Annotated in this window: 202 protein-coding genes, 2 tRNA genes, 2 rRNA genes and 1 pseudogene (2 of these 207 running past the window's edge); 98 read left to right on the top strand and 109 right to left on the bottom strand. The window is 39.7% G+C overall.

From position 1 onward, the window contains the following. Positions 1-1079 carry the 5' portion of a hypothetical protein gene (locus tag IEE83_RS29800; RefSeq protein ID WP_194124370.1) on the bottom strand. 496 nt of this gene lie to the left of the window's left edge, so only the first 1079 of its 1575 coding nucleotides appear in the window; the start codon lies at positions 1077-1079; its stop codon lies off the left edge, out of view. Positions 1080-1219: 140 nt separating this feature from the next. Between IEE83_RS29800 and IEE83_RS29795 the strand changes: the two genes are divergently transcribed. From IEE83_RS29795 to IEE83_RS29785, 3 genes are all read left to right on the top strand, one after another. After that, positions 1220-1453, top strand: coding sequence for a hypothetical protein (locus tag IEE83_RS29795; RefSeq protein ID WP_194124369.1), 234 nt, complete (start codon positions 1220-1222; stop codon positions 1451-1453). 24 nt (positions 1454-1477) lie between these two features. Beyond that, complete coding sequence (locus tag IEE83_RS29790; RefSeq protein WP_194124368.1) at positions 1478-2971, top strand: DUF4153 domain-containing protein; 1494 nt, start codon at positions 1478-1480, stop codon at positions 2969-2971. A 78-nt stretch (positions 2972-3049) separates the two neighbouring features. Continuing rightward, positions 3050-4060 (top strand): polysaccharide deacetylase family protein, encoded by a 1011-nt coding sequence (locus IEE83_RS29785; protein ID WP_194124367.1) that lies wholly within the window; start codon positions 3050-3052, stop codon positions 4058-4060. Between the two features lie 78 nt (positions 4061-4138). On the opposite strand, the gene IEE83_RS29780 is transcribed toward IEE83_RS29785, so the two are convergent. Both IEE83_RS29780 and lpdA read right to left on the bottom strand, forming a co-directional pair. Beyond that, a complete protein-coding gene (locus IEE83_RS29780; protein ID WP_228102129.1) occupies positions 4139-4741 on the bottom strand; it encodes a hypothetical protein in 603 nt (200 codons plus the stop codon). 147 nt (positions 4742-4888) lie between these two features. Further along, on the bottom strand, positions 4889-6286 hold the full coding sequence (gene lpdA / locus IEE83_RS29775) for a dihydrolipoyl dehydrogenase (protein WP_194124366.1): 1398 nt from the start codon (positions 6284-6286) through the stop codon (positions 4889-4891). A gap of 216 nt (positions 6287-6502) precedes the next feature. Here lpdA and prfB point away from each other — a divergent pair. From prfB to IEE83_RS29745, 6 genes are all read left to right on the top strand, one after another. Next, a protein-coding gene (prfB, locus tag IEE83_RS29770) for a peptide chain release factor 2 (RefSeq protein ID WP_143072111.1) occupies positions 6503-7577 on the top strand; the annotation gives its coding sequence in 2 pieces (ribosomal slippage) (positions 6503-6562 and positions 6564-7577; 1074 coding nt in all). An 83-nt stretch (positions 7578-7660) separates the two neighbouring features. Further along, complete coding sequence (locus tag IEE83_RS29765; RefSeq protein WP_194124365.1) at positions 7661-7852, top strand: hypothetical protein; 192 nt, start codon at positions 7661-7663, stop codon at positions 7850-7852. Next, a complete protein-coding gene (locus tag IEE83_RS29760) occupies positions 7845-8108 on the top strand; it encodes a type II toxin-antitoxin system RelE family toxin (protein WP_194124364.1) in 264 nt (87 codons plus the stop codon). Before IEE83_RS29765 ends, IEE83_RS29760 begins: the two co-directional genes overlap by 8 nt. Beyond that, the gene (locus IEE83_RS29755; protein ID WP_194124363.1) at positions 8101-8904 is read left to right on the top strand and encodes an alpha/beta fold hydrolase; all 804 of its coding nucleotides are present in this window, start codon (positions 8101-8103) and stop codon (positions 8902-8904) included. The genes IEE83_RS29760 and IEE83_RS29755 overlap by 8 nt, the downstream gene beginning before the upstream one ends. 818 nt (positions 8905-9722) lie before the next feature. Next, complete coding sequence (locus IEE83_RS29750) at positions 9723-12851, top strand: SusC/RagA family TonB-linked outer membrane protein (protein WP_194124362.1); 3129 nt, start codon at positions 9723-9725, stop codon at positions 12849-12851. 19 nt (positions 12852-12870) lie between these two features. Further along, entirely contained in the window at positions 12871-14448 is a 1578-nt protein-coding gene (locus tag IEE83_RS29745) for a SusD/RagB family nutrient-binding outer membrane lipoprotein (protein ID WP_194124361.1), read from the top strand. 131 nt (positions 14449-14579) lie between these two features. On the opposite strand, the gene IEE83_RS29740 is transcribed toward IEE83_RS29745, so the two are convergent. After that, positions 14580-14933 (bottom strand): hypothetical protein, encoded by a 354-nt coding sequence (locus IEE83_RS29740; protein WP_194124360.1) that lies wholly within the window; start codon positions 14931-14933, stop codon positions 14580-14582. 207 nt (positions 14934-15140) lie between these two features. Here IEE83_RS29740 and IEE83_RS29735 point away from each other — a divergent pair, with 207 nt between their 5' ends. Both IEE83_RS29735 and IEE83_RS29730 read left to right on the top strand, forming a co-directional pair. Beyond that, on the top strand, positions 15141-16454 hold the full coding sequence (locus tag IEE83_RS29735; protein WP_194124359.1) for an MFS transporter: 1314 nt from the start codon (positions 15141-15143) through the stop codon (positions 16452-16454). A gap of 116 nt (positions 16455-16570) precedes the next feature. Next, positions 16571-17005, top strand: a complete 435-nt coding sequence (locus IEE83_RS29730) for a DoxX family protein (protein WP_194124358.1) — start codon at positions 16571-16573, stop codon at positions 17003-17005. A 125-nt stretch (positions 17006-17130) separates the two neighbouring features. Here the strand turns inward: IEE83_RS29730 and IEE83_RS29725 are convergent, their stop codons facing one another. The 9 genes from IEE83_RS29725 to IEE83_RS29685 form a co-directional block, all read right to left on the bottom strand. After that, positions 17131-18027: an AraC family transcriptional regulator gene (locus tag IEE83_RS29725; RefSeq protein ID WP_194124357.1), complete on the bottom strand. Its 897-nt coding sequence runs from the start codon at positions 18025-18027 to the stop codon at positions 17131-17133. A gap of 188 nt (positions 18028-18215) precedes the next feature. After that, positions 18216-19904, bottom strand: a complete 1689-nt coding sequence (locus IEE83_RS29720; protein WP_194124356.1) for a SusD/RagB family nutrient-binding outer membrane lipoprotein — start codon at positions 19902-19904, stop codon at positions 18216-18218. A gap of 13 nt (positions 19905-19917) precedes the next feature. After that, positions 19918-23556: a SusC/RagA family TonB-linked outer membrane protein gene (locus IEE83_RS29715; protein WP_194124355.1), complete on the bottom strand. Its 3639-nt coding sequence runs from the start codon at positions 23554-23556 to the stop codon at positions 19918-19920. Between the two features lie 189 nt (positions 23557-23745). After that, positions 23746-24834 carry a FecR family protein gene (locus IEE83_RS29710; RefSeq protein ID WP_194124354.1) on the bottom strand — a complete coding sequence of 363 codons (1089 nt, stop codon included), beginning with the start codon at positions 24832-24834 and terminating at the stop codon, positions 23746-23748. A 134-nt stretch (positions 24835-24968) separates the two neighbouring features. Continuing rightward, on the bottom strand, positions 24969-25538 hold the full coding sequence (locus tag IEE83_RS29705) for an RNA polymerase sigma factor (protein WP_228102128.1): 570 nt from the start codon (positions 25536-25538) through the stop codon (positions 24969-24971). A 154-nt stretch (positions 25539-25692) separates the two neighbouring features. Continuing rightward, positions 25693-26232 (bottom strand): RNA polymerase sigma factor, encoded by a 540-nt coding sequence (locus IEE83_RS29700; RefSeq protein ID WP_194124352.1) that lies wholly within the window; start codon positions 26230-26232, stop codon positions 25693-25695. A 26-nt stretch (positions 26233-26258) separates the two neighbouring features. Continuing rightward, entirely contained in the window at positions 26259-27221 is a 963-nt protein-coding gene (locus tag IEE83_RS29695) for a dihydrodipicolinate synthase family protein (protein ID WP_194124351.1), read from the bottom strand. Between the two features lie 103 nt (positions 27222-27324). Then, positions 27325-28917 (bottom strand): sodium:solute symporter family protein, encoded by a 1593-nt coding sequence (locus tag IEE83_RS29690; RefSeq protein ID WP_194124350.1) that lies wholly within the window; start codon positions 28915-28917, stop codon positions 27325-27327. Positions 28918-29051: 134 nt separating this feature from the next. Then, complete coding sequence (locus tag IEE83_RS29685) at positions 29052-29729, bottom strand: VTT domain-containing protein (RefSeq protein WP_194124349.1); 678 nt, start codon at positions 29727-29729, stop codon at positions 29052-29054. Positions 29730-29854: 125 nt separating this feature from the next. Here IEE83_RS29685 and IEE83_RS29680 point away from each other — a divergent pair, with 125 nt between their 5' ends. Beyond that, positions 29855-31000 carry a cystathionine gamma-synthase gene (locus tag IEE83_RS29680; protein WP_310588637.1) on the top strand — a complete coding sequence of 382 codons (1146 nt, stop codon included), beginning with the start codon at positions 29855-29857 and terminating at the stop codon, positions 30998-31000. A gap of 82 nt (positions 31001-31082) precedes the next feature. Beyond that, a complete protein-coding gene (locus IEE83_RS29675) occupies positions 31083-31454 on the top strand; it encodes a DUF3127 domain-containing protein (protein WP_194124347.1) in 372 nt (123 codons plus the stop codon). Positions 31455-31590: 136 nt separating this feature from the next. On the opposite strand, the gene IEE83_RS29670 is transcribed toward IEE83_RS29675, so the two are convergent. Further along, a complete protein-coding gene (locus IEE83_RS29670; RefSeq protein WP_194124346.1) occupies positions 31591-32232 on the bottom strand; it encodes an AlbA family DNA-binding domain-containing protein in 642 nt (213 codons plus the stop codon). A 424-nt stretch (positions 32233-32656) separates the two neighbouring features. Here IEE83_RS29670 and IEE83_RS29665 point away from each other — a divergent pair, with 424 nt between their 5' ends. Further along, positions 32657-34036, top strand: a complete 1380-nt coding sequence (locus IEE83_RS29665) for a hypothetical protein (protein WP_194124345.1) — start codon at positions 32657-32659, stop codon at positions 34034-34036. A 39-nt stretch (positions 34037-34075) separates the two neighbouring features. On the opposite strand, the gene IEE83_RS29660 is transcribed toward IEE83_RS29665, so the two are convergent. Then, positions 34076-34297, bottom strand: coding sequence for a DUF2795 domain-containing protein (locus tag IEE83_RS29660; protein ID WP_013927448.1), 222 nt, complete (start codon positions 34295-34297; stop codon positions 34076-34078). Positions 34298-34613: 316 nt separating this feature from the next. On the opposite strand from IEE83_RS29660, the gene IEE83_RS29655 reads away from it, so the two are divergent. The 3 genes from IEE83_RS29655 to IEE83_RS29645 all read left to right on the top strand — a co-directional run bounded on the left by IEE83_RS29655 (position 34614) and on the right by IEE83_RS29645 (position 36606). Continuing rightward, positions 34614-35348, top strand: a complete 735-nt coding sequence (locus IEE83_RS29655) for a copper homeostasis protein CutC (RefSeq protein ID WP_194124344.1) — start codon at positions 34614-34616, stop codon at positions 35346-35348. Between the two features lie 16 nt (positions 35349-35364). Then, entirely contained in the window at positions 35365-35907 is a 543-nt protein-coding gene (locus IEE83_RS29650) for a hypothetical protein (RefSeq protein ID WP_194124343.1), read from the top strand. A 78-nt stretch (positions 35908-35985) separates the two neighbouring features. After that, positions 35986-36606, top strand: a complete 621-nt coding sequence (locus IEE83_RS29645) for an OmpH/Skp family outer membrane protein (protein ID WP_194124342.1) — start codon at positions 35986-35988, stop codon at positions 36604-36606. 334 nt (positions 36607-36940) lie between these two features. On the opposite strand, the gene IEE83_RS29640 is transcribed toward IEE83_RS29645, so the two are convergent. The 3 genes from IEE83_RS29640 to IEE83_RS29630 form a co-directional block, all read right to left on the bottom strand. Continuing rightward, positions 36941-37693 (bottom strand): succinate dehydrogenase/fumarate reductase iron-sulfur subunit, encoded by a 753-nt coding sequence (locus tag IEE83_RS29640; RefSeq protein ID WP_228102184.1) that lies wholly within the window; start codon positions 37691-37693, stop codon positions 36941-36943. 120 nt (positions 37694-37813) lie between these two features. After that, complete coding sequence (locus tag IEE83_RS29635) at positions 37814-39802, bottom strand: fumarate reductase/succinate dehydrogenase flavoprotein subunit (protein ID WP_194124340.1); 1989 nt, start codon at positions 39800-39802, stop codon at positions 37814-37816. A gap of 112 nt (positions 39803-39914) precedes the next feature. Beyond that, complete coding sequence (locus tag IEE83_RS29630) at positions 39915-40586, bottom strand: succinate dehydrogenase cytochrome b subunit (protein ID WP_194124339.1); 672 nt, start codon at positions 40584-40586, stop codon at positions 39915-39917. 335 nt (positions 40587-40921) lie between these two features. Here IEE83_RS29630 and IEE83_RS29625 point away from each other — a divergent pair, with 335 nt between their 5' ends. The 5 genes from IEE83_RS29625 (at position 40922) to IEE83_RS29605 (ending at position 47501) form a co-directional block, all read left to right on the top strand. Then, a complete protein-coding gene (locus tag IEE83_RS29625) occupies positions 40922-43813 on the top strand; it encodes a T9SS type B sorting domain-containing protein (RefSeq protein WP_194124338.1) in 2892 nt (963 codons plus the stop codon). Positions 43814-43949: 136 nt separating this feature from the next. Further along, entirely contained in the window at positions 43950-44828 is an 879-nt protein-coding gene (fabD, locus tag IEE83_RS29620; protein ID WP_194124337.1) for an ACP S-malonyltransferase, read from the top strand. Between the two features lie 68 nt (positions 44829-44896). Further along, a tRNA-Gln gene (locus IEE83_RS29615) sits at positions 44897-44967 on the top strand. 248 nt (positions 44968-45215) lie between these two features. Further along, positions 45216-45821, top strand: a complete 606-nt coding sequence (locus IEE83_RS29610; protein WP_194124336.1) for a TetR/AcrR family transcriptional regulator — start codon at positions 45216-45218, stop codon at positions 45819-45821. Between the two features lie 162 nt (positions 45822-45983). Next, entirely contained in the window at positions 45984-47501 is a 1518-nt protein-coding gene (locus IEE83_RS29605) for an oligosaccharide flippase family protein (protein WP_194124335.1), read from the top strand. A gap of 4 nt (positions 47502-47505) precedes the next feature. Here the strand turns inward: IEE83_RS29605 and IEE83_RS29600 are convergent, their stop codons facing one another. After that, the gene (locus tag IEE83_RS29600; protein ID WP_194124334.1) at positions 47506-48264 is read right to left on the bottom strand and encodes an ABC transporter ATP-binding protein; all 759 of its coding nucleotides are present in this window, start codon (positions 48262-48264) and stop codon (positions 47506-47508) included. A gap of 63 nt (positions 48265-48327) precedes the next feature. Further along, entirely contained in the window at positions 48328-49056 is a 729-nt protein-coding gene (locus tag IEE83_RS29595) for an MlaE family ABC transporter permease (RefSeq protein WP_194124853.1), read from the bottom strand. A 62-nt stretch (positions 49057-49118) separates the two neighbouring features. Between IEE83_RS29595 and IEE83_RS29590 the strand changes: the two genes are divergently transcribed. Continuing rightward, positions 49119-49829 (top strand): SDR family oxidoreductase, encoded by a 711-nt coding sequence (locus IEE83_RS29590; protein ID WP_194124333.1) that lies wholly within the window; start codon positions 49119-49121, stop codon positions 49827-49829. Positions 49830-49902: 73 nt separating this feature from the next. Continuing rightward, the gene (locus IEE83_RS29585; protein WP_194124332.1) at positions 49903-50811 is read left to right on the top strand and encodes an ROK family protein; all 909 of its coding nucleotides are present in this window, start codon (positions 49903-49905) and stop codon (positions 50809-50811) included. Between the two features lie 85 nt (positions 50812-50896). Here IEE83_RS29585 and murB read toward each other — a convergent pair whose 3' ends face one another. After that, the gene (gene murB, locus IEE83_RS29580; protein WP_194124331.1) at positions 50897-51907 is read right to left on the bottom strand and encodes a UDP-N-acetylmuramate dehydrogenase; all 1011 of its coding nucleotides are present in this window, start codon (positions 51905-51907) and stop codon (positions 50897-50899) included. 122 nt (positions 51908-52029) lie between these two features. Between murB and IEE83_RS29575 the strand changes: the two genes are divergently transcribed. Together IEE83_RS29575 and gmd are read left to right on the top strand one after the other, a co-directional pair. Beyond that, the gene (locus IEE83_RS29575) at positions 52030-52584 is read left to right on the top strand and encodes an SPOR domain-containing protein (RefSeq protein WP_194124330.1); all 555 of its coding nucleotides are present in this window, start codon (positions 52030-52032) and stop codon (positions 52582-52584) included. Between the two features lie 61 nt (positions 52585-52645). Then, entirely contained in the window at positions 52646-53758 is a 1113-nt protein-coding gene (gene gmd / locus IEE83_RS29570; protein ID WP_194124329.1) for a GDP-mannose 4,6-dehydratase, read from the top strand. Positions 53759-54305: 547 nt separating this feature from the next. On the opposite strand, the gene IEE83_RS29565 is transcribed toward gmd, so the two are convergent. The 3 genes from IEE83_RS29565 to IEE83_RS29555 all read right to left on the bottom strand — a co-directional run bounded on the left by IEE83_RS29565 (position 54306) and on the right by IEE83_RS29555 (position 58516). Continuing rightward, positions 54306-54737 (bottom strand): thioredoxin family protein, encoded by a 432-nt coding sequence (locus IEE83_RS29565; protein ID WP_228102126.1) that lies wholly within the window; start codon positions 54735-54737, stop codon positions 54306-54308. A 255-nt stretch (positions 54738-54992) separates the two neighbouring features. Further along, on the bottom strand, positions 54993-56963 hold the full coding sequence (locus tag IEE83_RS29560; RefSeq protein WP_194124327.1) for an SdrD B-like domain-containing protein: 1971 nt from the start codon (positions 56961-56963) through the stop codon (positions 54993-54995). A gap of 170 nt (positions 56964-57133) precedes the next feature. Further along, on the bottom strand, positions 57134-58516 hold the full coding sequence (locus IEE83_RS29555; RefSeq protein ID WP_228102125.1) for a proprotein convertase P-domain-containing protein: 1383 nt from the start codon (positions 58514-58516) through the stop codon (positions 57134-57136). 418 nt (positions 58517-58934) lie between these two features. Here IEE83_RS29555 and yihA point away from each other — a divergent pair, with 418 nt between their 5' ends. The 5 genes from yihA to IEE83_RS29530 all read left to right on the top strand — a co-directional run bounded on the left by yihA (position 58935) and on the right by IEE83_RS29530 (position 63190). Then, complete coding sequence (gene yihA / locus IEE83_RS29550; protein ID WP_194124326.1) at positions 58935-59549, top strand: ribosome biogenesis GTP-binding protein YihA/YsxC; 615 nt, start codon at positions 58935-58937, stop codon at positions 59547-59549. 181 nt (positions 59550-59730) lie between these two features. Next, positions 59731-60225 (top strand): DUF5606 family protein, encoded by a 495-nt coding sequence (locus IEE83_RS29545; protein WP_194124325.1) that lies wholly within the window; start codon positions 59731-59733, stop codon positions 60223-60225. Between the two features lie 85 nt (positions 60226-60310). Then, positions 60311-60970: a deoxyribose-phosphate aldolase gene (deoC, locus tag IEE83_RS29540; RefSeq protein WP_194124324.1), complete on the top strand. Its 660-nt coding sequence runs from the start codon at positions 60311-60313 to the stop codon at positions 60968-60970. Next, positions 60967-62115, top strand: coding sequence for a glycosyltransferase (locus tag IEE83_RS29535; protein WP_194124323.1), 1149 nt, complete (start codon positions 60967-60969; stop codon positions 62113-62115). Before deoC ends, IEE83_RS29535 begins: the two co-directional genes overlap by 4 nt. 124 nt (positions 62116-62239) lie before the next feature. Continuing rightward, the gene (locus IEE83_RS29530; RefSeq protein ID WP_194124322.1) at positions 62240-63190 is read left to right on the top strand and encodes a 3-oxoacyl-ACP synthase III family protein; all 951 of its coding nucleotides are present in this window, start codon (positions 62240-62242) and stop codon (positions 63188-63190) included. Positions 63191-63365: 175 nt separating this feature from the next. Here the strand turns inward: IEE83_RS29530 and IEE83_RS29525 are convergent, their stop codons facing one another. Beyond that, a complete protein-coding gene (locus IEE83_RS29525; RefSeq protein ID WP_194124321.1) occupies positions 63366-65360 on the bottom strand; it encodes a M1 family metallopeptidase in 1995 nt (664 codons plus the stop codon). A gap of 136 nt (positions 65361-65496) precedes the next feature. Here IEE83_RS29525 and meaB point away from each other — a divergent pair, with 136 nt between their 5' ends. Further along, positions 65497-66492, top strand: coding sequence for a methylmalonyl Co-A mutase-associated GTPase MeaB (meaB, locus tag IEE83_RS29520; protein WP_194124320.1), 996 nt, complete (start codon positions 65497-65499; stop codon positions 66490-66492). 136 nt (positions 66493-66628) lie between these two features. Continuing rightward, complete coding sequence (locus IEE83_RS29515; RefSeq protein ID WP_194124319.1) at positions 66629-67111, top strand: lipocalin family protein; 483 nt, start codon at positions 66629-66631, stop codon at positions 67109-67111. Positions 67112-67187: 76 nt separating this feature from the next. On the opposite strand, the gene nhaA is transcribed toward IEE83_RS29515, so the two are convergent. Both nhaA and IEE83_RS29505 read right to left on the bottom strand, forming a co-directional pair. After that, positions 67188-68360: a Na+/H+ antiporter NhaA gene (gene nhaA / locus IEE83_RS29510; protein WP_194124318.1), complete on the bottom strand. Its 1173-nt coding sequence runs from the start codon at positions 68358-68360 to the stop codon at positions 67188-67190. A gap of 39 nt (positions 68361-68399) precedes the next feature. Continuing rightward, the gene (locus IEE83_RS29505; RefSeq protein WP_194124317.1) at positions 68400-68831 is read right to left on the bottom strand and encodes a YybH family protein; all 432 of its coding nucleotides are present in this window, start codon (positions 68829-68831) and stop codon (positions 68400-68402) included. Positions 68832-69073: 242 nt separating this feature from the next. Between IEE83_RS29505 and IEE83_RS33490 the strand changes: the two genes are divergently transcribed. Both IEE83_RS33490 and IEE83_RS29495 read left to right on the top strand, forming a co-directional pair. Continuing rightward, the gene (locus IEE83_RS33490) at positions 69074-69949 is read left to right on the top strand and encodes a diacylglycerol/lipid kinase family protein (protein ID WP_194124316.1); all 876 of its coding nucleotides are present in this window, start codon (positions 69074-69076) and stop codon (positions 69947-69949) included. Between the two features lie 34 nt (positions 69950-69983). Further along, on the top strand, positions 69984-70319 hold the full coding sequence (locus IEE83_RS29495; protein WP_194124315.1) for a translation initiation factor: 336 nt from the start codon (positions 69984-69986) through the stop codon (positions 70317-70319). A gap of 189 nt (positions 70320-70508) precedes the next feature. Here IEE83_RS29495 and IEE83_RS29490 read toward each other — a convergent pair whose 3' ends face one another. Beyond that, positions 70509-70958, bottom strand: a complete 450-nt coding sequence (locus IEE83_RS29490) for a DUF8785 domain-containing protein (RefSeq protein WP_228102124.1) — start codon at positions 70956-70958, stop codon at positions 70509-70511. Between the two features lie 75 nt (positions 70959-71033). Next, positions 71034-72275 carry an ABC transporter permease gene (locus tag IEE83_RS29485; protein WP_194124314.1) on the bottom strand — a complete coding sequence of 414 codons (1242 nt, stop codon included), beginning with the start codon at positions 72273-72275 and terminating at the stop codon, positions 71034-71036. A 234-nt stretch (positions 72276-72509) separates the two neighbouring features. On the opposite strand from IEE83_RS29485, the gene ggt reads away from it, so the two are divergent. Beyond that, positions 72510-74276: a gamma-glutamyltransferase gene (gene ggt, locus IEE83_RS29480; protein ID WP_194124313.1), complete on the top strand. Its 1767-nt coding sequence runs from the start codon at positions 72510-72512 to the stop codon at positions 74274-74276. A gap of 13 nt (positions 74277-74289) precedes the next feature. Here ggt and IEE83_RS29475 read toward each other — a convergent pair whose 3' ends face one another. Together IEE83_RS29475 and IEE83_RS29470 are read right to left on the bottom strand one after the other, a co-directional pair. After that, a complete protein-coding gene (locus IEE83_RS29475) occupies positions 74290-74793 on the bottom strand; it encodes a cupin domain-containing protein (RefSeq protein ID WP_194124312.1) in 504 nt (167 codons plus the stop codon). An 11-nt stretch (positions 74794-74804) separates the two neighbouring features. Further along, positions 74805-75590 carry a DeoR/GlpR family DNA-binding transcription regulator gene (locus IEE83_RS29470; protein WP_194124311.1) on the bottom strand — a complete coding sequence of 262 codons (786 nt, stop codon included), beginning with the start codon at positions 75588-75590 and terminating at the stop codon, positions 74805-74807. Between the two features lie 58 nt (positions 75591-75648). Between IEE83_RS29470 and nudK the strand changes: the two genes are divergently transcribed. Beyond that, positions 75649-76230 carry a GDP-mannose pyrophosphatase NudK gene (nudK, locus tag IEE83_RS29465; RefSeq protein WP_194124310.1) on the top strand — a complete coding sequence of 194 codons (582 nt, stop codon included), beginning with the start codon at positions 75649-75651 and terminating at the stop codon, positions 76228-76230. A gap of 39 nt (positions 76231-76269) precedes the next feature. On the opposite strand, the gene IEE83_RS29460 is transcribed toward nudK, so the two are convergent. The 6 genes from IEE83_RS29460 to rpsU form a co-directional block, all read right to left on the bottom strand. After that, positions 76270-76605: a YtxH domain-containing protein gene (locus IEE83_RS29460; RefSeq protein WP_194124309.1), complete on the bottom strand. Its 336-nt coding sequence runs from the start codon at positions 76603-76605 to the stop codon at positions 76270-76272. Between the two features lie 78 nt (positions 76606-76683). Further along, positions 76684-77412, bottom strand: a complete 729-nt coding sequence (locus tag IEE83_RS29455) for an SIMPL domain-containing protein (RefSeq protein ID WP_194124308.1) — start codon at positions 77410-77412, stop codon at positions 76684-76686. Between the two features lie 160 nt (positions 77413-77572). Continuing rightward, positions 77573-78007, bottom strand: a complete 435-nt coding sequence (locus tag IEE83_RS29450; protein ID WP_194124307.1) for a MarR family winged helix-turn-helix transcriptional regulator — start codon at positions 78005-78007, stop codon at positions 77573-77575. 292 nt (positions 78008-78299) lie between these two features. Then, positions 78300-80885 (bottom strand): phosphoenolpyruvate carboxylase, encoded by a 2586-nt coding sequence (locus tag IEE83_RS29445; RefSeq protein WP_194124306.1) that lies wholly within the window; start codon positions 80883-80885, stop codon positions 78300-78302. Between the two features lie 66 nt (positions 80886-80951). Continuing rightward, positions 80952-81824, bottom strand: coding sequence for a tyrosine-type recombinase/integrase (locus IEE83_RS29440; RefSeq protein ID WP_194124305.1), 873 nt, complete (start codon positions 81822-81824; stop codon positions 80952-80954). Between the two features lie 115 nt (positions 81825-81939). After that, a complete protein-coding gene (rpsU, locus tag IEE83_RS29435; RefSeq protein WP_090336895.1) occupies positions 81940-82134 on the bottom strand; it encodes a 30S ribosomal protein S21 in 195 nt (64 codons plus the stop codon). A 157-nt stretch (positions 82135-82291) separates the two neighbouring features. Between rpsU and IEE83_RS29430 the strand changes: the two genes are divergently transcribed. The 3 genes from IEE83_RS29430 (at position 82292) to IEE83_RS29420 (ending at position 86694) form a co-directional block, all read left to right on the top strand. After that, entirely contained in the window at positions 82292-83227 is a 936-nt protein-coding gene (locus tag IEE83_RS29430) for a Ppx/GppA phosphatase family protein (RefSeq protein ID WP_194124304.1), read from the top strand. A gap of 141 nt (positions 83228-83368) precedes the next feature. Continuing rightward, on the top strand, positions 83369-85939 hold the full coding sequence (locus tag IEE83_RS29425) for a zinc-dependent metalloprotease (protein WP_194124303.1): 2571 nt from the start codon (positions 83369-83371) through the stop codon (positions 85937-85939). A gap of 83 nt (positions 85940-86022) precedes the next feature. Then, entirely contained in the window at positions 86023-86694 is a 672-nt protein-coding gene (locus tag IEE83_RS29420) for a peptidoglycan DD-metalloendopeptidase family protein (protein ID WP_194124302.1), read from the top strand. A gap of 90 nt (positions 86695-86784) precedes the next feature. On the opposite strand, the gene IEE83_RS29415 is transcribed toward IEE83_RS29420, so the two are convergent. The 4 genes from IEE83_RS29415 to IEE83_RS29400 form a co-directional block, all read right to left on the bottom strand. Further along, complete coding sequence (locus tag IEE83_RS29415; protein WP_194124301.1) at positions 86785-88020, bottom strand: MFS transporter; 1236 nt, start codon at positions 88018-88020, stop codon at positions 86785-86787. A 24-nt stretch (positions 88021-88044) separates the two neighbouring features. Next, on the bottom strand, positions 88045-88716 hold the full coding sequence (locus IEE83_RS29410; RefSeq protein WP_228102123.1) for a FadR/GntR family transcriptional regulator: 672 nt from the start codon (positions 88714-88716) through the stop codon (positions 88045-88047). A gap of 111 nt (positions 88717-88827) precedes the next feature. After that, positions 88828-89580, bottom strand: coding sequence for an SDR family NAD(P)-dependent oxidoreductase (locus IEE83_RS29405; protein WP_194124300.1), 753 nt, complete (start codon positions 89578-89580; stop codon positions 88828-88830). A gap of 51 nt (positions 89581-89631) precedes the next feature. After that, on the bottom strand, positions 89632-91335 hold the full coding sequence (locus IEE83_RS29400) for a S41 family peptidase (protein WP_194124299.1): 1704 nt from the start codon (positions 91333-91335) through the stop codon (positions 89632-89634). A 296-nt stretch (positions 91336-91631) separates the two neighbouring features. On the opposite strand from IEE83_RS29400, the gene IEE83_RS29395 reads away from it, so the two are divergent. Next, entirely contained in the window at positions 91632-92252 is a 621-nt protein-coding gene (locus tag IEE83_RS29395) for a hypothetical protein (protein ID WP_194124298.1), read from the top strand. Between the two features lie 6 nt (positions 92253-92258). Here the strand turns inward: IEE83_RS29395 and IEE83_RS29390 are convergent, their stop codons facing one another. Continuing rightward, positions 92259-94208: an acetoacetate--CoA ligase gene (locus IEE83_RS29390; RefSeq protein WP_194124297.1), complete on the bottom strand. Its 1950-nt coding sequence runs from the start codon at positions 94206-94208 to the stop codon at positions 92259-92261. A gap of 373 nt (positions 94209-94581) precedes the next feature. On the opposite strand from IEE83_RS29390, the gene IEE83_RS29385 reads away from it, so the two are divergent. Continuing rightward, positions 94582-96528 carry a pseudouridine synthase gene (locus IEE83_RS29385; protein WP_194124296.1) on the top strand — a complete coding sequence of 649 codons (1947 nt, stop codon included), beginning with the start codon at positions 94582-94584 and terminating at the stop codon, positions 96526-96528. Between the two features lie 132 nt (positions 96529-96660). Here the strand turns inward: IEE83_RS29385 and IEE83_RS29380 are convergent, their stop codons facing one another. After that, positions 96661-98196: a Do family serine endopeptidase gene (locus IEE83_RS29380; RefSeq protein WP_194124850.1), complete on the bottom strand. Its 1536-nt coding sequence runs from the start codon at positions 98194-98196 to the stop codon at positions 96661-96663. A 204-nt stretch (positions 98197-98400) separates the two neighbouring features. After that, positions 98401-98832 (bottom strand): Hsp20/alpha crystallin family protein, encoded by a 432-nt coding sequence (locus tag IEE83_RS29375; RefSeq protein WP_194124295.1) that lies wholly within the window; start codon positions 98830-98832, stop codon positions 98401-98403. 546 nt (positions 98833-99378) lie between these two features. On the opposite strand from IEE83_RS29375, the gene IEE83_RS29370 reads away from it, so the two are divergent. After that, positions 99379-99549: a hypothetical protein gene (locus IEE83_RS29370; protein WP_194124294.1), complete on the top strand. Its 171-nt coding sequence runs from the start codon at positions 99379-99381 to the stop codon at positions 99547-99549. Between the two features lie 48 nt (positions 99550-99597). On the opposite strand, the gene rnc is transcribed toward IEE83_RS29370, so the two are convergent. From rnc to IEE83_RS29355, 3 genes are read right to left on the bottom strand one after another with little or no spacing between them, the layout of a single operon-like run. Then, a complete protein-coding gene (gene rnc, locus IEE83_RS29365) occupies positions 99598-100344 on the bottom strand; it encodes a ribonuclease III (RefSeq protein ID WP_090337817.1) in 747 nt (248 codons plus the stop codon). Between the two features lie 14 nt (positions 100345-100358). Beyond that, positions 100359-101612 (bottom strand): beta-ketoacyl-ACP synthase II, encoded by a 1254-nt coding sequence (gene fabF, locus IEE83_RS29360; protein WP_194124293.1) that lies wholly within the window; start codon positions 101610-101612, stop codon positions 100359-100361. Between the two features lie 44 nt (positions 101613-101656). Further along, positions 101657-101893, bottom strand: coding sequence for an acyl carrier protein (locus tag IEE83_RS29355; RefSeq protein ID WP_015813362.1), 237 nt, complete (start codon positions 101891-101893; stop codon positions 101657-101659). A gap of 229 nt (positions 101894-102122) precedes the next feature. On the opposite strand from IEE83_RS29355, the gene kdsA reads away from it, so the two are divergent. The 4 genes from kdsA to IEE83_RS29335 all read left to right on the top strand — a co-directional run bounded on the left by kdsA (position 102123) and on the right by IEE83_RS29335 (position 104801). Then, entirely contained in the window at positions 102123-102935 is an 813-nt protein-coding gene (kdsA, locus tag IEE83_RS29350) for a 3-deoxy-8-phosphooctulonate synthase (RefSeq protein ID WP_194124291.1), read from the top strand. A gap of 62 nt (positions 102936-102997) precedes the next feature. Beyond that, complete coding sequence (locus IEE83_RS29345) at positions 102998-103711, top strand: phosphatase PAP2 family protein (protein ID WP_228102122.1); 714 nt, start codon at positions 102998-103000, stop codon at positions 103709-103711. A gap of 83 nt (positions 103712-103794) precedes the next feature. Continuing rightward, positions 103795-104259 (top strand): GyrI-like domain-containing protein, encoded by a 465-nt coding sequence (locus IEE83_RS29340; protein ID WP_194124290.1) that lies wholly within the window; start codon positions 103795-103797, stop codon positions 104257-104259. Positions 104260-104264: 5 nt separating this feature from the next. Then, complete coding sequence (locus tag IEE83_RS29335) at positions 104265-104801, top strand: DNA-3-methyladenine glycosylase I (protein ID WP_194124289.1); 537 nt, start codon at positions 104265-104267, stop codon at positions 104799-104801. Between the two features lie 134 nt (positions 104802-104935). On the opposite strand, the gene IEE83_RS29330 is transcribed toward IEE83_RS29335, so the two are convergent. From IEE83_RS29330 to IEE83_RS29305, 6 genes are all read right to left on the bottom strand, one after another. Beyond that, the gene (locus IEE83_RS29330) at positions 104936-105244 is read right to left on the bottom strand and encodes a hypothetical protein (protein WP_194124288.1); all 309 of its coding nucleotides are present in this window, start codon (positions 105242-105244) and stop codon (positions 104936-104938) included. Between the two features lie 6 nt (positions 105245-105250). Next, positions 105251-105844, bottom strand: coding sequence for a Panacea domain-containing protein (locus IEE83_RS29325; protein WP_194124287.1), 594 nt, complete (start codon positions 105842-105844; stop codon positions 105251-105253). Between the two features lie 81 nt (positions 105845-105925). After that, entirely contained in the window at positions 105926-108079 is a 2154-nt protein-coding gene (gene recQ / locus IEE83_RS29320) for a DNA helicase RecQ (RefSeq protein WP_194124286.1), read from the bottom strand. A 115-nt stretch (positions 108080-108194) separates the two neighbouring features. Next, complete coding sequence (locus IEE83_RS29315; RefSeq protein WP_194124285.1) at positions 108195-110327, bottom strand: ComEA family DNA-binding protein; 2133 nt, start codon at positions 110325-110327, stop codon at positions 108195-108197. Positions 110328-110351: 24 nt separating this feature from the next. Then, complete coding sequence (gene nadC / locus IEE83_RS29310) at positions 110352-111215, bottom strand: carboxylating nicotinate-nucleotide diphosphorylase (protein WP_194124284.1); 864 nt, start codon at positions 111213-111215, stop codon at positions 110352-110354. Between the two features lie 125 nt (positions 111216-111340). Next, on the bottom strand, positions 111341-113116 hold the full coding sequence (locus IEE83_RS29305; protein WP_194124283.1) for a hypothetical protein: 1776 nt from the start codon (positions 113114-113116) through the stop codon (positions 111341-111343). Positions 113117-113240: 124 nt separating this feature from the next. On the opposite strand from IEE83_RS29305, the gene upp reads away from it, so the two are divergent. Then, a complete protein-coding gene (upp, locus tag IEE83_RS29300; RefSeq protein WP_194124282.1) occupies positions 113241-113882 on the top strand; it encodes a uracil phosphoribosyltransferase in 642 nt (213 codons plus the stop codon). A gap of 71 nt (positions 113883-113953) precedes the next feature. Here upp and IEE83_RS29295 read toward each other — a convergent pair whose 3' ends face one another. Then, positions 113954-116977: a TonB-dependent receptor domain-containing protein gene (locus IEE83_RS29295; protein WP_194124281.1), complete on the bottom strand. Its 3024-nt coding sequence runs from the start codon at positions 116975-116977 to the stop codon at positions 113954-113956. 281 nt (positions 116978-117258) lie between these two features. Here IEE83_RS29295 and IEE83_RS29290 point away from each other — a divergent pair, with 281 nt between their 5' ends. Further along, positions 117259-118326: a mannose-1-phosphate guanylyltransferase gene (locus IEE83_RS29290; protein WP_194124280.1), complete on the top strand. Its 1068-nt coding sequence runs from the start codon at positions 117259-117261 to the stop codon at positions 118324-118326. A gap of 136 nt (positions 118327-118462) precedes the next feature. Here IEE83_RS29290 and IEE83_RS33080 read toward each other — a convergent pair. Beyond that, positions 118463-118632 (bottom strand): annotated as a pseudogene (locus IEE83_RS33080) (DNA replication/repair protein RecF); the annotation flags it as partial. Positions 118633-118810: 178 nt separating this feature from the next. After that, a complete protein-coding gene (gene recF, locus IEE83_RS29285; RefSeq protein ID WP_194124279.1) occupies positions 118811-119896 on the bottom strand; it encodes a DNA replication/repair protein RecF in 1086 nt (361 codons plus the stop codon). A 129-nt stretch (positions 119897-120025) separates the two neighbouring features. Between recF and pdhA the strand changes: the two genes are divergently transcribed. Next, positions 120026-121054, top strand: coding sequence for a pyruvate dehydrogenase (acetyl-transferring) E1 component subunit alpha (gene pdhA, locus IEE83_RS29280; RefSeq protein WP_194124278.1), 1029 nt, complete (start codon positions 120026-120028; stop codon positions 121052-121054). Between the two features lie 138 nt (positions 121055-121192). Beyond that, positions 121193-122056, top strand: a complete 864-nt coding sequence (gene tatC, locus IEE83_RS29275; protein WP_194124277.1) for a twin-arginine translocase subunit TatC — start codon at positions 121193-121195, stop codon at positions 122054-122056. Positions 122057-122088: 32 nt separating this feature from the next. Here the strand turns inward: tatC and IEE83_RS29270 are convergent, their stop codons facing one another. The 5 genes from IEE83_RS29270 to IEE83_RS29250 all read right to left on the bottom strand — a co-directional run bounded on the left by IEE83_RS29270 (position 122089) and on the right by IEE83_RS29250 (position 126749). Continuing rightward, positions 122089-123192, bottom strand: a complete 1104-nt coding sequence (locus tag IEE83_RS29270) for an aminotransferase class I/II-fold pyridoxal phosphate-dependent enzyme (RefSeq protein WP_194124276.1) — start codon at positions 123190-123192, stop codon at positions 122089-122091. Continuing rightward, positions 123189-124199 carry a dipeptide epimerase gene (locus tag IEE83_RS29265; RefSeq protein WP_194124275.1) on the bottom strand — a complete coding sequence of 337 codons (1011 nt, stop codon included), beginning with the start codon at positions 124197-124199 and terminating at the stop codon, positions 123189-123191. Before IEE83_RS29265 ends, IEE83_RS29270 begins: the two co-directional genes overlap by 4 nt. 35 nt (positions 124200-124234) lie before the next feature. Then, entirely contained in the window at positions 124235-125110 is an 876-nt protein-coding gene (locus IEE83_RS29260; RefSeq protein ID WP_194124274.1) for an NAD kinase, read from the bottom strand. A 79-nt stretch (positions 125111-125189) separates the two neighbouring features. Beyond that, entirely contained in the window at positions 125190-125861 is a 672-nt protein-coding gene (locus tag IEE83_RS29255; protein ID WP_194124273.1) for a CBS domain-containing protein, read from the bottom strand. Positions 125862-125975: 114 nt separating this feature from the next. Continuing rightward, entirely contained in the window at positions 125976-126749 is a 774-nt protein-coding gene (locus tag IEE83_RS29250) for an alpha/beta fold hydrolase (protein WP_194124272.1), read from the bottom strand. A gap of 464 nt (positions 126750-127213) precedes the next feature. Between IEE83_RS29250 and IEE83_RS29245 the strand changes: the two genes are divergently transcribed. Next, positions 127214-127999 (top strand): L-fucose dehydrogenase, encoded by a 786-nt coding sequence (locus tag IEE83_RS29245; protein WP_194124271.1) that lies wholly within the window; start codon positions 127214-127216, stop codon positions 127997-127999. 30 nt (positions 128000-128029) lie between these two features. Further along, positions 128030-128926, top strand: a complete 897-nt coding sequence (locus IEE83_RS29240) for an alpha/beta hydrolase (protein WP_194124270.1) — start codon at positions 128030-128032, stop codon at positions 128924-128926. On the opposite strand, the gene IEE83_RS29235 is transcribed toward IEE83_RS29240, so the two are convergent. From IEE83_RS29235 to glpK, 7 genes are all read right to left on the bottom strand, one after another. Beyond that, positions 128916-130127 (bottom strand): polysaccharide biosynthesis protein, encoded by a 1212-nt coding sequence (locus IEE83_RS29235; protein ID WP_194124269.1) that lies wholly within the window; start codon positions 130125-130127, stop codon positions 128916-128918. The genes IEE83_RS29240 and IEE83_RS29235 overlap by 11 nt on opposite strands. 151 nt (positions 130128-130278) lie before the next feature. Then, positions 130279-131676, bottom strand: coding sequence for an NADH-quinone oxidoreductase subunit N (locus IEE83_RS29230; protein ID WP_194124268.1), 1398 nt, complete (start codon positions 131674-131676; stop codon positions 130279-130281). Between the two features lie 90 nt (positions 131677-131766). After that, on the bottom strand, positions 131767-133215 hold the full coding sequence (locus IEE83_RS29225; protein WP_194124267.1) for a complex I subunit 4 family protein: 1449 nt from the start codon (positions 133213-133215) through the stop codon (positions 131767-131769). Positions 133216-133287: 72 nt separating this feature from the next. Beyond that, positions 133288-135204 carry an NADH-quinone oxidoreductase subunit L gene (nuoL, locus tag IEE83_RS29220; protein WP_194124266.1) on the bottom strand — a complete coding sequence of 639 codons (1917 nt, stop codon included), beginning with the start codon at positions 135202-135204 and terminating at the stop codon, positions 133288-133290. A gap of 31 nt (positions 135205-135235) precedes the next feature. After that, a complete protein-coding gene (nuoK, locus tag IEE83_RS29215) occupies positions 135236-135574 on the bottom strand; it encodes an NADH-quinone oxidoreductase subunit NuoK (RefSeq protein ID WP_137338024.1) in 339 nt (112 codons plus the stop codon). Between the two features lie 156 nt (positions 135575-135730). Beyond that, a complete protein-coding gene (locus IEE83_RS29210; RefSeq protein WP_194124265.1) occupies positions 135731-136540 on the bottom strand; it encodes a 3'-5' exonuclease in 810 nt (269 codons plus the stop codon). A gap of 117 nt (positions 136541-136657) precedes the next feature. Further along, positions 136658-138157: a glycerol kinase GlpK gene (gene glpK, locus IEE83_RS29205; protein ID WP_194124264.1), complete on the bottom strand. Its 1500-nt coding sequence runs from the start codon at positions 138155-138157 to the stop codon at positions 136658-136660. 511 nt (positions 138158-138668) lie between these two features. On the opposite strand from glpK, the gene pbpC reads away from it, so the two are divergent. Beyond that, positions 138669-140936 carry a penicillin-binding protein 1C gene (gene pbpC, locus IEE83_RS29200; RefSeq protein WP_228102121.1) on the top strand — a complete coding sequence of 756 codons (2268 nt, stop codon included), beginning with the start codon at positions 138669-138671 and terminating at the stop codon, positions 140934-140936. Between the two features lie 268 nt (positions 140937-141204). On the opposite strand, the gene IEE83_RS29195 is transcribed toward pbpC, so the two are convergent. From IEE83_RS29195 to IEE83_RS29185, 3 genes are all read right to left on the bottom strand, one after another. Next, complete coding sequence (locus tag IEE83_RS29195; protein WP_310588609.1) at positions 141205-142113, bottom strand: M28 family peptidase; 909 nt, start codon at positions 142111-142113, stop codon at positions 141205-141207. A gap of 118 nt (positions 142114-142231) precedes the next feature. Beyond that, positions 142232-143731 carry a cysteine--tRNA ligase gene (cysS, locus tag IEE83_RS29190; protein WP_194124263.1) on the bottom strand — a complete coding sequence of 500 codons (1500 nt, stop codon included), beginning with the start codon at positions 143729-143731 and terminating at the stop codon, positions 142232-142234. A 67-nt stretch (positions 143732-143798) separates the two neighbouring features. Next, entirely contained in the window at positions 143799-144170 is a 372-nt protein-coding gene (locus IEE83_RS29185; RefSeq protein ID WP_194124262.1) for a DUF5618 family protein, read from the bottom strand. Between the two features lie 217 nt (positions 144171-144387). On the opposite strand from IEE83_RS29185, the gene IEE83_RS29180 reads away from it, so the two are divergent. The 3 genes from IEE83_RS29180 (at position 144388) to IEE83_RS29170 (ending at position 146957) form a co-directional block, all read left to right on the top strand. Next, positions 144388-145305 (top strand): PfkB family carbohydrate kinase, encoded by a 918-nt coding sequence (locus IEE83_RS29180; protein ID WP_194124261.1) that lies wholly within the window; start codon positions 144388-144390, stop codon positions 145303-145305. A 196-nt stretch (positions 145306-145501) separates the two neighbouring features. Continuing rightward, positions 145502-146311 (top strand): glycerophosphodiester phosphodiesterase family protein, encoded by an 810-nt coding sequence (locus IEE83_RS29175; protein ID WP_194124260.1) that lies wholly within the window; start codon positions 145502-145504, stop codon positions 146309-146311. Between the two features lie 262 nt (positions 146312-146573). Then, positions 146574-146957 (top strand): RidA family protein, encoded by a 384-nt coding sequence (locus tag IEE83_RS29170; RefSeq protein ID WP_194124259.1) that lies wholly within the window; start codon positions 146574-146576, stop codon positions 146955-146957. 50 nt (positions 146958-147007) lie between these two features. On the opposite strand, the gene IEE83_RS29165 is transcribed toward IEE83_RS29170, so the two are convergent. The 5 genes from IEE83_RS29165 to IEE83_RS29145 all read right to left on the bottom strand — a co-directional run bounded on the left by IEE83_RS29165 (position 147008) and on the right by IEE83_RS29145 (position 154101). Next, positions 147008-150790 (bottom strand): DEAD/DEAH box helicase, encoded by a 3783-nt coding sequence (locus IEE83_RS29165; RefSeq protein WP_194124258.1) that lies wholly within the window; start codon positions 150788-150790, stop codon positions 147008-147010. Positions 150791-150970: 180 nt separating this feature from the next. Continuing rightward, positions 150971-151411 (bottom strand): NUDIX domain-containing protein, encoded by a 441-nt coding sequence (locus tag IEE83_RS29160; protein WP_194124257.1) that lies wholly within the window; start codon positions 151409-151411, stop codon positions 150971-150973. A 47-nt stretch (positions 151412-151458) separates the two neighbouring features. Next, positions 151459-152043 (bottom strand): D-sedoheptulose 7-phosphate isomerase, encoded by a 585-nt coding sequence (gene lpcA, locus IEE83_RS29155; RefSeq protein ID WP_194124256.1) that lies wholly within the window; start codon positions 152041-152043, stop codon positions 151459-151461. Positions 152044-152136: 93 nt separating this feature from the next. Beyond that, complete coding sequence (gene mnmC2 / locus IEE83_RS29150; protein ID WP_194124255.1) at positions 152137-152793, bottom strand: tRNA (5-methylaminomethyl-2-thiouridine)(34)-methyltransferase MnmC2; 657 nt, start codon at positions 152791-152793, stop codon at positions 152137-152139. A gap of 36 nt (positions 152794-152829) precedes the next feature. Beyond that, positions 152830-154101 carry an aspartyl protease family protein gene (locus tag IEE83_RS29145; protein WP_194124254.1) on the bottom strand — a complete coding sequence of 424 codons (1272 nt, stop codon included), beginning with the start codon at positions 154099-154101 and terminating at the stop codon, positions 152830-152832. A 282-nt stretch (positions 154102-154383) separates the two neighbouring features. Between IEE83_RS29145 and tpiA the strand changes: the two genes are divergently transcribed. Then, positions 154384-155145 carry a triose-phosphate isomerase gene (gene tpiA / locus IEE83_RS29140; RefSeq protein ID WP_194124253.1) on the top strand — a complete coding sequence of 254 codons (762 nt, stop codon included), beginning with the start codon at positions 154384-154386 and terminating at the stop codon, positions 155143-155145. A gap of 62 nt (positions 155146-155207) precedes the next feature. Here the strand turns inward: tpiA and IEE83_RS29135 are convergent, their stop codons facing one another. The 3 genes from IEE83_RS29135 to IEE83_RS29125 form a co-directional block, all read right to left on the bottom strand. Further along, positions 155208-156446 (bottom strand): OmpA family protein, encoded by a 1239-nt coding sequence (locus IEE83_RS29135; RefSeq protein ID WP_194124252.1) that lies wholly within the window; start codon positions 156444-156446, stop codon positions 155208-155210. Positions 156447-156539: 93 nt separating this feature from the next. Next, on the bottom strand, positions 156540-157295 hold the full coding sequence (locus IEE83_RS29130) for a DUF5672 family protein (protein WP_194124251.1): 756 nt from the start codon (positions 157293-157295) through the stop codon (positions 156540-156542). A gap of 15 nt (positions 157296-157310) precedes the next feature. Beyond that, a complete protein-coding gene (locus IEE83_RS29125) occupies positions 157311-158288 on the bottom strand; it encodes a glycosyltransferase family 2 protein (protein ID WP_194124250.1) in 978 nt (325 codons plus the stop codon). A 357-nt stretch (positions 158289-158645) separates the two neighbouring features. On the opposite strand from IEE83_RS29125, the gene IEE83_RS29120 reads away from it, so the two are divergent. From IEE83_RS29120 to IEE83_RS29090, 7 genes are all read left to right on the top strand, one after another. Continuing rightward, complete coding sequence (locus IEE83_RS29120; protein ID WP_194124249.1) at positions 158646-159194, top strand: hypothetical protein; 549 nt, start codon at positions 158646-158648, stop codon at positions 159192-159194. Between the two features lie 77 nt (positions 159195-159271). Next, positions 159272-160066, top strand: coding sequence for a cysteine hydrolase family protein (locus tag IEE83_RS29115; protein WP_194124248.1), 795 nt, complete (start codon positions 159272-159274; stop codon positions 160064-160066). Positions 160067-160075: 9 nt separating this feature from the next. Then, a complete protein-coding gene (locus IEE83_RS29110; protein WP_194124247.1) occupies positions 160076-160732 on the top strand; it encodes a phosphatase PAP2 family protein in 657 nt (218 codons plus the stop codon). Between the two features lie 45 nt (positions 160733-160777). Continuing rightward, on the top strand, positions 160778-162310 hold the full coding sequence (locus IEE83_RS29105; protein ID WP_194124246.1) for an ArnT family glycosyltransferase: 1533 nt from the start codon (positions 160778-160780) through the stop codon (positions 162308-162310). Positions 162311-162479: 169 nt separating this feature from the next. After that, the gene (gene uvrA, locus IEE83_RS29100; RefSeq protein ID WP_194124245.1) at positions 162480-165332 is read left to right on the top strand and encodes an excinuclease ABC subunit UvrA; all 2853 of its coding nucleotides are present in this window, start codon (positions 162480-162482) and stop codon (positions 165330-165332) included. Between the two features lie 100 nt (positions 165333-165432). Further along, positions 165433-165717 carry an MbcA/ParS/Xre antitoxin family protein gene (locus tag IEE83_RS29095; RefSeq protein WP_194124244.1) on the top strand — a complete coding sequence of 95 codons (285 nt, stop codon included), beginning with the start codon at positions 165433-165435 and terminating at the stop codon, positions 165715-165717. Between the two features lie 128 nt (positions 165718-165845). Beyond that, the gene (locus tag IEE83_RS29090; RefSeq protein ID WP_194124243.1) at positions 165846-166682 is read left to right on the top strand and encodes a fumarylacetoacetate hydrolase family protein; all 837 of its coding nucleotides are present in this window, start codon (positions 165846-165848) and stop codon (positions 166680-166682) included. Between the two features lie 70 nt (positions 166683-166752). On the opposite strand, the gene IEE83_RS29085 is transcribed toward IEE83_RS29090, so the two are convergent. The 4 genes from IEE83_RS29085 to IEE83_RS29070 form a co-directional block, all read right to left on the bottom strand. Next, positions 166753-167157, bottom strand: a complete 405-nt coding sequence (locus IEE83_RS29085) for a hypothetical protein (RefSeq protein WP_194124242.1) — start codon at positions 167155-167157, stop codon at positions 166753-166755. A 351-nt stretch (positions 167158-167508) separates the two neighbouring features. Further along, complete coding sequence (gene der / locus IEE83_RS29080; protein ID WP_194124241.1) at positions 167509-168819, bottom strand: ribosome biogenesis GTPase Der; 1311 nt, start codon at positions 168817-168819, stop codon at positions 167509-167511. Between the two features lie 114 nt (positions 168820-168933). Beyond that, a complete protein-coding gene (era, locus tag IEE83_RS29075; RefSeq protein WP_194124240.1) occupies positions 168934-169857 on the bottom strand; it encodes a GTPase Era in 924 nt (307 codons plus the stop codon). A 57-nt stretch (positions 169858-169914) separates the two neighbouring features. Next, entirely contained in the window at positions 169915-171795 is a 1881-nt protein-coding gene (locus IEE83_RS29070; RefSeq protein WP_228102120.1) for an LTA synthase family protein, read from the bottom strand. A gap of 189 nt (positions 171796-171984) precedes the next feature. Between IEE83_RS29070 and IEE83_RS29065 the strand changes: the two genes are divergently transcribed. The 4 genes from IEE83_RS29065 to IEE83_RS29050 all read left to right on the top strand — a co-directional run bounded on the left by IEE83_RS29065 (position 171985) and on the right by IEE83_RS29050 (position 175493). Then, positions 171985-172057, top strand: a tRNA-Met gene (locus IEE83_RS29065). A 901-nt stretch (positions 172058-172958) separates the two neighbouring features. Beyond that, positions 172959-173546, top strand: coding sequence for a Crp/Fnr family transcriptional regulator (locus tag IEE83_RS29060; RefSeq protein ID WP_194124238.1), 588 nt, complete (start codon positions 172959-172961; stop codon positions 173544-173546). A 115-nt stretch (positions 173547-173661) separates the two neighbouring features. Beyond that, positions 173662-174492 carry an alpha/beta hydrolase gene (locus IEE83_RS29055; protein ID WP_194124237.1) on the top strand — a complete coding sequence of 277 codons (831 nt, stop codon included), beginning with the start codon at positions 173662-173664 and terminating at the stop codon, positions 174490-174492. 32 nt (positions 174493-174524) lie between these two features. Further along, positions 174525-175493, top strand: a complete 969-nt coding sequence (locus tag IEE83_RS29050) for a zinc-binding alcohol dehydrogenase family protein (RefSeq protein ID WP_194124236.1) — start codon at positions 174525-174527, stop codon at positions 175491-175493. A 46-nt stretch (positions 175494-175539) separates the two neighbouring features. On the opposite strand, the gene IEE83_RS29045 is transcribed toward IEE83_RS29050, so the two are convergent. Both IEE83_RS29045 and IEE83_RS29040 read right to left on the bottom strand, forming a co-directional pair. Continuing rightward, positions 175540-176265, bottom strand: a complete 726-nt coding sequence (locus tag IEE83_RS29045; RefSeq protein ID WP_194124235.1) for a tRNA threonylcarbamoyladenosine dehydratase — start codon at positions 176263-176265, stop codon at positions 175540-175542. Then, positions 176265-176909, bottom strand: coding sequence for a TatD family hydrolase (locus IEE83_RS29040; protein ID WP_194124234.1), 645 nt, complete (start codon positions 176907-176909; stop codon positions 176265-176267). The genes IEE83_RS29045 and IEE83_RS29040 overlap by 1 nt, the downstream gene beginning before the upstream one ends. A 197-nt stretch (positions 176910-177106) precedes the next feature. On the opposite strand from IEE83_RS29040, the gene rpmH reads away from it, so the two are divergent. From rpmH to IEE83_RS29015, 5 genes are all read left to right on the top strand, one after another. Beyond that, complete coding sequence (rpmH, locus tag IEE83_RS29035; RefSeq protein ID WP_090336744.1) at positions 177107-177265, top strand: 50S ribosomal protein L34; 159 nt, start codon at positions 177107-177109, stop codon at positions 177263-177265. 128 nt (positions 177266-177393) lie between these two features. Next, positions 177394-177804 (top strand): ribonuclease P protein component, encoded by a 411-nt coding sequence (locus IEE83_RS29030; protein ID WP_194124233.1) that lies wholly within the window; start codon positions 177394-177396, stop codon positions 177802-177804. Between the two features lie 13 nt (positions 177805-177817). Continuing rightward, positions 177818-179476 (top strand): S41 family peptidase, encoded by a 1659-nt coding sequence (locus tag IEE83_RS29025; RefSeq protein ID WP_194124232.1) that lies wholly within the window; start codon positions 177818-177820, stop codon positions 179474-179476. Positions 179477-179583: 107 nt separating this feature from the next. Beyond that, the gene (gene tsaB / locus IEE83_RS29020) at positions 179584-180279 is read left to right on the top strand and encodes a tRNA (adenosine(37)-N6)-threonylcarbamoyltransferase complex dimerization subunit type 1 TsaB (protein WP_194124231.1); all 696 of its coding nucleotides are present in this window, start codon (positions 179584-179586) and stop codon (positions 180277-180279) included. Between the two features lie 78 nt (positions 180280-180357). After that, on the top strand, positions 180358-180873 hold the full coding sequence (locus tag IEE83_RS29015) for a DUF2480 family protein (RefSeq protein WP_194124230.1): 516 nt from the start codon (positions 180358-180360) through the stop codon (positions 180871-180873). Here the strand turns inward: IEE83_RS29015 and rnhB are convergent. The 4 genes from rnhB to IEE83_RS28995 all read right to left on the bottom strand — a co-directional run bounded on the left by rnhB (position 180870) and on the right by IEE83_RS28995 (position 184407). After that, positions 180870-181499 carry a ribonuclease HII gene (gene rnhB / locus IEE83_RS29010; RefSeq protein WP_194124229.1) on the bottom strand — a complete coding sequence of 210 codons (630 nt, stop codon included), beginning with the start codon at positions 181497-181499 and terminating at the stop codon, positions 180870-180872. The genes IEE83_RS29015 and rnhB overlap by 4 nt on opposite strands. Further along, complete coding sequence (locus IEE83_RS29005; protein ID WP_194124228.1) at positions 181499-182521, bottom strand: vWA domain-containing protein; 1023 nt, start codon at positions 182519-182521, stop codon at positions 181499-181501. The genes rnhB and IEE83_RS29005 overlap by 1 nt, the downstream gene beginning before the upstream one ends. Before the next feature lie 2 nt (positions 182522-182523). Beyond that, complete coding sequence (locus tag IEE83_RS29000) at positions 182524-183378, bottom strand: hypothetical protein (protein ID WP_228102119.1); 855 nt, start codon at positions 183376-183378, stop codon at positions 182524-182526. A gap of 138 nt (positions 183379-183516) precedes the next feature. Beyond that, a complete protein-coding gene (locus IEE83_RS28995; RefSeq protein ID WP_194124226.1) occupies positions 183517-184407 on the bottom strand; it encodes a DUF58 domain-containing protein in 891 nt (296 codons plus the stop codon). 69 nt (positions 184408-184476) lie between these two features. Between IEE83_RS28995 and IEE83_RS28990 the strand changes: the two genes are divergently transcribed. Both IEE83_RS28990 and IEE83_RS28985 read left to right on the top strand, forming a co-directional pair. Continuing rightward, positions 184477-184851, top strand: a complete 375-nt coding sequence (locus IEE83_RS28990; RefSeq protein ID WP_194124225.1) for a DUF4296 domain-containing protein — start codon at positions 184477-184479, stop codon at positions 184849-184851. Positions 184852-184882: 31 nt separating this feature from the next. Continuing rightward, on the top strand, positions 184883-185635 hold the full coding sequence (locus IEE83_RS28985; RefSeq protein WP_194124224.1) for a polyprenol monophosphomannose synthase: 753 nt from the start codon (positions 184883-184885) through the stop codon (positions 185633-185635). Here the strand turns inward: IEE83_RS28985 and IEE83_RS28980 are convergent. Then, positions 185613-186806: a M20 metallopeptidase family protein gene (locus IEE83_RS28980; RefSeq protein WP_194124223.1), complete on the bottom strand. Its 1194-nt coding sequence runs from the start codon at positions 186804-186806 to the stop codon at positions 185613-185615. The two genes, IEE83_RS28985 and IEE83_RS28980, sit on opposite strands and share 23 nt — an antisense overlap. Positions 186807-187036: 230 nt before the next feature. On the opposite strand from IEE83_RS28980, the gene IEE83_RS28975 reads away from it, so the two are divergent. The 6 genes from IEE83_RS28975 (at position 187037) to IEE83_RS28950 (ending at position 192646) form a co-directional block, all read left to right on the top strand. Further along, a complete protein-coding gene (locus IEE83_RS28975) occupies positions 187037-187918 on the top strand; it encodes a class I SAM-dependent methyltransferase (RefSeq protein WP_194124222.1) in 882 nt (293 codons plus the stop codon). A gap of 82 nt (positions 187919-188000) precedes the next feature. Continuing rightward, a complete protein-coding gene (locus tag IEE83_RS28970; protein WP_194124221.1) occupies positions 188001-188936 on the top strand; it encodes a glycoside hydrolase family protein in 936 nt (311 codons plus the stop codon). 188 nt (positions 188937-189124) lie between these two features. Continuing rightward, on the top strand, positions 189125-189943 hold the full coding sequence (locus IEE83_RS28965) for a phytanoyl-CoA dioxygenase family protein (protein ID WP_194124220.1): 819 nt from the start codon (positions 189125-189127) through the stop codon (positions 189941-189943). 71 nt (positions 189944-190014) lie between these two features. After that, positions 190015-190989: a glycosyltransferase family 2 protein gene (locus tag IEE83_RS28960; RefSeq protein ID WP_194124219.1), complete on the top strand. Its 975-nt coding sequence runs from the start codon at positions 190015-190017 to the stop codon at positions 190987-190989. A 20-nt stretch (positions 190990-191009) separates the two neighbouring features. After that, entirely contained in the window at positions 191010-191843 is an 834-nt protein-coding gene (locus IEE83_RS28955) for a glycosyltransferase family 2 protein (RefSeq protein WP_228102118.1), read from the top strand. A gap of 38 nt (positions 191844-191881) precedes the next feature. Continuing rightward, complete coding sequence (locus IEE83_RS28950) at positions 191882-192646, top strand: glycosyltransferase family 2 protein (protein ID WP_194124218.1); 765 nt, start codon at positions 191882-191884, stop codon at positions 192644-192646. Between the two features lie 48 nt (positions 192647-192694). On the opposite strand, the gene IEE83_RS28945 is transcribed toward IEE83_RS28950, so the two are convergent. Genes IEE83_RS28945 through IEE83_RS28935 form a run of 3 tightly spaced genes read right to left on the bottom strand, consistent with a single transcriptional unit; the run spans position 192695 to position 195830 of the window. Continuing rightward, positions 192695-193129, bottom strand: a complete 435-nt coding sequence (locus IEE83_RS28945) for a hypothetical protein (protein ID WP_228102117.1) — start codon at positions 193127-193129, stop codon at positions 192695-192697. Positions 193130-193144: 15 nt separating this feature from the next. Further along, positions 193145-194308: a 1-deoxy-D-xylulose-5-phosphate reductoisomerase gene (locus tag IEE83_RS28940; protein WP_194124216.1), complete on the bottom strand. Its 1164-nt coding sequence runs from the start codon at positions 194306-194308 to the stop codon at positions 193145-193147. A gap of 19 nt (positions 194309-194327) precedes the next feature. Next, a complete protein-coding gene (locus tag IEE83_RS28935; RefSeq protein ID WP_194124215.1) occupies positions 194328-195830 on the bottom strand; it encodes a GH3 auxin-responsive promoter family protein in 1503 nt (500 codons plus the stop codon). A gap of 176 nt (positions 195831-196006) precedes the next feature. Here IEE83_RS28935 and IEE83_RS28930 point away from each other — a divergent pair, with 176 nt between their 5' ends. From IEE83_RS28930 to nadD, 7 genes are all read left to right on the top strand, one after another. Next, entirely contained in the window at positions 196007-197032 is a 1026-nt protein-coding gene (locus IEE83_RS28930; RefSeq protein WP_137337963.1) for a rod shape-determining protein, read from the top strand. Between the two features lie 67 nt (positions 197033-197099). Continuing rightward, entirely contained in the window at positions 197100-197939 is an 840-nt protein-coding gene (gene mreC / locus IEE83_RS28925; RefSeq protein ID WP_194124214.1) for a rod shape-determining protein MreC, read from the top strand. Further along, on the top strand, positions 197936-198439 hold the full coding sequence (locus tag IEE83_RS28920) for a hypothetical protein (RefSeq protein ID WP_194124213.1): 504 nt from the start codon (positions 197936-197938) through the stop codon (positions 198437-198439). The genes mreC and IEE83_RS28920 overlap by 4 nt, the downstream gene beginning before the upstream one ends. Before the next feature lie 229 nt (positions 198440-198668). After that, positions 198669-199268: a sigma-70 family RNA polymerase sigma factor gene (locus tag IEE83_RS28915; RefSeq protein WP_137337960.1), complete on the top strand. Its 600-nt coding sequence runs from the start codon at positions 198669-198671 to the stop codon at positions 199266-199268. Positions 199269-199356: 88 nt separating this feature from the next. Further along, positions 199357-199647: a phosphohydrolase gene (locus IEE83_RS28910; RefSeq protein ID WP_194124212.1), complete on the top strand. Its 291-nt coding sequence runs from the start codon at positions 199357-199359 to the stop codon at positions 199645-199647. A 10-nt stretch (positions 199648-199657) separates the two neighbouring features. Next, a complete protein-coding gene (gene gmk, locus IEE83_RS28905) occupies positions 199658-200227 on the top strand; it encodes a guanylate kinase (RefSeq protein ID WP_194124211.1) in 570 nt (189 codons plus the stop codon). A gap of 110 nt (positions 200228-200337) precedes the next feature. Beyond that, positions 200338-200910, top strand: a complete 573-nt coding sequence (gene nadD, locus IEE83_RS28900) for a nicotinate (nicotinamide) nucleotide adenylyltransferase (protein ID WP_194124210.1) — start codon at positions 200338-200340, stop codon at positions 200908-200910. 4 nt (positions 200911-200914) lie between these two features. On the opposite strand, the gene IEE83_RS28895 is transcribed toward nadD, so the two are convergent. After that, positions 200915-201307: a hypothetical protein gene (locus IEE83_RS28895; RefSeq protein WP_194124209.1), complete on the bottom strand. Its 393-nt coding sequence runs from the start codon at positions 201305-201307 to the stop codon at positions 200915-200917. Between the two features lie 206 nt (positions 201308-201513). Here IEE83_RS28895 and IEE83_RS28890 point away from each other — a divergent pair, with 206 nt between their 5' ends. Beyond that, positions 201514-201948, top strand: a complete 435-nt coding sequence (locus IEE83_RS28890; protein ID WP_194124208.1) for a nuclear transport factor 2 family protein — start codon at positions 201514-201516, stop codon at positions 201946-201948. A gap of 70 nt (positions 201949-202018) precedes the next feature. Here IEE83_RS28890 and IEE83_RS28885 read toward each other — a convergent pair whose 3' ends face one another. From IEE83_RS28885 to IEE83_RS28875, 3 genes are all read right to left on the bottom strand, one after another. Next, on the bottom strand, positions 202019-202729 hold the full coding sequence (locus IEE83_RS28885; protein WP_194124207.1) for a porin family protein: 711 nt from the start codon (positions 202727-202729) through the stop codon (positions 202019-202021). A gap of 143 nt (positions 202730-202872) precedes the next feature. Continuing rightward, positions 202873-203802: an AraC family transcriptional regulator gene (locus IEE83_RS28880; RefSeq protein ID WP_194124206.1), complete on the bottom strand. Its 930-nt coding sequence runs from the start codon at positions 203800-203802 to the stop codon at positions 202873-202875. A 173-nt stretch (positions 203803-203975) separates the two neighbouring features. Then, entirely contained in the window at positions 203976-205115 is a 1140-nt protein-coding gene (locus IEE83_RS28875; protein ID WP_194124845.1) for an acyl-CoA dehydrogenase, read from the bottom strand. A 224-nt stretch (positions 205116-205339) separates the two neighbouring features. Here IEE83_RS28875 and IEE83_RS28870 point away from each other — a divergent pair, with 224 nt between their 5' ends. From IEE83_RS28870 to IEE83_RS28860, 3 genes are all read left to right on the top strand, one after another. Continuing rightward, the gene (locus IEE83_RS28870; protein ID WP_194124205.1) at positions 205340-206611 is read left to right on the top strand and encodes a hypothetical protein; all 1272 of its coding nucleotides are present in this window, start codon (positions 205340-205342) and stop codon (positions 206609-206611) included. Beyond that, on the top strand, positions 206608-207858 hold the full coding sequence (locus IEE83_RS28865) for a hypothetical protein (protein ID WP_194124204.1): 1251 nt from the start codon (positions 206608-206610) through the stop codon (positions 207856-207858). The genes IEE83_RS28870 and IEE83_RS28865 overlap by 4 nt, the downstream gene beginning before the upstream one ends. A 78-nt stretch (positions 207859-207936) precedes the next feature. Continuing rightward, positions 207937-209283, top strand: a complete 1347-nt coding sequence (locus tag IEE83_RS28860) for a MutS-related protein (protein ID WP_194124203.1) — start codon at positions 207937-207939, stop codon at positions 209281-209283. On the opposite strand, the gene IEE83_RS28855 is transcribed toward IEE83_RS28860, so the two are convergent. The 7 genes from IEE83_RS28855 to glyA all read right to left on the bottom strand — a co-directional run bounded on the left by IEE83_RS28855 (position 209271) and on the right by glyA (position 216036). After that, positions 209271-209927 carry an ATP-binding cassette domain-containing protein gene (locus tag IEE83_RS28855; RefSeq protein WP_194124202.1) on the bottom strand — a complete coding sequence of 219 codons (657 nt, stop codon included), beginning with the start codon at positions 209925-209927 and terminating at the stop codon, positions 209271-209273. The two genes, IEE83_RS28860 and IEE83_RS28855, sit on opposite strands and share 13 nt — an antisense overlap. A gap of 4 nt (positions 209928-209931) precedes the next feature. Continuing rightward, on the bottom strand, positions 209932-210264 hold the full coding sequence (locus tag IEE83_RS28850) for a hypothetical protein (protein ID WP_194124201.1): 333 nt from the start codon (positions 210262-210264) through the stop codon (positions 209932-209934). Between the two features lie 118 nt (positions 210265-210382). Next, complete coding sequence (gene serS / locus IEE83_RS28845; RefSeq protein ID WP_194124200.1) at positions 210383-211675, bottom strand: serine--tRNA ligase; 1293 nt, start codon at positions 211673-211675, stop codon at positions 210383-210385. An 81-nt stretch (positions 211676-211756) separates the two neighbouring features. Further along, positions 211757-213115 (bottom strand): aspartate kinase, encoded by a 1359-nt coding sequence (locus IEE83_RS28840; RefSeq protein ID WP_194124199.1) that lies wholly within the window; start codon positions 213113-213115, stop codon positions 211757-211759. Between the two features lie 53 nt (positions 213116-213168). Then, the gene (gene ribH / locus IEE83_RS28835) at positions 213169-213669 is read right to left on the bottom strand and encodes a 6,7-dimethyl-8-ribityllumazine synthase (protein ID WP_194124198.1); all 501 of its coding nucleotides are present in this window, start codon (positions 213667-213669) and stop codon (positions 213169-213171) included. 103 nt (positions 213670-213772) lie between these two features. After that, the gene (locus tag IEE83_RS28830) at positions 213773-214474 is read right to left on the bottom strand and encodes a tetratricopeptide repeat protein (RefSeq protein WP_194124197.1); all 702 of its coding nucleotides are present in this window, start codon (positions 214472-214474) and stop codon (positions 213773-213775) included. 257 nt (positions 214475-214731) lie between these two features. Continuing rightward, a complete protein-coding gene (gene glyA / locus IEE83_RS28825; RefSeq protein WP_194124196.1) occupies positions 214732-216036 on the bottom strand; it encodes a serine hydroxymethyltransferase in 1305 nt (434 codons plus the stop codon). 379 nt (positions 216037-216415) lie between these two features. Here glyA and nagB point away from each other — a divergent pair, with 379 nt between their 5' ends. After that, the gene (gene nagB / locus IEE83_RS28820; protein ID WP_228102179.1) at positions 216416-218353 is read left to right on the top strand and encodes a glucosamine-6-phosphate deaminase; all 1938 of its coding nucleotides are present in this window, start codon (positions 216416-216418) and stop codon (positions 218351-218353) included. Positions 218354-218503: 150 nt separating this feature from the next. Here the strand turns inward: nagB and IEE83_RS28815 are convergent, their stop codons facing one another. Next, a complete protein-coding gene (locus IEE83_RS28815; protein WP_194124194.1) occupies positions 218504-218668 on the bottom strand; it encodes a hypothetical protein in 165 nt (54 codons plus the stop codon). 246 nt (positions 218669-218914) lie between these two features. Here IEE83_RS28815 and mutL point away from each other — a divergent pair, with 246 nt between their 5' ends. The 4 genes from mutL to dxs all read left to right on the top strand — a co-directional run bounded on the left by mutL (position 218915) and on the right by dxs (position 224602). Beyond that, positions 218915-220804: a DNA mismatch repair endonuclease MutL gene (gene mutL / locus IEE83_RS28810; protein ID WP_194124193.1), complete on the top strand. Its 1890-nt coding sequence runs from the start codon at positions 218915-218917 to the stop codon at positions 220802-220804. 60 nt (positions 220805-220864) lie between these two features. Then, the gene (locus IEE83_RS28805; RefSeq protein ID WP_194124192.1) at positions 220865-221650 is read left to right on the top strand and encodes a rhomboid family intramembrane serine protease; all 786 of its coding nucleotides are present in this window, start codon (positions 220865-220867) and stop codon (positions 221648-221650) included. 9 nt (positions 221651-221659) lie between these two features. Continuing rightward, positions 221660-222577 (top strand): rhomboid family intramembrane serine protease, encoded by a 918-nt coding sequence (locus IEE83_RS28800; protein ID WP_194124191.1) that lies wholly within the window; start codon positions 221660-221662, stop codon positions 222575-222577. A 90-nt stretch (positions 222578-222667) separates the two neighbouring features. After that, positions 222668-224602, top strand: a complete 1935-nt coding sequence (dxs, locus tag IEE83_RS28795) for a 1-deoxy-D-xylulose-5-phosphate synthase (protein WP_194124190.1) — start codon at positions 222668-222670, stop codon at positions 224600-224602. Between the two features lie 171 nt (positions 224603-224773). Here the strand turns inward: dxs and IEE83_RS28790 are convergent, their stop codons facing one another. The 4 genes from IEE83_RS28790 to IEE83_RS28775 form a co-directional block, all read right to left on the bottom strand. Next, positions 224774-225115, bottom strand: a complete 342-nt coding sequence (locus IEE83_RS28790) for a winged helix-turn-helix domain-containing protein (protein WP_194124189.1) — start codon at positions 225113-225115, stop codon at positions 224774-224776. A gap of 155 nt (positions 225116-225270) precedes the next feature. Next, complete coding sequence (locus IEE83_RS28785) at positions 225271-227538, bottom strand: GH92 family glycosyl hydrolase (protein WP_194124188.1); 2268 nt, start codon at positions 227536-227538, stop codon at positions 225271-225273. A gap of 558 nt (positions 227539-228096) precedes the next feature. Next, positions 228097-228208, bottom strand: a 5S ribosomal RNA gene (gene rrf, locus IEE83_RS28780). Between the two features lie 273 nt (positions 228209-228481). Further along, positions 228482-230686 (bottom strand): 23S ribosomal RNA (locus tag IEE83_RS28775); it runs 617 nt beyond the window's last position.

Raw genomic sequence — 230686 nt, 5'->3', positions numbered from 1 at the left:
TTTATGTTGTAAATATTTTTTAACACATGACCTTTCAGTTTTGATTTAACAATTTCATATTCAGATTTGTTAAATTCTTCCAGGTTGGGAAGGTCGGTAAACATATTAATTTCACCCTTATGATTAATCCAGAGTAATGACCGTCGATTTTCATAATTTCCACTTTGTTCCAGCACAAACAAACTATCGCTGATTGGACTAATATTATATTCTGCCCGACTTGTATATGAAGGTTCAGGAGCAAAAACGGATGCGGGGAAAGGTTTATTAATAGTAATCCAACTAAGCTTTTTTCTTAGTGTGAATTCATGCCGAGTGTCGATCTTTTCTATTTTGTCCGGCAGTAAAAAATCTCCGTATTTTTTAAAACTACGATAACAAATCATGTCTTTCGAATAAACCGGACCATTGCCTATGAGTGGATCCATATCCACTTGTGGTGTAATCAGCTTACTTAATGTGCCATCTTTCTGATCAAAATATACGTCCCACCATTTCGTACCAACTTTTACCTGCACAACCTTATAGTCAATACTTTCAATAGTTATGATCCCTGTATAATGTAATTCAGTTGAATCAATTGCCATGAGCCGTAGTAAGGCGACAGGATTATCTTCCAAATTGTAGTCAAAAGAATGCTCTTTATCCAAAGAATTTATTGTTCTTGATGAATCCGCTTTCCCTTTTGCCGAATTAGGACTTATAAATATCCTTGCACTAAGTTTTGCTATAAAATCAACGTAATATAATTTCTTAGTTTCGGCGTACATGTCATCAATATCCTCAAACATTCTTTTTTTGACTTCCACCATTTGAACTTCCATTTCTTTTCTCTGAGAATCGGGCATCGCGATCATCATCGAATCAATTAACTGCAAAAAGGGATCCGGCTGGATAAGGGTAGACGGAGCTTTTCCGGGTTTCTCATATACAACTGATAATTCGTATTGATTTAAAACCTTCCCAGCCGTATGTTTTTTCAAAGCAAGATTAACAACCTCCCTCGCCTTGGATTGCTGTGCTTTTACATAAAATCCGGAAAGCAAAAAAGTTAAAAAACACAGTATATATTTTCTCATGGCTGGTATATAAGATATTTCTTTCATGCAATTATTGTGCGGACAAAATAGTGAAATTGTCTTGAAATTAAGTTACCGTTAGGTTAATAAGAGTTTCAAAAAAAGTTTGTTCATTTACGCCGATCAAATCTCACTTCCTCATGATAAAACTACCTTCCCTGCAATCTCTGACAAATAGCTTTTTATCCACAGTTATCCGCTATAAATGGGTTGTACTTATTGCTGTTGCAAAACTTGTCTCCCTTATTGCTTACACAGAGACTTCCACTGATAATGAACATCTTAGAAATATTCTTATCCGTTTGTCTTATGTATCATTCCTTGCACTACCGCTTGTTCTCAGTATCAAGCTTTTGACAGAAAGGCGGCATTGAAGTCACATAATAAAAACAGGATTATTGATTTTAGGTATCCTGCTGCTAACCGGTTATTATTTTTATATCAGTGAAGATCCAAATCAAAGTGATTACTATCGCTTTCTGCTTTTTCTTGCCTCCCTGCATTTGTTTGTATCATTCGCTCCCTTTTTAGGTTTTGACGAAACAAATGGTTTTTGGCAGTTTAATAAAACACTGTTTCTTCAATTTCTAAATGCCTCGTTGTATTCCATTACTTTATACATCGGACTGCTTATCGCAATTGAAACAGTCAAATTTTTATTTGATGTGAGATTTTTATTTGAAATTGAAGCACATCTTTTTTTTCTGATTTTTATACTTTTTCACACGATTTTCTTTTTAAGTAAAATCCCGGAAAACCTGGAATCTCTTGATGAGCAGAGCGATTATCCTTCCGGTTTAAAGATATTTACGCAGTACGTTCTCTTGCCTCTTGAAGTTGTTTACCTGGCCATTTTATATGCGTACACAGGGAAAATCATTTTTCAATGGCAACTGCCGGAAGGGGGTGTGGCTTATCTGGTTCTGGCGTTTTCCGTAGCCGGAATCTTGGCACTTTTACTTTTATATCCATTGCGGGAAACGCTAAAAGATCGCTGGGTAAGTCTTTTCAGCCGCCGTTTTTATATTGCTATTTTACCACTCATTCTACTTCTTTTCACAGGAATTTTCCGCCGGATAAATGATTATGGCTTAACCGAAAATCGATACCTCGTGGCCGTACTGGCACTTTGGCTAACAGGAATTGCCATTTATTCGCTTTCTGTAAAACGCAATGATATTCGCTGGATTCCGGTCAGCCTTTCGGTTATAAGTTTTTTATTGGCCGTTGGTCCATGGAATATCTTCGCAGTGGCCGAAAAAAGTCAATTGCAGTTGTTTCAAACTATTCTTTCTGATTATAAACTTTTGAACGCGAAGGGCAAAATAGATGGAAATGCGGTTTTGTCAGACAAGGATTATAGCCAACTTGTATCTATTGTTGCTTTTTTCAATTTAAGAGACAGATCTGTGATTGCCCAATATTTTCCGGAATCCGTCCAGAAAATCCGCGAAAGACATTATAACTCAATGGGAGCCTTTATTGAAAAACATGTAGCATCGGCAAAACATCCCGGAGCTAATGCCTATTGGAGTTTTTCTATAAATTCAGAAACTCAAAACAAAGTTGATATTCAGGGATATGACGTTATGATTCCATTTCAAATTGGCGATAACAAAAAAACAACGGGTAAGGGATACGAAGTGACAGGGACGAAGGGTGACAAAAAATTAATACTAAACCATGATAATAAATCTGTTGCTGAGATCGATCTTAAAAATAAAATAAAAGAGCTCAGCAGGTATTATGGGAACGATTCATATCAAATTCCACAGGATTCTTTAATAGTCAAATATGATCATGCTGGCAACCATATCAAAATAGTGATGACTTCATTGTCAGGAAATAGCAGGGATTGCTTTGTGAGTGGTTATTTTCTATTTAAAAAATAGCGGCCCGTTTTGCCTGATAACGAGTATAAATTAAAGCGGATCAATTTTTAAAAAATACAGCCCTAAACAAAACTAACAATGAAATTATTAGAAAAAAGTCTGGTTATATGGCTATATGTCCTATTTCCGGTTTTTGCATATGCCCAAAATCCTGATCAAACTTTCGCTGAAAAACTCGGTTATCCAAAAGGGAAAAAAGTCCTAATCGTACATGTAGATGACGTAGGTATGTCCTATGAATCCAACCAGGGGGCGATTAAAGCAATTACGGAAGGCGTTGCAACTTCATTGAGTGTGATGATGCCTTGCGGATGGGTGCCAGGTTTTGTTCATTATTTGAAAGAAAATCCAAAAACAGATGCCGGTTTGCACTTAACGATGACTTCCGAATGGAAAGATTACCGCTGGGGACCGCTGGCAGGAAAAAACCAGGTAAAAGGAATGGTTGATTCTGAAGGTGCGATGTGGAGAGGCGTTGCCGATGTTGTCAAAAATGCTTCGCCGGATGAAGTTGAAAAGGAAATTCGTGCACAGCTCGACAGGGCCAGAACAATGGGTTTCACGCCTACGCATTTGGATTCGCATATGGGAACGCTTTTCGCAACGTCGGAATTTTTACAACGATATTTGAAAGTTGGTATGGAAGAAAAAATCCCGGTCATGTTTCCTGGCGGACATAATACTGTTGTACAGACTCAGGAGAAAATGGTTGCCCAACAGCTGGCTATGACGCAAATGGTTGGAAAACAACTTTGGGATGCCGGTTTACCTGTTTTGGATGATTTGGAAAATTCAAGTTATGGATGGAAAGGTCCTGAATCAGGTGATAAATCTGAGAAAGCGCTTCAAAAGTATAAAACGGAAAAATACATTGCAGCAATAAAAAACATCAAACCGGGACTTACCATGGTGATTATGCACTGCACAATTCACTCTGAAATATTTCCAAAAATTTCAGATTCTTTCCCAACCCGTGAAGGAGATTTTCTGGCTATGATAGATCCTGAATTGAGAAAATATATTGAAAAGGAAGGAATTATCTTGACAACATGGCGCGAAGCAATGGAGCGTCGTCAAAAAGTGAAGTAGATTAATTATGGGCATGTCAGATCAATTCAGATTTGGCATGCTGTAATTTGACTTAGTCATCAAAATCAAACTTAATTTTTACAATTGCTGCTCTTCCCAAATACGCTGCAATTCTTCAATATCAGCCAAATATTTACGTCGTCCTGTTGCCTCTTTTTCTATTATCAAATCCCTAAGCTGGATGACAGGAAATGGAATTCCATCAAGATCGGCTTGCAAAGCACGTTCATAACAAGCATCAAAATCAGCTTCCAAAAATGCTTTTAGTGAATGACCAAGATCCAATTCAAAGCCTGACATTCCAAAACGTACAGAAGTGTAGCCAAAAATAAGCGGCATGTTTAGAAGTAAATTGCTTCCAACAACGTCATTTTCAGATAAGGCTTTGATAAGTGCTTTTGTGTTTTCAAGATCATTTTTTACCCAAAGATTTAAATTTGAAACTGTTGTTATGTATCCATGAACTGCAACAGCAACATTTCCAACCAAAAGATATTTGACGCTAAAATCATCCAGGCTTTTAAATAAATTTTTGAAGTCGTCAATATTTATGTAAAAGCAAAATATCTTTTTATTTAGTGGATTTGAAGAATATAACTTCCCCGCCAAATGATTAAGGTTGGATAGCTTTTTTATATTTTCTGAATATAGAGATTCGGGTTTAATAATAGGAATACTCATGATTTCAACATTGATAGTGTGGATATACAGTCTTTCCAATATTTAAAAAATGGAAATTAGTTAAAAAAAAAACCCCGGCAGACCAAAATCCACCAGGGTTTATTATTTTATCTGCCGAAAGCTGATAGCTGACGACCGAAAGCCTTATTACAAATCGATTGCCTCACCGTAAGCCGCCTCAGTTGCTCCTTTCAAAGCCTCAGACATGGTTGGGTGCGGGTGAATTGAACGCATGATTTCGTGTGCAGTAGTTTCCAATTTACGAGCCACTACAACCTCAGCGATCATTTCAGTAACGTTTGTACCAATCATGTGTGCTCCTAGGAACTCACCATATTTGGCATCAAAAATTACTTTTACGAAACCATCCGTTGCGCCGGCAGCCGTAGCTTTACCAGATGCTTTGAATGGGAATTTACCAACTTTGATATCGTAACCTGCTTCTTTCGCTTTTTTCTCAGTGAAACCAACAGAAGCAATTTCAGGCTGGCAATACGTACAGCCAGGAATGTTTCCATAATCCAAAGCTTCTGTTTTGTGACCTGCAATTTTCTCTGCGCAAATGATACCTTCCGCAGTAGCAACGTGTGCCAAAGCAGGGCCAGGCGTACAGTCACCAATCGCGTAAAAACCTGGAACGTTGGTTTCGTACCACTCGTTAACAGAAATTTTGCCTTTATCCGTTTTGATACCAGCTTCTTCCAAACCGATATTTTCGATATTCGAAACGATACCAGCTGCTGAAAGAACTACATCAACTTCAAAAGATTTTTCTCCATCCGGAGTTTTAACAGTCACTTTGCAACCGTTTCCGCTTGTATCAACTTTCTCAACAGAAGAGTTTACATAAGTATCAACACCAAGTTTTTTGTATTGTTTAGCGATTTCTTTCGAAATATCTTCATCCTCAACAGGAACAAGATTTGGAAGGAATTCAACAACAGTAACTTTTGTACCCATTGTTGCATACACGTACGCAAACTCCATTCCGATCGCTCCAGAACCTACTACCAAAAGACTTTTTGGCTGTGTTTCAAGGCTCATTGCTTTACGGTATTCAATTACTTTCGTACCGTCGATTTTAATATTTGGTAATTCGCGGGCGCGGGCACCTGTTGCAATCACAACACCTTTACCAGCAGTATAATCAGTTTTCTTTCCGTCCTTATCAGTAACTTCAACTGTTTTTACACCTTTCACTTTACCCGTTCCCATGATGACGTCGATTTTATTCTTCTTCATCAGGAAAGCAACTCCTTTGCTCATGCTGTCTGCAACACCGCGGCTACGTTTGATAACGCCTCCGAAATCAGCAGACGATTCTCCTACGTTAATTCCGTAGTCTTTCGCATGTTTGATGTATTCAAATACCTGCGCACTTTTAAGAAGGGCTTTGGTTGGAATACAGCCCCAGTTAAGGCAAATTCCACCTAAAAGTTCTTTTTCTACAATTGCTACTTTCAATCCTAATTGTGAAGCACGAATAGCTGCCGGATATCCGCCAGGACCGCTACCAACGACAATTACGTCATACGTTTGAGCCATTTTCTAGTATTTTTATTTGAAAGAAATGGGTTGACAAAAATTTCATGCAAAGGTACGACGATTTGCCGGAAACACTACATGTAAACCGACAGGTATTTATGTGAAACTGACACTAATCCCGAATTGTTATACCTTTGCATATATGGTAACAATATTCCAGAACAATTGGAGCCAAAAAACTTAATAAATTTTCCAACTATAAATTCAAAAAATTCAATGACACTTGATCAATTGAAAGACTTGAAGGCCCGTGTAGAGGCTTTGGGGAGGTATCTTTGACTACGCTAACCGTAAAAAACAGCTAGACGACCTTGAACAACAAACTTCCCAACCGGAATTCTGGGGCGACTCGGAACGGGCTGAGAAAACAATGAAGGAAATTCGCGGACTTAAATTCTGGACAACAGGATTTGAAGAACTTTCGAGATTACGCGACGACCTGGATACAATCTGGGAATTTTATGAAGCAAGCGAAGCTACCGAGGAAGAGGTAGACGAAGAAGGCAAAAAGCTGGAAGCGAAACTTGACGAAATTGAATTCCGTAAAATGATGGGCGAAGAAGGCGACGAACTTCCGGCCGTTATTGAAATTAACTCTGGTGCCGGTGGTACCGAGTCACAGGATTGGGCCTCGATGCTCATGCGGATGTACATCATGTGGGCAGAGAAAAATGGCTACAAAGTACGTGAAGTAGATTTGCAGGATGGCGATGTTGCTGGTATTAAATCAGTTACGTTGGAAATTTCCGGCGAATATGCTTATGGAAATTTGAAGTCGGAAAACGGCGTTCATCGCCTGGTCCGGATTTCTCCTTTTGATTCCAATGCCCGCCGCCATACCTCATTTACTTCGGTTTATGTGTATCCATTGGCGGATGATAATATTGAAATTGACGTCAACCTGGCGGATATTACCTGGGACACGTATCGTTCCGGTGGTGCTGGTGGACAAAATGTGAACAAGGTTGAAACCGCGGTGCGTCTGCATCACAAACCTTCGGGAATTATTATCGCTTGTCAGCAGGAACGTTCTCAGCTGATGAACAAAGAAGTTGCGATTCGTTTATTAAAATCGCGTCTTTATCAGATCGAGCTTGAAAAACGTAATGCAGCTCGCGCCGAAGTGGAAGCTTCCAAACGTAAAATCGAATGGGGCTCTCAAATCCGCAGTTATGTTTTGGATGACCGCCGCGTGAAAGATCACCGCACGGATCACCAGACTTCTAATACGGATGCGGTTTTGAATGGTGAGATTAATGATTTCATTAAAGCTTATTTAATGGAATATTAAGAAATATCGAGTTTTAGAAAACCTCCGAACGTTATTCATTAGTGGATTTGTTCAGAGGTTTTTTTATATTTATAAAAAAAACTATGACAGGTATTCGATATATAACCAATGAAAAAGGTCAGAAGACCGATCTTATTATTTCCTTGGAAGAGCACGGACAGATTGTAGAAGACATATTGGACGCCATTCTTGTAGAAGAAAGAAAAACGGAAGACTCTATGCCTTTTGATAAATTTGTTGAGGAATTAACGGCGGAGGGAAAATTCGATGCCTAAAACTTATGAAGTAATTATTACTAGTTCCGCTCAAAAGGAAATCCGCAAGCTTCAAAAAATAGAAGTGCAACGAATCATCCCTGTAATCCAATTATTGTCTAACGATCCACGTCCGTCAGGTTGTAAAAAGTTAACTTCAACCCAAAATATATATGGAATTAGAATTGGGAATTTCCGTGTTTTGTATTCAATCGACGACGTTATCAGGATTGTAGAAGTTTCCGGTGTCCGGCATCGAAGAGACGCTTATGAGTGAAATTAAAATTCTTCATTATCATAAACTCGGTCGCGGCCCAAAAATCCTTCTCGCCTTCCACGGCATTGGCCAAACCGGCTTAACATGTTTCAAATCCTTTTCAGAACTTTTAGGAGATCACTATACGATCTATGCTTTCGACCTATTTTTCCATGGACAAAGCAAAGGGATTTATGGAAATGATGCTTTTTCAGAACAGGATATCGTCACCAAAATATTATGGAAAAAATTGATTTCTGATTTTTTGGAAGAAAATCAAATTAATCGTTTTGATATTGCAGCATTCAGTATGGGTGGAAGATTTGCGCTGGCAACAATGGAATCGTTTTCAACAAAGATTGATAATGCATTTTTAATCGCCCCGGACGGAGTTTCAGAACATTTACTGTATACCCTGGCCTCGCGCTTCTGGCCAACCAGAAAACTCTTTCATTGGGTACTCAAACATCCCGATACATTAATAAAATCAGCCAACATTTTCGAAAAACTCGGACTTATCCACAAAAGTCTGATTCGTTTTACACAATTTATGCTCTCCGATCCCAAACGGCAGGAAACAATTTATCGCTCCTGGCTCGCTTTTCGAATGCTGAAATTTGATATTTCAGTAGTTTATAAAAAACTTGTAGCGACTAGGGTCTATTTGTTTATTGGCAAGCATGATAAGCTGTTGAAGGCAAAAGATGTGGAGAAATTATCTGAGTTTCTTCCTGATAACCAATATTTTTTGCTCGCTGCTGGACATGGAAATCTGGTTGAGAAAGCTGCGGTTAAGATTCAGGAATTAATGGATTAAATTCAATCTATTTTTCAATAATTTTCTTTCAATGGAACATTTTTATACAAATTGTATAAAAAATTTAATATCTGCCGCGCATCTATGGAGATTATTTCCTGATCCGTTGTGATCCAGGTGCCTTCAAATTTACTCAGCTGTCAATACAAATAACCCGATTGAATAAACAGTAATATGCAAATCAGAGATATTTTAAGATTCATCTTGACTTATAAATTAAAAAACAATTAAAATTTGATATAAAGTTAAATTACACATCACTAAATTATTGTTTTTAATATTATTAATCCATCCATAATTGATTCAGATGAATGCACAAATATTTCATTTTCCTGATCTTTCAAAATATATGAAATTTCCTATAATTTAGAAAAGCATTCCACTCCTTAGGCGTATACCACAGCACGGTTACCTCACATTATCTGTATTTTTCAAATATTAAAAGAGTTACTTGCTCAAATTACCACTTAAAAGGTTAAAAGATCTGCCAATAAGTTAAATCTATAAGAATCGGCCAAATCTTGCTCAATAGGACATTATCAACTAAAAACAGTACATAATATTGACAGTAATTGTTATTTATTTTTAATAACTGCTTAGAACATTAAAAAAAATAAAAATTAATATATTGCTCGACACAAAATTTACCAATCAAAATATTACATTTGTCAAAAAATACAGAATTACATATGGTATAACCTTTACATCCCCACTAACAAAAGGAGCCCATCTTCATGAGCTCCGTTACTTCCATCATCCAACTGGATGAATGGAACCTCTATGCTTAAAAATTACCTAACTTTTAACAATCAAACATTATGAAAAGAAAGCAGGAAGTTAAATGTCCGCTGTGGATGAAACTTACTTTTTATCAGATTGTCGTTTTTTCCGCCTCCATTGGCGGATCTTTTGCGGCACCTGTCAAATCGGGTGGCGTTTTGAATTTTACGAATACCTCACGTGTCAATGTGAGAGCTGTTACTGGTACAGTAAAAGATAATAAAGGTGAGGCCTTACCAGGGTCTACGGTAGTAATTAAAGGAAGTGAGAAAGGTACAATTACGGATGCAGATGGTAAGTTTTCAATTGATATTCCAAATGATCAAGTCATTTTAATAGTTTCCTCGATCGGCTTTACAAGTAAAGAAATAGCAGTTGGGTCGCAAAGTGTATTAGATGTAGTTTTGGAAACATCTGCTGCTGTACTTGAAGAAGTAGTGGTAACTGCTCTTGGTATTAAAAGAGATAAAAAGGCACTTACTTACGCAGCGCAGCAAATTGGCGGGCAAGAACTTAGAGTAGCTGCCAACAATAACTTTGTAGATGCCTTAAACGGTAAAGCCGCAGGTATTGATATCAAAGTAAGTAGCTCTGGACCAGGTGGTTCTACAAGAGCCGTACTTAGAGGAAATAAATCGCTGCAAGGCTCTAGTGAAGCACTTTATGTAATCGATGGTATTCCTATGGTTAATAACAAAGGTGGGCAGCCTGGATCTTATGGTGGAAATGATGGTGGCGACGGTCTTTCCGCGATTAACCCTAATGATATTGAAAGTATCAGTGTGTTGAGAGGAGCCAACGCTGCAATTCTTTATGGTAGCCAGGGAGCCAACGGGGTAATTTTGATTACAACCAAAAAAGGGAAAGAAGGTAAAGTATCCGTGGATTTCAATTCAAGTGCGGTTTTTGATCAGGTATCTGGTCTTCCTAAATTCCAATACCGTTATGGTAGCGTAGGTGGTGATTACAGCTGGACGCCTACGGGAACTGCGGTTGTAAAATCAGATAATTATCAGAAAGATTATATCAAAGATTTCTTCCGGATCGGATCAACCCTTACGAACTCGGTAGCGGTAACCAGTGGAAATGCGAAGTCAAATGTTTACTTCTCTTACGCAAATATTTCTGCGAGCGGTATCATGCCGACAAATACCTACCGGAAGAATAACTTTTCGTTCAGACAAAGCACAAAACTGCTGAAAGACAAAATGACGCTAAGCTCTGGTATCATACTTTCCAATGAAGTAACGAAGAACCGTCCTGGTGCTGGGTATTACAATAACCCATTGACAGGTTTGTATTTATTTGCAAGAGATCGCGATTTCAATAACTATAAAGAGAATTACGCAGTTTTCGACCCAACCAGAAACATGGATAAAATGAACTGGTATTCGACGGAAGAAAAACAAAACAATCCGTACTGGGAACTTAACAAAGACCCTAAATTGCAGACTTCCAAACGAATTATTGCAAATGCGAAACTATCTTATGAGATCACACATGATCTTAAATTTGAAATAAGAGGTAACATTGACTATAATAATGTTTTGAGTGACAAACGTTATGCAGCGGCAGGTAATTCTGTAAGTGTGAGCCCGAACGGTTCATGGGATTATGCAAAATACAACGATCAATCGATATATACGGATGGTATTCTTTCCTATAATAAGACATTTGGTGATTTTAGTTTAAACGCGTTGGCTGGTCTTAGCTACCAGAAAAACAAATATTACGACGGAATCACTGTTGCCAACGGTACAGTATCATTGCAATATCCTAACGTATTTACATTTGCTAATATTCCTTACAATGTATCGTTCAATAACGATTCACGTTATAGCAATACAATTAAACAAGGTGCATTTGGAAACGTATCGCTTGGATTTAAAGAATTCCTTTTTCTTGATATAGCTGCAAGAAATGACTGGGCTTCTACTTTGGCTCTTACTGGTAATCAATCTTATTTGTACCCTTCTTTTGGTGGATCGGCGATTTTCAGCCAGATGTTTACGTTGCCTGAAGTTATTTCCTTCCTGAAAGCAAGAGCTTCGTTCACGCATACTGCAAATGAAGTACCATACAATGTTGTAAATCCGTACAACAGCATTGGTGGAGCAGGTGGTCCGTCAGGTATTGGTGGTATCAACAGAAATACACAGGTGCCATTTACAAATTTGAAGCCTGAAAAAATCGTAGCCAACGAATATGGTATTGAAGCTAAGTTTTTCAAAAATCGGGTTGGACTTGACTTTACTTTATACAATGGTACAAGTACTAATCAGTTTCTTTCACTGGATGCACCTTCGGGATCAGGATATACTACTTATTATGTTAATGCAGGAAAGATTACAAACCACGGATTTGAGACAACCCTTACAGTAGAGCCAATCCGTGCAGAACGTTTCAGCTGGACTTCTACAATCAATGCTTCTCAGAACAAAAACAAGATCGTTGAGTTGATCGCAAGTAATCCTACTTATCAGGTAGGTGGTGATGACGAAGGTTTTGCATCTATTATCAAGGCCGGGGGTTCATTCAACGATGTTTACATCTACAAATTTGCCAGAAATGACGCCGGTCAAATTATTTTGGATGCAAATGGTGTACCAACCAAAGCAGCGCTTCAGACAAAAGTTGGTAACGTTAACCCAAAACTTCTTATGGGATGGAACAACAGCTTGAGATATCGTAATTTCTTTGCCAACATATTGGTTAACGGTAAATTTGGTGGTGTTGCATTCTCGAAAACAGAAGCCTTCCTGGATTCTTATGGTGTAAGTGAAAGAAGTGCAGAAGCAAGAGATGCAGGAACCGTTGCAATTAACGCTGTTAAACCTGAGGGAACGGCTGTTACATCAATTGACCCATACACTTATTACTCTGCAATCGGTGACAGAAATAAGATCATGGAGCCATATATTTTTAAAAGAACCAACGTTAGATTAGGACAGTTTGTTTTCGGTTATAACTTTAAAACAAAGAGCTCTAATCCTGTTTTCAGAGATGCTTCTATATCCATCGTAGGCAGAAACTTATTCTTCTTCTACAAAAAAGCACCTTTCGATCCGGAACAAGCTATGAGTACAAACAACTCTTTGCAGTCTACTGACGTGTTTGGTTTACCGTCTACAAGATCTTATGGTGTTAACCTGAAGTTTACATTCTAAAAGCTTTAAAATTCTTAACATGAAACGAATATATATTGCACTTATATGCTTGGTCGCGCTTGCCGCATGTACTGATAATTTTGTAGAGACAAACGAGAATCCAAATCAGATTTCGGATGAAACGCTTAAACAGGATTTTAACCTTGTAGGCTCCCCTTTTTCAAACTTGATCTTCAACCTGAATGGTCACCAGATTGAAGAAGATCTTTGCTCTGACAACTGGATGGGATTCATGGGAACTCCAACCGATTTCGTAGGTAATGTTAACAATACAACTTATTACATTCGCTGGAACACATATTGGGATCGTATTTACGGTAGCATTATGTCACCTTCCAAGCAGGTAATACAGCTTGCAGCAGACAATAATCTGCCTTTGTTTGCAACCTGGGCTAAGTTGATCCGTGTTTTTGGCATGTCAAAACTGACAGGAGTTCATGGTCCGGTTATTTATTCTCAGTATGGCTCTACTGCTAATTCAGTTGGATATGACAAAGAATCTGATCTGTATGCACTTTTCTTTAAACAGCTGGATTCAATCCAAACAGATTTAAACGCAAACAAGGATTATACCGGGTTTAAGAAATTTGACCCTACACTTTACGCCGGCAGCATTCCTCAATGGCAAAAAGTAGTTAATTCTCTGCGCCTGAGATTGGCAGTTCGTCTTTCAAAAGTAGATCCGGCCACTGCTAAAACACAAGGAGAAAAAGCTTTGGCCGATCCTGCCGGTTTGATCACTGCCAATTCGGACAACTTTGTAAACTCATTGAACGGAAACAAAATACCAGTAGCGCAGATCTCTTATGAGTGGGACGATACACGTATGGGTGCTGTAATGGAATCGTTTATGGTGGGATTGAAAGATGGCAGAATTTCTAAATATTTTGCTCCTGTTGCGGACGCATCCTTGTATACTGATCACCCTGCATATCCATACAAAGGTATTCGCAACGGTGCTTACATTAAAGCAAAAGCTGATCACGTACCTTTTTCGAAAGTAAGCGAAGACTTTCAAACTGTTCAAACCAGAAGAGATTTCACTGCTGCGGAAGTGGCTTTCCTTAAAGCTGAAGCCGCACTTAGAGGCTGGGCGGGTGCAGGAGATGCTAAAACCAATTATGAAACAGGTATCAAGTTGTCATTTGCTGACTGGGGTGCAGGAGGTGTAGATGCATATATTGCTGACGCCACAAGCAAGCCGATCAATTACATCGATCCGGTTGACGCACGTAATAGCTTTACTGCTTCTTCAACCATTACAGTAGCATGGAATGAAGCAGATTCAAAAGAGTTAAAACTTGAAAAAATCATTACTCAGAAATACCTTAATACCTTCACAAATACACAGGAGGCATGGGTAGATTTCAGACGCACTGGATATCCAAAAATTCCTAGTGTTGCTAAAAATGACAGCAATGCTGACTGGGGTGTAATTCCATCCGGTCAATGGATCAAAAGAATGCCTTTCGTAAATGCTGAAAGAACAGGAAACACTGCTGCTGTTACAGCTGCAGTAGCCAAAATGGGTACAGGAGCAAAGGATGATATCGCAACACGTTTATGGTGGGATACAGGCACAGCCAGCAACTTTTAATATCTCAAAGAACAGATTATAAAAGAAACGGGATGGCAGTTAGCCATCCCGTTTCTTTTTGCGTTAACCCCGATTTGCAATCGGGGTTGCCCGGTCCCGCGTTTGTAACGCGAGAAAACAAATCCCAAAAATCACAAATATTTAACCCCCTTCATCGAAGCAACACCTCTCCGATAAGAATAAAATTTAAGCTTCGTTCGTCCCGAAGAAGTTATAATAATCGCATCCGCACCACATTCGCAAGCTTTATTTTTGGCATTTTCAATAGCCGCTTCGGCTGTTCTTTTATTCCAGATTGAATTCCCTGTCTTACTATCAATTGCGCAAACCACTTGAAATTCTTGTTTCACATCATTCTCATTAGAGAAAACATCCAAATTGCAGTTTCTTGATTTAGGCAAATTGGCGGCTACTTTCTCAACTTTAACCGAAGCACAGGACGATAGAACTAAGACCAATAAAACCAGTTTGATAAAATTTTTCATTGAGGGTGTTTTAGATTATTGTTGATAAATACTTTCGTGAAGAAGTTTTGTATTAAATTCTACTTCTGCTTTAAAAGGTATGAAATTTTTGTCAGTCAGACATGTATTTTGTGTAATAGTAACAATTTGAATATGAGTGCTTAACCTATCCATAAAATCTCCTATCTTTAAAGAACTCCATTTTTTCCAGAAAAATCCTTAACGTTAATGACCGAAACAAATACTTACGGTACTATTCCGCATAAAGATGATACGAGCTGGCGGTTAAAGGCCATCATGGGCGGTTCAATAGGTAATCTGGTTGAGTGGTATGACTGGTATGCTTATTCGGCCTTCTCGCTCTATTTTGCCGGAACATTTTTTCCTGGCTCCAACCCTACCGTTCAGCTGATCAATACCGCCGGAATTTTTGCCGTTGGATTTTTGATGCGGCCAATCGGCGGATATCTTTTTGGAAAACTGGCCGATACGAAAGGCCGGAAAAAAGCCATGACATTATCGGTTTTGCTCATGTCTTTCGGCTCTTTATTAATTGCATTTTTGCCTGGTTACGGAACAATCGGAATCGCTGCACCCATTTTGCTTTTAATTGCAAGATTATTGCAAGGACTAAGTGTAGGCGGGGAATATGGCACTTCTGCTACTTATCTAAGTGAAGTAGCGACGAAGGAAAGACGGGGATTTTATTCCAGTTTTCAATATGTTACCTTAATCGGCGGACAATTAATTGCACTTGGTTTACAACTTATCCTGCAACGCATATTTTTGACCGAACAGCAAATGCATGAATGGGGATGGCGGATTCCATTTGTCATCGGTGCCATACTTTCATCAATCGCGCTTTATCTGCGGAGCAACTTGCATGAAACCGAAGCTTTCAGAAATAAAAGCACTTCTCCCGCAACAAAAGAAGGCTCAATGAAAGAGCTTTTAAAACATCCAAAAGCACTTTCTGTTGTGGTAGGATTAACGCTGGGCGGAACATTGGCCTTTTATACTTACACCACGTATATGCAGAAATTCCTCGTAAATACGGTTGGATTAACAAAAGGCCAGTCAACCACTTTAACCTTTTGCTCTCTTTTAATTTTTGCATTGCTACAACCCGTTTTTGGTGCTTTAAGTGATAAAGTCGGAAGAAGACCGCTATTGATCGGATTTGGAATTTTAGGAACATTATGCACCGTTCCTTTGCTAACTACTTTGAGTCATACCACAACCCAATGGGGCGCGTTTGGTTTATTGATGGCCGCGTTAATTATTGTCAGCGGTTATACTTCCATTAATGCAGTAGTAAAAGCAGAATTATTTCCGGTAGAAGTTCGTGCGCTTGGTGTTGGATTACCTTATTCCTTAACCGTTGCCATTTTTGGCGGAACGGCTGAATATCTGGCATTATGGTTCAAAAATGCTGGGCACGAAAATTATTATTACTGGTATGTTACGGTTTGTATTCTGATTTCCCTGACCGTTTATATCACCATGAAGGATACCAAACATACATCGCTCATTGAACATTAACGAGAGTAGGTTCATCCTGCATCAAACTGTACTTTTCAAATTAAAAAGATAATTTATCTATTGACATCCTGTTTGCAATTTTATAACTTTCTGAAAATCAAAACATTCTGACAGTTATGGAAACAATAAACCGGATTGAACGCTGGGGTGATTCACATCACCCGGTTTGGATGGATGTAATTCGAATTGGACTGGGCGTACTTTTGTTTGTAAAAGGTATCAGTTTTATCAGCGATACCGCCCGGCTCTCGCACCTGATCAGTAATATGGATTTTCATTTGTATTCTGTGATGGCAGTTCACTATGTAGCGTTTGCGCACATTTTCGGAGGATTTTTGATAGCACTTGGATGCCTTACAAGAACGGCTTCTATCTTTCAAATTCCGATTTTAATTGCAGCTGTATTCATGGTAAACCTCAGAACTGGCTTTTCCTATTTCAATTCCGAATTATGGCTGTCGGTGATCACACTCATTCTGGTTATCACTTTTACAATAATAGGATCCGGAAAATTCTCGATGGACGAATGGATGAAGAATCATGATCGTTAATAACTTCGGTGGTCGGCTACCGGCAGTCAGACTGGTGTTATAAAAAATATTTTAGCTTAAAAACAGCATAAGAAAAACAGTTAGTAACTTCTGTCTTTCTTATGCTGTTTTCTTTTTATCAAAGTCTATTTCAAACTTTCCGCAACTTTTCCAATTTCCTTTTTACCCTTAAACAAATACTTCTTTTTGTATTCCAAAGGTGTCATATCTGTCACATTTTTGAAATGCCGGTAGAAATTTGAAATGTTGTTAAATCCGCATTCAAAACAGATTACCTCAATGGTTTGCCTGTCCTCAATTAAAAAACGGCATGCGTGACTGATACGGATCTCGACAAGAAAATCATTATATGTTTTCTTGGTCATCAATTTAAAATATCGACAAAAAGAAGTCACACCCAGATTTGCAATCGCAGCCACTTCCTGCAAGGTTATCGGATTTTTATAGTTTGATAAAGTATAGGCATATACCTTATTCAATCGAAGTGTTTCCGAATCATTGGATTTGTAAAAAGCATGAGCGGAAGTGATTGTTTCCGTTTCATTCGTTTCTGCGAGGATTTTTAAAATTGTTAACAAGGCAATCAACCTGTCAAGATTTTGCATTGTTACCGCCGATCGCATCAGCGCAATAACTTCTTCCTTAGCTTTTCCATTAACAACAAGTCCTTTTTTAGCCTTTTCAAAAAGTTTTGGAATCAGATAAGCTTCTGGAAGATTCAATAAATCCGCACCCAAACAATCAGGCAAAAAATGAATAATAATAACCTCAACAGCCGAACTTCCTTCTCCACCTTCAACCCGCCAGGTATGCGGCAAATTTTCTCCCAGAAGAATTAATTCTCCATCCGAAAAATTGCTGATATCATCCCCGATAAAACGGACGCCATGTCCTTTGATGAGATAATGTAATTCCAGTTCAGGATGATAATGCCAGACGGTTCCAAAGCTGGATTCACGTTCATGCCTTATGCTGAACGAGTTCTGGGATTTTATAGGGACCTTATGAAAATGCGGTTTCATGGTATTAAATTGAATCAGGACAATAGCTGCTATGTCCTACTGTTTCTAACCTAATAAGTACCAACCGCATCATTTCTATTCTCTGAAAAACTTAAAAGAAATTTTGGTAATCGGCTATCAGCAGTCGGTTTCAATACAATTTTGAGCATCAAACCAATTGCTGACAGCCGAACGCCGATAGCCAAATATTAATATGGCTTTGACAAACCTTGTATCAGCCAGATTCTTGAATAGTGGTGGTCTTTACTTTGCCCGGAAGGAACGTAATTTGTTGGTACCAGTTTGTCAATCGCCGCTTTATAATTTACCTGATATTTTGGATCGGCATTTGCAACCGGATACATATAACGGATTGGAAGTGCCGGACCGAATTGTGCAACGTCACCGGTTTTCAGGGCAGGAAATCCGGTACGGCGCCAGTCAAACCAGGACTGAACACTAAACCAGGATGATATCCATTTTTGCTCTAAAATCCGCTCCTGTTTATTCGTTGCACCAGAATAAGCAACGGTTGGCTGAGCGTAATAATTATCAAAATTGAAAGTTGTTGAAGTAAATACACCCGCCTTGGTCATAGAAGCCCGAATTGCATTTTTGTAATGCGTTTCAGGATCGCTCACTCCAAAACCACCAAGCAATGCGGCTTCGGACAAAATAAATTCAACTTCATCATAAGTCATCAGATCCATGGTTGCATATGGATCTGTATTTTTCCGGTAGCGGTCATGAATGTAAGAAATGTATGGATTACGTTCGTTGGGATAAGTAGCGGCGTCATTTCCTTTATTGTAAGCAATCGCCGAAGTAATTGACATACCAATAGGAAGACCAACATATAAAGAAGTATCTGCGCTGGCAGCCGTTGAAGGTACATACACAACTGAGTAACTTTCACCAAACTGATTGACAAATGTTTTAGTCGTTGTAGCCGTAACTTTGGAATCCCACTTTCTAACAACCGGTGCAACCCAGCGTTCAAGTCTTGGATCTTTTAGCGAAATCAGTTTATCAACAAACGGTTTTCCCGGTTTTAAAAGATAATTTGGATTTGCTGAGTTTAGTAAGCCTCCCGGATTCGAATTATCTGCCGTTGTTCCCAGAAAACTCATTACTGCATTATCCGTAGTACTGGCAAAAGCTGCGGCACTCGCTTCTGTAAATTCCTTTTGAATATCTACACCAAGGGCGCTCATTTCTGCTTTTTTATCAGCCAGTCGCAAACTGTAACGAAGACGCAGAGAATTGGCAAATTTTTTCCATTTTGCACCGTCGCCTTTATACATAACATCGGAGGTAGCACTGATCGCATCTTTGGCTTCGAGATTACTTAATAAGTCACTTGCCGTTTTCAGGTCCGTCAGTATACCTTTGTAAACATCTGCTTGCGCATCGTATTTAGGAAAATAATCTCCGGAACTTGCCTGCAATGCATCAGAATAAGGAATATCGCCATATAAATCCGCCATTAATCCGAAGACCAGAGATTTCATCGTAAGCGAAATCGCCTGGAAAAAACGATTATTATCACGGACACCATTATCATAAATAATCTTGTTATTCCGTAATACGTCAAACGCAGTAGCACCCGAAACACTCAGCCAACCTTCCTGAACCCAGGCATATTGGTTGATAATTGCTGCGCCTTCGTTAGTTCCGGCCTGCATATACTGCATTGTCGCACCAATCTTGGAGCCGTCTTTTCCCAACGTATAAATAATTTTCCCGGTGTTCGTGAGAACATAGGTCAAAATATAATTTGAGGATACGTTTTCAGCTGCATTTGGGTTTACATTCGTTTCCGTCAGATCCTGACATGAAGTCATGAAAAAACACGCCGTGGCCAAAAGAGTAATATATATCGATTTTATAGCTTTCATTTTGTATTTCAGTTTAAAAATCAACATTCAGTTTAAATCCTAACGAACCGGTGAAAGGCATGATATTGTAATATTCTATACCTTGTGTCCAGCTCCCGGTCGTACTGTTTTGTTGAAAAGCTTTTTCCGGATCAAATCCTTTAATTCCAGCTTTTGTCCACATATATAAGTTATTACCCACAACAGCAATCGAGGCATTCTGTATTTTAAACTTGTTTACAAAAGCTCTTGGCAAACGATAACTGATGGAAACCTCACGAAGTTTTACATAAGTTGCGCTGTACATATTCCGGTTTGGAAACGGACGGTTTGCGTAACGATAAGCGCTGAACGGATCCAGCCATTTACTACCTGCTCCACCCAAATTTTCAGTGTAAACCGTTTCACCAGCTGCATTTTTTGTAGCAAACACACCAGGTTCCAAACTCGCATCCTGAACCCTTACTTTTGATTCTGTACTTCCTTCCGGCCAAGCCATACCGTGATATTCCGCATTTCTTCCCCCTATCCAGTTACCCAGATATTTATCCGGATTAGCTTTAATCTGATCTGACAAACTTTGTGATGCATCATATGGAACTCCCGTCAAAGTTTCCTCTCTCTGGCCATTGTTACCAAGGAACATCATCGTGTTTGAGTAAAAAGATCCTCCCTGGCGCCAGTCGATATTCGCGAATAACGTAAAGTTTTTGTAAGTCACAGTTGGCTGGAAACCCATTAGGAATTTGTTATTAAAATTCCCGATTTTTCTGATTTTAGTTATGTCCGTATTATTCTGATAAAGACCACCAGCTGTTACGATCGGATAATTGTAGTATGGTGAATTCTTATCCTCCACTTTAAGTATTGGCTGCTCATAAATATCACCGATTTGTCCGCCCGTATAAGTCCGGACCATAGCTCCACTGCTTTCATTAGTAGCAAAGTATGTAATTCCGTCAGCCAATTCTCTGATATAAGCCCGGTTTCTGCTCAGCGTAACATTCAAATCAAAAGTCAGATTTTCTGTTTTCACAGGCGTTGTCATAATTCCGATTTCAAATCCTTTGCTTTGAACCAAACCTGCGTTAATCAGCTTGCTTGTTGCCCCGGATTCGTCCGGCACAGAAATTCCCAAAATCTGGTTTTTATTTTTTCTGTCATAATAAGTAGCTTCCAGACCAAGACGATTTTTCAGGAATTTAACATCGAAACCAACTTCCATTGAAGTGGCGATCTCCGGTTTCAGGTTTGCGTTTTTCAATGTTCCTGCCATATACATTCTTTTCGCAGTTCCCCAATCCGCAGCCGTTGCATAAGTCTGGATCAGGTTATAAGGAGCAACGTCATTACCCACTTGCGCATAACCCGCTCTTACTTTTGCGAAGCTCATCCAGCTTGGTAAATTCACCATTTCCGAAATCAGAACACTTAATGATGCGGACGGATAGAAGTATGAATTATTTCCTTTTGGAAGTGTACTCGTCCAGTCATTACGAGCCGTCAGGTCCAGATAAACCATTTCTTTAAACCCTAAGGAAGCAGATCCATAAGCTCCATAAAGCAATTTTTTTGTCAGTCCACTGGAATATGTTACCGTTCCAGGTGCACCATTCGCAATATTGTACAAGCCCGGTACTACCAGAGATCCTGCATTATTCTCCAAAGTACGGCCATATTGTTGAAGACGGTTACCACCGGCCATAGCATTCAGACTCCAGTTGACTCCAATATTTTTCTTGTAAGCAACAATCAGATCAAGGTTGGATTCCTTCGTAAAAGTATTTTTGATATTGTAAGCGCCATTTACATATTCAAAATTGTTGAATGCTTTTTTTGCTTCAAACAATTCATTGTAAGCATCTCTTGCATAACGGGCAGTTACTGAAAATTCCTTACTAAGATTATAATCCAGCTGAATTTTGCTCACCGTTCTGTCACGTTTAAACCCGGTCGGGTTTTCATGGACAAGATAAAAAGGGTTATTTTGCTTGTCTTTGTATTTGCGTTGTGCAATTCCTTCCTGACCTGGCAACCAGTAATCTCTCAGATCATTGATATCCACCTGAGCTCCTGTTTCATAAATACTTCTAACAGGATCATTACGTGAAGCATCAATCAAAGGTCTGTTATCAGAGCCGGATTCGGTGATATTCAGGTTGAAACTTGCCTTTAATTTATCCGTAATATTATAGGCAGTATTAAGCGCGACAGTCAGGCGTGAAAGATTCATTGTTGGAATAATTCCTTTGTTGGTCATATTCCCAAGCGACAATCTGAAATTACCTTTATCATAATTCCCGTTGACCGAAATGTTATTGGTATTGGTAACACCTGTTTGGAAAAAATCTTTAAAACGGTCAGGATGTGAAATCAAAGGTGTTTTTACACCCTTTGTATTCCATTGTGCCCAAAGTTCACCTTTATCCAAAGCGGCACCCCAGCTTTCATTTTCCTGTTCTTCCAAAACATGCGCACCTGTTTTTCCGGAACCGAATTTATTTTGAACATGGATATATTGAAGTGGAATATCAAAAGTTACAGCCGTATTCAGCGATACACCAATTCCCTTTTTACCCGCCGCGCCGGATTTCGTAGTAATCAAAACCACACCATTTCCTGCTCTTGATCCGTACAGTGCAGCCGCGCTTGCTCCTTTCAGAATAGAAACATTGGCAATATCATTCGGGTTGATATCCGAAATCGCGTTTCCCATATCCGCGCCGCCAAATCCATTTCCCAATTTATTTGCAACCGGCACACCGTCAATTACAAAAAGCGGCTGATTATCTCCATTCAGCGAACTAGCTCCACGGATAATCATACTCACAGACGATCCTACTCCACCGCCCATTTGTGAAATCTGAACGCCGGCAACTTTTCCCGCCATTGCATTCAACACGTTATTCTGAGGCGTTTGTGTTAAAGCCGTTCCTTCTATATTTCCTACGGAATATCCGAGAGAACGTTTTTCTCTTTTGATACCCAAGGCTGTTACAACGGCTTCCTTCAAAGTTTCAACACTTTCGACCAGTGAAATATCAATAACACTTTGTTTCAAAACCGGAACTTCCTGCGGATTAAACCCGATGTAAGAAAAAATCAGAACGGGATTATCACCAGTAACATCAATGGAATAAGCTCCCGAAACATCCGTTGTAGTTCCTACTTGCGAACCTTTCAAAAGAACATTCACACCAGGCATAGCCGTACCATCTTTGGCAGAAATTACTTTTCCGCTAATCTTCAACACGGATTTCTGTGCATCAGTATTTGCCAAAAACTGAGTTTCCGTCAGATTTGAAGAAAGTGGAATCGGAGCAAGAACGATCTGTTTTCCAATAATCCTGTATTTTATTTTCAAAGGAATTAACAGGTTGTCCAGCACATCGGCCAAACGTTCATTGTTTATTTCCAGAGAATATTTCTTAGTGCCGGAAACCAGTTTGGGACGATAAGTGAATTTAACATCTGCCTGTTTTTCCAGACTGTTTAAAATCCCGATCACATTTTGGTTTTCAACTTTTAAGCTAACTTTCCGGTTAAGCAGATCCTGGGAATCTGTTGTACCGGCAAACGAAACACTGGCAAAAATCACAACAGCGCAGGCCTGAACAAGCGCAATTCGCGTGAGGTGATATAAGATTTTGGGAAAACGTAGATCTTTTTTCATTAGCTTCGATTTGTTCCTGATTTGAGAAAAGCAATAGCAATCCTTTCATCCACTTTGGAATGGACGGCGTTTTTAAGAGCGTTAAAGGAATTTATAAGCCCGGCCAACGGAGTGCTGCCAAACTTTTTTAAGTAAAAGATTTATTTATTCATACTTCGCCGGGTTATATGGTTTGTGGGTTAGGATTTCTCAGTTGCATCTTTTGCCATCGATAATTACGTCGGTGCCAACGACCTTATAATTTGCTTCAACAGCTTCACATATGATATCCAGTCGCTCAAACAAGGTTTCACTGCCAAGCGATGTTGTCAGACGGCAGTTTGCAAAAAGCTCCTTGTCAAATACAAGTTTCACCCCGTAAACTCTTTCCAGCGCCTCAAAAATATCCGGCAGCGGCGCATTGGAAAACGACCTTTCCAGCATTTCTTCCTGCGAAACAACAATTTCAGGTTTGTCAATCAACGAGCGGCTTAACGTTTCGTCTTTTCTGGAAAACACCGCTTTCTGGTTTGGAATAAGTATAACTTCCCTTTTTCCCGAATCCGTGTTTCTAAAATCCTGGTTAGCAAAAACAAATACCCGGCCCGTCCTGACTGAAACTGTTACCTCTTTATTTTCTTCAAATGCATTGATACGAAAACTCGTCCCCAAAACTTTTGTAACCAACTCATTGGCATAAACGACAAAGGGTTTGTCTGGATTTTTTGTAACATTAAAGAAAGCGTCTCCCGACAAAAAGACTTTTCTTTCTTTACCATCAAAATTATTTGTGTAGCTCAGCCTGCTATTCTTTTCAAGGGTAACAACACTATTATCGGGCAAAGTCACCTTAATTGGTTCCGCAGAAGTATTGATAATTTCTTTTAAAGAAATGTCTGCATTTTTAACCAACCGGGTATACGTCCGGATACTTTCATTTTCAGGTTGATTATTCCACCACAGTAGCCCTGCAACCATAATAACAGAAGCAGCCGCCACCCATTTAATCCAGTTCAGGTTGAAAACAGCTCTCCTGTTTCCCTGATTATGCGTCATAGCTGCCTCTATATGCTGCCAAATGTCTTCGACGTCTTCCTGATTTACCGGCAATTTTGACGCTTCGGAAAGCTGTATAACGATTTGCCTGGCCTGGTAAATAATTTCCCGGCAAGCAGGATATTTTTTCAAAAATTCATTCCAAAATAAATCTTCGTCAGGATTAGAAAACTTCACCCAGTTGATGAATTTTTCTTCCTTTACAAAATCCTCAACAGAATATCCGGCGAATTTTTTGAACATATCATTTGCTTATCTACCCCCTAAATCGGAAGAATTAAACTTTGTACTCATTTTTTTGAAAAATTTTTACAAAAAAATAAATCAATAAAATAAGTGGATTTCAAGCCCAAAAAGAGAGATGAACTTGACAAGAATTAATACAAAAAAGAAAGAACAAAAGGAAAAGACCAGCCGGCCATCTCGATGGTAATACGCAACTGGCTGATTGCCCTGTGGAGAAGATTCCGGACAGACTGATTATTCATCTGCATCAGATTTTCAATTTCTTCCAGACTGAAATCATCCTGATAACGAAGCTGAATGACTTCCTGCTGTCTTTTTGAAAGCTTTCCAATCGCCTTCCGCAAGCGGCTTGTCTGGTCCGCCAGAGTTTCCTCGACCATAAGTTCGTGCTCAAAAGAGAAGTCTCCAATGATATTTTCCAGGATATTTTCTGCGGTCTGAGGCTGAATATCCTGTCTTTCTATATTCTTTATAATCCGGTTTCGCAGAGAACGGAAAAGATAATATTTTATAGAATCCGTCCCGGAAAGATTTTCCCGATGCAGCCATAAATGAAGAAATAAATCCTGTATACTATCTTTTATTAGCTGACGATTAGACGTAATCCGGTATCCATAGGATAGTAAACCATCAATATGAATATTATAAATTCTGGCAAATGCATCCCGGTTACCTTCTCGGAAGGTATTCCATAAAAGCATATCTGAGCCTGAATTGTTCACACCTTAAAGATAATTATTATAATTAATATTCAAATAACCATATTCAATTAAATTATTTAAATTATGTAACCCGGTGTAAATTAACTGTTATAAACAGGGTTTACCAGCGCTATTGATATTATAAAATTGTTAACTATGAAATTGCCAGGCGGGATTGGCGGCGCAAAATTTCCTTTGCCTTGATTAACTGGTTCTTAACCGTATTGGTGGAGATGTTCATAAAACTTGCTATTTCCTTGTAAGATTTCCCCTCTTCAATATTCAGCTTCAAAATTTGCTTTCTTCTTTCTGAAAGCAATTCAACAGCGCCAAGGAGAAACTTGATTCTGGCCTCTTTATCTTCGCCGTCTTCGTCATGCAAAATTGTCATCCGGTCAACGTATTGCTGGCGCAATTGCTGATCTTTTTCAAATTTTTTGAACTGGTCAAAAATCTGATTCCGTAAACTGACAAACAAATAGGCCTGAAAACTGTGCTCAGGTTTTATTTGTACGCGACGATCCCAGATTTTGGCAAATACATCCTGAGTAACGTTTTCAGCTTCTTCCTCATCTTTGAGTAAGGTAGTACAAAATTTCAGCGCCGGAGAGCGAAAATGCGTGTAGAGCATCGAGAAAGCCGCTTCGTCTCCCTGTGTTACGCGGTAAAGGATTTGTTCATTAGGAAAGTTCATAGGATTTAGGAAGTTTTTGGTCAATATTATTTCACGAGATATTCAGTAAAATTGCTTGTAATGCCCAATTCATTTTGAAGTTTCTCAATTACTACCAGCAATTGATCCATTTCAGTTTTCAGTTCTTCTGTAAGTTCACCAACATCTCTTCTTGTATAAATTGAAATCGGGAACCCGCGTTTTTGCAGACTATATTTGGCAATCGTAGGATATGCAGCATGTACCACGTCCATTGAATCAACAAAAAACTGCTGCACTTTTTTTACATCTTCCTCACGGTCAGCGTTGTTGAAATATTTACAGATCCAAATAATCAATTCAGGATAAATATTTCCCTGGATGCAGGAAAGTCCTGCTGCACCAGCTTTCAAAGATGAGACTGCATTGACCATATAGGCATCATAAAGTCCAAACTGGTATCCTTCGGCAACTTTGATTCGGCGTGCAACTTCTTCGTCATCCAGACAAGTATCTTTATGATAAATAACTCTTCCGGTTTCAACCAATTCTTTGAGTACCGTACTTGGGATCAGTCTTTTATAAGGAACCGGGCATTCGTAAAATCCTAGCGGAATATTATCCGTCAAACTGATGAGTTCTTTGGCGTTTTTCAGGAATATTTCATCGGATTCGTTTTCCTCAGCAATAAGGCTGGAAATAATGATGACCGCTTCCACTCCGGTACTATATATACGTTTTACAAATTCTGCCTGTTCAGCAATTGGTCCGCCAAAAGTTCCTGTGGCCACAACCGGAACTCTTCCCGCAACCTGGTCAACAACGGTTTTTGTAACATCAATCCTTTCCTGTTCACTCAATTCATACATTTCGCTGGAAAGACAGGTTGCAAAAAGTCCGGCAGAACCTGCATTCAGATAAAATTCAGTCAGCGTTTTCAGGCCGTCATAATCAACTGCTCCGGATTCAAGAAACGGAGTTAACATAACAGGAATAAATCCTTGCGGCAAAGATGTAGTTTTTGCGGTCATACCAGTTTTAAAAATCTATAAATGTCAGGGTACTTTACCGGCTCGTTTGCCGGATTGTATTTTGATGTCATGATTTGGTCATGACTTTTGTAAATCGTTTTTATTAAATGCTCGGGTGATCAGCCAGCGCTTCTTTTTCAATTTCTATTGCTTTTCCTTTCAATCTTGTCAAAAGTAATCCTCCAAGAAAAATCGTCAGCGTACCTACTACCATCACCATATTCTGATGCAGCGGGTTTCGTAAATAAGCATATTCGTCCGGTAATTGTTTTGAAAAAGTCATCCAGATAATAACTATAATACCAATCAGCGTAGCCGTAAGCGCTTCGGCATTTTTTGTGTTTCTTGAAATAATTCCCAAAAGAAATAATCCAAGCATACCACCGGCGAAGATTCCGGAAAGCAGCCACCAAACGTCCAGTACACTTTTTACACCAATCATGGCGATTCCGGTAACCATACCAAGAAGACCAAAACCTGTCGTTGCAATGTATAACAACGTCATGGATTGTTTTGAACTCATTTCCGGCTTGATATAACGCTGATAAATATCAACCATAAACACCGTAGCGGAAGCATTCATTCCGGAACTGATCGTACTCATGGCGGCGGACATAATAGCTGCAATAATTAACCCTAAAAGTCCAACCGGTACTTTTGTGACCATAAAATGTGGCATTACTTTATCTCCGATATCAGCGGCACCTAACGTTGAAGCCAGTTTTTGAAGTGCTTCCGGTGTTCCATTTGGTAAACGTTCAACCGCAACCTGCATTTGAACCACATGAAGCAGATCAGGATTACTTTGGTAATAAGCAAACAAACAGGATCCAAGAACGAAAAACATTAGCGAAACCGGGAGATACAAATAAACGCAAAGCCAGATAGAATTCGCTGCCTCTTTAATGGATGTTGTGGTATGATAACGCTGAACATAATTTTGGTCCATGCCAAAATTGTTGAGGTTCATAAAAAACCCGTACAACAAAACAACCCAGAACGATGACTGTGTAAAATCAGGAGCGAAACTTCCCAGACTGAATTTATCGTCTGCTTTTCCAATATCTATAATCCTGGAAATCCCGCCATCCATTCCGGAAATTACCAGATATAGAATGACAAGTGCTCCCACCGTTTTAACAACACCCTGAACAACTTCCGTCCAGATAACGGCTTCCATTCCACCCATAACGGTATAAAGCACAATACAAATCCCAACTACGATCATAATCGTAGACATCGGGTAACCTGTTAATGCCTGAAGACTTAATGCAATTCCGAAAAATATAGAACCCATTCTGGCAAGTTGTGTCAGCAGAAAACAGGCAACGGCATAAGTTCTGGCCCAGGGACCGAAACGTTCTTCCAAATGAGTATACGCTGAAACGGTTCCTGTATTTCTATAAAACGGTATAAAGAATTTCGTAGCAACCCAGGCTGCAAGCGGCATTGACAAACTAAAAACAAAGGAATTCCAGTTGCTGCCAAAGGCTTTGCCTGGAACTCCGAGGAAGGTATTACTACTAAGAAAAGTGGCATAAATGGAAATACCGATGGCCCATCCGGGAATTCTTCCGGAGGCTTTGGTAAATTGATCCGCGGTTGTGTTTTTACGGGAAAAATAAATACCGACAGCCACCATCCCAACCAGATAGCTTATAACGATGATCAGATCTATAACGGGTAAGGATTTCATTCTACTTTATTAAGAAGTATAACTTAATTGCAAATAAACAGGATTACTTTCATGTATTTATGTGGTTTTATATCCTTTTATTATACGATCTTATCATACAAAATAATTTAAAGTAAAAAAGCATGTCAATGCGCTCAGTCCTTCTTATCCTTAAACAGATATCCAATCCCGACCGTTGAAATAATGATCAGTGAAAGCAGCAGAATTTTTGTTCCCAAACCTTCATTTGGATGTTCAAGCAAATAGCGGATTTCCTGCGCTTCCCTTCCGGCCCAAACCGCAAGAACTGTACGAGGAATCATACCCAGCGTACCACCGGCAAGTACCTGAGGTAATTTTGCTCCGACTACGTTGAAAAATAAATTAGTAATGGTAAAAGGCAAAACCGGAGACAGTTTGGCGAAGAAAATCAACCGGAACTGGTTTGCTTTAAATTTCCGGATGAGCGATTCGATTTCCGGGTAAATCTGCACCAGATAAATTCGGATTGATTCAGCATTGAAAAAATCGGCCAGTATATAAAGAAGCGCAATGGCTCCGAGATTTAATAAAAACAAAAACGGAATGGCGTACCATCCTAAAAAATAACCGAAAACCAAGGCAAGAAAAGTTGGCGGCGTGAGTGCAATGGCAGAAGTAAGGGTTAATCCAATCGTAACCAGTATCCAGGTTCCATAAGTCCAGCTTCTTAATAATTCTTCATGAGCCACAGCGGAAGCTGTAAGCAATGATGTGGTAACTAAGGGAACAACAGTGAGTAAAACGCTTACAACGAGAGGTAAAGGAAATTTTTTTACTAATGGATTCGCCAAAAGAAGATATTTTTAGTCAATACAATGATTTCAATTACCAAATTAACCACTTCTTTCTGTAAAAGGTTTTTCCAGAAGGTTATCTTTGGTCTTTTACTTCAAATTCGAGGATTGAAACTAAAAATATTTCTATGAAATTCGCGACCAAAGCTATACACGCAGGTGTTGAACCTGACCCAACGACAGGTGCGATTATGACACCCATTTACCAGACTTCAACCTATGTTCAGGAAAGCCCGGGAAAACATAAAGGTTATGAATATTCGCGTACTCACAATCCAACCCGAACTGCTTTACAAAATGCCTTGGCAGCTCTGGAAAATGGAAAACACGGAATTTGCTACGCCTCTGGTCTCGCAGCTACGGATGCGGTTTTGAAATTATTCCGGCCTGGCGATGAAATTATAGCGACCAATGATATTTACGGCGGCACATACCGGATCATGAAAAAAATTTACGAGCCTTTCGGTTTGATTTTTCATTTTGTTGATATGAGTGATATCAAAGAAATTGAAAAAGTAATTTCTGAAAAAACGAAAATGATCTGGGTGGAAACGCCAACCAATCCTTTATTAAAAATTATTGACATTGAAGCGGTAACCAATGTTTGTAAACAAAAGGGAATTTTAAGCGTCGTGGATAATACTTTTGCTTCTCCTTATTTGCAAAATCCGCTGGATCAGGGAGCTGATATTGTCATGCATTCGGTAACCAAATATCTTGGCGGACATTCGGATACCGTTATGGGTGCGCTTATCGTAAATGATGATGGACTGGCAAAACAACTGGCATTTATCCAGAATGCAAGTGGCGCGGTACCCGGTCCACAGGATTGTTTTCTGGTTTTGCGCGGAATAAAAACTTTACATATCCGGATGCAGCGGCATTGCGAAAATGCAAAAGTAGTTTCACTATGGCTGAAAGATCATCCGAAAGTTGGAAAAGTTTATTATCCCGGACTTCCGTCTCACGAAGGTCATGTTCTGGCTACGCGTCAAATGCGCGGGTATGGTGGAATTGTTTCTTTTGAGTTAAAAGGAGATAACTATAAGGAGGCAGTTCATGTAATGGAAAGTCTGGAAGTATTTTCTCTGGGCGAATCATTAGGTGGCGTCGAATCACTTTGCACGCATCCGGCAAGTATGACGCACGCAAGTATTCCAAAGGAAGAACGGGAAAAAACAGGATTAAAAGACACATTAATCCGCCTCAGTGTGGGGATTGAAGATGTGGAGGATTTAATAGAAGATCTGGCTCAGGCAATTGGTTAAGAATTAAATCTCTTTTGCATTCCAAAACCAAAACCATTACTTTTGATCTCTACATTATAGCAAAACAACAAACAAGTTATTCATGGAATTAACAGGAACTGTCATCGCTTTACTCCCTGAAGTGTCTGGTCAGGGTAAAAATGGAACATGGCGGAAGCAGGAATTTATTCTTGAAATCCCTTCGCAGTATCCAAAAAAAGTATGCATTTCATTGTGGGGTGATAAAATTGATCAGGCTGGCTTACAGGTCAATGACGCTGTAACTGCCTCAATTGATGTTGAAAGCCGCGAATATAATAGTCGCTGGTATACAGAAGTAAAAGCGTGGAAAGTTGACAAAGCCGGTAGTACTGGCGGCGGAGGCGGAGCATCTTTTAGTGGTGGAAACAACAATTCAACTTTGCCTCCGGTAACAACTTTTACAGAAGACGAGTCTGACGATTTGCCTTTCTAAAAATATATGGCGGTCCACCGTCGCGATGAGAGAATTCGTCAATGAGTCAATGGTTATTTCCGTCCTCATTTCTGAGGTTATTGTCATCATTCTTTCAGCGCGTCGGCGGACTGCTTTTTAAAGTTTCTTGGGCTGATCATGCCATCGCAACTGTAAAATGATCAAAAACTTCATGAGGATGCACTTCCAGAACATTGGCAAGAACCAGCATCACCAGGGTATTTGAAGCAATTTTTCTGGGAATCCCGGCCGCCGCTGCAAATAATTCGACCGTTACGGTTTGTTTTTCATCAAGCAGTTTCATCAGCTTTTCTTCCTTATCTCCATACTGAAATCTGACGTCCCTTTTAAACCGTCCGCGCCGCATAATTTCACGCATTTCACGACTCGCCTGGATGGATTTATCAGCGACCCGAACGTATGCTTTTTTTATTCCAGAAGAATCAACAACATAATGTGGTTTGTCAAGACTTCGCGGAATAGTTAAAACGAGAACCTCACGGTCCATGTCGACCGGAATTCTTTCAACGCGATAATCAAGTTTGGGGAAACAATAAGTGTCAATAGCTTTGACGAGGGTGTATTCGTCTTCAAACGAGTCTTTTACTCCTTTGATTGTCCGGTCATCTCCAACGCCGACGAAGAGTTTTCCACCTCCTGAATTAGCGAAGGCAACAAGCTCGCGGACAATTTTTTCCGGGTGATTGGATTTCAGTTTGAATTCCACATGTTCACCCTCACCTCTTCTGACCAACTCTTTAAGCAATCGTAGTTCCATCAATTGGCCTGGATAGATACTTAACTATGAAAACAATCGGGCTTTCCTGTATGTGCTTTTGATAACAACGTTACCAATTTACATTCCTTTCACGATATTAAAAAAATATTATCAATGAATCTTTGCACAATTTATGATCATTCCTATAAGTAGTTGTTTCAAATAAATAATCGTACCATTCGGGTTGACCAAGGATCAAATAAAAGTTCTAATTTGGCATAGAATTTTTTCTGCTACGGAATATTTTATTAAACCTTAGCCCTCAAATATTGTTGGGCCGACTTACATGAAAAACCTGACTATTGTAACGCTGTTGTATATAATTCTTCCCACTTACTTTTTTTTATCTTTTTGGGTTAATACAAATTATTCGATCATATCTCTGATTGCGTTAACACTCGTCCTGTTTCTGTCAATTTATAAAATGAAGAATGATGGGCTGGATAATGCTATACCTCCTTTTTCGTTAAAACCGATTCTGATTTCTTCTCTGCTTATATCATTGGTACTTTCTTACTTCTCAGAATTTGGCGGTTTTAATTATCAAAGCTATGACTACCAGGCGCATAATTTTAAATTTAACTTACTAGCGACACAGCCGCTGCCATTGTATGATGAGAAGCGGGACATATATATGTGTTATTATTTGGGATATTATATTGTCCCTTCTTTGCTTGGTAAAATTACTTCAATCAGTTTTATTAAATTTTTCGCTTTTGTATGGACCTGGTTTGGACTTTTGTTAAGTTTTTCCTGGATTCAGGTTCGGTTCAAGAATTTGAAAAATCGTCAGCGCATATTGATTAGCCTGCTCATTATTTTCGGATCCTATGTGAGCGTACTTTTACCGGCACTAGGAAAATTATTAGCAGGAGCTGTAAACTTTCAAAATAACTCCATCCTTATTAATGGGAAATTTGTACTGAATCAGCTTCCTATTTTTTCAAAAAGTCTTTCAGAAGCTCCGCAACATACTTTACCCGCAATTCTTGGAACTTGTTTTTTCCTGGCAGCTGTCACCAATGTCAAATATTTTTTCCCGTTTGCAGTTTTCATTTTCAGTTCCTTTTTCTGGACACCTTTTACGACGGTCGGTCTTTCGCTTTTTTGTTTGTATTTCTTCATTAAAGGATTCCGGCAAGATAAATTCCGGTTTGTATTTAGCGCAGCCATATTGGGTATTTTGTTGTTGATTGCATTTTATCCGGTGATAGCATTTCTCCTGGGTTCTGACGCGACGTCCATGGAGAGTAATTTATTTATATGGCAAACCGGAAGTTCAGTCTGGCCATTATATTACGCGCTATACCTTTTCGGGTTCTTTGGAATCTGGTTTATTTTTTTCAAAAAGGATCTGCTAAAATTTGATAAGGAACTTTTATTGGTTTCCTTCCTGACTTTTGCACTTTTGGGTTTGGTACAGGTAGGTCATTTCAACGATTTGAACACGCGGGCGTCGATTGCAGCCCAAATTGTGTTGGGGACGAGCATCGCTTACGCATTTATTACGGGATCTCGTGAAAAAGAGAAAAACAGCTGGCTGATCTTAGCCGCATTATTTCTGGCGGTTAACTCTCTTAGTTTTGTAAAATTCTATTATGAGCGATTATTTACGCTTGATATGGGGACAATCAATACCATCGAGCATCCGGCGATTGCTGAATACGGAGACAATTACTACGACTTTTTGGAAAATGGTTATGGCAATGGAAAGGAAGTTGTGCAGCAATATTCGCTGAAAAAAGGAAGCATCTTTGAGAAATATTTATTGAAACGTAATTCTCCGTATACCTCACTTAAATAATACAAAACGAAAAACGGCGCCCGTTGGCGCCGCTCTTACTTAATATTCGTCTTCATTAAAGAAGAAGTCATCTTTGGTCGGATAATCCGGCCAAATTTCCTCAATGCTTTCATAAGGCTGACCATCATCTTCCAGTTCTTGTAGGTTTTCAACTACTTCTAACGGAGCGCCTGTTCTAATTGCGAAGTCAATCAGCTCGTCTTTGGTAGCTGGCCAAGGAGCATCCTCCAGATATGATGCGAGTTCGAGAGTCCAGTACATAATTTTTTCGCCTATTAAATAGTTACTTAATTTTTTCAGGATTGCAAAAGTAAAAAAATTTGCATCTTTTAATAATTTTAAACAAAAAAAATCTAAAATAATTGTTTTTTATTTTTAATATTTTTCGTGATTAAGTTAAAAGATTGAAAATCATAAAATTAGGATGAATTTTAAGTGTACATCGGTCATTTATTTTCTTCCGGATTAATATATCAAATATCATTCCTTAAGACATTCCCCATTTTTCCCATGTAATTCTTTTATCGCACCCAACAGAAATCTTTGTAATTTCCCCAATCATTATATTAAAGTAATTATGACAATTGAAGTTTGCGCATACTCCCTCGAATCCTGCATGAATGCCCAGGTTGGCGGTGCGGGGCGTATTGAGCTGTGCGGAGGACTTGGTGAAGGCGGGACTACGCCAAGCGCCGGTCTTATAGAAATGGTTCGTGAACATATCCAGATCAAAATATTTGTGATGATCCGTCCACGTGGCGGTGATTTTGTTTATGATTTTTTTGAAGAAGAGATCATGAAAAGAGATATTGCTATGGCCAAAAAGCTGGGAGCAGATGGCGTTGTGCTGGGAATTCTTCTTCCCGACGGACAAGTTGACGTAGCACGTACCAAAGCACTCGTTGATTATGCGGCTCCTATGAAAGTAACTTTCCACCGTGCATTTGACCTTACGCCTGATCCAATCAAAGCATTGAAAGCTGTAATCGAAACCGGTGCTGAAAGAATTCTTACTTCAGGTCAAAAACCAAATGCACTGGAAGGTATCAAGGTTTTAGAACAATTAGCAAAAGCAGCCGGAAGCTCAATTGAAATCATGGCTGGCGGCGGTGTAAATCATAATAATGCGGCTGAGCTAAAAGATGCCGGTGTACATTCCCTGCACTTAACTGCCAAATCTTTCCGTCCCGGAAGACAAAAATATTTCCCTGCTGATATTTCAATGGCCGGCGAAAGTCCTGACGAAAGATCAGTTATGTATAGTGATTTAGGATTGGTTGAAGCTATTGTGAGTGCGGTAGCGGATAAATAACTTTTGTATTTAATATGTGAAAAAGATTTTATTCGGGATTTTTCTGCTGTTAGTCGCTTTCTTTCTTGTGGCTCTCTTCATACATAATCTGGAATATTGGAGCTCTGTGAAATGGTGGTCGCTAAATATTACGACCGTTGGTTATTTATTCATTTTTTTTCCTATTCTGAAAAGGAATGAAAATAATAAGATTTTCAAATGCTTGTTTATATCAGGGAAGTGGTACTTTAAAGTAATAGGTGTTTTGACCTTTATATTATCATTAAGTCTGTATAACTTATTTACAGATCAACTTGCCGTTGGCCTGAATGAAAAAATAAAATCCTATTATTTAGAACGCAAAACAATTGAAACAACTGCAACGGTATTAGGCTTGACTAAAATTTCTTTCACCCTAAAAACAACTTTTAATCAGAAGTTTATGGTTATTGAGTATGGAACAGATGAAGGTATTTTACGACAGGGATTAGACCCAAAAAAATACGCAGGCCTTCGGCCCGGACAAAAAATAGACATTTTATATGCTAAGCATCATCCTTCCATTTTTAAACTAAAGTAAAAAATCGCATAATTGTAGGGCTTGAAACACAAATCATTATCTTTGCGGCTCTTTCTAAAAAAACAAAACCTTAAAAACGTGAATAACAATACTTCGTTAATTTGGAACATCGTGCTTAGCATAGCCGTAGCGGTGTTATTTTTCTTACATTTCTCAGGAGGTAAATCTGAATCCGTTGCAGCGGGATCGGATGGTGTAGTAGCAGGTCGTCGTACTGTTTATGTGCAGGTTGATTCTCTTTTGACGAATTACGATTTCTTTAAGGACACTAAGAAAGCGCTTGAAAACAAACATTTCCAATTGGAAAATGAATTGAACACAAAAGGTCGCTCATTGCAGAATGAAATTGCATTTTTTCAGCAAAAAGCACAAACAATGACTCCTGACCAGGCTCGTTCTACGGAAGCTCAGCTTGGTAAAAAACAGCAGGATCTTATCGCTTACCGCGATCAGGCTATGGCTGGACTTCAACAGGAAGAAGCTGGTAAAAATGAAGAGCTTTACAAACAGATCAGAGCTTATATTGAAAAATATAACAAGGATAATAAATACGAATATGTATTAGGTTATTCTTTAGGCGGTGGAATTTTGTTCGCTGACAAATCTCTTGATGTAACGCAGAAAATTATAGAAGGTTTGAACAAGGAATATAAAGGTTCTGACGCTTCAAAAGCTGCTGCTGATTCGACTAAGAAATAATTGATTGATTCATTTGGATTGAAAAAACAGAAAGGCGACTGATACCAAATCAGTCGCCTTTCTGTTTTTAATTGGATAATAAACCGGCCATGCCTACGGCATTTAATATTAGTCCGCCAAATATTAATTTCCCGCGGATTGAAATCCACGGTTATGATATCGATCATGCCGATGGCATTTTTCTGATTTCTGTGGATTGAAATCCACGGCTACAATGTAGGTTTTACCTACAGCAATTGTTAAAACATTTTCTAGCTATGTCCTAACAAAAAGAGGCAGTTTAACTGAATAAACCGCCTCTCAATATATTGAAAATTCTTTCGAATTTGTATTTCTAAACTGCTTTCGAAGAAGATTTTGCTCCGATATATTCACGGTTCATGCGTGCGATATTCTCAAAGCTGATCTCTTTTGGACATTCAGCTGAACAAGCATGAGTGTTGGTACAGTTACCAAAACCTTCTGCATCCATTTGCGCTACCATCTTCTCTGCACGAATACTACGCTCAGCCTGGCCTTGTGGCAATAAAGCAAGCTGAGAAATTTTAGCAGATACGAACAACATCGCAGATGCATTTTTACAAGCTGCTACACAAGCCCCGCAACCAATACAGGCCGCAGCTGCAAATGCATCATCAGCATTTTCTTTTGCGATTGGAAGATTGTTTGCATCCTGTGCATTTCCTGTGTTAACAGACACAAATCCACCAGCTGATATAATACGGTCAAAACCATCACGATCTACAACCAAATCCTTAATCACCGGAAATCCTGCTGCTCTCCATGGCTCCACTGTGATTGTATCACCATCCTGGAAAGAACGCATATGCAACTGACACGTTGTTACGCCTTTCAAAGGTCCGTGTGGACGTCCATTGATAAACATTGAACAAGATCCACAAATACCTTCTCTACAATCGTGGTCAAACGCGACAGGCTCTTTATTTTCTTCAATTAATTGTTCGTTAAGAATATCGAACATTTCAAGGAAGGACATATCTGGAGAAACGCCGTCCAGATTATAGCTTTCAAATCCTCCTTGTGTATCTGTATTGCTTTGTCTCCACACTTTAAGCGTAAGACGCATATTGCCTGCACTCATTTTTCTAAACTGTTAATGATTAACTATTAACGAAATTTATTTTAGTTATAAACTCATAAGAAGCACCGGGTTTAATGCCGATAGCCGAAAGCTGAAAGCCGATAGCTACTTATAACTTCTCTGAGCGATTTTAATGTTATCGTAAACAAGCTCTTCTTTATGAAGCTCCCATTTCTCAGTTCCGATATGCTCCCATGCCGACACAAACATAAAGTTCTCATCATCACGAAGTGCTTCACCTTCTTCTGTCTGGTATTCCTCACGGAAGTGACCGCCACAAGATTCATTACGTGTTAATGCATCAATACACATCAATTCACCTAATTCGATAAAGTCGGCAACACGGTTTGCTTTGTCAAGCTCTGGGTTGAAATCTTTTACAGTACCCATTACTTTAACATCTTTCCAGAATTCTTCACGCAGTGCACGGATTTCCAAAATAGCTTCTTTCAATCCTTTTTCATTACGTGCCATTCCACATTTATCCCACATAATTTTACCCAAACGGCGGTGGAATAATTCAGGAGAAGTTTTTCCCTGAATCGTGATCAGTTTCTGAATTCTGTCATTTACTTCCTTTTCAGTCTGAACGAACGCTTCATGATCGGTAGAAATTTTACCGGTTCTGATTTCACCCGCCAGGTAAGCTCCAACAGTAATTGGAATTACAAAATAACCATCTGCCAAACCTTGCATCAGCGCAGAAGCTCCCAAACGGTTTGCACCGTGATCTGAGAAATTTGCTTCGCCTAATGAATACAATCCCGGAACAGTTGTCATTAAGTTGTAATCAACCCAAAGTCCGCCCATTGTATAGTGAACCGCAGGATAAATACGCATAGGCACTTCATAAGGATCTTCTCCTGTGATCTGCTTATACATATCGAAAAGGTTACCATACTTTTCTTTCACTACCGCCTTACCCCATTCCAGAATCTGGGCTTCTGAGGCATTGGTAATATTATTTTTATTTGCTTCTCCTTGTCCGTAACGGTGGAAAGCTGCTGAGAAATCAAGGAATACTGCCAGCTTGGAAGTACCTACCCCATATCCTGCATCACATCTTTCCTTCGCAGCACGGGAAGCGATATCGCGTGGAACAAGGTTACCAAAAGCCGGGTAACGACGTTCCAGGTAATAATCTCTTTCGTCTTCCGGAATTTCATTTCCGGCACGTGTATCGTTTTGTTTTTTCGGAACCCAGATACGACCATCATTACGAAGTGATTCTGACATCAAAGTCAGTTTCGACTGATGCTCACCGGATACCGGAATACATGTCGGGTGAATTTGCGTAAAACATGGGTTTCCGAAGAATGCACCACGCTTATGCGCTTTCCAGGCAGCCGTAACATTACTACCCATCGCATTTGTTGACAGATAAAATACGTTTCCGTAACCACCTGTACAAAGTAAAACTGCGTGAGCCGAATGTCTTTCCAATTCACCTGTAATCAGGTTTCTTGCAATGATACCACGACACTTTCCGTCGATTTTTACAACATCAAGCATTTCGTGACGGTTGTACATGGTGATTGTTCCCATCCCAACCTGGCGCTGCAAACCTGAATAAGCACCTAATAAAAGCTGCTGACCAGTTTGTCCAGCCGCATAAAATGTACGCTGAACCTGCACCCCACCGAAAGACCGGTTGGAAAGAAGTCCGCCGTACTCACGTGCAAAAGGAACACCTTGTGCAACGCATTGGTCAATAATATTTCCGGAAACTTCCGCCAGACGATGCACATTTGCTTCGCGTGACCGGTAATCTCCTCCTTTAATTGTATCGTAAAAAAGACGATGAACCGAGTCACCATCATTTTGGTAATTTTTAGCAGCATTGATACCACCCTGTGCAGCAATAGAGTGCGCACGACGAGGGGAATCCTGAAAACAAAATGCTTTTACTTTGTATCCCATTTCCGCCAGCGTAGCAGCAGCAGAGGCACCAGCCAAACCGGTTCCTACTACAATTACTTCAATATTACGCTTGTTGGCAGGGTTTACAAGGGGTACTGATGATTTGTATTTTTCCCACTTATCTTCCAGCGAGCCTTGAGGTATTCTGGCATCCAGACGAGATGAAGTTGCCATATATTTTGAAATGTTAATTAACCTGAAAAATTAGATTCAACTATTTAAACAAGAACATTTAACTTTTAAGAGCCAATATCTAAGACCTGATAATGACAGTCAAATGCAGAACTTAATAAACCCATCCAAGATAGATTGAGATTGGCATCAGCGCGAAAATTATCGGGACAACAATCGAAAATGCAACGCCAACCACATGAATCGCACCGTTATATTTCAAATGATAAAGACCCAATGTTTTAAAGGCGCTTTGAAAACCGTGCAATAAATGCCAGGCAAGTGAGAAACAGCCAAGTACATAGATGATCACAACCCAGATGTTCTGGAAAATGTCAAGCATCATCTGATAAAGATTAAGCTCTTCTCCCGTAGCAAATTGATTGGTACGGTTTGGAATCCAGAAATGTGAGGTATGGATCACTAAAAAGATCAGGATCAATGTACCCAGCAAACCCATACTGCGGGAATACCATGTACTGTTGGCACTTGGGTTGGTTACAGCATACTTCACAGGTCTTGCACTCTGGTTAAGTTTTGTCAACCACAGACCATCCGCAATATGAATAAGAAAACCTAGTACCAAACCGATTTCAAGGGTCCGGATTATGGGATTTGTTCCCATGAAATGTCCCCAGTGAGAAAAAGTTTCGCCCCCATCATTGTAAAAAATCATTGCATTGATGGTTGCATGTATTACCAGAAAACTGATCAAAAATAAACCGGTAAGCGACATAATCAGCTTCTTACCGATGGAACTTGTTAACGCTTGTGTAAACCAAGACATAGCAAACACGAATAGTTTTAGTACAAAAAAATAAGGTATATTTAGAACCTTTCAAAGGTATGGCACAAACCTGTGCGACACAATAAAAGAGGATCATTTTTATGAAGCGCTTTACAATTTATAATCATTATTAAGTACCTCTTTGCTCCGTTATTAATCCTGATACTTACATTTTTAAGTCCATTTCAACATTTCGAAAAAAAGATAATCCGTTATGTATCACAATTCCTGTGTTTCGGATACACATTTAATAAGATTTTTCGTTCATCGCATAGCATTATAATTCGTTAAAGATTTATAGCACTTACCTCTATCCTGAAAAAGTTTTAAAACGTATGCGAAATAATTTACGATTTCAGCTTCTGATTCTTTTTATTTCCTGCTTTTTTGTGTCTCAACGGGCACATGCTACCCATGCAAGAGCTGGTGAAATAACCGCCAAAAGAATTGGAAATACTAATACCTATGATGTAACTTTTACGGGATACTTTGATGTAAATACTGGAAAGGATGCAGCGGATTTACAGAACGATGTATCAATGTATTTTTATCCAACCGGAAGCAATGGTCAGGTCGCACCCAGGAAGGTAGACAGGGATAGAGCTTTACTTAGGGATATCGGCAACAATACTACAATTAATGTTTATACAACGCGATACGCCTTCCCATCGACCGGAGACTGGACGATAGCAGTTATGATCGATAATCGAAACAACAGTATTTTAAATCTCAGCCCTGCACCAACAAGCGATCTTAATTTCTTTGTTCATACCAATCTTATTATCAACGCTTTCGTCGGTGCTAATCAAACTCCCATTTTACTCAACGCACCTATTGATCTGGCAGCAGTCGGACAACGGTACATTCACAACCCCGGTGCATTTGACGCAGACGGAGATAGTATTGCTTATCATCTTTACACTCCACAACAAAATGTACGAGGAACAGGTCTTGGTGTTAACCTTGGGTACAAAGATCCGAATCTGGTAACCCCTCCCGGCAGAACAGAAACCGGAGCGAGCCCTGCTACTTTTAGTATGAATGCCTTAACAGGCGACTTAATTTGGGATGCGCCTGTAACAAGAGGATTTTACAATGTAGCATTCGTCGTCGAGGAATGGCGTGACGGTGTGAAAATTGGTGACATTATCAGGGATATGCAGATTATTGTAGTCGATGCCCGGAACGACCGGCCAAAACTCGATTTAATTCCTGATCTGTGCGTCGAGGCAGGAACGCTGGTTAACCAGATCGTAAAAGCGACCGATAAAAACGGGGATAAACTTACGCTCACCAGTACCAGCGGGCTCTACCAGGCCACCGCGCTTGTGTCTCCTGCTTATGCCACTTTCTCAGTCCCCCAGCAAGGTGCACAAGGGACGCTCACAGGACAATTCACCTGGCAGACCGGCTGTAACCAGATCAGGCTTGAACCCTATGAAGTACTTTTCAAAGTTGAGGACGGCCCCGGACCCAATACCCCAAACCCTACCCTGTTCCAGAAACTGGTCGATATCACCACACTGCATATCAAGGTTTACGGGCCGCAGCCACAAAACCTGGCCGCAACCGCTGTCACCGATGCTGCCGGAAAAGCATTCAAGCTGACCTGGGATTCTTACAAATGTCAGGTGCCAGGCGCCAAAATTGTTATTTACAGAAGAGAGGGTTGCCGTGAAATTTCAAAAGATGTATGTTTTACAGGATTGGATGGTTATGGTTATGAGGAAATTGCAAGGGTCAATGCTGATCAGGTTACTTACACCGACAACAATGCAGGTGCAGGTCTGAAATCAGGAATTTCTTACAGTTACCGTATCGTGGTCGTATTCCCAAGACCTGATTCAGACATCACACAGCCAGGTTACTTGATCGGCGGCGGTGAAAGTAAAGCTTCTGAACAGGTTTGTATCGAAGTACCCCTTCTGATGCCGGTTATTACCAATGTCACTGTGGATTCTACAAGCGATACAAGAGGAATTATTACTGTGAAATGGACAAGACCAACTTTACAGGCTGGTGCTTCCATTCCTGCGCAGTACAAACTTTTCCGTGCAACAGGACTTTCAGGTACTGATTTTACAAACATCGCTACCATCAACACAAACCTGGTAGCCGGCGCGCCTGATACCATTTATGTTGATAAAAACCTGAACACGGTTGCCAATGCTTATCGTTATAAACTCGAATATTATTACACTGATGCAGGCAAACTTGTAAAACTGGACGAGACCGATCCGGCCAGCAGTGTCCGTTTATCACAAGGTTCGGCCAATCCGAATGCGATCAGATTGAACTGGACAGCCAATGTCCCATGGAGCAATGATAACCAGACGCACAGGGTGTACCGTGAAGACAAATCCAAACCCGGAACATTCAACAGGATTGCAGATGTCACAGTGACCGGCGCAGCTTCCTATACTTACACTGATGACGGAACAGATAAATATGCACAGGACGGAACAGTCAATGTGACCATTTCAAAAGATGTTGTTTACTGTTATAAAGTAGAAACCGTAGGATCTTACAACAATACCCAGATCAAGGTTGATCCGCTCTACAACTTCTCACAGATAATCTGTGTCTCTGCTTCGGATACCACAAAACCATGTGTGCCGGTGCTGAGTATTGACCAGCTGGATTGTGCCACAATTACACCGGATGAGTTCTGTGACCAGACTTCCTTTACAAACAATCTGTCATGGACATATCCGAACAGTGCAAACTGCGACCAGGCGATAACCGCTTACAGACTTTATTACACAAGGTATGAAGGTGACACGCCAACACTTCTGAAAGAAATCACAGCGCCGGCTGCCACTACTTTTGCACATGAGGGACTGACTTCTTTTGCAGGTTGTTATTACGTGACTGCGGTCAATAAATACGGGACAGAAAGTGCACCGAGCAACACCGTCTGCAAAGACAACTGTCCGATTTTTGCACTGCCGAATGTGATCACGCCAAACGGTGATGGCAAAAATGATCTTTTCACGCCGCTTAAATGTCCAAGTTTTGTTCAGTCACTGGACTTCAAAGTGTTTAACCGCTGGGGTGCCAAAGTGTATGATTCCAAAGATGTGAACATCAACTGGAACGGAAAAAACAACAGTGGAAACGATCTGGCAGCAGGACAGTATTATTATGAAGTGATTGTTAATTTCGAGTCTGTACAGCGTGAAGGAAAACCAGCCACTTTCAAAGGTTGGGTCCAGATTCTTAGATAAAAACAACGCCCACTTTTAAGCTGTTAAAACACAGACTTTTTTTCTTTCAACTTCTAGTACGTTATTTGTAGCCCGGTTAAACTATAACCGGGCTACTGCGTTTTGTTACCATGACCAATTTTTAAATCAACCAATTATGAAAAAAGCCTACATATTTCCGGGACAAGGTTCACAGTTCAAAGGAATGGGTTTAGACTTATATCAAAGCTCTGATTCAGCCAAATCATTTTTTGATCAGGCAAACGATATTCTGGGATTTGACATTACCAAAATTATGTTTGAGGGCACCGACGAGGAGCTTAAACAAACAAATGTTACACAGCCTGCAATTTTCATCCACTCCGTGGTGCTGGCAAAAATCAGTGAAGATTTTACGCCAAACATGGTAGCAGGGCATTCTCTTGGAGAGTTTTCTGCCCTTGTAGCAGCGGGAGCACTTTCTTTCGACGATGGTTTACGATTGGTGGCCAAACGCGCCGATGCCATGCAAAAAGCATGTTTATTGCGCCCGTCAACAATGGCCGCAATTTTAGGACTTGACGATAAAACGATAGAGGAAATTTGTGCAGGAATAACCGACGAAATTGTTGTTCCTGCTAATTATAACTGCCCGGGCCAAGTTGTGATATCAGGAACCATTGAAGGTGTGGAAAAAGCCTGTGAGCTGTTAAAAGCTGCCGGTGCCAAGCGCGCACTTTTACTTCAGGTTGGTGGTGCTTTCCATTCTCCTTTGATGGAGCCGGCACGCGAGGAACTTGCAGCTGCCATTAATGAGGCGCAGTTTCAGTCCCCACTTTGTCCGGTATATCAAAATGTAAATGCAAAACCGGCAACGGAAGTTTCTGTGATCAAAGAAAACCTTATTGCACAACTAACAGCACCCGTAAGATGGACACAATCTGTTGAGCAAATGGTAGCCGACGGAGCTGGATTATTTGTTGAATGCGGTCCTGGAAAAGTGTTACAGGGACTAGTGAAAAAGATATCCAGCGGTGTTGAGTTAAAAAGTATTTGAAAATTTTTTTTCAAAAATACTTGACAACTTAAAATTTCGTATTACTTTTGCACCCACTAACACGGTATTGGCTGATGGTGTAATGGTAACACAGGACATTTTGGTTGTCTCGTTCAAGGTTCGAGTCCTTGTCGGCCAACATTTTTTTAGCAAAGAGCTCATTTTTTAATGAGCTCTTTTTTTGTGTAAATCTTCTCTTCAAAATTGCCTGTAATTGCAAATTCCATCCATTTTTTTTACCAAAATGGGTGATATAAAATCCTATATTTTCCTTTTACTGGATTTTACGAAACAAAAGGGTAAAAAAGGTTACATGCTTTTTACAAAATGATAATTATTTACCGATGAAATGTTACATTTACTATGTATAACCTAAATGCACCGTAAATGAAAATCGACACAAAAATTAAAAAAAGAGACCGGGAACGGACTAAGGGTAAAATCCTTAAGGCCGTAGGTGAGGTCATTGAGCAATTTGGAACTGAAAAAGTTGGGGTAAACCTGATTGCGAGAACAGCCGGAGTTAACAAAGTACTGATTTACAGATACTTTGAAAGCGTAGACGGTTTGATGGAACAATATGTAAAATCCGGAGAATACGTTTCCACCATGGGAGACGATTATATAGATAACATGGGCAACATTCCAGCAGAAGAACGCGGAAAAGCATTGACTAGTTTAATGAATACATTTCTTAGCGATTTGCGCGAACGTAAGGCCACACGAGATCTTTTGAGATGGGAAATCGGAACTGGCAAAACCATGCTGTCAGACGCAAGAAATCAGATTGCCACACGCATTGTTGACAAAATCGGTGACTTGCCAAATTGTAAAGACACCAGTGCTTTGATGGCATTTCTGACAGCCGGCATTTATTACATGACTATTTCAAGCGACTATCGTGAAAAAATAATCGATGTGGATCTGCATTCTGATGAAGGCTGGAATCGAATAACAAATGTTATTGAAAGCATTATTGTGAATGTTGCCTAAACAAATTAATTAGAATGCAGAGTCCTTTTGAATGAAAATTCAGAAGGACTCTTTTTTGTGATCTATGCCAATAAAACGGAACCTCTTCACGTATATTTGTAAGCCGGAGGAAGCCTCAGCCAAAACATGGGCTTTCATCTTCGTTAAAAGGTAATGTAGTATATGAGTGTTCTTAAAAAGCTGGCCGGGGATACGGTCATGTATGGTGTTAGTACAATGTTGGGCCGTATGCTCAATTATTTACTTGTCATGTTGCATACTAAGCTTTTCCTGCCAGAGCAGCTGGCTTCTCAGGTCCAACTTTATACCTATGCCGGGCTCTCACTTGTAGTCTATACTTTTGGTATGGAGAGTGCTTATTTTTGGTTTGCCAGAAAAGAAGGTGACAGACAAAAATATTACAACCTGGTATTAAGTGCCGTTATTCTGGTCAGCGTATTTTTTTCTGGTGGTATTTTTATTTTTGCCGAACAGGTTGCAAGTCTCATTCAGTATCCGGAAGAAGTGACGCTTGTTCGTTGGATGAGCATTATCATGGCAATTGACGGAATTGTTTCCATTCCTTTTGCCAGATTACGATTAGAAAAAAAGGCGAAAAAATTTGTCGTGGCTCGCGTTGCGAATATTCTGATGAACATTGGACTAAACTTCTTTTTTCTGATTATTTGCCGCGACATTTATGATGAGAAGTACCTTAGCCTTTTTAAGCCATTTGTTGATCTTTTTTATAATCCAGCCGTTGCAGCCGGATACATCGTTTTGGCGAATCTAGTTGCCAATCTTATGTATTTCCTTTTTCTATATAAGGAATTCATTGATTTCAAATTCGTGTTCGACAAAACATTGTTTAAACCGATGTGGGTATATGCTTTTCCTCTATTCATCATGAATCTGGCTGGTGTAACAAATTTGCTTTTTGACCGGACTTTTCTTCAATACTTGCTTCCCACAAACTTTTATCCAGGAAGAACAACAAAACAAGCAATCGGAATTTACGGACAATGCTTCAAACTTTCCATCTTCATGAATCTGGCTATTCAGGCATTTAAATATGCGGCCGAGCCTTTTTTCTATTCAAAAGCAGAAGACAAAAATGCACCGGAAGTATTTTCAGAAGTGATGAAATGGTTTATAGTTATTTGTGCAACTATGTGGGTGGGAATCTGCCTTAACCTGCATTTGCTTGCCGAATTATTCCTAAGAAAGAAAATATTTCACGAAGGTCTGGCAGTAGTTCCATGGCTTCTTCTTGGATTCTTATTTTTAGGAATTTACTACAATTTGGCGACTTGGTTCAAGCTTTCGAACAAAACCCAGTTTGGAACATATATCACATTAACGGGTACAAGCATTACAATCCTTCTTAACGTAATATTGGTACCAAAAATCGGCTACCTGGGTTGCGGTTTTGCATTTGCAGCATCCAGCTTGGTGATGACAACACTATGTTATTATTTTGGACAAAAATATTATCCAATTCCTTATCAGCTAATTTCTGCGCTGGGTTATATTTTAGGTGGAGGCGTGTTTATTCTGTTGGATGCTTTTTTTATTCCATCAAATTCTACTGCTGGATTTGCTTATCATATGCTATTCTTTATCCTGTTCTGCATAATTGTGATTTTAGCAGAGCGAAAAGCCCTACCCCAACGTTTTCAAAAAATGCTCAGCTTTAAATAACCGGTCAGCAATTATTTTCTTTTGCCGCGTCACGAAGTAATTTATTGGCGAAAATAAATTCATTCAACTCAGGAACAGTCGTTTTTGTGATATCCGAATTAACACCTTCCCAGAGCTTGTCGCCCTGGTAAAGAAACATCACATTCTGCCCTATTTCCATTACCGAGTTCATATCATGTGTGATGATGACTGTTGTGATTTTGTATTCCTCCGTAATTTCCTTGATAAGTTCATCAATTTTCACCGATGTAAGCGGATCCAGTCCTGAATTGGGTTCATCACAAAAAAGATATTTAGGATTCATCACAATAGCCCGCGCGATTCCTACACGTTTTTTCATCCCGCCACTTATTTCCGATGGCATTCTTTTGCCAGATGTTTCAAGTCCTACACGTTGAAGGCAAAAATCAACCCGTTCCTTTTTTTCAGCAGGAGAAATATCAGTTAACATATCAAGCGGAAAACGCACATTTTGTTCAACAGTTTGTGAATCAAAAAGCGCACCGCCCTGAAACAATACGCCCATTTCTCTGCGTATGGCTTGTTTTGTGTCCTTATCAGAATTGTAAAAATCACGGCCGTTGTAAAGAACATTGCCCTGATCCGGTTTAATCAAACCGATCATACATTTTAGCAATACACTTTTCCCGGTACCGCTTCCACCGATAATAAGATTTATTTCTCCTTCTTTAAAAGTGCTTGATACGCCTTTAAGAACCGCCTTACCGTTAAATGCTTTATTTATATCTTTTATTTCAATCATTTTCCCGGTTGATAATTATCGTTGAGGGTCAACAAAATTCATTTTCTGACCAACTTTGTTCGGTCACAATAATAGCTGAGCTAATAAATAATCTGCTATCAAAACAGAAATACAACTATTCGTAACAGCTTGTGTGCTGGATTTCCCTACTTCCAAAGCACCGCCTGTTGTATAAAATCCTTGATAAGAGGAAATTGTAGCAATTAAAAATCCGAATACAAACGGTTTAACACACATGAAAAACAGATTGTACGGAACAAATGAATCACGAATTCCATATAAATAGTCACGTTCTGTGATAACGCCTGTGAGTGTTCCGGCCAGATATCCACCAAAAATTCCTAAAAATGCGGCCAGAATAACCAGCATCGGGAAAGTGAACATTGCTGCCAGCACCTTTGGTAAAACCAAATAGGAGGAAGAATTAATTCCCATTACTTCAAGCGCATCAATTTGCTCTGTAATACGCATTGTTCCCAGCTCACTTGCAATATTTGATCCAACTTTTCCCGCTAAAACGATGCAGGTAATCGTTGGTGCCAACTCCAGAATCTGCATATCACGTACAATTAGCGCCACTGTTGAAACAGGAATAATCGGACTTACAAGATTATAAGCTGTCTGGATACAGGACACAGCACCAATAAATGTCGAGACGATGGCCACAATAAATATCGAACTTACACCAATCCCCACGCTTTCTTCCATGAAACGCCGCCAATACACGGACATTTTCTCACCTTTGCCAAAGAGTGATCCTAAAAAAATAAAGTATTTTCCGATTACCGACATCATATCTTAATTGTATTCAATATTTTCGGGAAAATTAGACAAAAAAAGAGCCAAATAGAAAAATGAATCCATTAGTAGTAATAACCGGAGGCACAAAAGGTATTGGAAGAGCGTTGATTGAACGGTTTTTGGCTGGAAGTTTTGATGTTATCACCTGCGCACGAAACGAAAACGATCTTTTGTCGCTGAAAAGCGATATGAAAACGCAATTTCCTGATTCAGAAGTTTATTTTCAAAAAGCTGATTTATCACTGCGTTCTGAACTAAACAGTTTTATTGACTTTATCAAAAATAAGGATCGTCCCATAGACGTACTAATCAATAATACCGGCGTATTTATCCCTGGGCAAATTCACAATGAAAGTGAAGGCACACTGGAAAAAACGATGGAAACCAATCTTTACAGTGCCTATCACCTTACGCGCGGAATCGTTGACAAGATGATGGAAGTAAAAAAAGGACATATTTTTACCATATGCTCCACAGCAAGTATTACTGCGTATCCAAACGGAGGTTCTTATTGTATTTCAAAATTTGCTTTGTACGGAATGACAAAAGTATTGCGCGAGGAAATGAAACCGCACGGAATTAAAGTAACTGCGGTGCTTCCGGGTGCAACTTTAACAGATAGCTGGCAAGGAACTGATTTACCAGCAGAAAGATTTATTGATTCCAAAGATGTGGCTGAGACGATCTGGGGCGCATATTTGCTCTCTCCCAGAGCAGTTTTGGAAGAAATTTTGATAAGACCACAGCTCGGAGACCTGGATTGATTAGTAAAGAATAAAGCATTTTTGCTAAATTGCCGCATTTTTAAAATTATTTATAAAACCCTTATTTCATTTCATGGAACAATACCTTGGTATAGACGTGGGCGGTACTAACGTAAAAATGGGGATCGTTGACGCTACAGACGGGAGAATTTCTAATTTTTATAGCCACGATACCGCAAGCTGGCGCAGTTCAGGACATTTTATAGAACGTCTTGGTGACGCAATCGCTTTGCAATTGGTTGAATACCCGGAAGTTAAAAGAGTAGGCATTGGCGTTCCTGGCCTCATCTCACGTGACCGTACCACCTTACTGGAAATTACAGCTATCCCTGAAATTGATGGTATTACCATTGTTCCGGATTTGAAAGCTCGTTTTCCTCAGCATGATTTTTATCTTGAAAATGACGCAAACGCTGCTGCATTAGGTGAATACTATTTTGGTGAAGACAAACTTCCTGAAGATTATATTTTTGTTACACTTGGTACCGGTATTGGCGGAGCTGCTATTATCGATAAGAAGGTCTTTAAAGGCGGCGGTGGAAATGCGATGGAACCCGGGCACGTACCTTCAAAAGACGGAAAAGTACTGGAACGTAACATCGGAAAAAAAGAGCTGCTGGATATGGCACATGCCATGAGGGCAACTTATACAGGAAAAACGCAGTTGCCGGATAATGGTACGATTTCTACAACAGGATTGGTAGCAGCAGCAGCCGCAGGAGACGAACTGGCCAAGCAAATTTTCCAGGAAATGGGTTATTTGTTAGGTGAAGGACTGGTTTCAATGATCCGGATTCTGGATATTACAACAATTCTTATCGGTGGAGGTATTTCTGCTTCATTCGAATATATTTTGCCAGCTATTAACGAACGTTTCAGCTACTGGCTTACTCCTTATTACATGAAAACGATCAGTATTAAAAGAGCTACCCTGGCGAACGACGCCGGATTGTTAGGTGCTGCTTCTTTGTGTTTTGATTGATAAAAATTTGAAATTGATAAAAATAAAACGCGGAAGATGATTGATATTCATTTTCCGCGTTCTTGTTTAAAGCCTATACATCAGTTTATACAAAATTAACTTCCGCACTCAGACTAACGCCAAACTTATCCTGCACCGATTTTTGTATTTTTTCAGATAATGCTTTTATTTCAGCACCGGAACCTCCTCCATAATTTACCAGAACAAGCGCCTGCCTGGCGTGCACACCAATTTCACCTTCACGATAACCTTTCCATCCAGCCTGTTCGATAAGCCAACCCGCCGGTACTTTTATAAAACCAGGCGTTGTGGGATAACCCGGAAGATTTGGGAAATCTGATTTTAACCTGTCAAATTGTGACGTAGAAATTTCCGGATTTTTGAAAAAACTACCCGCATTACCAATTTTCGCCGGATCAGGAAGCTTGCTTTCTCTTATGCGAATCACAGCTTCGCTAATCGCTTTTATTGTAGGGGTTTCAACATTCATCTCTGCCAGCGTTTTCTGAATGTCGCCGTATTCCACATGATAAACCGGTTTTTTATTTAAGCGGAATACTACGCCGGTAATAATCAATTTTCCCTTTAATGCGTGTTTAAAAATACTTTCTCTGTATCCAAAAAGACATTCTTCTTTTGAAAATGTTCTCATTTCAGCCGTCTCAATAGAAATCGCTTCAACGGTTTCGACAACATCTTTTATCTCGACACCATAAGCACCTATATTTTGCATTGGGGCTGCCCCTATCGTTCCGGGGATTAATGACAAATTTTCAACGCCAGCATAATTATGGTCCACGCAGTACATCACAAAGTCATGCCATTTTTCGCCTGCTCCAACATGAAGCCAGACATAATCCTGATCTTCTTTTATCAGCTCTATCCCTTTAATTGCTATTTTTATAACCAGTGCATTGATATTCTGCGTAAATAGAACATTACTTCCGCCGCCTAATATAAATTTGGGAATTTCTTTTAAAGCAGGATTTTTAATAATATCGGTAAGCGCTTCGGTTGACTCCGCTTCTTCAAAAAATTGCGCCCGGGATTCCAGCCCGAAGGTATTAAATTGGCGCAGGGAAACGTTTTCTTGCATGGGTTGAAATGATAATCGTGTAAGCAGGACAAAGTTAGGTATTAGATTCAAAATAGCACAGGATGATGGTTTATCTATCCATTTTTGGTTAAGTTTGTGACCATATTACCAATCATTTCATCATGCTGCTGAAAAAGAAAATAATTTTGCTGGCTATTCCTCTTGCTTTCCTGGCTCTTTCAGGATGCAGCAAGAAAACCACTGCCAACATTTCATCAGCAGATTATCGGGAGGATCTTACGTCGGTAAGGCCGAGGTTTGATTATGTTGAACCGGTAGCCGAGAAAAAAGCAGAATCCAGACCAGCTGACAATGTTTATAAAACAAGCGACAAGCCTCTGTACGTCAACAAAAGACTTCAGACGGTACTGGATACCTTGGCTCAGCAAAATAAAGCCATCAGATATATAAGCGGATACAGAATACAACTTTATGTAGGGAATGTTCGTCAGGAAGCTGATAATGCTAAATCGTATATTTATTCATCTTTTCCTGACTTAAATCCGTACGTATCTTATTCGCAGCCTACATACCGGGTAAAAGCCGGAGATTTTATGTATCGCAGTGATGCAGAACAATATCTTGAACAAATCCGCGGGCAATATTCCTCAGCTGTGATCCTTGCAGACCGCGTTGAAATAAAACGCAGTTTGATGATTCGCCTTCCGTCGGAATAGATTAAATTTTAGAATTCGCTAATAATTTTACCTTTGTATTTTATATACATACTAACTTATAATGAAAAAGGCACTAATTACAGGTATTACAGGTCAGGATGGGGCTTATTTGGCGGAATTGCTTTTGAGCAAAGGCTATGAAGTCCATGGTATCAAACGTCGTAGCTCGCTTTTCAACACACAGCGTATCGACCACATTTATGAAGATCCACATGAAAAAAATGTACGTTTCCACTTACATTATGGAGATCTGAGTGATTCTACAAATATCATCCGCATCATTCAGGAAGTACAGCCTGACGAAATATATAACCTGGGTGCTATGTCTCATGTGCAGGTTAGTTTTGAAGAACCGGAATACACAGCCAATGTAGATGGAATCGGAACGCTTCGGATTCTTGAAGCTGTTCGTTTGTTGGGTTTAACCAAAAAAACAAAAATTTATCAGGCTTCAACTTCCGAACTTTACGGTTTGGTTCAGCAAGTTCCTCAATCGGAAACAACGCCATTTTATCCACGTTCACCGTATGCAGTTGCAAAATTGTATGGTTACTGGATTACAGTAAATTATCGTGAAGCCTACGATATGTTTGCGGTAAATGGTATTCTTTTCAATCATGAATCGCCTTTACGCGGAGAAACTTTTGTAACACGTAAAATCACACGTGCCGTTGCAAGAATTGCTTTGGGCTTGCAGGATAAAGTTTATCTTGGAAATCTGGATGCACAACGTGACTGGGGACATGCAAAAGATTTCGTCGAAGCTATGTGGCTTATTCTTCAGCAGGAAGTTGCAGAAGATTTCGTAATCGCGACCGGAATTACTACGCGTATCCGTGATTTCGTTCGTATGGCATTTGCCGAAGTTGGTGTTGAACTTGAATTTTCAGGCGAGGGCGTTACAGAAATTGCAAAAGTTACTAAATGTAATGATCCTGCATACCAGATTGAAATTGGTAAGGAAGTAGTGGCCATTGATGCCAAATATTTCCGCCCGACAGAAGTTGAATTGCTGATCGGTGATCCAACAAAGTCAATGACAAAATTGGGCTGGAAACCAAAATATGACCTAAAAGCGCTCGTGAACGATATGGTTACAGCCGACGTAGCCTTGTTCAAAAAAGACCAGTTACTTGAAAACAGCGGTCACAGAGTTATGAATTATTACGAATAGAATTTCTAAAAAGTCATTTGTTGTCAGGTTTTGTCATTTATAGTCAGGGGTGGTTTTTGGCTCTTACTAGAATAATGGGACTTGACAATTTTTGTTTTTAAGCGGGTTTTGAAAAAGTCAGGGAGTGGTCATTTGTTGTCAAGGATAGTTCATTTATTGTTTGGGTTTGTGAGCCCTTGAAAAATGATGGGACTTGACAATTTTTGTTTTTAAGCAGGTTTTGAAAAAGTCAGGGAGTGGTTATTTGTTGTCAAGGGTAGTCATTTATTGTTTGGGTTTGTGAGCCCTTGCAAAATGATGGGACTTGACAATTTTTGTTTTAACCAGGATCTGAAAGGTCATTTATTGTCATTTTTAGTCAGGTTTTGTCATTTGTTGTTAGGGATGGTAAGCCGTAATTCGGATCATAAAATCTGGCCATCCTAAACGAAATCAGGTACGGCCAACAATTGACTATACCTGACTACACTTGACAAAAAATGACTTTTCTTAAACAATTTCGATTACTCAAAATCCTTGACTATCCCTGACCACACTTGACAAAAAATTAAATCGCCGGAATTGCCTTCCCAATGCTAACAAGCGTTTCCGGATTTTGGTATCCTATTACTTGTTTTACGATTTTTCCGTCAGAGTCGATAAAGAAAAGTGTTGGGTAACCTTCCAATGGATATTTTTGAGCAAGTTTTGGACCTTCACCGCTTTCCATATCTACTTTCACATTGATAAATTTCTGGTTAAACAAAGCACCAACTTCTGGTTTTGTAAAAACGTTTTTCTGCAATAATTTACAAGGGCCGCACCAGGTTGTATAAGCATCAAGGAAAATTACCTTTTTCTCAGCTTTGGCTCTTTTAAGAATCGCTGCCCAATTTCCTTCTGTAAATTTTATTCCTGCCTCAGGCTTTACTTTCGTTTCTTTTTTTCTGCCGTCAGCTGCTTCTGCTGTTGAAAAAGTCAGTGCAACTATTGCAAGCAAATAAATAATGTGTTTAAACCCTTTCATTGCTTTGGTTATATTATAGTTTGAATAAATACATAACGAAAATACCTAACCGATTTATTTTATAAAACCATTTCCACCGGGATAGGTTCAATATTTAAATTGAAAATATAAACGAACTAACTATTTTTTCCAACAAAAAACAACCCCCGCAGATATACATCTGACGGGGGTGTTTCACTTTGCTGGGTTATTATAACTTCTAATGGCAAGAGAAGTCTCTTCGATTGTTTATTTAGTAATTAAAACCTTATAACTATTTGTTGAACCACCAGTAGTTGTCAGGCTCACTGCATATAATCCTGATGGAAGATTTTTAACATCAATGCCATCAACAGGTGCTTTTGTTGATTGGTAAACTGCTCTTCCGTTTAAATCAAAAAGCTGAATTTTACCAATTTTTGTCCAGTCACTTACTTTAAACTGGATACGATCTGATACCGGATTTGGGTAAATTGTAACCTGGTCTGCGATTTCCAACGTAACACTTTTAATGCTGCTGTAAGCAAATGTTCCATCCTTATCGATCATTTTCAGACGATACAAGTTTTCACCATTAGAAGGGTTTTTATCAGTAAAAGAGTATGTTGTTTTCGTTGCGCTTTCTCCTGCTGCAATTACGTTACCAAGTTTTTGCCAGGTTTTTCCTGTAAGGCTGTTTTCAATATCAAAACTTTCGCTGTTGGTTTCAGCAGAAGTAGCCCATTGCAACTGAACCGTTTGATTTTCTTTATCCGCATTAAAGCTGATCAGGGTAACTGGCAATGGTGTGCTGCCTTCATAAATACCCGCATCAACAGTCAGATTATCACGCTTCACATTTCCAGCCGGATAAGAAGTATCAATTGTTATTTCCCCGCTGTTCCCGTCTGTATCAACATCACTGTCAAGATCCGAAGTGGTGGCATTTTTTAGGGTAAAGAAATATTTTCCACCACTTGGCAGGATAAAAGTTACCTTGTATTTACCGCTTTGAAGATCATCAAACAAATATTTTCCATAGCTATCCGTCACAGCTGTAACTACCTGTGTCCAGCTTCCCGAAACATATTCGTACAACTGTACTTTAACACCCGTTGCAGGAAGTTCACCGTTATTCTGGATTCCATCTTTATTTTTATCGTACCATACGTAATCTCCGATTGAACCAACAACTTCCGCTTTTACGCAAGTTCTTTTTGCAATAGTATAAACCGTAGTTGTGCCGGGGTTGTTATTGGTTTTAGAATCGAAATCGTGACCGGCGGTATTTTCGTCCCAGAAAGTCATGTTTGTACCACTATACCCACCGTCACTTGTAATTTTACTTACGCCATTTGTTACAACAATAGCTCCGCCGTTTCCTGATATTTTCTTGTCAATAGTAAGATTACCGTTATTGATTGTCAATGTTCCGTTGATAAAAGCTGCACCTCGAATATTCACATCACCTGTCACAGTCATACAACCATTGTTTTGAAACTCTTTTCCGGCGCCTTTATCTCCGATGATAAACTGGCAGGCAGAATTACCGAAACTTCCGCATAAAGTATTTATTTCACCTTCATTCAGGATAGCTCCGTGATTGTAAAAATATCTGCTGATATTAATTACACCGGATGCTTCGTTTTTAAAACGTTTTGCATCTGCGTTTTCAACACTGCTAAATTCCATTGAACCAGAGTTTTCAATAACATTGTTAGTTCCAAAAACCGTCAATGTTGGAGCTGTGGCTATTAATTTTGACTTGGCTCCCATATTGTAAAATGAGAATGAGTCTCTGAATTGAATCGTACCCGTATTTGTAAAAGTGGTAGTTCCCTGGTTATTGATCAACAAATTGCTGCCAATTCCACTTGTATTGGTATTAAGAAAACCGCCTTCCTGAACATTGATGTAAGAAGTATTTCCTCCGTTAAAGTTATCACTGCTGTTGTAATTGAAAGTACCGTAAACATTGATACTAACAGAACCGTCGAAATTTGTTCCGTTCGTTTTTGTCCAGCTTGCACCGGTTGCGATACAAATAACATTTCCTGTACCGCTCACATTGATGTTAATGTCTCCGATTGCCGAAGTAATAGCAAGCGTTTTGTTACCATTAAGATTGTAATTGCCACCAGTTACTGCTGTAAAATCGGCAGTGGGACATTGTGCAAAAGACTGATTTGCGAGAAGCAAAATCAGCACTGGCAAAAACCATTGGTAAAATAATTTTTTCATAATAGAGGTAGTTACACTAAGAGCTTAGCTGAGTTAATTAATTTTAAACTGAGTTAAATGAAGTTGAGTCAATATATTCTATCCTCGCTCACCGCTTGGTGAACGCACTGAAATTCAATCCTCTAATTTTTGGTCAGAGGGATTGTACGCTATTAAATTCTGAAAAATGCTTATTCCTGTTTTGAAATCAGGATCGGCATTTTGAAAGTATTGTTTGATTTATTTTTTTCTTTATAAATTCCGGTCGGGTCAACCTCGATTTCTAACATATAACTTCCTGATTTCAAACCTTTTGGAAGCGTAACAAACTGGCCTTCATACATCATGCCATACGTATCATAACCGCCAACGCTGATTCCCTGTTTCAAAGATTTGCAATCGACATAACTGCCTAATCCATAATTCAAGAGGTTTTTATTACCATAAGTTTGTCCGTTCAACACACACAAACTGTCATTATTGTTACAAATTCCGGAATCAAAAAGGCAATAACTTACTTTACTTCCCTTTGAAACCAATTGCCGTTTGACCACTTTTCCGGCCTTGTTTTTAGTCTCTTTTACCACCCTGAATTCTACCCAGTCATCCACGTGGTAATGGTTATGGCCAGGTTTATCATCATAATAATTGGTGCCTGCAATACGATCTGATGACGTCAGCTTATTGCCATTTTTCTTATAAATCCGTTGGTTAATCTGCTGACGCGGATGCGTTTTATCTTTACAGATTACGGTCGAATCCTTTACTTCTTGTGTGTCGCAGTACCATTTATTATTACCAAAAGCTTCCATCGGCCCGTCGCCAATATTGGCAATAGAAGCTGCCAGCCGTAATTGTCCCGGATAATATGGATCATTCCAGGGATATTCTTTAACCTGATCAGTAGTAAGCCTTTGCAGGATTACCAAATCCGGAAGCAGCTCACAATCAGACGTTCCATCAGCACATTTACAAGCCGTTCCGTCTTCCATCGAACAAGGACTAACATCCGAATCAGGAGTTGGATTTTTATCGAAATCCAACGTCAGGAAATTAATTGTTCCTCTTTCACCTGATCTTAAATCCTGAACCATCAAATACCAGGTACCATTTGGATTTTGCCCGTTGTTCAGAAAACTTAATCTCCCGTCCGGAATATATTCTCCTGTAAATGGCGCACTTGCCTGATGTACATAACCCGAAAAGCCATTCGACCGAAAACAGGTATTTGTATAATTGCTTCCAAAATCCTTCCCATTTCTGTTTGTAAGCCATATACTGGTACCATCAGGACTTAACAATTCTATTTTTAAATCAGAAACGCGGGGATGAACAATGGTAAAGCAGATTTTAGAAATCCCAAAATCTGGGCCGGTTTTAGTGTCCAAACCCGAAACCTTTATAGGAAACGAATCTATTTTAAATACTCCTTTAAAATCATAAATGGTTCCTCCTCCTGCGTAAAAACTTTGTGCTTTGGCACTTGTAATCATAACTGAAAACAGTATGACCAGGCTAAATTTTGCCAGAAAATTTTCAAACCGGGACGCTTCCCGCAGGATAAACTCATTCATTATTCAAATTCTTGTACTGTGACTTTGCAGATTAAACCAGTGAAAATTACGCCAATCTAAGTTTTTCTACAAGTCTGCGGGTCTACGAATTAATTTTATAATTAGGAGGGTTATACAAAACTGACAGAGGATTTCTGGTATGCAAAAGTAAAAGCATTAATTATCAATACTTTAAGAAGAAATTGGAAAGTTACACGTATTTTTTTAATCGGTTTGTAGAATTATATGTAGATGAATTCGTACGTAGTTCGATTGACTTTTCGAACTACTGGGCATATACGTATGCAAATGTTTTTGAACAAAACCATTTTGTGAAGAATTTTTATGTAGCAGTAATTAAAATTGGGATCGCTTTTATACTGAAATTTAATGCTAAAAAGAAAACCAGTACCTTTGTATCCAAATTAAAACTACCACCATGAAAATTCAAGAAGCAAAATACCTTATGAGCAATTCTGATTATGAGAAATGCCCTAAGCCTGATTTGCCGGAATACGCGTTCATTGGTCGGTCAAATGTAGGAAAATCTTCATTGATTAATATGCTTACCGGCAAAAAGGCTCTGGCAAAAACGTCACAGCAGCCGGGGAAGACGCAATTGATCAATCATTATTTCATAAATGAAAAGTGGTACCTCGTTGATTTACCGGGATATGGCTATGCGAAGGTTAGCAAAACAGAACGTGAAAAATGGGAAAAAATGATCGGTGATTATTTACATAACCGCCCCAATCTGGTTTGTACTTTCGTTTTGATCGATATTCGCCATGAGGCGCTTGCAGTTGATCTTGAATTTATGGAAGAACTTGGCCAGGGAGGAATTCCTTTTCATATCATTTTTACCAAGGCCGATAAACTCAAACCATTCCAGCAATCAGAACAGGTAAGAAAATATAAAGAAAAACTTGCGGAAATCTGGGAAGAAATTCCGCCTATGTTTGTGACATCTGCCGAAAAAGGTGAAGGTCGGGACGGTGTTCTGGACACAATAGAATCTTATAATCAAACGTTTGAAAAACCGAGTGGTGAATAAGGCTTGCTTACCGACCAATCTTTCCGTTATTTTGCGGAAATTTTAATTTTGTCATATTCGTTAAGCGGAAGATACCTGCTTTAATTTCTGATCTTGGTAATTTAGCATTTATCAATTTCATTAAACAAATATGGCAACCATTGTCTAAAAATAAAGAGACCACTAATAGCATAAACTAAGGATGAGCGAGAAAGTAGAATCAACAGGAATGGAGTTGTTGAAAGAGATAGCTAATGTTTCAGGAAAAGGCGGATTGTTCCGTATTTTGAAACCAAGCCGCGCAGGTGTTATTGTAGAAAGCCTGGATGAAAAACACGAAAAATCACTAATTGGGCCAACTGCACGTGTTTCTGTTTTGAAAGACGTTTCTATTTTTACCGAAGGTGAACAAGAATCAGTTCCTTTGGCTGACGTATTTCTTAAAATCAGAGAAGTACATGGCGAGGAAATCACTTTACAGGTTAAGAGCGCATCAGACAAAGATCTTATTGAATTTTTAAATGAAATTCTTCCTGATTTCGACCGTTCAAGAGTTTATGTTTCTGATATTAAAAAGGTAATTGCCTGGTATAATTTGTTGTCGAAATATATCCCTGAGCTTTTTGTAGCCAGTGCAGAAGAAACTTCGGAAGTTGAAGCGGAAAATGCGGTAGAGACTCCGAAAACTGAAATATAAAAACATTACTGTATAAGAATAAGCAAAGCCCCGTCGTCCAGACGGGGTTTTTGCATTATCTTCTTTACAAGAATTCCTCCTGTTCATGACAAATATTTCCCAATACATCGACCACACACTCCTTTCCCCTACCGCCAGCGAAACGGATATCCGGAAAATTTGTGAGGAAGCCTGGATTCATCAGTTCAAGGCCGTTTGTGTTGCGCCAACTTATGTTGCGTACACCAAGGAAATGTTTGAGTTTTGTCCGATCAGAATAGAAATTGTTTCGGTTATTGGCTTCCCTTTGGGTTATTCAACGACTGATACAAAAATTGCAGAAGCAAAAAACGCACTTCGTGACGGCGCTACGGAACTGGATGTTGTGATGAATATTGCGCAATTTAAATCCATGGCCTATTTGAGTGTTCGGGAAGAATTGAAGCAATTGTCAGATCTGGCTCACGAAAACAATGCACTTTTAAAGATAATTATTGAAACAGCATATCTGGATTCTTTTGATTTGTATACTGCTTGCGAAATTTGTGCCGAAGCAAAAGTCGATTTTGTGAAAACATCAACCGGATTTGCACCTGCCGGTGCCGATCTGGAAACAGTTAAAAAGATGCGATCGATACTTCCGGCTGAAATAAAAATAAAAGCTTCCGGAGGAATTAAAACTTATGAACAGGCTGTAGCATTTATTGAAGCAGGGGCAGACAGAATTGGAACATCATCGGGAGTATTGATGATGACAGAGAAATGAAACCACGCGTTTTGCTTCTGAGTACCGTGCATCCGCCAGCTGATCCGCGTATTATGTACAAGATCGCGCCATCGCTTGCACAGGATTATGAAGTGATTTGCGTTTTGCCAAATCTGGTTAACAGTTCGGGCAAAAATGACTTTGAAACAATTAGATTGCCGTTTTACCAAAGTTTATTACTCAGGATTTTACTTTGTCATCCGGTTTTACTTTGGAAATGTTTGCGTTTTCGTCCGGCAATTGTGCATATCTTTGTACCAGAATTGATTCCTGTCGCGTTTTTATTTCAATGGCTGGGAGCGAAAGTTATCTATGAAGTACAGGAAAATCTTTATAAAAAATTTTCGATCAAGCGTTTCAACAAAGCAGTTTTTTATCAACAGCTTTTTAAATTTTTTGATCACGCGGCCAGAAAAAATTTTAATTGCCTTTTCACAGAACACGCTTATCTGAATGAATATAAAAATTTGCCTCTCACCTCCGCAGTCGTTCATAACTATGTTTCATTGCCATTCATTGACCGCTATTATGGAAAACATGAAAGGCTGATTAAGCAGCCGCCGGTATTTTTTTACTGCGGAGTTATTTCAATGGAACGTTCCTTTGATGTGCTTGTAGCAGCATTGATTAAATTAAAATCCGGATATCCTGAATTTCAAATGCATCTGTTCGGGAAGTTGCAGTTTGATATGACTGATGCAGAAAAATTGACGGACTTTGATAAAATCCGGGCGAATATTGTTTTTCACGGTTATACAGATTTGAAAGATGCTTTGCCATATGCCGAAGGAGCAACGGCAGGAATGGCCTTATTGAAACCTGTCGCTGATTATCCGGATTCATACACAACCAAAATATTTGAATACATGGCTATGCAGTTACCCGTAATTACTTCCGACTTTCCATTGTACCGGGACGTTGTAGAGAATTCGGGATGTGGTTTTTGTATTTCGCCATATGATTCCGATTTGCTGGCAAAGAAATTGGAGTGGCTTATTGAGAATCCTGAAAAAGCAAAAGTTATGGGTCAAAAGGGTAGAAATTCCACAGAAACTCATTACAGTTGGGCAAATGAGGAAGAAATTTTGCTCGATTTTTACAGAAAAATATTGAAACCTAAAAAATCTGAATTTTTAACAACTTAAATTATTTGTATAATTTTATAAACTTATTATTGAATTGTTCAAATATTTAGTACTATGCTTTCTACGAAATATTTAACTTTCGGAATTAAACAGAATAGTAGATTGCGAAGTCAACTTCTCAACCATGTATATTAATACACTCAGTCATTATCTACCAAGTGAAGTAATTGGTAATGAATATTTTACAAAACTTAACAACCTTTCCAGCGAATGGATTGTAGAACGCACCGGAATTTACGAGCGTCGCAAAGCCGGAGAAGGTGAGAATACTGCAACCATGGCAATTGAAGCCGTAAATTTATTATTGGCGGGTGATAAAGTTCCATACAGCAAAAATGAAATTGATTTGATCGTAGGCGGAACCTACACGCCTTATGATACGATTGTAACGGTTGCCCATGCGGTTCAGCATCATCTTGCTTTGCCAGATATTCCTGTGGTTACGATTTCTTCCGCATGTTCTTCTTTGCTGAACGCGATTGAAATTGTTGAAGGATATTTTGCCATGGGAAAAGCTTCAAAAGCTTTGGTGATCGTTTCTGATCACAACACGGCTTATTACAATGAAAGCGATACTGTTTCCGGCCATTTGTGGGGCGATGGCGCTTCTGCCATATTGATTTCGAAAGAAAGACAATCGGAATCGGATATGTTTATCAAAAAACTGATCACCGGAGGAGCGGCAACAAGTGGAAAAGCAATTGAAGCCGTAGTACTTCGTCCAAATGACCGCGGTGTTGTTATGCCATTCGGACGTGACGTTTTCCAGAATGCCTGTATTTATATGCCAAAGGTTAGTCAGCAGGTTTTGCAGGCTTGCGGTTTGACAATCAACGATCTTGATTATCTGATCCCTCATCAGGCAAATCACAGGATCAGTCTTAATGTGATCAATACATTAGGAATTCCTGCTGAAAAGCTGATTTCAAATATTCAATACCTGGGAAATACAGGTTGCGCAGGTTGCGCCATCGCACTTTCTGAAAACAGGGAGAAATTCAAAAAAGGAGAAAATATCGTTATCACTGTTTTTGGCGGTGGCTATTCTTATGGCGCTATGTTGATAACAATCTGATTACAAAGTGCTGTCGGCTGTCAGCTTTCGGCTTTCAGATTGACGTGATAAATTAAACTTTGGACATTTTCTGAGTTCAAAATGTCGGTAAAAATGTAATGTAAATTAAATAAAAATGCCTCACAGAAATTAATTTCTGTGAGGCATTTTTATTGTTAATGACTGATCTCCAAAATTAATTTGCTTCCGTTGGAGCAAACTTAACCGGTTTCCAGATATTATTTTGAGGATTGATATCCGGAAGTTGTCTGTCCGGATCAATTGTCACCGATTTAATTGGCTGTTGTGTATCTACACGGAAAGTCCATTTTCCACCGCGCTGCCATACTTCTATTGGCAATTCAACTCTTGTCTTTTTACCGCTTATTTCTTCAACATCAACTTTTGCAGGCATTGCCATTTGGTCAAGATTTTCAATCGTGATCACAGACCCTTTCTGAGGATTTTGCTCAACGTATGAAACATCTCTTACAGCCTGATCAAGTTTATAATTTTCAAAAAACCATCCTTTCCAGAACCAGCCCAAATCTTCTCCTGCTCCGTCTTCCATCGTACGGAAGAAGTCATAAGGTGTCGGATGTTTGAAAGCCCAGCGTTTTACATATAAATGAAAAGCATAGTCGAAGCGGTCTTTTCCAAGAATTTGCTCACGTAACATTTTCAAACCTAAACCTGGCTTGTAATATGCTTCCCAACCCAGATTTGCAGGCTGAACTACATCAGGAATAGTCATGATCGGATCTGCATTATCGCGGAACATAACAGGCGCCAGACGATGCATGTCTCCCATCTGGTTATCCTTGTATTCTCCATTATTAAAATTATCACCGGAAAGGAAATTGATAAAAGTATTAAATCCTTCATCCATCCAGGCATATTTACGCTCGTTGCTTCCAACAATCATCGGGAACCAGTTGTGACCGAATTCGTGATCCGTTACGCCCCATAAATCATCTTTACGGCTTTTGCTGCTGCAAAAAACAATTCCCGGATATTCCATTCCACCTACCAGCCCGGCTACGTTCGTTGCAACCGGATAAGTAAACTCGTGAATATAGTTTGAATAAAATTCGATACATCCTTTCACATATTCCGTAGCACGTCCCCAGCCTTCCAGTCCGCCATCCTCAGCAGGATAAACCGACTGTGCAAGAGATGTTTTTCCATTTGGCAAATTCATACGTGCAGCATCCCAAACAAATGCTTTTGAAGTAGCCCAGGCCACATCACGTGCATTTGTGCAATGGAATTTCCATGTCAAAGTACCAGATTGTTTTGGACGAGAAGATGGATTTGTAACTTCCTCAGCGGTACGGATCATCACCGTCTGATCACTTTTCGCTGCATCAGCCAAGCGTTTTCTTTGTTGAGCAGTCAAAACTTCTGCCGGATTTACCAATTCTCCCGAACCTACAACGATGTGATCCCATGGCACGGTAACCGCATAATCAAAATCACCATATTCAAGATAAAACTCGCCGGCTCCAAGATAAGGAAGTACATTCCAGCCTTCGATATCATCAAAAACAGCTACACGCGGATACCACTGAGCCATCTCGTAAACAATACCGTTTTTAGTTTCAAGCGTTCCCATACGATCCGAACCGTATTCAGGAACTTTGAAAGAATAAGTGATTTTTATTTTGATCACATCGCCGCCAGCTTTTACTGCATTGGCAAGACGGATCTGCATGCGCGTGTCTGTAACCAGATAATTTGCATCAACAGCTTTATCTTTCCCCTGCTGAACAGAAACAGATTTGATGGCATCTCCCCCATTGAAATTAACATTACCAAACCGTCCGCCGGTAATTGGCGTAGTTTTTCCTCCGCGGGATTCTGTGTTGAAAGAATTCTGATCCAGTTGAAGCCAGATAAATTCAAGTGCTTCGGGGCTGTTGTTTTTATAAGTAATCTCAACATCGCCCGTAATTGTTTGCTCCTTTTCGTTTAAAGCGACATTTATCTTGTAATCTGCGCGGTTTTGCCAATAAGCCGGACCAGGAGCTCCACTACCCGTACGATACTCACTTCCTGGCTGGAAATTAAATAAAGGATGAAAAAGCACGTGCGCATCATACTTTGGCTTGTCCGCTTCCTGAGCGAAAACACTTAGGGATCCAAGGCTACACATGGCCATAACCCATAAGCGTGAAGAGAAGATTTTCATTCGTATTGTTGAAAAGTAAAATATTAATTCTAAACGGACAATATACGGCTTTTAGCCTTTTTTCAAATAAAAAAGGTTTCATTATTGCTATTCATTAGCGAATTTTACAAACTTCCTTTCAACAAAATCCCAATTCATGCGCCAGCGCCTTACTGTTGAAGCCTACACACAAGGTATCCTTTCAGGCGACAGGATCATTCTCAGCCGCGCGATTACCCTTATTGAAAGTAAGCTCAAAAACGACAAAATACTGGCAAAATCAGTACTGGAAAATATTCTACCCAATACTGGAAATTCGATGCGTGTGGGAATTACCGGGGTTCCGGGTGTTGGAAAAAGTACATTTATTGAAGCACTGGGAAAGCATATTACATCACTGAAAAAAAAGGTAGCTGTACTGACAATTGATCCTTCCAGCAAAAAAACCGGCGGCAGTATTCTGGCAGATAAAACCCGGATGGAAGAACTTTCCAGAGATCCGCTGGCTTTCATCCGTCCGTCTGCATCAGGATTATCGCTTGGCGGTGTTGCCAGAAGTACACGCGAAACGATGTTGTTATGTGAAGCTGCGGGTTATGAAGTGATCATTATTGAAACCGTCGGTGTTGGACAATCCGAAACTTTAGTAAAAGGTATGAGTGATTTTTTCCTGCTATTAATGCTTGCCGGCGCGGGAGATGAAATTCAGGGAATCAAAAAAGGAATTATGGAAATGGCTGATGCCGTTGCTATTAACAAAGCCGACGGTGCCAATAAAGTTTTAGCAGAACAGGCAGTAACGGAATATCAAAACGCGCTCCACTTATTTCCAAAATCAGATTCAGATTTTATCACAAAAGTAGTAACCTGCTCGGCATTAGAAGGTACCGGAATTGCTTCACTTTGGGAATTGATCATGGAATATCAGCAATCAACGATACAAAATGGATATTTTCAAGAAAACCGACAAGCGCAAAATCTGGAATGGATGCACGATTATATCCGCCAAACATTGGAAGAACAGTTTTATGAAAATACAATAATAAAAAAAGCAATTGCGACCTCAGAAAAATCTGTGAAAGAAGGAAATGAACTTCCTGTTACAGCCGCAGAACGTCTGCTGGATATTTTCAGGAAAAGTTTAATGAAGTAAACTAGTCACGATTAAGTCGACCATACTTCACCATTAACTCAGATTTACGATTCATTCCGACTGAAATTATTATTCAGCACAATTTTTACAGTATTTTTGAAGTTTGAATATCATATTAAAACTTAACTCCTTCATAATGAAAATTTTCAACCATCTCAATAAAACCGCCTTTTTTGCTTTTTTTCTGATGTTTCTGGCATTTGTTGCTTGTAAAGACGACGATGACAAAACAACTACACCTGTGGACAACAACCCAATTGTCGGAAAATGGCAATTAACTTCTGTAACGCCTGAAACAGCTGGTACAACAATTCCTGCTTTGAGTCTTTTACCAGCTTTGGCACCATGTATTTATGAGTTAAAATTCACTTTTACCTCAGATAACAAAGTTGCGCTTTCAGATTGTGATGCTGCTGTGGCCTTGATCGGAGGTTTCATACAAATTCAAAATACAACCACATGGAAAGTCGATAGTGGAAAATTGACACTTACTAATGGCACAACGACCAGCTCATTTGGTCTGACCCAAAATACGAATGACATGCAAATTCTTGTCAATACAAACACCAGCGGAACTGGTGCTGCTGTAAATGCAGTTTTAAGTTTGAAGAGATTGTAAAAGGAATATTCGAAAACAAAATGGCCGGATTTGTCTGACAGATCCGGCCATTTTTATTTTTAAGCATATCAATATTTTAATTTTCCCTGATTGATGTCTTACCAATTTGTGTCAACCATATTAATCCAGTAATGGCGGAAATCGATGTTCCGACTATAATGGCAATCTTAGCAGTATTTTGAAATTCAATATCTTTAAAAGAAAGTGATGCAATAAAAATTGACATTGTAAAACCGATTCCGGCTGTAAAACCGAGTCCTGTCATATGCCTCCAGCTAATTCCTTCTGGCAATTTTGCCAATTTTGCTTTTACGGCTAACCAGGATAATCCTACAATGCCTAATGGTTTTCCGATTGTCAAACCAAAAATTACACCAAAACTTAATGGCGATATCAGTAATCCTGAAATATTGGAAGGTAAAATTATTGCCGTATTAGCCAACGCGAAAATAGGCATGATCAGATAATTAACCGGCTGATGGAGCGCGTGTTCCAGTTTCGGAATTTTATGAAGCGGAATCGTCATAGCCAAAAGTACACCGGCGATAGTGGCATGAATCCCCGATTTTAACACAAAATACCAGAGAATTCCACCTAGTAAAAGGTACCAGATAATTCCTTCCACTTTAAAATAATTCAGCACAGAAAGAATTGCAACAATACCTGCTGCATATAAAAGCATATTCGCTTGAATGTTGCTTGTGTAAAAAACAGCAATAATCAGCACCGCAATTAAATCATCGATCACGGCGAGCGCAGTTAGAAAAACTTTAAGACTGAAAGGAACACGATCGCCCAAAAGCGATAGAATTCCTAATGAAAAAGCGATATCTGTTGCCGTAGGAATCGCCCAGCCATGAGAAGAAGAACCCGTTTGATTCAGTGAAAAATAAATAATTGCCGGCATCATCACACCTCCAATAGCCGCAAGCGTCGGTAATAATGCTTTTTGTACAGAGGCCAGTTCCCCATCCAGAACTTCCCTTTTGATTTCCAGTCCAACAAAAAAGAAAAATACCACCATCAATCCGTCATTGACCCAATGCTCAATACTTTTTTCCAACGGACCGATTTGTATTTCTTTATGCCAAAAAGCAAGATAATCGTGGCCTCCGGAAAGATTTGCCAGCATTAAGGAAATTCCCGTCGCGATCAGCAAAAGAATTCCTGATAATCTTCCGCCGTCGGCGAGATCTTTTATTGGATTAATAAGTATTCTGGTAAAACTTCCTGGTCTTGAATCGGACATGCGGATATAGAGAAATTTCTATTGATGAAATGATATTAATTAGCTTGAATGATCACAAACAATTGTCCATTTCCCTTTTAACTTTTTCCAAAGCAATGTGTAGTGACCGCTAACATCTCCTTTTACCGGACGTTTTAAACTATATTTTCCTACTAAAAAGGCAACGTCTTTTCCCGGAAATGACAAATTAATAAATGTAAATGTCAGTGTTCCCATCGAAGCACGATCCGGATATCGCTTTAAATAATTTTCATATGTTTTTTTATAACCATAAGTAACGCCGGGTTTTCCTACAAACATCAGAGAGTCCGATTCCCAGTAGCCTTTCATGAAAGATTTTACATCACCGCGGTTCCAGTCTGCATTCTGCCGCTTCAAAATAGAATAAATTTCATCCCGGTCGGCCTTTGTCTGGGCCATTACAAAAGTGGTCAGTGATAATAGAAGTAATGTTAAAACACAGTTTCTCATATTTTTTACGGATTTTTGTAAAATGTTTCTTTCGTTTAAAGATACAGGAAAGATTCTTTCCGGGAGAGTTTCCTTCAAAATACTCTTGGAACATAAAATTTAGCAAACCCGACGGCAAAATGAGCAAGTTCGATGATATATTTAAAAAGCTGGATCGACAAAAATATCCTTTTATCGATGGCTTATACTACCTCTTTATTATCATTTTCATAGGTATTCTTTTTTTATTTTTCGCTTAATCCGTGGCAGATTCCTATTTATTTATCATTAACCCAAGTTCCGGAACTTCCATCGGGCAGCATCCTGAAAAGATTTCAAATACAATAGAAAACTTTGTAAAAAGCAAGGGAGGAAAATCGCAGATTATCTTTACAAAAGGACGCGGGCATGCCACGGAGCTGGTTACGGAAAATCTTGGAAAAGAAAACTGGAAAGCGGTAGTTGCAGTTGGCGGTGATGGAACGGTAAATGAAGTTGCAAAAGCGCTGGTCAATCGTTCAACACCTTTGGGAATACTGGCGCTTGGCTCCGGAAACGGACTTGCACGTCATTTGGGGTTGCCACTAACCCTGGATGCCGGATTGAAAAATCTTTTTTCGGGTTCAATCAATACCATAGATTCAGCTGAATTGAATGGTATTCCATTTTTCTGTACAGCCGGAATGGGTTTTGATGCTTATGTCGGCGATTTATTCAGCAAGGCAAATTCACGGGGACTGGCAACTTATTTAAGTGTTTCACTAAAATCTTACTGGAATTACAAACCGCAGACTTATAAATTAAATGGCAGGAAAATAGAAGTATTTTCCCTTTCTTTCGCCAATGCCGGTCAGTATGGAAATAATGCCTGGGTAGCGCCACAGGCGAGTTTATACGATGGTTTGCTTGATGTTTGTACCATTATCCCTTTTCCAAAATGGTATGGTTCAAATCTGACTTACAGACTTTTTACAAAAACGCTGAAACCTTCAAAATATATTTCATATCAATTGGCACAGGATGCTGTTGTTGAAGCTGATAAGCCTCCGATGATCCATTATGATGGTGAACCTTTGCAACTGGAAACCACCCGGATTGAAATAAAAATCAAACCGAAAAGTTTAAGGGTTATCGTTTAATTGATTTGTAAAATCTCAAATCTTAAATTTCATTATGTCAAAAAAGAACCGCTCAGGGATTATATATTCAACAAATCCTGATTTTGAGTATTCGGATTCCGACCAGGATGAAGCAGAAACATTAGCACCCGCACAGCAGGATTTACGCGTCTGGCTCGACAGAAAAGGAGGCGGAAAAGTAACTACGGTTGTAAAAGGTTTCGTAGGAACAACAGCCGATCTGGAAGCGCTGGGAAAACAAGTAAAAGTTCTCTGCGGAAGCGGCGGCTCAGTAAAAGACGGAGAAATCTTAATCCAGGGCGATCACCGCGAAAAAGTAATTACCTGGCTGGTTGGGAAGAATTACAAAGCGAAAAAGGCGGGAGGATAAATAATTTTGAATGACCGGGCTGCCGGAGCAGTGAATGATAGAATGAGAGAATGAGATTCGCTCATTCTATTTTCTTTGATATGAAAAACATGGTATGGAATAACTGAGAATGTTCTCTAAACTAGAAACAATTCGAGCTATTAAGTTTTTATCTTCCATTCTATCATTCACTCACTCTATCATTCAACATTAAAGCACCTTCGCCGTGTCAATTTCTGTCGGCTGCTCTGGCTGGACTTTTGGGAAATTGTTTGGATTTTGGGTTGCTCCGCCGTTTAAGACTTCGACATTGGTTACAAAAAATTTCGTATCTCCATTCCATGGAAGGTTGAAAAATTTCTCTTCGTAAGTCAGTGAAACACGGTGACCGCTTGCGATGGCCTGTTCCAGTTTTTCAATGGCATCTTTATTTTTTCCGCTTACAGAGAAAGTCCATTCGGATGCATTCAGAGAACCATCTCCTTCATACAGACCGCCCATTTTCAATTCTCCTTCGTAGGTTTTAAAAAGATATCCTTTGTTGCTGAGACGGGTTACAAATCCACCTCTTTTGCCTTCACTGTAATATCCGAAGGTTAAATAATATAGTGCTCCAAAAACAATGACCAGGAGAACGATGATAATGACCCATTTACGCATAATTAGTTCGTTAGTTATATGTGTTTGTGTGATATTTGAGGCAACTACGGAAAACTGAATGATTTTTCCAATTCCTTATTTTGCCCTGATCGCGATCACAGGATCCATTCTTGATGCAAGCATTGCCGGAACAATACCTGACAAAACACCAATAATGCAGGAAACCGATAGTCCAAGAATGATATTTCCAGGCGTCAGAATAATAACCAAAGTCCCCAGTTGCATGAATGATAGAAGGTATACTAAAAATATGCCTACCAATCCGCCAACCAGACTCAGCATGACTGCTTCAAAAAGAAATTGAAAAAGAATAGAATAATTTTTAGCTCCCAGTGACTTCTGTATACCAATTAAATTGGTCCGTTCTTTTACCGAAACGAACATAATATTGGCAATTCCGAAACCTCCAACTAAAATTGAAAAACTACCGATCACCCAGCCCGCCAACGACAAAACTGAAAACAATCCCGACACAGCCTGTGCCGCAGCTTCCGGTTTGTTGATTGAAAAATTATTTTCATCCTTTGGTTTTATTCCTCTTTTGGTACGCATCAACCCAATCACTTCCGCTTCCACTTCTTTCATACCTTCATCACTTTCCTTCGCTTTCACAACAATATCAGGATCCGGCCGGCCCGACTGGAAAAGTTTTGCAAAGGCGCCATAAGTTATGATGCATTTTTTATCAGGATTTCCACCAAAATCTACCAGACTTTCCCCCTTCTTAATCTGTACCCCTATAACCGTAAATTTATTTCCATTCAACTTAAATACCTTTCCCTCAGCGACTTGTCCTGGAAAAAGTGCCTGTGCAATATCAGCACCGATAATGGCGACATTTCTTGCATTCGTTGTTTCAAGTGGGATAAAATAGCGGCCCGATGCTAAGGGCACATCAGAAATTTGATTGTATTCATACGAAACACCCTGGATCAATGAAGCAATACTGTTTGAGCCGTTTTTCAAAGTAATATTTCCTTTGAAATCCATTACGGCAACAGCACTGGCATTTTCAAGATTATCGTACAAATATTTATATTCAGAATTTGAAGGACTTGGCCATTGAAAATATTTCCACCATTGGTATTCGCCTCCAAAACCCCACGGCCATTTTTGAACGTATAAAACCTTCTCTCCGATCGCGCTCATACTGTCGCGGATACTTTTTTCCAAAGAATCCACAATAGTGAAAACTGCTACAATGGCAAAAATTCCTACGGTAACGCCTAAAAGAGAAAGCGTTGTGCGGGTAATATTCGATTGTAATGCCTGCCAGGCAAATCGAAAACTTTCAAATATCTGCCGTAGAAATTTCATAGTGGCTTGTTTGCGTAAAGTTTGATCACATTTTTACATTTCAATTCGAAAAGTTACCCGAAAAGTCTTATGTGCTGAAACAAATTAGTACAAAAGGCATTTACAGCGTTTGAGCAGCTTAATCGCGTGGTAATCATGCTATAATTCTCAGAAATAATTTCAAATATCACGGATCATAACATTCCTCTTATTAACATTTACTAAATTACATTTACAATCTCTGATCACCAAGACATGAATATACGCTTTATACTTATTTCTTCTTTCTGCTTAGTATCAGGCCTTTTGGCGGCCCAGCAACCCGTACAGGAATCTAAAGGTTTTTATCAGTTTCTTACAGATGATCCCAATCAAAAACCTTTTTACAATGATCGTGTTGGGGTTTATGCCAAAAACGGCGTAGTGGCATCAGCGCATCCGGAAGCATCAAGGGTCGGGGTCGATATTTTAAAGGCTGGTGGAAATGCGATTGATGCAGCCGTTGCTGTTCAGTTTGCGCTGGCGGTTGTGCATCCTTCTGCCGGAAATATTGGAGGCGGCGGTTTCATGGTGATTCGTGATAAAACAGGAAAAAGTTCGAGTATAGATTATCGAGAAAAAGGCCCTGCCAAAAGTGGAAAAGACATGTATCTGGATAAGGATGGCAATGTAATTCCGCAACTCAGTATTTTAGGAAGACTGGCTTCCGGCGTTCCTGGTTCGGTTGATGGAATGGTTGAAGCGCATGCGAAATATGGGAAATTATCCTGGAAAGAAATTTTAAAGCCCGCTATCGATTTGGCAACAAAAGGAGTTGTGCAAACTGAAAGAGAAGCGCGAAGCCTTAATTCCATCAAAAAAGATATCATAAAATTAAATCCCGGTACTAAGTATTTCCAGCGTTCAGATGGAAAAGATTGGTCAGCCGGCGATACGCTTGTTCAGAAAGATTTGGGAAAAGTATTGGCCCGGATCCAGAAAAAAGGTCGTAAAGGATTTTATTCCGGAAAAGTAGCGCGGCTTCTGGCGAAAGACATGAAGTATAAACATGAAGGAATTATCAGTAAAAAAGATCTTTCGGAATATCATGCAAAATGGCGTGAAACGATTTCTGACAACTATAAAAACTACAAGATAATTACGATGGCTCCACCTTCAAGCGGTGGAATTGCTCTGGTTCAGCTCTTGAAAATGGTCGAACCTTATCCATTAAAAAAGTGGGGATGGAATTCTGATTCGACTGTGCAAGTGATGATTGAGGCGGAAAGACGTGTGTATGCGGACCGTGCGAAATTCCTTGGAGACCCGGATTTTGTAAAAATCCCGACGGAAACTTTATTAAGCAAAGATTACTTACAGCAGCGCTGGAAAGATTTTTCTTTTGATAAAGCTACTGATTCCAAAAACATAACCGGAGGCGTTTTTCCTGGTTATGAAAGTACAGAAACAACACACTTTTCAGTCGTTGACAAAGAAGGAAATGCTGTTTCTGTAACAACGACTTTAAACGGCGGTTATGGAAGTCGCGTGATCGTGAAAGGTGCTGGATTTTTTATGAACAACGAAATGGACGATTTCAGTGTAAAGGCCGGAGCTCCTAATATGTATGGATTGGTTGGAAATAAAGCCAATGCGATTGCTCCCGGAAAACGAATGTTATCTTCTATGACACCAACGATTGTTGAAAAAGACGGAAAGTTATTTATGGTAGTCGGTACACCGGGCGGTTCTACGATTATTACTTCTGTATATCAAACCGTATTAAATGTTCTTGAACACGGCATGACGATGCAGCAGGCTGTAAATGCCTTAAAATTTCACCATCAATGGTTACCGGATAAAACGGTTTTTGAAGCAGGTGCCTTTACAGAAAACACGATCAAGAAATTACAAAGCAGAAGTTATATCATTGAACAACAACGCAATTCTATCGGCAGGATGGATTGCATCCTTGTTCTTCCGGACGGTTCGCTTGAAGGCGGTTCTGATCCGCGGGGTGATGATACAAGCATCGGATATTAATTTATGAAAAAACTTAACGGGTCAGTTCTCCTATTAGCTTTGCATGCTGCGGAAAACTGGCCCGTAATGTTTTCCGGTCGGCCATTTCAAAATCTTCAAAATCAAAACCTGGCGAAACGGTGCAGCCGACTAACGCATATTTACTTCCCGACGCCGGGCGAGAGGCGAACCAGGTATTAGCGGGGACCACAGCCTGAAAAGTTTCTCCATTGTCTGGATTGTCTCCAAGTTTAATCACATCCAATTTTCCAGAAACAGGATAAATAACAAATATTTCTAATGTTTCCCCCTGATAAAAATGCCACATTTCATCTGATTTAATTTTATGAAATGCCGAAAAATTATGCTTTTCCAAAAGGAAATAAATGCCCGTTGAAAACGATCTGTTTCCGGTAAAACCTGCTGGTAACGCATTTTGTGGAATAGTATCAAACGACCTGTAAGTTTCAGCATAATATCCGCCTTCGGGATGATCCAAAAGGTTATATTTTTCAATCCAGTAGCTGGCTTTTTTCATTTTCTTTTTGGTTAATTACTTGTTGGCTTTGACCGGTTTTCAACCTGATCAAAAGCGATTACCTGAATTCCTTTTTTCTCTATTTTATCAGTTTCCGCCGTTTTTTTATTCGTAATCATCACATCCAGTGCGTCTAACGGAGAAAATTGAAAATATTTATCCTGACCAACTTTCGAGGCGTCACACAAAAGGTAGGAAATTTTTGAATTGGCAAACATGGCCAGCGTAATTCCCGCTTCAATTTCACTGAATGCGCTGAGGCCATTTTCTACTGAAATTCCGTCAACCCCAATAAATGCCCGGTCTGCCTTATAGCGACTAATGTGCTCCTCGGCAATACGTCCGTGAACAGCCTGTCGTTCCGGATCAATTTCCCCTCCTATCAGATTTATTTTAACTGACGAATTCATTAATTCATAAACCACTGGCAATGAATTTGTGATCACATGGATTTTTTTATTTTTGATAAACTGGCATAATCGGAAAACTGTACTTCCGCAATCCATAAAAATGATATCATTTTCCTGAATTTCCTTCGCAGCCAGCCGGCAGATATTATCCTTTTCTTCAACATTAATGGCAGCCTTATTAGCAAAATGAAAAGGGATTTTGGTCAGTTCCACTTTCATAATTCCTCCATGCGTGCGATAAACCAGACCGTCCGCCGTCAGAATCGTTAAATCACGTCGAATTGTAATTTCTGAAATAGCCAGCTCGTCTGCTAATTCCTTCACAGTCACCTCACCACGCTGATCCAGAATGTTTAAAATAATATTCTTTCTTTTTTGAAAGTTCATAAGAAATTGTACATTTGTTCAAATATAATCATTTTTAATCAAAAACGATCAATAAACCATGAATGATAAAGTTAGCCTCGTCTCCGAAGAAATTCTATCTGACAACTGGTACACATTACGCAAATTCACCTTCGACTATCAGCTTGCCGACGGTCGCTGGGAGCGCCAGTCACGCGAGGCATATGACCGCGGAAACGGAGCGACGATATTGCTTTATAACAAAGAAAAACAAACCGTAATTCTGACCAGGCAATTCCGCCTACCTACTTATACCAACGGCAATACAACCGGAATGCTGATCGAAGCCTGTGCCGGATTACTCGATAAAGATAATGCAGAAGATTGTATCAAACGGGAAACGGAGGAAGAAACTGGCTACAAAATCAAATCAGTAAAGAAAATTTTTGAAGCATATATGTCGCCAGGATCGGTTACAGAAATATTATATTTTTTTGTCGCAGAGTATTCAGCAGAAATGAAAGTAGGCGATGGCGGTGGCTGCGAAACAGAGCAAGAAAATATTGAAGTAATGGAAATTCCTTTTGTCGAAGCTACTCAAATGATTGAATCCGGAGAGATTAAGGATGGAAAAACAATCATGCTTTTACAATACGCACAAATTCACGGTCTTGTAAAATGAAAAACGGCGAAGAGAAAATCTCTTCGCCGCTGGATATTTTTATAATTGGGCCGTTGAAGGTGTAACATTTGAGGCGTCTGCTTCTGCCTCAGCTGTTGTTTTTGCACTTGTAAACTTATCGATTAAATCCTTCAAAAACTTTTCCGCATCCGGGAAGTTCGACTTGATCGCTTCCGAGCCTTTTGTTTTCAATTCCTGAAAATATTCCGGTGCTTTATCCACAGCGCCTTCGGCTTCTGCTTTCAAATCACTAGCTTTTGTTTTCAAATCTTCCAGAAGTTTTTCGCCTTCTTCGGATTGCAAATATTTATGTGCAGCTACTCCGGCAGCTGCGCCAAGAATAAAAGTTGCGAGGTGTTTTGCGTTGATGCTCATTGTTTTATGTGGTTCGTTTGACAAGATGAATATACAAATATTTAAGACAAGTTGCTTGTATTAAAATATTGTTCCAGCTCACTTGATTTCAAAAACCGCCTGCATCCGGTAACTGATTTTTATTTTTTGATATTGAACATCGCTATCCTGAACCGCATCCGCAGATTCCGAAGCCGCCATCATGCGCATATTAGCTTTTGCATACATTGGTTGCGGATAATTAATGTTATCCTCAACTTCTCTGATTTCCAAAACAGGTCCCAGTTTTTGATCAACTGCTTCCAACAAATAAGCAGCTTTATCTTTTGCTGCTTTTAGCGCATTAATTTTTACCTGTTTTTTAAATTCTTCTTTCTTAGAATGATCTACACGTGCAATGTTTGCATACTGGATACCACGGCTTTCAACTTTTGACAAAATCGCATCCAGTTTGTCTGCACGGTCGATTTTTAATTCATACTGTTTGTTTTCAAGGAAAGTAGCCGGCTTTTTCTTTTTGTCAACATAATTCTGATAACCTCCTACTCCACTGATTGACAGCGCCTCTTTCGGCAAACCTGCTTCCGCAATTGCTTTAATCAACTGTTTTTCCAAAGTGCTGATAATAACTTTGTCCTTTTGATTTTTCTCATCATTAAAATATTCTCTTAACGAAATACTGAAATAAAGCTCATCCGGAACAACTTCCATTTCTGAAAAACCGGATACTTCAATTTTACGTTGCAGCGGCTGCTGAACGATGGTGGTTTGAGCGAATGATGACAAAGCGGTAATGAATAAAACACTAAAAAGAATGATCTTTTTCATGGCGTAATAAATGAAATGATTGAAAAAAAATTATCGTATCTGCAAAAGTCCGGGCTAATAACTATGCCACTTGCTTCTTGCAAATACGATAATAAGATGCCAAAACAGGCCGAAAGGTTTAAACCTCAACACAAAGATTCACATCTGTTAACATTCCCGATCAGGAAAAGTTATTGTAGATAGAGTCCATAATTCTCACAAAATGCTGATAATCTGCCTCGTCCAGATCTCCCCAACCTTTTCTGCGGATTTCAGCAACAATTGGAAAAGCTTCGTTATAAATCGTTTGTCCTTTCTCTGTCAGGAAAAGATTGAATTTTCTTCTGTCGCCGACGGCAAGTCCGCGTTCAACCAATCCCTTTTTCTCCAATAAGTCAATAATTCGGGTTACTGTTGGCGGATCTTTAAAGGTCAATTCGGCCAAACCGTTCTGGCTGATTCCCTGTTCACGGTATATATGATCAATCAAAACCCACTGATCGACGGTCAGGTCAAATCCTGCATCGATCAATTGTTTTTGTAAAGCATTACGGATTTTCTTTATAGTGGTGTCAATCTTGAAGAAATAAGCACGGTGATCGGAGCGGTGCGTCATTATAAAAATGTTAAGATGTTCAATAGGAATTATTAAAATGCAGTAGTAATTACCTAACTATTCGTCTACTAATAATTATAATGTAAATATTGAAAAAATTTTAAACAATTAAGTGTTTTACTACTCATTTGATTAATGTTTTCTGGGTTTTCAAATCATACTCGTAATGAGTTTGACTTGCTATACTATAAACTGTAAAGGGGCTCTTCTTAATATGGTCATAAAAAATAAGCCAGACAAAATAAATTGCCTGGCTTATTTAACAGTACTGTTATTTAAAAATGAAATGAGATTATGCAGAATTTCTTGCTGCATTAATAATTCCAAACATCGCGCGCATAATCAGCTGATTGTAAGTTTCAACATCAACTGGTAGCGTTTTAGGATCTTCTGCCAACATTTGCAGTGCATATTGCTGAATCGTGATCAAAGGCAAAACGATTCGTTCACGCACTTTGATTGAAACTTTTGTTACGTTATTGCTATCCAGAAGTTCTTTTTGCTCAGAAACATCAAGCAATGTATCCAACGTTAATTTGAATTCAGCATACATTTTATCCCAAAATTCTTTGTAATCTTCTTCGTCACGCAGATATTTTGTTGCAGGGAAAAATGCTTTTGACAATGACTGCATTGAGTTTTCAATCAACGTCCGGAAGAATAAAGATTTTTTGTAAAGATCCTTGATCGCTTCTTTTTTGCCATCTTTAGAAAGTTCCTGAATTGCAGTACCAAATCCATAGAAACCAGGTACATTTTGTTTCATCTGCGCCCATGAACCCACAAAAGGAATCGCACGCAAATCTTCAAATTTCAACCCTTCATCATCATTTCCACGTTTGGTTGGACGACTACCGATATTGGTTTGTCCATAAAAACGTAATGGTGTTTTCTTATCCAGATATTTTACAAACATCGGATGGTTTTTAAGGTCAAGGTAGGAAGTATATGCCGCAGCAGCCATTTCTTCAAGTAAATCCTTATCCTCGGCACTTAATTCTTCTTCTTTTCTATCTCCACGGAAAAGGTGATTTTCCAGTCCGGCTGTGAAAAGTCTTTCCAGATTGTACATAGCCGTAGTCACAGTTCCGTAGTTCGAACTGATCGTTTGTCCCTGAACTGTCAATTGGATTTCTTTGTCTTCAATATCTTTTCCCAGTGAAGAATAGAAATTGTGGTTATTCCCACCACCACGCGCCGGAGGACCTCCACGGCCGTCGAAGAAGGTGACCTTGATTCCAAACTCACGGGAAACTTTTGTCAATTCTTCTTTTGCACGATAAATTGACCAGTTGGCTCTTAAATAACCACCATCTTTTGTCCCGTCGGAAAATCCAACCATGATTGTCTGGTGGTTTTCACGTTTCGACAAATGGTTTTTATAATATTCGTTGGTATAAAGCGTACGCATGATTTCCGGCGCATTGGCTAAATCGTCCACAGTTTCAAACAATGGAACTACGTCCAGAGCCAGATATCCGTTTTCATCCGCAATCAGGTTTTTTGCCAAAGCAACAACCTGCATCACATTAAGCGCAGAAGTGTTATTGCTGATCACGTAACGGTGCGCACCTTGCTCACCATTAAGTCCCTGAATCGTTTTGATCGCACTGATCGAGCCCAAAATATCTTTTGTCAGCTCATCCTCGTAATCTTCAACGCGCAACGGAATATTAAGAGAAAGCAGCAGATCAATTTTCTTGCTTTCTTCCCAATCTTCGTAATCGCTATATTTTAATAAAGGAATTTTCTTTTCAAGTCTTTTCAGAATATCCTCCCAGGCCTTTCCGTGTTTCCGGCTATCCTGACGTACATCAAGACTTGCAAAGAAAAATCCGAAAAGATTTAGTTTCAGGATAAAATTATCCAGCAGCTCAACAAAAAGTCCCTGATGTTTTCCAACAAGCACCACGCGTGCAAGCAAAAGTTCATCAATTAATTCCTGAGCATTTTTGTATCCTTCTTCAAATGGTCCGAAGATGGTGCTGTTCATTTTACGTTCTGCAAGTGCAATCGTATCTTCCACACCTTTGAAAGTTAAACGGCGTTTCAGATTACGGATATCACGGTAATAACCTCTAAGCAGCGTTTCGCGCAAACGAGCGGCTACCTGCAAAGTTGTATCCGCACTTACGAAAGGATTACCATCACGGTCGCCACCCGGCCAGAAACCAAGACGGAAAACATTTGGATATGGCCAGTCGTGCGCGTTCATCCCCAAACCATCAATCAATTTGATCAGAATCGCCGGAATTGCATCATAGTAAACGTTTTCCAAAAACCAGCACAAACTTACCGCTTCATCAAAAGGAGTTGGTTTTTCATGATTGATGAAAGCCGTTTTTCCAAGCTGAAGAAGAAGCTGATTCACCTCCGTGAAATCATTAACCTTGATCGAATCTTCAAGATCATTGATAATTCCTAAAACTTTACCTGAATAAAATTGTGTTGGATGCGCAGTAAGCACGATACGCACACTAAAATCTTCAAGTTTATTTAAAAGCTTTTGTTTTAAAGTATCATTATCCAGACGGTCCGTCAAATAAGTGATCGACCCTTTTCCATTTAATTCATGCGTCTGATCAAAAGCTGCATCTTCAACTGAATCAAACAAAACTACCTGTCTTTCAATATATTGAATAAAGGCAAATAAAAGATCGGTTCGTTCTTTCGCAGTGGCTGTTACCAATAATTCTTCAAAAAAAAGCTCAATAATTTGCTTGGGAGACTTTCCCTCCTGAAAACCCACCTCGCTGTGTTGCGTCAGCAAAGGAAGTAAAGAGCCCGTCTGAAAAATACCGCGGTACGGTAAACTCAGAAAAAGGCTATTGAAAATATTGTACTTGGTAACAACTGCGTCCTGGAAATTGTTATTCATAATAGCGTGACAAAATTTTATTTTGAGACTGGCAATGCAAAACAAATATACCTGAAAAAATCGGGATCAGGCCTTTGGATGGGCCTGCTGATGCGTTTTTTTAAGTTTTTCTATGGAATTATGTGTATAAATCTGTGTCGCGGCAAGATTGGCATGGCCCAACAGTTCTTTAATTGCGTTAAGATCAGCACCGCGGTTCAACAAATGTGTTGCATAGGTATGGCGCAAAACGTGCGGACTTTTTTGCGACAGAGTGGTAACTTCTGAAAGGTACTTTTTAACCGTCCTTTGAATAAAAACGGGATAAGCCGCTTTGCCGGAATCTGTCAAAATCAATGCTCTTGTTGCTTCTTCGGGAGCTCTTAAAACCAGATAATCTTTCAAAAACTGAACAAGCAAGCTTGAAATCGGGATCAAGCGTTCTTTTCCTCTTTTACCCGTCACACGAATAATTCTTGCTTCAAGTTCAAGATTATTAATTTCAAGATCGATCAGTTCTGAAAGACGCATACCTGTTCCATATAACAATTCCATGATCACACGATCCCGGTGACCGATAAAATCATCCGTAAATCCTTCTGAATCAAAAAGTGATTCCATGGCTTTTTCTTCAACAAAAGCCGGGAGTTTTCGCCGTGTCTTCATGGAAGATAAAATAGTTGAAGGATCTTTTAATATATGTTTACGACGGCGCAGAAATCCGTAGTAAGATCTCAGCGAAGCCATTTTCCGATTAACAGAACTTGGATTTAAACCTTCTTCCATCAAACTGACGATCCAGGAGCGAAGCATAACCGAAGTAGCTGTTTCCGGTTTGTCAACTTCATATTGGAACAGCAAATATTTTCTAAACTGGTCCAGGTCAGTGCGGTAAGAAGTTACCGTGTGTTCGCTGGATCGTTTTTCAAATGCTAAAAATTCCAAAAAGGGCTCTATCATAGCCCTAACGTACAAAAAAGGGTTGTCTAATACAAGACAACCCTTTTCCTTAATGTTATTGCATGGGATATAATTCTCCCATCCTACTTTTCAACAGAAAAACAATTCAAAAGAACTAGTCTTCCAGGTGACCGTAAGTTTTTTCTTTGTATACCGCACGCAAAACTTCGAAACGACGCTTTACAGATGGTTTTTCGAATGCGGTACGAGAACGAAGCTGACGCATTGTGCCAGTTCTTTCAAATTTCTTTTTGTAACGCTTCAAAGCGCGATCGATCGATTCGTTGTCCTTAATGTTAATAATAAGCATGCTTATAAGATATAATGTTCTTTGAACTGGTTTTCTGAAATTGGACTGCAAAGAAAAGACTTATTAAACAGAAAATCAAGAAATAACTCATTAAAAATTAGGTATTTTTTGCAACTTGCCCATTATAATGAAGGGATTAACCCATTAACCATTGCCTATGAGCTCCCGATTGGGTATTATCGATTTAGGAACGAATACATTCCACCTGCTGATTGTTGAAAAAAATGGTGAAAATATCACTACACTTTTCCATAAAAGTCAGCCAACCCAGATTGGACTGGGTGGAATCAACAAAAACATCATCACCAATGAGGCAACCGAACGTGCGCTGAAAGTGTTGTTGACTTTCCGTGAGCAGCTGGATATTTTTGAAGTTTCCAATGAAAATACTTTTGCCTTTGGAACAAGCGCTATCCGGAATGCCGACAATCAAAAAGATTTTTGTGAAAAGATTTTGAAAGATACCAGCATAAAAATCACCGTAATTGATGGAAATGAAGAAGCCGAATATATTTACACCGGTGTTAGGACAGGTGTAAAATTGGGAAAAGAACCTTCGCTGATCATGGATATTGGTGGCGGAAGTGTGGAATTTATTATCGGTAATGAAAATCAGATTTTCTGGAAACAAAGTTTTGAAATTGGCGGACAGCGTTTGATGGAAAAATTCATGAAAAATGATCCGATTTCAGAGAGCGATAAAAAGCGATTATATAATTATTTTGATGAGAACTTAATTCCGCTGGCCAATGCGGTTCATCAATATGCACCAACAAAACTGGTTGGTGTTTCAGGAACATTCGATACTTTGGTGGACATGGATTATCAATTTCGTGTAGGTGCATGGCCGCCAAAGGACATAACCGATTTCCCCCTGTCAATGGAAGAATTTTACCGTGCCTACGCCTTGATTTTATCTGGAAATCATGACGAAAGAATGGCAATTCCGGGTATGATTGCACTGCGCGTGGATATGATCGTAGTAGCAGTTTGTCTGGTTGATTATGTTTTAAAAAGTCATAAAATTCAACAGATTCAGGTTTCAAGTCATTCTTTAAAAGAAGGTGTTCTGTCGAAAGTGATGAACAGATAACCCTTTCCATTTCACATAGATATATTGAACTGACAATCTCTTTTGGACAAAATTTATTTGTCCAAAAGAATACTTTGTTGCTATACCAACCAATTTCCTATTTTTGTTTATCCAATCATAAAAAACCCGTTTTTTAACTGCATGAAATTCAGAAGAGGCCTCCTATTCCTTTGCTTAACGTTAACCTTCACTTTTGCACAGGCACAAAAGAAAAAAGACAAAAAAGAAGACGACAAAAAAGTTGAAAAAGCGGTAGATGCAGTAGCAGATGCTGTTAAAGACAAACTGAAAGACGAAAAGAAAAAAAGTCCGAAAGATTTCAAGGATTTTATTGACGATTCCGCCAAAGGCCAGAAAGGAATGATTTCAGTCTATAAAATGGCTGAAAAATGGTATTTCGAAATCCCCGATACTTTGCTGAACAGAGATATTATGGCTGTGACACGTTATTCCAAAACGGCAGCCGGTGGTGGAATTTTTGGCGGAGAAGAAGTTAAAAGACAAATGCTTCGCTGGGAAAAAGGACAGGATAATAATATTTTGCTACGTTCCGAAACCGTCGTAGTGGCCAGTCCGGATAGTACAAAACCAATTTTTCAGGCCGTAAAAAATTCAAATTCTGATCCGATTATTGGGGTTTTTGATATCAAGGCTTTGAAGAAAGGAGATAATGAAAAATCGTCTGTTATTGAGGTAACTGATTTTTTCAATGCTGATAATCAGACCTTTTCATTAAGTCCGATTGTAAAACAAATCCATAAACTGGCTGCGTTTAAGAAGGAAGCGTCATACATTGAAAAAATGAGCGCCTACCCTATCAATACGGAAATTCGTACTGTGAAAACTTTTACCGTTGTTCCGCCAGCCATTTCATTGTCTCCGGCTCCAACGGTTGGATCTTACTTACCATCGGGCTATGATGCCGGTGTGGTTACTTTGGAATTAAATACGTCCTTAATTCTTCTTCCAAAAACACCAATGCGGAAGCGGATTTTTGACAACCGGATAGGATTTTTTGCCAATCAATATGCCATTTTTGGAGAAGAATCTCAGAAATCAGATAATGAAATTTTCGCTGTTCGCTGGCGTTTGGAACCCAAAAATGCAGAAGATGCGGCCCGTCAGAAAAACGGTGAATTGATAGAACCTAAAAAACCGATCATTTACTACATCGATCCGGCAACACCTGAAAAGTGGAGAAAAGCATTAAAAGCAGGTGTTGACGACTGGCAGGTTGCTTTTGAAAAAGCGGGTTGGAAAAATGCGATCCGTGGAGAATACTGGCCGGAAAAAGATACAACAATGAGCCTAGAAGATGCCCGGTTTTCGGTAATCCGCTATTTCGCCGCAGATATTCAAAATGCTTACGGGCCCAATGTTAATGACCCGAGAAGCGGTGAAATTATTGAAAGTCATATCGGATGGTATCATAACGTGATGCGTTTGCTGCGTAACTGGTATATGATCCAGGGAGCTGCCGTCGATCCTGCGGCGCGTAAAAAGAATTTTGATGACGAGCTAATGTCTCAACTCGTACGTTTTGTCTCTTCCCACGAAATTGGGCATACGCTGGGTTTGCGACATAATATGGGTGCAAGTTCAGCAACGCCGGTTGAAAAATTACGCGACAAAGCCTGGCTTGAAAAAAATGGACACACATCGTCCATTATGGATTATGCACGTTTCAATTATGTAGCGCAGCCGGAAGACGGCATTACCAATCTTTTCCCAAGAATTGGTGATTATGATAAATGGGCCATCAAGTGGGGTTATAGTTATTTACCCAATACCAGTCTAAAAGAAGAAAAAGCGATTTTGAACAATTGGACAAAAGAGGCTTATAAAAATCAGGCCCTACATTTTGGGACAGAAAACAGTCCGTATGACCCTCGCTATCAAATGGAAGATTTAAGTGATAATGCTATGAAAGCGTCAGAATATGGTATTAAAAACTTGAAACGAATTCTTCCCAATTTAATAAAATGGAGTAAAGAAGATGGCGAAAGTTACAAAGAACTTGACGAGTTATATGGCAACATTGTGGCTCAGTATCGTCGTTATCTTGGCCATGTTATTAAAAATGTAGGTGGTATTTATGATACTCCTGTCACCTATGATATGGAGGAAGAAGAATTTATAACAGTTCCAAAACTAACTCAGAAAGAAGCTGTTAGTTTCCTTAATACACAATTATTTAAAACACCGGTATGGCTATTAGATCAGAATGTATTAAACAAGATAAAGCCCGAATCTGGTGTAGAGTCAATTAAATCTTTACAGGAATATGCCATTACTTCCCTGCTTGCAGGCGACAGAGCCGTTCGCCTAATGGAGACCAGCACTTCTTCCAAATATTATTCTATTGAAGATCTGCTTGCAGACCTTGATACTGGAATTTGGGGGGAAATAAAAACAGGACAAGCCATTGATATATATCGTAGAAATTTACAAAAAATATATGCTGAAAAACTGGTTGATTTATTAAAGCCCGGCAAAGCAACTGTTGCATCCATCCCAACCGGGGCTTTATATGCTTCAAGTTCTCGTGTTGTTGAACTGGAAAAAACAGATTTGCCTTCGATAGCACGTGGACATTTGGAAGTTCTCAGAGCTTCAATTAAAAAAGCAATTCCGCTGGAAACCGACAAAATGAGCAAGTATCATCTGAAAGATGTTTTGCAAAGAATTGATCTGGCTTTAGATCCAAAATAAAAAATAGAATAACAAAAAGCAGATCGATTTACTTTATTAGAAAGTCCGATCTGCTTTTTTGTTTTTTGTCAAAATTCATAGAAATGAAAACATTAACAGAAATCCTTCGAAGTCATGCCGGTTTTGAAAAAGTTATTTCGAGTGAAAAACCTTATCGAAGGCTGGATTTTTCAGAATCAAATCAGGATTTGCTGGCTCAAAATCTGACGGAAACTTCTGTATTTTCAGATTATGTTTTTGATGTAATGTTATTAAAAAATCAATTTATCGGCATTGGCGGATATGATGAAAACCGGGTTATTTACAGACAACGCGATCATTTTACAAATCAGGAAAATCCGAGAAGTATTCATTTAGGTGTTGATATCTGGGCGAATGCGGGCGAGCCAATTTATGCGCCGCTAAAAGGAACAGTCCACAGTTTCGCTTTTAATAATAACTTTGGCGATTATGGTCCAACGATTATTTTAAAACACGAATTAGAGGAAATTGAATTTTACACTTTGTACGGACACCTTTCGCTTGAATCTTTGGACGAGTTGTATGAAGGAAAAGAATTTGCCGCCGGAGAAAAAATTGCTGCAATTGGTAATTTCCCCGAAAACGGCGACTGGCCACCACATCTTCATTTTCAGGTAATCAGTGAGGTTGGAGAATATAAAGGGGATTTTCCGGGCGTGAGCAATGCGGAAAACAGGGAGTATTTTTTGAGGATTTGTCCGGATCCCAATCTAATCTTGCGAATAAATATTTAAACACAGAGTTAAAGGAGTAAAAAAGGAGTTCCACAGAGAAGAATAAAAATCTCAGCGAAACTCCCTTTTTTAACTTCCCTAACACTGCGTTTAACCCTTTTTACGTTCCAGATTTGGTAGGAATCCTGTTAATAATCCTATTAGCGGCAGGAAGGAACAGACATAAAATACATATTCAATACTGGTACTGTCTGCCAGCTTTCCTAAAAGCGCAGATCCGATTCCGGCAATCCCGAAGGCAAATCCGAAAAATAAACCTGCTACCATTCCGACTTTTCCAGGAATTAATTCCTGTGCGTAAACCAGGATCGCTGAAAATGCTGAGGATAGTACTAAACCAATAATTACAGTTAATGCACCCGTCCAAAAAAGATTGCAATAAGGTAATAAAAGAGCAAATGGAGCAACGCCTAAAATTGAAATCCAGATCACATATTTCCTACCAATTTTATCACCAACCGGGCCGCCGATAAATGTTCCTGCGGCTACCGAGAATAGGAATATAAATAAATGGATTTGAGAGCTTTGTACTGAAATACCAAATTTATTGATCAAGTAAAAAGTATAGTAGCTCGTCAAACTTGCCATGTAAATGTATTTTGAAAAAATCAGCAGCAATAAAACGCCGATTGAGAACGCCACTTTGCCCTTTGAAAGATTCAGTGCCGGCTCATTTCCTGTTGCAGAACCTGGTTTCTTACGGTTCAAATGCATATTTTTCTTATACCAGCCGCCCACTTTTGACAAAATGATGATGGCGATTAAAGCTACAAGTGAAAACCAGATAATCTGATGACGACCGTATGGCAAAATAATTAAAGCCGCCAATAACGGTCCCAAAGAACTTCCTGCATTGCCACCAACCTGAAAAAGTGACTGCGCCATACCATGTCGCCCACCGGATGCCATACGGGCAATGCGCGATGCTTCGGGATGGAAAACTGCGGATCCAATTCCGATCAGACCAACGGAAAGCAAAATAATTTCAAAACTTGGAGCCATGGATAAGGAAACCAGTCCGAGCATAGTAAAACACATGCCGATTGCAAGCGCAAATGGCTGAGGCTTTTTATCCGTATATAACCCAACCAATGGCTGAAAAACGGACGCACTTAATTGAAATGTAAATGTGATTAATCCAATTTGAGAAAAACTCAATTTAAAGGAATCTTTTACCATCGGATAAATCGATGGAATGAGTGATTGCAGTGTATCGTTTAAAAGATGGGAAAAACTTAATGCCAATAAAATGGGAAAAACAGCCTGTTCCGCTGTAACAACAGGGGTTTGGTAAGATTCTGAAGGATTTTCTTCGATTGTTTTCATAACTATTATTCTAAAAAACGGATACTAAACTGGTTGACCGGTTATTCTCGCGGCCCATTCCCATGCCTTTTGTGGATTCTGATCTATAATACTTTGCAGTAATGCTTCGTGATATTCCTGGGTATTTATAAAACTTTCCGTGTCCACATATATTTCTGAAAAATACTCCTTCATATTACGCGCTACTGTTTTATACAAATCGAGTAAAATTTCGCTTTGAGAAGCTGTGGCAATGGATAAATGAAAGTTAATATCTGCTTGAATGCAGGCATCCGGAATATTGGCCAGCGCCAGCTTCTTTCGTTCTGCCAGATATTTTTTCATTTGCATGATATCCTCATCCGTTCGGTTTATTGCTGCTTTTTCAGCAACTTTTAATTCAAACAGTTGCCGGATTTCATTTAATTCCTGTCCTTTTGCTCTTAAAAATCGATCTGATAATGATTCCGTGGCAGCTTGTTTTTGCTCGACAAATGTGCCTAAACCTTGCTGGACACGAACGAGCCCGGTATTGGATAAATTTCTGACCGCTTCCCGTATTGTCGATCTGCCAACGCCAAAGATTTCCATTAATTCAGGCTCGGTTGGCAATTTTTCTCCTATTGCAAAATCTCCATCCTGGATTTTTTGCTGCAATCTGCTGGCAACATCGTCGGCCAGACTTATCCGTTTAACAATATTTTCTTTATTCATCATATCATCTGATGATTCAAAATTACGAATTATTTTATTTCTACAAAAAATATTGGGTGTTAAACCAAATAAAATTTTGGCTAAACACCCAATATAACTTAAAATCGGATTTTCTTACTTTCTATAAATCGTTGTTGCAGCTGATTGTGCACCTGCAAGAATTGTAACATCCGCTATTGTAACACGCGCCGGCGCATTTACAGCATATAATATCATGTCTGCAATATCAATTGCCTGCAAAGGATCAAAACCCTGATAGACTTTTTCCGCTCGTTCCTCATCACCTTTAAAGCGAACCAGAGAAAATTCAGTTTCTACCGCACCAGGAGCGACATTTGTTACTTTTATTCCGTGTTGTGTCAGTTCCAGGCGCATACCCTCACTCAATACTTCAACCGCAGCTTTTGAAGCGCAATACACTGCTCCGTTGATATAGGTTTGCTTTCCGGCTACTGAACTAATATTTACGATATGTCCTTTTTTGTTGGCTATCAGCGTTGGGATAATCGCTTTTGATACATAAAGTAAACCTTTAACATTTCCGTCGATCATTGCATCCCAGTCATCTGTATCACCTTCGTCCAGCGAACCAAGGCCATGCGCATTTCCGGCATTGTTAATCAGAATGTCAATATTTTTCCATTCTTCCGACAATGAAATGATGGCATCAAAAACTGCTTTTTTATCTCTTACGTCGAAAAGAAGTGTAGTAACTTTTACTTTTTGAGATAATTCTACGACAACACTTTCCAATTTTTCCTGGCGACGGCCACAGAGAATAAGGTCAATTCCTGCTTCGGCAAAGGCTTCTGCTGTGGCTTTTCCTATACCGGATGTAGCTCCGGTTATTAATGCAATTCGGGACATTATAAACTAAATTTGGTATTTGTCAGCCGCATTTTCCGGGCGACATTTTTGCTATTTATCTATCTTTTTTGTGTTCAAACTACTGAAATTTCCACGTTCCAGTTCCAAGGCCTTACCAAATTGTTTCAAAGCATTTTGATAAACATTATCCATCGGGTTCAGCACTTCATAAACCTCGTTATTCAAACCGCTTTTTTGTTTTCTTCCCCAAACATAACGGCCGATAATAGCTTTGGTTTGAGATTGAATAATTGGTTTTGAACGGTTTAATTCCTTTTCATTTAACTTGATTCCCGATCTTGTCGCGTCTTTAACAAGTTCAGAAATCATGGCATCAGAAATCTGGAAGGTTTTTAGATATTCCTGAAATGTCTGTTTTTCAAGTTTTTTCTGATTTTCATTCGCATAACGCAAAGCATATTCACGAATAATATTTTTGGCATAAAGCTCAAATAAATATTTGCTGTTCATCAGCGTATCACGCGGAACAAAAACATCCGGCATAATTCCGCCGCCGCCATAAACGGTCCTTCCACCGTCTGTTTTATATGCTTTTGTTTTATCAAATTTGATACTATCCGCGTTGAAGAATTCGCCGCTGTCATATCTGTGCGTCAGATCCTGGTTGTAATCTTCACCCTTACCCATTTCATAAGGTTTCTGAATACTGCGTCCGCTTGGCGTATAATATCTTGAAATCGTCAACCGTAATTCTGCGCCATCAGAAAGTTTGATCGGCATTTGAACCAGACCTTTTCCATAAGAACGGCGACCGACAACTAACGCACGGTCATGATCTTGTAAGGCACCGGCCAAAATTTCAGAAGCGGAAGCGCTTCCTTCATCCACCAGAACAACCAACGCGCCTTGTTCAAAACCACCTTCCACATGTGAACGGGTTTTACGGTCGAAGCGACTGTCTTTTCCTTCGGTGTAAACCAATAATTTGTCTCCGGAAATAAATTCATCGGCAATACTTGTCGCACGCTCCATATAACCTCCCGGATTTCCGCGAAGATCAAGAACCAGTTTTTTCAGCCCATTCGCTTTGAGCGTACTCAATGCAGATTTGAATTCATCAAAAGTAGTTTCAGAGAAACGGGTTACTTTGATATAACCAATTTCCTTATCAACCATATATGCAGCGTCAACCGAATAAGTAGGAATTCGGTCGCGTACTACTTCAAAATTCAATTTGTCTTTTAAACCAATTCGCTCAATCGTAAGCGTAACTTTTGTTCCGCGTTTGCCGCGCAATAATTTATAAACCTGCCCATTGGTAACCCCGGGCGCAGAAAGTACTTCTTTATTTACTTTAAGAATGCGGTCACCACTTTGAATTCCAACCGTTTCCGACGGACCACCGCTTAACGGCGTTACCACATAAACGGTATCATTATAAATATTAAATTCAACACCGATACCATCAAAGCCCGAGTCCAGCTGTGAACGTGCGGCTGTCGCTTCTTCCGTATTAAAATAAGCCGTATGTGGATCCAGCTTTTCCAGCATTTTGGAGATCGAATAATCCACAAGTTCTTCCGTATTGACAGAATCGACGTAATTATTTTCTACCAAAAGCAAAACTTCCCGGAATTTCGCATAGCCTTTAGCCACGTCGGTCAGCTTTTTGCCTCCGCTAAAAAAGGTACTGCCCAGCAATATACCGGCAGCCAGCGTGATGCTGATAATAATGGGTAAACGGATAACAGATTTTGAATTGCTGACGGGCTTTTCCGGAATTTCCTGGTTCATTTATAAATCACTTTTTTAATAAGTAAAGTTAAAATTTTATTTGAGTTAATAAACATTTGACTAACGAATGACCAATATAAATCCTTGTGTGGGTTTTAAATATACAGAAAGAAAGAGGGTTATGGCAAAGTGGTTTATTAAGCTTTTCCGACTTAGGAAAAAGTGTATGATTATTTTGAATAAGATGAGATTGGGGATAATCGATATTTGATTAAATAACAGCATTTTAAATAGAAGTTGCCGATTTCTAAAGCACTACATTTACAGCATACTCATTTTACGACTCATCTCACAACATGCAAAAATTTCTTCTTTTAGCTCTATTCGTAATAATTACCAGATCAGCCTATTCTCAAACCCTTCCAGATCAAGCAATGAAAGTCAATATCGGTCGAGGAAAACTTGGTACTGGTGATATACAAGGTTTAATGCTAGGCGTAGAATATGAAAGGTTTTTTCAAAAAAGATTATCCTGGTTAACAGAATTAGGAATGACGATACATGATGGGTCAGATTTGTTATTGGTCACAGAAGCAAACGGCAAAGTTCATGATTTGTCTTACCGGTATACCACTGCGGGTGCTCAGCTTGTTGGAAAAATGGGCTATCATTTTCTAAGAACAACAAGTTGGGATTTAGGGATTCGGGTTGGTGGGCTTTTTCGTTATCAGTCTTCTTCTGTTCCAAATGATAGAACAACAATATTTCCCATTGTAACTGGCTTACCATTACCCGTTTATATCACCGAGCATACCTCTTCTCAACGAACTTATTCCTTCGGTGGAATCTCACAATTTTTTGCCGGTTATACAATTAATCAAAAAATAATTCTTGGATTAACAACTGGCTTACAACTGGATACTAACGGAGATACTATTTTTCCTCAATTATCTTTTACGATTGGACGACGGTTTTAACGAATTTCAAACAAACCCATCCAAAGCCTCAGGATTCCGCATTGTATCCTTACTAACCGCCTTTGCCGGATCCATTCCCATCAGTATTTTCTTAACCGGTGCTTCCATCTTTTTTCCATTGATCGTATAAGGAATAGCAGACACCGCTTCTATTGTATCAGGTACATGCCGTGGACTGTATTGCGTTCTTAGCGCATGCTTGATTTCCTCTTTTAATGTTTCGGTCAATTTTTTATTTTCTTCCAAAACAACAAACAGAGGCATAAACCCTCCCCCATCTTCCTTTTCAAGATAAACCACCAGACTGTCTTTAATTTCCGGCAGACTTTCCACTGCGCTATAAACTTCTGAAGTACCAATCCGGATTCCGTCACGGTTTAAGGTGGCGTCTGATCTTCCGTAAATAATGACTGAACCTCTTGAAGTTATTTTAATCCAGTCGCCGTGACGCCATACATTTGGATAGGTTTCAAAGTAGCTTTTTTCATACCGTTCGTTGTCTTCATCATTCCAAAAATAAATCGGCATGGAAGGCATAGGCTGGGTAATTACCATTTCCCCCAATTCATCAATTACACTATTTCCATCTTCATCAAAAGCTTCTACTTTGGCTCCCAACGCGCGACTTTGGATTTCTCCCGGGTAAACGGGTTCCATCGGATTTCCACCAACGAAAGCACTGCAAATATCCGTTCCGCCACTTAATGAAATTAACCAGACTTCCTTTTTGACATGCTGATAAACCCATTCATAAACGTCTGGCGGCAGCGGAGAACCTGTTGAACCAATGGTTTCCAGATGTGAAAGTTTCTCGGAAGGGATACTTGTTCCAGCTTTCATGCAATTGATAAAATAGGCTGCACCGCTTCCAAAATGAGTTATTTTAGCACGCTCTGCTAATGTCCACAAAACTTGTGTGGAGGGAAAAGCGGGAGAACCATCATAAATTACAAGTGTTGCGCCGCATAACATGGAGCCCAAAGCGAAATTCCACATCATCCAGCCGGTAGTAGAATACCAGAAGTAGCGGTCGCCGGGTTTTACGTTTTGATGAATTGACAGTATTTTCAAATGTTCAAGCAAACATCCGCCAACGCTGTGGGTAATTGCCTTTGGTTTTCCTGTTGTGCCGGAGGAATAAAGTACCCAGATCGGATGTTCAAAAGGTACTGCCTCAAAGTCAATTCCAAAATTAGGCAAGTGTAAAATATCTTCCCAGGACCTGATTCCTTCGGGTTTCGATGCGGAATCCATATTGGAAATCATGACGATATCCTTTACAGATGGAAGTGCAGAACCAAGTTCCATCGTAGTTGCGGTAGTATCATACGTTTTCCCATTGTAATGATAGCCATCCGTAACAAACAGTACTTTGGGTTGTATTTGAGATAACCGCTCTACAATTCCTGCCCTGCCAAAATCAGGTGAACAACTGGACCAGACTGCTCCGATGGCATTAACCGCCAGAAATGCGACAACGGCCTGAGGAATATTGGGCAGCACTGCGGCTACTCTGTCTCCCGGTCTTACATCGCGTTGGCGCAACCAGGTGGAAACAGCTGCAACCTGAGACTCAAGTTCTTCCCAGGAAATTTTTGTTAGTCCCTGTGTTTCCGATTGAAAAAGTAATGCAGGATGATCTTTTGTTTTATTTCTGAAAATATGTTCGGCATAATTAAGTCTGGAACGGCGAAACCATTGTGTGCCTATCATTCCTTTTTTTGGCCGCCGCAAAACTTCAAGATAAATGTCGTGCGATTTGATATGAAAATATTGCCAGAGACTTTCCCAGAAATCTTCCAGATCCGTCACCGACCAATCCCACAAATCATGATATCCACGAAAATAAAGTCCTTTTTTTACGAACAGCCAGTCCATGTACTTTTTTAAATTTGACTGTTCCGTCAGTTTTTTTCCTGGTTTCCAAAGAGGTTGTAACTGTATATTCGTTGGCATAGGACTGCAATATTTAATGAATATCGGGTAAAGGCCGGCGTTTTCTGTTTACTAAAACGACCGTCAAATTTGTTTTAACCGGAACTCTTATTCCTGTTTTACTTGTTGCCCGAAAGCAAGATTTACTTAACGATTATTAGTAACGTCGTAATGACACATTTCGGGTAAAAGAAATGAAAATATTTAGTAATAAAAATTAGTGTATCTTTGCATTTCAAAACATAAATAACACATAGTACTCTGAACATCAGATACGTTTGTAAATGCGTTTTAGTGGCATTCTGTTATGACAACGGTCATCAATGTACACTAGCCCAAGTAAGAACAAGTTTGTAGAGAGGAAACAAAATCCAGTAGTGATACTGCATTCCTAATGAGAAAAAGAATAACAAAATCGAGTGATGCGAGCTCTTCGCGTCCTCCAGGAAGAAGTGGTGATGCCTCAGGCCGCCCATTTGGCAAAAAACGTCCGGAAGCAGAAAGTCGCTTCAGCAAGCCAAGTATCAAAAAATCCAGCCTGAGAGTAGCCAGCCCAAGCGCTGAATCTTCAAGATCTTACAGCGACAGACCAAGCGGCGATAAACCTCGCTTCGATTCAGAACGTCCGCGTTACGACAAACCAAATTTTGGTAAGCCAGGATTTTCAAAGCCAGGATTTGATAAACCTCGTTTTGACAGAGGTGGTCAGGATAGACCCGGTCAGGACAGACCGGCATTTGACAAACCACGCTTTTCGGATCGTGATGGAGATTCCCGCGGATTTAAACCAAGAGGTGAATTTGCGTCCGGTCAGGACAGACCAAGAGAAAGATCGGAAGGAAGAAGTTTTGATAAGCCGCGTTTTGAGAGATCAGGTTCTGATAGACCCGGTCAGGAAAGACCTTCTTTTGACAAACCACGTTCTTCCGACCGTGATGGAGATTCCCGCGGTTTCAAACCGAGAGGTGAATTTTCTCCCGGTCAGGACAGACCAAGAGAAAGATCAGAAGGAAGAAGTTTCGACAAGCCGGGCTTCGATAAGCCACGTTTTGAAAGATCAGGTTCTGACAGACCTGAAAGAACCGGTCAGGACAGACCTTCTTTTGACAAACCACGTTCTTCAGACCGTGATGGTGATTCTCGCGGATTTAAGCCAAGAGGTGAATTTGCTCCCGGTCAGGACAGACCAAGAGAAAGATCAGAAGGAAGAAGTTTTGACAAGCCGGGCTTCGACAAGCCTCGCTTCGAAAGATCAGGTCAGGACAGACCAGCTTTTGACAAACCACGTTCTTCGGACCGTGATGGAGATTCACGCGGATTTAAACCAAGAGGTGAATTTGCTCCCGGTCAGGACAGAACAAGAGGAGAAGGAAGAAGCTTTGACAAGCCGCGTACGGAAAGAAGTAATGATGCACCTCGTACTTTCAAACCGACTCCTTCAAACGGAAGACACGAAAAACCAGCTTTTAAAAAAAAAAGCGATTTTGAAGAGGTAGTTGACAAAGATCCGGAAACGGAAAAACGTCTTGCAGAAGAAGCAGCTAATCGCCGTGTTGGAAGATTTGAAACTGCACCTCGTTATAATTTAAGTGGTTATGACAAAAAACCGGGAGCAAAGCGTAAGGAAGAAAGTTCTGAAATGCGCTTGAACCGATATATAGCCAACGCGGGAATTTGTTCCCGTCGCGAGGCAGATGATTTAATTGCATCCGGACAAATTTCTGTTAATGGCAAAGTTGTTACAGAAATGGGTCACAAAGTTGAGGCATCGGATGTGGTTAAATTTGGTAAAAAAGCATTAAACCGTGAAAAACTGGTTTATGTACTGATTAACAAACCGAAAGATTACATTACCACAACTGACGACCCAGAGGAACGTAAAACAGTTTTGGATTTGATCAAGGGAGCTTGTTATGAGCGTATTTATCCGGTAGGTCGTTTAGACAGAAATACAACTGGTTTACTTTTGCTGACAAATGACGGAGGATTGGCTGAAAAGTTAACACACCCATCGAACGGCATCAAGAAAATTTACCAGGCTGAGCTTGACAGACCAATTACAACAGAAGATTTCGAACTATTACAGGCGGGATTGGAATTGGAGGATGGTTTTGTTAAACCTGATGAGGTAGGAATCGTTACGCCGGATGCTATGGTGGTTGGACTGGAAATTCACAGTGGTAAAAATCGTATTGTGCGTCGTATGTTTGAACATCTTGGTTACGAGGTGCAAAAACTGGATCGTACCGTATTTGCCGGATTAGACAAAAAAGAGTTACCACGTGGAAAATGGCGTTTTCTAAGTGAAAAAGAAGTGGTGAGATTGAAGTTTATGCTTTAATATTCAGATTACTCTTCAATACAAAATATAAAAAATGGTCCCGGAAATTAACTTTCCGGGACCATTTTTTATCTAAATACTCAGCGATTTCTACTTGCTAAAAGGCTAACATCCTAATCGGCAAAAGCTGTTTTAAAATCTAAATCCGAATGAATAAACATCATAAGGAGCATCTATATATAAACCTTCAAACTGAACCATGGAATCTGATTTTCCGGCAAGAGAAGCTTCCAATTCTTTAACCGATTTTACAGGTTTGCCATTTACTTTTGTAATGATAAAACCTTCTTCAACGCCTGTTCTGGCCAGTTTACCACCGTCAATTGAAAGCACTTTCACACCACCTTCCACTTTGTAACGTGTAAGACGTTGTTTTTCCTGATCACTGATATTACCAAACTGAGCTCCTAAAACACTCATTACTACGGCAGATTCATCACGTTTCAAAACATCTGAACCACCAGTACGGTTTCTTAATGTTACGTTCAAATCCTTTTCTGTTCCGTCGCGGTTAACAGTAACAACAACTTTGTCGCCAGGTTTATGCAAACCGATTGATTGTTGAAGTTCAGGAATTGAATGTGTATTCAAGCCATCAACTTTTACGATAACATCTCCTTTGGTAATACCGCCCGCTTTTGCAGCACTGTTTTCTGTGAAATCACGAACATAAACACCATCGTTTACTTTCACACCATATTCTTCTGCTTTACGGCTGTCCAATTCATCAAGAGAAATTCCAAGGTATCCACGTTGAACATTTCCGAATTTGATCAAGTCACCAGAAACTTTCTTAACGATACTTGATGGAACTGCAAATGCATATCCCGCAAAACTTCCGGTTGGACTCGCAATGGCTGTATTGATACCAATTAATTCACCTTTCAAATTAACCAAAGCACCACCACTGTTTCCAGGGTTAACTACTGCATCAGTCTGAATAAAAGATTCCAATGGCACATCTCCCGCTGTTGCCGAAGTTGGTGTAGCATTTCCACGACGATTTTGAGACTGACCGATAATTCCTAAACCACGTCCCTTTGCACTGATAATACCAGCTGTAACGGTTGATTCAAGATTAAAAGGATTACCAACAGCAACTACCCACTCTCCTACTTTCACTGCATCAGAGCTACCAAAAGTAACGGCAGGAAGATTTTTAGCTTCGATTTTAATTACCGCAATATCAGTAGACGGGTCAGTACCAATTACTTTCGCTCTGAATTTACTTTTATTTGATAATGTAACTTCCAACTCCTGTGCGCCTTCTACTACGTGATTATTTGTTACAATATATCCATCAGCAGAAATCACAACACCAGAGCCCGAAGCTTCGGAAGATTGCGGGCCACGAGAACCGCCACCGAAATCATCACCAAAGAAATCTCTGAAAATATCAGGAATATCTCCCTGTCCGCCACGTGACGACCTCGTCATTGTCGACTTAATATGGACTACCGCAGGAGTAGTCGCCTCAGCTGCATATACAAAATCACCAGGAGCTCCCGCCGGCGCACCTGCCGATGTAAAACGTGCCAGTGATTCAGAAGGTGATTCTTTAAAAATAACATCCCTGTCACTACCAGAACTTAAAAGTTTGAAGCCTGCAAGGGTTGATGCGCTCGAAAGCAGCCCAACCAATACCAAAGCTTTCCAGTTTGTTTTCATTTCCATATGTTGGGGTTAGAACTATATTGAACAAATAACGTAAACGAGCCGGCAAATTATTCCCTTTGTAAAGCCATTTAACATATTTTAACAAAGGTATGAATCTGAAAATTCACTAAAACATATTTACCGTTAATTATTAATCTTTAATATGCCAAAAAGGGCGTTATTCATGACAAATAACGCCCTTTCCCAAATTAAATTTTAAGCAATCTCGATTTCACGCAATGGTTTTTCAATAGCTTCTTCCCGTTTCGGAAGTTCCACTTTCAAAATCCCATCAGCATAACTTGCAGCAATTTTTTCACCATCTACTGAATTTGGTAGCGTGAAAGTCCTTTGGAAAGAACTGTATTTAAATTCTCTGCGAGAATATTTTTCGTTGGTTTCTTCTTCTTTTTGTTCTTTTTGAGCCGAGATTGTCAACTGATTTTTTTCAAGATTCAATTTAAAATCAGCCTTTTGTAATCCAGGTGCGGCAACTTCAATTCTGAATCCGTCTTTGCTTTCAACTACATTTACAGCTGGTACGCTGCCTGCATAAGCTGGGGCAAAAAATTCATTTAAAGCTTCTTTACCAAAAAATCCGTTGTACAATTTAGGATTCGCGAAGTGGGTTTTTACTAATGTGCTCATGGTTTTATAGGTTTTATTTTTTGTGATTTTAAGTTTAAGTACCGTTGCGGTATGCTAGGGTTTTTAAAACTTTTGTACCGATGAGAAAAAAGGGGGAAATTACGGACAAAATGTCTTACTAATCGAAAAAATATAAATTTAAGTGACATAATGGCCGATTTTTTCAATTTAAGACAGAATTTATGACAATATTCTATTTAGAATTAGGGGCACCGTAAAATATATGGGCCGTAACTACGGTACTGGAAAAGAGAAGATGGAGATTACCGTTCCCCACGGAATAAATTCCGCGGCTACAAGGTCGGCCTTGCCTCCGGCAATTTGATAATATAAAATACCATAAACATTACAAATATCATGGCCATGGATTTCAACCCACGCAAAAACCCAATTATCCAAGATTTAAAAATGCCGTAGGCATGGCCGATATTGTAGCCGAGGATTTCAATCCACGGAAAATTGATTATTTAAGATCTGGAAAAATGCCGTAGCAATGGCCGGTATTGTAGGGAAAATGATAATCCAAGATTTAAAAAGGCCGTAGGCATGACCGACATTGTAGCCGTGGATTTCAATCCACGGAAAATAGATTATTCAAGATCTGCAAAATGCCGTAGCAATGGCCGGTATTGTAGGAAAAATGATAATCCAAGATTTAAAAAGGCCGTAGGCATGACCGACATTGTAGCCGTGGATTTCAATCCACGGGACGGATGATGGGAGAATTTCGAAAAATACCGAAGATTAGATAGATTAAAAAACAACCTATTTCAATTCAAGCTGTTCACAAGCTCTTTCAGATGCAGATTGTTCGGCCTTCTTTTTGGTAAAACCATTACCAACAGCGAACGGCTCGTCGTTAACTAAAATTTGGGAGATAAATTCACGGTGATGGCGGGTTCCACGTTCTTCCAGAATTTCGAAGCGAATTTCCTTTCCTTCCCGTTGTGCCCATTCGATGATAAGGCTTTTGAAGTTAATATTGTTCTGGATGATATCGTCCAGATCGTAATGTGTTAAAAGCTTACTGATGATAAATTTCCTTGTAAAACGAAATCCTTTATCCAGATAAATCGCTCCAACGAATGCTTCCAGCGCATCGCCATACATGGAGGATCTTGGCGACATACCACGACGGTTTCCATCATATTCGATCAACCGGTCTAGGCCAAGTTTACGGGAAATTTGATTTAACGATTCACGGTTAACAATCCGTGAGCGGATTTCGGTGAGAAATCCTTCGTCTTTGTATGGATATTTGGTAAATAAAAATTCGGCAACAACCATTCCCAGCACCGCGTCACCCAGATATTCAAGCCTTTCGTTTGATTCACGAAAACCCTTGATCGCTGTTTCACGAGAGGCAGATGTATGGCGGAATGCCAATTGGTATACACCCAGGTTAGAAGGGCGATCACCAATTACATGCGCAATAGATTCCTTAAATTTCTTATCCTCAGGACTTCCGGTTCTAAATAAAGCGAGGATCGGTAAAAGAATTCGTTTTGCCAAAATCAATAAGTTAATTATTCCTCGAACCTCTTGAAAATAACGGAAGCATTATGACCGCCAAAACCAAAAGTATTACTTAGGGCTATATCGACCTTGCGTTTTTGTGCTGTGTTAAAAGTAAGATTCAACCGGGGATTAATTTCCGGATCATCCGTAAAGTGGTTAATCGTCGGAGGAATAATCTGATCCTGGATAGCCATAATGCAAGCCGCTGCTTCAATCGCACCCGCACCACCAAGCAAATGCCCGGTCATGGATTTGGTTGAGCTTATGCTCATGTTGTAGGCATGTTCACCAAAGAATTTCTCGATGGCTTTAATTTCCTGAGGATCACCGATTGGTGTTGAAGTTCCATGAGTATTGATATAATCAATATCCTCAGGCTGCAATCCGGCATTTTCCAGCGTATTTTTCATTACCATGTAAGCGCCGCGTCCTTCCGGATGCGGAGCGGTAATGTGATAAGCGTCTGAGGACATGCCACCGCCAATCATTTCAGCATAAATTTTAGCACCACGTGCTTTGGCATGTTCGTACTCTTCGAGAATCAAAGCAGCACCACCTTCTCCCAAAACGAATCCGTCTCTATCCTTATCATAAGGGCGTGAAGCCGTTTCAGGTGAATCATTATTTTCTGACAACGCTTTTAAAGCATTGAATCCACCCACACCTGCATTTGTAATTGCAGCCTCAGAACCACCTGAAATACATACATTCATCATACCCAGACGGATATAATTGTAGGCATCAATCAAGGCATTGGTTGCAGACGCACATGCAGAAACAGTAATGAAAGTTGGTCCACGAAAACCGTAACGGATGGAAAGAACTCCAGACGCGCTATCAGCAATCATTTTCGGGATAAAGAACGGGTTGAAACGTGGGTTTCTACCTCCGTCAGAGAAGTTCAACACTTCGTCTTCAAAAGTTTTCAAACCACCAATTCCCGAACCCCAAATTACACCGGCTTTGTCGAGATCAAGTGTATCTGCGTCAAAGCCGGCGTCCTTCATTGCTTCATCAGTTGCAATAACGGCATACTGGGTAAATGGATCCATTTTACGAGCTTCCTGGCGCGGAATGTAATCCTGTATGTCCAACCCTTTTACCTCACAGGCAAATCGGGTCCGAAACCGTTCGGCATCAAACCTTGTTATAGGCGCAGCACCGCTCACGCCTGCAACTAAATTTTTCCAATAGGTAGGAACATCATTTCCAATAGGCGTCAATGCGCCCATACCGGTAATTACAACTCGCTTAAAACTCATAAAATAGGGACAGAAAAAGAAGATGATACTGGAAAACCGTAAAACTATTTTACGTTTTCTTCCAGATATGCAACAGCCTGACCAACTGTACCAATGTTCTCGGCTTGATCATCAGGAATAGAAAGATTGAATTCTTTCTCAAATTCCATAATCAACTCAACGGTATCTAGAGAGTCCGCTCCCAAGTCGTTTTGGAAGTTTGCTTCTGGCGTTACCTCCGACTCTTCTACGCCGAGTTTTTCGACGATAATTTGCTTAACTCTTTCTGCAATTGCTGACATTTTGTAAACACTTTTTGGTTAAAATCGCAACAAAGAAAGATATTCTACTTCACTTTGTCAACATTTTTTTAATACGTGTCATAATAGTTGAGATAAAGCACAGGAAATAAAAGAAACAGAATATCAAATGCTTAACCATATAAGTTCCACGAATACAACGAATCACATAGAGAAGATTGCAGATAACCGTACCTTTACAGAACTTTATTAATTTTTGATTATTAGTATTATGTTGTCAATTCCAAAACTAAAAAACACAGATTCTCCCCAGTTTTTCCTCATGGCCGGCCCTTGTGCTATCGAAGGGAGAGATATGGCATTGCGTATTGCAGAACATATTGTGACTCTGACAGACAGGCTTAAAATACCATATATTTTCAAAGGATCTTATCGCAAAGCAAATCGCACCAAAGTGGATTCTTTTACAGGAATCGGTGATGAAAAAGCTTTGAAAATTTTACAGGAAATCGGTCAGACCTTTGGCGTTCCTACGGTTACCGATATTCATGAATCCCATGAAGCAGCTTTTGCTGCGGAATATGTGGATGTTTTGCAAATTCCTGCATTTTTATGTCGTCAAACGGAATTAATTGCAGCAGCGGCTCGTACCGGAAAGGCGGTAAATGTGAAAAAAGGACAGTTTCTTTCGGGTGCTTCCATGAAGTTTGCTGTTGAAAAAATAAATGAAACGAATCCTGATTGCCAGGTTTTATTGACGGATCGCGGAAATAGTTTTGGTTATGGTGAACTGATTGTTGATTATCGAAACTTACCGGCCATGCGTGCTTTTGATGTGCCGGTAATTATGGATTGCACGCATTCTTTGCAACAGCCCAACCAGGAATCAGGCGTCACTGGCGGAAAACCGAAATTGATAGAAACCATAGCAAAAGCTGCCATTGCTGTTGGGGCAGACGGACTTTTTATTGAAACGCATTTCAATCCGGCAGAAGCGAAATCGGATGGAGCTAATATGCTGCCATTGGATCAGCTTGAAGGATTACTGGAAAAATTAGTGCGCGTTAGAGAAGCGATTTTATAAGATCAGCATACTTCAATTCAGATTGCGGCCCTTGCCGCAATCTTTTTCTACTACTCACTTTCATGAAAAAACAGTTTACACGCTGCGTCTTTTTTGTAACTTTTATCTGTCAGGGTTTATTTTCAATGAATGCCGCCGCTCAGGCTGTCGATTCTGTTTACCACGATACTTTGGTTCAAAAAAAGCAGGAAAAACTTTGGCAGGTGCGGCCAATAGAAGTCGTTCCGCCTGTTACGCTTGCACTGGCAGCCTTTGTAACCCAGGGCTCAATCAGCAGACATTTACAATCCCATGTTGTAAGTCAGTATCCAAACTTTCACGCAAGCCATACGGATGATTTCATCCGGTATCTTCCAGGTGTCGTAAGCCTTAGCCTTGGTGCTGCCGGTGTTAAGGGCAAGCATTCTTTCGGCGATCAGCTTGTACTAGCCATTCTTTCCAACATTATAGCGCAGGGCGTAACAGGAAGTTTGAAAATAATTTCAAAATATCCCAGGCCTAATGGAGAAGATAACAAATCATTCCCTTCAGGACACGCTACCAGCGCTTTTGCCAATGCTACCATTTTACATGAAGAGTATGGTCACAGAAGCGTTTGGTATAGTATAGGAGGCTACACCACGGCCACAGCGGTTGGCGGAGCGCGCATTTTACAAAACAATCACTGGCTGGCAGATGTATTAATGGGCGCAGGAATTGGTATTGCTGCAACAAAAGTTGTTTACATCAGCTATCCATGGCTGAAACAAACTGTTCGCCGGATAAGGAAGAAATAAATTGATTCTTTGAAATCATCCTGACATAGGGCTGTCACTTCGAGTGTTTTATTTTGCTAAATCAACTAACAAAATAAACTCTTATGGAATTGAAGAAAATACATCCAATGCAGGTTTTATGTTTTGAAACAAAAACAAAACTTTCCGAAATTGGAGAATATGTCCGCGTGGTTGCTCATAAAATGTATCAGGCTGCTGTACAAAACGATCTGGAAATAACGGGACCTGTTTACTGGATTTATGAAGGAATGGATGGAAATCCGGAAACTGTATTTTCGCTTACCATTGCTTTGCCTATTACTTTTAAAGAAAAAGAATTGAGCAATTCTGATTTCAGATTGAAAAGTCTAAGACCATTTCATTGCGCAACAACACAGCATTCGGGCGATTGGGATAAGCTTGGAGAATCTTACGGCACACTGATTCCCCAAATACTTTCCAGCGGCCTGACCATGAGTGGAGAAAACCGGGAAATTTATCTGAATATGGATTTTCAAAACCGGGACGCCAATACTACCGAGATTCAAATAGGAATTACCGAGCCTTAATATATATGTCTTACTGCGATTACGTAAACAACAATCCATCCGAACTTCCGGATTATCTGCTTCATAAACATTATCACGATCATCAATATGGTTTTCAGATTGATGACGATGACGAATTGTTCGGAAGATTTATTCTTGAAATAAATCAGGCCGGATTAAGCTGGACATTGATGTTGCGTAAACAGGAAGGTTTTAGAAAGGCTTATAGTGACTTTTCTATTGAAAAAATTGCTGCCTACACAGAGGAAGATTGTGAAAGATTGTTGCTCGATCCGGGAATAATACGTAATCGTTTGAAGATTAACGCCGCCATCGTTAACGCACAAAAAATAGTTGAGTTGAAAAAGGAATATCGTTCTTTCAAAAACTGGCTTGATGCACATCATCCTTTGCCACTAACAGATTGGTTGAAATTATTCAAAAAGAATTTCAAATTTGTGGGTGGCGAAATTGTGAATGAATTTTTAATGAGCACCGGGTATTTGCCTGGTGCGCATAGTGTTGAGTGTCCGGTTTATGTGGAAATAAATCAAACATCCTAATAACTATAAAAGCCTTTTAAATTTCCGCTTTACATTAGCAGAATTTTTAAAACAACTTATCAACTTTTCAAATTCACTAATTAACAGGATTCCAATTATTTTATAATCCAGGCCTTCAACAGGATAAATATCCTTCAAATACTGATTTCATATTCATCAATTTGTTGTCCGTAAACATAGGTATCGAGTGGAAATGCCCAGTTATTTGTGGTTACCTTATAGTTCGCCTGAAAAATATAACAGTTAAAAGATGCTTCCGGAATTTCTATACCTCCATGGTTGTCAAGAAAAGTAGAGGGACGAAAATCTAAACTGGAAGGTAAACTTGCCAATAGCGCTTTACCCTCAATCACCTTCAAAATAATAAAATATTTAGGTTTTGACTTATTCCCATTTTTGAAATAAAATGGGTCGAAATATAAAATATCGCCTTCCTTATCCAATCGTATCTAATTTTTCAATGACTGACTTTTTCCAAGATAATCTCTCTGATCCTCATAAATAGCCTTTTTTACCGGCATACCATCAAGTAACCTTGAGAAGTCAATTGGTATCTCTGTTGAGTTCATTTTATCCTCTTCGAGATATGTCAGCACACCATGTTCCAAAGCAGTAAGATACCACAGAGAATGTTTCCGATGCGTGAGTTGAACCAATTCTGAGGCGGAATAGTCTTTAAAAGTTGTAGTAATATGTTCCAACAATTTCATTTCGTTATCAGAAAATTCGTCATCAGAAAATTCTACCTTAGGAAATATATCAATACTGGCATCCACATCTATATTCGTCCGGATATATTTGGCCAGTAATATTGGTTCGTCGGAAGAAAGATCTACAAAGATATCGCGGGAAACAGGACCTAATTTCCAAACTGTAAAATCTAAATTGAAAAAGGGTAATCCGTAGGTTTTTACACTATATTCTTCAATCAGGGAAATCAGTTTAAGCAATTTTGTTTTAGACAAAGGTTTTATCCGCTCTGCTAAATAAACTACCGCATTACCAATTTTATCAATTTCAGAGAGAGAAAAAGGATTTGCCATAATATGTGAATTTTCAATGTAAAGGTAATGAGGATTAAGACATTATCTATTATACATGTAAGGCATTCGCTCTTTCAAAATCTAATTCCCCCGCTCCTCTTCCCAAACCGCCAACGCCAGCTTAATCTGACCATAATCATATTTCTCATTCAGCAATTCAAAAAGCGGTTTCAATGGCTCGTCTCGGCGGATACTCATTTCCTGGGCAGCGGTTACGATGATTTTGTAAACGGCCGGGTCAATTAATGCTTTCAGATTAATGTCGTGACCATCTTCTTTTAATTTTACCAAATGAGAAATAATCGTAACCGGATTCAGGTCACGCTTTTCTGCTATTACTTTTAAAGAATAACCTGCTTTGAATAAATCCCAGGTTTCAATATACGTCATTCCTTTGGCCACACGTGTTCCGGGTTTTGTATTTTCTCTTGCGAAATCAACAATTTCCTTAATAAAAGTTTCTCCATAATTCCGGAAACGTTCGGTACCGATACCAGAAACAGCCTTCATTTGTGCTTCGGAAACTGGTCGTTTTTGGGCCATTTCAGATAACGTGGCATCGGTGAAAACTACATAAGGCGGAACGCCCATACGATCTGAAATTTGTTTACGAAGTGTTCTCAGACGCTCAAAAAGTGCATCCCGGATAATTTCCTGTTTTGGTTTTTCCTTTGGAAGTTGTGCTTCTTCTTTGGCTTTTCTTTCAGAAAGCGAGATAAATCTCACCAGCTCAACTTTTCTTTTTCCGTATAAAACCTGGTTACTGGCCGGATTTAGTTTAAAGGAATGTGCTTCATCATAAGCAATATCCATCACACCCGAATTAAGCAACTGGCTAATATACTCAGCCCATTCCTCACTACGCATATCTCGCCCTACCCCAAATGTTGGCAGTTGATCGTAACCGTATTGTAAAATATTTTTATTCTTACTTCCCCGCAAAATATCGATCAGCATACCCATTGCTACTTTTTCTTTCGTGCGGGCAATGCCTGAAAGTGCTTTTTGGGCTATAACTGTGGCATCAAATCGCGATCTTGGATTTCGGCAGACATCACAATTCCCACAATCCTGCTCCACCGCTTCATTGAAATAACTTAACAAAATTCTTCTCCGGCAAATATCCGCTTCCGCATATTGTTTCATCCGGTTCAGCTTGGCATTCAATAATTCTTTTTGTTCTTCCGATTGATCAGAATTGGCTATCATTTCCTGACGGGTAATGATATCCATATAACTGTAAAACAAAACCGTATCAGAAGGAGATCCGTCACGTCCTGCGCGACCAATTTCCTGGTAAAAACTTTCTACGTTAGAAGGTAAATTGTAATGAATAACCCAGCGAACATTGGATTTATCTATACCCATACCAAAAGCAACCGTGGCCACAATAACCTGAATATCATCCCTCAAAAATTGCTCCTGAACTTTTGAGCGCTTTTCAGAAGGTAATCCGGCATGATAAAATTCAGCCTCAAATCCAGCTTTTTGCAAACTTGCTGCAACTGTTTCTGTTCCTTTCCGGCTCAGACAATAAATGATTCCAGCCTGGCCATTATGTTTTTTTAAGAAAGTTTGAATTTGTTGAATCCGGCCTCTTCCGGGTAATACATTCAAACTTAAATTCGGTCTGTCAAAACTTGCTATAAAAGTTTGCGCCTCTTCAATTCCAATCTGTTTTAAAATATCACGGCGCGTAACACGGTCCGCAGTTGCTGTCAATGCAATCACCGGAACTTCCGGAAAATATTTTTTCAACGCACTTAGCTGACGATATTCCGGACGAAAATCATGTCCCCAGGAAGAAATACAGTGCGATTCGTCAATGGCAAAAAGCGAAACATTCCATTCCCTTAAAAACTCAAAAGTATTTCCTGAAAAAAGTCGCTCAGGCGCTATGTAAAGTAATTTTAATTCACCGATTTTGGCCTGCCACATGACTTGATCCTGTTCAGCTCCGGAAAGTGAAGAATTTAAAAAAGCCGCATTGACACCATTCACCCGAAGTGCTTCAACCTGATCTTTCATCAAGGCAATCAACGGAGAAATTACAACCGTCAGGCCTTCACGCATGATGGCAGGAATTTGAAAACAAACCGATTTTCCACCACCCGTCGGCATTAATACCAGACAATCATTTCCAGCCATTACGGTATCAATAATTTCTGCCTGCTGTGGCCGGAAAGAATCGTAACCAAAATATTGTTTTAAAGCCTGTTCCTTATTTATAGACATGATGAAGTGGTTTTCGAAGCGGTAAGCCAATAAAATTTGATCTCAGAAATAAATTCCGTTGTCAAATCATGAATGCATTTTATTATAAAACGAAAATATCCGCAAAAGTAACGATTCAAAACTGATACATGACCTGCGCTTTCAATTCACTTCGTTTTTTCCCTTGAATCTCATTAAGTCCTGAACTGATTTCATCCAGTTTTGAGTAATGCGTCCGCGACCATCGGAGCCAGAGTCTCATCTTTTGCGTCAAAGGATAACGAAGCATCAAATAATGCCTAATACCCTGATCGTAATAAGCGGGAAGTGAAAAAGCGTACAACATATCTTTTTCATAAACATATTGTCGACTATCATAATCGTCGGTTTTAAAAAAGGCGATCCGTCCACTCAATTCCAATTTGGAAAGTCGGTAAGTGATATCCTGAACAATGGTAAATCCCGATGATTTTGACTTTCCCTCATACCAGAAATCTCCGCCCTGCAAACGCGTACGAACTGAAAATCGAAGCGGAACTTCATATTCAAAATTAATCATCGCTGTCCGGCGCGTTGTTTCCAATACCTGCGGAATTGGAAATTTAGAACCCGGTTCGTTATGCGCTTTATGTTTTTCATGAAATACTGCGTACATATTCAGTTTCTTATTTGGTTTCCAAAGCGCGTGAAGAAAATAATCCTGACCGTCAGATGGTGCATTAATCTGGTATTTCAACCAGGGAAAATGAAAACGATCATAAAATCCGCTGAACTGCCAACGCCGGTTTGGGGAATACCGAAGCCCCCAATAAGTACCGGTTTCGTTGATTGGCCTTGTTGCTTCGCTTATTGAGCCGCCGTACAATGAATGAAAATTCCGGTCATAATGACGAAGTAATAATGTAAAATCAATTGTTCTTCCCAAACCCGCAATCAAACCTCCTACGCCACCCCATCCGCCACTTTTAGATCTTGCACCTTCACCAAAAAAATGCATATTCTGCCAACGATAATCGCCATGAATTCCAATGACCGTATTTTGATTTCCCTGGAATTCAAACTTGTTATAGAGTTCGTCTTTCTTGTGTAATGTTGCGCTGTAAAATGTATTTAAAACCGTAATTCCAATCTGGCCGCGTTGTGAAAACAATTTATACAGCGCATGAAAACCTACGTTTTGTTCACCAATAGTTCCTTGATTTTCGCGTTCCGTTTTTGTCCGGTGATAACCTGAAATTTGTAAAGTTGAAACCGTTAATTCATCCTGAACAACCGCATTACTTTCCAGATTTCCGTCACGTCTTGTGTAAGAATAAAACAGCGTAACATCCATTTGTTTTTTAACTGAATAAGTAGCGGCGGCACCACGAAAAAAGCCAGATTCCAAAACAGAAGTAAATGGTCGCAAACCAAGTGTACTTCGATAAGTTGTTCGGATAACTTCCGATCCCTTCCCTAACGAAAATCCGCCAGACATGACCAAACCCTGTCCGGCCTGCATTTGATAATCACCTATAATGAGATTTTTAAGTTTTCCACGATTCATGATCTGTGCATGAAAGGAGGTGAAATCAGCTCCGAAAATCTGTTTTTTGGGCTGCCAGCTTAAAACTTCTCCGGCATCATTTTCCATGACAAAACCGAAACTATATGAACCAGCCCGGGCATAACGATACCGGATATTTCCATACAAAGGTTTCCCCTGGTAACGTGTGGTAGAACGACTTGAAGTGTCAATTGAAGTAAATCCTTTTTGTGTTTCCAGCACGCGACCGGATCTTAGCAATAAAAAATGCTGCGAAGGATTTCGTAAAGATTCTTTAAAAGGCAACGCTTTCGGTCTCACAATTACAAAAGGAATTAATTTCCGGATCGTAATTATATCAAAATCAGGTATGGCCTGTAATTCGTAAAGGGATAAAAATGGTCCAAGTTTTTCACGATAATCAAAAAACGATTTTATCTGAGTTTCTGAAAGAATTAATGTCGCCGTCAATTCATCCGTAGTCACAGTATTCAGATCCAGCGGATTTGTATATAATTGAAACAACAATTCATACAAACCTTCATTACTATTTTCTTCCGTAGCAATCGGGCTCAGATCCTGGATAAACTGGTTAATATCGATTTCCGGTCGCGGCGGTTCCTGGGCAAAAAGATTTTTAACAAAAATAAATATGCAAAAAAGTGTTAAAACACCTAACCGAAAAATCGCACATGAATGCTGGTATGCTGGCTTCATGTGCGATTTTTCTTTATTCTTCGTCATCCTTTACGGATTTGTGTTACGAGGTTAAAAAGCCTTCAAACTTAAATCAAGACTTTGTATCTGGTGTGTCAATGCGCCGCTTGAAATGGAATTCACTCCGGTCTCAGCTACGGCGCGTAATGTTTTTTCAGTAATATTTCCGGAAGCTTCGGTCTCAAAGCGACCATTAATGCGTTTTACCGCTTCACGCATATTTTCCAGTGAAAAATTGTCAAGCATAATAATATCAACCTGTCCGACACGCAAAACTTCATCTACCTCAGCCAGACTGCGCGTTTCAATTTCAATTCTTAAATCCTTTCCAGTGGCTTTCAGATAATTTCTTGCGTTGGTAATGGCTGCTTCAATTCCGCCGGCATAATCCACATGATTATCTTTAAGCATAATCATATCATAAAGACCCATTCTGTGATTAACTGCACCTCCGATTTTGGTCGCCATTTTTTCAAACAAACGAAAATTAGGCGTTGTTTTCCGCGTGTCGAGCAATTTTACAGGAAGGTCACCAATAATATCAACCATTTCCCGGGCATAAGTAGCAATGCCACTCATACGCTGCATAATGTTCAGCAACAGTCTTTCAGCTTTCAGAATCAGCTGCGCACTTGCTTCAATCACCATCACAATATCTCCAACTTTGATACGCGTTCCGTCATGAATAAAAACTTCAACTTTGGCTTGTGGGTGATTGTATAACGTTGCCGTTTCTTCCAAAATAACAAGTGCTACTTCAACACCTGCCAGAATTCCATCTTGTTTTACCAGCAAACGGGCCTTTTTCATAGCAGTTGCAGGTACACTGGATAGAGAGGAATGATCTCCGTCGCCGATATCTTCCTGTAATGCCAGGTGAATTAAATCGCGTAATATAAGAGGGTTGGTTTCCATTTTTTGAGATCGTTGTATTGGATAATTTCTTAGTCGAACAATGAAAAATAACGATTTCATTGTAAAATCACAGCAATAACCCAATACTTAATGAATACGTTTTTTTTATATTGAAGTCACAAAAATCAGAAAGTTTGATTCCGGTAAGCCATATTGTAACGGATCGCAAAAGAGAAAATTTTAGATTTCTCAGCTACATTTACATCTTGTGATTTTATGTTTCTGAACAAACAACGCGCATCCAGAAAGAAATTGTGTGCCAGCGAATAGCTCAAACGCAAATCTGTAAAGGAAGTTTTCGCCAGCACACCTTGTCCGATTTTATGTCCAAGATTATTATTTCCAGGAATTACTGCTGTTCTCGTATCATAATCGAGAAGTGGATTACTACCATAATTAGCGCCTGATCCTGTTGGATCTTTTCCTTGTTTTGCCAGCATCTGAGTACCGTAAATCGAAAGTCGGGGCGTCACTTTATATCTCACAATTCCCAATAATTCTTTAAAATTCGCTCCTAACGGATGTGCCAGTGATTGATTGTAGTGAACGTAATTCCGGCCGCCGTCTTTATGTGAATAGGTATAAGGCCGCACAATATTTAATTCCGTTTGTAAATCCAGATTAGGAATTCCGAAAGCATCGATATATTTCCCGCCCAACTGAAAACTGTATTTATTGGTCCATGATCCGTCACCGTTAAACATGTGTTTTGTCAAAAACTCATCTAAAACAAACTGACTGTAAATAGATCCTTTTTTCCCAACCAGCCATCTGAAATCAAAACCCAATAAGGCATTATCCTGGCTTCCGATATACGATTCGATATATCGGTAAAATATAATCGGGTTCAGATAATTGATATCAAAACCTCCGCTGGTCGAATCCCGGCTGAAAACCTCTGCTTCGAAAACACCTATATTGATACGGTCAGTAACGTTGACACTTAAATGATGTATTGCTGAAAACTTTTTATCCCGCAAAAGACCCTTGCTGGCGCCTTCCTGATTATTGATCATGCTTGACCACAAATTGGTATAGTGAAAACGACCCAGCTGCGTATCAACCCTCAGAAATAAATAAGGACTACTGTTATCTGAGAGTAATAATGAACGGTAACCGCTGCCAAAAACATTGACATCATGACCAAACTTAACATTGATTGCCTTCAAAGGTTTGAAAGTGATATATCCTCTCCCCGAAAAAAAGTCAACGCCTTTGTCGTTCTGGATTTTCTTTGCCAATCCTTCACCAGGAAAATTATATGCCTTGGTATAATCCATAACGTATTTTGGAAATACGCCCTGATTATCACTCACATAAGTATAAAAACCCAGCTTTTCATTGATCATGCCACGGATTTCGACACCGCGACTTGTCAGCCAAAGCGGAGAATTAACATTGTTGTCGCTTCCTATAAAATTGTTGGTAGTAAAATTTAAATGCAGATCGAAGTCTTTATCGTGATAACTGTAAAAATCGGCCGGGTGCTGCCAGAATCTTCTTTGCCCGTTACTTTTCCTTCCCTTAAAAAGTCCGAATTTATTTCCGGGATCCAGTCGGGAAAGTTTTGATGACCGGGCCGAATCTGTTGAAACAAAACCCTTTGTCCACTCCCAGCTATCTTCCCTCAAATAGTCGATTGTTTGCCAATCCCGCTCTGTAAGCGATACATTTCCCTCTTTTAGTATAGAATCCGTCAATTCAACGATTGCCTTTCTCTCAAATGGTTTTACATTTGAATGAAATCCTTCGGAGAATTTTCCCCGCTTGATTTCCAGCCGATCAATTAAGTGATAATAGTCATCATTTATAGGAGCAAAGGAACTCTGGGAAAAAACGGATGATGAAGTAATTAATATAAAAAAAACACATAAGAAGAACTTGTCGAAGCGTTGGTTCATAGATAAATATTTCTATTATGCGGGTAAAATCGGCATTAGTGCAACTAATTTGAACGAAAGTGTCAAATTTCGTCAATCATATTGTAATATCTTGTATCCAATAGGTTAAAATAAGATCAAAGTTATGTTTTTACTATCCCAGAAGCCTTCCATTGTTGATCATTTCATTGCTGAGCTGCGCGATTCTGACGTCCAGAAAGATCGAATGAGATTTCGCCGTAATATTGAACGTGTTGGCGAACTGCTTGCATACGAAATTTCAAAATCATTGATTTATCGCTCAACTTCAGTAGAAACACCTTTGGGAAAAGCACCTTCAAGATCATTACTTCAAACTGTTGTACTAGCCCCGATTTTACGGGCCGGACTTCCTTTACATCAGGGGTTTCTTAATATGTTTGACAAAGCAGATAACGCCTTTGTGGGCGCATACCGCGGACATAACCTTAAAGATGATGAATTTGAAGTAGAAATGGACTATATCACCAGTCCCGACCTGAGTGGCAAAACGCTGATTTTAATTGATCCTATGTTGGCCACGGGACGTTCGCTCGAAAAAGTTTATCATGCACTTTTACGTTTTGGAATTCCTGCTCAAACACATATTGCATCTGTCATCGCAAGTCCGGAAGGTGTTGATTTTCTTCAAAAACGCGTTCCGCAATGCAGATTATGGGTTGGCGCTTTGGATGAACGTTTAAACGAACAATACTACATTGTACCCGGACTTGGAGACGCCGGGGATTTGGCTTTTGGATCAAAATAAACTTTATAGATATTCAAACTTTGATTAAAATATTTATCCGTACTACGCCGAAATCGTAGTACGGATTTTTTTCAGTTCAATAATTCGTCAAAAGTTATAGATACATAGTACATCGCTCCGACGGAAGGATTAGCCCAACCCGTGGTATAAAGTTTTCCTGTCAAATTTGTACCGCCGATTTTAATAATTGATTTAATAGAAGAAACCTTTCTGCTGATTTGTGCATCCAGCGTTGAATATGCCGGAATAACCGTTTTTTGTTGAATATTAGCTGCGATGCTCGCCACAGTTGCCTGCCAAACCATATTAGACTGATGCCGGAAAGTAACGCCAAAACCCCAGCCAGTCCGGTTAATATCACGATTTGAAAAACCCAGGTTGAAACGATATTTTGGGGAATTGAAAAAAGTGACAAATGACGGATCGTTTTTCAACAGCTCTGCATTATTGTTAAGCATATTCTGGGTGAGGTTTCCATTGAAAGTATACCCTTTTCCCAAAACATAATCAAGCCCAACGCCCCAGCCCGAATTTTTTACTGTTTGCGTCGCATTAACCGGCATACTATAAGCATTTCTTTTTGTTGGATCCAGAAGATCTGTAAGCGGACCGTTAGGATCTTTGCGTTGTAAAAGAACCGTAATTCCGTCAAAGGTTAAAAAACGGTTGTAGTAATAAAATGCATCGATATATAATTTATTTCCAATAACTCCCTTATATCCAATCTCATATGTTTGCACACGTTCAGGCTGCCATTCCCGGAATTTGTACGGCTTCAAAGTTCCATCCTGTATGTTGCCAGATGTTATTGCCGTTTGTTCATAAACAGCATTACCCACCATATTATATTTTTCACGGAACAAAGGAAGTCCGCCAACCAGCCTTACACTTGGCGTCAACAGATTAATATATTGATTTTGAGTAGTGGGAATCCTGAAACCGCGTTGAAAAGATGCACGGAAATTATGATTTTTGGCAACAGTATAAACTCCCGAAATACGTGGACTGAACTGCCCTTTGAAGTTCATATTTTTATCATATCTTACGGAAGCGGTCAGTTTAAAAACGTCGTTAAAATTTTTGGATGCCTGAGTGTAAGCGCCGTATTCCCGGATATTAAATTCTTTTCCTGTCGGCGTTCCGTCCTGGGTTTCAAATAATGTTCCGCCTGAATTAAGATCATAAATCCGGTAGTTTGCACCCGCAATTAATTCTATAACTTTCGGATCGACCAGCTTGGTGAAATTGTACATTCCTTCGGCGTGGTATAAATTCGATTTATCCAGGAATTTTGCTCCGTTTGGAATCGGTTTTGTTTTAATATCAGAAACTGTTGATGCAAACTGCGTACCGCCAGGTAAAAATTGCTGATTGGCTGTGGCAATTCCCGGAGCCAATGCGGTTGTAAGCCATTGCGTACTATTAGCACCTGCATAAGCATTTGCCGCCGTGGAAGCTGCCTGAATAGCCTGTTGCTGGGATAATCCTCCGGCAAGTCCGGCCTGATAAGCCTGTAATAACGCGCCGCCATATTGTGTCAAGGCAGTATTTAAAAAAGAAGGAAGGCCAACACCCAAAGCGGTTTGCAGATAACTCTGACTCACCAGACTTCCCAAAACACCCATCGCATATGCGTCTCCGGAATTCTCTCTTGTCATATAAGCACGCACGAAAAAGTTACTCCCTTTAACTTCTGCCTTGTACTGACCAATAGAAAAATTTTGAATATTATACCGGTCGGCACCCGTGTACACTGCCGAACCTTTACCCCAGTTTGCCTGCAAGATTGCTTCAACATTATCATTCAAACGATAGTGAAGTGAAGCATTCAGTTTTAAACTTTTAGCGGGATAATTGGTTAATGAATTTTCCGCATATCCGGGTGCATTCAAATAATATTGAGGCACAACTTTACTAAAAATTGAACGCGCAATATCAAGTTGCTGAAGCGGCGTTTGTCCTCCCAATAATTGAGGCAATGTCAAATTACCGGCTTGTGCAATTTGAGTTGAATAAATTGCGCCTAATGCTGCGGATGTTCCGTTAGCTCCTGTTCCAGGAATTCCGTTACCATAAAGTACATTATACACATTCACGCCAACATCACCCAACCGGTTAACTCCATCATAATAAGGATTGTTTTGGACATTGTTATTATTGTTTTCCAACGTTGTTCCAATCAAACTCTGATCGCGATAATCCGTTGCCTGCCAATCTTTTGCTGTCAGATATGACGCATTTACCTTGAAGGCCAAACGATTATTAAACGCTTTGGCGTAACGGATACCAACATCATAAAATGGCGTATTTGTTTTTGTTCGGTTTGAGGCGCTCATTACACCTGATTTCCCGTAAGCGCTCAGTCCCTGGTATGTGAATGGAGATTTACTGTTCATCAAAATAATTCCGTTGATCGCATTTGGCCCATACAATGCAGAAGCGGCTCCCGGCAAAATCTCGACACTTTCAACATCAAGCTCAGGGATACCGGCCACATTACCTACCGGAAAATTTAAGCCCGGTGCCTGATTGTCCATACCGTCAATTAACTGAACCACACGGGTATTTCCATTGGCTCCGAATCCACGCGTACTTACTGATTTAAATGTCAGCGACTGCGTGCTCATTTCAACACCTTTCAAATTTTGCAGCGCGTCATAAAAAGAAGCTTGTGGAGTTTCCCGGATTGTGCGGATATCAATTTTTTCTATCGAAACCGGCGAACGCATTACACTTTCTTCTACTCTGGAAGCTGAGACGACAAGTTCTTTTCCTAAAATTGCCTGTTCCACAAGCTTAACCTCGATGTTGGAAATGCCTCCGGTTATATTGATTTCCTGGCTTTCAAAGCCTACCGAAGAAACTATTAAAGCAAAGGGCGGAACCGAATTTGTTACCAGATTAAACTTACCGTCTGCATCCGTAATGGTGCCAATAATTTTACCTTTCACCTGAATGCTTACACCAATTAAAGGTTCGTTGGTTGAACCTTCCACCACTTTTCCGCTAATATTCGTTTGCGAAAAAGCAAACCTGCTAAAAAGCAGAAATATCATGGCCAGACATGATATCCTTTTGGTAAAAATTAAATTCATAATCTTAATGGGTTATAGTTTGTCTTGAAGCAATTTAAGCCAATTAAGCAATATGTTAGTATTTTTATTCTATTTTTTCTTTATATTATTAATTATTTAAAATTTATTATTCGAATTAAGAATAAATGGGAATCAGACATTTAATTTTTTGTTATTTACCGATAATCATCGTTACCGATTGGTAAAATATCCGTTAAGAAAAGACGAAAATTGGCAACATCAATTGTTTATCCTTAGCTTTACCGCATCTAATACGCTATAAATAACTTTACACTTCTACAATGCAAAATACATTTGTGATCATCATGGCGGGAGGAGTTGGTACACGTTTCTGGCCATTCAGCCGTACCGATTTTCCGAAACAATTTCATGATGTACTGGGAACCGGAAAAACACTTTTGCAGCAAACAGTTGAACGTTTTGATGGCGTTTGTCCGCCGGAAAATATTTATATAGTAAGCAGCCAGGAATATAAAAACATTATAAAAGAGCAAATTCCAATGTTGTCGGACGACCAGATTCTTCTGGAACCGCATAGGAGAAATACTGCTCCTTGTATTGCATATGCATGCTACAAAATCGCTTCACAAAATCCTGATGCAAATATTGTTGTGGCACCTGCCGACCACATTATTTTAAAGGAAGAAATATTTAAGGATACGATTAAAATTGCACTTGGTGCCACCAGAAACGAGGATATCCTGATAACGCTGGGTATCCAACCGACAAGACCTGACACAGGCTATGGATATATCCAGTATATTCCTGATAAGTTGACTGTTAAAAAAGTAAAATCTTTTACAGAAAAGCCGCATCTTGAATTAGCTGAGCAGTTTCTAGACAGCGGAGATTTTGTTTGGAATGCAGGTATTTTTGTATGGAATGCGCGTGCATTTAAACGTGCATTGAAAACGTATCAGCCTGATATTGCAGAAATTTTTGAAAGCGGTGAAACGCATTATTACCACGAAACGGAAGAATCTTTTATCAGCAAGGCCTACTCTCATTGCGGAAGTATTTCCATTGATAATGGTATCATGGAGAAAGCTGATAATGTGCACGTTGTATTAAGCAGTTTTGGCTGGTCGGATCTTGGTACATGGAAATCATTATATGAAGTTTCCCAAAAAGATGAATTCCAAAACGTTACAGAAGGAACGCTTATTCTTCATAACACAACGGATTGTATCATAAAAACGCCTCAGGAAAAACTGGTTGTAATTAACGGTCTGGATGGATACATCGTCGCAGAATACGACGGCGTATTACTAATCTGCAAAAAAGACGAAGAACAAAAAGTAAAAGAATTTGTAGCCCAAGCCAAGGAGCTACATACAAAATACGTTTAAACGCAGAGTAAAAAGAGTTAAGCGCTGAGTTCGCTGTTCATTTATTATAAACCGGAACACAAGCTTAACTCCTCTTATCAAACTTAAAAAAACTCCCAAAACTCCGCGCAAAACACCCTTACCTCTGCGTTTAACCTTACCGATTTATTTCGAAGAAGCGGACGTCTGCTTTTACTTTTTCCAATATTTTCTGTGACCGTTCCGGTCTGGCATCTGTAATAAAAACCTGGCCTAAAAACCATCATCAATTAACTCGATTAGTTTGTTTATTCTTCTGTCGTCCAGTTTGTCAAAAATATCATCCAATTCGTAGCCCAAGCCAAAGAGCTACATACAAAATACGTTTAAACGCTGAGTAAAGGGAGTTAAGCGCTGAGTTCGCTGTTCATTTATTATAAACCGGAACACAAGCTTAACTCCTTTTATCAAACTTAAAAAAACTCCCAAAACCCCGCGCAAAACACCCTTACCTCTGCGTTTAACCTTACCGATTTATTTCGAAGAAGCGGACGTCTGCTTTTACTTTTTCCAATATTTTTTGTGACCGTTCGGGTCTTGCATCGGTTATAAAAACCTGCCCTAAAAAACCATCATCAATTAACTCTATTAGTTTATTTATTCTTCTATCATCCAGTTTGTCAAAAATATCATCCAGCAAAAGAATTGGTGTTTTTTCTTTTTCAATTTTCAACAATTCAAACTGTGCAAGTTTTAGTGCGATAACAAAAGATTTTTGCTGTCCCTGGGAGCCGAATTTTTTTAAGGTTATGCTATCTATCTCAAAAACGTATTCGTCCTTATGCACGCCTTTTCCCGTCCGCTGCGCGTGAAGATCTCTTGAACGGTTTTTCCTGAATTCCTGGGCAAAATCTTCGGATGCCACTTCACTTTCATAAGACACATCAACTTGTTCCTTTCCACTGCTCAAAAATTCGTAATATTTTCTAAACAAGGGAAGAAATCTGTCCATGAACGAACGTCGGTGCTGGTAGATTCTTATTGCAAGAATTATCAGTGGCTCATTGTAAGTATCCAGCAGATCTTCATCCAGATAATTTCGTTCTGCGAAAAGTTTGAGCAAGCCGTTTCGCTGGGTTAATATTTTATTGTATTGTAAAAAATCATTCAAATATTCCGGAGTTGCCTGGGCAAGTACGCCATCAAAAAATCTTCGGCGCTCTTCACTGCCATCACGGATCAGATCGGTGTCATTTGGCGCGATCAAAACCAGAGGGAAAAGTCCGATGTGATCGCTTAACCGATCGTAATTTTTCTTGTCGGCCATGAAAATTTTTCGTTGACCGCGTTGAAAACTGCAAGTAATCTGAATATTTTTTTCAGATTCATTAAAAATTCCGTCCAGTATAAAAAAATCCTGTCCATGACGGATGCCCAATGCATCCTGGTTATGAAAGGCACTTTTTGTGAGCGTCAGGAAGTAAATCGCGTCCAAAAGGTTCGTTTTCCCACTTCCATTTTCTCCGACAAGACAATTTACACGCTCTCCAAACGTAAAACCTCTCTCTTCATAGCTCTTAAAGTACGTAAGATGGAGCTTTTCTAACCACATGAACTTCTTTGTTATATAGTTTATGCTTATTTTCGCAAATCATTTGCGTCGTCTACCGGCAAAAACAGATCTTGTTCAAACCACTAACTTTAAGACAAAGTTCTGTCTTTATAAACGAGAACCAAATACATGGCCACCGTTACTGAAAAAAAGAAAGCATCAGCTCCCAAATTACAGCATTCGAAAGAACGCTATATGTTCTGGTTCGAGAACATGTTATTACAACGCCGGTTTGAAGAAAAAGCTGGCCAGCTTTACGGACAGCAGAAAATCCGTGGTTTTTGTCACCTTTATATCGGTCAGGAAGCATGTTCTTCAGGAGCTGCCACTGCGCTGGAAAAAGGAGATAAATACATAACTGCTTACCGCGACCACGGTATTCCATTGGCTTTGGGAACAGATCCAAAAGCGATTATGGCTGAACTTTACGGAAAGAAAACTGGAACGACCAAAGGAAAAGGTGGTTCTATGCACATTTTCGATAAAGAGAATGGCTTTGTTGGAGGACATGGTATCGTTGGCGCACAAATTCCTTTAGGAGCAGGTATTGCCTTTGCTGAAAAGTATAACAAAACAGGTAAACTTTGTATCTGTTACTTTGGTGACGGAGCGATTCGCCAGGGTGCATTCCACGAAGCGCTGAACATGGCGATGAACTGGAAACTGCCTGTTATTTTCGTTGTTGAAAACAATGGTTACGCGATGGGAACTTCGGTTGCGCGTTCATCCAATGTTACCGAATTGTACACATTAGGAGAAGCTTACGATATTCCTTCGGAACCAGTTGACGGAATGAGCGTGGAAGCGATTCACGAAGCAGTTTCTCGCGCAGCTGAACGTGCACGTAAAGGTGACGGACCAACTTTCCTTGAATTCCGTACTTATCGTTATCGTGGACACTCAATGTCTGATCCTCAAAAATACCGTTCAAAAGAAGAGGTTGAGGAATACAAACACCGTGACCCGATCGAGCAGATCAGAGCTGTAATTTTGGATAATAATCTTGCAACAGCAGAAGATCTTGAAGCGATTGACAAAAAGGTAAAAGAAATCGTTGCTGAATCTGTTCAGTTTGCTGAAGACTCCGATTTCCCGGATCCATCAGAAGCATATACAGATGTTTACGCAGAGAACGATTATCCGTTTATCATGGACTAAGTCCTGATTATAAATTTATTAAGAAAAACCCGTCGAAATGATCCGGCGGGTTTTTTGAGTAATTTCGACTTTTAGTTAACAAAAAAGATCGTAATATTGATTTTGCCCGTATATAGTGTGATTAATACTTAAAATTGTATGCCCTTAGATCAAGAATTTGAGCACGAAGAAGAAGAAGGAGATGGCCAGGAGATGTCTTTTATTGGACACCTTGAAGAATTAAGATGGCACGTTATCCGTGCAATTGGATCAATATTGGTTTTTGCTATTTTAGCTTTTATCTACATTCAGGAAATTTATCATTACGTAATTATTGCTCCATCCAAACCGGAATTTTGGACATACCAAATGTCATGTAAACTTTCGGAACTGGTTGGTTACGACGATTTATGTATCAGAGCGCTTAACTTCCAGCTTCAGGCAATCGGAATGGGAGATAACTTTACAATGAGTATGACCTCATCAGTCATTGCTGGGTTAATCTTTGCATTTCCATATGCTTTTTGGGAAATATGGCGTTTTATCAAACCTGGACTAAAAGCTTCAGAGAGAAGGTCCGCCCGTGGTGCTGTTTTTTATGTAACCTTTCTTTTCTTTTCAGGAGTTTTCTTTGGTTATTATATTGTTACACCATTGGCTATTAACTTTTTAGCAAACTTTACATTAGATCCTGCTATTATTAATCAATTTAGTATAACCTCATACATTTCATTAGTTGCTACGCTGACCTTGGCCTGCGGAATCGCGTTTCAGCTTCCAATCGTCGTTTATGTACTTTCCAGAGTAGGTATATTGACACCAACTTTTATGCGTGAATATCGTAAACATGCTTTTATTGTAATTCTGATTGTGGCGGCTATTATTACGCCATCACCTGATATTTACAGCCAGATTCTGGTAGCAATTCCTTTACTTTTGCTTTATGAAATCAGTATTCTGGTTTCTTTGAAAGTGGCAAGAGAAAAATTACGCGAAGAAAAAGCATTGCAAGGACCGTTATAAAAATCCAAAGTAATTAATAAAAAGAAGAAATATTAAAATTTCATACAGACCTCGGCCAATCGGTCGAGGTCTTCTTTTTCGTGGATCGCGCTGATTACTATTCTTGTAATGGGCGGATCTGTGGGATTTGGATAAGAAAAACAGGAAGCCATAATTCCATTTTCTTCCAGAAAATCAAAAAGTTTGCTGTTCAAACTGCAAAAAACCGGATAGTTTGGGATGCTAACAAAAAGATTGGTTTGAGCTAGATTGCCCGAAATGTACCTGACGTTATCAAGTAATTTCTGATGAACAACCGGATAGGTATTTGATTCCAACAGTTTTTTAAAAGCATAAATGTAAGCCGGCGCAGCAGGAGAAGCACCCGCAAAAAATGGACTTTTGCGGATGGAATCAATGATATTATGATTTCCCAAAATTACACCGCCAGGAATTCCAAGTGCTTTATTTAAGGAAGAACTAACGATGAGTTTAACCTGCTGAATCGAAGATAATTCTTTAAAAACTCCACTCCCATTTTGGCCCAAAACACCAAATCCATGAGAATCATCGACGATAAGATATATTTCCCGATAAAAAGGAAGTGTTTTAAAAATCGAAAAATCAAACTTTTCAACAAAAGGAGAACCTACGGAATCTGAACAAATAATATGAACACAATCCGCGCCGCTTTCCTGAATTGCTAAAATGGTATCCTTCGCCCACTCTTCCCAATCCGAATTTGCAGAAACATATTCCGCACCCCATAACGCGGGATGAACCCTTGGCGCGTAGTGATAATGGATATTGGATGTGTGGGAATTTTTGTTTTGTAAATCCGTAGCAATAATCTGTGGCAATTCTTTCATTAAAAGCTGCCCTGCCCACATGCCTGATGAGGTCGTTAGCGCCGCAGGAGCACCGGAAAACTTTGCCAGAGCAGTTTCAGCTTCTTCGTAAACTTCCAGCCTCAGACTGTTATTTCTGGAACTGCCAAAATGCGTACCGTAATTTGAAATTCCTTCTTTTAGATAAGTCAGAAACCCATCGTGATGGCCCATTCCAAGATAATCTGTCCCGCTGAAATAAAGATATTCCTTATCATTATTTAGTAAAACCTTTCGGCCGGGAAGATGACTTGTGGGATAAATTTTCATTTCAATACAGCGCCAGTTCCATTTTCGGAAGCGTAAATTACCTTTCCAAAATCAAAAGTTACGCCCGTGGCCGGATCATTTTTGATTAGTAAAGAACCATCCATATCCACATAATCCAGTAGCGGAAGCAAATGGCCAATAGCAGAAATTCCAACGCTGGATTCCGTCATACAACCAACCATTGTGGTCATATTAAGATCTTTGGCTTCCTTGATCATTCGCCGGGCAGAAGTTAGTCCGCCACATTTGGTGAGCTTGATATTCACCCCATGAAAAAGTCCGTAACATTTCAACACATCGCTTTCCAGAATACAGCTTTCATCAGCGATTACAGGCAATGCACTCCCCGAAAAAACTTTTTTCATTCCTTCAATATCATCCGCCGGCAAAGGTTGTTCAATAAATTCAACCCCAAGGTTTTTTAATTCCCCGGAAAATTTAATCGTTTGTTCAGCGGACCATGCACAATTTGCATCCACACGAAAAGCAGCCGTTGTATGTGAGCGTAACTCTCTGACAATCCTGAGATCGTCATCAGTACCTAATTTTATTTTATAAATCGGCCAGGGAAGTTCCTGCATTTTTGATACCATTTTTTCAACAGTATCAATACCAATCGTGAAGTTTGTCAACGGATTTCGATCAATAGACAAATCCCAGGTTTCATACAATTTCTGTCCTTTTTTCTTGGCAAATAAATCATGAGCAGCTTCATCCAGCGCACATTGTGCAAAGGAATTGTCTTTCAGATATGGATTTACTTTTGCCCATAATTCTTCCGGAGAAGTTAGCTTGTCTTCTTCAATAAGTGGACGGATACTTTCCAGAGAAGTTATCATTTTCTCAATCGTAGCGCCGTAATAAGGATTGGAAGTCGCTTCACCAAAACCGCTTAAATTTCCATTTTTCAGCTCGACGATTAATGTCTGCTGCATATCGCGGGAATCGTGCGCAATGGTGAAAGTGTGTTTTAATTCAAGATCGAAGGAGTGAAATATCAGCTGCATGGTGGTTGTGCGTATTGAGGTAAAAAGGAAATAATTTAATTTCTCATATCCAATCCCCACGATAATTTACTTCGTAAGGTATCAAGAAAACTGTCGTCGCGCATTTTTATCAAACGAGCTGTAAAATCTGCCTTACTAACCGTTAGCTCAGTTACCTCGTCAACAACCCTTGAACGGGAATCCATGGAAACAAGAAAATTGTTACTGCGACTTTTAACTTCCAGCCTGATCACCGAAGAATCTTCAACAACCAGCGGGCGCACATTTAAATTATGCGGACTTACGGGCGTAATGATAAAATTTTGAGAATGCGGAACAAGAACCGGACCGCCACAGCTTAGTGAGTACCCAGTCGAACCCGTTGGCGTAGAAATTATTAATCCATCCGCCCAATAAGAATTCAGGAATTCATCATTCAGATACGTATGAACCGTAATCATGGAAGCGGTATCGGTTTTTGTGATCGTAAAATCATTCAATCCGAAATTTCTTCCTTCAAACAAATCAATATTGGATTCAACTTTTACGAGCGTTCTTTCATCAATTTTGTATTGATTATTTTCAAGCGCCTCAATCATATCAGAAATCCGCTCAGGAGAAACCGTCGCCAGAAATCCCAGACGGCCCACATTGATACCAATAACGGGAATCCGTCTTTTGCCTACATGAGAAATTGTTTCCAGCAAAGTGCCGTCTCCACCCATGCTCACAACCATTCGGGCATTACAAAGTTCGTCAGGGTTTCCATAAACCATATGCGAAAAATGCTGAATGCCTTGTTTATCCAAAAAGGATCGGAACGGCTCGGAAAGCTGCACGTCAATTTTCCGACGCGCTAACTCACTGAACATAGATTCTATGAACGGGCGAGCAGACTCATTAAAGTTGCGTCCGTGAATTGCTATTTTCATGAAAGAAAAAGTATGTGATCCTTTTAGTCCGCAAGATACGGGACAAAATGCCGATTGGCAATGTACTATTCCGAGAATATTATGTAGCTAAATAGCGAAGTAACATATCAAGGCGTTCCTGATCAACACTTTCGATCGGATCGTTGGCATGCGCTTCTTCAATATCGTATCCAAAACGCTCCAAAGTGGCAATAATCGGATTAATATTGGTACGGTTTAATTTCAAAGTCAGCAAAGAAGTATCTGCCGGATGCAGTGATTCACTCGAAGAATAATAACTGCTTAAAACCTTGGTTCCGTTTGATTCAATCAGTCTGCTGATTTCAGATAAAGAATAATCTCTCTCCGCAATTTTCAAAACCAGAACGGCTCCTTTTTCCTGAATTCCAAGCTCACTTACAAAACGCTCAACCAGATCTCTCACCAGAATAGTCCCGGTGACATTTTTATTTTCATTAACAACCGGAACAACATCCAGCGAAAACTGGGTAACAAGTCTCAATAACTCATAAGGATGATTGTCTTCGGCAGCAAAAACATCTTCGTGTTGAATGATTATTCTGGAAAGCGGCTGGGTTGTATCGGATATGTCAAAAAGAATATCTTCCGACACAATCCCCTTATACAAACCTGAATCGGCCACGACAAGCTGCCGGGTACGAAACTCATCCATCCAATCCAATGCCGTACCTACCGTATCGGTAAGTTTCAGTATTGGTATCATGGGATTAATTAACGTTGCAGCTAGCATAACTGAAAGAGTGTTTTTATCGAATCTATAAAAAAATCAAATACCTGTCAACTTTCGTATAAAAGAATATTCTGTAAAATAAAAAAGAGCCGTTAAAGGCTCTTTAAAAAATGACTATTCCACCGGAACTGATGCATGTTTTTCTAAAAAGCTTTCTACTATAACGTTAAATTTGTCAGGATGTTCCATCATTGGTGCATGACAACACTTATCTATAAAGTGCAATTCCGATCCTGCGATCAAACGGTTAAATTCATAACCTACATGCGGCGGTGTAATGGTATCATTTAAACCCCAGACAAGTAACGTCGGCACTTTAATTTTATGCAGATCTTTTGCCAGATTGTGACGCTGTGCGGATTTGGCAATTCCGACAATACTCATACATTTAGGAATGCTCGAAGTCGTTTCAAAAACTTCGTCAATCAAATCTTTGGTCGCAACTTCCGGATCGTAAAATGTATAAGCAACGCGTTCACGTATATATTCGTAGCTTCCTCTTTTTGGAAAAGAACCGCCCATCGAATTTTCAAAAAGTCCGGAACTACCCGTTAGCACCAGACGTGTAACGTTTTCCTGGTTTTTAAGTGTATATAACAAACCAATATGACCACCCAGAGAATTTCCCAGAACAGTAACATTTGTCAGATTTTTAAAGGCAACAAACTCTTCCAGGAACGACAAAAGTGCGTCTAAACCTGCCTCGCGTGGAGGAAGTTCATAAATAGGGAGCAAAGGAATAATCACACGATAGCGATCCGAAAAGCATTCAATGATGCCATCCCAATTACTCAAAGCACCGAAAAGGCCATGCAACAGCAATAATGTTTCGCCCTTTCCTTCGTCGATAAATTGAAACTTGCCTTCTGCATGTACCGTATATTTCATTCTATTATCAAGGGTTATTTTGTATTCAAAATTTCTTTCAAAACGAAAGAGTTCAATTATTTCTCTTAATAATATACCAAAAAAACAATTGTTCTTTTTCGATGTTACACAAAACTAGTTCTTTTTTTTAGATTGTCCGAAGCTGAAAGACAATTAATATCATTTTATTTTCTTGTAAATATTATATTAATTAATCGTTATTAATACAATTTACATAGAAAGGTCCAATTTGATAGAATAGTTCCCGGAAGCTTATCCTTATTAAATTGATATCAAATTTTGTGGGTAAATTTTACTGCAAATTGTCTTAATTTGTTTGTGACTCACTGAGTAAAAAAAATAAATCTTTGAATGAGGCTGGTTTCAGAAGCAGCAGAGACCCATTTACGGTGATCTCACGTATTATTAAATGTAATAATAAGTAAATTATATTAAAATTAGAAAAACATTAGAACCAGCAAAACATGGATTTAGAGCTTAAGGATAAGGTGATCATTGTAACCGGAGGTGCAAAAGGGATTGGAAAAGGAATTGCCAATGTGCTGGCCTGGGAAGGTGCAATACCTGTTATTATAGGAAGAAACGAAGAAGATAATTTATTAGCCGTTGCGGAAATAGAACAGGAAGGCGGTCGTGCTTTTCAGGTTACAGCAGAATTATCCAAACCAGAAGAGTGTGAAAGAGCTGTTAAATTAATTGAAGATACATTTGGCAGAATTGAGGGCGTTGTCAATAACGCAGGCGTTAATGACGGTGTCGGACTGGAACATGGCAGTTATGAAAAATTCATCCAAAGTCTTCATAGTAATTTAATCCATTATTATCTGATTGTTCACCATGCTTTGCCGGCTTTGAAAAAATCAAAAGGTTCTATTTTAAATATCGGATCAAAAACAGCAGAAACCGGTCAGGGCGGAACTTCGGCTTATGCCGCTGCAAATGGCGGACGCAGTGCACTGACGCGTGAATGGGCGGTGGAATTGTTACCTTATGGTATTCGGGTTAACGCGATTATTGTAGCAGAATGTTATACCCCGTTATATGAAAAATGGATTCAGACGTTACCTAATCCTGAGGAAAAACTTGCTTCGATCGAAAGCAAAATTCCATTGGGACAAAGAATGACGACGGCCGAGGAAATTGCTAACATGACTGCATTTTTGCTTTCTGCGCGTTCAAGCCATACAACGGGACAATTGATTCATGTGGATGGCGGTTATGTCCATTTGGACCGTGCGATTACTGACTAAATTTCAATAGAATCTTTCTGAAATCTGATTATGCGTAAATCTCTTTTATCATTCATTTTTCTGACCGCGTTCATTTTCCCAAGTTTTGCTCAGAAAGAAATCCCGTTATACCCCGGCGCAATACCTAATGCGAAGGAAGCAGCTAATGAAGAAACGAATACAAAAGGTGTGGTCAGAAATGTTTCAAAACCAACACTTTCCGTTTTTCTTCCCCCTGTTGGCCAGAGTAACGGAGCCGCAGTTGTTATTTGTCCGGGCGGGGGTTATGGTGTTTTGGTTATTGACCGTGAAGGTTATGAAGTAGCCCAGGCATTTAATCGACAAGGAATCGCAGCTTTTGTTTTGAAATACCGTTTGCCTAGTGATAAGATCATGAGGGATAAAAGTATTGGACCTTTGCAGGATGCGCAGCAGGCGATAAAAACCGTACGCGAAAGGGCAAAAGAATGGAATGTTGATACGAGTAAAATCGGAATTATGGGATTTTCGGCTGGCGGACATTTAGCTGCAACTGCCGGAACTCATTTTGACAAATCACTTATTGAAAACAAAGAAAAAACAAGTGTGCGACCGAATTTCATGGTTCTGGTTTATCCCGTAATCAGTTTTCTGGAAGCGCCAAGTCACAAAGGTTCACGCAGTAATTTGATCGGGTCATCGGCAACCGACGATCAGATAAAATATTTTTCAAATGAATTCCAGGTTAACCAATCAACGCCGCCTGCATTTATTACGCATGCCGGAGACGACACCGTCGTTCCTGTTTCAAACAGCCTTATGTTTTATGAAGCTTTGAATAAATTTAAAAGTCCTTCCGAGCTTCATATTTATTCAAAAGGTGAGCATGGCTATTTGAAAACTCCGCCATTTGACGAGTGGTTTACACGCTGTATCAATTGGATGAAAACAAATCAGTTTATTCCATAATAATCTTTTCAACTTTCGCAGCCCGGAGTATATCAAGTTTTTCAAATTCTGAATTATGGCTGATATATTCCGGGATTGCGTCTTTCAGAATCAATATCATTTCATTATCCTCTCCGGAATCAAGTGCTTTTTCCAGTTTGTTCAAAACGGTGTCAACTTCAAAACTGTGCACAGCTGCTAATTGTGCGATCCTTAATTTTGGATGATGCGTTGGAGTATCAATTTCATCATTTCTCAATCTCTCTTCAATAAGTTTTTCGCCTGCCCGTAAACCGATATAGATAATTTTAATGTCAACATCCGGTTGAAGACCGGATAACCGGATCATTTTTTCTGCCAGTGCTGTCAACGGCACCAGCTCTCCCATATCTAATATAAATATCTCATTTGCATGACCTGTTGCTCCTGCTTCAAGGACTAGCTGGCATGCCTCATTCATGGTAATAAAATAACGTTTTACTTTGGCATGTGTAATTTCAACCGGGCCGCCTTTGGCAATTTGTTTTTTAAAAACCGGAACTACGGATCCCTTTGTCCCCAAAACATTCCCAAATCTTGTCACGATGAATTGTGTAGTATTATTCGTTTTGTTGAGATTTTGTAAAATTATTTCAGCAAATCTTTTTGTTACACCCATCACATTTGAGGGATTCACAGCTTTATCCGTTGATATGAAAATAAATTTTTCTACCCAATAGTCAACAGCCAGATCGGCCAGGACTTTTGTTCCAAAAATATTTGTTTTGATTGCTTCGTAGGCATTCTTTTCCAGGAGAGGCACATGTTTGTTAGCCGCAGCGTGAAAAATGATTTGAGGTTGATTTTTTTGAAATAAAGGTTTCATTCGCTTACGATCCGCAACATCACCGATGAAAGAAACAATTTCAATTCCCGATATACGCAGTTCCCTTATTTCTTCATCCAATTCATATATGGCAGATTCGCACTTATCAATTAAAATGAGTCTTTTAGGTTTAAATAATATAATCTGTTTTACAAGATTTCTCCCAATGGATCCACCTGCTCCGGTAATCAGGATTCTTTTATTTCTTATAAATTCACTGATATTTTTGGTATCCAAAGTAACCGGCTCGCGATCCAAAAGTTCTTCCGGACTGAAATTGATAAGATTCTGGTGATAATGTGACTTTCTAAAATCTTCATTAAACTGAGGTACTTCATGAGAAGAGAAATCTTTCATAGTAACAATAATTAAGCGTGTAATTATGGACTAATGAAGATTTTCAGGAACGTTGTGGGAGACTGTTTTATTCTTACGGGATTTTAGATAAAAAGTAACAAAAAAAGAGCCACACCAAAGTGCAGCTCTCTCAACTATTAAAATTTATATCTTAAAAAATTCCTTCCAGCAAACCAGGAGCCAAACCGAAAACGATGGTAAGGACCGTAGCCACGATTAAAACGATTTTATAAAACGGGGCAACACGAATTTCAGCGATATCACCTTCTTTCAGGTAAGATGCGATAATTACACGGAAGTAGTAATAAATACCAACAACAGACATTAAAACCGCTATGGCAGGCACCCAGATAATCCCTCTGTCGGCGGCGCTGCTGAACACAAAGAATTTCCCCCAGAAACCAGCTGTTAATGGAATTCCGGCAAGCGATAACATGGATACCGTTACCACAAATGCCAGGAAAGGATTATTCTTAGCTAATCCGTTGAATGCATCATAACGCTCATCCGGCTGACCTTCGAATGTCTTTTCTTTTGATACTAACATCAATACACCAAAAGCAGCGATTGTTGAAAGTGAATAAGCTAACGAATAGAACACAATGGCGTTTTGCGTCGGTTTCGAAAGTGCCGTTAACGCGATCAGCAAATAACCAGCGTGCGAAATCCCGGAATACGCCATCATCCGTTTAAAGCTATTCTGTGTAGTTGCTCCGATATTTCCAACCAATAAAGTAAGAATAGCGATCATGGCAATTACCAGCCACCAGAAACCATATACTCCGGTAAATGAATGTGATAATAATCTGTAAAGTGCCGCAAAACCTGCTGTCTTTACGATTGTTGACATAAATGTTGTAAAAATCGTCGGCGCTCCTTCATATACATCCGGCGTCCAGAAGTGGAAAGGTGCGGCAGAAACTTTGAATAACATACCAATCAGCAGCAATAATAATCCTGCATACAAAATATAAGAAGGAGCAGCTTGCTGTGTTGTAGAAACAAAAGCCTGAATTTCATTTAATTTGAATGAACCGGTAGCTCCGTAAAGCAATGTCATACCAAAAAGCATGATACCCGTTGCAAAAGCTCCCATCAAAAAGTATTTCAATGCAGCTTCATTCGAACGTAAATTACGTTTGTTGCTACCTGTAAGTACATACATGGCAACGGAAAGAATTTCAACACCAATGAAAAGCATGATCAAATGTTCAAACCCAACCATCATGATGGCACCAACCAGAGAGAAAAGCATTAACGCATAATATTCAGCTGGTTCCGCTTCTGCATTGTCCTGAAAACCTCCTGAAATGGCAACGATCATAAAAGCAGAAGCCAGTATGATGCCGTTAAAAGCTAATGTCAGGTTATCAACCCGGAACATATCGTAAAAATATAACAGCGGCCCTTTGTTCCACTCAAAGAAATTACCTGCCAGTGCAACAGCAAGGAAAAGCAGAACAGCTGGCAATAAGATATTCTTCGATTTCGAGAACCCTAAGAAGAGTGTTACGATTCCAAGAACTGACAACAAAACAATGGGATACATAATTATTTATTATCGTTTGTCATTAATAGTAGCTTTCGGCGGTCGGCTTTCGGCTATCAGACTATATTAATTATTCTTTCTTTTAGAAAACTATCTTCCTACCAATTGTAAAAGATGGCTTACGGCCGGTTCGGAAATCGTCAAAAATGTATTTGGATAAATACCAATCCAGAAAACCATAATCACCAAAGGCAGCAACACCGCTTTTTCGCTGAATGTCAGATCCTGGAAACCGTCAACCCATTTGGATTTGGGCCCGAACATGGACATCTGGAATAAACGAAGCATGTATACTGAACCAAGAATGATCGTCAAACCAGCAATAGCGCCTAACCAGCTGTTGAATGCAAAAACACTCGAAAGCAAAAGGAATTCTCCAACAAATCCGTTTGTCAAAGGCAAGGCAACACTTCCCAAAAGGATAATCAAAAAGTATACGCTCAACTGAGGCGCAACCTGCGTGATTCCTCCCAATTGATCCAGACTGCGTGTTTTGGTACGGGAAAGAATGATATCAATTACAAAGAATAAACCTACCACGTTGATACCGTGCGCAAGCATTTGAATAATCGCTCCCTGTAAGCCATTTGTTGAAGCAGCAAAAACACCAGCCGCCATCAATCCAACGTGAGCGAAGGATGAATAAGCAATCAGGCGTTTCATATCACGCTGCTGAATCGCGATGATCGAGCCGTAAATAATTCCAATCACAGAAAGAATTACAGCAAGCAATCCATAAGATTGCAAACCAAGCGGAACAATTGGAAGCAACAAGCGGATCAGACCATAAACCCCCATTTTAAGCATGATACCGGAAAGTAACATCGTTGCCGGTGTTGGTGCTTCTGTATATGTATCAGGCTGCCAGGTGTGGAAAGGAAATAATGGCATTTTGATAGCAAAAGCTACAAAGAACGCCCAGAATATAAATCCTTGTGATTTGGCTGATAATTGTAGATTATAAAAAGCTGTAATTTCAGAAGTATGCGTTCCGGGTGTTTGATAGTATAAATAGATCAATGCAACAAGCATGAATAAACTACCGAACATCGTGTAGATGAAGAACTTGAAAGTAACTTTCAAACGATTTTCTCCACCCCAAACGGCGGCAAGGAAATAAACCGGAATAAGTGCTGCTTCAAAGAAAAGGTAGAACAAGAAAGCGTCGGTTGCAGTAAAAACGCCTACAAGTGCCGCTGACATAAACAGGATCAGCGAGTAAAAGGCTGCACTGTTTTTATAAGTATGTCCAAATGTCGAAAGAATGATCAGCGGCGTTAAAAAGGCAGTCAGCAATACAAGCACGAAACTGATCCCATCCAAACCCGCGGCAAAAGAAATTCCTGCGGAGGCAAGCCAATTATATTTAAAACCAAACTGAACACCAGCTGACGGATCAAATTGAGACCATACAAAAAGAGCAAGTCCTAACTCCGCAAGAGCGCCGACTAAGGCTACCTGTTTCGCCAGATTAGCTCCAACCAAGAGGGTAATAACGCCAGCCACAATGGGCAAAAGTATTAAAAGAAGAGTAAGCATATTTTCAAGTCAACGGTCAGCACTAAATGGTGAACGGTATAAATATTTAATATGTCAGTTTCAACAAAATGCCTATAATAACAGCTTCCAGAACAAAATCACCACGATTCCTAAAACCATAGCAAATACGTAATCACCGGTTGAACCTGTCTGCGTTTTACGTAATAACCCTCCCAGAAAAGCGATAAGCCTTGCCGTACCATTTACAAAAAGATCAATGAAGAATTCACCGAAACTGTAAAGGACGTTGGAAAGTGATTTGATTGGTTTTACAAAAACTGCGTTGTAAAGTTCGTCAACGTAATATTTGTTGTAAACCAGATTTTGTACCGCTGATTTTTCTTCCGAATCCGGAGCAGGAACACTTTCTTTTTGAATATACATCACGTAAGCAACAATCAAAGAAAGCAAGGCAACACCAACCGAAACGGCCATCAAAATATATTCTTCGGAATGCGACAAAGTCGTTGGTTCAAAAGCTGCCGGATTAACCTGGTGTGAACCTGCATACAATGGCTCCATAAATTCTGCCAAGTGATGTGTTCCGTGCAATGCTTCCGGAACCCCGATAAATCCACCCAAAGCAGAAAGAACGGCCAGAATCACCAAAGGAATTGTCATGGAGGCAGGCGATTCATGCAAATGATGCTCCTGATCATGTGTCCCGCGGAATTTTCCAAAGAAAGTAAGGAAAAGCAGACGGAACATATAGAAGGATGTCATCAAGGAACCAAGTACACCGACTACCCAAAGTGCTTTATTATGTTCAAAAACGTGGGCCAGAATTTCATCCTTTGAGAAGAAACCTGCGAATGGAGGAATACCTGAAATCGCAATTGTTGCGATTAAAAAAGTAAGGAACGTGATTGGAAGTTTTTTACGCAAACCACCCATTGAACGAATATCCTGTTCGTCGGACATAGCGTGAATAACGCTACCAGCTCCAAGGAATAATAATGCTTTGAAAAATGCGTGGGTAATTACGTGGAACATCGAAGCCGAATAAGCCATCGCACCTAACCCCATGAACATATACCCCAGCTGACTTACAGTAGAATAAGCCAGTACTTTTTTGATATCATTTTGTAAAAGTCCGATCGATGCAGCAAAAAGTGCCGTTGCACCACCGATAATTCCAACCAGTTCAAGCGTTGACGGCGCAAGAGAATAGAGGACGTTTGAACGGATCACCATATAAATTCCTGCCGTTACCATCGTTGCTGCGTGGATAAGTGCAGAAACCGGTGTTGGACCCGCCATCGCATCTGGTAACCAGGTATATAAAGGAATTTGTGCCGATTTTCCCATTGCTCCAATAAACAGAAACAAAGTAATTGCAATAATTACGGGATCACCAATTGAGAAACTCGTGGCCTTACTAAATACTTCAAGATATTCTACTGAACCGAAAGTAGCGATGATTGTGAAAATCCCTAAGAGGAAACCCAAATCTCCTACACGGTTCATGATGAACGCCTTACGAGCAGCGTTGTTATAGTTTGTATTTTTATTCCAAAACCCGATCAGCAGATAAGAACAAAGTCCTACACCTTCCCAACCGATAAACATGATTACATAATTTGAACCTAAAACGAGCAGTAACATGAAGAAAAGGAAGAGATTCAGATAAGCAAAAAACTTACCGAAACCTTCATCATGTTTCATGTAACCGATTGAATAAATGTGGATTAATGATCCCACACCCGTAATAATCATCAACATCAATAATGAAAGCTGATCGATCTGGAAAGAAAATGGAATGTTAAGATTGCCAACCGTGATCCAGTTGAAAAGCGGCAAAACAAAAGGAGTGCTTCCGGCTGCAACGAATGCATTAAACGCATTCAGAGAAAGAGCAAAACTACCTATAACAGCTAATGACCCGATTATCCCAACGGCACCTTTTGGTATTGTACGGAATCCGAGACCATTAATCAGAAAACCCAAAAAAGGTAATAATGGAATCAGAACTAGTAATGAAGCAGACATATTCTATATTTTGTATATTAACCAATAAGGCTTACCATTTCAATTTATTAAGGAAACCGATGTCCGTATTACGCGTATTCCGGTAAATCATAACGATGATCGCCAAACCAACAGCTACCTCGGCAGCGGCTACGGCCATAATAAAAAACACGAATACCTGCCCGGAAGGATCCGACCGGTAAGATGAAAAAGCGATCAATAAAATATTAGCGGCATTTAACATCAACTCGACAGACATAAAAATGATGATCGCATTGCGGCGTGTAAGTACGCCAATGATACCAATCACAAAAAGTAATGTGCTGAGGATGAGATAATATTGAAGCGGGACATTCTGAATAACCTCTGGTATATTCGGGTTCGGGATCATAGCAGATTTACCTAAATGGGTATTCGATTAAAATTAGTCAATAATTTAAAATTTTCAGGACTTCGGATTATTGCCCCAATCACTGAATTTATCTTTATATGCTGGCAAAAATAGACATAAATACCGCTTACTCAAATGTTAAGCGTACCTATTATGTTATCTCTGTGTTAAAGCACGTAATTTTATTTCTGTCAGCTTACGTTTCGTATCCAATGGAAATTCCGCTTTCATAAGCCAGTCGTAAAAAGAAGGCTCGTTTTTCAAAACATCAGCAACACGTTTGCCGTTATGTTTTCCAAAGTTAAAAACTTCCTCCCCTTTCTCGTTATAAACCATGCGTCCTGCAAAATCAATAAGCTTCGACGCGGTTAACGCATGCAAAGCCGCTACATCATTTTCGACGGTTCCTAATTCTTTTCCATGTGAATCAATCACCTTTTTACCCTGATAACGAGCAATTTGACCTTGAAGAACTTCAAAAGTTGCTATAGTATCAGCTTCCGCACTATGTGCATCTGTCAGCGATTTATCACAATAAAATTTATAGGCAGCAGACAGATTTCTTGGCTCCATCATATGGTAAATCCGCTGGGCATCTATTGTGCGACGGTTTTTGATATCAAATTCAACACCAACGCGTAAAAACTCTTCAACCAGCATTGGAATATCAAAACGGTTGCTGTTAAATCCAGCCAGATCGCAGCCGTCTAAAAACGTTGCAAGGTTCTTTGCGAACATTTTAAACGTCGGCGCATCCTTTACATCTTCATCATAAATGCCATGTATCAGACTGCTTTCCAGCGGAATAGGCATTTCAGGATTAACGCGTCTTGTACGAATTTCCGTTTCCCCATTAGGCAAAGCCTTCACCACCGATATTTCTACGATCCGATCCCGGGCAATGTTTACACCGGTAGTTTCAAGATCAAAAAAAGCAAGTGGCTTTTTAAGATGGAGGGTATGCATAAGGCTACTTTAATTAGGTTTTCGCGCCGCGAAGTTACGCTTTAAAGGAACACAGGCCAAAAAAAGAGTTTAGTTTATACAGATTATAAAATAGTTCATTCCTGCATTAAATTTTCATTAATCAATCCAGGCGTAGGATTTTGTAACTGCCTTTTGCCATCCTTTGTATAATGCCTCGCGTTTTGCTTCCTCCATATCCGGATTCCAGGTATGCGCAATAGCCCAGTTACTTTTCAATTCGTCTGTATTTTTCCAATAACCAACTGCCAAACCTGCCGCATAAGCTGCACCCAATGCGGTAGTTTCCGCTACTGCCGGTGAAACGACTTGTGTATTCAGCATATCAGCCTGGAATTTCATCAGCAATTCATTCAAAACCATTCCGCCATCGACACGCAAAGATGATAATTTGATACCGGAATCCTGTTCCATGGCATTTACAACATCAAGTGTCTGATAAGCTGTCGCTTCCAAAACAGCTCTGGCAATATGTCCTTTGGTAACATAACGCGTCAAACCTGCGATGACTCCGCGCGCATCATTACGCCAGTAAGGTGCATACAATCCGGAAAATGCAGGGACAAAATAGGCTCCGCCATTGTCTTCCACCGTTTTAGCCAGACTTTCGATATCACTGCTTTTTTCAATCAATCCCAAATTGTCCTGAACCCATTGTACCAAGGCACCGGTTACCGCAACACTTCCTTCCAATGCATATTGGACTGGCTCATTACCAAATTTATAGGCAATTGTTGTAAGCAAGCCGTTATCCGACATTTTCAATTCTGAACCGGTATTCATCACCAAAAAGCAACCTGTTCCATAGGTATTTTTTGCCATACCCGGCTCAAAACATGTTTGTCCGACCAACGCCGCATGCTGATCCCCCAGAATTCCTGCAACCGGAACGCCCGGCAAAACTTCATTGCTAACCGTTCCATAAACCTCACTGCTGCTTTTTATTTCAGGTAACATTAAGAAAGGAATATTGTAAGCATCCAGCATTTCCTGATCCCATTGTAAAGTCCGCAAGTTCATTAATTGTGTCCGGCTGGCATTGGTAACGTCCGTTACATGAATTCCGCCATGGCCTCCGCCTGTCAGGTTCCAGATTAAAAAAGTATCAATATTTCCAAAAATAGCTTCTCCCTTTTCGGCATCTGCGCGCAAACCTTCAACATTTTCCAGAAGCCATTTTAATTTTAAACCGCTGAAATAAGTTGAAACCGGCAAGCCTGTTTTATCCCGAAACTGGTTTAGTCCGCCTTCTTTTTCATATTTGGCTACTAAATCCGTCGTCCGGGTATCCTGCCAAACAAGTGCATTGTAGTATGGTTTTCCCGTCCGACGATTCCAGACAACCGTTGTTTCTCTTTGATTTGTAATACCAATGGCTGCTATATCGGCGGCTGTTGCAGAGGCTTTTATACGGGAAATCGCGATTACTTCCAGTGTATTTTTCCAGATTTCTTCCGGATTATGTTCAACCCAGCCCGGCTGCGGATAAATCTGTTCGTGCTCCTTTTGCCCGACGGAAACAATTTTTCCCTGATGATTAAATAGAATGCAACGCGTACTCGTTGTTCCCTGGTCAATAGCCGCAATATATTTTGACATAATGGTATTATGATTGTCTTTATTTGTAATATGTCAGTAAATAAGGAAATTTTAGCGGGATGGACAAATGTTAACAGATGCGCATTGAACAAATATATTTATTTGAAAAATACGCAAATTCCTACATTGTACCTTCGGTATATTTTGTTAGTAGAAATGATAGAAATCTTTCCACAACACGTTCCTATCGGAATGCCACGTAGGCGGAGTGTTCCGTATTTTCTACCTACGAAATATGCCGATGGCATAAACGTCCGGCACCTGGAAAACCAATAAACCTAATTTGCGGCGGATTATGTACCTTAGGTACATTTTATTGGTAGCAAGCAAAGAGAATTTTATCACAAAGCGTTCCGATAGGAACGCCTCGTATGCAGAGGTTTTTGCATTTTCTACCTACGAAATATGCCGATGGTATAAAGTCTAATATAATGTTAACTCCCCTTATCAAGAAATCGAATTGTCACTCATCAAACTCCCGCCAATAATTTTTCTGAAAAGAGCAATTTTATTGTTTAGCTGCTTTATCTTATCATTTCTATTAATTGACCTCCTGTTCCCATTCCAACCAAAAATTCAATATTCAACCCAAATCACCGCCAGCGACGGAACCGTTTTACATGCGTTTTTAAGTCCTGATGATAAATGGCGGCTTTACACTAAAATTGCTGAAATCACGCCTCTTTTACAAAAAACGCTGATCCATAAGGAGGATCAATATTTCTACTATCATCCCGGAATTAATCCATTGGCAATGATTCGGGCAGCCGGGAGAAATATTTTTAGCGGCAGAAGAACATCTGGTGCTTCAACCATTACTATGCAGGTTGTCAGATTATTGGAGCCTAAAAAAAGAACTTATCTGAATAAATTGAAAGAATCATTTCGGGCGATGCAGCTGGAATTACATTTCTCAAAAGATGAAATTCTTCAACTGTATCTCAATCTGGTTCCTTATGGAGGAAATATTGAAGGGATTAAAGCTGCTTCACTTTTATATTTTGGAAAAGCTCCGCAATTATTAAGTCTTGCTGAAATTACGGCACTTACTATCGTTCCAAACCGACCGTCAAGCTTGCATCCCGGTATACGAAATGAAGCATTGAAAATCGCCAGGAATCAATGGCTGACACGATTTGGTAAAGAAAATTTATTTGACTCAAATGTTATTCAAGATGCTATCAGCGAACAACTAATGGTCCGCCGACTCTCTGCGCCAAAACAAGCGCCTCATCTTGCTTTGCGTTTGAAAAAGGATTTACCGGATCAGCCGATTATCAATACAACGATCAAAATCCAATCTCAGAAACAAATTGAAGAACAGGTAAAAAACTATGTCAACAGGCTGCAAAGCATGAACATTCACAATGCAGCGGTGCTGGTTATTAATAATGAAACGATGGCTGTTGAAGCTTACGCTGGTTCGGCCGATTTCAACAATCCATTTGACGGTGGACAGGTGGATGGAATTCGTGCGATTCGTTCTCCCGGTAGTACGTTAAAACCAATACTTTATGCAACTGCTTTTGACAAAGGAATTATCACACCGAAAATGGTTTTAAATGATGTTCCAACAAATTTCAGCGGCTACGAACCAGAAAATTTTGACCAGCATTTTAACGGTCAGGTTACTATGGAATTTGCTTTAGCCAATTCTTTGAATATCCCGGCAGTCAAGATTTTGAAGGAAATCAGTACACCGGTTTTAATTGATAAATTGAAAAAAGCAGATTTTCAAACGATCCGAAAGCAATCCAAAGATTTGGGATTATCCATGATTCTGGGAGGCTGCGGCGTTACGCTAGAAGAATTAACCAGACTTTTTGCAGCTTTTTCAAATGAGGGAGAATTAAAACCAATTCGATATACTATGGAAACACCCGTTTCAAAAAAGGGCGAACAGCTGGTTTCAAAAGAAGCAACTTTCCTTTTAAATAATATTTTAACGCAGGTAACAAGGCCGGATTTACCTTCCAATTTTGACAATACTTATCACTTACCAAAAATCGCCTGGAAAACCGGAACATCTTATGGAAAGCGGGATGCATGGAGTATTGGGTATAACCGAAAATATACCATTGGCGTCTGGGTTGGGAATTTTTCTGGTGAAGGCGTTCCGGAGTTGAGCGGTGCAAATACTGCAACGCCGTTATTGTTTTCAATCTTCAATGCGTTGGACTACAATTCTTCGAAAGGCTGGTATCAAATGCCTGAGAATGTGGCTTTGAGAAAAATATGCGCCGTCAGCGGCAATATTCCAAGCGATTTTTGTGATCATCAGATTACGGATTATTACATCATGGGTGTTTCTCCATATCATAAATGTCAGCATCTGCGATATGTCTTTACAGATGTTGCCGGGAGAATTTCTTATTGTACTTATTGTCTTCCTGAAAATGGTTTTGTGAAGAAAACATACCCAAATCTGGCTCCTGAGCTCATTGCTTATTATGAATCAAAGAAAATTCCTTACCTAAAACTGCCGCCTCATAATCCTTTTTGTGAAAGAGTTTTCCGGGAAGGCGCGCCTCTGATTACCAGTCCGAATGATGGTAGTGAATATTTCATTCAGACTAATGAACCGCAGCAAATCCAGTTAAGCTGCCAAACCGGGAATGATGTGCAGGAGGTTTTTTGGTATGTGAATGATAAGTTAGTGAAGCGTTCTGCGCCGCATGAAGCGGTATTTATTAATCCACCGGTTGGGCGGGTTAAGATTTCTTGTAGTGATGATAAGGGGAGGAATTCTGATATTCAGATTGTGGTCAGGAAGATCTAAGATAAGTTATTCCGGTGCTCTGCACCTTAGGGCTCCTAGATTTGTAATGTTTTCTACAAATATTTCGGTACTCTGTACCCTGGCATTGCAGATAATTATGCTCTCATAATAGATTAGGTGCAAAGCACCATAATACTTGTAGCGAAAAAAATCAAACTTCATTCACCAAGGTGCAGCGCGCCGTAGTTATCACGTTAAAAGTTTCGAGCAAAGGAGGCGCAAAGAGAAAAAAACGCGCGGTGTCGGCTTTTTGCTTTGCGTGAACCCCTTAAACAGAAACCTCACTCTCCTGATATAAAACCTGAATTAAAGTCTGCCCAACCGCCTTCAAAGTTTTCGGATCAATATTTTCCATATCATCATGCGCTGTATGCCATTGATTGAAAAAAGTTCTTTCCGGATCATTTTGTTTGATATGGATGATATCAACCATGGGAATTTTGGCCGTTTCATTAACGGGAAGATGATCATCAGTTATAGAGGGTCCCACTTTATCAATAAAATAATTACTATAACCAAGCTGACTGGCAATTCCCCAGATATTCCGAACAACGCCGTCTGCCATACTTACAGAATAACCTTCTTTGGGAAATGTCGCCCCTTTCGCGCCAACCATATCCATCAACACACCAAAATAGGCCGTGTAATTTGGAACATGTTTGTTGGCAGCCCAATATTGAGATCCCAAACAAAATCCGCTAAACTTATCAGTAGCCTTATCTGAATTTCCCCAGTCTTCGGCATCAAAAAGAATAATATCAACACCGAGATTTAGTTTATTTCCCGAAAAAGAAATTACTCTGGCTATTTCAAGCAAAACACCAACTCCACTCGCACCATCATTGGCAGCCAAAACCGGTTTCATTTTCGAAACAGAATCCTGATCAGAAAATGGCCGGGAATCCCAGTGTGAGGTCAGCAGAATTCTTTTGGTCGCTTTTGGATTAAAACTGGCAATAATATTTCTGGCGGTTAATTTCTTGCCGTCGTAAGTTGTCGGTGTAAAATTTTGCTCTGTTACTTCCAGTCCAAATCTTTTAAATGTTGAAACGAGATAATCTCCGCACGCTCTATGTGCCGCAGTATTAGGAACTCTCGCCCCAAATTCAACTTGTTTTTTAACAAACTGAAATGCTGAATCTGCATTAAACGCCGGACTGGCAACTAGTTTTTCCAATTGTTCTGTGGTTTGTTCTGAACTCGTCTTTGACTTACAGCTATATAGAAATAACATGCCAGTCAAAAAGCTGCAAAACAGTACTGAAGCCAAGGTTCGTCCTTTTTTCATCATTCCATTACTCCTCATATGCCCAATCCACGCTTAATTTGCTGTCGCGGATAGCGAGTCCCTGAAGCTTGAAATAAGTGCGGATTTCATCAACTTTCTCATAATTCTGAACCGCTTTGTATTCACGATAAAGATTTAACATGCCGTCAAGAATTGCGTGTCCTTCACTAAGTTCTTCTTTTAACCCAAGTACATTTTCGATGAAAACGATGAAATTTTCTAGCAAAGAAGTAAAAGTTGCTTCACCCAAAGCAGCTGATTTAAGCTGGTTCATGTTCAGCATATTAATATATTTGAGCATGTTAAACAGATTGGCAATGCCGACAGCGGTATTCAAATCATCATTCATGGCATCGTAAAAACCCTGAATTGATTTTTCTATCTCCTCAATTTTTTTCTCGTCGCGAGCTACTTCTTCGTCATTATATTTCAACATTTTGGCTAGACGAATTCCGTTTGCCAATCTTTTATATCCCTTTTGAGCCGCTTTTAACGCTTCATTAGAAAAATCCAGCGTGCTGCGATATTGACTTTGGAGCATAAAAAAGCGTACAGTCATCGGACTATAAGCCTGATCCAACAATTCATGATCACCTGAAAACAGTTGATTTGGAAGAAAAGAATTGTTCAGCGATTTTGACATTTTCTGGCCATTCACCGTCAACATATTGGTATGCATCCAATAGCGAACCGGCTCAATATTTGTCAAAGCTCTTCCCTGTGCAATTTCACATTCATGATGCGGGAATTTTAAATCCATCCCGCCACCGTGAATATCAAATTGTTTTCCTAAATATTTGGCACTCATGCAAGTACATTCCAAATGCCAGCCAGGAAAACCCATTCCCCATGGAGAATCCCATTGCATGATATGCTCAGGACTGGCTTTTTTCCAAAGTGCAAAATCAAGTGGATTGCGCTTTTCAGATTGTCCGTCCAGGTCACGCGTTTCATTCAAAAGATCTTCCAGAATCCTTCCTGAAAGCTTTCCGTACTCATTTCCGGCATCGTTGTATTTTGTTATATCAAAATAAACAGAACCATTCGCTTCGTAGGCAGCTCCCTTATCGATCAGCGCCTTAACTGCTTCAATTTGTTCAATTAAATGTCCTGTTGCAGTTGGCTCAATGCTTGGCGGAAGCAAATTGAATTCAGCAGAAACATCGTGAAAATCATTCGTATAACGCTGAACAATTTCCATTGGCTCCAACTGTTGAAGTTTTGCCATTTTACCGATTTTATCTTCTCCTTCATCACCATCACCAACCAAATGGCCAACATCCGTAATATTTCTTACATACCGGACTTTGTAGCCAATGTGTGTCAGATAACGATACAGAATATCAAAAGATAAAAAAGTACGGATATTTCCAAGGTGAACATTATTGTAAACCGTTGGTCCGCAGACGTACATGCCTACATATGGTGCAGCAAGCGGTACAAACAAATCCTTTTTACGGGTAAGCGTATTGAATATTTTAAGCGGCTGGTAAGTTTTATCAGTCATGTATATTTTACTTTCTTGTAATCAATTTTAGTAATTGGTCTGTATCTTAAAAAGCATTGCTGCTCTTTTATATTTTGGTAACGCTTTTTTCAACCCAGGTTATAATTTTTTCAGCTTCTGAAATTCCGAGCTCAGCTAATTGCTGACTCCTTGTTCCATAAATTCCCATCGATCTACTCAAAACTTGTTGGGCAGTAATAAAATCAGCAAATATCCCCTTATCCAATTTCGATAAACCCTGTTCTATTACAATTAAATCATCCTTCTTATTATGTTTCAACAACTTGACAAGCGACAACAGAAGACCTTTATATGCAATAAGTCCCGCTCTTTTAACATACTTTCTGTATTGATATAATCCATCTTCGGGGTTTGCATTATTTCTAAGAAGTACTTTTGCATTTTCAATTTGTGTTCTTGCTTTATCAATGGCAATCATATTTGCATTGCTTCAATGAAATTAATATTCAATCCGACTATTCTATCATATTTTAACGTTGCCTGACAAAAATAGCAAATAACTCAGGATTGCCGCCAACTGTTTAGTATTATGCCATCCTTTAAATATGCTATTCAGCTGTTTTTATTATCTTCGCAGCGTTTTTGTCTTCAAATCAAAAATTGAAACTTACTAAAAATCAATACTATACTACTTTATGAGTTTATTAACAGTTGGCTCTGTGGCGTTTGATGCCCTTGAAACACCTTTCGGAAAAACCGATAAAATCATTGGCGGCGCTGCAACATATATCACGTTATCAGCTTCGTATTTTACCAAACAAAACAATTTGGTAGCCGTAGTTGGCGGCGATTTCCCTCAGGAAATGGTTGACCTTCTTATAGAACACGGAGTTAATACCGAAGGTTTAAAAACAATTCCTGATGGTAAAACTTTCTTCTGGTCGGGTAAGTACCATGAAGATATGAATACGCGTGATACCCTTGAAACTCAGTTAAATGTAATGGCTGATTTTGATCCGGTTATTCCTGAGTCTTATCAGACAACAGAATATTTAATGTTAGGAAATACGGTTCCTGCTACGCAAAAAGCAGTAATCCAGCGTATGGCGAAGCGTCCAAAACTGATCATGCTTGATACGATGAATCTTTGGATGAACATCGCTCTGGATGATTTGAAAGATGTTTTGACTTTGGTTGATGTTTTGACGATCAATGACGAAGAAGCGCGTCAACTTTCAGGAGATTACTCTTTACGTAAAGCAGCACAAACGATTATGGCGATGGGACCAAAAACGTTGATCATCAAAAAAGGTGAACACGGTGCTTTGTTATTCCAGGGAGAAAAAATCTTCTTCGCTCCTGCTTTGCCACTGGAAGTTGTCTTCGATCCAACCGGAGCAGGTGATTGTTTCGCTGGTGGTTTCATTGGATACCTTGCCAAAACGGACGATATCTCTTTTGAAAATATGAAACGCGCTATCATTTACGGTTCGGCAATGGCATCTTTCTGTGTTGAAAAGTTTGGGACAGAACGTGTTGTTAACCTAACACAGGAGGAAATAGATGCTCGCGTTCAGGAATTTGTGAAATTGTCAAGTTTTGAAATAGTTTAATAGCTGTTGGCTGTTAGCGATTTGCTGTTGCTTCCCTAGCAGATATTTTATCAACATTAGAAGGTCTAGGAATTTGAGAGAACAAATCTCAATTTTTAGACCTTTTTTCTTAACATTTAGGAATGGCCTGTATTGTTAAAAAAATAGTATTGAAAAGACGTTTAAACTGTTTTTTTAACAACAAATTAGTTTTCCAATGTCCGCTTACAAAAATAAATTTCTTCTTATTCAGATTCTTTTCTGCTTTATTTCAAGCTTTTCAATTGGTCAGAATTTGCCTTCTAGTAAGCACAAACTTATTGTAATTGCTCATCGTGGAAATCATGTCAATGTTCCTGAAAATACATTAGCTTCTACTGAGGAAGCAATTAAATACGGGGTGGATTATGTAGAAGTGGACTTACGTACGACGAAAGATGGTCACCTCATCATTCATCACGATGGAACTGTCGACCGCGCTACGAATGGAAAAGGTAAAATAAGTGATCACACTTTGGAGGAAATTAAAAAGCTCCAGGTGTTCAATCAGAACAAAAAAACATACAAAATTCCCGAATTCAGGGACATTCTGAAATTGTGTAAAAACAAGATCAATATTTATCTGGATTTTAAAGATGCTGACGTAGCGCAAACCTGGAAACAGATTCAGGAAGCCGGAATGGAAAAGCAAATTGTGGTATATATCAATACAAAGGAACAATATCCGCAATGGAAATCTATTGCCCCACAAATGCCTTTAATGACCAGCATTCCGGATGAAATTAAAAATACGGATCAGTTATCGTCTTTTTTAAACGAGATAAGAATCAGCGTGATTGATAATGTTGTGAATCCCGAAATGGATAAAATAATAAAGGAAAAGAAAATTTCAACCTGGCTTGACGTGCAGAGTCCAACGGAAGGACCAGCCTCATGGGACGAAGCGATCAATAAAGGTGTCCAAGGTTTACAAACGGATCATCCGGAAGCGTTGATTGAATATTTGAAGAAAAAGGGTCTGAGATAAGTAAATTTTACAGGAAATGGCTCCCAAGGGAGCCTCCTGTTTATAGCAAATATATCGCATCCCGAATCCTAACTCCGTAGGAGTTTCCTGAATATTCCAGGAAGCTCCGATGGAGCCAAGATTTGACACTTCAAAATGATAGCTAGAAACAGCGGACGGCGATGCCGTCATTGATCATTGCTACGATATTTGTTTAACATCGCTTTGATTTAAATTTCAACCAATATATTTACACCTATAAAAAATTAAAAAATTCCTTACCATGCCAAGACAAAACATTCTCACAGGATCTCCCTGGGAAGATAAAATGGGTTATTGCCGTGCAGTACGCATCGGAAACATTGTAGAAGTTTCAGGTACTGTTGCTATTGTTGACGGAGAAATTGTAAAAGCGGATGATGCTTATGCACAAACCAACAATATCATTGAAAGAATTTCAAAAGTGCTTGAAGAAGCTGGTGTTTCGTTGAAAGATGTCGTTCGCACAAGAATCTTCACAACAGATATTACCAGATTTGACGATATTGCCAGAGCACACGGCGCTTTTTTTGGAGAGATAAAACCAACAACCGGAATTTATGAAATCAGCAAACTTGTCTCATCAGACTATCTTGTTGAAATCGAATTTACAGCTGTTGTTGAATAAAAGATAATAAAAAAGAAGGGTCTACGAAATAAATCGTAGACCCTTCTTTTCTAACTAAATAATGCCATTATATCGTCCTGACTCAGTTTTTTGATAAATCCGGCTTCGCCGCCAACCAAATCTTCGGCCAGTTCCTGCTTGCGTTCTTGCAGCAATAATATTTTCTCTTCAATCGTATCCTTACAGATCATTTTATAAGCAAACACTTTACGCGTTTGTCCGATCCGGTGCGTTCTGTCAATAGCCTGACGTTCTACTGCCGGATTCCACCATGGATCCATCAGATAAACATAATCCGCTTCTGTCAGGTTAAGTCCTACCCCACCCGCTTTCAAACTCATTAAGAAAACACGACAATTCTGATCATTTTGGAAACGGTTTACACGACCTGCACGGTCAACCGTTTGTCCATCCAGATATTCGTATGGAATATTTACCTTTTCCAAGTGCTGACGGATTAAGTCAAGCATACCCAGAAATTGACTAAATATCAGAATCTTGTGATTCGAAGCATTTTCTTCAATTTCCCTTACAATTTCTTCCAGCTTCGCAGATTCATTTCCATAATCCTCATCATCCGAAAGTAGTACCGGCGAATCGCAGATCTGACGAAGTTTGAGCAGTGCTTCAAAGATCAGGAAGTTGCTTTTGTTCAAACCATCGGTTGCCAGTTTCTCAGCAATCTGCAATCTGTACTTCTCACGAATTGTTTCGTAGACCTTCCTTTGCTTCTTGCCCATCTCACAATACAGGATGGTTTCGGTCTTGTCCGGCAAGTCGGTTGCAACCTCTTCCTTGGTACGTTTCAGCATAAAAGGATATACCAGGCGACGCAATTCTTCAGCCTTCACTTTGTCCTGAAACTTGTCAATCGGCGTGGCATATTCTGCTCGGAAAAAGTCGGCGTGACCTAATAATCCCGGATTTAAAAACTCAAACTGAGAATATAAATCAAACGTATTATTTTCAACCGGCGTACCCGTCATAGCCAGACGATTGTTTGATTTGAGTAATCTGGACGCTTTTGCTGTTAATGAATCAGGATTTTTGATGGCCTGGGATTCATCTAAAACAATATAGTTGAACTGAATTTTTTTCAACAATTCCACGTCACTTCTCATCGTGCCGTATGTTGTCAAAACGATATCATAATCCTGGAAAATTTCAAGATCTTTCCGGCGGTCCATTCCACGGTGAACGTACAATTTCAGGTCCGGAGTAAACTTTGCAGATTCCGCCTGCCAGTTAAAAATCAATGTTGTTGGAACTACGACTAAATTCGTAGCCTCTGGATTTTTGTTTTTCTGGTGTTGGAGAAATGTCAACATTTGTAGCGTTTTTCCTAAACCCATATCATCCGCCAAACATCCGCCCCAGCCAAATTCTTCAAGGAAATTCAGCCATTTATATCCTTCTTCCTGATATTGTCTCAGCGTTGCATTGATATTTTCAGGAAGCGGCACACTTGGAATTTCTTTAAAATTCAGGAGTTTTTGTTTTTTCTCCCAAAGCTCTTGTAAAACTTCCTCGTTATCAATTTGAGATGCAAGTTCTTCAATCAGCGAAAAATGGAATTTCGACAAATGCACTTCGTCGCCATCCACTCTACCGAATTTCAATAACGGTTCAAGTTTTTGAATCCACTCTTCCGGCAAAATTCCCATCGAACCATCTTTCAGTTCTACATAATTCTGTTTTTTCAACAATGCTTTTTTAGCATCTGCCAAAGTTACCTGCTGATCTCCGAAGCTGATTTCGATCTGCATATCAAACCAGTCAATTCCGGAAGAAGCACGGATCTGCACTTTTCCCCTGTTCGGGTTGATGCGCATTTTTTTCAGGTCTTTGAAACCTAAAAGCTGAATTTCCTTTTCCTCAACAGTATCCACAAAATGAAACAACCAGCCATCTTTCATCACCTCTTCAAAAGGAATAAAGAAAAACGGTTGATCAGGTTGTTGTGCGAAATCTGGGTGCAATGATTTCACCCATTCCCAATGCGCTTTTTCCGCCGTGATATCACGTTCAAGCAAATGAATGTGGTTATCTTCAAATCTAGCTTTGGTACGCTGATTATCATGGATCAATTCGGTTTCTTCCGATTCAGCATCGCCTTCATATACATAAGTTGGAACGATGAGCAAATTGGCGTCGTCTTCTTTCAGATAAACTCTGCCTTTTTCATATTTCATCGCACTTGTTTCCAACGCGTGGCGCGTTTGGAAAACAACTTCGAAATGTTCTGTAACCGGCATCACCCAATCCTTCATGAAAGTTTCGGCGTGATCTTTTCTTACCCGGATCTTGAATCCATTCTGGCGCAGATAATCCACCATTTCGGCATCATTAATACTGGCCCAACGGAAAAGAATATCTTCTTTGTAAATACCTAACCAAAAACTGTCGAATGAAGATGCAACCTGCTGCAAATCAATCGGCCGGCCTTTTTCTATTTCAACATAAGGATTCAGGCTGATAAATTCCTGATCCTCAGTTAGTACAAAAAATAATTTAGCTGGCGTCGGGTGAATTTTTACTTCCTGAAGCTGATTCTGATTTGTTACATAATCGCTTTCAGTAAGGAACAAACGCTCACCGCTCAGATCTTTAAAAATCCGGACGATTTGTCTGCCTACCCATTTCCTTGCTTCATTTTGATAATCAGAAGATTCGTCGCTCAAATGCGCACCGGCTTGTCCCTGGCTCTTCATATATTTTTGAAGACCTTCCGGACTAAAATGACGCGCAATACGAACCAACCTGGAATCACTTGCCGTCAAAACCGGAATTTCTTCTGGTAAATAAGCCGTTCCCGATCCGCCGGCGATACTTCTGATATGTGTATATTTTTGTGTTTTAGAACTGCTTTTGGCAGAAAAAATACCAAAACCTACATCCAGCAAACTATCAAAACCTCTCGGCCAGAAAACATATAGTGAAAGTCTTTCGTCTCCCGAATGTGAATCCGAATCATTAACCTGAAAAACCGGCTGTAAATCTGGAATTACCTTATTGCGAAGTTTTTGCCAGTTCTGGAAAACGCCGACTTTTTGTATTCCTTTATCTTGTCTGATTAATTGTAAAGTCCCGTTCTGGTCAATTTTGAAATCAAATTTCCCTTCCAGATTATCTTCCAGCGTATAACCATATTCAGCTAAAAGCGCAGTTTTATCCTCCGTCCAGTCACGCATCATGTCAAACGCACGCTCGCCAAACTGATCACGCAGTTTTAGAAGTGCCGCCAGTTTATGCTCGCATAAAGGAACATAAAGAATTTGCTCGCAGGAGCAGCTTGTCTGTATCTGGTTGGAATTGGGAATTTTTGTGAACTGAACCGAGAAATCGTTATCCCGAAGATTTACCTTGCATTCAGCAAATCCATCACGGGTTGCCAGAATATCAACTTTGACAGGCTGATTTCTATTATTCCAGTTTTCACGCTGCACAAAATCTTCCAGGTATACATCCTTAAGAGAAGGAAGTACCACCATCGTATCTGCCATATTATGCTCTGTCGGCTTTACATACGCCGGCATTTTGTCCAGCACATAAAGCGTCATGGCAATCCTGTGCTTACACAGTCCGCCGTAATCATGCGTGCAGGTACAGGAAGTAATTATATTCGGGGTAAGAAAATCCTGGATTTTGATAACATAATCCCGGACCGAGTAATCACTTTTCACTTTGAATTCGGCGTAACCTCCTCCATTGTAATCCAATTTCACAATGCTGTAACCTCCACTGCTGAAAATTGAGCGTCCTTGTGATAATGTTTGGCCCTCAGAGTTTCTTTTCAAAAACTGTGATAATCGCTCCTTCCTCTCGTTGTCCATTTATCCTTGAAACTCGTTAAACCGCAAAAGTACGGTTTGTTTCTGTTTTTGTGAAGCCTGAAATAAAAGTATAATGGAAATAGCATTAAAAAGCCTCTAAAAATGCAACTTATCCGTATAATTTATTTCCGTTTTCACGGATAATGGCAGAATGGACGATTTATAATTTTTTTATTTTATTTACTGGACGTACGGCTGATCAATTACGCCGACATAAGCAGACTTCAAATTACCATTCAGATATTGAAGGATATCTTTTCCCACATTCGGATACATAAGCTTTTGATCAAGTTCTGTAAAAGGCAGCCAGACCATTTCCAAAGCCGTGGTTTCAACCGGATTTAGCGCAGGATTTCCGTCTGCAATTCTGGCATTGAAAACCATATGAAGCGTTTCCTTTTTCATTTCACCCCACAAAACCTCACCGCAAAGCGCCATTTCCCCGATTTCAACGGTGACGCCGAGTTCTTCCATTAATTCCCGGCGAAGTGCTTCGGGCAGACATTCATCAGGATCAGGATTACCTCCGGGAAGCGCAAAAACTTCTTTTTCTCCATACACATAGCGCATGGTCAAAACAGTATCTTCCTTAACTATGACAACTGCCGGACGTACTTTCATGAAACCTGAATAATTTTAATATAAACCCGGAAGCATATTACTAAAAATTATCCTTCAATCACCATTTTTTCGATCAGAAGCATGAAAATGTGTATCACCTTGATATGTATTTCCTGAATTCTGTCTGCATAACCAAAATGCGGGACACGGATTTCTACATCGGCTAGTCCGGCCAATTTTCCTCCATCTTTTCCTGACATGATTATCACTTTCATTCCTTTTGCTTTTGCAGCTTCTACGGCGCGAATGATATTCGCCGAATTTCCGCTGGTACTCAATCCTAAAAGTACATCACCTTCCTGACCCAGACCTTCAACAAATCTTGAAAAGACATATTCAAAACCAAAATCGTTACTCACACAGCTGATATGACTAACATCCGAAATGGCAATTGCAGGTAATGCGCGTCGATTGTCGCGGTAACGACCCGTTAATTCTTCGGCAAAATGCATTGCATCACAGTGCGAGCCACCGTTTCCACACGAGATTATTTTATGATTCTTTGAAATTGCATCTGCCATTAAAGACGCTGCTTTTTCAATTTTTTCTATTTGAACCGGATCACTCAAAAATGTATCGAGAACGGTTTGTGCTTCCCGTAATTCCTGACTTATAATATCCTGATATGCCATACTGGTTTTTAAACTAACGCCATTAATATTTCAACAAATGTACCCATAAACGATACGCCTGACAAAGCATGGTAAAACCAGGCCAGACCTAAGTTATTCCTTAATTGCCCGAAGAACGTGCCACTTTTTCCCCGGACCTTTATGTTTTTCAACTTTGAAACCGGCTGCGGCCAGCGCCCGTTTCACAATTCCTTTGGAAGAATATGTAACTAATACGCCGCCTGTCCGGGTTTGGGCCGCTATCTTTTTCAAAATTTCTTCTGTCCAAAGTTCTGGTTGGGCTTTGGGATCGAAAGCGTCATAATAAATTACATCGAAAAGATTTTCCGCAGTGAATTCCTGCAAGGTCAACTGCTCTTTCCTGAATTGAAAATATTCTGAAAAAGAATGATTTGTAAACCAGGAAGATTCATGAAGCTGCATAAATCCTGGCTGGGAAATGACGGACTCGTAATTTAAATGTGAAGCTTCCTCATGAGAAACCGGAAAAGCTTCGACCCCAGTGTAGAGAATTTTCTTTTTATACTGATCTGCGGCCTGCCAGGTAAGATAAGCGTTCAAACCTGTTCCAAAACCCATTTCAAAAACGCGAATTGTTTCCTGATCCGATTCAAGCAAAGGAATCAGGCCCAGGTTCATATAAATGTGTCTGGACTCTTTGAGAGCTCCAGACACAGAATGATAATGCTGATTGTATTGGGAATTATATAAAGAATGTGATCCGTCTTCTGTTAATCTTAGGCGTTCCAAATCAAGACTGCTATTTAGTTTAGAGTCTAAAAATACTCAAATCATTCTTCTGAGCGTAATTTTGGTAAAGAAAATGGCTCCATTCCGTTTCACGAGCAAGTCAATATTTCTACCATCACCTCTTTGCATCAGTTTGTAAATTTCACTTACATTGAGTTCTGACGCTGCGTGATTGTCAATGAAAAGAAGCTGATCGCCTTCTACCAAACCTGCACTGAACGCTGGAGAAGATTCCTGGACATGGTTAACAAAGTATGCATGTAAATTAGCTGCATCTGCCCGGATTTCCATGCCACTCATATCGTGTTCAAATTTTTCCCGCATTGTTCTTCTTACGGGCTTCAACACCATATAACCTTCATGGTAATTCATGGTTACCTTAAATCTTCTCAGCAGCTCACAACCAATATTGCCCTGACGTTCAACGCCTTTGCTCATTTTTGCACTGAAACCAACGCTATCAGGAAATGAGGCAACAATATTATCAAGCTCAAATTTACCCAGACGCATCCGATCCACCCGGCCCAGATTTCCATTGATTACACCATTTAATCCTCTTCCCAACTGTGCGCGGATTACTTTTTCAGGCAATCTGTAAGTTTCATTAGGCGTATTGTTTAAAAGCAAGGCATGTCCTGCGCCGGTATCAATGAGTACACGAATCGGTTTTTCACGACCATCGGCGAATAAAGTTACTGCATTCGTAAATGGTTTGGCATCTTCAATCGTAATCTCATGTTTGTCGCCTTTGCTCGCTTTGTATTTATATTTTCCGTTTTGAACCAGCACAAGTTCTCTTTTGGCAAAATCGATTGTTACAACAAAATTGTTGAAAACATCGTAGCCAAAAATACCGTGAACAGGCACACCTACATATTCCGAAAGATGTAAAAAGTCTTTTTCAATAACCACAATATTTTGGTGATTGGCCTTCAAACGGCCCATAGAAAACCTGTTGTCGATCGCTACGTGCGCAGCAATGGATTTTCCTTCCCCGGCACCGGCAAGATTTACGGTACGGGTCAACCGAAGTTTGTCCGGTTTTAAAATAAGTGGATCGGTAATAATAATTGAGCTTACACCCGTATCAAGTATAAAACGTAAAGAATCAACGTCGTTAACTTTGACATAAACCAGAATCAGGTTGGAGTGCAGCTCAAAAGGAATGCGTGCGGTTTTATGATTTTTTTCCAGGAAATAACCGTATTTCTCAGCATCAGCAAGTTCAACTCCGTCCGCAGATGCGGATATAGCCGGTTTTGTGAAAACAACCATGCTGAACAGACATAACCAGATAAACGTTTTCATCTTGGCCTCCTTTCTTTTAAACTTTTGTTAGTATTTATATTTTCATCAATCAAACGGTCTCATTTAGAATGATTTACACCTTGTAAAGATAGAGCAAGTGGTCATTTTAACAAAATCAGTTTCTTAAGTAAAATTAATTCTAATTTCTATAATAAACACAACTATTTCTTTATATTTCATCATTAACCTGAATATTTTTTTAAAGGCAAATAGAATACGGTTAATGTTGAAATTATGGTATTTTTGTAGCGCAAAATGAAGATTTAACACAATAAAATAATTATGCGAAAAAAAATAGTTGCCGGTAATTGGAAGATGAACAAGCTTGCAGATGAGGCTGTTGCCTTAACCTCAGAACTTGTTAACATGGCGAATGATGAAGTAAAAGGAGATGTAAAAGTGATTCTTTGCCCTCCGGCCATTTATCTGACTACCCTAAAAAAATATATTGAGGAATCTCCGAATTTTGCATTAGCTGCGCAAAATTGCTCTGATAAAGTTTCCGGCGCATTCACAGGTGAAATCTCTGCTGCCATGCTTCAATCGATCGGTATTGAGTATGTGCTTGTAGGCCATAGCGAACGCCGCCAGTATTTTAATGAATCAAATGAATTGCTTGCTGCCAAAGTTAATATCGCTTTGGAATATGGTATTTCGCCGATTTTCTGCTGCGGAGAATCGCTTGACCAGAGACAAAATGAAGACTATATCGGATTTGTAAAAAATCAGATCACAGAAAGCCTTTTCCATCTTTCTGCTGAGCAATTGCTTTCTGTTGTTATCGCTTACGAACCAATCTGGGCTATCGGTACAGGACTTACTGCAAGCGCAGAACAAGCTCAGGAAATGCATGCTGCTTTACGTGCACACATCGCTGCAAAATACGGCGCTGAAACAGCAGAAGAAATTTCTATCCTTTACGGAGGAAGTGTTACGGCTGCAAGTGCTGACGAACTTTTTGCTTCTCCAGATATCGATGGAGGCCTTGTTGGAGGTGCTTCTCTTAAATCACGTGAGTTTACAAATATTATCAAAGCAAGATAATTTCGTATATAAAAAATGGAGGCTGGAAATAATTTCCAGCCTCCATTTTTATTATTCCCGTATCAATTCTGCGTAATCACAAATTCAACCCGACGATTTTTTTTCTTTTCCTCTGCGGATCCGTTTTTCGCTATCGGCTTTGTTGCACCAAATCCTTTGGCCTCAATCCTTTCATCTTCTATTCCTTTATCAACCAGATACGTTTTTACGGATAAAGCACGGTTTGTCGACAGTTCCAGGTTTTTATCAAAATCACCCACATTGTCCGTATGACCTTCCACGCGGATTTTGATTTTAGGATTTTCCTTCATCATATCAGCCAGACGGTTCAGTTCTGCGAATGATTCTGTGAGCAGCGTATATTTCGATGTTTCAAAATAAATATTCGGAAGCGCAATAGTTTCTCCAACAGTAAGCGGAACAAGATAAAAATCCTTCACAAAAGATCCTTTTGTGGTTGAATCCGCAGCATTCAAACTAAAATTGCTTCCATAATAGCCTTTCGCAAAAACCTTGAAATCGTATTTGTCATTCGGATTTATTCCAATCCGATAATTTCCGGATGAGGATTTATATTGAAGCGAATCACCTTTTTCCAGATAAGTTATCTGTGCCGGAACCGGATTTTTAGTTTTTGAATCATAAACCGTTCCTTTGATCATGACCAATTCCTCTTCCGGAGCAGTTGGTTTTGCTTCAACTATTTCTTCCTTTTTCTCTTCAACTGGAGGCTGCACCGGTTTTTCCGTTTTTGGAATGACTTTCGCAGTTGTTTTTCCGTTTTTCTTCAAAGGATTTTTGACATGAATACCATAGAAATTCCATGTCTTTTCATTTTTGCTTTTTGGGCGACCTTCGTAAAAATCAAACACTTCGATTCCAGGAGAAAGTCTTTCAAAATAAGCCACGAAATCCACGACATCTCCCGGATTAACCTGCTTTTTCATTTCCGTTGGAATATCCTTTGCCTTAATCAGTTTGAATTTCACATTCACTTCTCCCGGCTTATAAAGGCGTGTTTCCGGATCAAGGCCAATTGTGGAAGTAGACAATGGCATCTGAAATTGTTGTCCACCCGGCATTCTTCTTAAAAAAGGCTGCATTTCCTTTAATGCAGGAGATTCTTTTTCAACAAATTGCATGTAAATAATAGTATACTGGTCTGTCAGTTCTACACGCTTGATTTTCACATATTCCGCTGATTGTTCCTCTACTCTCGGGTTTTCAGTTATTTGCCCGTAAGTAGCAGTAAATGAAAGCACAATAGCACAAGCAAAGGCCAAAAGCGATTTATAGTTCATAGTTTATCATTGTTAATTTTTCACGAAATTAACCTCAAAAACGCCGGAGAAGCTCCGATAGTTTGTTAAAAATTGTTAAAGCAGTTTTTCTTTTTACTTCATTGAAATAAAAGAATTCCAGAATTCCGGGTCATATCTTTCCCAGGCGTGGCAGGCAAATGGCAGTTGGTGATTGGTGATTTCAAAAGTAGCTGCCGGACTTTTTTCAAAAGAAAAACGCAGCGCTTCCTGCCAGGTTGGAAGTTTAAGAAACAATTTCATAGGTATTAACCTTGTCGCTTCCTGAGAAAAGAGCATGTCTTCATTGCCAATCCATTTGGGATAAAACAGATTGTAAATTTTCAGATAACGCAAAAATGCCGGAACACGCCGTAGCGACAGTCCGCCATTTAAAACGAAACGATTACTGGAAAGCGCGGTTGCAAAAATGTTTTCAGATCCAGCAGGTAATTTGTCAAATTCTTCCCGGTGCAGCGATGGAGCACCTATATAATCAAATCCTTTTTTACACCAATCCATCAACTCATCCCTGAAAACATAGGCATCAAGCTGATAGATCAGAATAAATTCGTAGGCCGAAAAAGATTCATAAAACTCGGCGGAAATCATCAGCCGGTTGTAAGAATCAATATCCTTGAAAAAAGAATCGTTAAAAGAAATAAATTCGATGGAGGGAAATTCTTCTTTCAGGTTTTGAACATTGAGACTTTCAGGCTTTACAATCCTGACAGGATAGTGGCCTAAAACTTTCATGCATTGTTTGAGCGAGATAGTTTCCAGCGCATTCAATGCGGATTTATAGATGGGAATAACAATGGCAACAGCCTGATCCTGGTTTGTACTTTTCACTGCCCCGGTAATTAATTATTCAAAAATATCACCGAAAGCTGGCAACCACCAATCTTTGCTGCTAAAAGAGTATTTGCCCTGAACGATATCCGTCACAACCGGCGCCACACGCATCAGACGATTATCCGGCAATGTTGCCCGTTTGTAATAATGTTTCTGAGACATCCGCAATTTCCTGAGTTTTTCTTTTGGAATGAAAGGAATTTCCATCAGCAACAGATACAGCTTGAATAATTTATCAGCCTTTTCCTTTAACGGAATAAGTTTTTCATTCCTGTCACGCGAAAACCGGTCTTTAAAACGCACATATTCGACTTTTGAACCAAAACCTACCTGCTGGCTTGCATGAATCCGGTAAGAAATCAAAGTATCATTAATGAATCCGATTTTTTCCTGCAAACTCAAAACCATCGCAATATAGGCGTCATGAATAAGGTCGGGCACATGCGTTGGGAATGGCATCAGCCTTTTCAAAGCTTTTTTCCTTATCGCCAATGTGGCCCCAGTCACTACAAAACCTTTGAAAAGAATTTCATGCGCTTCACCCCTGATCCATTTGGCCTGAGCTTCATCGTTAAATTCGATTTCCTCCCAAATGGTCCGTCCGGTTGGTTTCGAATCATCATCCATCATCATTGCGTCTGAAAAAACAGCGTCTGTTTCAGGATGTTGATTAAAATACGCAAGCTGTTTTTCCACTTTATCCGTTCTCCATGCGTCATCCTGATCCGAAAGAAAAATAATATCTCCTTTACACAGAGAAAGACATTTTTCGAAATTTTTAGTAGATCCCAGGTTACTTTTATTTTGGTGAATAAAAACCGGGAAAGAAGAATTCTCTGAAAAATCTTTTAGAACCTGAATGGTATCGTCATTCGATCCATCATCACACACAACCAGTTCATCAACGGGGATTATCTGATTGGCAATGCTCTTCAACTGCTCAGGCAAATACTTTGCCCCGTTGTAAGTGCACATGGCCACTGAAATCATATAGTGTATAAATCCGTTTATATTACAAAAACGGTGCAAGTTAAGAGCCTATTATGTCTTTTCCATATAATTTCACTTTCAACATAGTGAACGTATCATGTTTCCGGCTGTCTTCTATTCCAAAGTTGGCAATTGTATTACATGATTGTAGTAAAAAGAGTATTATAAAATGAAATAGCAATAAAATTACTACTATGAAAGCTTCTAAGAAGTTCTAATTTTTGTAGAGATATCTCTTCAAAAGCAGAATATTTGACAGAATTTAAACAGAATGATGACGCAGAAATAAAAATCAGGCAAATGCCAAAATAAATTAAAATCTCAGACTAAATAAATTAAAAACAAAGCGTAAAGGTTATGCCAATACAGGATCAATTAAAAAAAGCCATCATACAAATGCCTCAGAAAGAAAAGGATAAACTTCTGCTGCGGCTTATTACCAAAGACAGCACACTGACCGACAAATTATTTTTTGAACTGATCGAAGATTCATCCACAATTCCTGAAAGACGGGAGGCGATTATGGGACGGATTACCAGGATTTCAAAAATCATTCAGGATTCGCCGGGGTGGATTTTAATGGATATGCGCAATCTGAGCGGAGATATTACTTATCATGTTAAAGTTACAAAAGATAAGGTTGGCGCTCTCGAATTGAATTTATTTTTGCTTAATACTTTTTTGGAAAAATATGCCGACAAACTTCGCGGATACAGTTCCAGAACTGATAAAGTAGCTTTATATATTGCCAAAAAAGCGCAAACTACTTTGAACGGATTTAACAAACTCGATGAAGATTATCATTTTGATTACAAAAGAGATGTAAACCATATGCTCAAACAGGTTCATCAGTTGGCTTCCAAAATGTATGCAAAGCAACTTGAACTGCCGGAGGTTTGGGAATAACATCATTTTAAGTTAATCCTGGCTTAACGAACATTTTTAATTTTCTATTTTTCTTCACACCCGAAAAGCAATTTGTTATGAAAAACAAATCCACAGCGCTGCTTATTATTGATGCCCAGTTTGATTTTTGCAATCCGGGCGGAACCTTGTTTGTACCGGGCGCTGAAAAAGATGTTGAAAGAATCGCTCAGCTTATTGCAACGCACGGAGTAGCAATTGATGCGATTTTTGTAACGCTGGATACACACCATGTTCTGGACATAGCGCATCCGCTTTTCTGGGAAGATCCGAACGGAAATACCGTTGCACCCTTTACATTAATAACCTCAGCTGCTGTAAAAGCAGGAAAATGGCGACCACGCTATAATCAGGAATATGTTCTGGACTATCTTGAAAAGCTGGAAAATGAAGGTGAATTCAAACATTTTATCTGGCCGGAACATTGTCTGATCGGTTCACGCGGTGCAGCTTTGGATGATACTATTCTGCACGCTTTACTTTCCTGGACACATCGTACTTCAAGAGATTATAAAGCTGTGGTGAAGGGGACAAATCCGCTCACTGAACATTTTGGCATATTCCGTTCGCAGGTTCCCATTGAAGGCGCACCTGAAACGCAACTTGACCAGAATTTCCTTTCGGAGCTTGAAGCTTTTGACCAGGTTTTTATTGCTGGCGAAGCGCGTTCGCATTGCGTGGCTACGAGCGTAAAACAAATTTTACAGTATGCGCCTGAGCTCATTTCAAAAGTTACTTTACTGACTGATTGTGTGTCGGATGTGACAAATTTCGGATATCTGGCTGATCCGATTTTTGAAGACGCGAAAGAAAAAGGCGTTCAGTTTATCACTTCAAAAGAAATACAGATTTAAACATCGCTTATGAAACTCTTCTTTTACCGCCACAGATTTTATTTTTTACCTTTTATGATCATCTGGGCGGCGCTGAGTTTTTTGCAGCTGCTGTTTACGCAGAATTATATTATCCTTCATGTAAATCACTTCTGGTCGCCATTTGCTGATGTTTTTTTCAAATGGATCACTTTTGTCGGCGATGGCGCGTTTATATTGATTGTCGGACTTCTGACAATTTTGTATTCCTACCGTCTTGGAATGAAAATCATCGTGAGTTATGCTATTACCGGCATTTTTGTACAGTTTTTGAAACGAATGGTTTTCGCCGAAATTTATCGTCCTCCGAAAGTTCTGTCTGCTTTATTACCAAAACTTCACAAAGTTGAAGGCGTTGATTTACATTATTTTAATAGTTTTCCCTCCGGGCATACCACCGCAGCTTTTGCACTTTTTACAATTCTGGCGCTGGAATGTAAATCTCCGGTTTTAAAAGTTCTGCTTCTTTTACCACCGCTTCTGGTAGCTTATTCCCGGATGTATTTGTTAGCGCATTTTTTGGGCGATGTTTATCTGGGCGCATTTTTGGGTATTTCATTTTCTGTAATCGTGTATTTTTATCTGAATCAATTCTGGCAATCTCAATCAAATCCCAGACTTGGCGGTGGTTTGATGAAATATTTATAATCAGAAATTTATATTGATCAACAAGATTATAAGCCCAAATAGTTAATGCCAAATCCGGAAAACACCCGCAAAATATTTCTAGCCTTTTTTATCTTTTTCAGCTCTCTGTGGGGAATTGGCAACGCGCCTTTGTTCGATGAAGACGAAGGTTTTTTTGCAGAAGGAACCAGAGAAATGGTTGTCCGCGGCGATTTTATTTCATCATTTGTTAATCAGGAACAACGTTTTGACAAACCGCCGCTTACCAACTGGCTTCAATTTGGAAGCGCACAGATTTTCGGCTGGAATGAATTCGCCATGCGACTTCCCTCCTGTTTCGCATCAGTTGTCTGGATGTTATTGATTTATATTTTCACCAAAAGAAAACTGGACGAAAAAACCGCCTTCTTCGCAACACTGATCGCAGCTTCATCTTTACAGATCACGATCGTAGGAAAAGCGGCATTGGCAGACGGATTATTAAATATGTCGTTAACCGGCGCGATGTTTTGTTTGTTTGAAATTCTGAATCAAAACCACAAAAAATATATTCTGGCTTTTTACGCTTTCACCGCCATAGGATTTCTTGCCAAAGGCCCGATAGCAGTATTAATTCCGGGGGCTGTGTTTTTGATTTATTTATTGAAAAACAAAACCTGGAAATCATTTCTTCGCTTATTCAATATTCCGGGTTTACTTATTTTTCTTACCATTGCCGCGCCTTGGTATGTTTTGGAATATCTTCAAACCGGAGAAAAATTTATCAGTGGATTCTTTTTAAATCATAATGTAAACCGTTTCCAAACGGCTTTGGAAGGACACTATGGCGGAATTTTATATTTCGTTCCGGTTTTATTATTAGGTCTACTACCTTTTACCGCCGTTATTTTAAAGTCATTTTCCAAAATCCGGATTATCTGGACTGATCCATTTTTCTCCTTTTTGTTAATTTGGTTTGCCTTTGTTTTTATCCTTTTTTCACTTTCAGGTACCAAACTGCATCATTATATCATTTACGGTTATTCGCCGCTATGTGTTTTAGGTGGATGGTATGCGGCCAGTAACAAACGCCTCCCGATTGTCTGGCCTTCATTTATTTTATTGATTTTACTGGCCATAATTCCTTTTTTAATTCAAGGGTTTATTCCAAAAATTAATGATGAATATGCGGTTGAAATTATAAAAGGCGTTGCTTCCGAATTTGATATTTACTATGCTGTAACAATGCTTCTGCTGATCACAATCCTGATTATTATTTGGGTTAAAAAAGATTGGGATCTGCAAATCAGAATGGCTGTTGTTGGGTTCATTATGCTTTTTACGATTAATATTTTATGGATGCCGCGACTTGGCGCCTTATTACAGCAACCTGTAAAAGCCGCCGCGCTGATTGCCCAAGAAAAAAGATTTAAAAACATAGTAATCTTCAATCACTATAATCCGAGTTTTCACTTTTATTCAAGACTTTACGCATCAGAGCGCGAGCCAATCGCTGGCGAGGTTGTTTTTGGAAGAAAACCTTCAATGAAGAATTATAAAATTGACACGGTTTATTATGAAAAATATGGAATCGTTTTGGCAAAAGTTGGTGTAAAATAGGAATATACGCTCAAAATATATTTCGTAAATTGTTCTTCACATTTTTCTTTAATCATTTAACGACTATCATTTCCGATTAGGAAAGCCAAACTAATTCGGCGATTTTTGGGTTAATAACTGACCGGGGATTACCAAAAAACTCCGTGCAAATCGACCTGATTTTCTATATATGATGCAATTACCTGTGACCCGGATTGACGCTTCTCAATTCGACGAACTAGATCCAAGAAAATACATTCTGATTAAAGGTGCGCGTGTTAATAATTTGAAAAGTGTTGACGTCGCCATTCCAAGAAATAAATTGGTAGTTATTACCGGGCTTTCGGGTTCCGGAAAATCGTCTCTGGCTTTTGATACGCTTTTTGCGGAAGGGCAGCGGATGTATGTGGAAAGTCTGAGCAGCTATGCGCGCCAGTTTCTGGGACGTATGGAAAAACCTGAGGTGGAATATATTAAAGGAATTTCGCCGGCGATCGCGATTGAACAAAAAGTCAATACAAGAAATCCGCGTTCTACGGTTGGTACTTCCACTGAAATTTATGATTATCTAAAATTACTTTTTGCCAGAATTGGCCATACCTATTCGCCGGTTTCAGGACAATTGGTAAGAAAAGATTCTGTTACGGACGTTGTCAATTATATTCTCGGCCATGAGGAAGGTGCTCGCGTTTTAGTTTTGACAACCTTATTAGTTCGTGATGGAAGATCGATTTATGAAGAATTAACCATACTTCTTTCCAAAGGTTATAACCGGATCATGATCGGTTCAGAAGTAGCCTACATCGAAGAAATTCTGGAAAAACCGGAAGATTTTCCATTGGAAGGAAAAGAAATTTATATTTTAATTGACCGCGCTACGGTTCATAAAGATGATGAAGACACACAATATCGTCTTTCTGATTCTGTTCAAACTGCTTTTTTTGAAGGAGAAGGAATTTGTTATGTTCAGGTTGTAAATGGTGAGCAAAAAACATTTTCTGATAAGTTTGAACTCGATGGAATTGTTTTCGAAGAGCCGACAGTAAATCTTTTCAGTTTTAATAATCCTTTTGGCGCTTGTAAACGCTGCGAAGGTTTTGGAAAAGTTTTGGGTATTGATCCTGAACTGGTAATTCCTGACAAAAATCTTTCGGTTTACGATGGGGCCATTGCGCCGTGGCGTACCGAGAAAATGAGTGAATGGCTGGTTCCTCTGGTACGAAATGGTGCCAAGTTTGATTTTCCAATTCACCGTCCATACAAGGAATTAACGGCTGAGCAAAAGGAACTGCTGTGGACAGGAAATCAATATTTCCAGGGGATTAACGCTTTTATTGCCGAACTGGAAACGCAGACTTATAAAATTCAGTACCGCGTATTATTATCACGTTTCCGTGGGCGCACAACTTGTCCGGATTGTCGTGGATCCCGTTTGAGAAAAGATGCTTCCTATGTAAAAGTGGGCGGCGTTTCAATTACTGATCTGGTTTTAATGCCAATTAATGATGTGATTGAATTTTTCAAATCCGTTGATATTAATGAGCACGACAGAAGCATTGCAAAACGGATTCTGACCGAAATTGAAACACGTCTGGATTATATGAATCGTGTTGGTTTGGGTTATCTGACTTTAAACCGGTTAACAAATTCTTTATCAGGAGGTGAATTTCAGCGTATCAAACTGGCCACTTCGTTGGGAAGTGCGTTGGTTGGTTCGATGTATATTCTGGATGAGCCAAGTATTGGTTTGCATCCGAGAGATACGCAGCGACTGGTTGGTGTTCTGGAATCACTTCGTGATTTGGGAAATACGGTTATTGTTGTTGAACACGAGGAAGAAGTTATGCATGCTGCTGATCAGATTATTGATATTGGTCCGGAAGCGGGTACAGGTGGCGGAAATCTGGTTTTCCAGGGAAACTGGGATGAAATCCGTGAACTGAAATTGAGCGGTGAAGAAAACAGTTTGAATTCACATACACTCAATTTCTTATTAGGTCATGATTCGATTCCTGTTCCGACTGTAAGAAGAAAATCTTTGCATTTTCTTGAAATAAAAGGAGCGAGAGAGAATAATCTTAAAGATGTTGATGTAAAAATTCCTCTGAATAATCTGACGGTCGTAACGGGTGTCAGTGGTTCTGGAAAATCGACATTGATCCGAAAAATATTGTATCCGGCTTTGATGCGCCTCAAAGGTGAATTCAGCGAAGAAGTTGGGAAATATAATGATCTAACCGGAAGTCTGGACCGGGTTGAAGCGATTGAAATGATTGACCAGAATCCGATTGGAAAATCTTCGCGGTCAAATCCTGTAACTTATATCAAAGCTTACGATTATATCCGCCAGATGATGTCGGATTTGCCGATATCAAAAGCGCGGAGCTACAAACCATCTCATTTTTCATTCAATGTGGATGGCGGACGTTGCGAAATTTGTCAGGGTGAAGGCCAGGTGAAGGTGGAAATGCAGTTCATGGCTGATATTTACCTGACTTGCGAAGGTTGTAACGGAAAACGTTTCAAACAGGAAATTCAGGAAGTTCAGTATAACGGAAAAAATGTTTCTGATATTCTGGATTTAACCGTTGACGAGGCCATTGAGTTTTTCAGAGAATCCGAGCCTAAACTGGCTGATAAGTTGATGCCTTTGCAGGAAGTTGGATTGGGTTATGTCGGTTTGGGACAATCTTCTAATACACTTTCTGGTGGAGAAGCGCAGCGTGTGAAACTGGCATCATTCCTGGGTAAAGGTTCTGGCCATAAAGGAAAAATGTTGTTTATTTTTGATGAACCAACAACCGGACTTCACTTTCATGATATCAAAAAATTGCTGAAAGCAATTAATGCTTTGGTAGATCAGGGTGACAGCGTGATCATCATTGAACACAATATGGAAGTGATCAAATGCGCCGACTGGATCTTAGACCTTGGCCCGGAAGGTGGCGAAGGCGGCGGATACCTTACTTTCGCAGGAACGCCGGAAGAAATGGCAAAACTGGAAGGAAACTACACGGCTGACTTTTTGAAAGAAAAGCTTTAAAAGTTTCAGATAGATATATTTTAGTTGAAGTTTGATTAAGGATTGGAATTGTGAAATAAGTCACATAGACTTACGACTCAATTCCAATTTTTTTATGAGTATGGAAAAATATAGTATTATGACGGCTAATGAATTAGCCGATATTTTGGGTTTAAAGCTTGAAAATATAGTGTTATATTGGCCAGATAAAATTTTACAATTGAAAAATATTCTAATTCATGCTTTGGATACTTTCAATGGCAATAAAACAGTTGTTAGATATTGGTTAAGCACATCAATAGCTGAACTTAATGATCAGACACCTTTACAAATTATGGCTTCAACTTATGATTTTTCTTTGATAGATAATGTTCTTGGTCGGCTTGATTACGGCCTTCCCGCATAATAGAATCATTTTCCCCGTTCCACTAAAAATTTCATGTTCAAATAGCCCAAAGCCTCTAAAATTCGTACTTATCTTAAAGTATAGGCATCACTTTTGTGGCTTATTGAAGCAAAACAAATCTTGAAACCATGAAATTATATAAAACCGAACACGGGATATTGCTTGAAAAAGAAGATCAGTTTTACCGCATTCCTGAAACCGACTGGGATAAAGTAGTGAATCGCGACGATCTGTATGACTGGCTTCAGTTACAATCTGAAAATTTAATTCCACTTACCTTCACGGATGATTTCCCAATGCCGGAAGTCCTGGCACCGATTGGTTCTCAGGAAGTTTGGGCTTCGGGAGTTACGTATTTTCGTAGCCGGGAAGCCCGGATGGAAGAATCTGAAAAAGCAGGTGGCGGCAGTTTTTACGACCGTGTTTATGACGCCGAACGTCCTGAATTATTTTTCAAATCAACAGCACCTCGTGTTATCGGGCACAAAGGAACAGTACGCATTCGCCGCGACTCAACGTGGGATGTTCCTGAACCGGAATTGACGCTATTTGCCTCTGAATCGGGAACACTGGTTGGTTATACAATCGGCAATGATATGAGTTCGAGAAGTATTGAGGGAGAAAATCCACTTTATTTACCGCAGGCAAAATCTTATACAGGAAGTGCTGCATTGGGACCTTGCTTATATGTTCCCGAGCAACCACTTTCACCGGAAACTGTAATCGATCTTTCTATTGTTCGTGAAGGCGAAGAAGTTTTTAACGGAGAAATTACACTTTCACAAATGAAAAGAAAAGCGGATGAACTGCTGCGCTTTCTATACCGCGAATTATCGTTTCCAACAGGCTGTTACTTAATGACCGGCACCGGAATTATCCCTCCATCCGACTTTACTTTACAGGTTGGTGATGTAGTCCATATTACCATTGAACCAATCGGAACATTAACTAATACTGTTGGTTAAACGACATAAAAAAAGCAGGTATGATTCATAAATCATACCTGCTGAACTTAATTACAATTTTACTCTGATCTTATGATTTTGATAATGAAGGTGAACCTACAAAAGCGTAGATAACCTGTTTGATCAAACCTGCCAATTTAGTTGCAATAGAATTATTAATTTCCTCATCTTCTTCGCTTTCAAAAAGAGCAACCGGTCCTTCTTCCAATATTCTTTCGTTCAGCGTAACCATGTTGCTCACTTTCGTTGCAAGATTTTTTGTGTAAGAAATCGCTGATTGTCCTGATTGGATAATTACGGTTTTGTTCACAACTGTTTTTGCAGGTGTTTGTTTCGCAACATGTTCTTTTACTTCACGATACTCTTTTCCAGCCTGCAGTTTTTTGTGTGCTACAAACATGTTGTGAGAGTAGCCGGTAGCATTAACCTGAAGGCTGAAAAGGAAAAGGACGATAAGTAATTTTATGGTTTTCATGGCTATGTTATTTTCAGTCTTTTAGAGAATATCGCTGTTCAAAAATCCTTGTAACTAATTGACAGTACAAATATATATGTTTTATCAGGTACATTGCAATACATAGTACCTTGTTTTTAACATTTTTTTTGAAATATTTTTTTACGATTTGTTAAAAACGGCAATCTGACGGTTTAATCCGTCTTTTTTAATGATGGAAAATTAATAACAAAGGTTGCACGACGAAAATAAAAAAAGATGAAAGTGATTATTCGGTCTCCAAACCATATCATTTCGACGATAAAACGAAAAATGCCGACAAGAGATTTGTCGGCATTTTTCAATAATTATCAATTTGAAGTTATTAGCTTCTTATTTTTCCCTGAAGAAAATCGTGATCGGTACGCCTGCGAAGTCAAAGTTTTCGCGCATCCTGTTTTCCAGGTAACGTAAGTAAGGATCTTTCACATGTTTTGGGTTACTACTAAAGAACACAAACGTCGGTGAAGGCGTTGGCAGCTGGATCATATATTTAATATTGATATACTTTCCACGATGTGCCGGCGGCGGATATTTTTCAATTTCAGCCTGCATCACGTCGTTCAATTTAGAAGTAGTGATTTTCTTTGTTTTGTTTTTATAAACCTGCATCGCCATTTCCATCACCTGGTGAATACGCTGTTTTTCAACAACGGACGCAAAAATGATTGGCATATAATTCATCGGCGCAAGTTTTTCCAGCAGCTGCTTTTTGAAAGTATCAGCTGTTTTAGAATCTTTTTCAACCAAATCCCACTTGTTCACCATAATCACGATACCTTTTTTAGCTTTATCAGCCTGACCGATAATCGTGATATCCTGTCCTTCCAAACCTAATGTTGCATCCAAAAGAATGATACAAACGTCAGATTCTTCCATCGCTTTGATCGAACGAAGCGTTGAATAATATTCGATATCTTCATTTACACGGGATTTACGACGCAAACCAGCCGTATCCGTCAAAATGAATTCCATTCCAAAAGCATTGTAATGCGTGTGAATTGCATCGCGGGTTGTACCGGCTATATCCGTTACAATACTGCGGTCAGTACCCGTCAAAACATTCAGGAAAGAAGATTTCCCAACATTTGGACGACCCATAATTGCGATACGCGGAATACCTGCTTCCGGATCTTCAATACCGGGCGTTTCAAAATGTTTAATTACTTCATCCAGCAAATCACCGGTTCCAAAACCAGTTTGAGCAGAAATCGGATAAATTTCGTCGCTCATACCCAGTTCGTAAAACTCGGCAGCAGATTGGTAACGATCCGTTGTTTCAGCTTTATTAGCAACCAGATAAACCGGTTTGTTGAAACGACGTAATACGTTTGCAAAATCCTTGTCAAGGTCAGTAAGTCCCGTCATGGTATCAACCATAAACAAAACTACCGTCGATTCTTCAATCGCCAGTTCAACCTGTTCCCGGATTGCCCCTTCAAAAATATCTTCTGAACCCACTACATATCCACCTGTATCAATCACGGTGAAATATTGATCCGTCCATTCACCATAGCCATAGTGACGATCGCGTGTAACGCCGCTCTGGTTATCCATGATAGCCTTGCGACTTTCGATCAGACGGTTAAAAAGTGTAGATTTACCCACGTTTGGGCGCCCTACTATTGATATAACATTTGCCATTTTTATTTTTCTAATCCCTGCCCGAAAGTTTTTGGCCAGAAACCCATTTACTTATTATCTTAATATAGAACCCTGATTGTCGGGATAATGTTGCAAGACTGAGAATTACGTTTCTTACTCTTCATATCCAAACTGACGAAGCTTGTTTTCCTTGCTTCTCCAATCCGGTTCTACTTTTACATGTTGTTCAAGGAAAACTTTTTTGCCAAAGAAATCTTCCATGTCCTTGCGCGCCTCGCTGCCGATTTTTTTCAGCATCGCGCCTTTTTCCCCAATGATAATCCCTTTCTGGCTTTTACGTTCGACCAGAATTTCTGCCCGGATCACAATCATATCGTCGCGTTCCTTAAATTCTGAAATAACCACCTCGCTGCTGTATGGAATTTCCTGGCGGTAGTTCAGAAATATTTTTTCGCGAACGATTTCCGAAGCAAAGAAACGTTCAGGTTTATCGGTTAGTTCATCTTCATCGAAGTATGGTGGATGAAATGGTAACCGGGTAATAATTGCATCAAACAAAGTCTGGACATTTGCATTCAACAGCGCCGAAATCGGGATAATTGCCGCAGGCTGAATTTCCTTCTCCCATTCTTCTGTCTTACGTTTCAGTTCTTCTTCGTTCGATAAATCAATTTTATTTAACACCAGAATAATCGGTGCATTGGTTCTTTGAAGCAAGGGAATCACTTCATGATCCGCTGCTTTTTCTCCAACTTCGGTAACAAATAAAACAACATCAGCATCTTCAAGCGACCCTTTTACAAAAGTCATCATGGAATCATGCAATTTATATGCGGGTTTTACCACACCCGGAGTGTCGGAATAAACCAGCTGAAAAGGAATTCCTTCATGTTTGCCATTCAGGATTCCCATGATACGGTGACGGGTTGTTTGTGCTTTTGAAGTAATGATGGACATTTTTTCTCCCACCAAAACATTCATTAACGTTGATTTACCTACATTAGGTTTACCAATAATGCTCACAAATCCAGCGCGGAAATCGCGTAGAGGAGCAGGACTTATTATATTTTCGCTCATAATTCTTTTTGTAATTCGTTGATTAAGAAATTTTTACGCTAATTAACCACGAAATTATTACGGTGTTACAGTTAACTTGTCGTCCAGCATACGGTTGGTGTATTGCTGCACAAAAGCTTTCACCTGCAACTCCATCGGGCCTTGTATGGCTGGTAATTTATCTTTCAAATTGTTTTTCAGAAGGTTGTCTTTCTGATAATTATACAAACCTACGGTTTTCTTGCCATCAAATTGCAATATATACGGTCCGTTGAACCATTGATATACACCGTCATAGTTAACAGCAAAGTTCAGCGGCGGGTTCTTAAAGATATTTTTTCCGAAAGCAAAGTAAGGTTTATCGTAATGGAGATAACCTAAAACTGACGGCATTATATCGATTTGTTGTACCAAAGTGGTCGTATCACGGCCAATCATGGTACTGTCGCCGGGAGCATAAAAAAGTATTGGAATGGAGAAGTTTCCAACCGATGTCTGATATTTCGGATAGTGTGCAAAAGTAGCGGCATGGTCCGCTGTGATGACAAAAATCGTGTTTTTAAACCAGGGCATCGTTTTAGCTTTGGCAAAAAAGGCACGTAAAGCATTATCGGTATATCCCATTGTTTCATAAACGGGCAATGGCCCCGTCGGGAATTTCCCTTTATAACGTTCCGGCACTTTGTATGGATCGTGTGAAGAAACCGTGAAAAGCGTGCTCATGAAAGGCTCTTTGAAGGTATTCATTGTTTTCGCCCAATATTGCAAAAATTCTTCATCCCAAATTCCCCAGATGCCGTCGTAATCGGCGTCATTATTATATTCATTTTTGCCATAATATTTTTGGACACCAATTAAATTGACAAAAGCCTGGAATCCCATCGAACCGTTTGGCGCACCGTGGAAAAAAGAAGTTGAATATCCTTTACTTTCCAAAATGGCTGGCAAACTTGGCAATTTGTTGTCGGTATAACGCATGGTAACAAATGGCTCCTTAATTCCGGGAATGCTGGTCAAAACCGAAGGAATTGCTTCAATCGACTTCGCTCCGTTAGCAAAAGAATACCAGTTGACCCGGCTGTGTTGCATCAGAGAATCAATAAAAGGCGTGTATCCTTTGTATGTTCCGTTCTCAAGATCACGGTTATAGGTACCAACCATTTCTTTCCCAAAACTTTCCCAGATAAGGATTACAACATTTTTGGGTTTAAAAGGAAGTTGAATGCTATCGGGCTGATGCATCGGGCTAAAAACCTGACCTGCTTCTTTAAGTCCTGGAAAATAATTTACCCGCTCATAATCCGATCTGCGCATTGTTTTAAATATGCAGAAAGGTGTATTAAGTACGATAAACATTTCCTTTGGCTTCTTCACATATTCTCCTGCATTACTTAATGTGATCGGACGAATACTATGGGCAAAACCTCCGCGGACTCCACCAATAAACAGCTCGACAATAATTCCCATTAACACTGAATGAATCAGAAAAAAGGCCCACACCGGAAGATTTTCTCGTTCTTTAACTTTTAAAATACGCGTTATTTGAACCAAAGAAAGCACCAGCAAAATCCAGATCACAGCTACATACCAGTATCTAAAAATAAACCCGCCAAAAAGAGAACCCATATTATCCTGGTGGGAAAATTCTTTCAGAATTGACCAGGTGGTACGTTTAATTGTGAAACGGTAATAAATAAAATCCATGCAGTTTGCCATGATGGCAATACTGTTGGTGATTACAAAAAGATAATCAAGAAATTTCTGGTAACCCTTTCGATATTTAAATGTGAAGGGGACACACATTAAAAAAATAAAAAGAATATTGACGTAAAAAACGGCAACGATATCAAATTTTATCCCGCCGCTCATTAAATGTAAAGCGTGGTCAAAAGAAATTTCAGGAAAAAAAACTGTATTAAAAGCGTAAAAGAGAATACGGCAGATTGTGAATAAAATCATAACCCAAAGTATCCTAAACAGCAATACAACGTGTATACGCCCCCTTAATGCGGCAGGAGACAAGGAAAAATTCATATATAATCGGATGGTGTCAGGAGGTCGTTGAAAATATTTTTTTAATCTTTTTTACAAAAATAGTTGTTTTTATTGAAACATTAGTCGTATGTTTGCACTCCAATTCAACGACACCGCGGGATGGAGCAGTTGGTAGCTCGTTGGGCTCATAACCCAAAGGTCGCTGGTTCGAGTCCAGCTCCCGCTACAAGAAAAAAAGGTCACTATCGAAAGATGGTGGCCTTTTTGCGTTTTTGGCACTTTTATTAAATTATTCAAAATTGTCCGTTGGCATTAATCCAAAGATCGTTGGTTCGACCGGTCAGGCGATCCTGGCCACCTCCCGCTACAAGAAAAGAAGATCACTATCGAAAGATAGTGGCCTTTTTGCGTTTTCAGGAGTTTTGATTAATTATTCTAAAATTGCTCGTTAGGTGCATAATCCAAAGATCGCTGGTTCGACCGGTCAGGCGATCCTGGCCAGCTCCCGCTACAAGAAAAGAAGGTCACTATCGAAAGATGGTGGCCTTTTTGCGTTTTCAGGCATATTATTAATTATCTCAAATTTTAATCATTGGCATCAACCCAAAGGCTGCTGGCAGGTGACCAGTCAGGTGATTCCGCTCCTATCGTAGTATCCTGTTTATTGCATCAAACCTTCCAATTTCTCCGGCTCCATCGGAGCCTCCTGCAATACCAGGAAACTCCGATGGAGTTAGGGACAGACCCACATTATCGGTATGTCTATAAACAGGATGCTCCAATGGAGCGGTAATAGGAAAATAGATTTCTTGAATAGGAATTAATCTAAGAATTAGGAATTGCAGCCGCAGAGCGGCTCCCTGTTTATAGAAAGAATTTATCACTAGGCAAGGTTTGGCTCCTTCGGAGCCTCCTTCAATATCAGGAAATTCCTACGGAATTAGGCACAGATGTATATCATCAGTATTTCTATAAACAGGGTGATCCTATGGAGCAATGCCTAAAAAAATTATTTCCAATACTCTGATGACCATCTTTGCTTGACAAAAACTAAACCATATCCATTAATTCGCTAATTTACTCTCACTAATAGTAAATGGATTTCATCAAACAATCATCATTATCAAGTGATCCTGGAAAAACTCTTCGCAAATTTCGACAACTACATTCCTCTTAATGAAGAAGAGCGGGAAGATCTTTCCAAAAGAGTTGTTGAAAGAAAAATTAAACGGAGACAGTTCATTTTGCAGGAAGAGGATATTTGCAAGCATTATACTTTTGTGGCAGAAGGTTGTTTCAAAAAATTTCAGGTTGACCAAAAAGGCACGGAACATAATCTACAATTCATTGCCGAAAACGACTGGATCATGGAAATTGACAGCTTTTACAATGAAAAACCGAGCCGTGTTTTCATTGAAGCTATTGAACCTTCGGTCATCTTCCAAATCACCAAACCTGATCTTATTGAACTCTTCATGAGTAACCCGAAATTCAACAGAAATTTCAGGGTGATTATTGAAAACCGTTTTGTAGAGTTAGAAAACCGCGTTTTACAAGCAATCAGTTCTACGGCTGAGGAACGTTATCTTACTTTTTTAAATCAATATCCAAAGCTTTCCCAAAGACTGCCCAACACGCAAATTGCTTCCTATCTGGGTATTACGCCTGAATTCCTAAGTAAAATCAGGAAAGAAATCGCACAGAAAAACAGATAACCCTTAAACTATCTTAAGGGTATTTCTTAAACTTAATTATAGGTCCATTTCTTCTTTAACCTTGACCTTTGTCTTATTAAATTGATCTAAACAATTAAATAAGAAAAGGGTAGCAATGGAAGATATAAAAACAAGACGGAATGGATTTGACCAGCTAGGAAATCTTTATCCCAAAGCAGCAGAAGTTAATATTAGTCAGGATAATATCGCAGGAATAAATTGTTTCTGGTTTATTCCGGAAAATGAAACCTCAAAAAATATAACGATTTTTCTTCACGGCGGTGCATTTGCAGTAGGTTCGATCCATTCGCATGCAAGTATGATCAGCCACTTTTCTCAAAAACTTCAAAGGAGAATTTTATTTATCGATTATGCCCTGGCTCCTGAAAATCCATTTCCGGCTGGGCTTAATAATGTCATTCAGGTATATAAAGAAGTCATTAAAACCCATCCTGACTACGAAACCAGTTTAATTGGTGATAGTGCCGGCGCAGGCCTGATCGTTTCTTCCATAGGTGAAATGTTGAAACAGAATATTCAATTGCCTGAGAAGGTTGTCTTTATTTCTCCATGGATCAGTTTGCAGTTGAATAATCCTTCCATTGAAAGTAACAGAGATATAGATCCGATTTTAAGCCCGGAATATCTGAGACAAGCCGCCGCCGATTATTCCGGAAAAACGCCTTTGGAAATATCCAGTCCGGAAAATGTTCTTATTGATCAATTTCCTCCTGTACTTATTCTGGTTAGTACGAATGAAATTTTGCTGGACGACAGTGTTAATTTTTATAATCGCATCAAACCAATTCAGGATCATGCGGTATTAAATATTTACGAAAATCAAACTCATGTCTGGCCCCTGGCCAATATTTATTCTGAGGCTTCGCAGAAAGCACTGGATGAAGTCAAAGAATTCTTAATCTCCGGGGAAATAAAGATCTTGTAGAAGAAAATAAATCATCAGCAAACTATTAAAATATGAAAGCCGCAGTAACCACAAAAGCAGGAAATCCCGACGTCATAGAAATTCAGGAAAAACCGAAACCAGAAGTAAAGGAAGGTTGGGTATTAATAAAAATAAAAGCGTTTGGATTGAACAGATCTGAAATATTTACACGACAAGGCCACTCACCAAACGTAGTTTTTCCAAGAATTCAGGGAATTGAATGTGTTGGAGAAATTGAGGAAGATCCATCAGGCACTTACAAAGCCGGTCAGAAAATTGCTGCAATTATGGGTGGCCTGGGAAGAGATTTTGATGGAGGTTATGCAGAATTTGCAACGGTTCCGTTAGAAATTACTTTTCCTTTTGAAAGTGATCTTCCCTGGAAAGTATTAGGCGCTATTCCTGAAATGTTCCAAACTGTTTCCGGATCTTTAAATGAAGCTTTGGAAATAAAAGAAGGAGAAACATTGCTGATCCGTGGCGGAACTTCGTCAATCGGTATGTTGGCTTGTCAACTGGCTAAAACAAAAGGCCTGACTGTGATTTCCACCACGAGAAATCCGGAAAAAGAAAAACACTTAAAAGAAAACGGAGCTGACTATGTTTTGCTGGATAATGGCAAAATTAATTCAGATCTAAAAAATCTGTTTCCAAAAGGCGTTGATAAAGTGCTTGAATTGATCGGTATCGAAACTTTAAAGGATTCTTTACAATGTATCCGTCCGAAGGGAATTGTCTGTATGACCGGAATTCTGGGCGGTTCCTGGACGATGAATGAATTTACACCAATGGGTGATATTCCCTCGTTAGGACGCCTTACAGTTTACATGGGTGATGCGGCAAACCTGCATAAAGATTTACTTCAGGAATTCATTGACGCTGTCGCGGAAGGAAAAATCAATCTGAACATTGACAAAACTTTCAGACTGGATCAGATTTCAGAAGCGCATACTTACATGGAAAGCAATCTGGCGAAAGGAAAAATTGTAGTTGAAATTTGATCATTTTGGCAAAATCCCGGTAGCAACATTGCCGGGATTTATTTTTTTAATCTTCAATCAAATCCCGGATAACCACAGAAGCACAGGTTGCACCGAAAGTTGCCGGTAAATACGACATGGTGCCGTATGCAGATTTCTTGTAATTGCTCCCATCCGTCAAAATAAGTGATTCTTTAATTTGTTCTTCGGAAGAAAACACAGCTTTAATTCCTTTATAAATACCTTCCTTTTTCAGGTTTTTCCGAACCTGCTGCGCGAAATTGCAATTGAAGGTTTTAGATATATCAACCGCGCGTATCATCGTCGGGTCCATTCTTCCGCCTGCGCCCATCGAACTTACAATCCGTACTTTCCGGTTATATGCCTCCTTTAAAAAAGTAATTTTTGGTGTGACGCTGTCAATTGCATCAACAATATAATCATAGGCATAAGCCGAAAGAATTTCGTCAACCGCTTCCGGATTGATGAATGTTTTGACAACATGCAAAGTCAATTCCGGATTGATCGCCTTCAAACGCTCCGCCATAATATCTGCTTTGCTAATGCCATGATTAGTCGATAAAGCAGGTAACTGACGATTTCTATTGGTTGGGTCAACGGTATCGCCATCTACGATAGTCATCGTTCCGACACCATTTCTGCAAATAAATTCAGCGGCAAAGGAGCCTACTCCACCCAAACCGATTACCAGCACATGTGCTTTACTAAGTTTGACAAGTTTTTCTCTTCCGATTAATAATTCGGTTCTGGAAAGCCAGGCGAAATCCTCCATTACTGATGAAATAGGTTTAAAAAGTTTTTTTCCACCTGCAAAAGAATCTCTTTTTCGGAAATATCTTTAATCCCGGCTGCGGATTTATAGATTTCTTTAATATCAACATCGGCATCATCTGTCTCCAAAAATATCTGCTCCAAAGGTGTTTCCCGGAAAGTTTTAAGTATTGCGTCATTAAAACCCAGCAACGATTTTCCGAATGATAAATAATATCCGGCATCGATAACCGGCTGAATGATTGACAGTTTATTATTAACGCCATGAAAAATAACCGGAACTTTGATATTTTTCAGCATAACCAAAACATCATTGAAAGCTTTTACACAATGAATAATAATCGGCTTATCAATTTCTTCTGCTAACTCAATCTGCGCCTGAAAAGCTTTCACTTGTAATGCCCGATCGGTCGTCGAAAGTTTATCCAGTCCGCACTCACCAACGGCCAAAACTTCTGGTCTGGTGATATTATTTTTTAAATTTTCAAGCTGTTCATCCAGATTTTCCGTTTCCAGATACCAGGGATGCAGGCCCATACTTACTTTTCTTCCTCCAATATTCTGTTCAAAATTTTTATACAAATTTTCGATAAACAGCACATCAGCATCATGCGCATGTGGATGTGTATGGACGTTGTAGTACATGAAGATGGCGTTTCAGAGAAAAATCACGTTGGTATTTTTAACAAATCTTGCTCAATTTTTCTATAAATTTCATACTACCTGCATGTTATGAAAAGAAAAAAGTTTTCAGGTCTTGTCATAATTCAATTTTTTTTCTACCTTTGCAAGCCAAAATTACGGGTAGCAGAGATTTTACAGCGCAATAATTTGATAATGAGATGAAACGTACCTATCAACCATCGAATCGCAAGAGGAGAAATAAGCACGGATTCCGTGAAAGAATGTCTTCGGCTAACGGCCGGAAAGTTGTAACGGCCCGTCGCAAGAAAGGTCGTTGGAAACTAACGGTTTCAGACGAAAAACGTCATAAGCAATAATCAAGGTTTGAAAGTTTGAGTAGGGTAATACCTGGTTGGTAATACCAAATCGGAGACACCTTGTCTTTAATCGTGTATTAAGTTCGATTAATTCTCAAACTTAATACACGTTTTTTTTCTACGAGAACTTGAAACAAACATTTGGTAAAAATGAGCGTTTGTGCAGCCCGACATTAATTGGAAGGCTTTTTCAGAGAGGTAGTGCGGATGTACATACGTTCTACCTCTTTCCTTTTCGGGTATTGTATATTTATGATACCACTCCTCCCCCATTTCCGCAACTGCTTTTTTCTGTTTCAAAGCGTCAGTTTAAAAAAGCTGTCGACCGCAACCAGGTAAAAAGACGCTGCCGGGAAGCTTATCGCCTTAACAAAGCTTCTTTACTTTCCCTTCCTGCCGAATCAAGGCCGTCGTACATTGCTTTTTTGTATATTGCGAAAGAAATTTCAACTTTTGACGTTATTGAAACGGCCATGAAACAATCGCTTAACCGCTTGTTGAAATTGCCTCCGGCGCTCCGGGAAAATCAAGGTCAATGATCCTAGACAATCGATGAAAAAATATCTTCGTTCCCTTCTTATTGCCACGCCGGTTGTAGCCGGACTGGCATTTGTGTCTTTCAAGCAAGACGACCGTTTGTTTGAAATTGCACGAAATCTGGATATTTATGCAACGCTTTTCAAAGAGCTGAATGCGTATTATGTCGATGAGATCAATCCAAATCAGTTAATCAAAACAAGTATCGACGGTATGCTGCGATCGCTGGATCCGTACACTGTTTATTATGCTGAGGACGATATTGAGGATTACATGACGATGACCACCGGAAAATATAACGGAATCGGCGCCATGGTTAATTCTGCGGATGGAAAACATACGGTCATGATGGTTTATGAAGATACACCGGCTCAAAAAGCGGGTCTTCAACTAGGCGACGAAATCACAAAAATCAACGGGATCGACCTTTCAACCCGTGAAGATTTTGATACAGGAAAATTGCTGAAAGGACAAACACAAACGAGTGTAACGCTGACAATCCAGCGCTACGGAATTCCAAAACCGATTGAAGTTACCATCAATCGTGATATAGTAAAAGTTACGAACGTGCCTTATTACGGCATGATCAGTGAAGATGTTGGTTATATTGATCTTAAAGATTTTACAGCTACCGCTTCCCGCGAAGTGAAAACTGCTTTTCTTGAATTGAAGGGAAAAGGCATGAAACATCTGGTTCTGGATTTGCGTGATAATCCGGGTGGATTATTGAATATGGCGATTGAAATCTCCAATATTTTTATTCCCAAAGGTGAAGAAGTTGTAACGACAAAAGGAAAAGTTAAAGAATGGAATAAAGCTTATACTGCTTACAATCCGGCTTTGGATATCGAAATTCCTATTGCGGTTTTGACAAATGGCAGAAGCGCGTCAGCAGCGGAAATCGTTTCCGGTGTAATTCAGGATTATGATCGTGGTGTTTTGATCGGACAAAGAACATACGGAAAAGGATTGGTACAAACGACCCGTGATCTTTCGTATAATACCAAAATGAAAATCACGACTGCAAAATATTACATTCCAAGCGGTCGCTGTATCCAGGCTATTGACTATGCGCATCGTAATGAAGATGGCAGTGTAGGAAAACTTCCTGATTCATTGATGACGGCGTTTAAAACGCGTAATGGTCGTGTAGTTTATGATGGCGGTGGAATTTTGCCGGATATACTTACTGAAAAAGAAACATATTCTCCTCTGGCCTTATCCCTTGCAAGAAATCGCTTGTTCTTTGATTATGCGATGAAATATCATTTCGAGCATAAAACGATTAAACCGGCTAAGGAATTTCACCTGACAGATTCTGAATATGGTGATTTTGTAAAATGGCTGAGCAACAAAGAATACGATTATACAACGCAGGTAGAAAGAGATTTGAACGATCTGGAAGCCTCTGCGAAAAAGGAAAAATCGATTGATATAATCCAGGATCAGCTTAAAGGATTGAGATCAAAACTGGCACATAGCAAGGATAATGATTTGCAGATTTCTAAAACGGAGATCAAAATGATTTTGGAAGAAGAAATCCTGAAACATTATTATCTGGAAAAAGGAATGCGCGAGGCGTCTTTCAACGATGATCAGGAAGTGAAAGAAGCAATCAAACTTTTCAAAGACAATGCCCGTTACCACGAAATTTTAAAGGGAACGAAGAAGTAGGCTTTCGGCAATCAGCTGTCGGCTGTCATACTCTGGCCGAAATTTAAATTTTAGCAAATTGCCAGCCGATTGCTGACCGCCGAAAGCCGAAGTAATAATTTCAATTCATGCTCTTACTTAGTATCGATACTTCCACCCGCGGTTGTTCCGTGGCACTTCATCATGATGCCGGCTTATTGGCTGACTATGAATTATATACTGATCGCTCCTCTTCTGCCATGTTGACGACTTTGATCAGCAGTACGGTTGAACATTCTGGCCATACATTGCAGGATCTTGATGCTGTGGTGATAGCCAAGGGTCCTGGTTCTTATACGGGGTTACGCGTCGGAGTTTCCACTGCCAAAGGATTGTGTTATGCTATCGATAAACCTTTGATTGCAATTAATACACTGGAAGCAATGGCTCTTCAGGTTTTGCCATTTTTTTCAAAAGATTTTCTTTTTTGTTCAATGATCGACGCGCGGAGAATGGAAGTTTATGCTTCTGTTTTTAATGCCGATCTGGAAATTATTGAGCCGACCAAAGCCGTTATTTTGCAGGAAGATTCTTTTCAAAATATTCTTGAATCGAATAAAGTAGTTTTTTTCGGTGATGGTGCTGCCAAGTGTAAGCCTTTATTTGAACAAAATCCTAACGCATTTTTCCTTTCTACGGAAATTCGTCCCTCAGCAAAAACTGTTGGAATGCTGGGAATTAAGGCTTTTGAAAAAGGTGAATTTGAAGACATTGTGACTTTTGAGCCGTATTATCTTAAAGATTTTATGGCACCTCCTGCACGCAAAGTTACGCCTGCTGTTTAAGCGGATATTCATTTTTATTGATTTCCTGAAAACAAACTTTCCTTGATTTGTGTTATTCTTTCAAACACAGTAAAATTTATGGAAACCGAAGAAATTGTTAACCGTGTAGCCACCAGTGGCATTGTATCGTTTGATCTTGAAGAACTTTTTCATCCTGGTGAAAGGGTAATTTACGATTTGAAAGATAATCTTTACATGGGCATGATCCTTCGCGAAAAGGATTTTCGTGAGTTTTTGAAAGCAAATGACTGGTCTGAATATACAGGTAAAAATGTAGCCATTATTTGTTCAGAAGATGCTATTGTGCCAACCTGGGCATATATGCTTTTGGCGATTCAGCTTCAACCTTATGCAAACGCAGTTGTTTTCGGAGATTTAAATGCTTTGGAAGACAAACTTTTTGCTGATGCAATTGGTAAAATCGACGCGGAAGAATTCCGTGGTAAAAAAGTGGTTATCAAAGGATGCAGCAAACTTCCTGTTCCGATTTCAGCTTATGTTGAAATTACAAATCTGTTGAAACCTGTCGCACAAAGCCTGATGTTTGGCGAACCTTGCAGCACAGTTCCTCTTTATAAAAAACCGAAAGTCTAGATTTCCGAATTTCCTTCTTCAATATCAACTTCCATTTCTTCGGTTTCTTCTTTCAGTAATCGAAAACTCATTCGGTGATAGGAACATGTTCCATGCAGCCGGATCGCTTTTCTGTGATGGATCGTTGGATAACCTACATTTGTTTCCCAGCCGTAATGCGGATGTTGAAGTGCTAATTCACTCATCAGATTATCACGGTAAGTTTTCGCTAGAACTGACGCAGCAGCAATCGATAAATAATGTGCATCGCCTTTGATAATACAGGTATGCGGAATCATCGGATACGGTGTAAAGCGATTTCCATCCACCAGCAAATGTTCCGGTTTTGTATGAAGTTTATCCACAGCAAGATGCATTGCTAAAAAACTTGCTTTCAGGATATTGATTCTGTCAATTTCAAAATTATCAACTTCTGCAACCGCCCAGGCAATCGCTTCCCGCATAATTTCTTCCTGTAAAATTTCTCGCTGAACCCGGGTAAGTTGTTTTGAATCGTTAAGAAATTCATGGGTATAGTCCAATGGCAGAATTACAGCCGCAGCAACCACCGGTCCGGCCAGACAACCACGTCCCACTTCATCCAATCCCGCTTCACGGACGTCTTTGTTGTAATACGATTTTAACATCAGTCTTCAAGAATATTAGCCATAAAGGTACTCTTTGTGCTCAAAGCAATCAAGAGCAGCGTCACGGCCCAATAGAGATAAACACGATAATAATCACTCACATCACGGGAAACCACATTCCGCGATTTTACTTTTTCAATCTGATTTATTTGTTTGAAAACAGATCCAAGTGCCGTATTATCAGTTGCACGAAAATATTTCCCGTCTCCTAAATCTGCAATTTTCTGTAATTCACTTTCATCCACAGCCGAATTTGAAACGTTTAAACTGTCGGAAGCTTTTATCAATTTTGTGGTTTTTCCTACCGAAATACTGTAAACCCGAACGCCAAAAGCTTTTGCCAATTGTGCAGCTGTCGTCGGACCAAGATTCCCGGAAGTATTATCACCGTCGCTAATTAATATGGCAACTTTACTTTCACCCGAAGTTTCCCGCATGCGGTTTACGGCAACTGCCAGTGCGCTGCCAATTGCCGTTCCGGCTGTCGGGATCATGGTTGGTTCAATTTCATCCAGAAAACCATATAACAATTCGTAATCCGTAGTAAGCGGACAAAGAGATACGGCTTCTCCGGCAAAAATAATGAGCCCGATCCGGTCTTGTAAACGTCCCTGAATAAATTGTCTGGCTACTTTTTTCGCCGCTTCCAAACGGTTAGGACTCAGATCCTTTTCCAGCATGGATTCCGAAATATCAATCAAAAGCATTATATCAATTCCCTCCGAAAACTGATCCGTTCTTTCTGAAACAATTTGCGGACGTGCTAACGCCACAAGAATTAATGCAAGCGCTATCGCAATACAAACCGGTTGGAAAAATCTTAAAAGCGTCAGCCAATCCATTCTCGACCGCTCCTTATTGTAAGTAATAACAAGCCGCTGACGATGTTTTCGATGAAATGCACTTCTCAGCCAGAATAAAAACGGAATAGCGGGAAGAGCATACAAAAAGTATGGATAAACCCACTCGTAAGACCTGAGCATATCCAGTGTAAACCATTTCAGCGAAAACCATTGTTCCATAATCAGATCTCAGAAGGTGTATTATTTTCCAGAATCTGTCTGCGTTTATTTCGATAGAGACGCATCGCTCCCATTTTCAATACTTCGAGTGATTTATCCATTTCTTTGGACTTTACTTGTCCATAAATGATTCCATCCATATTTTTTAGCGCCACGGCCAGTCCTTCGTCGGGCATATTATCCATAATTTCTCTGGTGGTATAGGTTGCAAAAGGTTTTTTTTCCAACCGTTCCAGGTAATTTTTCCAGACGATAATTGCTTTTTCCGCGTCTTTAATATCGTTATGTTCTCTGGCATTTTTCAGCAAACGATTATAGGAACGATTATATTCCATATGCCTCCGTTGCAGTTTAAACAATTGCCATTGTTTGTAAATATCACTTCCAAAAAGCCAGTAAACACTTCCTGCTACGCCAATAGCCAGTGTTAAAAAACCGATAAATATTGAAAAATTGAACTCATGACTTAGCGGCAATAAACCGATTTCAGGTTTTAAAGAAGTGGTATCTGTGATGCCCTTAAAATTACTTTTTCGTAAAAAAATAGAATCCGTTGTTGTAAAAATCGCAGTGCAATCTTTTCCGTTAAAAATAAAAACAGGTATTTTCAGTGTTTGTCCTGGCGTAATGTTAAAGGTTACCAATTGATAAACGGCGCTATCAAGACTTCCTTTCTGGTCGGTACTTGAAGTGAAATTTTTCTTTGAAAGAACTTCAAAAGTTGAAAAATTATAGGTTGTGTCCGGAAAAAAAACTTCGGTTTTAGGCGGATGTCTAAAACTCAGCGCATAAAAAAAAGGTTTTCCAACCTCAATACTATCCGACAGGAATTTTCCCTTTGGCAATGATTGGCTCAAAACTTTTTCAGAAAACAGATTTCCCAACATTATCACGCAAAACAAGAAAATTGTTCGCGACAAATGATAACCGATACTTCTGTTGAAAAGGGAAAACAATTTTATTTGACTTTTTAATTACTGGTTTTATTTCAAATTTCAGGATGAAGCCATCCCGCCTTTGGCATACCGTCTGATTTTGAAAAGGCGGATTAGAGCCGGTACATAATCCTCCTGCGTATTAATGGAAATATAATCTGCGCGGTTCTGGTGACAAAGTTTTTCCAGTTCCGCACTTCTGCTTTGAAAACGATTGGCCATATCTTCACGGTATTGGCTGGATGAAGTATTTACCCAGGTTGTCCGTTGTTTTTCCGCGTCGTAAAGCGGAATAATTCCCAGCCTTGGCAAACTCGTTTCCCGAAGATCATACAAATGAATGACGATCAGATCATGTTTTCTGGCAAGCGCTTTCAGGTTATGCTGGTAATTGGTATCAATAAAATCAGAAATCAGAAATATAAGGCTACGTCGCCTCAAAACATTTAACGCAACTAAAATAGCATCTGAAATATTAGTTTTTGTTGATTCCGGTATCAGTTTATAAAGTTCAGAAAGCAAGCTATATCCATGTTTCATTCCGTCCGACGGGCGAATATATCTTTCATTTTTATCTGAAAAACACAACAGACCCACCCGGCTCGCTTCCTGAATCGCGGATAAAGTCAATACACCGCAGATTTCTTTGGCGATATCAATTTTGAGTTTATTTATCTCTCCAACACGCTGTGAAGCACTCACATCCAGCATAAAAAATGCTGTTTGTTCCTTATCCTCCTTAAAAATTTTTATAAAAGTTCCATGGCCTTTTGCCGACGTATTCCAGTCTATAGCACGAACATCGTCGCCGTACTGATACAGGCGCAGATCGTCATATTCCAGTCCGGAGCCTTTAAAAACGGAATGAAAGTTTCCATGTCTCTCACTGGTGACCGCCTTCCGCATCCTAATTTCGTACTTTCGGAGTTTCCCCAAAAACAGTTCAAACATGTGTTTTCCGAAAAAATTACCACCTTTGCAACTTATTGCAGCTAAACAAAGATAGGTATTTTGGGAATTATGACGCGACGGATTATTAATTTCTCATTCAGTTTGATATTGGTGGGAAGTATAACCATGATTTTTGCGGGCTGTTATAAGGAAGAAACACCACCAGATGGAACACTTTCTGAGGAAAAAATGGCAGACATTTTAACCGATATTCATATTGCAGAATCGCGTGTTACCCGTTTACAGCTCAAATCTCTGGATTCTTCTATCCTTATTTTTGATCAGCTTAAACAGGAGGTTTGGAAGAAGAATAAAGTGGATACGCTTGTTTATAAAAACAGTTATTCTTTTTACATGACACATCCGCAATATATGACGCGTATTTATGAAAACGTGGTGAAGCAAATTGAGCAGAGGGAAAAAACCAAAAATATAAAGCCTTGAAAATTCTTCTTTAACTATAAACTAATCACAAGTGAACCAAAATATTGTAGTAATCCCCACCTACAACGAAATTGAAAATATTGAAGCGATTATCCGAAAGGTTTTCAGCCTTTCAAAACCTTTCGATGTATTAATTATTGATGATGGCTCACCAGATCAAACTGGCGCTGCGGTGAAGGAATTACAGAAAGAATTTAGCGGATCTCTTCATCTCGTTGAAAGAAAAGGAAAACTTGGTTTAGGAACTGCTTATATCCATGGTTTCAAATGGGCTCTTGAAAAAGGCTACGAATATATTTTTGAAATGGATGCAGATTTTTCTCATCCGCCGGAAGATTTGATCCGTTTGTATCAGGCTTGTGCTGAACAGGGACATGATGCCGCTATCGGCTCACGCTATATAACCGGCGTAAATGTAGTAAACTGGCCGATCAACCGTGTTTTGATGTCTTATTTTGCAGGATATTATGTGCGGACAGTCACCGGAATGCCAATTATGGATCCTACGGCCGGTTTTATTTGCTATACACGAAAAGTTTTAGAAACGATTGATCTGGACCATATCCGGTTTATCGGTTATGCGTTCCAGATTGAAATGAAATTCAATTCCTGGAAATATGGGTTTGACATTGTAGAGGTTCCAATCATCTTTACAGACCGGACAAAAGGAGCCTCTAAAATGTCTCGCGGGATTTTTAAGGAAGCAATTTTGGGTGTGCTTAGCCTTAAAGTCAACAGTTATTTTAAAAGATATATTCCTGCTAAAAAGCAAGTTCAGAAATAGCCAGCCAGCTCATGAGCCCGGGGGCTATTTCTAATGATGTTTCATCTACGTCAAAGGTTGGGGTATGCACGCCGGAAATAATTCCTTTGGCTTCATTACGCGTCCCCAATCTGTAAAAACAGGAATCGACCACCTGGGAATAAAATGCAAAATCTTCTCCTGCCATCCACAGGTCAAGATCTACGACATTTTCTGCACCCATATATTCGGTAGCCGCGGTTCTTACCCGGCGGGTTAATTCCGGATGATTTTTCAAAAACGGATATCCTTTTACAATTTCAAAAACACAGCTTCCGCCCATGGCTTCTGCCATGCCCTCCGCCATTTTTTTCATTTTTTTCAATCCGTCTTCACGCCATTGTTCATCCATACAACGCCAGGTTCCCTGTAAGGTAACTTCGTTTGGAATGACATTCGTAACGCCATCTGCAATAAAACGCCCGAATGACAAAACAGCAGGGTTTGACGGTTTTCTGTAACGACTGATGATTTGCTGCAACGCCACAACGATGTGTGAGGCAATTAAAATCGGATCTATTAACTGGTCTGGTGCCGCTGCGTGGCCCCCTTTTCCGATCACGGTCACATATAATTCATCTGTACTGGCCATGTACATGCCTTCACGGAAACCGATTTTACCAACCGGAATATTAGGAGCAACATGCTGGCCCATCATACTTAATGGTCTTGGGTTTTCAAGAACACCTTCTTTAATCATCAAAGAAGCTCCGCCCGGTGCTTTTTCCTCAGCAGGTTGAAAAACAAGTTTTACTGTTCCTTCAAACTGGTCTTTTAACTGGTTTAAAATTCTTGCAGTGCCAAGTAATGAAGCTGTATGCACATCGTGCCCGCAAGCGTGCATAACGCCTGGTACAAGCGATTTGTATGGAACATCGTTTGCCTCAACAATCGGCAGCGCATCCATATCTGCACGTAAACCGACAATTTTTTTACCCGGATTTTTTCCTTCGATCAAAGCAACAAGTCCGGTTCCTGCAATACCTTCCTGCGGCGTTAGTCCCAATGCACGAAGTTCTTCCGCAACAAATTGTGCAGTTTTAAATTCTTCAAACGACAATTCCGGATTGGTATGTAAATGCCGGCGATTTGCGACAACGCTCGCCGCCTGTTCCTTCGCGAGTGACTTTATTTTTTGTTGCAGGTCAAACATATTTACAAAGAGAAAATGAATACTATGAGCACACCAGAATTAATACTTTTTCCGGTATAAGCCCGGCAAAGGTACGAAGAAATAAAATCGGGCAGAATGGCGAAATCCAGGTATTCATAAAAATCAGAAGATTTATATGGCTCTTTTAGTAACAACAATGCCTAATTTTAAAGTACTTCTAAGAAAAAAAAGTAATTTTGGCTTAACACATCAATATAGCAAAAAACGTAATGACGCATCAGGATTTTCTTAAAGCGTTGGTTTGTCCGCTTACCGGCAGTCCATTAACAATCGCCGCAGACGGCAAAACGCTTACCAGTGAAGACGGTACAATCTATGAAGTAGGCGACACAGGAATTGTCAACATGCTTTATCCTAAGGAGTTACTACCAGGCGACGCACACGAACAATATCTTTACGATCAGGCATTTCTTCGTTATGATAAAGGCGTTTCATGGGTTTTTGAAACTTTAAATCACTCGGACGAAGCAGCCACACGCCGCTTTTTTATTGATTTGATGGATCTTAAACCAGGCATGAAAGCACTTGAAGTAGGTGCCGGAACCGGAAAAGACTCTGCTTTAATTTTGGAAAAAGTAAAACCAGGCGGAACTGCAGTTTTATCTGATTTATCTCCAAATATGCTGAAACTTGCTCAGGAGAAACTTTCTACTGACGATGTTAACGTTCATTACTTTTTAGGAAATGGCTCATATTTGCCGTTTGCCGACGATACTTTTGACGCTGTATTCCATTTTGGCGGTATCAATACTTTCTCAGAAAGAAAAAGAGCATTTGACGAATTGACACGCGTTGTTCGTCCGGGTGGAAAAGTGGTTGTGGGTGACGAAAGTGTTGCGCCATGGTTACGGAACACGCCTACTTATGCTACTTTATTGAAAGCGAATCCTCTTTTCCGTGCCGAGGTACCGATTGAGGATGTTCCTGCAAATGTTGAGAATTTCAAATTGCACTATGTTTTCGGGAATGCTTTTTATGTAATGGAATATACTGTTACTGCAAAAGCTCCGGAAGTTGATATTGATCTTCCGATTCCTGGAAAAGATTTCGTAGATAACTGGCGTTTGCGCGCTGAAAAAGCGGAAGCTTAACAGAAATTTAGCAGTTGATTTACAGCAAATCAGTTTGTTGTAAATAATTTGCCGCAAGGCAGACTTTTGAATCAATAAAAATATGTGGGTTAAAAAAGGAGTAGTATACAAGCCGGATGGGACTTTGCCGCACAGTCTTTCGCATGCACAGGTTCCATTTGCTTACAAGCATAAAGATTTTTTACGCGTTTATTTTTCATCCCGTGATGCAAGCGGTCAATCCAGACCAACTTTTATCGACGTAGATTATGAAGATCCTTCCAAGATTCTTTATATCCATGACAAACCGGTACTTGAATTAGGCGGTCCGGGAGAATATGACGAAACCGGCGCAATGCCAGCCTGGTTTGTGGATATGCCAAACGGAGATATCTGGCTTTATTATACCGGCTGGAACAGAACACATAATTCATATCGCCTGTCGATGGGATTATCTGTCAGTAAAGACGGCGGATTGACATTTGAAAAAATGTTTAAAGGCCCGATTATGGATCGCAGCATTCAAAACCCGATCTGGGCTGCACAACCTTCTGTGATGCGTGAAGACGACGGGACATGGAGGATGTGGTACATTTCAGGACATAAATGCGAATACATACACGGATATCCCGAGCCATTCTATCGCGGACAATCTGCTACTTCTAAAGATGGAATTCATTGGGATATCAGTGATATTCCAACGCTTGATTTCGACGATTTCCTGCACGCTGTTGGCCGTCCAAGTGTTTTTAAAGAAAATGGTATTTACAAAATGTACTATTCTTACAGAAACGCAACGGATTATCGCACCGACCGTAACCAAAGTTATCGGTTGGGTTATGCAGAATCAACGGATGGAGAAACCTGGGAACGCAAGGATAATCTGGTTGGAATTGGAAAATCTGACAACCCGGAAGATTTCGATTATCAAATGATCAACTACGCCAACTATTACGAACATAACGGCAAGAAATATCTGCTTTATAACGGTAATGGATTTGGTGCAGCAGGATTCGCCTACGCGGTTTGGGAAGATTAAATCTTTCGTTAACTAAAAAGATAACCAAGGTCATTATTTGACTTAAAAAAGAATTATAAATTTGTGAATAACAAATTAAGACAGCAGAATAATAAATTTAACCATGTAACTATCAGTAAGTTATATTCAATTTAAAATTCGTTTTTACAATTTGTTATTCACTTTATAAATCGAAAATCAACAACAAGATGAGCACACTTCAGCAGCAATTTAACAACGACGGATATGTTATCCTTCGTAATTTTTTAGATAAAGATTTAATCAATTCAATTTATACCGAGGCGCGCAAAATTTTTGCTGTCCAGATAAAAAGAGCAACCGGAAAATCGGTTGATATTGATGATAAGGATGCTTTCGAAAATGCAATGTTTGAATTTTTCGAAAAGGATTTTAATGCTTTTGTCAATACCGGAAAAACGGTTCAACATTCATTTTCATTACATAGATTGGGTGTTGATCCGCAAATTGAAGATTTACTGAAACAAGTTGGTATATCAAATCCGATTATCGGAGCTCGTCCTGCGATGCAGTTTAACAGTCGTTTTTTGTCAAAAGATGGCAGCAAACACTGGAAACTGGATGCACACCAGGACTGGCGCACAGGCCAGGGATCTTTGGATAGTACGGTGATCTGGTTTCCTATGGTTGATGCAGGTGCTGATATTGGTGCTTTGCAGGTAATTCCGGGAAGCCACAAAACAGGTTTGAAAGAATCCAGTACTTCTGGTTACCAGGGCGGAATTACAGCGGGAATTAAAGATGAAGATTTTGTTCAGACTGAATTTTCAGTAGGTGATATTCTGATTTTTTCTGCTTTTCTGGTACATCAGTCTGGAAATAATATTACCAATAACATCCGCTGGTCGGTTCAGTTGCGGTATAATAATCTTGACGAGCCTACATTTATTGAGCGCGGATATCCGATGGCTTATATTTATGCTCCTGAAAAGGAACTTGTGACGCCGGATTTCCCAAGCGTGCAGCAATTACAGCACGTATTTAGCTGAGAAAGTAATGGCTTTGCCATTTTGTGACGAAACGTGAAGAATATCAGCTAATCCATTGACAGTTAAATATTATGAATAAGGTAAGTGTAGTTATACTTACGTTCAACCAAGCCGCTTTTATTGGTAAAACGATAGAAAGTGCTTTGAATCAAACGACAAATTTTGATTACGAAATACTTGTCGGCGACGACTTCTCAACGGATGGAGCGAGAGATATTATTTTAGATTATCAAAACCGGTATCCCGGAAAAGTAAAGGCCGTTCTGCATTCCAAAAATCTTGGGCAGAACGGTCTTTTCAATACAATCGAAACACTTAAACTTGCTGACGGACAATACATTGCGCCCTTAGATGGTGATGATTACTGGACCGACACGACTAAGCTTCAAAAACAGGTCGATTTCATGGATTCACATCCTGATTATTCCGCCTGTTTTCATAATGCGCTGATCACTTTTGAAGACGGATCTCCTTCCGTTGAAGTGAACCCGCCAAATCAAAAGGAAAAAATCGAAATGGAAGATCTTATCGGAGAAGATGAGATCTGGTTCATGGCAACTTCGGCTGTGATGTTTAAAAACCATCTGATGTATTATCCTGAATGGTTTTTGAAATCAACGAGCGGTGATATTCCACGTTATGTGATTTTGGCAAAACATGGCCCGATCGGATATATTCCGGGCGTTATGTCAGTTTATAGAAAAAATAAAGGCGGAGCCAGCTTTAAGGATCATTATCGTGACGTACGTTTTTTACGTAACCGGATTATGATGTACAAAGGCATTAACGAAGAGACAAATCACCAGTTTGATAAATCTCTGCGGAAAAACATTGCGAGGTATTATCGCATGTTGCTGGACGCCAGGCAAATGTCAAAAAGCTATTTCAGAAGAGCTGGTCTGGCTGCAAATTATCTTTTTCTTAAAGGCGCTGATCTTAGAGAATGCAAGGATGTGACGCGTGATTATATTTTGCCAAAATGGTTGATGAGCGCTTACAGTTTTGTAGCCCTGCTGCCATACCGTTTTCGCCAATCGAGTCATTGAAAAATCAATTCTGAATGACTATGATCAAAGTTTCCGTTTGCGTTCCTACATTTAATCACGAAGAATATATTGAGCAAATGCTGAAAGGCGCGCTCATGCAGGAAACTGATTTCGCTTTTGAAATTGTAATCGGTGACGACGCCTCCACAGACAATTCGCAGGAGATTATTCAAAAATACGCTGAACAATATCCTGAAATAATCAGAGCCTATTTGCATAAAGAAAATCAGGGACCAGATAGTCCACGGGAATTTGCCGGAAGAAATAATGTGCTTCAATTATTGAAAGCCTGCAAAGGTGAATATGTGGCGATGTGTGAAGGCGATGATTATTGGACGGATCCGCATAAACTTCAAAAACAGGTTGATTTTCTGGATTCTCATCCGGATTTTTCAATTTGTCACCACAATATGCTGGTAACTTATGAAGACGGATCACCGGGCCATACTTTCAATAAGGATTCTCAGCCACTTGTTTCTACTATTGACGATATTCTTCAGGATCGATGGTTTATGGCAACAGCAAGCTGGATGTACCGGAATTATTTCCTGACAGAAGATTTTGCTCCCTGGCATGCGCTTGCAGCTGCGGGCGACTGGGCGTTAAGCATTCAGCTGGCCGCCAAAGGGAAAATTGGTTATCTGCCTGAAATAATGGGCGTGTATAGAAAACACAGCGCAGGACTTAGTAATGTCCATTCAAATGTGAATGTCTGGTTTTTGAAAAACCGGAAAGAAATGTTTGAAAATGTAAACCTGTGGCTGGATAAAAAATACGACGCAACAATTATCAAGACCGTTGCCAACTATGGCGAACAACTACGAAAACTAGAAAAAATTGGCAGTTCAATATAATACTCTTTAATTTGTACTGTTTTTCAATCCGAATATAGATGAAGCTAAGTGTTGTAATACCAGCATATAACGAAGAAGAATCGATCACTGACACTTTAAGGTCTCTTTATCAAACCTTGAAGAAGTACAATATTCCGCACGAAATTTTCGTGACGAACGATAATTCAAAAGATGGAACAGTACGTGTGCTGGATGAACTTTCTATCGAAATTCCAACACTTGTTTACCAGACCAACCTTGGACCTAACGGTTTTGGATATGCGGTTCGTTATGGTCTTGAACGTTTTTCAGGAGATTGCGTAGCCGTTTTTATGGCCGACTTATCTGATGATCCTGAGGATCTTGTAAAATATTACAACAAAATGTTGGAAGGCGATTACGATTGTGTTTTTGGATCGCGCTGGGAAAAAGGAGGAAAAGTAATCGATTACCCTGCTTTGAAAAAAGTAATCAACCGGGTTGCCAATTTCATCGTACGGATAATCATGGGTATCAAATATAACGACACCACCAACGCTTTCAAATTATACAAAAGAGAAACGATTGAAGGTATCAAACCTTTTCTTGCACCGCATTTCAACCTTACAATTGAACTTCCTTTGAAAGCGATCGTTCGTGGTTATAATTACGCGGTAGTTCCTAATAGCTGGACAAACCGGAAATACGGCGAGTCAAAATTGAAGATTAAAGAAATGGGAAGTCGTTATTTCTTTATTTTGATGTATTGCTTCATTGAGAAATTTTTCTCCCGCGGCGATTACATGAAGAAATCAGTAGCTCCGAAAAAAGAGGTTAGCAGATAATCTTAAAACAATATACATTTTTGAAAGCGTACATTTATGTGCGCTTTTTTATTTTATCCACTCCTGAATAAAAGTCATTTTATGAGCGAGATAGGAAACAAAAAAGCCCCATCCTATTGCACTTAATGTCATATATAAAAAAATAGAAGTCCTTGGTACACGGAAGGCTACGGCCAGCGCAGTACCAAAAATCGGCGTAAATAACGGAGGCGTCAAAAGTGCAATACCAATGATCCCGAATTTTTTCCAGATCCGCACCGCCATCCGGTTTGTTTTACTAAATCTTTTTGGATCTCCTTTTCTGTATTTTTTTAGAAGTGCCTGAATACCTTTTCCAACGTAAGTCACAACCAAAACACTGAACATCATTCCGGCGATTGAACATAGCGCAGTTTCAATCCAGGTCAGGTTCAAAATGACTCCGGTAATCGGACCTCCAAAAAATTTAAGCGTACTGGCTAGCGCAACTGATATATATTTCAAAAAAATCCCTTTCATTTAAACTTTTACTTGTATCATTTCCAAGGCAAAGCGCCTTGTAGCTTCATTGGTGTCAACGTAGTCAAGGTAAGTCGGATTTTCAACATAATCAATTTTAGCAATGCTTTCAATAATCACATCCGAAATTTCCAGAAAACCAATTCTATCCTGAAGGAACGCTTCAACTGCAATTTCATTGGCTGCATTTACAATACATGCCGCATTTCCTTTTTTCTCCAACGCCTGATAAGCAATGGCAAGGTTTCTGAAAGTTTCCAGATCCGGCTTTTCAAAGGTTAATGAAGGATAAGCCGTAAAATCAAATCTTGGAAAAGATGACTTCAATCGGTATGGATAATGAAGCGCATACTGAATTGGTAATTTCATATCGGGCAAGCCCATTTGCGCTTTGATACTTCCATCTTCAAACTGCACCATCGAATGAATAATGCTTTGCGGGTGAACGATCACATCAATCTGGTTTGCAGAAAGATCGAATAACCATTTGGCTTCAATTACTTCCAAACCCTTATTCATCAATGTGGCGGAGTCAATCGTAATTTTCGCCCCCATACTCCAATTCGGATGTTTGAGTGCCTGCAGTTTGGTAACCGATGCTAAAAAAGCACTATCTTTTCCACGGAACGGTCCGCCGGAAGCCGTCAGGATTATTTTTTCAATCGGATTATTTTCTTCTCCCGCCAAACATTGGAAAATCGCAGAATGCTCTGAATCAACCGGGTAAATGCTGACATTATATTCTTTGGCAAGATTCGTGATTAATTCTCCCGCCACAACCAGCGTTTCTTTATTTGCCAGAGCAATATCTTTTCCCGCTTTTATGGCATGGATGGTTGGTAATAAACCTGCGTAACCAACCATTGCTGTTAGCACAATATCAATAGAATCAGATTCTACAACGGAAACCAACGCCGAATTTCCACCATATACCTTTATGGAAAAAGAAGAAAGTGCGGCAGACACTTTGTCATAAAACAACTCGTTGCCTATCACAACCACCTTTGGCAAAAACTTCACTGCCTGTTCGATCAGCAAATCTGCATTGTTTTGTGCTGTGAGCACTTCCACAGAAAATATTTCCGGATTGGCTTCAATGACATCCAAAGCCTGCGTTCCGATAGAACCTGTGGAGCCTAAAATGGCTATTCTTTTTTTTGACATGGTTTCTTTAATAAAAACTTTACAGCGAATTAATCTTCGTCAGCGCATCTGCGATGTTCCGGTCGTTGGAAAGTCTGGGTACTTTATTTTGCCCGCCCAATTTTCCGCTGGCTCTCATATAATCGATAAAGGAATTTTTACGCAACGGAGTCATTACCAACTTACGTAAAATGCTTCCCTTAATTAAATCATCATAATAAACATTTAATTCCGTAAGCCGCCTGTCAATATCATTCACAAACTGTTCCATATTTACCGGCAACGTTGCAAATTCAACAAACCATTCGTGATATGGCAAACTTCCCTGATTTGGTGTGACCATCGGCGCAACGGTAAATTCAACCACTTCCACTTCCGGATGACGTTCCATGGCATAGCGAAGTGCTTTTTCAATCTCTTCGCCAATGACATGTTCTCCAAAAGCGGAAATAAAATGTTTAATTCTCCCGGTCACCAAAATCCGGTACGGATCCGTTGAAACAAACTTGATCGTATCACCAATGGAATAACCCCAAAGGCCGGCATTACTACTTACGACTACCGCATAATTTTTACCGATCTCAACCTCTTTGATCGAAAGCCTTTTCGGTTTGTCGTCAAAAAAGTTTTCAACCGGAATAAACTCGAAAAAGATGCCTGAATTTAAGAGCAAAAGCAGCCCTTCTTCCATTTGGGAATCCTGGTAGGCGAAGAAACCTTCTGACGCCGGATACAATTCAATTGAATCGATTCTTTTTCCGATCGATTCGTAAAGTTTTGCTCTATACGGTTCAAAGTTTACGCCGCCATAAATAAAGAGAGAAAAGTCCGGAAAAACGTCTTTGATCTTCTTTCCTGTTCTGTCAATAATCCGGTCAAAATACATCTGAACCCAGGGAGGAATTCCGGAGATCAGCGACATAGGCTGGTCTATTGTTTCATCAATGATTTTGTCCAGTTTCGTCTCCCAGTCTTCAATACAATTGGTCTCGTAACTTGGTAATTGATTCGCCCGTAAATAGGCAGGAACGTGGTGATTGGAAATACCTGACAAACGTCCGGTTAGTACGCCGCCGGTTTCTGTCATCACAGGACTTCCTGAAAGAAAGATCAGTTTATTGTCCAGAAATTCAGCCTTTCCTGTTTCAGCAATATAGCTTAAAATAGCGTTTCTGGCCGAATTTATATGATTTGGAATTGATTCCTTTGTTATGGGAATATATTTTGTACCAGAAGTCGTACCTGATGTCTTGGCAAAATAAAGCGGTTTTCCCGGCCAGAGAATGTCAGATTCCCCATTTTTCAGATAGGCGATATAACCCTTTAAATCTTCATAATCCCGAACCGGAACTGCTTCTTTATATTCTTCATAAGTATGAATATCTTTAAAGAAATGATCCTTTCCGAACTTCGTATTTACTGCTTTTTCAACCAGTTTTGCACGCCATTCTTCCTGCACCTGGGTGCTTTTTGCAATCCAGTTTTGCTGTTCTTCAACAATATATTTAGCCAAAGGATGGCTCAAAAGTGCTTTGATTCCCATATTAGAAACAAATGTACACAGGATTTATAAATTCTATTCTACAAGCCTAAAACACACTTGTATACAGGCCAAAAAACATCCCCAAAGTGAAATTTGTTAAATGCCTTTGTTTGTGGGTAATAATCTGTAATTTTGCACACCTGAAATCAAAGTGAGCGAAAATTTTAAAAATATATATGGGATTGTTTGATTTTTTGACAAGTGATATTGCGATTGATTTGGGTACGGCAAATACTCTGATTATCCATAAAGATACAGTAGTTGTTGATGAACCATCAATTATCGCCATGGATAAAACCACTGGCAAAGTATTAGCGATAGGCCATACGGCCATGCAAATGCATGAAAAGACGAATGAGAATATTAAGACCATTCGCCCTCTAAAAGACGGTGTAATTGCCGACTTTACCGCTGCGGAAATGATGATCCGCGGCATGATCAAGATGATTGATACCGGCAGCCGCTTTTTCACTCCGTCCCATCGCATGGTTGTTTGTATACCATCAGGAATTACTGAGGTTGAAAAACGTGCCGTAAAAGATTCATGTGAACACGCTGGCGCAAAAGAAGTATACATGGTTCATGAACCGATTGCTGCCGCAATTGGTATCGGTATTGACATTACCCAGCCAAATGGTGTGATGATCGTTGATATTGGTGGTGGTACTACTGAAATTGCCGTTATCGCATTGTCAGGTATCGTTTGTGAACAATCTGTACGTATTGCAGGTGATGTTTTCACAAGAGATATTGTTGATTACATGCGCCGTGAACACAATCTTTTGATTGGTGAACGTTCTGCCGAATTAATTAAAATGGCAATCGGATCAGCTTCTCCTGAATTGGAAAATGCATTGGAAGATTACCAGGTCCGCGGACGTGATTTGATGACTGGTATTCCAAAAGAAATTCGCGTTACTTACAGTGAGATCGCTTATTCGTTGGATAAATCAATATCTAAAATTGAAGAAGGCGTAATGAAGGCTTTGGAGATTTCTCCTCCTGAACTTTCAGCTGATATTTTCAAAAATGGTATCTGGCTTACGGGTGGTGGTGCTTTGATCCATGGTTTGGACAGACGCATCTCCCAAAAAACTAAATTACCTGTACACATTGCAGACGATCCGTTAAAAGCGGTGGTAAAAGGTACTGGTGAGGTCCTTAAAAATCTGGAATTGTACAAACCTGTTTTGATTTCGTAGTATAGGATCGTTCACAGCATGTCAGTTGTAATATCAGCTGACATGTTGCGTGTGAATATATTAACCCATGCTTCAGCTAGTAGATTTCGTTGCCCGGAATCGTTTCTTTTTGGTATTTATCTTGCTGGAAGTTTTCAGCGGATGGTTAATTGTGCGCAGTAATTCGTATTGGGGTGCTACTTATTTTAATACCTCTAATTACTACGTTGCCAAAACACTTGCCCTTTCCAGCTCTGCCCAGGAATACACCCATCTCGACGAAGTCAACTCAGATCTTGCAGCAGAAAACGCACGGCTCAATGCTTTGGTGGCGACACTAAGTCAGAAAAATGCGAAGGACGCTCCTCTTGGTTATGTTCCGGATTCGGCTTTTAATTCAAGATTTACGTATACCGTTGCGAAAGTTGTAGATAATGAAATCAACAGGACCAACAATTACATTACAATCGACAAAGGTACTAAGGACGGAATTCAACCTGATATGGGTGTAATTTCTGCCACCGGAGTTGTTGGTAAAGTACGTTTTTGTTCAGAAAATTATTCGATCATTACTTCGATCCTGCATTCCCAATTTATGGTTTCTTCCAAACTGGTTAGAAGCAAGGAAATTGGAACGGCCAAATGGCCAGGAAAAGACCCTAATTTTCTGGATCTTGTAGACGTTTCCCGTTACACCAAAGTTTATAAAGGAGATTCTGCCGTAACTTCCAATATGAATTCCGTTTTCCCGCCAGGCATCATGGTTGGGAAAGTTAAATCCGTCACTGTTCATCCCGATCAGACTTTTTACAATATCAGCCTTGAACTGGCAACCGACTTTAGAAACCTTTCTTATGTCTATGTGGTGAAAAATCGGCAACTTGGGGAACAGGAAAAATTAAAACAACGCATAGGAGATCGCCAATGAGTTTACGCCAGGCAATACAATATTCCTTAATGGTTCTGCTTTACCTGCTGCTGCAGCTCTTTTTCATGCGCAATATGGTATTGTTTAACTATGCCTTTTGCTTTATTTACATTGCCGGTATTCTGATTTTACCGACAGAAATCAGCAGAATGTATTTGCTCTTTATAGGCTTTGGCGTTGGATTTACTGTTGACATTTTCTCCAATACTTTTGGAATGCATGCGGCAGCTACTGTCCTGATCGCTTACCTCCGCCCCTTCCTGATTCAATATCAAATGGAATCCAAGGGAGCAGAACGAACAGAAATTGGAATCCGGAGTCAGGGAATTGGTGCCTTTTTGGCTTACATTCTTCCCTTAATTCTTGTTCATCATGCAATGCTTTTTTTGATGGAGATGAATAATTTTGGCATGATATTGCATACATTGCTTCGAATTGCGGCCAGTGCCCTGTTTACACTAATAATGATTGTACTCGTGGAACTTTTTTCAAGAAGGTAACATGACAATTTGACCTACCCTCCATATTTGGCTCGAAATTTGATGTTTATACATGAATTAACGATGGTCTCTTCTTTTTTAGAGATTATTAATGTCAGGTAAAAGTCCTTTCAGCGAAAAAATGTGCATCCCGAAATAATGGTAGTTCAGGAAGTTAGAAACGCCATTCATCAAAATTTGCTTTGTACGATTTGGAGCTGTTGATAATCTTTGTAAATTCAGCATTCCTATGTCAGTTGCCATGTCAGAATCGATCACCACTAATGAATACACAGACGATCTCCGTTACGAGATTTTCAATCGTGAATTCATGCCACACATAGACTCCATGTATAACTTCGCCTTCCGCCTAACCATGGATGAAGACGATGCAAACGACCTGGTGCAGGACACATACCTGAAAGCTTTCCGGTTTATTTCTTCTTTTGAGCAAGGTACAAATGCCAAAGCATGGCTTTTCCGTATCCTCAAAAACAGCTTTATTAACGATTATCGTAAAAAAAGTAAAGAACCGTCCAAAGTAGATTATCAGGAAGTTGAAACTACTTATAATTCCGAAGAAGCGTCAGATACAACTTACACTGTCGACCTTCGTGCGGATGCAGTTCAGGAGCTAATTGGAGACGAAGTTGCCAATGCGTTGAATGCACTGCCTGTTGACTTTCGTACTGTAATTATTTTGTGTGACATTGAAGGATTTACTTATGAGGAAATGGCCAAAATCCTTGACATTCCGATAGGTACAGTCCGGTCAAGATTGCACCGTGCGCGTAACCTTTTGAAAGAAAAACTAAAAAGTTATGCAAGTTCAATGGGCTATGATTCATAACCCATGAAACTTTTTTTATGCACTATTGGGTTATAGGGTACAGTCGTACATATATATTCCAAAAAACAATTTACCAGCATAATTTGTGATGAATGCATCTTCCCATACGCCTTCTGTTACAGAAGAAGCGCAAAAACAAACCATGAAGCATAGTTGCGAGCATCATGCCGAATGCATGAAAATCATTCAGGCGATTCTCGATGATGAAGCTACGGAAGCAGAAAAGGATCATTTCAGGGAAAACATGGATAAATGCCTTCCTTGTATCGAGGCGTATCGTCTTGAAAAATGCATAAAGGAATCACTAACTCTTAAATTGGTGAAGAAACCTTGCCCTCAGAGTATTATGGATACGATTTTATCCAAAGTAAATAGTTAGTCAGGTCCGCGTGAAAGGTAAGCTTATCATATTTTCTGCCCCATCAGGTTCTGGGAAGACAACCATAGTCCGGCATCTTTTAAATAAGTATTCCTCGCAATTAGCGTTTTCGGTTTCGGCTTGTACACGTTCCCGTCGCGAATATGAAGTGGACGGGAAAGACTATTACTTTTTATCCATCGAAGATTTCAGACAAAGAATTGCAAATCAGGAATTTGCTGAATGGGAAGAAGTGTATGCCGGAAATTATTACGGAACTTTGAAAGCTGAGATTCAAAGACTCTGGGATGAAGGAAAACATGTAGTTTTCGATGTGGATGTGAAAGGTGGGCTGAAATTGAAAGAAGCTTATGAAAAAAATGCGCTGGCTGTTTTTGTAAAAGTTTCGTCCGAGGAAGAAATCCAGCGCAGACTTGGAGGCCGCGGCACTGAAACAGAAAAAACACTGGCAACACGTCTTGCAAAAGTTCGTTATGAACTAAGTTTTGAACATGAGTTTGATACTGTGGTTGTTAACGACAATTTAGAAGACGCTTTAAAAGAAGCAGAAAATCTTATTGAGGAATTTATTAAAGCCTGAATAATTCATGTCATGTATTTGTCAGTATTTTGTCATTTTTGTCATGAATTTTATTTTTAAATAATTCTTTCGCAATTTCTCCTCTATCAGCTTAAAGCCCCACAAATTTTATGAAGATCGGTCTGTTTTTCGGATCCTTTAATCCAATACATATTGGTCACCTTATCATAGCCAATACCATGGCTACCGGGACAGATCTTGAACAGGTCTGGTTTGTGGTAAGTCCTCAAAATCCTTTTAAAAAAAATAATAGCTTATTGCATGAATTTGACCGCTTTGATCTGGTATCAAGAGCAGTTGCCGACAATTCCATGTTAAAAGTTACTGATATAGAGTTTCATATGCCAAAGCCCAGCTTTACCATTGATACGCTGATCAGAATGCAGGAAAAATTCCCTCAGCATGAGTTCAAGCTGATCATGGGCGAAGACAATCTTGCACAATTTCCGAACTGGAAAAATCATGACAAAATACTGGAATATGTAGGTCTATACGTATATCCCCGTCCGAATTCCCAGCCACACAAATTTAAAGATCATCCGGCCGTAAAATTTGTTCAGGCTCCCCTGCTGGACATTTCCGCCACTTATTTGAGAGCCTGTCTTAAAAGTGGAAAATCGATACGGTATATGGTTTCCGAGCCTGTGGAAGAGATGATACGGATTAAGAAGTTTTATGCTTGACCAATCACAAAGGCCGGCTCTGATAAGTAATCTCCGACATCAACCCGATTGCATTAAATTTCAAAATCACTTTCTTAGCATCTGATTTTTTGGTAATGTCATCACATTGCGATCCTTTTTCCAGAAAGTATATATAGAATTTTGTATTGCGCTCGCCTAGCTGGTGAATGTCAGGGCGGCCGAGAATTTTGCCGATATCGTCTGCGAATTTTCCCAGCAACTGTTTTTGTTCGGCCTTTAAGTCGTCAATTAACGTTACACGCTCTCCTTTGCATCCTCCACGATCTTGTCGCCATTTTTTGACATCAAGCTTGCCAAGTTTGTCCGGAGGTGTTGAGCAGCTTGTTAATATTACAAAAAGCATTAAGACAGAAAAGAACGATTTTATTTTTAACATGTTAAATTTTCGTGTTGGGTTCTTAATTAAAGGGCGAATCTACTCATATAATCACAAGACAGGAAACCGTTAGATATATTGATTGAAATCAAAGATTTTGGAAGTTGCAGACTGTTAGAAAATCATTAAGATTTTTGTAAAAATTTGCACATCATTTAGCTTTTTTGCAGATTTCATCAACATTTTTTATCAACCTTAAATACTTTATGAAAAGATTATTGCTTTTCGGCCTCCTTACTTTCGGCTCCGTTTCCACTTATGCACAGGCTGGTTTTTCGTCACCAATGAATGCCACAGAATGTTCCAATGCATTTTTTAAGGCACTTTTGGATGAAGACAGTAATGCATTGAATAATATTTTAGCCGACGATTTTTCCATTGTCAGTTTTGACGGGCGCCAAATTGATCGTAACATGCTTTCTCAGGCAGTTGCACAAGGATACCTTTCCGTTGAAACCGGAATGCTCTCGGGTGCCCGTACACGTGAATATGGCGATGTTGGCGTGGTAACCGGTACCTGGAACGTGAAAGGGAAAATTGAATCCAACGGTTTTCAGAATGAAGTTACCTATACCATTGTTTCTGTAAAAAAGGGAGGAAGCTGGAAAGTGGCAACAGTGCAACTTACGGCTGTTCAATAATATTTCAAGAAAACAGGATGCCGTATGGACATCCTGTTTGATACTTTTCTGAACAAGTAAAGCGCATTTTTTATTTTCCAATCGGTACAAGTATACCTAAATGAACGGAAGCTCCACGATTATGAACTTTCGAATCGTCGCCATCAACAGACGTTGCAAGATTTCTTAATCCAAAATGATAACGCCCTTCTGCAAAAACTTTTAAGGAACCCAGCGAATACGACACTCCCGCGCCACCTACAATTCCATAGTCAAATTTATGTGTATCGTCACCAGAACCGTATGTTTCATCTTCACTTGTTTCGCTAACCAATTCTCCATTAACATAAGCCTTTGAGCTGGATTTAGCTCTCATATTATTTGTCATCAAACGCAGCTCCGGCCCTAAGGAAAGTATGCCTTCTAACTTTCCTAATTTAGGTTTGTACTGAAATAAAACGGGCATTTCAATATAATTCACTAATAATTTTCCTTTAACCTCAACTCTGATTTGCTGATTGTTTGCAAATTGATCTATCTTCTCAGAAATTCTTGCGCCTCTCTGAGAAAATCCCGGCTCAAACTGAATACTGGTAGAAGCGCTAATGGGCAGATTAAACAAAACAGCAAAGTTTAGGCCCGTTTTGGCTTTAAAAGGGAAATCCTGATCGCTGCCTTCTACCGAAAAGTTGGCAAAGTTTACCCCACCTCTAAGACCAACACTTATTTGTGCTGTTGTAACAGATGAAAATATAAAAAGGAAAAATAAAATGGTTAGTGATACTTGTGAAGATTTTTTCATGATCTAAATCTTTATTTGAGTAGTATCGAAATATAAATTTATAATTGTTATTATAAAAATTATATTCATTTTAAATACAAAAAAAGGAGCTGCCTTTTCAGACAGCTCCCAGCATCAAATTTTTTCTATTTATTCCGTTACAACTAAACGTTCATCAAAGACTCACGACGACGCATTTTACCAGCAGGAATACCAAACATCATTTTGAAACGACGGCAGAAGTAAGCTGTGTCTTTATAGCCAACATCAGAACCGATCGCACGGATACTTTTCTTCGAAGTACGAAGCAAATCAACTGCTTTCTCCATACGTTGGTATTCGATATAATCCTGAGGATTAATACCTGTAAGCATTTTGAAATACTGTCCAACATAATCTTCTGAAACGTTTGCAACATTTGCCAAAACTTTATTGGATAGATCGCCCCCCAAATTGTCTTTAATATAAGCAAAGATGTCAATCAAACGAGGATCTTTAAAATAGGTACTGTTTGTAACAAGTTGTTCAACAAACAATTTATTTTTAAGAATGTAACGAATAATTTCGATTACAACTTCTTCGGTTTTGATTTTAATGATACGTCCTTTACCAGGAATATCAAGCATATCCTCAGTAAGGATCTGATTGATTGTAATTGCGATTTGATCGTCTCTTTTGATCAAAAACGGAGGAACATCAAGAGAAGTAAAGAAGTTAACGGTATCAAAAACTTTTGCTTCAAAAGAAATCAAACCAAATGTATTTGGCAATTTTCCGATTAAAGCTGGGTCATGTCCGGCTTCCATATAATTATCCCGGTTTGTCATGAACTCCTCATTCGATACCGTTTTCGCAGTTTGGGTGTTACCATAGGTTACAGTTGCGTGCTTTCCACCCGGAATAAACAACATGTCGCCTTCCTCAACCTTCTGAGATTCTTCGCTACCAAACGAAACTTCTCCATCGTACAAAATTGTAAGTGAATTCTGTACGTCGTAAAAATTCTTAATTGTGATCGGTTGTAAAATGCGAATATGTCTTGCCCTTACAAACTTCACGCCTAATGACTCGATAATCTTATTATAGTCTTCCATACATGTATATATTTAGGGCCCGAAAAGACCGTTTATTCAATTTTTGTACAAATCTAATAAATTGTACAAAACTAATACAAGCATGTATTAACAAAAAAGATAAAAAAAGTATCTTTTTAAGTTGAAATTAATACCACATTTAGAACAATATGCAGGAAAATGCTCAAAATGGCCTATTTTAGCAACTCACGGGCAATTACTAATTTTTGGATTTCAGAGGTACCTTCATAGATTTGTGTAATTTTTGCGTCACGCATCATACGTTCAACGTGATATTCCTTCACATAGCCGTAACCCCCATGAATCTGAACGGCTTCCGTTGTCACCCACATGGCAATATCGGACGCAAAAAGCTTGGCCATAGCGGCCGCCTGAATGTAATCCTTGCCCTCATCTTTGAGTCTGGCTGCTTTATAAACAAGTAATCTTGCTGCTTCAATTCGTGTTGCCATTTCTGCCAGCTTAAATTGAATCGCCTGATGATCGCTGATCGGCTTTCCAAAAGTTTTTCTTTCCTGGGCATATTTCAGCGACAATTCAAAAGCTCCTGCGGCAATACCTAATGCCTGCGCGGCAATCCCGATCCTGCCTCCGTTCAGAACGGTCATGGCAAACTTGAAGCCAAAACCATCTTCTCCTATCCTGTTTTCTTTCGGAACCTTTACATCCGTAAACATTAATGTATACGTATCAGAAGCCCGGATTCCCATCTTGTCTTCTTTTTTTCCAATCGTAAAACCAGGTGCGCCCTTTTCTACAATTAAAACATTAATTCCCTTATGGCCTTTTTCCGGATGCGTTTGTGCGATTACCAGACAAATTCCGGAGGAATTGCCATTTGTGATCCAGTTTTTTGTTCCGTTTAACAAATAATAATCTCCTTTGTCCTCAGCCGTTGTTTGTTGTGAAGTAGCGTCCGAACCAGCTTCCGGCTCCGATAAACAAAACGCTCCGATAGTATCCCCGGAGGACAGTTGTGTCAGATATTTTTCTTTTTGTTCTTCACTTCCATAAGCCTGAATTCCCCAGCATACGAGTGAATTGTTTACTGACATGATCACACCGGCAGATGCATCCACCTTTGAAATTTCTTCCATCGCAATGACGTATGAAAGTGTATCCATGCCTCCGCCGCCATATTCCGGCTTCACCATCATACTTAAAAATCCAAGATCACCCATTTTTTTTATCAACGACCTGTCAAACTTTTGTTCGTTGTCACGTTCAATAACACCTGCTAGTAACTCATTCTGAGCAAAATCACGGGCTGCAAATTGTACCGCCTCATGTTCCTCGCTCAGATTTAAATCCATTCCGGCAAGTTGTGCATTATATGGCATAAGAAAAGTACTTTTGTTTTGATGAATTACTCAAAAATACCTTTTTGCAATTTAGTATGCAAGCATACGACTTTGCAACTTATTAAAACTTTGCATTTTGCTGATCGTTTTGAAATAAAGATATCTTAAGTTTGCGGCTTGGTATTAATTTACTCTGATTTAAATCAGCACACTTCATAAAAGACATTTACTAAAACATGCCCATTCTTACTGTTTTTTATATCAAGCTTTTCATCAACCTGGGTTTGACTCTGGGCATTTTCTGGGTGATTAGCAGATCTGATCTTTTTTCAAAATGGCAGCAGGAAAAAGAAAAATCCATATTTGCCATTGCTTTCATTATTCTTCGCCTGATTCCGTGGATTGCCATTTTCCTTATTGCAAACGAAGAACCGCGCGGTGATATTCCTTTTTTCTTTTACAAAGCGGAAGCGGCCAAAGCAGGCGGATTCGTCTATCGTGATTTCTGGTCGTACCATGCACCATTATACGCATACATTATTACGATCCCGATCTGGATCTGGCATAATGCGCGGGCCATTGTGCTTTTTATGGTGGTTATGGAAAGTGCTATTCTCTGGCTTACTTATCAAACTTATAAATTCAAAACCAGCAGGGCATTACAGCTTGCCATTATTTATTTACTGCTGCCGGCCGGCTTTATGTACATTCTGGTCGACGGCCAGGAAGAAGTATGGTTTTGGGGAGCAGCTTTGTTGATCTGGCGATATACGATTAAACATAAAGACAACTATGAAGTTGGTATAGGTCTTCTTTTCGCGTTGACTTTACTGACAATAAAAGTGACTTTCATTTTTCTCTTGCCTGCAATTCTCGTTGTCGTTAAAAAACCAGTTAAAATGTTGATCGTTATGGCCGCTGTCGGAATTCCGGCGGTTGGGTTTTTGTATTGGCAAATTGGTGATTTATTTCTTATGCCTATTCGTCATACGGAACAATTGATGACACCAAATCTTTTCTCGACCAGCCGGCCATTTGTTGAATTGTTTATTCATATCAACGAAAAGAAATCGACCATGATCAACTGGATCGGTTTACTTTTCACCGTATTTATTCCGACCTATATGGCTTTCAAAGCCCGTCACAGACATATCAGTGAAATTTTGCCCGGAATATTTATTGCAGTTTTTGTTTGTATGATGATTTTCCAGGCGAGTGCCATGGGCGCTTACCTCATCGCCTATTTGATGGCTGTTCTGTTCGATATTATTGATATCAAAAAAACCTGGCATGTGGCCGTTATATTGGTTCTTAACTGGCTTACCGTGGTCCAACCTTTTGTTTGGGTTTATATTGGCCAGCCTTCCTACATTTCTTTCAGCATGTTCGGAAATGTTTCGAATTTGTTTGAATATGCTTTACAAATTCTGAATGTGTTATGTTATGTCTGGGTTTTACGCCAAACGTATCAAAACGTGGTAAACCCTGAAAAACTGGCAACGGCATGAATATCGTTTTAGGAAAATTAGGCATCAGCCTTGCGGCCATTGTGCTGCTGATCATTGTAATTTCACAACGCAAAAGGATTTCAGAATGGTTTGAAGACAAAAGTGTCAGAGTCTCACTGGTTGTAGGCTGGATTATTTTCCGCCTGATTCCCTTTATAGCTGTTTATCTTATCGCCAACATTACCCCTACTTCCGATGTTTTAGGTTTTTGGGACGAAGGCAGTAAAGCCTCCATGGGACAAATCGTATACCGCGATTTCTGGTCTCCCTATTCTCCTTTGTATGCCTATTTTGTAGGAATCTGGCTAAAACTTTGGTATGATCCGAAAATGATCGTGCTGACTATGGCTGTAATGGATGGCGTCGCTTTGTGGGTTTCCTGGCATTTCTTCCGTCCGTTTCAGTCGCGGGGTGCATTTTTATTTAAAGCACTCGTTTACCTGATACTTCCCGGATCTTTGGTGCTTTGCATTATCGGTGCGCAGGAAGATGTCTGGATGTGGCTTTTTGTTGTTCTGGCCTATTTGGTACGGGAAAAAACAGTACGTGTTGAATGGTTTGCTGTTGTTTTAGGAATTGGTTTGTTGATGACAAAAGCTATTTTCGTTCTGATACTTGTTCCGATTTTTCTTCTTGAAAAACAAAAAATCAGATTTGTTATCCCAATGGCTATTGTAGGAATAATCGCTTTGGGAATATTATATCCATTGGTTGGACTGGATTTCATGCAGCCGCTGGACGAAGCAAAAGTGTTACGTGCTCCCAATATTCTTTCCGTAATTAATCCCTGGTTTTTTAATGGAATTGGTGTTGGTGAAAAATTCTGGAACTGGATTGGGTTGGTTATTTCCGTCGGACTTGCCTGTCTGGCTGCATTTCGCTTGCAAAACGCCGATTTCAGAATAATGCTTTCACGGGTTTGGGTTGTTTTGTATGCTACCATGATGGTCGTTCAGCAAAGTGCTTACAGCAATTATATTTTCCTGTTTTTGGTCCCTTTGGTATTTTATATAATCGACTGGACAAATACCAAACAGATCATTTTGCTGCTTATTTTCAATGTTCTTTGCGTGGTACATCCGTCCTATTGGTGGCGACTGGGCATGCGACGTTATCTCAATCCGTCCGATATTACCGCTTCCACCGATTCCTTGATCGATTATCTTTTCCAAATAAGCATTATCGTTCTGACGGGTTATTTTGTATGGCTTTCTTTTCCAAAAAAGCAATTTTCTGAACAAGCATAACAGATTGATTTTTAACTATTTTTAAGAAAATTACTTTCACAGATCTGCATACTTTTGAAGACAGCCAAATCTTCATATATGCATTCTGTCGATAGTCACACGCTTGACGAATTACAAATTCATTCCCGCCATAGTAAAGAGGGAAGCATTCTTCAATTTTTTGATTATACCAAAACACAGGGCGGACAGGATGTTTTGAAAAAACTGATTGCCGAACCGAAATCTTCGCTTTCTGAAATTCTGTCTTTTCAACTTCTACTCAAATCAATTTCTCAAAATATTGATTCCTGGCAGCTGAATGTATCAAAAGCTTACATTGCCGTTGCTGAAAGTTATTATGGCTCAAACATCACTTATACGATGTCGCAGGACATATTTAAACACTGGGTTGACACATTTATATATTCTCGACGCCATCCTGCGGAGTTTTATCTTGTTCAAAGTGGACTGACGGCTACTTTGATGTTAATGCGTGGGATGAGAGATTTAACCTACTGCTTTGAAAATGATCAGATTCCCCCAGAACCTCAGGAAGATTTTGACTTCCTCAGAAAATTTTTACTTTCCGACAGTCTAAATTCTTTTCTTAAAACAAAAGACGACCGGCTATCTCTCAGCTCCGTTTTTTACAGGGATTATTATTTTCGGGTTACGCACAAAGATTCGTTTCGGCGAATTCTGGACATCTGTTACTCTTTTGATGCTTACGTTTCCATTGCCTTAACACAGAAAAATCATGATCTGTGCTTTCCCGAATTTGTAGAAAATGAAACCGTTTTTGAAGCAGAAAAAATTTGGCATCCACTAATAAAAAATGCTATTCCGAACAATTTCGTAATGGGTCACAAAATACCACTTTGTCTGTTGACTGGCGCCAATACGAGTGGTAAAACTACTTTCCTGAAAACCTGTGGAGTAGCTGTCTATCTCGCACATCTCGGTTGGCCCATTCCGGCCGGTAAAATGAAAATCTCATTTTTTGATAAACTATTTACTTCAATCCATCTTTCTGATAATCTGGAACTTGGGTACAGTCATTTTTACAATGAGATTATGCGGATAAAATCTATCGCCGAAGCATTAAATCATGGAGAAAAATGCTTTGTAATTATCGACGAAATCTTTCGTGGTACCAATCAGGAAGATGCATTTCACTGTTCCAAAACTGTTGTCCATGGTTTTTCCAATCATATTAATTCTATCTTTTTGGTGTCAACCCATCTTTACGAATTACTGGAAAATTATAAAAATTCCGGCTCCATTTCCTTCCGTTGTTTCAAAACAAAAATCAGCGGTACTGATTTTGAAAATACATTTCAAATTGAAGAAGGAATTGCGTCCGAGAAAATTGGTCAGTTGATTTTGAAGAAGGTTGGGATTCCGGAGCTTTTGGAAAATATTATTCATAAATCTCAGGATATATAACCGTAAGATTTTAAATCCTGATTTGGATCTTTCAGTAACATACTTCTCCCGCCAGGAACAATCAGGTATAAATCATCACTTGCCTCCTGAACGTGCTTATATGCATGATCAGACAAAACGATTCCTTTTTTCTTTTTTTCTTCTTTAATAAGCGACAAAAGCATCTCAACACTAACAGGATCCAGATGTGTGAACGGCTCATCCAGCAATACAAAAGAGACGGGTGAAAATAAAATAAGCAAAATTTCAAAAAGCCTGATTTTCCCTCCTGACAGAGTGTTTAACTTCTCTTTTTTGTATTCTTCAAGACCAGGAAAATAATTTATAATTGAAGAAAAAGGAACATCATACAAATCACATACTTTCTTAATGGTCTGACCGGCAGGTGTAAAAGTGGTTTGAGGTAAATATCTTATCAGATTGTTTTCAAGATAAGGGTGTGAAATATAGTTACCATTCAACCGCACGGATTGACTCTGACCTCTCAAAGATCCGAAGATCATTCTTAACAAACTCGTTTTTCCGGTTCCGTTCCTCCCCAGTAAACCGGTAACTCTTCCTGTTTCAACTTTCAGATAAATACTTTGAAGTACCTTTCTGCCATGATATTCCAGCCAAATACTATCTGCTTCGAGAACATTCATAAAATTAAAAGGAATAAATTCCGATCGATATGATCATATGGACGCAAAAGATGAAAATCAAAAATGACATGATATCCATGGCAAAAGCAGTAAGAAAAAGTCGTAATTCTGATATTGACAAATTCCTGTAAAAGAATAATCTGGTAGGATTGTTACTTCTGATATAATACCAGATGACGGTTCCTGATGCTATTTTCATCAGTAAGTAAAGTGGAAGAAATCGCGAGAACTTTTCAAATACCGGCATATCCAACAAAAACCAGGAGAAAAGTGAAATTAATCCGGTATAAAAAGCAAACGAAAGGTAAAACGACCTGATCACAGCTAAGCGCTTCATTATCTTTTTTATACAAGATAAATAATTGATCGCTGATGAAATCGCTGTTAAGGTTATTTAACAAAAAAGCCCTCACAAAAATGTGAAGGCTAAATCTCAGAATAACTCAAATTATATCTTATTCAATCGTATCAAAACCACAGTAAGGCACCAAAACAGCCGGTACACGGATTGTTCCGTCTTCTTGTTGATTGTTTTCCAATAACGCAGCAAGGATGCGTGGAAGTGCCAAAGCAGAGCCATTAAGCGTGTGCAGCAATTGCGTTTTCTTATCAGCCGTTTTGTAACGAAGTTTCAACCGATTTGCCTGGTAGGTTTCAAAATTAGAAACAGAGCTGCATTCCAGCCATCTTTCCTGTCCGGCCGACCAAACTTCAAAGTCGAAAGTCAAGGCAGAAGTGAAGCCCATATCACCTCCACACAGACGTAAAATGCGGAAAGGTAATTCCAGTTTTTCCAATAATCCCTTCACATGATTTGACATATCTGACAAAGCCTGGTAAGAATCTTCCGGCTTGCAAATCTGAACAATTTCAATTTTATCAAACTGATGCAAACGATTCAAGCCACGAACATGCGCGCCCCAACTTCCTGCCTCACGACGAAAACAAGGCGTGTAAGCTACATTTTTAACCGGCAATTCATTTTCCGCTACAATCACATCACGGTACAAATTGGTAACCGGAACTTCCGCCGTTGGAATTAAATAAAGATCGTCCTGAGCATCATGATACATCTGGCCTTCTTTATCCGGCAATTGTCCTGTTCCAAAACCAGAATCAGCATTGATCAGGATTGGAACCTGTACTTCGGTATAACCTGCTTTTCCTGCTTCATCCAAAAAGAAAGCAATCATCGCACGTTGCAAACGGGCAGCTTTTCCTTTGTAAACCGGAAAACCGGCAGCAGTAATTTTGTTACCAAGTTCAAAATCAATAATCGGTGCGAGTTTTCCACCCAGCTTTTTGATTAATTCCCAGTGTGGTTGCGCACCTTCAAAAAGAGCAGGTTTTGCGCCTTCTTCCAATTCGTTCACATTATCCTCAGCTGTGCGTCCTTCCGGAACACTTTCATGCGGAAGATTAGGAAGTTTTACCAACTCGCTTAGTAATTCCTCCTCTGTTGCCTTATGCTGTTCGTCAAGTACTTTTGACCTTTCTTTTAAAGCAGCAGTTTCGCCTTTTGCAATTTCAGCTTCGGCTTTTTTACCCTCTTTCATCAAACCACCGATTTCCTTCGCTTTTGCGTTGGATTGTGTTAATACAGCATCCAATTCCTGCTGTGTTTCACGACGTAAACGGTCAAGTTCTATAATTCGGTCAACAGCTGCTTCCGGTTCTTTGTAATGTTTTTTTGTCAATCCGGCGATTGTCAGTTCTCTGTTTTCGCGGATAAAAGTTGTTTGTAACATGTTTGGCTATTAGCTTTTAGCGATTAGCTATGAGCAAAACGCCAACAGCTAATCGCTAAATATGTGATCAGATTTTTGAAATCAGGGTGCCGTGAAAATATCTTTCATTGCATCTTCATAATAAAAAAGACGCTCATTAAGCACATTAAGCGCTTCTGCTTTATATTTTGAATGAATTAAAAGCGAAAGATTGTGCTCTGAGGCACCGTACGAAATCATTCGTATAGGAATATTTTTCATTGCTTCTAGCACTTTCAACGCAATTCCTTCTTTGTCCGCACTGAAATTTCCTACGATACAAATGATATTCTGATCGCTGTCATTTTCTTCAAGATCTGCAAATTCACGAAGTTCCGTGGTGATTGCTTCAAGGTGTTCAGAATTATCAATCGTCACTGAAACAGAAACTTCCGAAGTGGTGATCATATCTACCGGCGTTTTGTATTTTTCAAAAATCTCAAAAACGCGTCTCAGGAAGCCATATGCATTCAGCATACGGGTCGAGTGAATATATATCGCTGTAATATTATCTTTTGCAGCAATCGCTTTTATTTCTCTGTCAGAAGACTGGTTGGCGATAAGCGTTCCTGGCGCTTCCGGCTGCATAGTATTTTTCAAACGTACCGGTACACCACGAAGTTTCGCAGGTGTGATTGTACTTGGATGAAGAATTTTTGCTCCGAAATAAGCAAGTTCGGCCGCTTCTTCAAAAGTAAGTTCACGAATCGGGAAAGTACGTTTCACGATACGAGGATCGTTATTATGCATTCCGTCAATGTCCGTCCAAATCTGGATTTCCTCAGCCCGAATGGCACCACCGATTAAAGATGCTGTGTAATCAGATCCTCCACGTTTCAGGTTATCAACTTCTTCGCGTGGGTTTCTGCAAATAAATCCCTGGGTAACGATGGTTTGCTTATCGGTATGCTGCGCTAAAATCGCAGTTAATTTTTCTTCGATTTTTTCAAGTTCCGGTTCATTATCAGCATCAATGCGCATAAATTCAAGCGCAGGAAGCAACACAGAACTGTCTCCTACTTCTTCCAGATATCCTTGGAAAAGCTGTGTACTTAACAATTCTCCTTCTGCAACAATTTCCTTTTCCTGTTTTGAAGCAAAAGGTTTGATGCTAACCAGCGAACGGATAAATCCGAATTCATTATCAATAATTTCCTGACCTTTGGCAAGACCTGCTTCGGTTGAATAAAGCTCCTTAATAAAAGCATCGTAATGCGCTTTCAAATCGTCGATCTGCTTCGCAGCTGACGCATCTTCGTTTGCCTTGGCAGCTTCCCCTATCGCGATAAGCGCATTGGTTGAACCCGACAAAGCGGATAATACAACAATTTTCCGACTTGGATCCGTCAAAAGAAGTTCACGGATTGAATGCATACGTTCAGGTTTCCCAACCGAAGTGCCGCCAAATTTCCAGACTTGCATAATTATTAATTATTGAAATTTTTGATTACTAAATTTTCCTGACCCCCTCCTGACTACTTCCTGACAAAAACCTGATCCTTCAGCCCTACCATCTTGATTGCCGTCATAGCTGCCTCGTCTCCTTTATTTCCAAAAGCTCCACCGGCTCTGTCGATGGCTTGTTCCATGTTGTTTGGCGTCAGGACACCGAAAATTACAGGTTTGTTGTTTTGGATGCTGATGTTTGTAATTCCCTGAGCAACGGCGTGATTGATATAGTCGTTGTGTTTTGTTTCTCCCTGGATTACTACGCCTAAGGCAATTACCGCATCGATATCTTCGCGCTGTGCGAACCAATGTGCACCAAGCGTTAATTCAAAACTTCCCGGAACATTTCCTCTTTCTATATTTGATTCCGAAGCACCATAGGTTATTAGTGTTTGGTACGCTCCTTCGAAAAGTTTTTCAGTGATCTCGCCGTTCCATTCTGCAACTACGATCGCGAATTTTTTATTGCTGATATCAGGAAGTCCTTCCGTATTGAAAACGCTTAAATTTTTATCTGCACTTGACATATAAGTACTAGTTAATGATAGATTTTGAGTTAATATTTTAAACAAAAAAAGGATAAAACCGGTGTCGGCTTTATCCTTTTCTGGAACAATAATGTATTACCATTTATTTGCCGACTTGTCCCTCTAACAATCCCATGTACTTCTTCGCGTTCACAACTTCCGATGAAAGTGGGAACTCGTCAATAACACGTTTATAGGAAGCAACAGCATCCGCAGCCTGATTTGCTTTTTCCTGAGCAAGTGCAAGCTTCATCAAATATACTGGCGTGAAATATTCATTTTTATCGTAGTCAGATGCTTTTTTGTAATAAGAAATCGCCTCAGCAGGCTGATTTTTTTCAAGATAAGCATCACCAATTAATGACTGGGCACGTGCGTGGACCAACAGATCAGAAGAACTGAAAGATTCAAGATGACTGATTGCGTCATCATATTTACCCTGTTTAAGCAAAGCAACACCTGCGTAGAAATTCGCAAGGTTCGCAGCGTCAGTTCCTTTATAGTTATCAGCGATAGACAAAAGTCCTTCATTTCCTCCGCTTCCGTTCAATGCTTTTGACAAAGAATCAGCTTCGAAATCATAAACAACAGAAGAAAGCGCTTGTTGTGCCGTTCCTTCTTGTCCATCTATATAAAAACGATATCCTGCAAACGCTACCACCGCAACCAGGATCGCTCCGCCAATACCAGTAAGTACCTTACGATTTTTAAGGAAAAAAACCTCAGCCTTATTGATTTGTCCGGCTAATGCCTCCGGCTTTTCAATAATTTCAAACCCGGACTCGTCCGTATTTTTCTTGCTCATGTCAATTAATTCGTATTTTGGAGTGCAAAGTTATGAAAACTTATTTAAGTCAAAACACTTCTCGCACAATTCTTTACACATCATTTAAATTGCTCTTCCTTATCATATTAACTTTTTGTTTGAAATTTTATTATTTGACCACAATTTTTCTTCAAAAAATAAGTTAAAAAATCTTTTCAAACTAAAAAGAAAACTGCGTAACGCATACATTTTCAGTACCATTACGCAGTTAAAATCTAAACCTCGACTGGTAAGTCTTAGCTATATAAAGGATATTGTGTCATCCAGTTATTGATCTCCTGTTTTACGGCAGCAATTTTTGCATCCTGATCATGATTAACCAAAACTGTGTCTATCAGATCAACGATACGCTCCATATCAGTTTCAACCAAACCACGTGAAGTCATCGCAGCCGTTCCAACGCGCATACCCGACGTTACCATCGGAGATTTGTCGTCGAAAGGAACCATGTTTTTATTGATTGTGATATCAGCTTTGATCAACGTGTTTTCAGCAAGCTTACCGGTTAATCCGGAAGCGACACCATTTTTAGTACGCAAGTCAATTAACATCAAGTGATTGTCAGTACCACCAGAAATGATCTGATATCCTTTTTCTACAAATGCTTTTGCCATTGCCTGCGCATTTTTAGCAACCTGCACTGCGTAGTTGTAATATCCTTCGCTAAGCGCTTCGCCGAAAGCAACCGCTTTTGCAGCAATAATATGTTCTAACGGTCCGCCTTGTGTTCCAGGGAAAACGCCTGAATCAAGCAAAGATGACATCGTACGAAGTTGTCCTTTTTGTGTAGTAATTCCGAAAGGATTTTCGAAATCTTCACGCATCATAATCACACCGCCACGAGGACCGCGTAATGTTTTGTGCGTTGTGGTAGTAACGATATGGCAATGTCCGAACGGATCGTTCAACAAACCTTTTGCAATAAGTGCAGCCGGGTGAGAAATATCAGCCAAAAGGATTGCACCAACCTGATCAGCAATATTACGAAGTCTTTCATAATCCCAGTCACGGCTATAAGCAGACGCACCGCAGATCAAAAGTTTAGGACGTTCTTTCAAAGCAGTTTCCTCAACTTTATCCCAATTGATAAGACCAGTTTCAGCTTCTACACCGTAAAATACAGGTTGAAAATATTTACCTGAAATATTTACAGGAGATCCGTGAGAAAGGTGACCACCATGAGCAAGGTTGAAACCCATAATTTTGTTACCAGGATTCAAACAAGCCACAAATACGGCCATGTTTGCCTGCGCACCTGAGTGAGGCTGAACGTTTGCCCAAGTTGCGCCGAAAAGTTCTTTCAGACGGTCAATAGCAATTTGTTCGATTTCATCAACTACTTCACAGCCTCCGTAGTAACGTTTTCCGGGAAGACCTTCTGCATACTTGTTAGTAAGCACACTTCCTGATGCTTCCATCACTTGTTTGGATGTAAAATTTTCGGAAGCAATCAGCTCAATACCTGATTCCTGGCGATGTTTTTCCTTATTAATTAAGTCAAAAATTTGGGTATCACGTACGACGCTTGTGAGTGTAGACATGGTATTTCTCTTGAAATGATGTGATGTTTTTTTAACAGGCAACAAAAATACAATAGATTATTCGGTTATGAAATTTTCACACACACTTTATGTTGAATTACTGCTTTGCAACTTGCGTGTACGAGCACTTCAATACATTAACGCAAAGTTATTTTTTAAATTTTTTTAATAATATTCACTTTGTGTTGTAATTTTGTAGACGAAATTTATATCCTTACCTTTTGTTGTAATTAAATTCGGCATACAGGCTGTGGTATTAATTTGCTGTCTATCAGTATTATCTCAAATCAACTGTTCTTTTTTCGTACTAAACTCTTGATTAAAATCACATTTTATTAAAAACATGGACCAACAATCTCTCAATCCGGAAACAATTTTAATGCAAGCGGCGGATAACGCACTCTCAGGCGGAAGTGTAGGACAACCCATTACATACGAAAAAATACCAACCCAGATTTTTGCTGATTCCAAAGATGCTTCAAATGCTGTTGCACAGGAAATCGCTGACCTGATCCGTCAGAAACAAAAAGAAGGTAAAAACTGTGTACTAGGCCTTGCAACCGGCTCTTCTCCTAAAACCGTTTATGCCCGTCTGGTCAGAATGCACAAGGAAGAAGGCCTGAGCTTTAAAAATGTTATTTCATTCAATCTGGATGAATACTATCAAATGGAGCCGGATTCTATTCATAGCTACCACCGGTTTATGAAAGAACAATTGTTCGACCATGTTGATATTCCAAAAGAAAATTATTTCCTGCCAGACGGAACAATTCCGGCTGCTATGGTACGCGATTATTGCAGTAATTACGAAAATAAAATAAATGCTGTTGGCGGACTTGATTTCCAGCTTTTGGGAATTGGAGGAAATGGACACATTGGTTTTAACGAGCCTGGTTCATTGATCAACGCACGTACAAGGCTAATCACGCTTGACCATTCTACCCGCGCTGCGGCTGCAATGGAATTTGGCGGATTGCATAAAGTACCTCGTAAAGCGATCACACTAGGTGTTGCGCCGATTTTAAGTGCACGCCGTATTGTTTTGCTTGCATGGGGTGAGCGTAAAGCTTCGGTAATCAGAGGTGCGGTTGAGGGACCGGTTACGGAACGTAATCCAGCATCTTATCTTCAGGCACATCCGGATGTTGCTTTTATTTTAGATGAAAGTGCTGCTTCTGAATTGACGCGTGTTAAAACACCATGGGCGGTTGATTCGGTTGTTTGGGATAACAAAATGATCAAAAAGGCTGTGACCCATTTGTCGCAAAGTCTTAAAAAACCAATACTGAAACTTACAGATAAGGATTATAACGACAATGGTATGAGTGATTTGCTTGCACAATATGGTGCTTGCTATGAAATCAATATCAACGTTTTCAATCAATTACAACATACAATTACAGGATGGCCGGGAGGAAAAGCGAACGCCGACGATACAAATCGTCCGGAACGCGCTCAGCCAGCCAAAAAACGTGTACTTATTTTCAGTCCGCACCCGGATGATGATATTATCTCAATGGGTGGTACTTTCCAGCGTCTGGTTGACCAGGGACATGAAGTGCATGTGGCTTACCAAACTTCAGGAAATATCGCCGTAGCAGATGATGAAGCACTTCGTTTTATCGATTTCGTTGTTGATTTCAATAAAGAATTTGGTATCGATAGTCCGGAAGCGACAAAAATATTTACAGATGCAAAAGACTTTTTGAGACATACCAAAGACAGTGAAATTGATACTTTGGAAATCCGTCATGTAAAAGGAGCTTTACGTCGTGGAGAAGCCAAAGCGACTTGTCGTTTTGTTGGAATCCCAACTGCGAATGCACATTTCCTGAATATGCCATTCTACGAAACGGGTACTGTTCAGAAAAATCCGATCGGCGAGGAAGATATCAAGATCATTGAAAACCTGATTGAAGAAATCAAACCTCATCAAATTTACGCAGCGGGTGACTTTGCCGATCCACACGGAACGCACAAAGTATGTTGGGATGCAATCGAAGCAGCGCTTGGCCGCTCGAAACACAAGAATTTCATGAAGGATTGCTGGGTTTGGTTATATCGCGGAGCCTGGGCCGAGTGGGATATCTACGAGATTGAAATGGCAGTTCCCATGAGTCCGGATCAGGTTTTGAAAAAACGTCAGGGAATTTTCAAACACCAGTCGCAAAAAGATGGTGTAGTATTCCAGGGTGAAGATTCACGTGAATTCTGGCAACGTGCAGAAGAGCGCAACCAGGGAACTGCTAAATTATATAACAATTTAGGTCTTGCGGAATACGAAGCAATGGAAGCTTTTGTTCGCTGGAAATTCTAAATTGTACAAGAGTTGAAAAGAAAAGAGCTGTAAATCAGATTTACAGCTCTTTTCTTTTTTGTTAGAATTATATTTTTATCGTGTATATCGGAATAGTTGTGCGAATGGATTCATACAAAAATGTATGAGATTAAAAGCGATTGCAGGGCATTACAGCTCCATGTCAATCCACATGCGCTGAGCCATTTTCTCAACCATGTTTAAAACACCTTGAACCGCTCCGAAAATTATACAAAGAGGCAGGATCACAGGTAAAAAGATTAGCCACTGAAGGGCCATTCCAAAATTGAACTTTTTAAAAATAGGTGCTTTCATAAGATCGGGGTTAGTTACACAGGACAAAAATGGGATTCACAAATTAACTATAATTTACTAATAATCAACACTAACATTAAATTGAACGTTTTATTGACATTAAAAATTTCAATAAATAATGTAATTATTTCGATGCTTATTGGTTACAAAGCAATTTTCGGTTTACAGCTACTTGTCAAAATAACCCTCGGTGTAGAAAAAAATTTGTTTATTTGTTATAGTAAAGCAAACCTACATCATTAAAATATGGCGTCTTCCGACATCATTCAATTATTACCCGATTCCATAGCCAATCAGATCGCCGCCGGAGAAGTTGTCCAGCGTCCTGCTTCGGTTGTGAAAGAACTCCTTGAGAATGCTATTGACGCCAAAGCCGGTAATATTCAGGTTATTTTACGTGAAGCAGGCAGAACATTAATTCAGATTATTGATGACGGATCCGGCATGTCAGAAACTGACGCAAGAATGTCTTTTGAACGTCATGCTACTTCAAAAATCCGTCAGTCCGAAGATTTATTCAGAATTCGTACCATGGGATTCCGTGGTGAAGCTTTGGCATCCATAGCCGCTATTGCCCAGGTAGAAATGCGTACCCGCCAGGCAGACAATGAACTTGGTACCTTAATAAAAATTGAAGGCTCAGAAATAAAAACACAGGAATCCGTTGCCTGCTTGCCGGGAACAAATCTTTGTGTTAAAAATCTTTTTTATAATGTTCCTGCAAGGCGTAATTTCCTGAAATCAAATTCGGTAGAAATGCGTCATATTCTGGATGAATTTCAAAGAATAGCGCTGGCACATCCGGAAGTTGGATTTAGTTTACACCATAACGATACCGAAGTTTTTAATCTGATTCCGGGAAAACTGGTTCGCCGGATCATTGATATTTATGGCCGGAATTATCGTGAGCAACTTGCCTTTTGTCAGGAAGATACTTCTTATATCAGCGTAAGGGGATACATCGGAAAACCGGAATTCGCTAAAAAAACCAGAGGCGAGCAATTCTTTTTTGTGAATGACCGCTACATAAAACATAATTATCTGCATCACGCAGTTACCAGTGCATTTGATGGAACGGTTCCGGAAGGCAGCCATCCGTTTTATGTTTTGTTTATAGAAATTGATCCTGCCCATATCGACATCAACATTCATCCTACAAAAACGGAAATTAAATTTGATGATGAGCGCTCGGTTTATGCCATTATTATGGCAGCTGTTAAAAAGGCGGTTGGTGTTTACAATCTTTCACAATCGATTGATTTTGAAGACAATATTAATTTTTTAAATCCTTCAAAATCGGATCAGAATCATGACAGCATACCTCGTACGGTAATGCCGGATTGGGCGGCACAATCGAGACATGCAGAAAATGGTCCATCAAAAACCAACCTTACGAATTGGAATAAATTATTTGAAGGGCTGCAAAATACGGACGACAGAAGCCGGGAACTTGCAGCTTTTGAAATGAATTCCACCACCGTTTCCCGGCCAACTTCTTACCAGGAACAGCCGATGACAATAGCCAGTAAGGTTAACCGGATGGCTTCGGAAGTAATTTCTGCGCCTGAAAGTGATGCGGTACTTTTCCAGCTTCACAACCGCTATATTCTTTCGCAGGTGAAGGATGGAATTATGCTGATCGATCAAAAAGCGGCTTACGAACGTATCTTGTATGAACGATATCGTAAAATGCTAACAAACCGTAATGGAGCTTGTCAGCAGCTTTTATTTCCAAAAACAATCCGTTTAACACATTCGGATATGCAGCTGGTGAATGAAACAAAAAAGGAAATTCGCAGCCTGGGTTTTGAGTTTGACGAATTCGGTGCGAATGAATTAATTATCCGTGGTATTCCTGCCGATTTGCCGGAAGAAAGCGAACAGGATCTTTTTGAAGAATTGGTTGAACAATTAAAACAAAGTTATTCAGACCTCAAATTGAACAAACCTGAAAGTTTATCACGCGCCCTGGCCCGCCGGTTTTCGGTACGTTATGCTGTAAAACTTTCATTTCTTGAAATTCATACTTTGATAGACCAGCTTTTTGCCTCAACTGATCCAAACAGAACGCCTAGCGGTGAAGCAATTATCGTTTTATTAACGATGGATAAGTTAAGCAGTATCTTTAAGGGATAAAGGAAACGAAAACGATCCTTAAAGAGTTATAGATTACGAACTTTTGATTTTGAAATTAGAATGTTACAAATAACACCGACGGTTAGAAATTTACTGATCCTGAATGTTCTGTTTTTTATTGTTGACGCATACATTTTACCAATCAGCAACAGATTAGCATTAATGCCAATTCTGTCGCCATATTTTATGCCTTATCAATTTGTTTCCTACATGTTTTTGCATGGCGGACTTGGGCATTTGTTCAGCAATATGTTCGGTTTATTTATGTTCGGACCTTTGCTGGAAAGAATGTGGGGGCCCAAGAAATTCTTGTTTTTTTACTTCTTTACAGGGATTGGCGCAGGATTACTTTTCTCCGGAATCGGGTATTATGAAAATACGCAACTGCTTAAATCTGTGCAGGTTTACGTTCAATATCCTACGCCGGACGGACTTGTTGACTTCATGAGTCACCATGCAAAAGGTTTTTATCAGGCCAATCTGGATTTTTTTAATGGTTTTGAAGAAAATCCTACCAATCCTTCGTATATTCAAAATAGTATTACTGCTGTCAAAAGCGTATATCAGGCAAGCATTGAAACACCAATGGTGGGTGCGTCAGGGGCAATTTTTGGTATTTTAATGGCGTTTGGAATGTTATTTCCAAATACGGAGCTTTTTATGCTCTTTATTCCATTTCCGATCAAAGCAAAATACTTTGTTGCGTGCTATGGATTATATGAACTCTACTCAGGAATACAAAATGCACAATCTGATAATGTTGCGCATTTTGCACACGTTGGAGGAATGCTATTTGCATATATATTGTTGCGTTATTGGGGCACACAAAGACAAAATTTTTATTGAAAGAAGAAGATGAGCAATATTGTTGACGACATTAAGAGAGAATTTGAGAAATCGGAGAATTCGCTCGTAAAAATTATTTTAATTAATACGGCCGTTTTTCTGGTATTGTTATTGGTAAAAATCATTTTTACACTTAGTCAGTCATCCAATATTTATAGCTGGATTATTGATATGCTTGAGCTTCCGGCATCGCCTCAGGAATTTATCCGAAAGCCCTGGACGCTCATTACTTATTTCTTCACACACGAAGATATCTTCCATATTTTATTCAATATGTTGTTTTTCTATTGGTTTGGTAAACTGATAGATGAATATCTTGGCGCAAAACGCGTTGTTGCCCTTTATTTTTTAGGTGGGATTACTGGTGGTTTAGTTTATATGCTGATCTATAACACGCTGCCATTCTTCCAGACTCAGGTTGAAAGTTCAACCATGTTAGGCGCTTCAGCAGCAGCTTTTTCAGTTGCAGTAGGCGCTTCAACTTTACTTCCTAACTATACGTTTAACCTTATTTTTCTAGGGCCGATACGTATTAAGTTTATTGCACTCTTTTATATAATACTATCGCTTGCACAAACGGTTGGACCAAATGCAGGTGGTAATTTAGCACATTTAGGTGGAGCATTGGTTGGGTATATTTTTATCAAACTGTTGCAAAACGGTACCGACCTGGGTAAACCTGTCTACGCTATTATGAACGGTTGGACCGGAATTTTCCGCAGACGTCCTTCGATGCAGGTTACTTATCGTGAAAAGCAGGTATACAGAAGTACCAGTGTGTATTCTTCTTCCTCGACTTCTTCTACCATAGAAATGCCTGATCAACATGAAATTGATACTATTTTAGATAAAATTTCTAAGTCGGGATACGAGAGCCTTACGAAAGAAGAAAAGCAAAAATTGTTCAAAGCAAGTCAGCAAAAATAAAAAGCAGGAGTCATCATCTATTTGCTTAATTTTGCGCATCTTTTAGTATTAAGGCCGATTACCAAAATCTGATTTTCAATAGCTTTCTATATGCTTATTACACCAGGAAAACTACTTGCTAAGATTGATTCTCCCGAGGATTTAAGAAAGCTTGACCGCACTCAACTTCCACAGGTTTGTAACGAGTTACGTCAATATATTATAGATAACGTTTCTGTTTATGGAGGTCATTTTGGTGCAAGCCTGGGTGTTGTAGAATTAACAGTAGCACTTCATTACGTATTCAACACGCCCGACGACCAGCTTGTCTGGGATGTGGGCCATCAGGCTTATGGCCATAAAATATTAACCGGACGCCGGGATAATTTTCATTCTAACCGTACTTATGGAGGTCTTTCGGGTTTTCCAAAACGCAAAGAAAGTATTTATGATGCTTTTGGTGTAGGCCATTCATCTACTTCAATTTCTTCTGCATTGGGTATGGCGGTGGCATCAGCTTTACAAAATCATCATGATCGTCAGCATATTGCTATCATTGGTGACGGTGCTATGACAGCCGGTCTGGCTTTCGAAGGCATGAATCATGCAGGAGCAACAGATTCAAATCTGCTGATTATTCTGAACGATAACTGCATGGCGATTGATCCCAACGTTGGTGCTTTGAAAGAATATCTGACTGATATTACGACCTCTCATACTTACAATAAGCTTAGAGACGAAGTTTGGAATATGCTGGGAAAAATGAGCAACTTTGGAAAAAGTGCTCAGGAAGTTGTTTCAAAAGTTGAAACAATGATGAAAACAGCAATTCTTCGTCAGAGCAATCTTTTTGAATCACTTGGTCTACGTTATTTTGGACCGATTGATGGAAATGATATCGGTCATCTAACAGAAGTTTTGAATGATTTGAAAAGTATCCCGGGACCCAAAATTTTGCACTGTTTAACAGTAAAGGGAAAAGGTTACGGCCCTGCTGAAAAAGATCAAACAAAATGGCATGCACCGGGAGTTTTTGATAAGATTACAGGAGAAATTAAGAAAAAAATCTACGATACGCCACAGCCTCCTAAATATCAGGATGTTTTTGGCAATACATTGGTTGAACTAGCAGAGAAAAATTTAAAAATTGTTGGTGTTACACCTGCGATGCCATCAGGATCTTCTTTGAATATCATGATGAAAGCAATGCCCGAGAGAGCTTTTGATGTAGGCATTGCAGAACAGCATGCGGTAACATTTTCTGCCGGTATGGCAACACGCGGTGAAGTAGTTTACTGTAACATTTATTCAACTTTCATGCAGCGGTCTTACGATCAGGTAGTACATGACGTTTGCATGCAGGAACTTCCTGTGATATTTTGTCTGGACAGAGCCGGTTTAGTAGGTGCTGACGGGCCGACGCATCATGGTGCTTATGATATTGCATTTATGCGTTGTGTTCCGAATATGATTGTTTGTTCGCCCATGAATGAACAGGAACTACGCAACCTGATGTATACTGCACAACTGGATGTCATACAAAAAGGCAGTCAGGCAATTACAATCAGATATCCCCGTGGAAATGGCGTGATGCCTGAATGGCAAACTCCTTTCGAAGAAATAAAAATAGGAAAAGGCAGGAAAATCAAAAATGGGGCAGACATCGCGGTTTTAACATTAGGACCGGTCGGAAATTATGTCGTAGATGCTTATTCTATTCTTGAAAAAGAAGGTATTGATGTAGCACATTATGATATGCGTTTTGTGAAACCTCTTGATGAAGCCATGCTTCATGAGATTTTTCATCTTTATGAACGCGTAATTACCGTAGAAGATGGTTGTCTGCAAGGAGGATTTGGAAGTGCTGTGCTGGAATTTATGATTGATAATGGATATAATTCCCGTGTTAAAAGACTTGGAATACCGGATTCACTTGTGGAGCACGGTGAACCTGCCGAATTACATCATGAGTGTGGATTTGATACGGAAGGCATTCTTGATGCAATACGTTCTCTAATGCATACAGGCGCAGCCGTTAGTTTCTAACTATAATTTAAAAATTTATAAACCTCTGAAAGTAGCTTCAAGGCTGTTTTAGAGGTTTTTTTTCATTTTCCCCAGTACTTCAAGCTTACTTTTTAGTTAAAGAAGTAAGAGATGAATTTCATCGTCGATATTGCGATGGAAATAAATTCAAAATAGAATTATGTAACTGAATTACAAATTCAAAATTTCTTTTTCAGATTCCGCAATAGAAGCAAGTTTGCTATTAAGATTATTGTAAGCTTCCAACATCTTCCGGCCTGCTTCGGTAAGTTCAGTTCCTCCACCGCTTTTGCCTCCTTTTTTTGCTATAACATAAGGCTCTTTTGCTTTCACATTCATGTCATCTACCATAGCCCAGGCTTTTTTATAGGACATTCCCATAGCTTTGGCTGCGTTTGAAATAGAACCGGACTCTTGGATATGTTTTAATAATTGAGCTCTTCCAAGGCCAAAAAACTTTTCTCCATCAAGATAAATCCAGTATCTAACACGTAGTTCTTTTACCGACTGCATACAATCCTAAAATTAGTTTGAATCCTTTAACTTCTGCAAATTAGTATAGTCATGAGAATTTTATCTATTATGAAGAACTTTTAAAAGACATTCACAGAAAGATTAGGTATTGATGAGCGCACAGATCGATTCTATGCGCTCATCACCGTTAATTATTATGGCTGATTAGTTAAACTTATACCATATGTTTTACTTGGTGCAGCGCCCATGTAGAAAACTAGTTCACCACCTGTCATTACATTTTTATGTGAAATGTAGGTGAAAGGATAAGGCTTTCCATTAAATTCGATTTTCTGGATATACTTATTTTGCTCGCTGTTGTTCTTCGTTATAATTGAAAATATTTTGCCGTTTTCCAAATGCAGTTTTGCCGAATCAAATAAGGGTGAACCAAAAACGTATTTTCCCTCCATCGGATTAACAGAATACATACCTAAAGCGCTGAAAGCATACCAGGCACTCATTTGTCCAACATCTTCGTTACCGCAGAGGCCGTTAGGTTTGGTAGTATAGAATTTCTGCACAACGTCACGCACCAGCTCAGCCGTTTTCCATGGCTCTCCCAGATAGTTATATAAATAGGTAATGTGATGGCTTGGTTCATTACCATGAGCATATTGTCCGATCAATCCGGAAACATCCGGAGCAGTACCTTTGCCTAATTCCGAAGACATGGTAAACAAGCTATCTAATCGTGTTTTAAAAGTCTTTTGCCCCCCAAGCTGTTGAATGAGCCCACGAACGTCCTGCGGGGCTAAAAAGAGGTATTGCCATGCATTACCTTCGGTATAATCAGAAGTAACAGGAACAGAATATAACGGATCGAATGGCCTACGGAATTTACCATCTGCAAAACGGCCATTGAAAAATCCGGCGGATTTATCGTAATACAGCTTGTATAACTGACCTCTCTTTGAAAAATATTCTGAGTCCGACTTCTTTCCAAGTGACATAGCTACTTTTGCTATCCCGGCATCTGCAATTGCATACTCCATTGCCCACGCGACAGATTCATGCATTTTGTCCGCAGGAATATAACTAAGCTTGTTCAGGTATTGAAGGCCCATTGAGTCTCTTTTAGCCGTACGTTTCATCGCTTTATAAAGTTGTTCTTTTTTCCCAGCGGGAATTAATCCCTTGCCAAATGCATCCGCTAAAATGATTATAGCCGGATTTCCAACCATACAATCCGTTTCGCTTCCTACCAATGGCCATACAGGCAAACGGCTCTGTTGTTGATCAATTGCCAGCATTGTCGATGCGATGTCATTAATCAAACTTGGTTTCACAATGGACATAAAAGGAGCCCAGCCGCGGTAGATATCCCATAGGGACATAGTTGTGTAGTTTTTAAAATCGGCGCTTTTGTACACCTTTTTGTCAGTTCCACGATAGTCGTTATTGGCATCATTAAACAAAGTTGGCCCTAGAAACATGTGAAATAAAGCTGTGTAAAAAACTTCCTTATGTGCTTGGTTTGTCGTTCCTACTTCGATTGCACCTAATGTTCTTTCCCATACCTGATCGGCTTTGTTCTGAAAGACTTCGAAATTACCATTAGCGGCCTCAGTATTCATATTAGCCAATGCATTTTCTTCGCTTACTGGAGAAATCGCAACTTTCAGCACCATATCCGGATTGCGTGTTGCATCGAAATATAAGACAGCTTTTGCATGTCCACTTTCAATCTCCCTGGAATTTTGAAGTGTGCTATCACTATAAAATGCCGCTTTGATAATTGGTTGTGATGTTCTGATCGAGAAATATAAGCGTTGATCCTTTGACCAGCCAGTAGAGAAACGGTAGCCAGTGAAGGTAGAATCGTTAACCTGTTTAATAAAAGTTTTTACAGGTTTATCCCAGTTCATTGCAAAACCCAGATCTACCAATATATGGGCATTATCCGTTTTGTCGTAATGATATTTATGAATACCGACCCGCTCGGTAGCCGTTAATTTGGCTTCAACCTTATATTTCTCCAGATAAACCTGATAAAATCCCGGATGACATATCTCCGTCTTTTTAGAAAATAACGAACCATAACCAGTAGCCGGCTTTTCGAACTTCATTGGATATAGTTGCACAGCACCATTTGCAGGAACAATCATGATGTCATTCAGGTCGCCAATTCCTGTTCCGCTAAGATGAGTGTGTGTGAAACCTAGAATTTCCTGGCTTAAATAGTTATATCCGGAACACCAATCCCAGCCATTGAATTTATCCCAGCTACGTCCAATTTGCGTTGGTCCTAACTGAACAGCTCCAAATGGAACATTGGCACCAACAAACACATGACCGTGTTCTTCGGATCCAATAAAAGGATTGACATAACTCGTTAAAGATTTATTTTGAGCTTTTATCGTTGCAGTAGCCGTAAAACTAAGGAGAATAGCAACGAATACTTGTTTAATTACATGCTTCATAAAAAAAAGGAAAATTATTGAGATCAGAGTGGCTGAAAATCGCCATTTCTGTGTGAATATAGCAAAGGTTTAGGTAAAGTGAGGTCTAAATATTGTTTAGACAATGACTGAAACCGTCGAAAATGTAAGCCAAAATAAGAACATGATTTTGAATCTTGGGGAGGCAAAAATAGTTCTGAAAATTGTTCTATAACAGAAATTTTGTATGATAAGTACAGTAAGAGACAGCTTCTGTTAAATGATAAGTTGGCGAGTATTAAATGGTATGTTTTATACTAATGCATCGTCTTAAAGGTGGATTATCCAGGTATCAGATTTCTTATTTATCAATCCATTAATCGTCATATTTTGGAGAACCTTTACCATATATGATAATGTGATAGGGAAGTATCTTACAAAAACAAGTAGCCAACTCATAGTTGGGCTTTAAGGAGCATTCGGACTAATATGTATAAAGACCCAGAAATTATTTACGGTTGCAATTTTACCGTTTGGAAGAAGCTATTCAGCACAAAAAAAGACCATCCTTTAGAGATGGTCTTTTTTTGTGTAATAGTATTGTGGCGGCTACCTACTTTACCAGGTTTGACCCAAGTATCATCGGCGGTTCCGGGCTTAACTTCTCTGTTCGGGATGGGAAGAGGTGAACACCGGGCCAATAGCCACCAACAAGATTTTCTGTTGGTTAATTTGTGACTTCGGGATGGAAACAGGTGAAGACTTCGCGTCTCGGCGAATCGTCGCACCGTCCAGGCCAATAGCCACCAACAAGCTCTTTGAGTGTGTACAATGATTGAATGATAGAGTGTTGGAATGATAGCGGTCCGCCGCTGCGGAATATTCTCTCATTCACTTATTCAAAATTCATTCATTGAATTTCATGTCATATTGGAAGCAAAAGAGAATGAGTTTTAAGATTTTTCTGTCTTTTAAGGGAAAGAAAATGAGCAAGCTGTTGGGTAATTAGTACTGCTCAGCTGAATGTATTTCTACACGTACACCTGCAGCCTATCAACGTCGTAGTCTACAACGACCCTTGTGTGGAAGATTCATCTTCGGGCTAGTTTCGCACTTAGATGCTTTCAGCGCTTATCTATTCCCCACATAGCTACTCGGCCATGCCCCTGGCGGGACAACCGATTCACCAGCGGTGGGTCCACCCCGGTCCTCTCGTACTAAGGGCAGCCCCCGTCAATCTTCCTACGCCCACCACAGATAGGGACCGAACTGTCTCACGACGTTCTGAACCCAGCTCGCGTGCCACTTTAATCGGCGAACAGCCGAACCCTTGGGACCTTCTCCAGCCCCAGGATGTGACGAGCCGACATCGAGGTGCCAAACCTCCCCGTCGATGTGAGCTCTTGGGGGAGATCAGCCTGTTATCCCCGGCGTACCTTTTATCCTTTGAGCGATGGCCCTTCCATACAGAACCACCGGATCACTATACCCTGGTTTCCCACCTGCTCGACCCGTCGGTCTCACAGTCAAGCCTGCTTGTACTATTGCACTCCACACACGGTTACCAAGCGTGTTGAGCAGACCTTTGGAAGCCTCCGTTACACTTTTGGAGGCGACCACCCCAGTCAAACTACCCACCATGCACGGTCCTGCTCATTGAGCAGTTAGATCCCAGGCCAGCGAAGGGTGGTATTTCAACGTTGGCTCCACGATGCCTGGCGACACCGCTTCAAAGCCTCCCACCTATCCTACACATCCCTGACCCGAAAACAATGCAAAGCTATAGTAAAGGTGCACGGGGTCTTTCCGTCCCGTGGCGGGTAAGCGGCATCTTCACCGCTACTACAATTTCACCGAGCTCACGGCCGAGACAGTGCCCAGATCGTTACACCATTCGTGCAGGTCGGAACTTACCCGACAAGGAATTTCGCTACCTTAGGACCGTTATAGTTACGGCCGCCGTTTACTGGGGCTTCGATTCAATGCTTTACCTTGCGGCTGACATCCCCTCTTAACCTTCCAGCACCGGGCAGGTGTCAGGCCCTATACGTCAACTTGCGTTTTGGCAGAGCCCTGTGTTTTTGCTAAACAGTCGCCTGGGCCATTTCTCTGCGGCCTCTCTTGCGAGGAGGCTCCCCTTCTCCCGAAGTTACAGGGTTAATTTGCCGAGTTCCTTAGCCGTGATTCACTCGAGCACCTTAGAATATTCTTCTCGACTACCTGTGTCGGTTTACGGTACGGGCTGCATTCAGCTGGCGTTTCAAAAGCTTTTCTTGGAAGCGTTTTCGTATGTTCGCTTCGCCCGTAGGCTCTGCTCAACGCACTATTCCGTCAGTACGTACATACCACAATACTCCGTCACTCTTTCACACTGAACGCAGGGGCAGGAATATTAACCTGCTGTCCATCGGTAATCGCCGCTCGGCTATACCTTAGGCCCCGCCTAACCCTCCGTTGATTAGCATAGCGGAGGAATCCTTAGTCTTTCGGTGTGCGGATTTCTCATCCGCATTATCGTTACTTATGCCTACATTTGCTTTTCTCACCAGTCCAGCCCGGCTTACGCCAAACCTTCACCCCTGTGAGAATGCTCCCCTACCGATCGTAATAAATTACTATCGCATAGCTTCGGTAATATGCTTGATGCCCGTTTATTATCGATGCCCGCCCCGCTCGACCAGTGAGCTGTTACGCACTCTTTAAATGTATAGCTGCTTCCAAGCTAACATCCTGGCTGTCTCTGCAGTCGGACCCCCTTAGTTCAACTTAGCATATATTTTGGGACCTTAGCTGATGCTCTGGGTTGTTCCCCTCTCGGACTGGGACCTTAGCACCCCAGCCCTCACTGCCGTGTATATCATAGCCCATTCGGAGTTTGTCAGAGTTTGGTAGGATTTGACTCCCCCTAGCCCTATCAGTAGCTCTACCTGACCATGACTCAACCACGACGCTGTTCCTAAAAACATTTCGGGGAGTACGAGCTATTTCTCAGTTTGATTGGCCTTTCACCCCTACCCTCAGTTCATCCGAAAACTTTTCAACGTTTACCGGTTCGGTCCTCCACGATGTGTTACCAGCGCTTCAACCTGACCAAGGGTAGATCACCAAGTTTCGCGTCTACAGCCACTGACTAATCGCCCATTTCAGACTCGCTTTCGCTTCGGCTCCTTCATTTCAATGAATTAACCTC

The sequence above is a fragment of the Dyadobacter subterraneus genome, assembly GCF_015221875.1.
In the GTDB taxonomy this organism is placed as follows: Bacteria; Bacteroidota; Bacteroidia; order Cytophagales; family Spirosomataceae; genus Dyadobacter; species Dyadobacter subterraneus.
Note: the sequence above shows the minus strand (reverse complement) of the source record. Positions and strands in the feature narration are given on the sequence as shown.

Excerpts from the sequence above, each read along its gene's own strand:
- IEE83_RS29795 (WP_194124369.1), top strand. The coding sequence starts at position 1,220 with ATGATAAAACTACCTTCCCTGCAATCTCTGACAAATAGCTTTTTATCC.
- IEE83_RS29785 (WP_194124367.1), top strand. The coding sequence starts at position 3,050 with ATGAAATTATTAGAAAAAAGTCTGGTTATATGGCTATATGTCCTATTT.
- IEE83_RS29780 (WP_228102129.1), bottom strand. The coding sequence starts at position 4,741 with ATGAGTATTCCTATTATTAAACCCGAATCTCTATATTCAGAAAATATA.
- lpdA (WP_194124366.1), bottom strand. The coding sequence starts at position 6,286 with ATGGCTCAAACGTATGACGTAATTGTCGTTGGTAGCGGTCCTGGCGGA.
- IEE83_RS29765 (WP_194124365.1), top strand. The coding sequence starts at position 7,661 with ATGACAGGTATTCGATATATAACCAATGAAAAAGGTCAGAAGACCGAT.
- IEE83_RS29760 (WP_194124364.1), top strand. The coding sequence starts at position 7,845 with ATGCCTAAAACTTATGAAGTAATTATTACTAGTTCCGCTCAAAAGGAA.
- IEE83_RS29755 (WP_194124363.1), top strand. The coding sequence starts at position 8,101 with ATGAGTGAAATTAAAATTCTTCATTATCATAAACTCGGTCGCGGCCCA.
- IEE83_RS29750 (WP_194124362.1), top strand. The coding sequence starts at position 9,723 with ATGAAAAGAAAGCAGGAAGTTAAATGTCCGCTGTGGATGAAACTTACT.
- IEE83_RS29745 (WP_194124361.1), top strand. The coding sequence starts at position 12,871 with ATGAAACGAATATATATTGCACTTATATGCTTGGTCGCGCTTGCCGCA.
- IEE83_RS29740 (WP_194124360.1), bottom strand. The coding sequence starts at position 14,933 with ATGAAAAATTTTATCAAACTGGTTTTATTGGTCTTAGTTCTATCGTCC.
- IEE83_RS29735 (WP_194124359.1), top strand. The coding sequence starts at position 15,141 with ATGACCGAAACAAATACTTACGGTACTATTCCGCATAAAGATGATACG.
- IEE83_RS29730 (WP_194124358.1), top strand. The coding sequence starts at position 16,571 with ATGGAAACAATAAACCGGATTGAACGCTGGGGTGATTCACATCACCCG.
- IEE83_RS29725 (WP_194124357.1), bottom strand. The coding sequence starts at position 18,027 with ATGAAACCGCATTTTCATAAGGTCCCTATAAAATCCCAGAACTCGTTC.
- IEE83_RS29720 (WP_194124356.1), bottom strand. The coding sequence starts at position 19,904 with ATGAAAGCTATAAAATCGATATATATTACTCTTTTGGCCACGGCGTGT.
- IEE83_RS29715 (WP_194124355.1), bottom strand. The coding sequence starts at position 23,556 with ATGAAAAAAGATCTACGTTTTCCCAAAATCTTATATCACCTCACGCGA.
- IEE83_RS29710 (WP_194124354.1), bottom strand. The coding sequence starts at position 24,834 with ATGTTCAAAAAATTCGCCGGATATTCTGTTGAGGATTTTGTAAAGGAA.
- IEE83_RS29705 (WP_228102128.1), bottom strand. The coding sequence starts at position 25,538 with ATGCTTTTATGGAATACCTTCCGAGAAGGTAACCGGGATGCATTTGCC.
- IEE83_RS29700 (WP_194124352.1), bottom strand. The coding sequence starts at position 26,232 with ATGAACTTTCCTAATGAACAAATCCTTTACCGCGTAACACAGGGAGAC.
- IEE83_RS29695 (WP_194124351.1), bottom strand. The coding sequence starts at position 27,221 with ATGACCGCAAAAACTACATCTTTGCCGCAAGGATTTATTCCTGTTATG.
- IEE83_RS29690 (WP_194124350.1), bottom strand. The coding sequence starts at position 28,917 with ATGAAATCCTTACCCGTTATAGATCTGATCATCGTTATAAGCTATCTG.
- IEE83_RS29675 (WP_194124347.1), top strand. The coding sequence starts at position 31,083 with ATGGAATTAACAGGAACTGTCATCGCTTTACTCCCTGAAGTGTCTGGT.
- IEE83_RS29670 (WP_194124346.1), bottom strand. The coding sequence starts at position 32,232 with ATGGAACTACGATTGCTTAAAGAGTTGGTCAGAAGAGGTGAGGGTGAA.
- IEE83_RS29665 (WP_194124345.1), top strand. The coding sequence starts at position 32,657 with ATGAAGAATGATGGGCTGGATAATGCTATACCTCCTTTTTCGTTAAAA.
- IEE83_RS29660 (WP_013927448.1), bottom strand. The coding sequence starts at position 34,297 with ATGTACTGGACTCTCGAACTCGCATCATATCTGGAGGATGCTCCTTGG.
- IEE83_RS29655 (WP_194124344.1), top strand. The coding sequence starts at position 34,614 with ATGACAATTGAAGTTTGCGCATACTCCCTCGAATCCTGCATGAATGCC.
- IEE83_RS29640 (WP_228102184.1), bottom strand. The coding sequence starts at position 37,693 with ATGCGTCTTACGCTTAAAGTGTGGAGACAAAGCAATACAGATACACAA.
- IEE83_RS29635 (WP_194124340.1), bottom strand. The coding sequence starts at position 39,802 with ATGGCAACTTCATCTCGTCTGGATGCCAGAATACCTCAAGGCTCGCTG.
- IEE83_RS29630 (WP_194124339.1), bottom strand. The coding sequence starts at position 40,586 with ATGTCTTGGTTTACACAAGCGTTAACAAGTTCCATCGGTAAGAAGCTG.
- IEE83_RS29625 (WP_194124338.1), top strand. The coding sequence starts at position 40,922 with ATGCGAAATAATTTACGATTTCAGCTTCTGATTCTTTTTATTTCCTGC.
- fabD (WP_194124337.1), top strand. The coding sequence starts at position 43,950 with ATGAAAAAAGCCTACATATTTCCGGGACAAGGTTCACAGTTCAAAGGA.
- IEE83_RS29610 (WP_194124336.1), top strand. The coding sequence starts at position 45,216 with ATGAAAATCGACACAAAAATTAAAAAAAGAGACCGGGAACGGACTAAG.
- IEE83_RS29605 (WP_194124335.1), top strand. The coding sequence starts at position 45,984 with ATGAGTGTTCTTAAAAAGCTGGCCGGGGATACGGTCATGTATGGTGTT.
- IEE83_RS29600 (WP_194124334.1), bottom strand. The coding sequence starts at position 48,264 with ATGATTGAAATAAAAGATATAAATAAAGCATTTAACGGTAAGGCGGTT.
- IEE83_RS29595 (WP_194124853.1), bottom strand. The coding sequence starts at position 49,056 with ATGTCGGTAATCGGAAAATACTTTATTTTTTTAGGATCACTCTTTGGC.
- IEE83_RS29590 (WP_194124333.1), top strand. The coding sequence starts at position 49,119 with ATGAATCCATTAGTAGTAATAACCGGAGGCACAAAAGGTATTGGAAGA.
- IEE83_RS29585 (WP_194124332.1), top strand. The coding sequence starts at position 49,903 with ATGGAACAATACCTTGGTATAGACGTGGGCGGTACTAACGTAAAAATG.
- murB (WP_194124331.1), bottom strand. The coding sequence starts at position 51,907 with ATGCAAGAAAACGTTTCCCTGCGCCAATTTAATACCTTCGGGCTGGAA.
- IEE83_RS29575 (WP_194124330.1), top strand. The coding sequence starts at position 52,030 with ATGCTGCTGAAAAAGAAAATAATTTTGCTGGCTATTCCTCTTGCTTTC.
- gmd (WP_194124329.1), top strand. The coding sequence starts at position 52,646 with ATGAAAAAGGCACTAATTACAGGTATTACAGGTCAGGATGGGGCTTAT.
- IEE83_RS29560 (WP_194124327.1), bottom strand. The coding sequence starts at position 56,963 with ATGAAAAAATTATTTTACCAATGGTTTTTGCCAGTGCTGATTTTGCTT.
- IEE83_RS29555 (WP_228102125.1), bottom strand. The coding sequence starts at position 58,516 with ATGAATGAGTTTATCCTGCGGGAAGCGTCCCGGTTTGAAAATTTTCTG.
- yihA (WP_194124326.1), top strand. The coding sequence starts at position 58,935 with ATGAAAATTCAAGAAGCAAAATACCTTATGAGCAATTCTGATTATGAG.
- IEE83_RS29545 (WP_194124325.1), top strand. The coding sequence starts at position 59,731 with ATGAGCGAGAAAGTAGAATCAACAGGAATGGAGTTGTTGAAAGAGATA.
- deoC (WP_194124324.1), top strand. The coding sequence starts at position 60,311 with ATGACAAATATTTCCCAATACATCGACCACACACTCCTTTCCCCTACC.
- IEE83_RS29535 (WP_194124323.1), top strand. The coding sequence starts at position 60,967 with ATGAAACCACGCGTTTTGCTTCTGAGTACCGTGCATCCGCCAGCTGAT.
- IEE83_RS29530 (WP_194124322.1), top strand. The coding sequence starts at position 62,240 with ATGTATATTAATACACTCAGTCATTATCTACCAAGTGAAGTAATTGGT.
- IEE83_RS29525 (WP_194124321.1), bottom strand. The coding sequence starts at position 65,360 with ATGAAAATCTTCTCTTCACGCTTATGGGTTATGGCCATGTGTAGCCTT.
- meaB (WP_194124320.1), top strand. The coding sequence starts at position 65,497 with ATGCGCCAGCGCCTTACTGTTGAAGCCTACACACAAGGTATCCTTTCA.
- IEE83_RS29515 (WP_194124319.1), top strand. The coding sequence starts at position 66,629 with ATGAAAATTTTCAACCATCTCAATAAAACCGCCTTTTTTGCTTTTTTT.
- nhaA (WP_194124318.1), bottom strand. The coding sequence starts at position 68,360 with ATGTCCGATTCAAGACCAGGAAGTTTTACCAGAATACTTATTAATCCA.
- IEE83_RS29505 (WP_194124317.1), bottom strand. The coding sequence starts at position 68,831 with ATGAGAAACTGTGTTTTAACATTACTTCTATTATCACTGACCACTTTT.
- IEE83_RS29495 (WP_194124315.1), top strand. The coding sequence starts at position 69,984 with ATGTCAAAAAAGAACCGCTCAGGGATTATATATTCAACAAATCCTGAT.
- IEE83_RS29490 (WP_228102124.1), bottom strand. The coding sequence starts at position 70,958 with ATGCGTAAATGGGTCATTATCATCGTTCTCCTGGTCATTGTTTTTGGA.
- IEE83_RS29485 (WP_194124314.1), bottom strand. The coding sequence starts at position 72,275 with ATGAAATTTCTACGGCAGATATTTGAAAGTTTTCGATTTGCCTGGCAG.
- ggt (WP_194124313.1), top strand. The coding sequence starts at position 72,510 with ATGAATATACGCTTTATACTTATTTCTTCTTTCTGCTTAGTATCAGGC.
- IEE83_RS29475 (WP_194124312.1), bottom strand. The coding sequence starts at position 74,793 with ATGAAAAAAGCCAGCTACTGGATTGAAAAATATAACCTTTTGGATCAT.
- IEE83_RS29470 (WP_194124311.1), bottom strand. The coding sequence starts at position 75,590 with ATGAACTTTCAAAAAAGAAAGAATATTATTTTAAACATTCTGGATCAG.
- nudK (WP_194124310.1), top strand. The coding sequence starts at position 75,649 with ATGAATGATAAAGTTAGCCTCGTCTCCGAAGAAATTCTATCTGACAAC.
- IEE83_RS29460 (WP_194124309.1), bottom strand. The coding sequence starts at position 76,605 with ATGAGCATCAACGCAAAACACCTCGCAACTTTTATTCTTGGCGCAGCT.
- IEE83_RS29455 (WP_194124308.1), bottom strand. The coding sequence starts at position 77,412 with ATGAAAAAGATCATTCTTTTTAGTGTTTTATTCATTACCGCTTTGTCA.
- IEE83_RS29450 (WP_194124307.1), bottom strand. The coding sequence starts at position 78,007 with ATGACGCACCGCTCCGATCACCGTGCTTATTTCTTCAAGATTGACACC.
- IEE83_RS29445 (WP_194124306.1), bottom strand. The coding sequence starts at position 80,885 with ATGAATAACAATTTCCAGGACGCAGTTGTTACCAAGTACAATATTTTC.
- IEE83_RS29440 (WP_194124305.1), bottom strand. The coding sequence starts at position 81,824 with ATGATAGAGCCCTTTTTGGAATTTTTAGCATTTGAAAAACGATCCAGC.
- rpsU (WP_090336895.1), bottom strand. The coding sequence starts at position 82,134 with ATGCTTATTATTAACATTAAGGACAACGAATCGATCGATCGCGCTTTG.
- IEE83_RS29430 (WP_194124304.1), top strand. The coding sequence starts at position 82,292 with ATGAGCTCCCGATTGGGTATTATCGATTTAGGAACGAATACATTCCAC.
- IEE83_RS29425 (WP_194124303.1), top strand. The coding sequence starts at position 83,369 with ATGAAATTCAGAAGAGGCCTCCTATTCCTTTGCTTAACGTTAACCTTC.
- IEE83_RS29420 (WP_194124302.1), top strand. The coding sequence starts at position 86,023 with ATGAAAACATTAACAGAAATCCTTCGAAGTCATGCCGGTTTTGAAAAA.
- IEE83_RS29415 (WP_194124301.1), bottom strand. The coding sequence starts at position 88,020 with ATGAAAACAATCGAAGAAAATCCTTCAGAATCTTACCAAACCCCTGTT.
- IEE83_RS29410 (WP_228102123.1), bottom strand. The coding sequence starts at position 88,716 with ATGATGAATAAAGAAAATATTGTTAAACGGATAAGTCTGGCCGACGAT.
- IEE83_RS29405 (WP_194124300.1), bottom strand. The coding sequence starts at position 89,580 with ATGTCCCGAATTGCATTAATAACCGGAGCTACATCCGGTATAGGAAAA.
- IEE83_RS29400 (WP_194124299.1), bottom strand. The coding sequence starts at position 91,335 with ATGAACCAGGAAATTCCGGAAAAGCCCGTCAGCAATTCAAAATCTGTT.
- IEE83_RS29395 (WP_194124298.1), top strand. The coding sequence starts at position 91,632 with ATGCAAAAATTTCTTCTTTTAGCTCTATTCGTAATAATTACCAGATCA.
- IEE83_RS29390 (WP_194124297.1), bottom strand. The coding sequence starts at position 94,208 with ATGCCAACGAATATACAGTTACAACCTCTTTGGAAACCAGGAAAAAAA.
- IEE83_RS29385 (WP_194124296.1), top strand. The coding sequence starts at position 94,582 with ATGAGAAAAAGAATAACAAAATCGAGTGATGCGAGCTCTTCGCGTCCT.
- IEE83_RS29380 (WP_194124850.1), bottom strand. The coding sequence starts at position 98,196 with ATGAAAACAAACTGGAAAGCTTTGGTATTGGTTGGGCTGCTTTCGAGC.
- IEE83_RS29375 (WP_194124295.1), bottom strand. The coding sequence starts at position 98,832 with ATGAGCACATTAGTAAAAACCCACTTCGCGAATCCTAAATTGTACAAC.
- IEE83_RS29370 (WP_194124294.1), top strand. The coding sequence starts at position 99,379 with ATGACCGACATTGTAGCCGTGGATTTCAATCCACGGAAAATAGATTAT.
- fabF (WP_194124293.1), bottom strand. The coding sequence starts at position 101,612 with ATGAGTTTTAAGCGAGTTGTAATTACCGGTATGGGCGCATTGACGCCT.
- IEE83_RS29355 (WP_015813362.1), bottom strand. The coding sequence starts at position 101,893 with ATGTCAGCAATTGCAGAAAGAGTTAAGCAAATTATCGTCGAAAAACTC.
- kdsA (WP_194124291.1), top strand. The coding sequence starts at position 102,123 with ATGTTGTCAATTCCAAAACTAAAAAACACAGATTCTCCCCAGTTTTTC.
- IEE83_RS29345 (WP_228102122.1), top strand. The coding sequence starts at position 102,998 with ATGAAAAAACAGTTTACACGCTGCGTCTTTTTTGTAACTTTTATCTGT.
- IEE83_RS29340 (WP_194124290.1), top strand. The coding sequence starts at position 103,795 with ATGGAATTGAAGAAAATACATCCAATGCAGGTTTTATGTTTTGAAACA.
- IEE83_RS29335 (WP_194124289.1), top strand. The coding sequence starts at position 104,265 with ATGTCTTACTGCGATTACGTAAACAACAATCCATCCGAACTTCCGGAT.
- IEE83_RS29325 (WP_194124287.1), bottom strand. The coding sequence starts at position 105,844 with ATGGCAAATCCTTTTTCTCTCTCTGAAATTGATAAAATTGGTAATGCG.
- recQ (WP_194124286.1), bottom strand. The coding sequence starts at position 108,079 with ATGTCTATAAATAAGGAACAGGCTTTAAAACAATATTTTGGTTACGAT.
- IEE83_RS29315 (WP_194124285.1), bottom strand. The coding sequence starts at position 110,327 with ATGACGAAGAATAAAGAAAAATCGCACATGAAGCCAGCATACCAGCAT.
- nadC (WP_194124284.1), bottom strand. The coding sequence starts at position 111,215 with ATGGAAACCAACCCTCTTATATTACGCGATTTAATTCACCTGGCATTA.
- IEE83_RS29305 (WP_194124283.1), bottom strand. The coding sequence starts at position 113,116 with ATGAACCAACGCTTCGACAAGTTCTTCTTATGTGTTTTTTTTATATTA.
- upp (WP_194124282.1), top strand. The coding sequence starts at position 113,241 with ATGTTTTTACTATCCCAGAAGCCTTCCATTGTTGATCATTTCATTGCT.
- IEE83_RS29295 (WP_194124281.1), bottom strand. The coding sequence starts at position 116,977 with ATGAATTTAATTTTTACCAAAAGGATATCATGTCTGGCCATGATATTT.
- IEE83_RS29290 (WP_194124280.1), top strand. The coding sequence starts at position 117,259 with ATGCAAAATACATTTGTGATCATCATGGCGGGAGGAGTTGGTACACGT.
- recF (WP_194124279.1), bottom strand. The coding sequence starts at position 119,896 with ATGTGGTTAGAAAAGCTCCATCTTACGTACTTTAAGAGCTATGAAGAG.
- pdhA (WP_194124278.1), top strand. The coding sequence starts at position 120,026 with ATGGCCACCGTTACTGAAAAAAAGAAAGCATCAGCTCCCAAATTACAG.
- tatC (WP_194124277.1), top strand. The coding sequence starts at position 121,193 with ATGCCCTTAGATCAAGAATTTGAGCACGAAGAAGAAGAAGGAGATGGC.
- IEE83_RS29270 (WP_194124276.1), bottom strand. The coding sequence starts at position 123,192 with ATGAAAATTTATCCCACAAGTCATCTTCCCGGCCGAAAGGTTTTACTA.
- IEE83_RS29265 (WP_194124275.1), bottom strand. The coding sequence starts at position 124,199 with ATGCAGCTGATATTTCACTCCTTCGATCTTGAATTAAAACACACTTTC.
- IEE83_RS29260 (WP_194124274.1), bottom strand. The coding sequence starts at position 125,110 with ATGAAAATAGCAATTCACGGACGCAACTTTAATGAGTCTGCTCGCCCG.
- IEE83_RS29255 (WP_194124273.1), bottom strand. The coding sequence starts at position 125,861 with ATGCTAGCTGCAACGTTAATTAATCCCATGATACCAATACTGAAACTT.
- IEE83_RS29250 (WP_194124272.1), bottom strand. The coding sequence starts at position 126,749 with ATGAAATATACGGTACATGCAGAAGGCAAGTTTCAATTTATCGACGAA.
- IEE83_RS29245 (WP_194124271.1), top strand. The coding sequence starts at position 127,214 with ATGGATTTAGAGCTTAAGGATAAGGTGATCATTGTAACCGGAGGTGCA.
- IEE83_RS29240 (WP_194124270.1), top strand. The coding sequence starts at position 128,030 with ATGCGTAAATCTCTTTTATCATTCATTTTTCTGACCGCGTTCATTTTC.
- IEE83_RS29235 (WP_194124269.1), bottom strand. The coding sequence starts at position 130,127 with ATGAAAGATTTCTCTTCTCATGAAGTACCTCAGTTTAATGAAGATTTT.
- IEE83_RS29230 (WP_194124268.1), bottom strand. The coding sequence starts at position 131,676 with ATGTATCCCATTGTTTTGTTGTCAGTTCTTGGAATCGTAACACTCTTC.
- IEE83_RS29225 (WP_194124267.1), bottom strand. The coding sequence starts at position 133,215 with ATGCTTACTCTTCTTTTAATACTTTTGCCCATTGTGGCTGGCGTTATT.
- nuoL (WP_194124266.1), bottom strand. The coding sequence starts at position 135,204 with ATGTCTGCTTCATTACTAGTTCTGATTCCATTATTACCTTTTTTGGGT.
- nuoK (WP_137338024.1), bottom strand. The coding sequence starts at position 135,574 with ATGATCCCGAACCCGAATATACCAGAGGTTATTCAGAATGTCCCGCTT.
- IEE83_RS29210 (WP_194124265.1), bottom strand. The coding sequence starts at position 136,540 with ATGCATACCCTCCATCTTAAAAAGCCACTTGCTTTTTTTGATCTTGAA.
- glpK (WP_194124264.1), bottom strand. The coding sequence starts at position 138,157 with ATGTCAAAATATATTGCGGCTATTGACCAGGGAACAACGAGTACGCGT.
- cysS (WP_194124263.1), bottom strand. The coding sequence starts at position 143,731 with ATGACTGATAAAACTTACCAGCCGCTTAAAATATTCAATACGCTTACC.
- IEE83_RS29185 (WP_194124262.1), bottom strand. The coding sequence starts at position 144,170 with ATGATTGCCATTGATAAAGCAAGAACACAAATTGAAAATGCAAAAGTA.
- IEE83_RS29180 (WP_194124261.1), top strand. The coding sequence starts at position 144,388 with ATGAGTTTATTAACAGTTGGCTCTGTGGCGTTTGATGCCCTTGAAACA.
- IEE83_RS29175 (WP_194124260.1), top strand. The coding sequence starts at position 145,502 with ATGTCCGCTTACAAAAATAAATTTCTTCTTATTCAGATTCTTTTCTGC.
- IEE83_RS29170 (WP_194124259.1), top strand. The coding sequence starts at position 146,574 with ATGCCAAGACAAAACATTCTCACAGGATCTCCCTGGGAAGATAAAATG.
- IEE83_RS29165 (WP_194124258.1), bottom strand. The coding sequence starts at position 150,790 with ATGGACAACGAGAGGAAGGAGCGATTATCACAGTTTTTGAAAAGAAAC.
- IEE83_RS29160 (WP_194124257.1), bottom strand. The coding sequence starts at position 151,411 with ATGAAAGTACGTCCGGCAGTTGTCATAGTTAAGGAAGATACTGTTTTG.
- lpcA (WP_194124256.1), bottom strand. The coding sequence starts at position 152,043 with ATGGCATATCAGGATATTATAAGTCAGGAATTACGGGAAGCACAAACC.
- IEE83_RS29145 (WP_194124254.1), bottom strand. The coding sequence starts at position 154,101 with ATGAAAACGTTTATCTGGTTATGTCTGTTCAGCATGGTTGTTTTCACA.
- tpiA (WP_194124253.1), top strand. The coding sequence starts at position 154,384 with ATGCGAAAAAAAATAGTTGCCGGTAATTGGAAGATGAACAAGCTTGCA.
- IEE83_RS29135 (WP_194124252.1), bottom strand. The coding sequence starts at position 156,446 with ATGAACTATAAATCGCTTTTGGCCTTTGCTTGTGCTATTGTGCTTTCA.
- IEE83_RS29125 (WP_194124250.1), bottom strand. The coding sequence starts at position 158,288 with ATGATTTCAGTGGCCATGTGCACTTACAACGGGGCAAAGTATTTGCCT.
- IEE83_RS29120 (WP_194124249.1), top strand. The coding sequence starts at position 158,646 with ATGCCAATACAGGATCAATTAAAAAAAGCCATCATACAAATGCCTCAG.
- IEE83_RS29115 (WP_194124248.1), top strand. The coding sequence starts at position 159,272 with ATGAAAAACAAATCCACAGCGCTGCTTATTATTGATGCCCAGTTTGAT.
- IEE83_RS29110 (WP_194124247.1), top strand. The coding sequence starts at position 160,076 with ATGAAACTCTTCTTTTACCGCCACAGATTTTATTTTTTACCTTTTATG.
- IEE83_RS29105 (WP_194124246.1), top strand. The coding sequence starts at position 160,778 with ATGCCAAATCCGGAAAACACCCGCAAAATATTTCTAGCCTTTTTTATC.
- uvrA (WP_194124245.1), top strand. The coding sequence starts at position 162,480 with ATGATGCAATTACCTGTGACCCGGATTGACGCTTCTCAATTCGACGAA.
- IEE83_RS29095 (WP_194124244.1), top strand. The coding sequence starts at position 165,433 with ATGGAAAAATATAGTATTATGACGGCTAATGAATTAGCCGATATTTTG.
- IEE83_RS29090 (WP_194124243.1), top strand. The coding sequence starts at position 165,846 with ATGAAATTATATAAAACCGAACACGGGATATTGCTTGAAAAAGAAGAT.
- IEE83_RS29085 (WP_194124242.1), bottom strand. The coding sequence starts at position 167,157 with ATGAAAACCATAAAATTACTTATCGTCCTTTTCCTTTTCAGCCTTCAG.
- der (WP_194124241.1), bottom strand. The coding sequence starts at position 168,819 with ATGGCAAATGTTATATCAATAGTAGGGCGCCCAAACGTGGGTAAATCT.
- era (WP_194124240.1), bottom strand. The coding sequence starts at position 169,857 with ATGAGCGAAAATATAATAAGTCCTGCTCCTCTACGCGATTTCCGCGCT.
- IEE83_RS29070 (WP_228102120.1), bottom strand. The coding sequence starts at position 171,795 with ATGATTTTATTCACAATCTGCCGTATTCTCTTTTACGCTTTTAATACA.
- IEE83_RS29055 (WP_194124237.1), top strand. The coding sequence starts at position 173,662 with ATGGAAGATATAAAAACAAGACGGAATGGATTTGACCAGCTAGGAAAT.
- IEE83_RS29050 (WP_194124236.1), top strand. The coding sequence starts at position 174,525 with ATGAAAGCCGCAGTAACCACAAAAGCAGGAAATCCCGACGTCATAGAA.
- IEE83_RS29045 (WP_194124235.1), bottom strand. The coding sequence starts at position 176,265 with ATGGAGGATTTCGCCTGGCTTTCCAGAACCGAATTATTAATCGGAAGA.
- IEE83_RS29040 (WP_194124234.1), bottom strand. The coding sequence starts at position 176,909 with ATGTACTACAACGTCCATACACATCCACATGCGCATGATGCTGATGTG.
- rpmH (WP_090336744.1), top strand. The coding sequence starts at position 177,107 with ATGAAACGTACCTATCAACCATCGAATCGCAAGAGGAGAAATAAGCAC.
- IEE83_RS29025 (WP_194124232.1), top strand. The coding sequence starts at position 177,818 with ATGAAAAAATATCTTCGTTCCCTTCTTATTGCCACGCCGGTTGTAGCC.
- tsaB (WP_194124231.1), top strand. The coding sequence starts at position 179,584 with ATGCTCTTACTTAGTATCGATACTTCCACCCGCGGTTGTTCCGTGGCA.
- IEE83_RS29015 (WP_194124230.1), top strand. The coding sequence starts at position 180,358 with ATGGAAACCGAAGAAATTGTTAACCGTGTAGCCACCAGTGGCATTGTA.
- rnhB (WP_194124229.1), bottom strand. The coding sequence starts at position 181,499 with ATGTTAAAATCGTATTACAACAAAGACGTCCGTGAAGCGGGATTGGAT.
- IEE83_RS29005 (WP_194124228.1), bottom strand. The coding sequence starts at position 182,521 with ATGGAACAATGGTTTTCGCTGAAATGGTTTACACTGGATATGCTCAGG.
- IEE83_RS28995 (WP_194124226.1), bottom strand. The coding sequence starts at position 184,407 with ATGTTTGAACTGTTTTTGGGGAAACTCCGAAAGTACGAAATTAGGATG.
- IEE83_RS28990 (WP_194124225.1), top strand. The coding sequence starts at position 184,477 with ATGACGCGACGGATTATTAATTTCTCATTCAGTTTGATATTGGTGGGA.
- IEE83_RS28980 (WP_194124223.1), bottom strand. The coding sequence starts at position 186,806 with ATGTTTGACCTGCAACAAAAAATAAAGTCACTCGCGAAGGAACAGGCG.
- IEE83_RS28975 (WP_194124222.1), top strand. The coding sequence starts at position 187,037 with ATGACGCATCAGGATTTTCTTAAAGCGTTGGTTTGTCCGCTTACCGGC.
- IEE83_RS28970 (WP_194124221.1), top strand. The coding sequence starts at position 188,001 with ATGTGGGTTAAAAAAGGAGTAGTATACAAGCCGGATGGGACTTTGCCG.
- IEE83_RS28965 (WP_194124220.1), top strand. The coding sequence starts at position 189,125 with ATGAGCACACTTCAGCAGCAATTTAACAACGACGGATATGTTATCCTT.
- IEE83_RS28960 (WP_194124219.1), top strand. The coding sequence starts at position 190,015 with ATGAATAAGGTAAGTGTAGTTATACTTACGTTCAACCAAGCCGCTTTT.
- IEE83_RS28955 (WP_228102118.1), top strand. The coding sequence starts at position 191,010 with ATGATCAAAGTTTCCGTTTGCGTTCCTACATTTAATCACGAAGAATAT.
- IEE83_RS28950 (WP_194124218.1), top strand. The coding sequence starts at position 191,882 with ATGAAGCTAAGTGTTGTAATACCAGCATATAACGAAGAAGAATCGATC.
- IEE83_RS28940 (WP_194124216.1), bottom strand. The coding sequence starts at position 194,308 with ATGTCAAAAAAAAGAATAGCCATTTTAGGCTCCACAGGTTCTATCGGA.
- IEE83_RS28935 (WP_194124215.1), bottom strand. The coding sequence starts at position 195,830 with ATGGGAATCAAAGCACTTTTGAGCCATCCTTTGGCTAAATATATTGTT.
- IEE83_RS28930 (WP_137337963.1), top strand. The coding sequence starts at position 196,007 with ATGGGATTGTTTGATTTTTTGACAAGTGATATTGCGATTGATTTGGGT.
- mreC (WP_194124214.1), top strand. The coding sequence starts at position 197,100 with ATGCTTCAGCTAGTAGATTTCGTTGCCCGGAATCGTTTCTTTTTGGTA.
- IEE83_RS28920 (WP_194124213.1), top strand. The coding sequence starts at position 197,936 with ATGAGTTTACGCCAGGCAATACAATATTCCTTAATGGTTCTGCTTTAC.
- IEE83_RS28915 (WP_137337960.1), top strand. The coding sequence starts at position 198,669 with ATGTCAGTTGCCATGTCAGAATCGATCACCACTAATGAATACACAGAC.
- IEE83_RS28910 (WP_194124212.1), top strand. The coding sequence starts at position 199,357 with ATGAATGCATCTTCCCATACGCCTTCTGTTACAGAAGAAGCGCAAAAA.
- nadD (WP_194124210.1), top strand. The coding sequence starts at position 200,338 with ATGAAGATCGGTCTGTTTTTCGGATCCTTTAATCCAATACATATTGGT.
- IEE83_RS28895 (WP_194124209.1), bottom strand. The coding sequence starts at position 201,307 with ATGTTAAAAATAAAATCGTTCTTTTCTGTCTTAATGCTTTTTGTAATA.
- IEE83_RS28890 (WP_194124208.1), top strand. The coding sequence starts at position 201,514 with ATGAAAAGATTATTGCTTTTCGGCCTCCTTACTTTCGGCTCCGTTTCC.
- IEE83_RS28885 (WP_194124207.1), bottom strand. The coding sequence starts at position 202,729 with ATGAAAAAATCTTCACAAGTATCACTAACCATTTTATTTTTCCTTTTT.
- IEE83_RS28880 (WP_194124206.1), bottom strand. The coding sequence starts at position 203,802 with ATGGAAGACTATAATAAGATTATCGAGTCATTAGGCGTGAAGTTTGTA.
- IEE83_RS28875 (WP_194124845.1), bottom strand. The coding sequence starts at position 205,115 with ATGGATTTAAATCTGAGCGAGGAACATGAGGCGGTACAATTTGCAGCC.
- IEE83_RS28870 (WP_194124205.1), top strand. The coding sequence starts at position 205,340 with ATGCCCATTCTTACTGTTTTTTATATCAAGCTTTTCATCAACCTGGGT.
- IEE83_RS28865 (WP_194124204.1), top strand. The coding sequence starts at position 206,608 with ATGAATATCGTTTTAGGAAAATTAGGCATCAGCCTTGCGGCCATTGTG.
- IEE83_RS28860 (WP_194124203.1), top strand. The coding sequence starts at position 207,937 with ATGCATTCTGTCGATAGTCACACGCTTGACGAATTACAAATTCATTCC.
- IEE83_RS28855 (WP_194124202.1), bottom strand. The coding sequence starts at position 209,927 with ATGAATGTTCTCGAAGCAGATAGTATTTGGCTGGAATATCATGGCAGA.
- IEE83_RS28850 (WP_194124201.1), bottom strand. The coding sequence starts at position 210,264 with ATGAAGCGCTTAGCTGTGATCAGGTCGTTTTACCTTTCGTTTGCTTTT.
- serS (WP_194124200.1), bottom strand. The coding sequence starts at position 211,675 with ATGTTACAAACAACTTTTATCCGCGAAAACAGAGAACTGACAATCGCC.
- IEE83_RS28840 (WP_194124199.1), bottom strand. The coding sequence starts at position 213,115 with ATGCAAGTCTGGAAATTTGGCGGCACTTCGGTTGGGAAACCTGAACGT.
- ribH (WP_194124198.1), bottom strand. The coding sequence starts at position 213,669 with ATGTCAAGTGCAGATAAAAATTTAAGCGTTTTCAATACGGAAGGACTT.
- IEE83_RS28830 (WP_194124197.1), bottom strand. The coding sequence starts at position 214,474 with ATGAGCAAGAAAAATACGGACGAGTCCGGGTTTGAAATTATTGAAAAG.
- glyA (WP_194124196.1), bottom strand. The coding sequence starts at position 216,036 with ATGTCTACACTCACAAGCGTCGTACGTGATACCCAAATTTTTGACTTA.
- nagB (WP_228102179.1), top strand. The coding sequence starts at position 216,416 with ATGCAAGCGGCGGATAACGCACTCTCAGGCGGAAGTGTAGGACAACCC.
- IEE83_RS28815 (WP_194124194.1), bottom strand. The coding sequence starts at position 218,668 with ATGAAAGCACCTATTTTTAAAAAGTTCAATTTTGGAATGGCCCTTCAG.
- mutL (WP_194124193.1), top strand. The coding sequence starts at position 218,915 with ATGGCGTCTTCCGACATCATTCAATTATTACCCGATTCCATAGCCAAT.
- IEE83_RS28805 (WP_194124192.1), top strand. The coding sequence starts at position 220,865 with ATGTTACAAATAACACCGACGGTTAGAAATTTACTGATCCTGAATGTT.
- IEE83_RS28800 (WP_194124191.1), top strand. The coding sequence starts at position 221,660 with ATGAGCAATATTGTTGACGACATTAAGAGAGAATTTGAGAAATCGGAG.
- dxs (WP_194124190.1), top strand. The coding sequence starts at position 222,668 with ATGCTTATTACACCAGGAAAACTACTTGCTAAGATTGATTCTCCCGAG.
- IEE83_RS28790 (WP_194124189.1), bottom strand. The coding sequence starts at position 225,115 with ATGCAGTCGGTAAAAGAACTACGTGTTAGATACTGGATTTATCTTGAT.
- IEE83_RS28785 (WP_194124188.1), bottom strand. The coding sequence starts at position 227,538 with ATGAAGCATGTAATTAAACAAGTATTCGTTGCTATTCTCCTTAGTTTT.